The organism is Cytobacillus sp. NJ13, assembly GCA_030348385.1.
Classification (GTDB): domain Bacteria; phylum Bacillota; class Bacilli; order Bacillales; family Cytobacillaceae; genus Cytobacillus.
Genome location: JAUCFP010000006.1, coordinates 1,902,353 through 2,133,038, shown reverse-complemented (window position 1 = coordinate 2,133,038; position 230,686 = coordinate 1,902,353). Strand labels below are relative to the sequence as shown.

227 protein-coding genes, 2 tRNA genes, 2 riboswitches and 1 other annotated feature (1 of these 232 only partly in view) are annotated in these 230,686 nt (G+C 40.1%); of the genes, 154 read left to right on the top strand and 75 right to left on the bottom strand.

Annotated features, from left to right (window positions below):
• Nucleotides 1-181 precede the first annotated feature (181 nt).
• Nucleotides 182-1,198 (top strand): GTP 3',8-cyclase MoaA, encoded by a 1,017-nt coding sequence (gene moaA, locus QUF73_10345; GenBank protein ID MDM5226618.1) that lies wholly within the window; start codon nt 182-184, stop codon nt 1,196-1,198.
• A gap of 113 nt (nt 1,199-1,311) precedes the next feature.
• Here moaA and ric read toward each other — a convergent pair whose 3' ends face one another.
• The gene (gene ric / locus QUF73_10340; GenBank protein ID MDM5226617.1) at nt 1,312-2,004 is read right to left on the bottom strand and encodes an iron-sulfur cluster repair di-iron protein; all 693 of its coding nucleotides are present in this window, start codon (nt 2,002-2,004) and stop codon (nt 1,312-1,314) included.
• Nucleotides 2,005-2,227: 223 nt separating this feature from the next.
• Between ric and QUF73_10335 the strand changes: the two genes are divergently transcribed.
• The 10 genes from QUF73_10335 to argF all read left to right on the top strand — a co-directional run bounded on the left by QUF73_10335 (nt 2,228) and on the right by argF (nt 14,539).
• Entirely contained in the window at nt 2,228-3,493 is a 1,266-nt protein-coding gene (locus QUF73_10335) for a molybdopterin molybdotransferase MoeA (protein MDM5226616.1), read from the top strand.
• Nucleotides 3,481-4,023 (top strand): molybdopterin-guanine dinucleotide biosynthesis protein B, encoded by a 543-nt coding sequence (mobB, locus tag QUF73_10330; protein MDM5226615.1) that lies wholly within the window; start codon nt 3,481-3,483, stop codon nt 4,021-4,023. The genes QUF73_10335 and mobB overlap by 13 nt, the downstream gene beginning before the upstream one ends.
• A gap of 157 nt (nt 4,024-4,180) precedes the next feature.
• Nucleotides 4,181-4,900: a YwiC-like family protein gene (locus QUF73_10325; GenBank protein ID MDM5226614.1), complete on the top strand. Its 720-nt coding sequence runs from the start codon at nt 4,181-4,183 to the stop codon at nt 4,898-4,900.
• 196 nt (nt 4,901-5,096) lie between these two features.
• A complete protein-coding gene (gene argC / locus QUF73_10320) occupies nt 5,097-6,128 on the top strand; it encodes an N-acetyl-gamma-glutamyl-phosphate reductase (protein ID MDM5226613.1) in 1,032 nt (343 codons plus the stop codon).
• A 13-nt stretch (nt 6,129-6,141) separates the two neighbouring features.
• Nucleotides 6,142-7,371, top strand: a complete 1,230-nt coding sequence (gene argJ, locus QUF73_10315; GenBank protein MDM5226612.1) for a bifunctional ornithine acetyltransferase/N-acetylglutamate synthase — start codon at nt 6,142-6,144, stop codon at nt 7,369-7,371.
• Nucleotides 7,372-7,383: 12 nt separating this feature from the next.
• Complete coding sequence (gene argB / locus QUF73_10310; GenBank protein MDM5226611.1) at nt 7,384-8,157, top strand: acetylglutamate kinase; 774 nt, start codon at nt 7,384-7,386, stop codon at nt 8,155-8,157.
• Nucleotides 8,154-9,311, top strand: coding sequence for an acetylornithine transaminase (locus QUF73_10305; protein ID MDM5226610.1), 1,158 nt, complete (start codon nt 8,154-8,156; stop codon nt 9,309-9,311). Before argB ends, QUF73_10305 begins: the two co-directional genes overlap by 4 nt.
• Before the next feature lie 77 nt (nt 9,312-9,388).
• Nucleotides 9,389-10,468, top strand: coding sequence for a carbamoyl phosphate synthase small subunit (locus tag QUF73_10300; protein MDM5226609.1), 1,080 nt, complete (start codon nt 9,389-9,391; stop codon nt 10,466-10,468).
• Entirely contained in the window at nt 10,461-13,586 is a 3,126-nt protein-coding gene (locus QUF73_10295; GenBank protein MDM5226608.1) for a carbamoyl phosphate synthase large subunit, read from the top strand. Before QUF73_10300 ends, QUF73_10295 begins: the two co-directional genes overlap by 8 nt.
• Nucleotides 13,583-14,539, top strand: coding sequence for an ornithine carbamoyltransferase (argF, locus tag QUF73_10290; GenBank protein ID MDM5226607.1), 957 nt, complete (start codon nt 13,583-13,585; stop codon nt 14,537-14,539). Before QUF73_10295 ends, argF begins: the two co-directional genes overlap by 4 nt.
• A gap of 35 nt (nt 14,540-14,574) precedes the next feature.
• Here the strand turns inward: argF and QUF73_10285 are convergent, their stop codons facing one another.
• Complete coding sequence (locus QUF73_10285; GenBank protein MDM5226606.1) at nt 14,575-15,402, bottom strand: undecaprenyl-diphosphate phosphatase; 828 nt, start codon at nt 15,400-15,402, stop codon at nt 14,575-14,577.
• Between the two features lie 157 nt (nt 15,403-15,559).
• Between QUF73_10285 and QUF73_10280 the strand changes: the two genes are divergently transcribed.
• Complete coding sequence (locus tag QUF73_10280) at nt 15,560-15,739, top strand: YjzC family protein (protein ID MDM5226605.1); 180 nt, start codon at nt 15,560-15,562, stop codon at nt 15,737-15,739.
• 166 nt (nt 15,740-15,905) lie between these two features.
• Nucleotides 15,906-18,503: an ATP-dependent chaperone ClpB gene (gene clpB, locus QUF73_10275; GenBank protein MDM5226604.1), complete on the top strand. Its 2,598-nt coding sequence runs from the start codon at nt 15,906-15,908 to the stop codon at nt 18,501-18,503.
• 71 nt (nt 18,504-18,574) lie between these two features.
• Here the strand turns inward: clpB and QUF73_10270 are convergent, their stop codons facing one another.
• Complete coding sequence (locus tag QUF73_10270; GenBank protein ID MDM5226603.1) at nt 18,575-18,766, bottom strand: YjzD family protein; 192 nt, start codon at nt 18,764-18,766, stop codon at nt 18,575-18,577.
• A 215-nt stretch (nt 18,767-18,981) separates the two neighbouring features.
• Here QUF73_10270 and QUF73_10265 point away from each other — a divergent pair, with 215 nt between their 5' ends.
• The 5 genes from QUF73_10265 to QUF73_10245 all read left to right on the top strand — a co-directional run bounded on the left by QUF73_10265 (nt 18,982) and on the right by QUF73_10245 (nt 23,940).
• The gene (locus tag QUF73_10265; GenBank protein ID MDM5226602.1) at nt 18,982-19,719 is read left to right on the top strand and encodes an alpha/beta hydrolase; all 738 of its coding nucleotides are present in this window, start codon (nt 18,982-18,984) and stop codon (nt 19,717-19,719) included.
• Nucleotides 19,720-19,801: 82 nt separating this feature from the next.
• Entirely contained in the window at nt 19,802-20,635 is an 834-nt protein-coding gene (locus tag QUF73_10260; GenBank protein MDM5226601.1) for a hypothetical protein, read from the top strand.
• A 118-nt stretch (nt 20,636-20,753) separates the two neighbouring features.
• On the top strand, nt 20,754-21,716 hold the full coding sequence (locus QUF73_10255) for a BMP family ABC transporter substrate-binding protein (protein ID MDM5226600.1): 963 nt from the start codon (nt 20,754-20,756) through the stop codon (nt 21,714-21,716).
• 22 nt (nt 21,717-21,738) lie between these two features.
• Nucleotides 21,739-21,933 (top strand): ComZ family protein, encoded by a 195-nt coding sequence (locus tag QUF73_10250; GenBank protein MDM5226599.1) that lies wholly within the window; start codon nt 21,739-21,741, stop codon nt 21,931-21,933.
• 1,044 nt (nt 21,934-22,977) lie between these two features.
• Nucleotides 22,978-23,940, top strand: coding sequence for a nuclease-related domain-containing protein (locus QUF73_10245; GenBank protein ID MDM5226598.1), 963 nt, complete (start codon nt 22,978-22,980; stop codon nt 23,938-23,940).
• A 14-nt stretch (nt 23,941-23,954) separates the two neighbouring features.
• Here QUF73_10245 and QUF73_10240 read toward each other — a convergent pair whose 3' ends face one another.
• On the bottom strand, nt 23,955-24,341 hold the full coding sequence (locus QUF73_10240) for a hypothetical protein (GenBank protein ID MDM5226597.1): 387 nt from the start codon (nt 24,339-24,341) through the stop codon (nt 23,955-23,957).
• A gap of 215 nt (nt 24,342-24,556) precedes the next feature.
• Here QUF73_10240 and QUF73_10235 point away from each other — a divergent pair, with 215 nt between their 5' ends.
• From QUF73_10235 to QUF73_10190, 10 genes are all read left to right on the top strand, one after another.
• Nucleotides 24,557-25,489, top strand: coding sequence for a beta-ketoacyl-ACP synthase III (locus QUF73_10235; protein ID MDM5226596.1), 933 nt, complete (start codon nt 24,557-24,559; stop codon nt 25,487-25,489).
• 48 nt (nt 25,490-25,537) lie between these two features.
• Nucleotides 25,538-26,776 carry a beta-ketoacyl-ACP synthase II gene (gene fabF, locus QUF73_10230; protein ID MDM5226595.1) on the top strand — a complete coding sequence of 413 codons (1,239 nt, stop codon included), beginning with the start codon at nt 25,538-25,540 and terminating at the stop codon, nt 26,774-26,776.
• A 254-nt stretch (nt 26,777-27,030) separates the two neighbouring features.
• The gene (locus QUF73_10225; protein ID MDM5226594.1) at nt 27,031-27,687 is read left to right on the top strand and encodes a DUF2268 domain-containing putative Zn-dependent protease; all 657 of its coding nucleotides are present in this window, start codon (nt 27,031-27,033) and stop codon (nt 27,685-27,687) included.
• A gap of 157 nt (nt 27,688-27,844) precedes the next feature.
• Nucleotides 27,845-28,870 carry an ABC transporter ATP-binding protein gene (locus tag QUF73_10220; GenBank protein ID MDM5226593.1) on the top strand — a complete coding sequence of 342 codons (1,026 nt, stop codon included), beginning with the start codon at nt 27,845-27,847 and terminating at the stop codon, nt 28,868-28,870.
• On the top strand, nt 28,870-29,886 hold the full coding sequence (locus tag QUF73_10215; GenBank protein MDM5226592.1) for an ABC transporter ATP-binding protein: 1,017 nt from the start codon (nt 28,870-28,872) through the stop codon (nt 29,884-29,886). The genes QUF73_10220 and QUF73_10215 overlap by 1 nt, the downstream gene beginning before the upstream one ends.
• 35 nt (nt 29,887-29,921) lie before the next feature.
• The gene (locus tag QUF73_10210) at nt 29,922-31,652 is read left to right on the top strand and encodes an oligopeptide ABC transporter substrate-binding protein (protein ID MDM5226591.1); all 1,731 of its coding nucleotides are present in this window, start codon (nt 29,922-29,924) and stop codon (nt 31,650-31,652) included.
• 96 nt (nt 31,653-31,748) lie between these two features.
• Nucleotides 31,749-32,714, top strand: coding sequence for an ABC transporter permease (locus QUF73_10205; GenBank protein ID MDM5226590.1), 966 nt, complete (start codon nt 31,749-31,751; stop codon nt 32,712-32,714).
• Nucleotides 32,715-32,726: 12 nt separating this feature from the next.
• Complete coding sequence (locus QUF73_10200; protein MDM5226589.1) at nt 32,727-33,647, top strand: ABC transporter permease; 921 nt, start codon at nt 32,727-32,729, stop codon at nt 33,645-33,647.
• A gap of 154 nt (nt 33,648-33,801) precedes the next feature.
• On the top strand, nt 33,802-34,017 hold the full coding sequence (locus QUF73_10195; protein MDM5226588.1) for a hypothetical protein: 216 nt from the start codon (nt 33,802-33,804) through the stop codon (nt 34,015-34,017).
• A 136-nt stretch (nt 34,018-34,153) separates the two neighbouring features.
• Nucleotides 34,154-34,900 (top strand): YjbA family protein, encoded by a 747-nt coding sequence (locus tag QUF73_10190; protein MDM5226587.1) that lies wholly within the window; start codon nt 34,154-34,156, stop codon nt 34,898-34,900.
• 32 nt (nt 34,901-34,932) lie between these two features.
• On the opposite strand, the gene trpS is transcribed toward QUF73_10190, so the two are convergent.
• Nucleotides 34,933-35,922 carry a tryptophan--tRNA ligase gene (gene trpS / locus QUF73_10185; GenBank protein MDM5226586.1) on the bottom strand — a complete coding sequence of 330 codons (990 nt, stop codon included), beginning with the start codon at nt 35,920-35,922 and terminating at the stop codon, nt 34,933-34,935.
• A gap of 110 nt (nt 35,923-36,032) precedes the next feature.
• Nucleotides 36,033-36,251: a binding site (T-box leader), on the bottom strand.
• A gap of 613 nt (nt 36,252-36,864) precedes the next feature.
• Here trpS and QUF73_10180 point away from each other — a divergent pair.
• From QUF73_10180 to QUF73_10155, 6 genes are all read left to right on the top strand, one after another.
• A complete protein-coding gene (locus QUF73_10180; GenBank protein MDM5226585.1) occupies nt 36,865-38,511 on the top strand; it encodes a peptide ABC transporter substrate-binding protein in 1,647 nt (548 codons plus the stop codon).
• A 94-nt stretch (nt 38,512-38,605) separates the two neighbouring features.
• A complete protein-coding gene (locus QUF73_10175; GenBank protein MDM5226584.1) occupies nt 38,606-39,541 on the top strand; it encodes an ABC transporter permease in 936 nt (311 codons plus the stop codon).
• A 2-nt stretch (nt 39,542-39,543) separates the two neighbouring features.
• Entirely contained in the window at nt 39,544-40,458 is a 915-nt protein-coding gene (locus QUF73_10170; protein MDM5226583.1) for an ABC transporter permease, read from the top strand.
• A gap of 12 nt (nt 40,459-40,470) precedes the next feature.
• Nucleotides 40,471-41,538, top strand: coding sequence for an ABC transporter ATP-binding protein (locus tag QUF73_10165; protein MDM5226582.1), 1,068 nt, complete (start codon nt 40,471-40,473; stop codon nt 41,536-41,538).
• Nucleotides 41,539-41,540: 2 nt separating this feature from the next.
• The gene (locus tag QUF73_10160) at nt 41,541-42,476 is read left to right on the top strand and encodes an ATP-binding cassette domain-containing protein (GenBank protein ID MDM5226581.1); all 936 of its coding nucleotides are present in this window, start codon (nt 41,541-41,543) and stop codon (nt 42,474-42,476) included.
• Nucleotides 42,477-42,873: 397 nt separating this feature from the next.
• The gene (locus QUF73_10155) at nt 42,874-44,079 is read left to right on the top strand and encodes a putative glycoside hydrolase (protein ID MDM5226580.1); all 1,206 of its coding nucleotides are present in this window, start codon (nt 42,874-42,876) and stop codon (nt 44,077-44,079) included.
• Between the two features lie 115 nt (nt 44,080-44,194).
• Here QUF73_10155 and QUF73_10150 read toward each other — a convergent pair whose 3' ends face one another.
• Nucleotides 44,195-44,383 (bottom strand): hypothetical protein, encoded by a 189-nt coding sequence (locus QUF73_10150; GenBank protein MDM5226579.1) that lies wholly within the window; start codon nt 44,381-44,383, stop codon nt 44,195-44,197.
• A gap of 246 nt (nt 44,384-44,629) precedes the next feature.
• On the opposite strand from QUF73_10150, the gene QUF73_10145 reads away from it, so the two are divergent.
• The 5 genes from QUF73_10145 to pepF all read left to right on the top strand — a co-directional run bounded on the left by QUF73_10145 (nt 44,630) and on the right by pepF (nt 50,471).
• Nucleotides 44,630-45,205: a GNAT family N-acetyltransferase gene (locus QUF73_10145; protein MDM5226578.1), complete on the top strand. Its 576-nt coding sequence runs from the start codon at nt 44,630-44,632 to the stop codon at nt 45,203-45,205.
• Between the two features lie 474 nt (nt 45,206-45,679).
• Nucleotides 45,680-46,075: a transcriptional regulator SpxA gene (gene spxA, locus QUF73_10140; protein ID MDM5226577.1), complete on the top strand. Its 396-nt coding sequence runs from the start codon at nt 45,680-45,682 to the stop codon at nt 46,073-46,075.
• 416 nt (nt 46,076-46,491) lie between these two features.
• Nucleotides 46,492-47,154, top strand: coding sequence for an adaptor protein MecA (gene mecA, locus QUF73_10135; GenBank protein MDM5226576.1), 663 nt, complete (start codon nt 46,492-46,494; stop codon nt 47,152-47,154).
• Between the two features lie 187 nt (nt 47,155-47,341).
• Nucleotides 47,342-48,535: a competence protein CoiA family protein gene (locus QUF73_10130; GenBank protein ID MDM5226575.1), complete on the top strand. Its 1,194-nt coding sequence runs from the start codon at nt 47,342-47,344 to the stop codon at nt 48,533-48,535.
• A gap of 118 nt (nt 48,536-48,653) precedes the next feature.
• On the top strand, nt 48,654-50,471 hold the full coding sequence (gene pepF, locus QUF73_10125) for an oligoendopeptidase F (protein ID MDM5226574.1): 1,818 nt from the start codon (nt 48,654-48,656) through the stop codon (nt 50,469-50,471).
• A gap of 704 nt (nt 50,472-51,175) precedes the next feature.
• Here pepF and QUF73_10120 read toward each other — a convergent pair.
• The 4 genes from QUF73_10120 to QUF73_10105 form a co-directional block, all read right to left on the bottom strand.
• On the bottom strand, nt 51,176-52,051 hold the full coding sequence (locus QUF73_10120; GenBank protein ID MDM5226573.1) for a ClpXP adapter SpxH family protein: 876 nt from the start codon (nt 52,049-52,051) through the stop codon (nt 51,176-51,178).
• Nucleotides 52,048-52,452: a globin gene (locus QUF73_10115; protein MDM5226572.1), complete on the bottom strand. Its 405-nt coding sequence runs from the start codon at nt 52,450-52,452 to the stop codon at nt 52,048-52,050. The genes QUF73_10120 and QUF73_10115 overlap by 4 nt, the downstream gene beginning before the upstream one ends.
• Before the next feature lie 394 nt (nt 52,453-52,846).
• Nucleotides 52,847-53,488, bottom strand: coding sequence for a transglycosylase SLT domain-containing protein (locus QUF73_10110; protein MDM5226571.1), 642 nt, complete (start codon nt 53,486-53,488; stop codon nt 52,847-52,849).
• A gap of 32 nt (nt 53,489-53,520) precedes the next feature.
• Nucleotides 53,521-54,111 (bottom strand): CYTH domain-containing protein, encoded by a 591-nt coding sequence (locus QUF73_10105; GenBank protein MDM5226570.1) that lies wholly within the window; start codon nt 54,109-54,111, stop codon nt 53,521-53,523.
• A 226-nt stretch (nt 54,112-54,337) separates the two neighbouring features.
• On the opposite strand from QUF73_10105, the gene QUF73_10100 reads away from it, so the two are divergent.
• The 4 genes from QUF73_10100 (at nt 54,338) to QUF73_10085 (ending at nt 57,238) form a co-directional block, all read left to right on the top strand.
• Entirely contained in the window at nt 54,338-54,703 is a 366-nt protein-coding gene (locus QUF73_10100) for a hypothetical protein (protein ID MDM5226569.1), read from the top strand.
• A gap of 119 nt (nt 54,704-54,822) precedes the next feature.
• Nucleotides 54,823-55,461, top strand: a complete 639-nt coding sequence (locus QUF73_10095; GenBank protein ID MDM5226568.1) for a GTP pyrophosphokinase family protein — start codon at nt 54,823-54,825, stop codon at nt 55,459-55,461.
• A gap of 25 nt (nt 55,462-55,486) precedes the next feature.
• On the top strand, nt 55,487-56,281 hold the full coding sequence (locus QUF73_10090; protein MDM5226567.1) for an NAD kinase: 795 nt from the start codon (nt 55,487-55,489) through the stop codon (nt 56,279-56,281).
• 72 nt (nt 56,282-56,353) lie between these two features.
• Entirely contained in the window at nt 56,354-57,238 is an 885-nt protein-coding gene (locus QUF73_10085; GenBank protein ID MDM5226566.1) for an RluA family pseudouridine synthase, read from the top strand.
• Nucleotides 57,239-57,264: 26 nt separating this feature from the next.
• Here QUF73_10085 and prpE read toward each other — a convergent pair whose 3' ends face one another.
• Nucleotides 57,265-57,999, bottom strand: coding sequence for a bis(5'-nucleosyl)-tetraphosphatase PrpE (gene prpE / locus QUF73_10080; GenBank protein ID MDM5226565.1), 735 nt, complete (start codon nt 57,997-57,999; stop codon nt 57,265-57,267).
• Between the two features lie 390 nt (nt 58,000-58,389).
• Between prpE and mgtE the strand changes: the two genes are divergently transcribed.
• From mgtE to QUF73_10060, 4 genes are all read left to right on the top strand, one after another.
• Nucleotides 58,390-59,769: a magnesium transporter gene (gene mgtE, locus QUF73_10075; protein ID MDM5226564.1), complete on the top strand. Its 1,380-nt coding sequence runs from the start codon at nt 58,390-58,392 to the stop codon at nt 59,767-59,769.
• A 12-nt stretch (nt 59,770-59,781) separates the two neighbouring features.
• A complete protein-coding gene (locus QUF73_10070) occupies nt 59,782-61,641 on the top strand; it encodes a monovalent cation:proton antiporter family protein (GenBank protein MDM5226563.1) in 1,860 nt (619 codons plus the stop codon).
• A 140-nt stretch (nt 61,642-61,781) separates the two neighbouring features.
• Entirely contained in the window at nt 61,782-62,552 is a 771-nt protein-coding gene (gene fabI / locus QUF73_10065; protein ID MDM5226562.1) for an enoyl-ACP reductase FabI, read from the top strand.
• A gap of 117 nt (nt 62,553-62,669) precedes the next feature.
• Nucleotides 62,670-63,215 (top strand): CotO family spore coat protein, encoded by a 546-nt coding sequence (locus QUF73_10060; protein MDM5226561.1) that lies wholly within the window; start codon nt 62,670-62,672, stop codon nt 63,213-63,215.
• A gap of 64 nt (nt 63,216-63,279) precedes the next feature.
• Here the strand turns inward: QUF73_10060 and QUF73_10055 are convergent, their stop codons facing one another.
• Nucleotides 63,280-63,783, bottom strand: coding sequence for a CotY/CotZ family spore coat protein (locus QUF73_10055; GenBank protein MDM5226560.1), 504 nt, complete (start codon nt 63,781-63,783; stop codon nt 63,280-63,282).
• A gap of 131 nt (nt 63,784-63,914) precedes the next feature.
• Here QUF73_10055 and QUF73_10050 point away from each other — a divergent pair, with 131 nt between their 5' ends.
• From QUF73_10050 to QUF73_10020, 7 genes are all read left to right on the top strand, one after another.
• Nucleotides 63,915-64,268, top strand: coding sequence for a DUF1360 domain-containing protein (locus tag QUF73_10050; protein ID MDM5226559.1), 354 nt, complete (start codon nt 63,915-63,917; stop codon nt 64,266-64,268).
• Between the two features lie 338 nt (nt 64,269-64,606).
• Nucleotides 64,607-65,080, top strand: coding sequence for a YhcN/YlaJ family sporulation lipoprotein (locus QUF73_10045; GenBank protein MDM5226558.1), 474 nt, complete (start codon nt 64,607-64,609; stop codon nt 65,078-65,080).
• A gap of 15 nt (nt 65,081-65,095) precedes the next feature.
• The gene (gene spoVAC / locus QUF73_10040; protein ID MDM5226557.1) at nt 65,096-65,569 is read left to right on the top strand and encodes a stage V sporulation protein AC; all 474 of its coding nucleotides are present in this window, start codon (nt 65,096-65,098) and stop codon (nt 65,567-65,569) included.
• Entirely contained in the window at nt 65,569-66,582 is a 1,014-nt protein-coding gene (spoVAD, locus tag QUF73_10035; GenBank protein ID MDM5226556.1) for a stage V sporulation protein AD, read from the top strand. Before spoVAC ends, spoVAD begins: the two co-directional genes overlap by 1 nt.
• Nucleotides 66,583-66,595: 13 nt before the next feature.
• Nucleotides 66,596-66,952 (top strand): stage V sporulation protein AE, encoded by a 357-nt coding sequence (gene spoVAE, locus QUF73_10030; protein ID MDM5226555.1) that lies wholly within the window; start codon nt 66,596-66,598, stop codon nt 66,950-66,952.
• Between the two features lie 173 nt (nt 66,953-67,125).
• Nucleotides 67,126-67,239 carry a YjcZ family sporulation protein gene (locus tag QUF73_10025; protein ID MDM5226554.1) on the top strand — a complete coding sequence of 38 codons (114 nt, stop codon included), beginning with the start codon at nt 67,126-67,128 and terminating at the stop codon, nt 67,237-67,239.
• A gap of 146 nt (nt 67,240-67,385) precedes the next feature.
• The gene (locus tag QUF73_10020; protein MDM5226553.1) at nt 67,386-67,640 is read left to right on the top strand and encodes a stage VI sporulation protein F; all 255 of its coding nucleotides are present in this window, start codon (nt 67,386-67,388) and stop codon (nt 67,638-67,640) included.
• 39 nt (nt 67,641-67,679) lie between these two features.
• On the opposite strand, the gene QUF73_10015 is transcribed toward QUF73_10020, so the two are convergent.
• A complete protein-coding gene (locus QUF73_10015; GenBank protein ID MDM5226552.1) occupies nt 67,680-69,998 on the bottom strand; it encodes a UvrD-helicase domain-containing protein in 2,319 nt (772 codons plus the stop codon).
• A gap of 204 nt (nt 69,999-70,202) precedes the next feature.
• Here QUF73_10015 and QUF73_10010 point away from each other — a divergent pair, with 204 nt between their 5' ends.
• Nucleotides 70,203-70,487 (top strand): hypothetical protein, encoded by a 285-nt coding sequence (locus QUF73_10010; GenBank protein MDM5226551.1) that lies wholly within the window; start codon nt 70,203-70,205, stop codon nt 70,485-70,487.
• Nucleotides 70,488-70,714: 227 nt separating this feature from the next.
• Here the strand turns inward: QUF73_10010 and QUF73_10005 are convergent, their stop codons facing one another.
• The 4 genes from QUF73_10005 to QUF73_09990 form a co-directional block, all read right to left on the bottom strand.
• Complete coding sequence (locus QUF73_10005) at nt 70,715-71,389, bottom strand: DUF421 domain-containing protein (GenBank protein ID MDM5226550.1); 675 nt, start codon at nt 71,387-71,389, stop codon at nt 70,715-70,717.
• A 103-nt stretch (nt 71,390-71,492) separates the two neighbouring features.
• Nucleotides 71,493-71,915 carry a GNAT family N-acetyltransferase gene (locus QUF73_10000; protein MDM5226549.1) on the bottom strand — a complete coding sequence of 141 codons (423 nt, stop codon included), beginning with the start codon at nt 71,913-71,915 and terminating at the stop codon, nt 71,493-71,495.
• A 6-nt stretch (nt 71,916-71,921) separates the two neighbouring features.
• Nucleotides 71,922-72,440, bottom strand: coding sequence for a YjcG family protein (locus QUF73_09995; GenBank protein ID MDM5226548.1), 519 nt, complete (start codon nt 72,438-72,440; stop codon nt 71,922-71,924).
• A gap of 190 nt (nt 72,441-72,630) precedes the next feature.
• Nucleotides 72,631-73,356 carry an esterase family protein gene (locus QUF73_09990; GenBank protein ID MDM5226547.1) on the bottom strand — a complete coding sequence of 242 codons (726 nt, stop codon included), beginning with the start codon at nt 73,354-73,356 and terminating at the stop codon, nt 72,631-72,633.
• A 302-nt stretch (nt 73,357-73,658) separates the two neighbouring features.
• On the opposite strand from QUF73_09990, the gene QUF73_09985 reads away from it, so the two are divergent.
• From QUF73_09985 to QUF73_09975, 3 genes are all read left to right on the top strand, one after another.
• On the top strand, nt 73,659-74,651 hold the full coding sequence (locus QUF73_09985) for a TAXI family TRAP transporter solute-binding subunit (GenBank protein ID MDM5226546.1): 993 nt from the start codon (nt 73,659-73,661) through the stop codon (nt 74,649-74,651).
• 120 nt (nt 74,652-74,771) lie between these two features.
• A complete protein-coding gene (locus QUF73_09980; protein ID MDM5226545.1) occupies nt 74,772-75,308 on the top strand; it encodes a DUF1850 domain-containing protein in 537 nt (178 codons plus the stop codon).
• Nucleotides 75,301-77,259 carry a TRAP transporter permease gene (locus QUF73_09975; protein ID MDM5226544.1) on the top strand — a complete coding sequence of 653 codons (1,959 nt, stop codon included), beginning with the start codon at nt 75,301-75,303 and terminating at the stop codon, nt 77,257-77,259. The genes QUF73_09980 and QUF73_09975 overlap by 8 nt, the downstream gene beginning before the upstream one ends.
• A 60-nt stretch (nt 77,260-77,319) precedes the next feature.
• Here the strand turns inward: QUF73_09975 and QUF73_09970 are convergent, their stop codons facing one another.
• The 4 genes from QUF73_09970 to QUF73_09955 form a co-directional block, all read right to left on the bottom strand.
• Nucleotides 77,320-77,907 (bottom strand): hypothetical protein, encoded by a 588-nt coding sequence (locus QUF73_09970; GenBank protein MDM5226543.1) that lies wholly within the window; start codon nt 77,905-77,907, stop codon nt 77,320-77,322.
• Nucleotides 77,908-78,079: 172 nt separating this feature from the next.
• On the bottom strand, nt 78,080-78,298 hold the full coding sequence (locus tag QUF73_09965; GenBank protein ID MDM5226542.1) for a WYL domain-containing protein: 219 nt from the start codon (nt 78,296-78,298) through the stop codon (nt 78,080-78,082).
• A 109-nt stretch (nt 78,299-78,407) separates the two neighbouring features.
• A complete protein-coding gene (locus QUF73_09960) occupies nt 78,408-79,022 on the bottom strand; it encodes a hypothetical protein (protein ID MDM5226541.1) in 615 nt (204 codons plus the stop codon).
• A gap of 167 nt (nt 79,023-79,189) precedes the next feature.
• A complete protein-coding gene (locus QUF73_09955) occupies nt 79,190-79,954 on the bottom strand; it encodes a SurA N-terminal domain-containing protein (protein ID MDM5226540.1) in 765 nt (254 codons plus the stop codon).
• 247 nt (nt 79,955-80,201) lie between these two features.
• Between QUF73_09955 and QUF73_09950 the strand changes: the two genes are divergently transcribed.
• Nucleotides 80,202-80,274 (top strand) — tRNA-Val (locus tag QUF73_09950).
• A gap of 201 nt (nt 80,275-80,475) precedes the next feature.
• Nucleotides 80,476-81,453: a proline dehydrogenase family protein gene (locus tag QUF73_09945; GenBank protein MDM5226539.1), complete on the top strand. Its 978-nt coding sequence runs from the start codon at nt 80,476-80,478 to the stop codon at nt 81,451-81,453.
• A 74-nt stretch (nt 81,454-81,527) separates the two neighbouring features.
• Here the strand turns inward: QUF73_09945 and QUF73_09940 are convergent, their stop codons facing one another.
• Nucleotides 81,528-82,313, bottom strand: a complete 786-nt coding sequence (locus QUF73_09940; protein ID MDM5226538.1) for an endonuclease/exonuclease/phosphatase family protein — start codon at nt 82,311-82,313, stop codon at nt 81,528-81,530.
• A gap of 2 nt (nt 82,314-82,315) precedes the next feature.
• Nucleotides 82,316-83,956 (bottom strand): PTS transporter subunit IIBC, encoded by a 1,641-nt coding sequence (locus QUF73_09935; GenBank protein MDM5226537.1) that lies wholly within the window; start codon nt 83,954-83,956, stop codon nt 82,316-82,318.
• A 515-nt stretch (nt 83,957-84,471) separates the two neighbouring features.
• On the opposite strand from QUF73_09935, the gene QUF73_09930 reads away from it, so the two are divergent.
• The 5 genes from QUF73_09930 to QUF73_09910 all read left to right on the top strand — a co-directional run bounded on the left by QUF73_09930 (nt 84,472) and on the right by QUF73_09910 (nt 89,064).
• Entirely contained in the window at nt 84,472-85,326 is an 855-nt protein-coding gene (locus tag QUF73_09930) for a MurR/RpiR family transcriptional regulator (protein ID MDM5226536.1), read from the top strand.
• 51 nt (nt 85,327-85,377) lie between these two features.
• Nucleotides 85,378-86,760, top strand: coding sequence for a YjiH family protein (locus QUF73_09925; protein ID MDM5226535.1), 1,383 nt, complete (start codon nt 85,378-85,380; stop codon nt 86,758-86,760).
• A 74-nt stretch (nt 86,761-86,834) separates the two neighbouring features.
• On the top strand, nt 86,835-87,653 hold the full coding sequence (locus tag QUF73_09920) for a GNAT family N-acetyltransferase (GenBank protein MDM5226534.1): 819 nt from the start codon (nt 86,835-86,837) through the stop codon (nt 87,651-87,653).
• A gap of 12 nt (nt 87,654-87,665) precedes the next feature.
• Nucleotides 87,666-88,775, top strand: coding sequence for an o-succinylbenzoate synthase (gene menC, locus QUF73_09915; protein ID MDM5226533.1), 1,110 nt, complete (start codon nt 87,666-87,668; stop codon nt 88,773-88,775).
• 148 nt (nt 88,776-88,923) lie between these two features.
• On the top strand, nt 88,924-89,064 hold the full coding sequence (locus QUF73_09910) for a hypothetical protein (GenBank protein ID MDM5226532.1): 141 nt from the start codon (nt 88,924-88,926) through the stop codon (nt 89,062-89,064).
• 69 nt (nt 89,065-89,133) lie between these two features.
• Here QUF73_09910 and QUF73_09905 read toward each other — a convergent pair whose 3' ends face one another.
• Entirely contained in the window at nt 89,134-89,259 is a 126-nt protein-coding gene (locus QUF73_09905; GenBank protein ID MDM5226531.1) for a hypothetical protein, read from the bottom strand.
• A 99-nt stretch (nt 89,260-89,358) separates the two neighbouring features.
• Nucleotides 89,359-89,553: an alpha/beta-type small acid-soluble spore protein gene (locus QUF73_09900; protein MDM5226530.1), complete on the bottom strand. Its 195-nt coding sequence runs from the start codon at nt 89,551-89,553 to the stop codon at nt 89,359-89,361.
• Between the two features lie 278 nt (nt 89,554-89,831).
• Here QUF73_09900 and QUF73_09895 point away from each other — a divergent pair, with 278 nt between their 5' ends.
• From QUF73_09895 to QUF73_09885, 3 genes are read left to right on the top strand one after another with little or no spacing between them, the layout of a single operon-like run.
• Entirely contained in the window at nt 89,832-91,100 is a 1,269-nt protein-coding gene (locus QUF73_09895) for an ammonium transporter (GenBank protein MDM5226529.1), read from the top strand.
• A 35-nt stretch (nt 91,101-91,135) separates the two neighbouring features.
• A complete protein-coding gene (locus QUF73_09890; GenBank protein MDM5226528.1) occupies nt 91,136-92,119 on the top strand; it encodes a DUF294 nucleotidyltransferase-like domain-containing protein in 984 nt (327 codons plus the stop codon).
• The gene (locus QUF73_09885; GenBank protein ID MDM5226527.1) at nt 92,119-92,847 is read left to right on the top strand and encodes an exonuclease domain-containing protein; all 729 of its coding nucleotides are present in this window, start codon (nt 92,119-92,121) and stop codon (nt 92,845-92,847) included. The genes QUF73_09890 and QUF73_09885 overlap by 1 nt, the downstream gene beginning before the upstream one ends.
• Before the next feature lie 142 nt (nt 92,848-92,989).
• Here QUF73_09885 and QUF73_09880 read toward each other — a convergent pair whose 3' ends face one another.
• Nucleotides 92,990-93,322: a hypothetical protein gene (locus QUF73_09880; protein ID MDM5226526.1), complete on the bottom strand. Its 333-nt coding sequence runs from the start codon at nt 93,320-93,322 to the stop codon at nt 92,990-92,992.
• Nucleotides 93,323-93,476: 154 nt separating this feature from the next.
• The gene (locus QUF73_09875; GenBank protein ID MDM5226525.1) at nt 93,477-93,713 is read right to left on the bottom strand and encodes a helix-turn-helix transcriptional regulator; all 237 of its coding nucleotides are present in this window, start codon (nt 93,711-93,713) and stop codon (nt 93,477-93,479) included.
• Nucleotides 93,714-93,909: 196 nt separating this feature from the next.
• Here QUF73_09875 and QUF73_09870 point away from each other — a divergent pair, with 196 nt between their 5' ends.
• Complete coding sequence (locus QUF73_09870) at nt 93,910-94,473, top strand: HAD hydrolase-like protein (GenBank protein MDM5226524.1); 564 nt, start codon at nt 93,910-93,912, stop codon at nt 94,471-94,473.
• An 89-nt stretch (nt 94,474-94,562) separates the two neighbouring features.
• Here QUF73_09870 and QUF73_09865 read toward each other — a convergent pair whose 3' ends face one another.
• The 4 genes from QUF73_09865 to QUF73_09850 all read right to left on the bottom strand — a co-directional run bounded on the left by QUF73_09865 (nt 94,563) and on the right by QUF73_09850 (nt 97,046).
• Entirely contained in the window at nt 94,563-94,985 is a 423-nt protein-coding gene (locus QUF73_09865; protein ID MDM5226523.1) for a pyridoxamine 5'-phosphate oxidase family protein, read from the bottom strand.
• A 15-nt stretch (nt 94,986-95,000) separates the two neighbouring features.
• Entirely contained in the window at nt 95,001-95,267 is a 267-nt protein-coding gene (locus QUF73_09860; GenBank protein ID MDM5226522.1) for a hypothetical protein, read from the bottom strand.
• 14 nt (nt 95,268-95,281) lie between these two features.
• Nucleotides 95,282-95,404 (bottom strand): 3-methyladenine DNA glycosylase, encoded by a 123-nt coding sequence (locus QUF73_09855; GenBank protein MDM5226521.1) that lies wholly within the window; start codon nt 95,402-95,404, stop codon nt 95,282-95,284.
• 205 nt (nt 95,405-95,609) lie between these two features.
• On the bottom strand, nt 95,610-97,046 hold the full coding sequence (locus QUF73_09850) for a carbon starvation CstA family protein (protein MDM5226520.1): 1,437 nt from the start codon (nt 97,044-97,046) through the stop codon (nt 95,610-95,612).
• A gap of 238 nt (nt 97,047-97,284) precedes the next feature.
• On the opposite strand from QUF73_09850, the gene QUF73_09845 reads away from it, so the two are divergent.
• Nucleotides 97,285-98,025, top strand: a complete 741-nt coding sequence (locus tag QUF73_09845; protein MDM5226519.1) for a protein-glutamine gamma-glutamyltransferase — start codon at nt 97,285-97,287, stop codon at nt 98,023-98,025.
• 224 nt (nt 98,026-98,249) lie between these two features.
• A complete protein-coding gene (locus tag QUF73_09840; protein MDM5226518.1) occupies nt 98,250-99,713 on the top strand; it encodes a UDP-N-acetylmuramoyl-L-alanyl-D-glutamate--2,6-diaminopimelate ligase in 1,464 nt (487 codons plus the stop codon).
• A gap of 39 nt (nt 99,714-99,752) precedes the next feature.
• Here QUF73_09840 and QUF73_09835 read toward each other — a convergent pair whose 3' ends face one another.
• Together QUF73_09835 and QUF73_09830 are read right to left on the bottom strand one after the other, a co-directional pair.
• On the bottom strand, nt 99,753-100,559 hold the full coding sequence (locus QUF73_09835; GenBank protein MDM5226517.1) for a glycerophosphodiester phosphodiesterase family protein: 807 nt from the start codon (nt 100,557-100,559) through the stop codon (nt 99,753-99,755).
• A gap of 124 nt (nt 100,560-100,683) precedes the next feature.
• Nucleotides 100,684-100,986 carry a hypothetical protein gene (locus QUF73_09830; GenBank protein ID MDM5226516.1) on the bottom strand — a complete coding sequence of 101 codons (303 nt, stop codon included), beginning with the start codon at nt 100,984-100,986 and terminating at the stop codon, nt 100,684-100,686.
• A gap of 297 nt (nt 100,987-101,283) precedes the next feature.
• Here QUF73_09830 and QUF73_09825 point away from each other — a divergent pair, with 297 nt between their 5' ends.
• The 6 genes from QUF73_09825 (at nt 101,284) to abc-f (ending at nt 106,377) form a co-directional block, all read left to right on the top strand.
• Nucleotides 101,284-101,805 (top strand): NfeD family protein, encoded by a 522-nt coding sequence (locus QUF73_09825; GenBank protein MDM5226515.1) that lies wholly within the window; start codon nt 101,284-101,286, stop codon nt 101,803-101,805.
• Nucleotides 101,806-101,820: 15 nt separating this feature from the next.
• Nucleotides 101,821-103,377: a flotillin family protein gene (locus QUF73_09820; protein ID MDM5226514.1), complete on the top strand. Its 1,557-nt coding sequence runs from the start codon at nt 101,821-101,823 to the stop codon at nt 103,375-103,377.
• A gap of 175 nt (nt 103,378-103,552) precedes the next feature.
• A complete protein-coding gene (locus QUF73_09815) occupies nt 103,553-103,657 on the top strand; it encodes a YjcZ family sporulation protein (protein ID MDM5226513.1) in 105 nt (34 codons plus the stop codon).
• Between the two features lie 45 nt (nt 103,658-103,702).
• Nucleotides 103,703-103,822, top strand: coding sequence for a YjcZ family sporulation protein (locus tag QUF73_09810; protein MDM5226512.1), 120 nt, complete (start codon nt 103,703-103,705; stop codon nt 103,820-103,822).
• 234 nt (nt 103,823-104,056) lie between these two features.
• The gene (locus QUF73_09805) at nt 104,057-104,257 is read left to right on the top strand and encodes a hypothetical protein (protein ID MDM5226511.1); all 201 of its coding nucleotides are present in this window, start codon (nt 104,057-104,059) and stop codon (nt 104,255-104,257) included.
• A gap of 338 nt (nt 104,258-104,595) precedes the next feature.
• On the top strand, nt 104,596-106,377 hold the full coding sequence (gene abc-f, locus QUF73_09800) for an ABC-F type ribosomal protection protein (GenBank protein ID MDM5226510.1): 1,782 nt from the start codon (nt 104,596-104,598) through the stop codon (nt 106,375-106,377).
• A gap of 51 nt (nt 106,378-106,428) precedes the next feature.
• Here the strand turns inward: abc-f and QUF73_09795 are convergent, their stop codons facing one another.
• Nucleotides 106,429-110,724: a S8 family serine peptidase gene (locus tag QUF73_09795; GenBank protein ID MDM5226509.1), complete on the bottom strand. Its 4,296-nt coding sequence runs from the start codon at nt 110,722-110,724 to the stop codon at nt 106,429-106,431.
• A 726-nt stretch (nt 110,725-111,450) separates the two neighbouring features.
• On the opposite strand from QUF73_09795, the gene QUF73_09790 reads away from it, so the two are divergent.
• The 5 genes from QUF73_09790 (at nt 111,451) to QUF73_09770 (ending at nt 115,988) form a co-directional block, all read left to right on the top strand.
• On the top strand, nt 111,451-111,987 hold the full coding sequence (locus tag QUF73_09790; protein MDM5226508.1) for a sigma-70 family RNA polymerase sigma factor: 537 nt from the start codon (nt 111,451-111,453) through the stop codon (nt 111,985-111,987).
• Nucleotides 111,962-112,570 (top strand): hypothetical protein, encoded by a 609-nt coding sequence (locus QUF73_09785; GenBank protein MDM5226507.1) that lies wholly within the window; start codon nt 111,962-111,964, stop codon nt 112,568-112,570. Before QUF73_09790 ends, QUF73_09785 begins: the two co-directional genes overlap by 26 nt.
• Before the next feature lie 218 nt (nt 112,571-112,788).
• A complete protein-coding gene (locus QUF73_09780; protein MDM5226506.1) occupies nt 112,789-114,084 on the top strand; it encodes an ABC transporter substrate-binding protein in 1,296 nt (431 codons plus the stop codon).
• Nucleotides 114,085-114,144: 60 nt separating this feature from the next.
• The gene (locus QUF73_09775) at nt 114,145-115,122 is read left to right on the top strand and encodes a sugar ABC transporter permease (GenBank protein MDM5226505.1); all 978 of its coding nucleotides are present in this window, start codon (nt 114,145-114,147) and stop codon (nt 115,120-115,122) included.
• On the top strand, nt 115,119-115,988 hold the full coding sequence (locus tag QUF73_09770) for a carbohydrate ABC transporter permease (protein ID MDM5226504.1): 870 nt from the start codon (nt 115,119-115,121) through the stop codon (nt 115,986-115,988). The genes QUF73_09775 and QUF73_09770 overlap by 4 nt, the downstream gene beginning before the upstream one ends.
• Nucleotides 115,989-116,083: 95 nt before the next feature.
• On the opposite strand, the gene QUF73_09765 is transcribed toward QUF73_09770, so the two are convergent.
• From QUF73_09765 to QUF73_09735, 7 genes are all read right to left on the bottom strand, one after another.
• Nucleotides 116,084-116,827, bottom strand: a complete 744-nt coding sequence (locus QUF73_09765) for a hypothetical protein (GenBank protein MDM5226503.1) — start codon at nt 116,825-116,827, stop codon at nt 116,084-116,086.
• A 134-nt stretch (nt 116,828-116,961) separates the two neighbouring features.
• On the bottom strand, nt 116,962-117,729 hold the full coding sequence (locus QUF73_09760) for a TatD family hydrolase (GenBank protein ID MDM5226502.1): 768 nt from the start codon (nt 117,727-117,729) through the stop codon (nt 116,962-116,964).
• Nucleotides 117,730-117,740: 11 nt separating this feature from the next.
• The gene (locus QUF73_09755) at nt 117,741-118,475 is read right to left on the bottom strand and encodes an ABC transporter ATP-binding protein (protein ID MDM5226501.1); all 735 of its coding nucleotides are present in this window, start codon (nt 118,473-118,475) and stop codon (nt 117,741-117,743) included.
• A complete protein-coding gene (locus tag QUF73_09750) occupies nt 118,472-119,239 on the bottom strand; it encodes an ABC transporter permease (protein MDM5226500.1) in 768 nt (255 codons plus the stop codon). Before QUF73_09750 ends, QUF73_09755 begins: the two co-directional genes overlap by 4 nt.
• A complete protein-coding gene (locus tag QUF73_09745) occupies nt 119,236-119,529 on the bottom strand; it encodes a thiamine-binding protein (protein ID MDM5226499.1) in 294 nt (97 codons plus the stop codon). Before QUF73_09745 ends, QUF73_09750 begins: the two co-directional genes overlap by 4 nt.
• A gap of 13 nt (nt 119,530-119,542) precedes the next feature.
• Nucleotides 119,543-120,547, bottom strand: coding sequence for an ABC transporter substrate-binding protein (locus tag QUF73_09740; protein MDM5226498.1), 1,005 nt, complete (start codon nt 120,545-120,547; stop codon nt 119,543-119,545).
• 107 nt (nt 120,548-120,654) lie between these two features.
• Nucleotides 120,655-120,763: riboswitch (TPP riboswitch) on the bottom strand.
• A gap of 75 nt (nt 120,764-120,838) precedes the next feature.
• Nucleotides 120,839-121,252, bottom strand: coding sequence for a YkvA family protein (locus tag QUF73_09735; GenBank protein MDM5226497.1), 414 nt, complete (start codon nt 121,250-121,252; stop codon nt 120,839-120,841).
• 147 nt (nt 121,253-121,399) lie between these two features.
• Here QUF73_09735 and QUF73_09730 point away from each other — a divergent pair, with 147 nt between their 5' ends.
• The 5 genes from QUF73_09730 to treC all read left to right on the top strand — a co-directional run bounded on the left by QUF73_09730 (nt 121,400) and on the right by treC (nt 127,864).
• Nucleotides 121,400-122,113, top strand: a complete 714-nt coding sequence (locus QUF73_09730; protein ID MDM5226496.1) for an NAD-dependent deacylase — start codon at nt 121,400-121,402, stop codon at nt 122,111-122,113.
• Between the two features lie 123 nt (nt 122,114-122,236).
• The gene (gene tatA, locus QUF73_09725; GenBank protein ID MDM5226495.1) at nt 122,237-122,410 is read left to right on the top strand and encodes a twin-arginine translocase TatA/TatE family subunit; all 174 of its coding nucleotides are present in this window, start codon (nt 122,237-122,239) and stop codon (nt 122,408-122,410) included.
• Nucleotides 122,411-122,694: 284 nt separating this feature from the next.
• Nucleotides 122,695-124,101 (top strand): PTS system trehalose-specific EIIBC component, encoded by a 1,407-nt coding sequence (gene treP, locus QUF73_09720; protein MDM5226494.1) that lies wholly within the window; start codon nt 122,695-122,697, stop codon nt 124,099-124,101.
• Nucleotides 124,102-124,188: 87 nt separating this feature from the next.
• Complete coding sequence (locus tag QUF73_09715; protein ID MDM5226493.1) at nt 124,189-125,865, top strand: alpha-glucosidase; 1,677 nt, start codon at nt 124,189-124,191, stop codon at nt 125,863-125,865.
• Nucleotides 125,866-126,178: 313 nt separating this feature from the next.
• Nucleotides 126,179-127,864: an alpha,alpha-phosphotrehalase gene (gene treC, locus QUF73_09710; GenBank protein ID MDM5226492.1), complete on the top strand. Its 1,686-nt coding sequence runs from the start codon at nt 126,179-126,181 to the stop codon at nt 127,862-127,864.
• A 184-nt stretch (nt 127,865-128,048) separates the two neighbouring features.
• On the opposite strand, the gene QUF73_09705 is transcribed toward treC, so the two are convergent.
• Nucleotides 128,049-128,924: a metal-dependent hydrolase gene (locus QUF73_09705; GenBank protein MDM5226491.1), complete on the bottom strand. Its 876-nt coding sequence runs from the start codon at nt 128,922-128,924 to the stop codon at nt 128,049-128,051.
• 190 nt (nt 128,925-129,114) lie between these two features.
• Between QUF73_09705 and QUF73_09700 the strand changes: the two genes are divergently transcribed.
• The 7 genes from QUF73_09700 (at nt 129,115) to QUF73_09670 (ending at nt 140,093) form a co-directional block, all read left to right on the top strand.
• Nucleotides 129,115-130,692 (top strand): peptide chain release factor 3, encoded by a 1,578-nt coding sequence (locus QUF73_09700; GenBank protein ID MDM5226490.1) that lies wholly within the window; start codon nt 129,115-129,117, stop codon nt 130,690-130,692.
• Nucleotides 130,693-131,140: 448 nt separating this feature from the next.
• Nucleotides 131,141-132,538: a Na+/H+ antiporter NhaC gene (gene nhaC / locus QUF73_09695; GenBank protein MDM5226489.1), complete on the top strand. Its 1,398-nt coding sequence runs from the start codon at nt 131,141-131,143 to the stop codon at nt 132,536-132,538.
• A gap of 207 nt (nt 132,539-132,745) precedes the next feature.
• The gene (locus QUF73_09690; GenBank protein MDM5226488.1) at nt 132,746-136,033 is read left to right on the top strand and encodes an efflux RND transporter permease subunit; all 3,288 of its coding nucleotides are present in this window, start codon (nt 132,746-132,748) and stop codon (nt 136,031-136,033) included.
• A gap of 165 nt (nt 136,034-136,198) precedes the next feature.
• The gene (locus tag QUF73_09685) at nt 136,199-136,675 is read left to right on the top strand and encodes a hypothetical protein (GenBank protein MDM5226487.1); all 477 of its coding nucleotides are present in this window, start codon (nt 136,199-136,201) and stop codon (nt 136,673-136,675) included.
• Between the two features lie 203 nt (nt 136,676-136,878).
• Entirely contained in the window at nt 136,879-138,093 is a 1,215-nt protein-coding gene (locus QUF73_09680) for a DUF5667 domain-containing protein (GenBank protein ID MDM5226486.1), read from the top strand.
• Nucleotides 138,094-138,210: 117 nt separating this feature from the next.
• Nucleotides 138,211-138,954 (top strand): RNA polymerase sigma factor SigI, encoded by a 744-nt coding sequence (sigI, locus tag QUF73_09675; GenBank protein MDM5226485.1) that lies wholly within the window; start codon nt 138,211-138,213, stop codon nt 138,952-138,954.
• Complete coding sequence (locus tag QUF73_09670) at nt 138,951-140,093, top strand: anti-sigma factor domain-containing protein (GenBank protein ID MDM5226484.1); 1,143 nt, start codon at nt 138,951-138,953, stop codon at nt 140,091-140,093. Before sigI ends, QUF73_09670 begins: the two co-directional genes overlap by 4 nt.
• 49 nt (nt 140,094-140,142) lie before the next feature.
• Here QUF73_09670 and QUF73_09665 read toward each other — a convergent pair whose 3' ends face one another.
• The 4 genes from QUF73_09665 to QUF73_09650 all read right to left on the bottom strand — a co-directional run bounded on the left by QUF73_09665 (nt 140,143) and on the right by QUF73_09650 (nt 144,420).
• The gene (locus QUF73_09665) at nt 140,143-140,343 is read right to left on the bottom strand and encodes an alpha/beta-type small acid-soluble spore protein (protein ID MDM5226483.1); all 201 of its coding nucleotides are present in this window, start codon (nt 140,341-140,343) and stop codon (nt 140,143-140,145) included.
• A 112-nt stretch (nt 140,344-140,455) separates the two neighbouring features.
• On the bottom strand, nt 140,456-141,787 hold the full coding sequence (locus tag QUF73_09660; protein MDM5226482.1) for a (Fe-S)-binding protein: 1,332 nt from the start codon (nt 141,785-141,787) through the stop codon (nt 140,456-140,458).
• A complete protein-coding gene (glcD, locus tag QUF73_09655; protein MDM5226481.1) occupies nt 141,784-143,196 on the bottom strand; it encodes a glycolate oxidase subunit GlcD in 1,413 nt (470 codons plus the stop codon). The genes QUF73_09660 and glcD overlap by 4 nt, the downstream gene beginning before the upstream one ends.
• 105 nt (nt 143,197-143,301) lie before the next feature.
• Nucleotides 143,302-144,420, bottom strand: coding sequence for a sugar diacid recognition domain-containing protein (locus tag QUF73_09650; protein MDM5226480.1), 1,119 nt, complete (start codon nt 144,418-144,420; stop codon nt 143,302-143,304).
• A gap of 138 nt (nt 144,421-144,558) precedes the next feature.
• On the opposite strand from QUF73_09650, the gene QUF73_09645 reads away from it, so the two are divergent.
• Nucleotides 144,559-145,923, top strand: coding sequence for a TrkH family potassium uptake protein (locus tag QUF73_09645; protein ID MDM5226479.1), 1,365 nt, complete (start codon nt 144,559-144,561; stop codon nt 145,921-145,923).
• A 74-nt stretch (nt 145,924-145,997) separates the two neighbouring features.
• On the opposite strand, the gene QUF73_09640 is transcribed toward QUF73_09645, so the two are convergent.
• Complete coding sequence (locus tag QUF73_09640; GenBank protein MDM5226478.1) at nt 145,998-146,348, bottom strand: DUF3905 domain-containing protein; 351 nt, start codon at nt 146,346-146,348, stop codon at nt 145,998-146,000.
• A gap of 158 nt (nt 146,349-146,506) precedes the next feature.
• On the opposite strand from QUF73_09640, the gene QUF73_09635 reads away from it, so the two are divergent.
• A complete protein-coding gene (locus QUF73_09635; GenBank protein MDM5226477.1) occupies nt 146,507-146,668 on the top strand; it encodes a hypothetical protein in 162 nt (53 codons plus the stop codon).
• Complete coding sequence (locus tag QUF73_09630) at nt 146,668-146,823, top strand: hypothetical protein (GenBank protein ID MDM5226476.1); 156 nt, start codon at nt 146,668-146,670, stop codon at nt 146,821-146,823. Before QUF73_09635 ends, QUF73_09630 begins: the two co-directional genes overlap by 1 nt.
• Before the next feature lie 26 nt (nt 146,824-146,849).
• Here the strand turns inward: QUF73_09630 and QUF73_09625 are convergent, their stop codons facing one another.
• Complete coding sequence (locus QUF73_09625; protein ID MDM5226475.1) at nt 146,850-148,598, bottom strand: B12-binding domain-containing radical SAM protein; 1,749 nt, start codon at nt 148,596-148,598, stop codon at nt 146,850-146,852.
• Between the two features lie 204 nt (nt 148,599-148,802).
• Here QUF73_09625 and QUF73_09620 point away from each other — a divergent pair, with 204 nt between their 5' ends.
• The 3 genes from QUF73_09620 (at nt 148,803) to QUF73_09610 (ending at nt 151,802) form a co-directional block, all read left to right on the top strand.
• A complete protein-coding gene (locus tag QUF73_09620; protein MDM5226474.1) occupies nt 148,803-149,519 on the top strand; it encodes a (Fe-S)-binding protein in 717 nt (238 codons plus the stop codon).
• A gap of 136 nt (nt 149,520-149,655) precedes the next feature.
• Nucleotides 149,656-151,086: a LutB/LldF family L-lactate oxidation iron-sulfur protein gene (locus QUF73_09615; GenBank protein MDM5226473.1), complete on the top strand. Its 1,431-nt coding sequence runs from the start codon at nt 149,656-149,658 to the stop codon at nt 151,084-151,086.
• Complete coding sequence (locus QUF73_09610; GenBank protein ID MDM5226472.1) at nt 151,083-151,802, top strand: lactate utilization protein C; 720 nt, start codon at nt 151,083-151,085, stop codon at nt 151,800-151,802. The genes QUF73_09615 and QUF73_09610 overlap by 4 nt, the downstream gene beginning before the upstream one ends.
• Nucleotides 151,803-151,879: 77 nt before the next feature.
• Here QUF73_09610 and QUF73_09605 read toward each other — a convergent pair.
• Together QUF73_09605 and QUF73_09600 are read right to left on the bottom strand one after the other, a co-directional pair.
• Nucleotides 151,880-151,953: transfer RNA gene (locus QUF73_09605), tRNA-Arg, on the bottom strand.
• Nucleotides 151,954-152,098: 145 nt separating this feature from the next.
• Nucleotides 152,099-153,139 (bottom strand): acyltransferase family protein, encoded by a 1,041-nt coding sequence (locus tag QUF73_09600; GenBank protein ID MDM5226471.1) that lies wholly within the window; start codon nt 153,137-153,139, stop codon nt 152,099-152,101.
• Between the two features lie 509 nt (nt 153,140-153,648).
• Here QUF73_09600 and QUF73_09595 point away from each other — a divergent pair.
• From QUF73_09595 to QUF73_09580, 4 genes are all read left to right on the top strand, one after another.
• On the top strand, nt 153,649-155,451 hold the full coding sequence (locus QUF73_09595) for a methyl-accepting chemotaxis protein (GenBank protein ID MDM5226470.1): 1,803 nt from the start codon (nt 153,649-153,651) through the stop codon (nt 155,449-155,451).
• A gap of 165 nt (nt 155,452-155,616) precedes the next feature.
• The gene (locus tag QUF73_09590; protein MDM5226469.1) at nt 155,617-157,452 is read left to right on the top strand and encodes a PAS domain S-box protein; all 1,836 of its coding nucleotides are present in this window, start codon (nt 155,617-155,619) and stop codon (nt 157,450-157,452) included.
• Nucleotides 157,449-157,949, top strand: coding sequence for a methylated-DNA--[protein]-cysteine S-methyltransferase (locus tag QUF73_09585; protein ID MDM5226468.1), 501 nt, complete (start codon nt 157,449-157,451; stop codon nt 157,947-157,949). Before QUF73_09590 ends, QUF73_09585 begins: the two co-directional genes overlap by 4 nt.
• A 121-nt stretch (nt 157,950-158,070) precedes the next feature.
• A complete protein-coding gene (locus QUF73_09580) occupies nt 158,071-158,652 on the top strand; it encodes a metalloregulator ArsR/SmtB family transcription factor (GenBank protein ID MDM5226467.1) in 582 nt (193 codons plus the stop codon).
• Nucleotides 158,653-158,687: 35 nt separating this feature from the next.
• On the opposite strand, the gene QUF73_09575 is transcribed toward QUF73_09580, so the two are convergent.
• Nucleotides 158,688-159,473 (bottom strand): carbon-nitrogen family hydrolase, encoded by a 786-nt coding sequence (locus tag QUF73_09575; protein ID MDM5226466.1) that lies wholly within the window; start codon nt 159,471-159,473, stop codon nt 158,688-158,690.
• Nucleotides 159,474-159,616: 143 nt separating this feature from the next.
• Between QUF73_09575 and QUF73_09570 the strand changes: the two genes are divergently transcribed.
• The 10 genes from QUF73_09570 to QUF73_09525 all read left to right on the top strand — a co-directional run bounded on the left by QUF73_09570 (nt 159,617) and on the right by QUF73_09525 (nt 168,414).
• The gene (locus QUF73_09570; protein ID MDM5226465.1) at nt 159,617-160,789 is read left to right on the top strand and encodes a pyridoxal phosphate-dependent aminotransferase; all 1,173 of its coding nucleotides are present in this window, start codon (nt 159,617-159,619) and stop codon (nt 160,787-160,789) included.
• A gap of 91 nt (nt 160,790-160,880) precedes the next feature.
• Nucleotides 160,881-160,984: riboswitch (SAM riboswitch) on the top strand.
• 86 nt (nt 160,985-161,070) lie between these two features.
• Nucleotides 161,071-162,303 (top strand): 2,3-diketo-5-methylthiopentyl-1-phosphate enolase, encoded by a 1,233-nt coding sequence (locus QUF73_09565; protein MDM5226464.1) that lies wholly within the window; start codon nt 161,071-161,073, stop codon nt 162,301-162,303.
• On the top strand, nt 162,296-162,958 hold the full coding sequence (locus tag QUF73_09560) for a 2-hydroxy-3-keto-5-methylthiopentenyl-1-phosphate phosphatase (protein MDM5226463.1): 663 nt from the start codon (nt 162,296-162,298) through the stop codon (nt 162,956-162,958). The genes QUF73_09565 and QUF73_09560 overlap by 8 nt, the downstream gene beginning before the upstream one ends.
• Nucleotides 162,955-163,590 carry a methylthioribulose 1-phosphate dehydratase gene (locus tag QUF73_09555; protein ID MDM5226462.1) on the top strand — a complete coding sequence of 212 codons (636 nt, stop codon included), beginning with the start codon at nt 162,955-162,957 and terminating at the stop codon, nt 163,588-163,590. Before QUF73_09560 ends, QUF73_09555 begins: the two co-directional genes overlap by 4 nt.
• Before the next feature lie 53 nt (nt 163,591-163,643).
• A complete protein-coding gene (locus tag QUF73_09550) occupies nt 163,644-164,186 on the top strand; it encodes a cupin domain-containing protein (GenBank protein ID MDM5226461.1) in 543 nt (180 codons plus the stop codon).
• 299 nt (nt 164,187-164,485) lie between these two features.
• On the top strand, nt 164,486-164,719 hold the full coding sequence (locus QUF73_09545) for an aspartyl-phosphate phosphatase Spo0E family protein (protein ID MDM5226460.1): 234 nt from the start codon (nt 164,486-164,488) through the stop codon (nt 164,717-164,719).
• Nucleotides 164,720-164,973: 254 nt separating this feature from the next.
• Entirely contained in the window at nt 164,974-165,792 is an 819-nt protein-coding gene (locus tag QUF73_09540; protein ID MDM5226459.1) for an electron transfer flavoprotein subunit beta/FixA family protein, read from the top strand.
• A 24-nt stretch (nt 165,793-165,816) separates the two neighbouring features.
• A complete protein-coding gene (locus QUF73_09535) occupies nt 165,817-166,842 on the top strand; it encodes an electron transfer flavoprotein subunit alpha/FixB family protein (GenBank protein ID MDM5226458.1) in 1,026 nt (341 codons plus the stop codon).
• Entirely contained in the window at nt 166,835-168,130 is a 1,296-nt protein-coding gene (locus tag QUF73_09530; GenBank protein ID MDM5226457.1) for an FAD-dependent oxidoreductase, read from the top strand. The genes QUF73_09535 and QUF73_09530 overlap by 8 nt, the downstream gene beginning before the upstream one ends.
• Nucleotides 168,112-168,414: a 4Fe-4S dicluster domain-containing protein gene (locus tag QUF73_09525; protein MDM5226456.1), complete on the top strand. Its 303-nt coding sequence runs from the start codon at nt 168,112-168,114 to the stop codon at nt 168,412-168,414. Before QUF73_09530 ends, QUF73_09525 begins: the two co-directional genes overlap by 19 nt.
• A 440-nt stretch (nt 168,415-168,854) precedes the next feature.
• Here QUF73_09525 and QUF73_09520 read toward each other — a convergent pair whose 3' ends face one another.
• Both QUF73_09520 and QUF73_09515 read right to left on the bottom strand, forming a co-directional pair.
• Nucleotides 168,855-169,175: a hypothetical protein gene (locus QUF73_09520; GenBank protein ID MDM5226455.1), complete on the bottom strand. Its 321-nt coding sequence runs from the start codon at nt 169,173-169,175 to the stop codon at nt 168,855-168,857.
• A 182-nt stretch (nt 169,176-169,357) separates the two neighbouring features.
• Entirely contained in the window at nt 169,358-170,593 is a 1,236-nt protein-coding gene (locus QUF73_09515; GenBank protein ID MDM5226454.1) for an MFS transporter, read from the bottom strand.
• Between the two features lie 147 nt (nt 170,594-170,740).
• Here QUF73_09515 and QUF73_09510 point away from each other — a divergent pair, with 147 nt between their 5' ends.
• Nucleotides 170,741-171,733 (top strand): phosphotransferase, encoded by a 993-nt coding sequence (locus QUF73_09510; GenBank protein ID MDM5226453.1) that lies wholly within the window; start codon nt 170,741-170,743, stop codon nt 171,731-171,733.
• 36 nt (nt 171,734-171,769) lie between these two features.
• Here the strand turns inward: QUF73_09510 and QUF73_09505 are convergent, their stop codons facing one another.
• Nucleotides 171,770-173,269, bottom strand: a complete 1,500-nt coding sequence (locus tag QUF73_09505; GenBank protein ID MDM5226452.1) for an ATP-binding protein — start codon at nt 173,267-173,269, stop codon at nt 171,770-171,772.
• A 130-nt stretch (nt 173,270-173,399) separates the two neighbouring features.
• Here QUF73_09505 and QUF73_09500 point away from each other — a divergent pair, with 130 nt between their 5' ends.
• The 3 genes from QUF73_09500 (at nt 173,400) to QUF73_09490 (ending at nt 177,372) form a co-directional block, all read left to right on the top strand.
• Nucleotides 173,400-174,983 (top strand): bifunctional UDP-sugar hydrolase/5'-nucleotidase, encoded by a 1,584-nt coding sequence (locus tag QUF73_09500; protein MDM5226451.1) that lies wholly within the window; start codon nt 173,400-173,402, stop codon nt 174,981-174,983.
• A gap of 102 nt (nt 174,984-175,085) precedes the next feature.
• Complete coding sequence (locus QUF73_09495; GenBank protein MDM5226450.1) at nt 175,086-175,541, top strand: MarR family transcriptional regulator; 456 nt, start codon at nt 175,086-175,088, stop codon at nt 175,539-175,541.
• 136 nt (nt 175,542-175,677) lie between these two features.
• Nucleotides 175,678-177,372 carry a M3 family oligoendopeptidase gene (locus tag QUF73_09490; protein ID MDM5226449.1) on the top strand — a complete coding sequence of 565 codons (1,695 nt, stop codon included), beginning with the start codon at nt 175,678-175,680 and terminating at the stop codon, nt 177,370-177,372.
• Nucleotides 177,373-177,422: 50 nt separating this feature from the next.
• On the opposite strand, the gene QUF73_09485 is transcribed toward QUF73_09490, so the two are convergent.
• Nucleotides 177,423-179,573, bottom strand: a complete 2,151-nt coding sequence (locus QUF73_09485) for an ATP-dependent Clp protease ATP-binding subunit (GenBank protein MDM5226448.1) — start codon at nt 179,571-179,573, stop codon at nt 177,423-177,425.
• Nucleotides 179,574-179,770: 197 nt separating this feature from the next.
• On the opposite strand from QUF73_09485, the gene QUF73_09480 reads away from it, so the two are divergent.
• A complete protein-coding gene (locus QUF73_09480; protein MDM5226447.1) occupies nt 179,771-180,829 on the top strand; it encodes a GerAB/ArcD/ProY family transporter in 1,059 nt (352 codons plus the stop codon).
• 51 nt (nt 180,830-180,880) lie between these two features.
• Here the strand turns inward: QUF73_09480 and QUF73_09475 are convergent, their stop codons facing one another.
• Both QUF73_09475 and QUF73_09470 read right to left on the bottom strand, forming a co-directional pair.
• Nucleotides 180,881-181,564, bottom strand: a complete 684-nt coding sequence (locus QUF73_09475; GenBank protein ID MDM5226446.1) for a hypothetical protein — start codon at nt 181,562-181,564, stop codon at nt 180,881-180,883.
• Nucleotides 181,565-181,763: 199 nt separating this feature from the next.
• Nucleotides 181,764-182,375, bottom strand: coding sequence for a type II CAAX endopeptidase family protein (locus QUF73_09470; GenBank protein MDM5226445.1), 612 nt, complete (start codon nt 182,373-182,375; stop codon nt 181,764-181,766).
• Between the two features lie 150 nt (nt 182,376-182,525).
• On the opposite strand from QUF73_09470, the gene QUF73_09465 reads away from it, so the two are divergent.
• A complete protein-coding gene (locus tag QUF73_09465; GenBank protein ID MDM5226444.1) occupies nt 182,526-182,636 on the top strand; it encodes a DUF6254 family protein in 111 nt (36 codons plus the stop codon).
• A gap of 200 nt (nt 182,637-182,836) precedes the next feature.
• On the opposite strand, the gene QUF73_09460 is transcribed toward QUF73_09465, so the two are convergent.
• A complete protein-coding gene (locus QUF73_09460) occupies nt 182,837-183,025 on the bottom strand; it encodes a DUF2187 family protein (GenBank protein ID MDM5226443.1) in 189 nt (62 codons plus the stop codon).
• Nucleotides 183,026-183,298: 273 nt separating this feature from the next.
• On the opposite strand from QUF73_09460, the gene QUF73_09455 reads away from it, so the two are divergent.
• The 8 genes from QUF73_09455 to QUF73_09420 all read left to right on the top strand — a co-directional run bounded on the left by QUF73_09455 (nt 183,299) and on the right by QUF73_09420 (nt 190,152).
• Nucleotides 183,299-183,493, top strand: a complete 195-nt coding sequence (locus QUF73_09455; GenBank protein ID MDM5226442.1) for a hypothetical protein — start codon at nt 183,299-183,301, stop codon at nt 183,491-183,493.
• Between the two features lie 151 nt (nt 183,494-183,644).
• Nucleotides 183,645-184,388, top strand: coding sequence for an SDR family oxidoreductase (locus QUF73_09450; protein MDM5226441.1), 744 nt, complete (start codon nt 183,645-183,647; stop codon nt 184,386-184,388).
• A gap of 738 nt (nt 184,389-185,126) precedes the next feature.
• Nucleotides 185,127-185,417: a hypothetical protein gene (locus tag QUF73_09445; protein MDM5226440.1), complete on the top strand. Its 291-nt coding sequence runs from the start codon at nt 185,127-185,129 to the stop codon at nt 185,415-185,417.
• Between the two features lie 456 nt (nt 185,418-185,873).
• On the top strand, nt 185,874-186,140 hold the full coding sequence (locus QUF73_09440; GenBank protein ID MDM5226439.1) for a phosphocarrier protein HPr: 267 nt from the start codon (nt 185,874-185,876) through the stop codon (nt 186,138-186,140).
• Entirely contained in the window at nt 186,140-187,855 is a 1,716-nt protein-coding gene (gene ptsP, locus QUF73_09435) for a phosphoenolpyruvate--protein phosphotransferase (protein ID MDM5226438.1), read from the top strand. The genes QUF73_09440 and ptsP overlap by 1 nt, the downstream gene beginning before the upstream one ends.
• A gap of 508 nt (nt 187,856-188,363) precedes the next feature.
• Nucleotides 188,364-188,825, top strand: coding sequence for a hypothetical protein (locus QUF73_09430; protein MDM5226437.1), 462 nt, complete (start codon nt 188,364-188,366; stop codon nt 188,823-188,825).
• Nucleotides 188,826-189,018: 193 nt separating this feature from the next.
• Complete coding sequence (locus tag QUF73_09425; GenBank protein ID MDM5226436.1) at nt 189,019-189,897, top strand: NAD(P)-dependent oxidoreductase; 879 nt, start codon at nt 189,019-189,021, stop codon at nt 189,895-189,897.
• Between the two features lie 75 nt (nt 189,898-189,972).
• Complete coding sequence (locus QUF73_09420) at nt 189,973-190,152, top strand: hypothetical protein (GenBank protein MDM5226435.1); 180 nt, start codon at nt 189,973-189,975, stop codon at nt 190,150-190,152.
• Between the two features lie 120 nt (nt 190,153-190,272).
• Here the strand turns inward: QUF73_09420 and QUF73_09415 are convergent, their stop codons facing one another.
• Nucleotides 190,273-191,424 carry an aminotransferase A gene (locus QUF73_09415; GenBank protein ID MDM5226434.1) on the bottom strand — a complete coding sequence of 384 codons (1,152 nt, stop codon included), beginning with the start codon at nt 191,422-191,424 and terminating at the stop codon, nt 190,273-190,275.
• Between the two features lie 109 nt (nt 191,425-191,533).
• On the bottom strand, nt 191,534-191,737 hold the full coding sequence (locus tag QUF73_09410) for a hypothetical protein (protein MDM5226433.1): 204 nt from the start codon (nt 191,735-191,737) through the stop codon (nt 191,534-191,536).
• A 278-nt stretch (nt 191,738-192,015) separates the two neighbouring features.
• Here QUF73_09410 and QUF73_09405 point away from each other — a divergent pair, with 278 nt between their 5' ends.
• The 4 genes from QUF73_09405 (at nt 192,016) to QUF73_09390 (ending at nt 196,022) form a co-directional block, all read left to right on the top strand.
• Nucleotides 192,016-192,546, top strand: coding sequence for an RDD family protein (locus QUF73_09405; GenBank protein MDM5226432.1), 531 nt, complete (start codon nt 192,016-192,018; stop codon nt 192,544-192,546).
• A gap of 114 nt (nt 192,547-192,660) precedes the next feature.
• Nucleotides 192,661-193,125 carry a DinB family protein gene (locus QUF73_09400; GenBank protein MDM5226431.1) on the top strand — a complete coding sequence of 155 codons (465 nt, stop codon included), beginning with the start codon at nt 192,661-192,663 and terminating at the stop codon, nt 193,123-193,125.
• A 412-nt stretch (nt 193,126-193,537) separates the two neighbouring features.
• A complete protein-coding gene (locus QUF73_09395; GenBank protein ID MDM5226430.1) occupies nt 193,538-194,857 on the top strand; it encodes an MFS transporter in 1,320 nt (439 codons plus the stop codon).
• 259 nt (nt 194,858-195,116) lie between these two features.
• Entirely contained in the window at nt 195,117-196,022 is a 906-nt protein-coding gene (locus tag QUF73_09390; GenBank protein ID MDM5226429.1) for a chemotaxis protein, read from the top strand.
• Between the two features lie 48 nt (nt 196,023-196,070).
• On the opposite strand, the gene QUF73_09385 is transcribed toward QUF73_09390, so the two are convergent.
• From QUF73_09385 to QUF73_09365, 5 genes are all read right to left on the bottom strand, one after another.
• A complete protein-coding gene (locus QUF73_09385) occupies nt 196,071-196,538 on the bottom strand; it encodes a YkyB family protein (GenBank protein ID MDM5226428.1) in 468 nt (155 codons plus the stop codon).
• 96 nt (nt 196,539-196,634) lie between these two features.
• The gene (locus tag QUF73_09380) at nt 196,635-197,909 is read right to left on the bottom strand and encodes an MFS transporter (protein MDM5226427.1); all 1,275 of its coding nucleotides are present in this window, start codon (nt 197,907-197,909) and stop codon (nt 196,635-196,637) included.
• On the bottom strand, nt 197,906-198,520 hold the full coding sequence (locus QUF73_09375; protein MDM5226426.1) for a PadR family transcriptional regulator: 615 nt from the start codon (nt 198,518-198,520) through the stop codon (nt 197,906-197,908). The genes QUF73_09380 and QUF73_09375 overlap by 4 nt, the downstream gene beginning before the upstream one ends.
• A gap of 121 nt (nt 198,521-198,641) precedes the next feature.
• Nucleotides 198,642-199,139 carry a L,D-transpeptidase family protein gene (locus QUF73_09370; GenBank protein ID MDM5226425.1) on the bottom strand — a complete coding sequence of 166 codons (498 nt, stop codon included), beginning with the start codon at nt 199,137-199,139 and terminating at the stop codon, nt 198,642-198,644.
• Between the two features lie 125 nt (nt 199,140-199,264).
• Nucleotides 199,265-200,140 carry a metallophosphoesterase gene (locus QUF73_09365; GenBank protein MDM5226424.1) on the bottom strand — a complete coding sequence of 292 codons (876 nt, stop codon included), beginning with the start codon at nt 200,138-200,140 and terminating at the stop codon, nt 199,265-199,267.
• 250 nt (nt 200,141-200,390) lie between these two features.
• Between QUF73_09365 and fadH the strand changes: the two genes are divergently transcribed.
• Complete coding sequence (gene fadH, locus QUF73_09360) at nt 200,391-201,155, top strand: 2,4-dienoyl-CoA reductase (GenBank protein MDM5226423.1); 765 nt, start codon at nt 200,391-200,393, stop codon at nt 201,153-201,155.
• Nucleotides 201,156-201,200: 45 nt separating this feature from the next.
• Here the strand turns inward: fadH and QUF73_09355 are convergent, their stop codons facing one another.
• Nucleotides 201,201-201,983, bottom strand: coding sequence for a C39 family peptidase (locus QUF73_09355; protein MDM5226422.1), 783 nt, complete (start codon nt 201,981-201,983; stop codon nt 201,201-201,203).
• 180 nt (nt 201,984-202,163) lie between these two features.
• On the opposite strand from QUF73_09355, the gene QUF73_09350 reads away from it, so the two are divergent.
• From QUF73_09350 to QUF73_09340, 3 genes are all read left to right on the top strand, one after another.
• Nucleotides 202,164-203,378: an EAL-associated domain-containing protein gene (locus tag QUF73_09350; GenBank protein MDM5226421.1), complete on the top strand. Its 1,215-nt coding sequence runs from the start codon at nt 202,164-202,166 to the stop codon at nt 203,376-203,378.
• Nucleotides 203,379-203,456: 78 nt separating this feature from the next.
• Entirely contained in the window at nt 203,457-203,696 is a 240-nt protein-coding gene (locus tag QUF73_09345) for a hypothetical protein (protein MDM5226420.1), read from the top strand.
• A 255-nt stretch (nt 203,697-203,951) separates the two neighbouring features.
• Nucleotides 203,952-204,659 (top strand): DUF3993 domain-containing protein, encoded by a 708-nt coding sequence (locus tag QUF73_09340; GenBank protein ID MDM5226419.1) that lies wholly within the window; start codon nt 203,952-203,954, stop codon nt 204,657-204,659.
• Nucleotides 204,660-204,740: 81 nt separating this feature from the next.
• On the opposite strand, the gene QUF73_09335 is transcribed toward QUF73_09340, so the two are convergent.
• Together QUF73_09335 and QUF73_09330 are read right to left on the bottom strand one after the other, a co-directional pair.
• Nucleotides 204,741-204,983, bottom strand: coding sequence for a glutaredoxin family protein (locus QUF73_09335; GenBank protein ID MDM5226418.1), 243 nt, complete (start codon nt 204,981-204,983; stop codon nt 204,741-204,743).
• A gap of 59 nt (nt 204,984-205,042) precedes the next feature.
• Nucleotides 205,043-205,993: an MBL fold metallo-hydrolase gene (locus QUF73_09330; protein MDM5226417.1), complete on the bottom strand. Its 951-nt coding sequence runs from the start codon at nt 205,991-205,993 to the stop codon at nt 205,043-205,045.
• Between the two features lie 184 nt (nt 205,994-206,177).
• Here QUF73_09330 and QUF73_09325 point away from each other — a divergent pair, with 184 nt between their 5' ends.
• The 8 genes from QUF73_09325 (at nt 206,178) to QUF73_09290 (ending at nt 212,138) form a co-directional block, all read left to right on the top strand.
• Complete coding sequence (locus tag QUF73_09325; GenBank protein MDM5226416.1) at nt 206,178-206,414, top strand: YkuJ family protein; 237 nt, start codon at nt 206,178-206,180, stop codon at nt 206,412-206,414.
• Nucleotides 206,415-206,490: 76 nt separating this feature from the next.
• Nucleotides 206,491-206,670: a hypothetical protein gene (locus QUF73_09320; GenBank protein ID MDM5226415.1), complete on the top strand. Its 180-nt coding sequence runs from the start codon at nt 206,491-206,493 to the stop codon at nt 206,668-206,670.
• Nucleotides 206,671-206,720: 50 nt separating this feature from the next.
• On the top strand, nt 206,721-206,864 hold the full coding sequence (locus tag QUF73_09315) for a hypothetical protein (protein ID MDM5226414.1): 144 nt from the start codon (nt 206,721-206,723) through the stop codon (nt 206,862-206,864).
• A 71-nt stretch (nt 206,865-206,935) separates the two neighbouring features.
• Nucleotides 206,936-207,382 carry a cyclic-di-AMP-binding protein CbpB gene (cbpB, locus tag QUF73_09310; protein MDM5226413.1) on the top strand — a complete coding sequence of 149 codons (447 nt, stop codon included), beginning with the start codon at nt 206,936-206,938 and terminating at the stop codon, nt 207,380-207,382.
• 145 nt (nt 207,383-207,527) lie between these two features.
• On the top strand, nt 207,528-209,027 hold the full coding sequence (locus QUF73_09305; protein MDM5226412.1) for an MDR family MFS transporter: 1,500 nt from the start codon (nt 207,528-207,530) through the stop codon (nt 209,025-209,027).
• A 152-nt stretch (nt 209,028-209,179) separates the two neighbouring features.
• Complete coding sequence (locus QUF73_09300) at nt 209,180-210,064, top strand: LysR family transcriptional regulator (protein MDM5226411.1); 885 nt, start codon at nt 209,180-209,182, stop codon at nt 210,062-210,064.
• A gap of 116 nt (nt 210,065-210,180) precedes the next feature.
• Nucleotides 210,181-210,891, top strand: coding sequence for a 2,3,4,5-tetrahydropyridine-2,6-dicarboxylate N-acetyltransferase (gene dapD / locus QUF73_09295; GenBank protein MDM5226410.1), 711 nt, complete (start codon nt 210,181-210,183; stop codon nt 210,889-210,891).
• Nucleotides 210,892-211,013: 122 nt separating this feature from the next.
• Nucleotides 211,014-212,138, top strand: coding sequence for an N-acetyldiaminopimelate deacetylase (locus tag QUF73_09290; protein MDM5226409.1), 1,125 nt, complete (start codon nt 211,014-211,016; stop codon nt 212,136-212,138).
• A 107-nt stretch (nt 212,139-212,245) separates the two neighbouring features.
• Here QUF73_09290 and QUF73_09285 read toward each other — a convergent pair whose 3' ends face one another.
• Complete coding sequence (locus tag QUF73_09285; protein MDM5226408.1) at nt 212,246-213,106, bottom strand: mechanosensitive ion channel family protein; 861 nt, start codon at nt 213,104-213,106, stop codon at nt 212,246-212,248.
• A gap of 339 nt (nt 213,107-213,445) precedes the next feature.
• Here QUF73_09285 and QUF73_09280 point away from each other — a divergent pair, with 339 nt between their 5' ends.
• The 3 genes from QUF73_09280 (at nt 213,446) to QUF73_09270 (ending at nt 217,822) form a co-directional block, all read left to right on the top strand.
• The gene (locus QUF73_09280; protein MDM5226407.1) at nt 213,446-215,200 is read left to right on the top strand and encodes an ABC transporter ATP-binding protein; all 1,755 of its coding nucleotides are present in this window, start codon (nt 213,446-213,448) and stop codon (nt 215,198-215,200) included.
• Nucleotides 215,201-215,211: 11 nt separating this feature from the next.
• Nucleotides 215,212-217,035 (top strand): ABC transporter ATP-binding protein, encoded by a 1,824-nt coding sequence (locus tag QUF73_09275; GenBank protein MDM5226406.1) that lies wholly within the window; start codon nt 215,212-215,214, stop codon nt 217,033-217,035.
• 127 nt (nt 217,036-217,162) lie between these two features.
• On the top strand, nt 217,163-217,822 hold the full coding sequence (locus QUF73_09270) for a TrkA family potassium uptake protein (protein ID MDM5226405.1): 660 nt from the start codon (nt 217,163-217,165) through the stop codon (nt 217,820-217,822).
• A gap of 110 nt (nt 217,823-217,932) precedes the next feature.
• Here QUF73_09270 and rnjA read toward each other — a convergent pair whose 3' ends face one another.
• On the bottom strand, nt 217,933-219,600 hold the full coding sequence (rnjA, locus tag QUF73_09265; GenBank protein ID MDM5226404.1) for a ribonuclease J1: 1,668 nt from the start codon (nt 219,598-219,600) through the stop codon (nt 217,933-217,935).
• Nucleotides 219,601-219,603: 3 nt separating this feature from the next.
• Nucleotides 219,604-219,816, bottom strand: coding sequence for a DNA-directed RNA polymerase subunit epsilon (locus QUF73_09260; GenBank protein ID MDM5226403.1), 213 nt, complete (start codon nt 219,814-219,816; stop codon nt 219,604-219,606).
• Between the two features lie 616 nt (nt 219,817-220,432).
• Between QUF73_09260 and QUF73_09255 the strand changes: the two genes are divergently transcribed.
• A complete protein-coding gene (locus QUF73_09255) occupies nt 220,433-221,209 on the top strand; it encodes a Cof-type HAD-IIB family hydrolase (GenBank protein ID MDM5226402.1) in 777 nt (258 codons plus the stop codon).
• A gap of 67 nt (nt 221,210-221,276) precedes the next feature.
• Here the strand turns inward: QUF73_09255 and def are convergent, their stop codons facing one another.
• Both def and QUF73_09245 read right to left on the bottom strand, forming a co-directional pair.
• On the bottom strand, nt 221,277-221,828 hold the full coding sequence (gene def / locus QUF73_09250) for a peptide deformylase (GenBank protein MDM5226401.1): 552 nt from the start codon (nt 221,826-221,828) through the stop codon (nt 221,277-221,279).
• 170 nt (nt 221,829-221,998) lie between these two features.
• Nucleotides 221,999-222,133: a YjcZ family sporulation protein gene (locus QUF73_09245; GenBank protein ID MDM5226400.1), complete on the bottom strand. Its 135-nt coding sequence runs from the start codon at nt 222,131-222,133 to the stop codon at nt 221,999-222,001.
• Between the two features lie 265 nt (nt 222,134-222,398).
• Here QUF73_09245 and QUF73_09240 point away from each other — a divergent pair, with 265 nt between their 5' ends.
• The 5 genes from QUF73_09240 to lpdA all read left to right on the top strand — a co-directional run bounded on the left by QUF73_09240 (nt 222,399) and on the right by lpdA (nt 228,620).
• Nucleotides 222,399-223,067, top strand: a complete 669-nt coding sequence (locus QUF73_09240) for a YkyA family protein (GenBank protein ID MDM5226399.1) — start codon at nt 222,399-222,401, stop codon at nt 223,065-223,067.
• Nucleotides 223,068-223,673: 606 nt separating this feature from the next.
• Entirely contained in the window at nt 223,674-224,789 is a 1,116-nt protein-coding gene (pdhA, locus tag QUF73_09235) for a pyruvate dehydrogenase (acetyl-transferring) E1 component subunit alpha (protein ID MDM5226398.1), read from the top strand.
• A gap of 3 nt (nt 224,790-224,792) precedes the next feature.
• Complete coding sequence (locus tag QUF73_09230; protein MDM5226397.1) at nt 224,793-225,770, top strand: alpha-ketoacid dehydrogenase subunit beta; 978 nt, start codon at nt 224,793-224,795, stop codon at nt 225,768-225,770.
• 87 nt (nt 225,771-225,857) lie between these two features.
• Complete coding sequence (locus QUF73_09225; protein ID MDM5226396.1) at nt 225,858-227,204, top strand: dihydrolipoamide acetyltransferase family protein; 1,347 nt, start codon at nt 225,858-225,860, stop codon at nt 227,202-227,204.
• A 6-nt stretch (nt 227,205-227,210) separates the two neighbouring features.
• On the top strand, nt 227,211-228,620 hold the full coding sequence (gene lpdA, locus QUF73_09220; protein MDM5226395.1) for a dihydrolipoyl dehydrogenase: 1,410 nt from the start codon (nt 227,211-227,213) through the stop codon (nt 228,618-228,620).
• Between the two features lie 48 nt (nt 228,621-228,668).
• On the opposite strand, the gene QUF73_09215 is transcribed toward lpdA, so the two are convergent.
• Nucleotides 228,669-229,055, bottom strand: coding sequence for a small peptidoglycan-associated lipoprotein (locus QUF73_09215; GenBank protein ID MDM5226394.1), 387 nt, complete (start codon nt 229,053-229,055; stop codon nt 228,669-228,671).
• A gap of 288 nt (nt 229,056-229,343) precedes the next feature.
• Here QUF73_09215 and QUF73_09210 point away from each other — a divergent pair, with 288 nt between their 5' ends.
• Nucleotides 229,344-229,589, top strand: a complete 246-nt coding sequence (locus tag QUF73_09210; protein ID MDM5226393.1) for a hypothetical protein — start codon at nt 229,344-229,346, stop codon at nt 229,587-229,589.
• A gap of 52 nt (nt 229,590-229,641) precedes the next feature.
• On the opposite strand, the gene QUF73_09205 is transcribed toward QUF73_09210, so the two are convergent.
• Nucleotides 229,642-230,686: the 3' portion of a BCCT family transporter gene (locus QUF73_09205; GenBank protein MDM5226392.1), read on the bottom strand. 479 nt of this gene lie beyond the right edge of the window; the window shows 1,045 of its 1,524 coding nt (coding positions 480-1,524); its start codon lies beyond the right edge, outside the window; it ends in the stop codon at nt 229,642-229,644.

The window sequence follows — 230,686 nt, the reverse complement described above, 5'->3', positions numbered from 1 at the left end:
ATGGCGTGGCTTTGCCATGATACAAACAATTCCCTATTAACATAGAAACGATTGTATGCTCTAATAGTAGAAGCCCTTAATTTGAGATACTGGGTTATTTCTGTTATTTTAAGGGAAAGGCTAAAATATACATCTGTATAGAAAGCTTATTTAAGTCACTCTTTATATGGAGTTGAACAAAATGGCTAAAACAATTGTTAAAGATAAATTGAATAGACCTTTAAGAGATCTTCGCATCTCTGTCATTGACCGCTGTAATTTCCGCTGTCAATATTGCATGCCGGCAGAAATTTTTGGGCCGGATTTTGCTTTCCTTCCAAAAAACGAGCTCCTGAGCTATGAAGAAATTGAACGGCTGGCTAAAATCTTTGTAAGCCTTGGAGTGGAGAAGATCAGGTTAACAGGCGGAGAACCCCTTATGAGAAAGGACATGCCTAAACTTGTAAAAATGCTTTCAGACATTGAGGGCTTAAAAGATATAGGGTTAACCACAAATGGTGTATTGCTGCCCAAACATGCGAAAGATTTAAAGGAAGCAGGACTGGTGAGGGTTAACATCAGTCTTGACAGTCTGAATGATGAGCTGTTTGGAAAAATAAACGGACGCAATGTGGGTGTCAAACCAGTTCTTAAAGGGATCGAGGCAGCAAAAGAAGCAGGGCTTGGCGTCAAGCTTAATATGGTCGTTAAAAAAGGCCTGAATGATTCTGAAATTGTCCCAATGGCTAAGTTCTGCAAAGAAAACGGTTTACAGCTCCGCTTTATTGAATACATGGATGTCGGCAGTACAAACGGCTGGAAGATGGACGAGGTTGTTACCAAAAAAGAAATTTATGACATTTTAAAGGAACATTATTTATTGGAACCGGTAGATCCTGATTATTTCGGAGAGGTTGCCAAGCGATACCGTTATAAGGGCACGGATGTGGATGTTGGGTTTATTACATCTGTTTCTGAATCTTTCTGTTCAAGCTGCACACGTTCAAGATTGTCAGCGAACGGCCAAATTTTTACATGCCTATTCAATGGAGAAGGGCATGATCTGAAGGAATTTATGAGAAAAGGCGCCACTGATGAAAAAATTACCGATCGGATTATTAATATTTGGAATGGCAGAAAAGACAGATATTCAGACGAACGGACTGAAGAAACCATTGCCAGCAGGAAAAAAATTGAAATGTCCTATATTGGAGGATAAAAAAAGCGTGCTTTGCTTTGTCATGAGAAATGGACATAGCGGGGCAGGCTTTTTATTTTGTATTCTAGACTGCCAAAAAATCTGCAGCCGTTATTGGCTGCAGATCGTAATGTTTATATATATCGTGGAAATAGAATGTTATTCTCAAGGTGAACATGCATGAAGGTTTGGCTTTCCAGATCTTCCAGCCGCTTATACACAAGACGGTAAGAGCCGCATGCATCTGTTGGAGGAGTAAAATCAGATGTAATTTCCCTCAATTCCTTTAAAATTGAACCTGCATGATCATGCTCTTTCTCTAGCTCCCGGATATAGCTGATGATTTCTTCACGATTTTCAGCCTGAGGGTCTTCAAGTTTCAGAAGCAATGGAAAAACAGACTCTTCTTCTTTAGAAGTATGTTCAAGAAGCTCGTGCTTCAGCTCAAAAAATAATTGATGGACTTTTAAAAGCTCCTCATGGCTTTCTCCATGAACTCTTGAAACCTTTGTTACATATGGGCTTAATAGTGAAAGTTCCTCCTCAAGAGGACGATGATACCGTTTGATGACATGTTCAATAATGTCTTCTGATGTACTGTCGGTCCAAACCTCTATATCATCGGGTTGGTTTTCCTTCTGAATTACCTCCTTCAATTCTTTAATCAGAACATCCATATCGACAGACTGCTCTGAAACTGCACGCACCAGCGGAATATTTCCACCGCAGCAAAAATCAATGCGATGACGTTTAAAAACATCACTTGTTTTTGGAAATTCATTTACAATATCTTTTACCAGACGGTTTTCTGTCAGATGTATAGTCATTGAATTTTCCTCCTTCTATCTTGTGAACTATCTTTAGAATAAATGAATATCCTTTTTAATTTGGTGACGGGCATCACACTTGAAGCCATTATTTAAAATTTTTATAGAAATCATGCACATGCAAAAACGGATTGTGTGATGATTGTCATGTTATGGATTTTCATGTACGTTTATAATAATTGAATAGAAAAGGCATTAAGAAAAGTACATAGGAGCTGATATAATGCTGGAAAAAAGAACTCCCATTCCTGTTGGGGAAGCAGTAAAAAGAATCATGGCCTATCAATTAAAAGGAAGTGCAGAATACATATCCATTAATAAAAGCAACGGCCGTTTTCTGGCAGAAGACTTAAAAGCGACCCAAGATGTCCCGCATTTTGATCGATCACCATATGATGGATTTGCCGTTCGTTCAGCAGATACAAAGGAAGCTTCAATGGAAAATCCTGTAGTATTTGAGATAGTAGACCACATTGGCGCCGGACATGTGACATCCAAAAACATTGGTCCATTCCAGGCCGTGAGAATTATGACTGGTGCGCAAATGCCTGAAGAATGTGATGCCGTTGTAATGCTTGAACTGGCAAAAGCATATGAAGAAGACGGTAAGAATTTTATGTCCATTAAACGCACCTATAATCCTGGAGACAATGTTTCCTTCAAGGGCGAAGATGCGAAAGAAGGAGATTCGCTGGTTAAGAAGGGGACAAAAATCAATCCTGGAATTCAGGCTATTCTTGCTACTTTTGGCTATGCCGAAGTGCCGGTTGCAAAGAAGCCTGTTATCGGATTATTTGCAACCGGCACTGAGTTATTGGAAGTGCACGAACCGCTGCAGCCGGGGAAAATCAGAAACAGCAACGCCCATATGATTACAGCGCAAATTGAAAGGGCTGGGGCGGAAGTTGTTTATTATGGAAAGCTCCCTGACGAATTTGATACTTGTTTCAATGCTGTGAAAGAAGCATTGAACAGTGTGGCTATGCTGATTACTACGGGCGGTGTATCTGTGGGCGATTTTGATTATCTTCCGGGCATTTATGAAAAGCTTGGGGCAGAGGTCCTTTTCAATAAAGTTGCGATGCGGCCCGGCAGTGTGACTACAGTTGCCCAGCATGAAGGGAAGCTGCTGTTTGGACTTTCCGGAAATCCTTCTGCCTGCTATGTCGGGTTTGAGCTTTTTGTAAGACCGATCATCCGGAAAATGCTGTTCTCTGAGAAACCGCATTTAAGAAAAGAAACAGCAGAGCTTGTGGCCGAGTTTCCAAAAGCAAACCCTTTTACACGATTTGTCCGGACGGCTGTGAATTATTCAGGAGGCAGACTGGTTGCTGCGCCAAGCGGAGTGGATAAATCAAACATTGTGATGAGTCTCGCAGGAGCGAATTCGCTTATGATCCTGCCAGGCGGAACTAGAGGCTATGGCAATGGCGACATTGTTGAAGTGCTATTGCTTGAGGATCATGAAGGAAGCAAATGGCCATGGTAAAGGAACCTGTTATTTTTCAGGTATCCGGCTATCAAAACAGCGGAAAAACAACATTGGTAAATAAATTAATCTCTGGATTAAAAGATAAGGGCCTTTCTGTCGTTACCATTAAGCATCATGGACATGGCGGCAAACCCGAAACCCCAGGAGGAAAGGATTCCAGCATTCATATTGAATCTGGAGCAGCCGCTTCACTTGTTGAAGGTGGCGGCAGACTGCTTTTACAAGCTGAGAAGAAAAGCTGGAGCCTGGAGGAGCAGATCAGGATTGCCTTGCAGCTGCAGCCCGACGTCGTGCTTATTGAAGGTCATAAAAAGGCTTCATTTCCTAAAGCACTCCTGCTCAGAAGTGATGAAGATCTGCACCTTATGGAGGACCTGACAAATATCTGTGCACTCTTCTGCTGGGAAGATAAAGTGATTAAGCACAAGACTGCAGATTTGGAAACTCCTTTTTTCAGCATCCGTGATCCTAAAGGCCCTGAGTGGATTATTGAGTATTTAGTGAGCGAAAGTAAGAAAAGGAGATAAGAATATACAAAACAGTCCAATCTATTTTGGGCTGTTTTTAATAATTTTCTAAAAAATGAACGTTTTGTGGCGATATGCTTATCAGTGATGATCTTCACTTATTATTTACCGGGAAAAGTATATATTATAGGCAGAAAGCAGCGGGGAGGTATTATAGATGAAGTTATTTACGCCGAAACAGCATGGAGCCTGGGCAATGCTGATACTGCCATTTTGGCTCGGAGCGGCTGCTTCTGATATTATTTGGTCCCATATCCCGTTTTTTTTAGGATGGATATTACTATATCTGGCTACTTATCCGGGCCTTCTTCTTTTTAAAAGAAAAAGAATGGCTTTTTATGCGAAGTGGACTTCTATTTATCTGGTTCCGGCTATTTTGCTGCTATTAATTCCTTTACTGGTAAGGCCATCGATTATCATATTTGGACTTCTTATGATTCCTTTTTTTATTATTAATGCACGCTATTCGTCTAAAAATAGAGATAGGGCATTAGGTAACGACTTTAGTGCCATTTGTGCATTTTCAATAGCTGGCCTTGCGAGCAGCTATTTGCCGCATGGGGAAATTACACCGCTGGCCTGGACAGTATTTGCAGCTTCCATTTTATTTTTTGCCGGAAGCACCTTCTATGTAAAATCAATGATCAGGGAAAAGAAAAACATTTCCTTCAAATGGATTTCGTGGATCTTTCATGCTGCGGTACCGATCCTCTGGCTGCTGGCAGGCGGATGGATTGTATCTGCAGCGTTTCTTCCCAGCCTTTTTCGGTCCATTGCATTTTATGGAAAATCATTTACACCTAAAAAAATTGGCATTTATGAAATTGCTAATGCAGCCATATTCTTTTTCATGTTATTACTTGCCATACACACTTAAGGACCGGCCTGACCAGGCCGGTTTTTCAATTTATCCAGAAATAACTGTGCTAAGTAAAAATAAAAATTAGAAATCTTTAAAACTTCAGTAAAATAGGTTGCAATTTTTCTTCCCAGTTTCTATAATAAGAGGAACATAAATTCATAAATATGTATATAAATGATTAAATATACAAAAGTGTGTGGAAGGAGCAATTATGAACGTTTCAATTATCGGAACTACCGGATATGGGGGTGCGGAATTGCTCCGTATCCTAAAGCAGCATCCGGAATTTAACATTAAATCGATCCATTCAACGAAAGAAGATCTCCCCATTTGGAATGAATATCCCCATCTATATGAAATCATTGACGAGAAATTACAGGGGATTGATTCAGGCCAAATAGCAGACCAGTCTGATATTGTTTTTCTGGCAACGCCATCTGGAGTATCAGGGAAACTTGCTGAAAATTTTTCAGGCAAGAATATAAAGGTAATTGACCTTTCCGGTGATCTTCGAATCCCTGCTCAAGCTTATCAGGAGTGGTATAAACACGCTCCTGCAAACCAATCTCTTGTAGAAAAAGCAGTATATGGGCTTCCTGAGTGGCATCATGACGAAATAGCAACCGCAGAAATCATATCTAATCCTGGGTGCTATCCAACAGCTGCTCTGCTAAGTCTTGCACCAGTTGTAAAAGAAAATTTAATAAAACAAGATAGTGTTGTTGTCGATGCAAAATCCGGGGTGTCCGGGGCAGGAAGGGGACTTTCAAGAACAACAAGCTATGCAGAAGCAAATGAAAACCTGCGGGTTTATAAGGTAAATCAGCATCAGCATACACCAGAGATCGAGCAGCAGCTGATAAAATGGAATTCCGCCTTAAAGCCGATCACATTCACGACCCATCTTCTTCCTATAACAAGAGGCATTATGACAACCAGCTATGTTCAGCTGACAAAAGAATACACTTCTTCTCAAATTCTTGAACTTTATCAATCAGTCTATGAAAAGCAGCCATTTATTCGAATTCGTCCCGAAAATTCATTCCCTTCCGTCAAAGAGGTCGCAGGCTCTAATTTTTGCGACATAGGTGTCCATGTGGATTCAAGAACTGGCAGACTGACAATAGTTTCAGTGATTGATAATTTAATGAAGGGTGCTGCCGGGCAGGCTGTACAAAATGCCAATATAATGAGCGGATTGGATGAAGCAGCAGGTCTCGGATTTGTTCCGCTCTATCCATAAGGAGGAAAGATAAATGCAATTAGTATCTCAAACTGTAGTAACAGAAGTGCCTACCGGAAGCATCATATCACCGAAAGGTTTTACAGCAGCTGGTGTTCATGCAGGGCTGCGTTATTCAAAAAAGGACTTAGGAATTATATTAAGCGATACGCCTGCACATTGTGCAGCTGTCTATACAACAAGCCATTTCCAGGCTGCCCCTCTAAAGGTTACACAGGAAAGCATTGCAGCAGAAGGCCTCATTCAGGCTATCATTGTAAATAGTGCATGTGCCAATGCCTGTACAGGGGACCAGGGTCTAAAAGATGCTTATCAAATGAGAAAATCAGCTGCAGATAAATTCAATTTAAAGGAACAGCATGTGGCGGTTGCCTCTACTGGTGTCATTGGGGAGTATATGCAGATGGATAAGATAGAAGAGGGCATTAAGATACTGCAGCCCGGCCATGAGGCTTTACACTCAGAGGAATTTCAAACAGCCATATTAACAACAGATTTAGTGATGAAGAAGTGCTGCTATTCGGCAGTCATCGATGGGAAAACAGTTACAATGGGCGGTTCGGCAAAGGGTTCTGGAATGATTCATCCCAATATGGCAACAATGCTTGCGTTTATCACAACAGATGCAAATATAGACTGCAGCGATTTGCAATTTGCTTTAAAACAGGTTACCGATCGAACGTTCAATCAGATAACCGTTGATGGAGATACTTCAACAAATGATATGGTAATGGTCATGGCTAATGGAACCAGCGGTATAAATAAACTTTCGCCGGACCATCCAGATTGGGATGTATTTATACAGATGCTTTCCCAAACAAGTGAGAGTCTTGCCAAACAGATTGCAAAAGATGGCGAAGGAGCAACAAAGCTGATAGAAGTGGAGGTATCGGGGACAAAAACAGATGATGATGCAAGAATGATTGCAAAGCAGATTGTCGGCTCGAATCTTGTTAAGACTGCTGTATATGGAGCGGATGCCAATTGGGGCAGAATTATCGGGGCAATCGGACAGAGCCAGCCGGATATTGATCCGTCTTCGGTAGATATCGCTATCGGACCTATAGTCATGCTGAAAAATAGTGTTCCACTGGCATTTTCTGAAGAAGAAGCAAAAGAGTACTTATCCAATGCCGTCATTCAGATTACTGTGGATCTTCATCAGGGAGCAGGCAAAGGAAAGGCCTGGGGATGTGACTTATCCTATGATTATGTCAAAATCAATGCAAGCTATCGTACCTGAGGGGGATGCCTTTTGAAAAGTATAGTCATTAAGTGTGGAGGCAGTGTGATGGAAGAGCTGGGAGAAGCTTTTTTTGATAGTCTTTTAGTGTTGAAGAATGAAGGATACCAGATTGTTTTTGTTCATGGAGGAGGCCCGGCAATTAACAGCATGCTGGAACTTTATAACATTCCTCATGAATTTGTCAATGGGCTAAGAAAAACGACTCCGGAAGTTCTGGAGGTAGCAGAGATGGTCCTGTCAGGACAATCCAACCGCAAACTTACCTCGATGATCGAACTGCATGGATTTAGAGGGTTTGGCGTAAATGGAAGTGATGCAGGATTACTAAAGGGAGAATTTATCAATCAGGATGAGCTTGGACTGGTTGGTGAAATAACGGCTGTTAATCAGTCAGTACTGGAAATGTTATTTAACGAAGACCTGATCCCTGTCATTACTCCTATTGCAGCTGCAGAAGGCGGCACGAAACTTAATATCAATGCCGACTATGCTGCGGCAGCCGTTGCCAATGCCATTAAAGCTGAACATTGCATCTTTGTAACGGATGTAAAAGGAATTTTCATCGACGGCAGCCTCTCTCCCCAGCTTGACGAGGATGAAATTGAACAGCATATTAACGATAAAAAAATTACAGGCGGAATGATCCCAAAAGTTACCTCTGCCTTGAAGACAATCAGCAAAGGGCTAAATAGCGTAATGATTGTATCAGGAAAAGAAAAGTTTTATGAGGAAGGCAAATGGATCGGTACAAATATATCTGCCAAGAAGGAGGTCTTAACTTGAGTAATCTATTTCCAACGTATGCCCGGTGGGAAGTGGAGCCGGAAAAAGCAGAAGGAAGCTATCTTTTTGATAAAAATGGGAAGCGCTATTTGGACTTCACCTCAGGGATCGGAGTCTGCAATCTTGGTCACCGTCCAGCAGCAGTACAAAAATCAATCAATGAACAGCTGAATAAATTCTGGCATGTTTCCAATTTATTTATGCAGGATCAGCAGGAGGCTGCAGCAAAGACTCTCTCTGAAGCTGCGGGCATGGACCTCGTATTCTTTGCCAACAGCGGAGCAGAAGCAAATGAAGCAGCGATTAAGCTTGCAAGAAAAGCTTCGGGACGGAAAAAAATCATTACTTTTCAGCAATCATTCCACGGGAGAACCTTCGCCACTATGGCTGCAACGGGCCAGGAAAAAATTAAAAAAGGCTATGGTTCCATGCTTGAGACTTTTAAGTATGTTCCTTTTAATGATATTAATGCATTGAAGGATGAGATTGATGCGGAAACAGCGGCCGTAATGCTGGAAATTGTACAGGGTGAAGGCGGGATTCACATTGGGAATCAGGAGTTTTTAACAAAAGCTGAGCAGCTTTGCAAAGAATATGGAGCGCTGCTGATAGTAGATGAAATTCAGACCGGCATTGGCAGAACAGGTAAAGCATTTGGATTTCAGCATTTTGACCTTACTCCCGATATCGTAACCGCAGCTAAAGGCCTGGGAAGCGGATTGCCAATAGGCGCTGTGATTGGAAAAAAAGCATTAGAAGGAGTATTTGGGCCAGGAAGCCATGGATCAACATTTGGCGGGAACCCGATCAGCATTGCAGCAGCTATTGCTACCATGAACACAATATTTGATGATGATTTTTTACAAGGCGTTAAGGAAAAAAGTGCATATCTTGCTGACAAATTGGCAGAATCGCTTGAACTGCTTGCAGCTGTTAAGGAGATTCGCTATCTTGGTTTGATGGTCGGTATTGAATTAGATATTCCTCTTCCATCATTGTTAAAGGAATTAAGAGCCAATTGCTTGCTGGCATTACCTGCAGGAGAAAATGTTTTGCGGCTGCTGCCTCCGCTGACAGCATCAAAATCAGAAATTGATGAAGCGGTACAAGTTCTGCAATCCACACTTAAGGAATTTTCAAAATCAGCTGTGTAGGCTGTATTATTTTTCAAATGAATGAATAAAAATTAATAAAGTTATATAAATATACAGATAGCTTCGAGGTGTTGATAATGGAAGGATACCTTCATTTAAATAGCGGCCATTCCTATAAGGGCCAATGGCTGACGGATCAGCCTGAAAAGGATATAGAAGGGGAAATCGTTTTTTTTACAGGAATGACAGGCTACCAGGAAGTATTGACAGATCCCTCTTATAAGGACCAAATTATTGTATTTACGTATCCTTTAATCGGAAATTACGGAATAAATGAGTCTGATTTTGAGAGCAAGAAACCTCATGTGGCCGGGGTTATTGTATATGAAGGAAGCAGAAATCCTTCGCATTACAAATCGGCTTATTCGCTTCAGGAATACCTTCAGAAATGGAATATCCCATTATTAGGGCATATGGATACCCGTTCCATTGTAAAGAAAATCCGTTCAGAAGGCAGCATGCCGGCAAAAATGTCTTCTTCGGAAACGGCAGCCGCCGGATTGCTGCTTCCAAAGGATGAAAAAGTTTGTAAAGTATCTTCACAAACTATGGAGTGCTTTGGAGAGGGCGGCATTCATATAGTTGTCATTGATTTTGGAGCTAAAAAATCAATTGTGGATTCTTTGCTGAAAAGAGCGTGCAAGGTTACATCTGTTCCTTATAATACAAGCTTTGAACAGATAAAAAAACTAAATCCAGACGGTGTGGTGCTTTCAAACGGGCCTGGAGATCCAAAAGAATTAAAAAGCATCCTCCCGGAATTAAAAAAGGTGCTGGAGCAGTATCCGGCATTGGGAATTTGCCTTGGCCACCAGCTGTCTGCTTTAGCATTTGGAGGCAACACAAAGAAACTGTCCTTTGGCCATAGGGGTGCCAACCACCCGATTGCGGACATGAAGAAGGGCACAGTCTTTATGTCATCACAAAATCATAGCTATGTGGTTGATGAAGAAAGCATAAAAGATACAGGGTTTAAGACCCGCTATGTAAACCTTCATGACCAGTCAATTGAGGGACTAATGCATAAGGCGCTGCCAATCCATACGGTGCAATTCCATCCGGAAGCCCATCCGGGACCAGCGGATGGTGATTATATTTTTGATGAGTTTATGAACATGATTCAAGAGGAGAATAGGAGAGTTTTCGCTTATGCCTAAAGACACCAGTATCCAATCCATATTAGTAATCGGCTCCGGCCCGATTGTCATCGGGCAGGCAGCAGAATTTGATTATGCAGGAACACAGGCCTGCGCAGCATTAAAGGAAGAAGGCTATAAGGTTATCCTTGTGAATAACAATCCGGCTACCATCATGTCTGACAGAGCTTTTGCAGATAAAGTCTATTTCGAGCCGATGACAGCTGACAGTCTTGAGAAGATTATAAAAAAAGAACGTCCCGATGGCCTGCTTGCCACACTGGGAGGCCAGACAGGATTGAATCTTGCTTTTAAACTGAGTGAATCAGGTGTGCTTGAACGTTATGGAGTGAAGCTTTTGGGCAGCAGCATTGAATCCATTAAGAAAGGTGAAGACCGGGAAGCTTTTCGTAAGCTGATGAACGAGCTTAACGAACCTGTTCCTGAAAGCATCATTGTCCATGAAGTAAATGAAGCCATCCAATTTGCAAGCGAAATTGGATTTCCAATTATCGTACGTCCAGCTTATACTCTTGGCGGAACAGGCGGAGGCATAGCAGGAGATTTTGAAGAACTGACGTCTCTGGTGAAGGGCGGCTTAAAAGAGAGTGCGATCAGCCAATGCCTGGTTGAAAAAAGCATAGCAGGATTTAAGGAAGTAGAATATGAGGTCATGCGGGATTCAAAGAATACGTGCATCACTATTTGCAATATGGAAAATATTGATCCCGTTGGGGTTCATACTGGTGACTCAATTGTTGTCGCACCTTCACAAACCTTAACAGATGATGAGTACCAGATGCTGAGATCAGCATCAATTAAGATCATTTCAGAGCTTGGCATTATTGGAGGGTGCAACATTCAGTTTGCCCTTGATCCGCATAGTAAGAATTATTACTTGATTGAAGTAAATCCCAGAGTCAGCAGATCATCTGCCCTTGCTTCCAAAGCAACAGGCTATCCCATTGCCAGAATGGCTGCAAAGCTTGCAGTCGGGTATACATTATCGGAAATTATCAACCCTGTAACAGGAGATACTTTCGCAAGCTTTGAACCAGCTCTGGATTATGTCATCGTTAAGTTTCCCAAATGGCCATTTGATAAATTTCCTTCTGCAGACCGCAAACTCGGAACTCAGATGAAAGCAACCGGAGAAGTAATGGGCATTGACCGGAATCTGGAACGGGCTCTCTTAAAGGCAATCCATTCACTTGAAGTGAAGGGAAATGATTTGAAATCACCTGGCTTATCAGCTAAATCGATTGCATCGCTTGAGGAACTGCTGTTAAAGCAGACTGATGAAAGATTTTTTATCGTGGTTGAATTACTCCGGAGAAATTACTCATTGGATGCTTTACACTCTATCACGAAAATTGATTATTTCTATCTCAATTTACTCAATGAAATGGTAATACTGGAAAAACAAATTTCGGCCTTAACACTTGATAAAGCAACAATAGAAGAGCTGCAGCTATTTAAGGAAAAGGGCTTCAGTGATAAGTTTCTTGCATTGGAATGGAAAGTTGCGGAGAAAGCAGTCAGGGACAAACGCAAAAAGGCTGGCATTCTTCCAGCCTATAAAATGGTTGACACATGCGCAGCTGAATTTGAAGCAAAATCAAATTATTATTACTCCAGTTATTTTGGCGAAAATGAACAAGTGAAGAGTGATAAGAGGAAAGTACTGATTATCGGAAGCGGCCCCATCAGAATTGGCCAGGGCATTGAATTTGATTATTGCTCCGTTCAGGGAGTGTTTGCTCTGAAAGATGAAGGCGTTGAGACAATCATGATCAATAATAACCCGGAAACGGTAAGTACGGATTATACAACAGCTGACAGGCTTTATTTTGAACCGCTAATTCTTGAGGATATCTTGAATGTGATTGAAGCAGAAGGAATTTCAGAAGTCATTGTGCAGCTTGGCGGGCAGACAGCACTGAATCTGGCATCCGAACTTGAAGCTTATGGCGTTACCCTGCTTGGAACTGACTCAAAAACCATTGATGCATTAGAGGACCGGAAGCTTTTTTATCACCTATTGGATGATTTGAATATCCCGAGGATAAAAGGAGATGTTGTCCACACAGAAGCAGAGCTAAAAGAAGCAGCCGAAAAAATTGGATTCCCGATTCTTGTCCGTCCATCCTATGTTATAGGCGGCAGAGGGATGGAACGTATTGCTTCATCATCTGAGCTGGAGAGTTATTTAACGAAAGGTGATGTCCCATATCCGATTTTAATTGATCAATTCGTTCATGCATCAGAAGCTGAGCTTGATCTGGCAGCAGACGGAAATCATATCTGTGCACCTGCAATTATGGAGCATATTGAAAAAACGGGTGTTCACTCTGGCGACAGCATGTCCGTTCTCCCGCCGCAAAATCTTTCAGAAAATGTCCAAAATAAAATGCTGGCCTATGCAAAAGCCATTGTGCAAAAGCTCCAGTATAAAGGACTCATGAATATTCAATATATCGTTAATGGCGAAGAGGTATTTATTCTTGAAATAAACCCCCGTGCGAGCAGAACAGTACCAATTATCAGCAAGGTCACAGGCGTGCAGCTGGTGGAGATTGCGACAAAAATATTGCTTGGGAAATATAATTTGTCGAAAGATGAAATGCCGGCTGCGGCGAAACTCCCATTTGTATGTGTGAAATTCCCGGTTTTCTCAAATTATGCTTTGAAGGGATTGGACAGCAAGGTAGGTCCTGAAATGAAATCAACAGGAGAGGGGATTTCACTGGCACCAAATTATGAGGCAGCAATCAGAAAATCTTTCCATGCTGGTTTAAATGGTGCTAAAGGCAAATGTGTCGTAATAGCAAACTCTCCAGAAACAGAAGAATTAACTCAATATGTTAATCAGGCTAAAATTGTGCCTGTTTTTCTGACTCAAGAAAATATGGACTGGAATGCCCAGGAAACCTTCGCTTTATATAATCCTGGCATGAGTGAAGAAGATAAGAGAATGAGAGAAATGGGAATCAAAAACAGAATTTTGACTTTCAGTGAAAAAGAAACGCTTATTGCATTATTAAAATCAATGTCAGCAGGAGAATGGGATGTTAAGTCCATTGAAGATTGGCAGGGCATTAAAAATAATATTGGAGAAAAGGAAGTGGGCGTCTTATGATTTCAATTCAGGCCTCTGATAAGCTGTTAAATTTGAAAGGAAAGGATTTTCTAACACTTGCAGACTTTTCATCAGAGGAGATTAAGGGGCTGCTGGAAAAAGCAAAGCAATTAAAAGAAGCTCATCTGCAGGGTGCAGAAACTTCCATCCTAAAAGGCAAAATTCTTGGCATGATTTTTGAAAAGTCTTCTACACGTACAAGAGTTTCCTTTGAAGCAGGGATGCTGCAGCTTGGGGGCCATGCCTTATATTTAAATAGCCAGGATCTGCAGCTTGGAAGAGGAGAAAGCATTGCGGATACAGCTAAAGTGCTTTCACAGTATGTTGATGCGATTATGATTCGCACATTCTCTCATGCGAAGATTCAGGAACTGGCTCATCATGCGGACATTCCGGTTATTAACGGCTTGACCGATCTTTATCATCCATGCCAGGCTCTTGCCGATCTCCTTACAATCGAAGAGAAAAATGGGGAGTTAAAAGGCCAAAACCTCGTATATGTGGGAGATGGCAATAATGTTGCCCATTCTTTAATGATTGCTTCTGCCAAGATGGGGATAAATATCACGATTGCCTGTCCTGAAGGATATGAACCAGATAAAACTGTTCTCCAGCAATCACAAGAGTTTGCCGAACAAAGCGGTTCAAAGGTAATCGTAACATCTAACCCTGAAGAAGCGGCTGCTAATGCAGATGCCATCTATACAGATGTCTGGACGAGCATGGGACAGGAAGCTGAGAATGAACAGAGGCTGAAAGATTTTGCTGATTATCAGGTTAATGAATATCTTGTCCAAAAAGCCAAAAAAGATTACGTCTTTTTGCATTGCCTGCCTGCCCATCGCGGTGAAGAAGTTACAGCGGGAGTCATTGATGGAAATAATTCTGCTGTCTTTCAGCAGGCTGGGAACAGACTTCATGTTCAAAAAGCCATTCTTTCAGAGATATTATAATGAAAAGCCTTCTCAGCGCTGAGAAGGCTTTTTCATTAAGATAAGAAATAAACAAGCGGTCCAACAATAAAACAATAAATCGCAAAATACTTCAGGTTCCCTTTAGCCATAATATTCATAAACCATTTCAGGGAAAAGTAAGATGCAGCCAGTGAGGCAATAAAGGCAATTGTATAGGGAAAAGCCAATTTGGATAAATTGGGATCCGTTAGTATGTCGTTAAAACCAAGTATCATTCCGCCGGCACTTACCGGAATGTATAAAAGGAAAGAAAACCTTAAAGCTGTCTCCTGTTTCATCCCAAGCCCCATTGCGGCTACAATGGTAGCACCGGAACGGCTGATTCCCGGTATCAGGGCGACTGCCTGGGCAAGACCTACAATGATTGCATCCTTATAAGATAATTCAGCATCATTTTTCCGACCGCGTAAATTACGGATCAGCCACAGTGCAAGTCCTGTCACGATAAGAGTAATCCCAACTGTTTTTATATTTGCAAGGTGCTTATCGATAAAATCCCCGAACAAAATGCCGATGACACCTGCAGGAATGGTTCCAATAATCAAGTAAATGATAAACCGAAAGTCTGATTCGGCCTGTTTATCTTTAGTTGTAATGTATGCAAGGCCATTTCGGATCAGTCTCATAATATCTTCCCTATAGATAAGCAGAACAGCTAATAATGAGGCGGTATTTACAAGGAGGGCGAAGCTAAGACCTTTGATGTCAAGGCCGAAAAAATGCTGGGCAATCTCGAGGTGCCCGCTCGATGAAATTGGAATAGGCTCTGTGAGTCCCTGAAACAATCCCAAAAACAAATATTTAAGCAATGTCAGAAAATCAGTCACAAGTAAATCCTCCATAATGAAATCTCATACCTCCCCATTTAACTATAAACAGGACGGCAGAGTAAAGTGATATCCTTTTCATTGCTTTTAAGCGATGCCAATAGTTTCCCTCATGAGAGATGCAAGAGTGGAAATAATAATAAGTGATTTACGATTAAAGGAGGTATTCAGCATGGGGCAAAACAGACAATTTAAGCCTGGCCAGAAAGCGCCTAATAATGGAATTTATATAGAAATTGGCGAAACGGGAAGTAACGTCAATAATCCTCAAGTGCTTAAAATGAGAGCTGGAGACCAATTTCCGGAAACATCCAATCATAACCGGATTTGGACGTATAAAAGAAAGCCTTGATTTTGATTATTTACCAAGAAGACGGGGAAATAGTATAAAAAATAGAGCCATCCAAATTGCGGATGGCTTTTTAGACTGAGAATAAACTGCTGGAAACTTTACATATGAAAAGATTGGATTATAATAAAACTAAAAGGTCAAAAAAGGTCAAAAAGGAGGTTGCATAATGGATTTAAATCGGATGACAGAGCGGCTTCAGGAAGGGTTATTAAATGCACAGTCCATAGCGTTGCGCGAGCAGCATCAGGAGGTGGATGAAGCCCATTTATTCCTGGCTTTTATGGGCCAGGAAAACAGCCTGATTTCATTAATACTGTCAAAAATGCAGATTCCGGCTGATTCTTTTAATAATAAAATGCAGGAAGCACTGAGGAAAAAACCACAAGTGTCCGGTTCAGGAACAGAACATGGAAAATTGTATATAACCGGTAAACTGCAGCGGCTGCTGGCGGAAGCAGAAAATTATATGAAGATCTATCAGGATGATTTCATGTCAGTTGAGCATGTTTTCATGGCAGCTGCAGCAGCGGAAACCGAAACGGCAGCAGTTTTAAAGTCATACGGAATCAATAAAGAACAAGTGGAGCGGGCGATTAAGGAGATTAGGGGGAATCAGAGGGTGACATCGCAAAATCCGGAATCAACATATGAGGCTTTAAAAAAATATGGAAGAGATCTTGTTGCAGAGGTGAAACAGGGGAAAGTTGATCCTGTAATTGGCCGGGATAGTGAAATCAGGCATGTCATTCGCATCCTTTCAAGGAAAACCAAAAATAATCCAGTTTTAATAGGCGAACCTGGAGTAGGAAAGACAGCTATAGTCGAAGGATTGGCACAAAGAATTGTACGTAAAGATGTGCCTGAGGGCCTCAAGGATAAAACTATTTTTGCCCTTGATATGAGCGCATTAATTGCCGGGGCCAAATTTCGGGGGGAATTCGAGGAAAGACTGAAAGCTGTATTAAATGAGGTTAAGAAAAGCGAAGGCAGAATTCTTCTTTTTATTGACGAACTTCACACCATTGTTGGAGCAGGCAAGACAGAAGGAGCAATGGATGCAGGGAATATGCTGAAGCCCATGCTTGCAAGGGGAGAATTGCACTGTATAGGAGCTACCACACTTGAGGAGCACCGCAAATATATCGAAAAAGATCCTGCTCTGGAACGGCGTTTTCAGCAGGTATTGGTGCAGGAGCCGGATGTAGAGGATACAATCTCAATTATTAGAGGGCTGAAGGAGCGCTTTGAAATCCATCATGGTGTCAATATCCACGATCGGGCTATTGTGGCTGCCGCAACCTTGTCAGACAGGTATATTACAGACCGGTTCCTTCCTGATAAAGCGATTGACTTGGTTGACGAAGCATGTGCCATGATCAGGACAGAAATCGATTCAATGCCATCAGAGTTGGATGAAGTTACAAGAAGGGTCATGCAGCTGGAGATAGAAGAAGCAGCTTTACGAAAAGAGAGTGATGAAGGAAGCAAGCAGAGACTTGCAGACCTGCAAAAAGAACTGGCCGAATTAAAAGACCAGGCTAACAGCATGAAAGCAAAATGGCAGCTTGAAAAGGAAGGAATCCAGAAAGTCCAGGAAAAGCGGGAGCAGCTTGAGAAAATGCGCCGTGAACTGGAAGAAGCAGAAAATAATTACGACTTGAATAAAGCTGCAGAACTGCGCCATGGAAGAATCCCTTCTTTGGAAAAGGAATTGAAAGAGCTTGAAAGTGCAGTTAACGAGAATCAAGGAGACCGGCTGCTGAGAGAGGAAGTCACAGAAGAAGAAATTGCCGGCATTGTGGCAAGGTGGACAGGTATTCCAGTGGTTAAACTTGTTGAAGGAGAACGTGAAAAGCTGCTTCGCCTTGAAAGCATCCTTCACGAAAGAGTGATTGGCCAGGATGAAGCTGTACAGCTTGTGTCAGATGCTGTCCTTAGGGCAAGGGCAGGAATTAAAGATCCGAATCGCCCCATTGGCTCTTTCATTTTCCTGGGCCCAACTGGTGTGGGAAAAACAGAATTGGCTAAGGCACTTGCACAGTCACTATTCGATAGTGAAGAACAAATAATCAGAATTGATATGTCCGAATATATGGAAAAACATGCTGTATCAAGATTGATAGGTGCTCCTCCGGGGTATCTAGGATATGAGGAAGGCGGTCAGCTGACAGAAGCTGTCAGAAGGAAGCCATACTCAGTCATCCTGCTTGATGAAATTGAAAAGGCTCATCCTGAAGTATTCAATATCCTCCTTCAGATGCTTGATGATGGAAGAATCACTGACTCACAAGGCCGCACGGTTGATTTTAAAAATACGGTTATCATTATGACTTCCAATATTGGCTCCCAGTTTCTTCTGGAACGTCCTGCTAATGAAGAAGATATATCTGAAGAAACAAAAGATAATGTACTTGGACAGCTGCGGAGCCATTTCCGTCCAGAGTTTCTAAACAGAGTGGACGAAATTATTCTGTTTAAACCTCTAGCTCTTAATGAAATAAAGAGTATTGTTTTAAAATTAATTACTCAGCTTCAAGCGAGATTATCCGATCAGCATATTAAGTTGAGTATAAATGATAATGCCAAGGAATATATTGCAGAAAACGGATTTGATCCCGTCTATGGAGCCAGGCCGCTCAAACGTTTTATTCAAAGGAACGTGGAAACAGCACTCGCCCGCAAAATAATCGCAGCTGAAATTAAAGATTACAGTGAAGTTGTCATATCCGCAGATAACGGCAAAATTGAATTGCTGGTAAATTAAGGCCACAAATGAAAAGAATCATCCTGAATTAATCAGGATGACTCTTTTCATTTCCTGCATAAGAATGCAGATTAATGAAGTCCTTCTTTCTCAACAGGACCATCAGGAATGATGGAAGCGACAACAAAAATTAAAACAGTTGTCCCAACCGCCAGAATGGTGCCGGTTACAAAATCGTAAGGCGCTCCAATCATTGAAGAAACTACGTACGTTAACATTTGAACAAGAAGGAACGTCCAGAAAAATGTCCAAAAGTATCTCATCTATTTCACCTCTAACATAATTAATCCCTTTTCATATTAGCATAAGCTATTAAAGAAATAAATTTATTTTTACATCCTATACATGTACTTTTCAGCTCTCTGATTGGACACAGCCTTCTTCATAATGAACTTGTCTAAAACTAGGCAAATCCCCCATTCATTTTAAATTTTACTCACATACATTATTATGAACAAACTTGCAAAGGAGTTTTACTATGGAAAGCCGGAACTTCCAGCTGGATACAGAATGGTGCATGATTCATTACCCAGATAAACCTAGTGGTTTCGGTATCCTGATTATTGGGGATGATCGGCACTTTGTTGACAGGAACTGCAGTTTTTGGACTCAAAATGAAGGGAAATATTTATTAATTAAGAAGCTCAGGGAAGATGGCTATACGATTTTTTATTCAAATCTTTACGGGAGGCACTGGGGGAACGATCAGGCTGTCGATAAGGCTAAATGCTTGTATGAACATATTCTGCGAACGGAAATTATTAACGAAAAGATCCATATTGTTGCTGAGGGAATGGGAGCATTGGTAGCCCTTAGATTATTGCATGAAATGAGCGATTTAATCCGTTCAGCCGTATTAATCAATCCCATTCTTTCACTAAAGCACCATCTCGATCAGGAAAAAGAGCATAAGTTTTTTTACAAGAAATTATTAAAAGAACTGGCAGTTTCATATGAAATAGAAACGGATAAAATAGCGGATCTGCTCAGCAAGCATGAAAAAAACCTCACAACGGGCCTTAAAGTGCCAGTCAGAATCATTCAGGTACTGGCGGGCGGAAGAGCTTACAAGCAATCAGATTACTTAAAAAAACGATCAATACAATGGGAAAATGAAAATAGCCCTATCTCTGTGTTTTATATCCTTCCAGATAAAAAACAGCGAATGTCTTCTCAAATGACAAACTTCTTTAGAAAATATGAAAAAGTCCTATAAAAATCTGCTGCCATTCCGCAAAGAAATAAAGACAATCCCTGAAGCATAGTATACATTAATATGCTTCCAAGGAGGAGTGAAGATGGACAGGGCAGTAATATTAGGGACGTTTGAATTTATAGGATTCAGCCTGTGCAAGCATCTGCTTGAACAGGGCTGTGAGATAGATGGAATTCATTTCAATAATGAAAAAGAAGATGCCTTAATCAACGAAAAACGCCTGGCAATCGGACGGAATGCCAATTTCTATGAAAAAAACTATTCATCATGGATTAATTCTAAAAAAGAAATAATAAAAAATGACGTAATTTTTATTGATATATACGATTTATATATAAAAAATGAACTCGCCTCTTTAAGGGAGAAGGAGCTTATTGAGGAATTTCTTATAAAAAACTTGGCTGAATTCAAGAACCTGCAAGTGAAAATTGCATTCCTTCTCCCTATTCAGTGGCTTAAAGACATTAGCAGAACACACAGCCGCATGGAAGATGCTATTGAAATCCTTAGAGAAAACAATATTTCAGTTTCATGCTTTTACCTGCCTGTCATATACGGTCCCTGGCAGCCAAAGGAATTTAGTTTCCACCAGGCTCTTGCCAATGGAAAAAGAGTAATGATAAATGAAAGGGAATGGATACATGATGCTATTTTCATTGAGGATCTCACCTTTTTCTTATCAGATTGTGCAGATAAGCCTTTAGGCGAATCCTGCCTATTAATGAGCAGCGTCACTGGGCATTGGAAAAAATGCGCAGAATACCTTTCACTTGACTATAATGAAAATTGGCGCAGTCCCCATCTGGCAAAAGGAAAAGTAATTGAAAAAGCGATTATGTGTTCCGTGAAATTCTCTGAAGGTCTAGAGAAGCAAAGAAGCCATATTCTTTCTTTAGAGAGCCTGGATGGTTTGTAAATTAGAAAAAAATCTTTTCAATTAACATATAGACAAGGTAGAATTGAATTAGTCTGGTAAAATAAACCGGTCATACCATTAGTATGAAGCGAAAGACAGAGAGGCGGAGAAAAAGGAGATGCATAAGACATTAGTGAAATTCGGGATCCTTCTTTTGTGCCTTCTTTTATTGGCCTCCTGCGGACAAGCGATGTCTACAGGAAAACTTGAAAAAGCTGGATTATTAGTGCCCGATACCGTCAATGACCAGGTATGGGGGACCAAAGGCTATAAAGGCATGTTAAAGATTCAATCCCATTATGATGTTGAGGTTTATTATAAAGAGGGCATGAATTCTGAGATGGTTGTTGAAAGAGCTGTTAAAGAGTTTGATCAAAAAGGTGTAAACCTGATTTTTGGACATGGCAATGAATACGCGGCATATTTTAATAACATTTCTAAAAAATACCCTGACATTCATTTTGTCAGCTTTAATGGCGATGCCAAAAATGACAACACCACCAGCTTAAATTTTGAAGCCTATGCAATGGGATTCTTTGGCGGCATGGTTGCTGGTCATATGACGAAAACTAATAATATAGGAATACTCGCAGCTTTTGAATGGCAGCCGGAGGTAGAAGGTTTTTATCAAGGTGTAAGCCAAATTGATAAAGGAATAAATGTGCAAATTCAATATGTCGGCAACTGGGACAATGATAATAAAGCCCTAGCTCTCTTGGAAAAAATGATTGCCAATAAGACAGATGTTGTCTATCCAGCTGGAGATGGGTATAATGTTCCTGTCATCGAGAAACTAAAAGAAGAAGGGCTCTACGCCATCGGCTATATTTCCGACCAGTCTGATCTGGGTGAATCAGTCGTCCTGACCAGTACGGTTCAGCATGTCGATGTTTTGTATGAACTAGTGGCAGAAAAATTCAACGAAGGCGAACTGGAATCAGGAAATCTAACCTTCGATTTTCAGGATGAAGTTCTTTCACTCGGGAAATTCAGCCCTGACGTCGACGAAGAATTCAAAAAAGAACTAAACGCCGCTATTGAGAATTACAAAAAAACAGGCAAACTGCCCAACGAGAATTGATATACATAGGAGGTACTACAAGATGCAGCTAAACGAAAAAAACATGGAATTCATGCAAATCGCCATGAAATACCTGCCAGAAGCCAAACAGCAGCTCGACGAAGCAGGCATTGAACTATCCATGGAAATGATCCAGCCATTCATGAACCTATTCACCAAAGTCATGAACGAAGCCTACGAAATGGGCAAAGCGGATGCTTTGAAAGAGAGTGAGTAATGGGGAACCAGCCTTTGGGCTGGTTTTTTGTTTGGACTCGTGCGATAGGACAGCGTGAAAAATAAAGTCCGCGCATTAGTCAAAAATGTCCGCGCTGAAACAGGAAGAAACCGCGCGCAAACTAAAGAATCCCGCGCGTAAAGAAGAAGTGTGCGCATAAACCAAGGAGATCCGCGCACAAATGAAAGGGGTCCGCGCCGAAACAGGAAGAAACCGCGCGCAAACAAGGGTGCGCGCAAACAAGGGTGCGCATAAACCAAAAAGATCCGCGCGCAAATGAAAGGAGTCCGCACGTAAACGGGAAAAACCCGCGCGCAAAACATAAGATCCCGCGCGTAAAGAAGGAGTGCGTGCGGAAACCAAGGAGATCCGCGCACAAATGAAAGGGGTCCGCGCCGAAACAGGAAGAAACCGCGCGCAACCCAAAGAATCCCGCGCGTAAAGAAGAAGGGTGCGCGCAAACCAAAAAGATCCGCGCACAAATGAAAGGAGTCCGCACGTAAACGGGAAAAACCCGCGCGCAAAACATAAGATCCCGCGCGTAAAGAAGGAGTGCGTGCGCAAATCAAGAAGATCCGCGCGCAAATGAAGGGGGTCCGCGCCGAAACAGGAAGAAACCGCGCACAAACCGAAAGAGCCCGCGCGTAAAGAAGAAGTGTGCGGATAAACCAATAAGATCCGCGCACAAATGAAAGGAGTCCGCACGTAAACGGGAAAAACCCGCGCGCAAAACATAAGATCCCGCGCGTAAAGAAGAAGTGTGCGCATAAACCAAGGAGATCCGCGCACAAATGAAAGGGGTCCGCGCCGAAACAGGAAGAATCCGCGCGTAAATCAAAGAATCCCGCGCGTAACCAGGAGTGGATAGTAAACCAAGCACAATATATAAAAAGTCCGCATTGATTTTGGAAGAACCCGTACACAGATAAGTAATATATGAAAAAAAGATAATATGCACCTTAAATTTACATATTAAACAAAGGATTATTTATCACCCATACCGAATTCGTAACTTTGGAGATAATGTTCCAAAGGAGGTTTGCTATGTTAATGAAGTCTAGATCCAAGCCGTTAAGAATATTACAGATTGAAGCGCTGCTGCGAAGATTGCCTGATTACCATCGGAAAAGGGCAGAAATTGAAGTCGATTATAGAAATGGGCTATTAGGTTTTAATGGAGAGAAGCAGCTGGATTATTATTTAAGTTTTCTCCCAGGTAAAGATTTTAGAATTTATAATGATCTTCGTCTTATCCTTCATACTCCTTTTCAAATCGATTCCCTGCTTATTACCCCATTTTTCGCAGTAATAATTGAAGTCAAAAATTATTCTGGAACCCTATATTTTGAACCAATATCTGATCAAGTAATTCAAAAACACGGACAGAAGGAAAAAGTGATTCCTAATCCAGTTTCGCAGGTATTGCGTCAAGTGTCGCAATTCAAAGAGTGGCTGTTAAAAGAGAAGGTTCCAGAATTGCCAATAGAGTATTTTGTAACTATTACTAACCCTGCTGCCTATATAAAAACAGAGAAAGAAAATAGCTTTATTTTGAAAAGAGTTGTTCATACTGAAAAAATAATTGATAGACTAATGAATGCCAAATCAAAATATAACAAACAGATATTATGGCCCAACGACATAAATAGACTGAATGAAAAGATTTTGTGCAAAAATAGTCCTCTTGATAATGATATTCTAAATACTTATGGAATTAATCGAAAGGATTTACTAAGAGGTGTTCAATGTCATTCCTGTAAATCTTTTGCTGTTGTGAGGAAAGACGGAAAATGGTGTTGTCTTAAATGTAAAATGATTTCAAGAACGAGTCATATGGAAGCAATAACAGATTATCTTTTGCTTTTTAATTCAAAGATAACAAATAAAGAATGCCGGGATTATTTAAATCTCGAATCCAGGCATACAGCATATAGGGTATTAAAATCTTTAAATCTATCCGGTGATGGACCAGCTAAAAAAAGGATATATTCTAAAGTAAACGTATAAGGTTTGCCCAGCCCCTATTTCTTCAAAAACATCTCCAGCAAAGGCCCTGCTTTTTTCAGCAATGGTTTTAACTGATGAGCTGAAGTCATAAGAGTGTCAATGTTGCCCATTAGTTCCTCCAAGTTGATGTTGTTCAGGATATTGTTCCCATTTTCGTTAGGGGGATAGTCTCTTTCATTAGTATCTCTGCTTTTTCCGCCAAGAAGCCATTCGTCAGCTTCATGTGCATTTCTGCTCCTACCCCCGAAAAGCCAGTCATCTATCCCCTGATCTTTTTCAGCTCTTCTATCAGATTCATTTTCATCTTCAGCTGGCTGATGTCTTCTTACTCTTTCACCAAACATAAAATGGGTTAAAGGGTCTTCTGTATTTTCTTTGACTTTATCATCCTTATCACGCATATGCCATTTTCCTCCTTTCAGATGCCTATATAACAGCATATGAAGAAAAGTTAACTGGGTATAGACACTTGTGCAGTAATAAGTAAGGGATGGTAAAAAGTGTTGCGTTATTATATATACTTTTGATAAAATTAGTACCAAGTCATAATAATTGATAATAATATTTAAATAGAGAATGCTTTTGGGTTTGTAAATATGAAAGGGAGTGGGACTCCATGAATGCTGGAATTATAGGAATCGGAAGATATCTTCCTGAAAAAGTGGTAACAAATGCAGATTTGGAGAAAATAGTTGATACTTCTGATGAATGGATTCGGACCAGGACTGGAATTGAGGAAAGAAGAATTGCGGATGACAGCATAGATACATCTGATATGGCGTATGAGTCAGCACTTAAAGCATTGGAAAATGCAGGCATTGAACCAGAGGATTTAGATCTTATTTTAGTTGCAACGGTTACACCGGATTACCCGTTTCCATCTGTTGCCTGCATGCTTCAGGAGCGATTAAATGCAAACAAGGCAGCGGCAATGGATATTAGTGCTGCATGTGCAGGTTTCATGTATGGTATCATAACGGGAAAACAGTTTATTGAAACAGGGACATATAAACATGTATTGGTAGTAGGTGTTGAAAAGCTTTCCAAAATTACAGACTGGAATGACCGTAATACTGCTGTTTTATTTGGAGACGGAGCAGGTGCAGCTGTAATCGGGCCAGTCTCAGATGGCCGGGGAATATTATCATTTGAATTAGGTGCAGATGGCACAGGCGCAAAACATCTATATCAGGATGAATATATCATTATGAATGGACGCGAAGTGTTCAAATTTGCGGTTCGCCAAATGGGTGAAAGCTGCATCAACGTACTTGATAAAGCTGGATTATCCAAAGAGGATGTAGATTTCCTAATACCTCATCAGGCGAATATCCGCATTATGGAAGCTTCCCGTCAAAGACTGGAACTTCCGGTTGAGAAGATGTCGAAAACAGTGGATAAATACGGAAATACTTCTGCTTCATCTATTCCAATTGCATTGGTGGAAGAACTGGAAGCGGGTAAAATTAAAGATGATGATTTGCTCGTGATGGTCGGCTTTGGCGGAGGGCTGACTTGGGGAGCCATTGCGATAAGATGGGGAAGATAAGATACCTCATTTTAAATATGATGATAATTTAAAAGGAGCTGCATCAAAATGAATAAAAGAAGAGTTGTAGTTACAGGCATCGGAGCTGTAACACCGCTTGGAAATAATACAGAGACGACATGGAACAATATTAAATCAGGGGTTTCAGGTGTTGGACCTCTGACTAGATTAAATGCAGATGAATATCCGGCTAAGGTAGCTGCTGAGGTAAAGGATTTCAATCCTGAAGAATATATTGACAAAAAAGATGCCAGAAAAATGGACCGCTTCACACACTATGCTGTTGCTTCATCCTTTATGGCTGTAAAGGATGCGAACCTTCAGATTACAGATGAAAATGCGCATCGCATCGGTGTTTGGATTGGTTCAGGCATTGGTGGTATGGAAACTTTTGAAAATCAATATGAGACATTTATGAAGCGCGGGTACAGAAGGGTGAGCCCATTCTTCGTTCCAATGATGATTCCGGATATGGCAACGGGGCAAGTCTCCATTTACTTAGGGGCAAAAGGGTTTAACTCCTGTACAGTAACTGCATGTGCCACTGGCACAAACTCAATCGGCGATGCCTTTAAGGTTATTCAGCGAGGCGATGCCGATGCGATGATCTCAGGCGGAGCAGAAGCGCCAATAACAAAAATGTCTGTAGCTGGATTTTGTGCCAACACAGCACTTTCAACCAATCCAGATCCAAAAACAGCCAGCCGTCCATTTGATCAGAATCGTGACGGGTTTGTTATTGGAGAAGGTGCGGGAATTGTAGTACTTGAAGAATTGGAGCATGCACTTGCCCGCGGCGCAAAAATTTATGCTGAAATCGTGGGATATGGCGCTACCGGGGATGCGTATCATATCACTGCACCTGCTCCAGGAGGAGAAGGCGGAGCAAGAGCCATGAAAATGGCGATTGAAGACGGGGGCTTAAAGCCGGAAGATATCGATTATATTAATGCCCATGGTACAAGTACTGATTATAATGATAAATTTGAAACATTGGCAATCAAAGAGGTGTTCGGAGAGCATGCCTATAAATTGGCAGTAAGCTCGACTAAATCAATGACGGGACATCTTCTGGGAGCTGCAGGCGGAATTGAAGCCATTTTCACAGTTCTGGCAATGAAGGAAGGGATCCTGCCGCCGACCATTAATCTCGTAAACCCGGATCCTGAATGTGATCTGGATTATGTTCCAAATAAGGCAAGGGAAAAAGAAATAACAGCCGCAATGAGCAATTCACTAGGCTTTGGCGGCCACAATGCTACCATTGTCTTTAAAAGATATGAATAAAAAATAAACCAAAGCCGATTCAATGGAAGATGAACCTCCCATGAATCGGCTTTTTATTTTGAAGAACAAAATTCTGGCGCTTACATAAAATTAATTAAATATCGAGTAAATGGAGGTGGGGAAATGGGATAGTCAAAACAGATTTATGGCTCGAAGAAAGTTTTAATGATCCGCTTAAAATATGTGAAAAACTTACAGGACCCTTCAATGATCATAATCCCCGGAAGATATACGAATACTTAATGGATTTCGGCATGTATAAGCCTGACCGGTTCAGCAGGAATGATTTTAAGGAATTAAAAGAAAAAGAAACATGGGACCTAGCAGAAAAAATATACTTAAAATATAGGAAGAAGTGGGGCGGTCCTAATATTGATGTTTATATCTTCCCATCGGCAGGAGGAGGTCTTTTTTCGCGGCATTCTGGAAAATCGGGAGTTTCATTCGCAAATATGCTCTTTCTGTTTCTTCCTTCTGATATAGAAGAAGACGAAGTAGAGGCTTTATTTGTGCATGAATATCACCATGCTTGCAGGATTAACTCACAGAAAAAAAAGCTTGAAGATTTTACGCTGCTTGATTCCATCATATTAGAAGGGCTTGCTGAACATGCGGTAGAAATACATTGTGGTAAGAAATTCAGAGGATCCTGGTGCAGCAGATATTCAAAAGAAGAGATCAGGAATTTCTGGGATAAATTGATTAAAGCTCAATTGAAATTAAAAAAGAATGAGAGGCTTCATCAGAAGGTACTATATGGTGAAAGACCCTACCCTCCATTACTTGGCTATGCTGCTGGCTACGAAATTATAAGAGAATTTAGAGAGAAAAAAAGTTTTTCTACAAAACTATCTTTTATTGCGCCATCCGAATATTTTGTGGATCAAACTTTATATAAACTGGAGTCGTAATCGCTTTAAAGCCCTAAAATGTGGGCTTTTTTTTTAGTGAAGAAAAATGAATCTTAACAAATTTTAAAAAAATCTTGCAATTGTAATAACTTTGTAATAATATTTTAGACAAATAGAATGAATTAACAGAATAATTCGAAAAGGTAAGAGGTGTCCTATGAGCGCAAATCCCCGTCAACATAAAGACGCACCATTACTAGAGGTGAAGAATTTAGAAACGGCTTTTTCCATAGATGGTACATACTATAACGCAGTTGATAATGTTTCTTTTAGAGTTAAACCTAGACAAATAGTTGGAATCGTAGGAGAGTCGGGCTGCGGGAAATCTGTAATGAGCCTCTCTGTCATGAAGCTCCTGCCTAAAGGAATTGGCCAAATCCGAAACGGAGAAATCATCTTTGACGGTATTCATTTGGAGAAGATGACAGATTCAGAGATTAATAAAATCAGGGGAAAAGATATCGCAATGATATTCCAGGAACCTATGACTTCTTTAAATCCTGTTTTCTCTATCGGGTTCCAGCTGCAGGAAGTATTATTCAATCATATGAAAATCTCCAAAAAAGAAGCGCGGCTTAAAAGTATTGCACTTCTAAAAAGTGTGGGAATTTCAAGGCCTGAAAAAATTGTAGATGAATATCCCCATCAGCTTTCAGGCGGTATGAGGCAAAGGGTCATGATCGCCATCGCCATTGCCTGCCAGCCGAAGCTGCTGATCGCCGATGAGCCGACAACTGCTCTGGACGTTACTGTACAAGCCCAAATTCTTGAGCTTCTAAAAGAAATCCAGGAAGTCAATGATATGTCAGTCATTTTGATAACTCATGACCTGGGTGTTGTGGCTGAGATGTGTGATGAGGTAATTGTTATGTATGCAGGAAAGACAGCAGAGCGGACAGATGTTGATTCCTTATTTCACAATCCGAAACACCCTTATACTCAGCTCCTGATGGGAGCCATTCCGAAAATGGATGAAGAAGTGGAAAAGCTAAGCACAATTAAAGGAATTGTCCCTTCATTAAAAAATATGCCTAAAACAGGGTGCAAATTTGCGGCGCGCTGCCCTAAGGCTATGCCTGAATGCCTGACAGTTACACCTCAATTGGCAGAAAATGAAGAAGGACATGAGGTTGCCTGTCTGCTTTACGAGACAAGCCAGCCGAAACAAGAGGTGAACGCATAATGAGTACAGAGCATAATAATACAGCTCTTTTAAAAAAGGATAAAAGCAGCAATGATGTGCTTTTAGAGGTTAAGAACCTAAAAACTTACTATCCAATAAAAGGCGGAATCCTTAGAAAGACGGTAGCGGTTGTTAAAGCTGTCGACGATATTTCCTTTGAAATTAAGAAAGGGGAAACATTGGGGCTGGTGGGAGAATCAGGCTGCGGAAAATCAACTGCAGGCAGAACGATCCTCAGACTTCTAGAACCAACAGACGGACAAATCATATTTGACGGACAGGATATCACAAATGTTAGAGGAACCAGCCTGAGGAAAATCCGCCAGGACTTCCAGATGGTTTTCCAGGACCCTTATGCATCATTAAATCCCACGATGATGGTGGGGCACCTTGTGTCGGAGCCAATCAGGAACTATAACAGCAAATCCGAAAGGGAACTGAAGCCGGAAGTAATGGATCTTCTTGCGAAAGTTGGGCTGCCTGAAGATGCTTACTATAAATATCCGCATGAGTTTTCCGGCGGGCAAAGACAGCGTATCGGAATCGCAAGGGCACTGGCTTTAAGACCAAAGCTCATTATTGCGGATGAGCCTGTTTCCGCCCTGGATGTATCGGTCCAATCTCAGGTATTGAATCTGCTGAAAGAGCTTCAGGATGAATTTGATCTTACTTTCTTATTTATTGCCCACGATTTGAGTGTAGTTAAACATATGAGTGACCGGATAGGAGTTATGTATCTGGGGGGCCTTGTAGAAGTCGCTGAAAAGGACAGCCTCTATACAGAGCCTTTGCATCCTTATACTCAAGCTCTAATCTCTGCGATCCCAGAACCGGATCCGCGCAAGAAAAAAGAAAGAATTATTTTAGAGGGCGATGTGCCAAGCCCGATTGATCCTCCAAAAGGATGTACATTCCATCCGCGCTGCGCGCATGCAATGCCGGAATGCCAGAGTGTAAAACCGCACTTAAAGGAGGTGAAGCCTGGGCATAGAGTCGCTTGTCACTTATATAAATAAGGCTTTGTCAAAAAATATTTTTCGGGGGGAAACTAATGAAAAAATCAGCATTGTGGCTGCTTTCGCTTCTGCTTGTCATGTCTGTATTCCTGGCAGCATGTTCTGGAGGCGGAGAGAAAGCCAGCACTGAAAAGGAACCAAAAGATGATGGGAAAGCATCAGGAGAAGCTCAAGAGGGTGGAACAGTAACATTCGGTTATACTCAGCCATTTAAAGGTGTTTTATCTTATGCTTATTACGAGGGAGAAGATGATGTTAATGCCCTTCAGTTTATGCATGAAGGTTTGCTCAAAGTAAATGATGAGCTTATATCTGAACCGAATCTTGCCGATTATGAGTTATCTGAAGACAAGACTAAATTAACTTTCAAGCTTAAGCAAGGAGTTAAATGGCATGATGGTGAAGAATTAACTGCAGAAGATATGGAATTTGCATGGTATTTAATTGCAGATCCAACTTATGAAGGTGCACGTTTTGCTAACGTAGCAATGATCAAAGGTGCTCAAGAATATAAAGACGGTAAAACTGAGACAATTGAAGGTATCAAGGTAATTGACGATTATACAATTGAAGTGACAGTAACTGAGCCTTCTGTTAACTTATTGGAAAATATTTGGATTTACCCTGAGCCAAAGCACCATTACGGGGATATTTCTTCTAAAGAGCTTCCGGACTCCGATCAAATCCGTAAAACCCCAATCGGTGTAGGTCCTTTTAAAGTGAAAAACATCGTACCTGGTGAAATGATTGAATTTGAGCGTTTTGATGATTACTGGCAGGGACCAGCTAAATTGGATGGTGTAGTTTACAAAATTATTGATGGTTCTCTTGCGCAAGGTTTAGTGCAAAACGGAGAAATCGATGTTATTGAAGCTCCAAAGGATCAGTGGGAAGCTATTAAAGCTCTTGACAATGTAAATCCAGTAGAAGCAGATGCCATGTCTTACAGCTATATCGCTTTTGACTGGGGTCATTATGACACTAAAAAAGGTGTAGTAGTTTCTGATAACAAGAAGTTCCAGAACAAATCCCTTCGCCATGCAATGGCACATGCAATTGACCGTCAGGCATTTATCGATGGCTTTGCAAACGGATTAGGAAAACCATTAAACACTCCTTTCCCATCAGTATCTTGGGCAAAAATTGATGATTCAGAAATCAATCCATACGAGTATGATCAAGAGAAAGCAAAGAAATTACTTGACGAAGCAGGCTATGTAGATAAAGACGGCGACGGCTTCCGTGAAGATCCAGAAGGCAAGCCATTTACAATTAATTTTGATGCAATGGCAGGCGCTGAAACTTCAGAAGCACGTGCTCAATTCATCCTTCAATCATGGCAGGAAGTTGGCTTAAATGCTAAGCTAAACGGCGGTTCATTAAAAGATTTCAACCTATTCTATGACACTATTGAAGCAGATGACCCATCTGTTGAAACATTCATGGGTGCTTGGGGACTTGCTAATGACCCAGATCCAGCCGGCATCTGGCTGTCTACTGACAAATGGAATATGTGGAGATGGTACAGCGAAGAGTCTGATGCTCTTATCAAAAAGGGTGTAACATTCCCTGAAGACTCTAGTAAAGATGTTCAAGAGCACCGTCAGGAAATCTATAATGAATGGCAAAAGCTTGTTAACGAAGAATTGCCGATCATTTTCTTCGAGCAGCGTGTAGATCCATGGGCGATCAACAAGCGTGTTGGCGGAGTGAAAGTAACTCCATTTGGAACTGATGAGTTCCACAAATGGCATATTGTAGAGTAATAGGATAAAGGAACCTGTATTCCTTGGGGGATTTGTTCTCCCAAGGAATACAAGTTTAACCAGCGAATAAATTTTTGTTTGGTAAGGGGAATGGAAATGCTACAGTACACAATTCGACGGCTCATAGGTATGATTCCAATAATTTTCCTTATCTCAGTAGTGGTTTTCACCCTCGCAAAGCTTATGCCTGGTGATGCACTATCTGGAAAAATTGACCCATTAAACTCAGATCCGGAGTATATTGAAGAAATGCGTGAGCAGATGGGATTAAATGATCCTATTCCTGTGCAGTATGTCCGCTGGATGAGTGGTGTGGTCCAAGGAGATTTTGGAGATTCATTTGTTCATAAGCGCCCGGTTATGGAATTAATTGGTGACCGTTTGCCGAACACGATCATTTTAGGAATATCAGCTCTTTTAATTACTTATTTATTAGCCTTTTTAATGGGAAGATACTCTGGGCGATTTGCCTATAGCATGGGAGATTATTTAATATCAGCTTTTAACTATCTAGCACTTGCAATTCCCAGCTTTGTTGCAGCTTTGGTTGCCATTTATGTTTTTGCCATCAATCTTGGATGGGTTCCAGCCAGTGGAAGTATCGGCAGCGGGGTAGAAGCGGGAACACTGGAATATTACTTAAGTAAAGCAAAACATACAGTATTGCCGGCTATTGTCCTGGGAGCCATGGCTACAGCCGCTTACACACAGTTCTTGAGAAATGATATGATCGAAAGCTCTCGCAAGGATTATGTTCGTACAGCAAGAGCTAAAGGTACGAAAGAATCTGCGATTTATAATAAGCACATTCTAAGAAACTCAATCATACCTATTGTTACTTTACTTGGATTCGATATTGCCAATCTTTTTGGAGGGGCAATTATCACAGAAACCATTTTCACATACCCTGGCATCGGTTATTTATTCGTAGAATCAGTTAATGCACGTGATTATTCTGTCATGATGGCTATTGCCATGATGCTGACTATTTTGACCCTGATTGGAAATTTAGTTGCAGATTTACTATATGGTCTAGTAGATCCGCGTATTCGTTTAAGTTAGGTAGGTGAGAGTATGGAACCATCAATATCACAGCAAACTTCGCCTGGTTTAGCAGAACCTGTTAAACCTCCGAAGAGTCAATCACCATGGGCTCTCGCCCGCCGTAAGTTTTTGCGCAATAAAGTAGCAATGATCAGTCTGGTCTTTCTGCTGCTGGTCTGTGCAATGTCCATATTGGCTGAGCCGCTAACTATGCCGGTTGAGGAGACAGCTAAGATCAATTTAACACAGATGAGCAAAGAACCATCTGCTGAACACTACTTTGGCACTGACAAGTCAGGCAGAGACGTTTTTGCCAGAACTCTGCACGGCGGTAAGACTTCACTCTTGCTTGCATTCTCTATCACGCTAGCTGTTATTACTATTGGTACTCTTGTTGGTGCTACTGCGGGGTATTTTGGCGGCTGGGTCGATAATGCCCTAATGAGATTCACAGACTTTATGATGAACTTCCCATTCCTGCTATTTGTTATCGTATTAAAATCAATTTTTATCGAATCAAGTACAGGAACCCTTATATTCGTAATAAGTGTACTAAGCTGGACAGGAACTGCCCGTCTTGTGCGAAGCAAGGTCATGGCTGAGAAGGAAAATGAATATATTATGAGTGCGGTTTCCATCGGATGCTCTGCACCAAAGACCATTTTTAAACACTTGCTGCCGAACGTAATGTCAACCATTATCGTTCAGGCGACCATTACACTGGCAGCGATGATTGTAGCTGAGACAGGCCTAAGCTTCTTGGGATTCGGTGTTCCGATCAACATTCCTACCTGGGGGAATATGCTTCAGGAAGCAAGAAGTCCGGATGTTTTAACCAGTAAGTGGTGGATATGGATTCCGCCAGCTGCGGTTTTAACATTTACAATCCTTTCAATCAACTTCATTGGGGAAGGCTTAAAAGATGCCTTCAATCCTAAATCCAACAGATAGCAAAGAAACGCCTATATCAGGCGTTTTTTTGTTGTTTTCAGGCAAATAGCTTGTACATATCTGAACAAATTCCTTCATATACATGTAAAAAAGACTGGGAGTGAGTTTATGGCAGCATTAAAACCTTTTGGGACTCACGCATATAGTAAAGAACATGTTATTTAGGGTATTTTGGCTTTTAACTGGGTTTGGGATTTCTGTTTCAGGAGGAGTCAGTGTTATAGGGTATTTAAATTTGCTTACAACTGGACATACCTTTAAAGAATATTTCAATTTTATTATCTCGCGTCCAGAATGTTATTTGCTTCCGATCGGAATCATTATTATTACTCTAAGCATTTATTTTCCCTATTCAAGTGTGAATGAATAAAGGGAAGGTATTTATTTCAGCAATGTCATTTCAAAGTTTATTACAAAAAATGGATTGAGAGTGCAATATAGGAATAAATTTACTGCCTACTGCCCATACTGAGTGACAAATAGTTTGTTGAAGTGGGGGTTGAAAAATGTTGTATCTTCATGATGTTTGGGTGAATTGGTTTGAAGGAGAAGAGAATGGATACAATGTATGCCATTTTCATGAATGGAGAAAGGATGATGGCGTAGAACTGCTTGATCAGGTTCCGCTGCTGAAGATTGACCCGGTTCTTTTTAATTATATTGAAAATGATCTTTCTGAGCTGCCACAACAACTGCTAGACGATATTTATCAAAAAGCTTACTTAAGGAAAAATCATGAACGCATTCAATTGGAGTATTGTTTTGTTGTTTCAGATGGGACAGGCATATTGGCAGTCGATACAATCGGCTACAATATCCCTATCAGGAAAAGCAGACTTATCCCGCGGCAGGAGCAGCTGGCATATGAAATGCTTGAAAATCAGGAAACGGCAAACTACTCATTTAATGATCAAACAGCATTAAAGGAATTTCATATCCTTTCACCATCTCCGGATTTGATGGCAGGCCTGACGAGAAAAGAAAGACAGCTTAAGCAGCTGCTGTTTATGGCGCTGGATCAGCTTCACTCCTCCAAAAATGATGCTGAGATCCGTTATTGGTATACGGAGTGGAGCCCGGAACGCTACTCGAAAATACAGTCAATGAATTTCGAAGAGGCATGGTATGAACTTTACGATGAAAGTAAGTACGGCTGGTCAGGTAAACACGAAAAGTTTTGTGAAAATTTAATAAAGGGACAGCCGTTTTTTGAGAAGTTGTGGGAAATGGAGCATGGTCCGAAAGTGAATTAGAGAAAAACAAAAAACAGCCAAAAGGCTGTTTTTTATTTTCTCTTACGGCCGAGTCCCATGGCACTTTCCATTTTTTTAATCATTTTGTATGCAGCCTTATTCGCTTTTTCAGCTCCCTGATCAAGTACAAGATCAAGTTCTTCCGATTCCATTAGTGCATAATATTTATCCTGAATAGGCTTAATTGCTCCAACAACAACATCTGACAGGCCGGCTTTAAAATCTCCATATCCTTTGCCTTCGTATTCTTTTTCGATTTCGGCAACAGATTTCCCTGAAAGAATTGAGTAAATGGAAAGGAGATTGGATACACCAGGTTTGTTTTCCTTATCGTATTTAACAATACCTTCAGAATCTGTTACAGCACTTTTTATTTTCTTTTCAATTTGTTTTGGATCATCTAATAATGATATAAATGACTTTTTATTGGGATCTGACTTGCTCATTTTCTTTAATGGATCCTGAAGAGACATAATCCTCGCGCCTGCTTTGGCGATTCTTACATCAGGAATGGTGAAGATGTCGTTGTACTTCTTATTGAATCTTTCTGCAAGATCGCGCGTTAATTCCAGGTGCTGCTTTTGATCCTCTCCAACCGGAACCAGGTCAGTGTTGTATAGAAGGATATCGGCAGCCATCAAAGGGGGATAGGTCAGCAGTCCTGCAGAAACGGCATCTTTACCTTCTGATTTGTCTTTGAATTGGGTCATGCGTTCGAGCTCGCCGATGTAAGAAACACATTGCATCATCCATCCTGCCTGGGCATGGGCTGGGACTTCCGACTGAATGAATAGGGTGGATTTCTCCGGGTCAATTCCAACAGCCAAATATAGAGCAGCCAGGCTTCGGATGTTTTTTCTTAATTCCAGTCTGTCCTGTGGAACTGTTATTGCGTGCTGGTCAACAATGCAAAAATAGCAATTGTAATCATTCTGCAGTTCAACAAATTGCTTCATGGCACCGATATAATTCCCAAGGGTAATTGTACCGCTGGGCTGGATGCCGGAAAATATAGTTTTCATGTTTTTCCTCCTTTAATCGGCTTAAAAGATCATGAATTGACAGGCGGTGAGGATAAATTTTTATGCTCTAAGCATAAAAAAGCATAAAAAAGAACCATTCATCCCTATAAAATAGGGACGAATGGTCCGCGTTGCCACCCTAATTACTCAAATACTGAGTCACTCTGCCCTATGCAGAATAATGCATAGGTCCCCGATAACGCAGGGAAACGCCTGAAAATTCAGAAGCTCAAAAGTCCATTCGATTTACCGGGCTGCCTGTTTGCACCTTCCACAGACTCTCTGTTAAACCCTCAGTAAATGTACTACTCTTTTTTCATTGCCGACTAGATAATTAATTTTTATTTATATTATATAATAAGTTAAACTATACGGATACAAAAATCAAGTTAATAAAGCGAAAAATGAAAGTATCGATAGCCTCTATTTCAAGGCTGTATTTGACAATATATGGGTGATAATTCCTATTAAAATAGCAAAAAAACATAAAAAGAAAAATTTTTTTAAAATCTTAAAAATCTTAATTTATAAGACTTTTTGACGAAAAATGTCATACTCGATTGGATTGCATGTACAAAAAGCCACTTGCAATAAGTTTTTAAACTATTTATAATAAACGTAACAAACATAATCTTTACGATTTTGTTACATTTAAAACAAAACTATATCACTCCAGATAGTGAGAGTATGGTGCATATTGAGTAAGTTTATAGCTTACATCTTATAGATTACTTCTTTTAATCTGAATTATCAGAATATAGGGATAATCTATCTTTAAGAGAATATAAACTTGCTTTTTTTGTTGCCTTCTAAATAGTCTGCAAATTTTTTAAATTTAATTAACAGACTATTTGAGCAATATATCTGGGGCGCACAGTTGTGTTTTTGTGAAATGCAAGCGTAAGGATATTGTTTGAGGAAATTAAATAGGGGGTTAATACCGTGAACAAAAGATTATCGATCTTTTTTAGCATGCTGCTAGTGCTAAGCATGTTCCTTGCTGCGTGCAGCGGCGGCGGAGACAATGCTGATGGCGGCGACAAAGGCGGCGACGACGGCGGAAAGTCTGATGTACCGCAGGAATTAAGAGTAAATATCAACACTGAACCACCATCTTTAAACCCAGGTCTAGCACAGGATTCAACTTCTGGAACTGTACTTCGTAACGTGTTGGAAGGTCTTACTCGCATCAATCAAGATGGTAAGCCTGAAAATGCAATGGCAGAAGACATTAAAGTATCAGAAGACGGAAAAACTTATACATTCACAATTCGCGATGCTAAATGGTCAAATGAAGACCCAGTAACAGCCAAAGACTTTGAATATGCTTGGAAGTGGGCATTGGATCCTGCTAACAATTCAACATATGCATACCAGCTTTACTACATTGAAGGCGCTGAAGCTTTCAACACAGGCACAGGTGAAAAGGATGCTGTTGGCGTTAAAGCTATCGATGACAAAACTTTAGAAGTAAAATTAGTAAACCCTACTCCTTACTTCGAAGAATTAACAGCTTTCTATACTTATTTACCGGTTAACAGCAAAATCGCTGAAGCTAACCCAGAATGGGCAACTGATGCTGGTGAAAACTTTACAACTAACGGACCTTTCCATATGGTTGAATGGTCTCACAGTGACAAAATTGTTCTTGAAAAGAGCAAAACATACTGGGATGCTGAAACAGTTAAGCTTGACAGCATTGAAATGGTTATGATCAATGATCCTAACACTGAATTATCTATGTTTGACAATGGCGAATTGGATTGGGCTGGAGCTCCAACAGGTGCCCTTCCAACTGACGCTATGCAGGCTCTTAAAGACGAAGGCCGCTTAGTGACACAGCCAATCGCAGGTATTTACAATTACAAGTTTAATACAACTGTAGAACCATTTAATAACGTTAATATCCGTAAAGCATTTGCACATGCCATCAACCGTCAGGAGCTAATTGACAACATCCTTCAGGGTGAACAGCTTCCAGCAATGGCGATTGTCCCTCCATCAATGTTTGAAGAAAACGAAAAGGGTTATTTCCCTGACAATGATGTAGAAAAAGCTAAGGAATACTTACAAAAAGGTTTAGAAGAGCTTGGATTGAAAGATGCTTCTGAACTTCCAGCTGTAAATCTTTCTTACAACACTTCTGAAGCACATCAAAAGATTGCCCAGGCAGTTCAGGATATGTGGAAGCAGAATCTTGGTGTTGAAGTAACTCTAGATAACTCAGAGTGGAATGTATATCTTGATAAATTAGACCAAATGGATTACCAAGTAGCTCGTTTGGGCTGGTTGGGTGACTTTAACGATGCAATCAACTTCTTAGAAATGTACCGTGACGCTGATGGCGGTAACAACAATACTGGATGGGAAAGCAAAGAGTTCCAGGATCTGCTTGCTAAATCTGCAACAGAAACTGACCCTGAAGCTCGCCAGCAGTTATTGAAGGATGCTGAAGCAATCTTCATGGAAGATATGCCAGTAGCTCCAATCTATTTCTATACTAATAACTGGGTACAGGCTGAGAACCTTAAAGATGTTGCAGTATCCGGCCTGGGTGATGTCCAGTATAAGTGGGCACACTTCGAATAAACATAGCTAAACTTACGAAAGGTATATGGGATGCTCAATCCCATATACCTTCGTTTCTGATTAAGGCATTGCAATAAATTGGAGGTGTTTGACAATGGCGAAATATATTGGGAAACGCTTGGTGTACATGCTTCTGTCTCTTTGGATGATTGTTACAGCAACGTTTTTCTTCATGCGCATTGCACCCGGAAACCCTTTTGCATCTGAGAAAAAACTTCCTCCCGAAATTGAAGCAAACCTGAATGCTCACTTTGGGCTGGACAAGCCATGGTATGCACAGTATTGGGAGTATCTGGTTCGAATTGTCAACTGGGATTTTGGACCATCATTTAAATATAAAAGCCAAACTGTAAACGACTTGATTAATGAAGGTTTTCCTGTTTCATTTCTTCTCGGAATGGAAGCCATTTTTATCGCCGTTGCAGTAGGAGTTCTCTTAGGAATCATTGCGGCATTAAAACATAATAGATGGCCGGATTACACAGCGATGATTGTAGCTGTCTTAGGTATCTCTGTACCTTCCTTTATCATGGCATCATTCCTGCAATATTTCCTGGCAATAAAAATGGGGATTTTCCCTGTTGCACGATGGGAATCATTTATGCACACCGTTCTTCCAGCCGTTGCACTGGCTTCGACACCGATGGCATTTATAGCCCGGTTAACTCGTTCGAGCATGCTTGAAGTTCTGGCGAATGATTATATTAAGACTGCTAAATCAAAAGGTTTAAGCAGGGGAGTAATTACAGTAAAACATACGATCCGTAATGCCCTTTTACCTGTTGTAACTTATATGGGACCATTAACTGCAGGTATTTTAACAGGAAGTTTCGTTATTGAAAGAATCTTCGGTATTCCTGGACTTGGTGCACACTTTGTAACAAGTATCAACAATCGTGACTATACGGTAATTATGGGTGTAACAGTTTTCTACAGTATTCTGTTGCTTGTATCTATTCTCCTTGTTGACATTGCATACGGAATCATCGACCCACGCATCAAACTTGCTGGCGGGAAGAAAGGAGAGTAATTATGCAGATTTCGAAAGATAAGTTCAAGTTAGTTGGAACACAGCTTGGTGAAGCAGAAAAAATTTCAAAGCCTAGTCTTTCTTTTTGGAAAGATGTATTTATTCGATTCCGAAAAAACAAGCTTGCCGTGTTTGGATTAGTATTATTAGGACTGCTTATCTTCATGGCAATCTTTGGACCATATATGACTCCATATGACTATGCATCAAATGATCTTAGCAACAAAAACCAGCCGCCTTCTTCTGAACATTGGTTTGGTACAGATGATCTTGGACGTGATGTATTTGCCCGTACTTGGGAAGGTGCACGAATTTCCATCTTTATTGGAGTTGCAGCAGCTGTAATTGATTTGATTATTGGTGTACTTTGGGGCGGTATTGCCGGTTATAAGGGCGGACGCACAGACGAAGGTATGATGCGCTTTGCCGATATTTTATATGGTGTACCTTATTTATTATTAGTAATCTTGTTAATGGTTGTGCTTGGACAGGGATTGTCTACTATGATCATAGCAATGTCTATTACAGGATGGATTAATATGTCCCGTATTGTCCGCGGTCAGGTGCTATCTCTTAAAAGTCAGGAATATGTCCTGGCAGCCAAAACGCTTGGTGCAAATACAAGCAGAATTATGGGCAAACACTTAATTCCAAATTCAATGGGACCAATTCTAGTCACAATGACGCTAACGATCCCTTCTGCCATTTTTACTGAAGCATTCTTAAGCTTTATTGGCCTTGGATTAACACCGCCGATAGCGAGCTGGGGAACAATGGCAAATGATGGATTGCCGGCTATGCGTTACTACCCATGGCGCTTATTCTTCCCTGCTACGTTTATCTGTTTAACGATTTTTGCTTTTAACGTAGTTGGCGATGGCTTGCGTGATGCTCTAGATCCAAGGATGCGTAAATAAAGGAGTGAGAACATGGAAAAATTACTTGAAGTAAAAAATTTAGAAGTCTCATTCCAAACATATGGAGGTACAGTAAAAGCAGTCCGGGGAGTCAGCTTTGACCTTCATAAGGGAGAGACTCTTGCGATTGTTGGTGAATCAGGGTCAGGCAAAAGTGTTACTTCCCAGTCTATTATGAAGTTAATACCTATGCCGCCAGGCCGAATTTCAGGCGGGCAAATCCTGTTGAATGGTGAAGACATTGTACCTAAAACAGAAAAACAAATGGAAAAAATTCGCGGTAAAGAAATCAGTATGATTTTCCAAGATCCAATGACGTCTTTGAATCCAACGATGAGAATTGGAAATCAGATAATGGAAGTTTTGATTAAACATCAAAATATGACGAAGACTGATGCCAAAAACAGAGCAATTGAATTGCTGAGACTTGTTGGTATTCCAATGCCTGAGAAAAGAGTTAATCAATATCCTCATGAATTCTCTGGCGGTATGAGACAGCGTGCAATGATTGCGATTGCTCTTGCAGCCAATCCAAAGCTGCTTATTGCTGATGAGCCGACAACAGCTCTTGATGTTACTATTCAGGCGCAAATCCTGGAGCTTATGAAAGATCTTCAAAATAAAATGGATACATCTATTATCTTTATCACGCACGATCTGGGTGTTGTTGCAAATGTCGCGGACCGTGTAGCTGTAATGTATGCTGGCCAGATTGTTGAAATGGGCACTGTGGATGAAATTTTCTATGACCCGCGTCATCCTTATACATGGGGATTGCTTGCATCAATGCCAAGCTTAGAAAATGATGATAAAGCTGAATTAGCGGCAATACCTGGAACTCCTCCAGATCTGACGAATCCTCCAAAGGGAGACGCATTTGCAGCCAGAAATCAATATGCACTTGCAATTGACTTTGAAGAAGAGCCGCCGATGTTCCAAATTTCAGAAACACATTTTGCAAAAACATGGCTTCTGCACCCGGATGCTCCCAAGGTTGAGCCGCCGGAAGCAGTAAAAAGACGTATGCGCCATTTATCCTCCACATTTGAAAAGCCTGTATTAGTGAAGGAGGGAAAATAAAAATGGCAGAAAAATTGCTCGAAATTAAAAATTTAAAACAGCATTTTAATGTAGGCCGTCCAAATATGGTAAAAGCAGTTGATGGGATTACTTTTGATATTTTTAAGGGAGAGACCCTTGGACTTGTAGGTGAGTCTGGCTGCGGTAAATCAACTACTGGACGAACCATTATCAGATTATACGATGCAACAGATGGTCAAGTTCTTTTTGAAGGTGAAGATGTTCACGGCAAAAAGTCTGCAAAAGAACTAAAAAAGTTTAACCGGAAAATGCAAATGATTTTCCAGGATCCTTATGCTTCCTTAAATCCGCGCATGACAGTTGCCGATATTATTGCTGAAGGCATCGATATCCACGGTTTGGCAAAGAGCAAAAAGGAACGTATGGAGAGGGTTTATGAGCTTTTGGAAACAGTCGGTTTGAACAAAGAGCATGCTAACCGTTACCCTCATGAATTCTCAGGCGGACAGAGACAGCGTATCGGGATTGCCCGCGCGCTTGCGGTTGACCCTGAATTCATTATTGCCGATGAGCCAATTTCTGCATTGGACGTTTCCATCCAGGCTCAGGTAGTAAACCTTATGAAAAAACTGCAGCGTGAAAAAGGATTGACATACCTGTTTATCGCTCATGACTTATCAATGGTTAAGTACATCAGCGATCGTATTGGTGTAATGTATTTCGGTAAACTGGTAGAGCTTGCGCCAGCAGAAGATTTATATACAAACCCAATGCACCCTTACACTCAATCACTGCTGTCAGCTATTCCGCTTCCGGATCCGGAAACGGAACGTTCCCGCAGAAGAAAATCCTATGATCCAGCAGTTCACAATTATGCTGACAATGAAAAGCTGGAAATGCGTGAAATTACTCCGGGACATTTTGTTTACTGTTCTGAAAAAGAGTATAACGAATTAAAAGCCAAATATGCCAAATAACAAAAAACGATCTCAACTGAGATCGTTTTTTACATCCTGGAAAAGTAAGTGTTTGCTAAACTTATGTTAATCCTTTTATACAAAAAGGAGTTACCAAGATGTAAAATGCTCAGTTATATATGTAGAGAGTAGAAATATCTCTTTAACACGTTTATTCGCTAACGCAAGCTTTAGTATATAATACAACATTTTCTAGAACATTACTATTATAATTTTCGATTATTTATATTTTTCCGTCAATTTGCTTAATTAAACAGCATTTTAATATTTTTTTATTATTATTGGTTTAAAGAACACTTATAAAGATAATTTAGTATATAGATAGTTCTTAATTCATTGAAATAATTTTATAATGGAGGTAACAACAAGCAGAACTTCAATAAAGGGGGCATCACATTTGAAAAAGTCAGTACATTTTGCTGCTGCCTTAATGTTAGTGTCAGGTCTATTCATTCCTGCCCAGCCGGGGGAGGCAAAAGAACAGGATAACCAGGAACCAGGCCGAAATCCGCAAAGGGAACATGTTTCGCTTGTGAAGGCACTGCCAGAAAAAATAAGCAGATTCCAATTTGACTCCGGCTATCATTTTCAATATCCTGATGCTGTAAGGGGGGTATATGTCACCGGGCATTCTGCTGGCGGCGCAAAGTTTAATAACCTGGTGAAATTGATGGAAGATACCGATTTGAATGCGATGGTAATCGATATTAAGGACGATTGGGGAAATCTTACTTATATTCCCGAAGACAGCTCACCATATAAAGAAATTGGAAAACCTTACATAAAGGATACAAAGAAAATTATGAAAGTCATGGAAGAGAAGCAAATTTATCCGATTGCTCGGGTAGTTGTTTTCAAAGATTCTGTCCTTGCAAATAAAAAGCCGGAATGGTCTTATAAAGAAGGAAATACAGTATGGAAGAATGGCAGAGGTGAATCATTTGTAAATCCATTCTTAAAAGAAGTTTGGGATTACAATGTGGGAATTGCAATTGAAGCTGCAAAAATGGGATTTCAGGAAATTCAATTTGATTATGTCCGGTTTCCTGAAGGATTTGAACACCGTGACAGCTCTTTGAAATACAGTATGGGTGAATATGAAAATCTTAGGATTGAAAATGTTCAGAAGCGTGTAAGCGCGGTTACAGACTTTGTTGAGTATGCAAGGAAGCAGCTTGAGCCATATGGAGTAAAGGTTTCGGTTGATATCTTTGGTTACACGGCTACCCTTCCTGAAGCTCCGGGAATTGGTCAAAATTTTTCTAAAATCTCAGAACAGGTAGATGTAATTTCTTCTATGATTTATCCAAGTCACTGGTCTTCCTATTTCGGAATTGCCAAACCAGATCTGGATCCTTATAAGCTGGTTTCTGAATATGCAAAACTTGAGAATAAGAAGTTGGAAGAGTTGGATAGTCCACCTGTTTCGAGACCGTGGCTGCAGGATTTTACAGCTTCATATTTAGGAGCCGGAAATTATAAGAAGTATGGAAAAGCCGAGGTTGAAGCTCAAATAAAGGCACTGAACGAACAGGGAATTCATGAATTCCTTTTATGGAATGCGGGTAATTCGTATACACCAAAAGTGGATTATACACCATAAAAGCCAGAAAGAGGCCGATTATTTTGGCCTCCTTCTGGCTTTGTTTATCAATTAATTAAGTTACATATCATTTGACACCATTCTTGAATACGATATCATAGTATAGAGGCATAGGTTACTGCTTTTTCTTTCCGCCTACGCTTTTCCATCCAGTCTGCACCCTTGCAGATTGATCCACGAATTCGGATTTATTTTTACCGCCAAATACCTTTTCTCCTATACCATTAGTTAGTACACCTAATAAGGCAGTAAATCCAATTATGAGCAGCGCAACAATTGTTAAATCAGTTATGTAACCAACCATGATAAACCTCCATCTTTCTTTTCACAGTTTCCTGTGATTAGTGTATAAACATCCCTGATCTTATTTTATTCGAAATTTTCGAGTATTAAAAGGGGTAATTCCACAAATACTTTATCTGATTGGAAATAAGTATAAAAGGCTAACTTAAAAGTGAGTGGAAAGGAAAGCTGGGAGCTTATCATGCTGGAATAAATATTCATGCTTTATAAACAGTTTATCGTTTGTAAGCAAAAAAGGAGAAGATCCATGCATTGGTATGAAAAACTGAATCAATATTTCCCTATTGAAGAAATGAAATCCAGAGAACATATGGAAACCTTATTAAAGGAACGGTCAGACATTTATCATAAAGATGAAGGTCCACACCATGTTCTTATGTATGTGGAACTGGATAACTTTGTGTTTATTGATTATCTGTTTGTTTCGAAGGAATCCAGAGGACAGGGACTTGGCCATAAATTACTTCAAAAGCTGAAAGCCAAAGGCAAGCCGATCATTTTGGAAGTTGAACCGGTTGATTATGAAGACACGGATACAGAAAAGCGCCTTCGGTTCTATAAAAGAGAAGGGTTTGAGCATGCACAATCAATTGGTTACAGCCGCCGGTCTCTTGCAACCAATGAAATCAATACAATGGAAATTCTATATTGGTCCCCTGAGAATGAAAGTGAAGAAATGATTTATGAAGCCATGAGGAAAACATATGAAATGATACACACATACAGAGATGCACATTTCTATGGGAAGTCCTATCAGCCTGTAGATGAGGTCCTGACCTATGAGCAAAATAAAAATGGGACGGATGTATTGGAGGATCTTTAAGAATTGGGAAAACACAGCCATTTTTGTAAATGGCTGTGTTTTCATTTTCATTTATTAATTGAGAAAATGTTAATATTAATTATAGGTTTAATCAAAATTCATAAGGGTATATAAAGAATAATTTAGTATAAATAAAATAGTTTAATACATAAAATCCCCTTGAGCTAAAGGCTTAAGAGACTTTATGGAAGAAATTATAGCAAAAAAGATATAAAAAAATGAAACTTTTTGCTTGTTCATTCGTCTTATTAAGTAGATTCTAATTCTTAATCCATTTGTTTAATAAATGTTTAATACTTTTATCATATTTATAAAAAGTTATACCAAATAGATATTGTTTGGTGTATAATAAATAATATAAATTCCTTGATTAAAGTTATTTTAATCTAGAATACTCTAGAAATATTTGATTAAACAAATATAAATCTCAGATAGTTTCATATATGTCTAATTTAAGGAGTGTGAATTTGTAAAATGGTCACATTATACACTTCACCAAGTTGTACATCTTGCAGGAAAGCTAAATCATGGTTAGAAGAACATGAGATTGCCTATAAAGAAAGAAATATCTTTTCAGAACCGCTATCAATTGATGAGATTAAAGAAATTTTGCGCATGACTGAAGATGGAACCGATGAAATTATTTCTACTCGCTCAAAGACATTTCAAAAGCTTGATGTAAACCTTGAATCAATGCCTCTCCAAGATTTATTTGAGCTGATCAAGGAAAACCCTGGGCTGCTTCGCCGTCCAATCATTCTTGATGAAAAACGTCTGCAGGTTGGATATAATGAGGACGAAATAAGACGATTCCTTCCAAGAAAAGTTCGCACTTACCAGTTGCGTGAAGCACAGCGCATGGTTAATTAACACTGTTTAATATAAAAACTGAGACATTAGCTCAAGTCTAGATTGTGAAATGACAAACTTATTCAATTATACTTAAAATTAAAAGGCCTTCTTTCTGTCAACAGAAGAAGGTCTTTTTGTTTGTTATGTGAAAAAGAACAAGGAAAATGGATATAATATGAGAATATACAGTTACAGTCAGATTAGATAAGGATGAATCCTTGCGACAATATAGGCATTTAACGGTTTTTCTAAACATATGACTTTTTAATTCCCTTTATGCTCAATTTGTCATAAAATAAAAGTACAAGGTGCAAAATACAGTTTACCTTCAATTAAATCGGGGATTAGCCAATTGATTTACGGGTAAATGGATAACACATGACTGCTGGGGGTATTTAGTCCCTTCAATCATAGCCAGAAGGGAGAGTTGCTGCATGGAAATCGAACGTATTAATGATCATACAGTTAAATTTTATATTTCTTATCTTGATATAGAAGAAAGAGGCTTTGACCGTGAAGAGATTTGGTACAATCGTGAGCGGAGTGAGGAACTCTTTTGGGAAATGATGGATGAAGTCCATCAGGAGGAAGAATTTCTTGTTGAAGGACCTTTATGGATTCAGGTTCAGGCATTGGATAAGGGTCTGGAGGTTCTTGTAACAAAGGCTCAGCTTTCAAAGGATGGCCAGAAGTTTGAGCTTCCTGTCCCGGATGAAAAAGTGAAAGATTTGCCTGTGGATGAACATATAGAGGAAATGCTTGATCATCATTTCCGTAAATCTGATGATGATGATCCTGGATATGAAGGAGATCTTGAGTTCTTATTATCCTTTAAAGATTTTGAAGACGTTATTTCATTATCAAAGCAGTCAATTCTTGATTCCATTACTACAAAATTATATTCCTTTGAAGGGAAGTATTATTTATTCGCAGAGTTCTCTGAAGAGCTTTTTGAAGAGGATGATATAGATAACATGCTAAGTATTCTCCTGGAGTACGGGCACGAAACTAGCACAACTATTCACCGTGTAATGGAATACGGTAAATTGATTATAGAAAATAATGTTTTTGAAAATTTGAGAAAACATTTTAAATAGTTCAGCAAAGCCGATTTCATTTTTGAAATCGGCTTTATTTTGGTTAAGGCACTCGTGTCAGACCTGTTTCATGCAGAAATGAACAAATGTATATGTTTGCACAAAAAAAGCTCAAAAAGAATTTGCAAGCTATAAAGGAATTTAGCAATTAAATAAAGAACGTTTAGCATAGAAAGGAGATGATCATTTGTTAGTCGCCGCAACAGAGAAAGGGGTTCGAATAAGTCTTTTAGGTTCACGCAGTATCCCGGATTTACAGCAATATAGGGAAAAGCACACTTTTTTCTGCCCCGAATGCAAAGCGGAAGTAATTATGAAGATCGGAAATAAGAGAATCCCGCATTTTAGCCACAAAAAGGGTTCTGAATGTCCAGAAAGCTATGAAAGGGAATCTGAATACCATATTTCTGGAAAGTTGCTTTTGTTTCAATGGCTAAAGAAAAAAGGGTTAAATCCAATTCTGGAGCCATACTATCCGGACATTTCCCAGCGGCCAGATATAGGTGTCCATTATGAAGGCGTAAATTATGCACTTGAATATCAATGTTCAATCATTTCAGAGGAGTTATTTAAAAAACGGTCACAAGCATATTTTCAGTCAGGTATAGTTCCAATATGGATACTGGCAGGAAAAAATATTAAACGGATCGGCAAATCAAAAATTTCTTTATCTGCTTTCCAGTACTTTTTTCTTCGGCAAACAGCTTCAGGCAATTGGGTAATCCCTTCATTTTGCCCCCATACAAAGTCCTTTATCAATATCCGCCAAATCCAGCCCCTAACAGTCAGAAATGCCTACGCGAATTACGATGTGAAAACAATCAGCCATGCTGATGCAGATTTTTTATTTGATCCATATTTTAAAAATGATTTAAACATAAGTGAATGGAAAAATGAAATTCGAAAAATAAAGAATTTCCTGGCTCAAAATAGCGGTGCTTATAAAAATAACTTTCTTCAGGATTTATACTCCCGCTCAATTGCTCCTGCTTTTCTCCCGCCTGAAATTGGCCTTCCTGTACGTCATTCTCCATTTATTGAAACCCCACCCATACAGTGGCAGACCTACTTATACATGGATGTCATCGGCAAAGAAAGACCGTTTTCTCATGCGCGAATGGTTGCAGCCTTTCGCAATAGGGTAAAGAATAGCGATATTAAAGTCAGGTCAATACCACTAATTCAAACCGGTTCCGAAGTCTTGGCAGTTAAAGAATATCTGGATGTCCTTATCAACTTAAATATTGTTAAACAAACTGGAAACGGTCTGTACAAAAGAACTGCGTCATATGGAGAGCCTGATAATTACTCCTGTCTTCTCCAAAGAGAGGAGGATTTTTATAGGGGTATCACACAAAGCATTTTGCAGGGCAATAAATGAAAAAGATCTATTTAACATAAAATAATCAAACATTTGCACATTCGCTCTTTGAAAAGAAGGAATTTTTTTCTTGAAAGAGAAGATAGTGTAATGGGACTTTTGAATGGAGGATGAATGAATGACTAATGAGACAACTGTAAAGAAACTGCCAGCAAGGAATGAGATTTCACAAGAAGATACCTGGCGCTTGGAGGATATTTTCCCTTCTGATGAGGATTGGGACAAGGAATATAATGAAGTGCAGAAGCTAATCCCTAATGCAGGCAAGTATCAAGGCAGGCTTGGGGAAAGTGCTGAAACATTATATGAAGCGCTGCAGTTCCAGGATCATTTACTTTCGCACCTTGGGAAGCTTTATACATATGCCCATATGCGTTATGACCAGGATACAACAAACTCATTTTATCAGGGCCAGGACGACAAAATTAAAAATTTATATTCAGAAGCTGCAAGTGCACTCGCGTATATTGTTCCTGAATTGCTGGCTGAAGATGAAGAGAAGATTGCCGGGTTTTTAGAGGAAAAAACTGAGCTGCAATTATATAAACATTCGCTTGAGGAAATTAATCTTCAAAGGCCTCATGTATTAACTGCTGAGCAGGAATCCCTGCTTGCCCAGGCTTCCGAGGTGCTTGGGGCTTCGAGCAATACATTTGGCATGCTGAATAATGCTGATTTGGAGTTTCCATCCATTAAAGATGAAAATGGTGAAGAGGTCGAAATTACTCATGGAAGATTCATCCGTTTTCTCGAAAGTGATGAGCAGCGTGTCCGCCATGATGCCTTCAAAGCGGTATATGAGACTTATGGAAAGTTCCGCAATACATTCGCAAGCACTCTAAGCGGAAATGTTAAAAAGGATAATTTCAATGCCAAAATCCGGAATTATGAATCTGCGCGCCATGCTGCCCTTGCTGCGAACAATATTCCCGAAAGCGTTTATGAAAATTTAGTCAATACCATAAACGATAATCTGCATTTGCTGCATCGATATGTTAAACTCCGGAAGAAGGTTCTGGGGGTTGAGGAGCTTCATATGTATGATCTTTATACTCCATTAGTGAAAGAAGTAAAAATGGAAATCCCGTATAATGAAGCAAAAGATCTCATCTTAAAAGGACTGAAGCCGCTTGGCGAGGACTATTTGAATATTTTAAAAGAGGGCTTTGAAAATCGCTGGGTAGATGTTCATGAGAATAAGGGCAAAAGAAGCGGTGCCTATTCATCTGGAACATATGGCACAAATCCATATATACTGATGAACTGGCAGGACAATGTGAACAATCTATTTACCCTTGCCCACGAATTTGGACATTCTGTTCACAGCTTTTACACAAGAAAATATCAGCCATATCCATATGGAAACTATTCAATTTTTGTTGCAGAAGTTGCATCTACTTGTAATGAAGCCCTCTTAAATGATTATCTGCTTAAAACAATAGATGATGATAAGAAGCGTTTGTATTTGCTGAATCATTATCTTGAAGGCTTTAGAGGAACTGTTTTCCGCCAGACAATGTTTGCAGAGTTTGAACATCTCATCCATCAAAAGGCGCAAAACAATGAAGCTTTGACTGCAGATTCACTGACGAAAGAATATTATGAACTCAATAAGAAATATTTTGGGGAAGAAGACATCGTGATTGATGAGGAAATCGGCCTGGAATGGTCCAGAATCCCGCATTTCTACTATAATTATTATGTATATCAATATGCAACAGGCTTCAGTGCGGCAACTGCATTAAGCAAGCAAATTCTTCAAGAAGGCCAGCCTGCTGTTGACAGATACATTGAATTCCTGAAATCCGGCAGCTCAGATTATCCAATTGAGGTATTAAAGAAAGCCGGTGTTGATATGACGAGCAGCAAGCCGATTGAAGATGCCTGCAAAGTATTTGAAGAAAAACTTAACGAAATGGAAAGCTTGCTTTCTTAAATAGAAAAGCGGAAGCGCCTTGCCCACGAAGGAACGCAGACTAAGAACGCCGCGTCCTCCCAAAAGCAACCGCTTTCGGTCGTGCGATGTATTGCTGCCGTAGCTTTCTTTGTCCTGTGGCATCGTCTGCATGACCCCCATCCTTGCGGGCCTCACCTCGAGGGGGTAGGCTGCTTGCGCTGGTCGTAAAAGGTGCCAGGCGTTTGTCTGGCACCTTTTATGTACAGTTCAAAACCCCTTAAATCTCCTTCGGTCATTCAAATATAAAAATAAAATCAGGAGAGAAATAAATAAGATAGGCGAAGTGATGAAAATGGGGATAAGTTTCATCAATCCGAGAATATTTAAAATAAAGGAGAGCAAGATGAGCAGCATCATCAATAATACAGGCAGTTTTTTCATATTGCATTCTCCTCCTTGGCAATGTTTACATCCGTATTAGTTTATGCGGTTGTCCAGCAGGTCATGACTTGATTTTGACAATATTGTGAAAAAAAGCACAAACTTATTGTCATTTTCTTTCACCTCATGATATATTACAGATGTGAAGTTGATCACATGCAAACATTTACCCCTTTTGTTTGGACGTGAAAAATTTCTCCCATCCCCTTTGTTCGTATAAAAACCCTGAAAAAGCCGTGCGTATGAAGAGCATGGTTTTTTTCATCGAAAAAATAAAGCTGTGCATATTGCACAGCTTTAAATTACCCTGAATATCTCCAGAAATTACCGTATTTTGCAGGTACATATTCAGCTATTTGCTTTAGCTGCAGCTTTTTCATTTCCCTGTTCACTTCGCTGTCGGACATATTATATACAACGGAGATCTCCTTGCTGGCCACTAGCTTAAAGTATTTTAAGAAATATTCAAGGGGCGGCAGAGGAGCACGCTCAGGTTTAGCAGGAAGCATTTCCTCTAAAATCTGTTCATAAATTTCATAGGGATAATATCCGGTGACTTTGATGCCTTCATCTTCTATATTTTCATTAAAAAAGACAAGAGTAGGTATTTCTTGAACATCCATTTCAGAAGTAATTTTTAAATCGCATTGAAAAGCCTTTGCTGCACTATCTGAATGAATATCTGAAACAAATTCTACTACATCCAGACCGACTTCCTTTGCACAATCCTTTAGTACTTCAAAATTAGATACATTCTGCTTTTCAAGAAATAAGACCTCCTGAAGCTTGCGTAAAAATCTGATGCCAGCTTTTCTCCCTTGCAATTCCGCAGCTTTAATTGCAACCGAAGCAAGGTGGGGGGAAGAAATCGGATTTTCGAACCAGACGTTCCCGTCACATGACATTCCAGAGCGGCTTGCTGTTTTCTCCCACAAATCAGCAATGTTTTCGTAGTTTTGTTTTTTCCCCATATTTAACGTTGCCAGTCTGCCGCTTAATACATGCTTTATGGAAAAATAGCGGCCGTATTCAATCAGGAGCTTTTTTAAGATTGGCTCCAAAGCCCAGCATTCTGGGCAAAGGGGATCAACAAACATATAGACTTCTATGGGCTTTTTTTCACTGCCGTGGCAATGTGGAGACGTAAGCCTGTTTTCATTGGATTCTGGCTTATTCACGAGCTTTCACCTTTCACACCGTTTTCAGGTGTATTGATCATATGCTGGGCAGTGAGTACAAGCCTTGCAAAAAAGTCTTCCCTCAAGCGACCATGCAGCCTAATTTCGTCCATTGCTTCATTCATGCATGAAAGCCAGGCCCTTGCCCGCGTTTCCGTTATGGGAAAAGGCATGTGCCGCGCCCGAAGCATAGGATGTCCATGTTCTGAAGTATATAAAGGAGGTCCCCCTAAATACTGCGTCATAAACTGCTTTTGTTTTCTGGCAGTCTCTGTCAGGTCATCTGGAAAAATAGGAACGAGATCAGGATGTTGTCCTACGCGCCGGTAAAAAGCGTCAATTAGCTGGTGAAGATTTTCCTCACCAATAGCGTCGAAGGGAGTGTGCATTTTCTCGGCCATATTTAAAACTCCTTTTATGAGTTAATTCGTTTGTAAAAAAATCTTCCTATTTAATATTGATATTGAGTGATGTGATCTCTTTATATTCTATCAATGAGGGATTTATATCTCAAACAAATAGCTTACTGAGCCCTTTTGACGAATCCTGGACTCTTTTTTTAATAAGAAAATGTATAAATTCTGAAGCAGGTAACTGTCTAGCGCAAGCGCCTGCCCCCTCGGCCCCCAGGATGGGGGCCATGCAGACGTAGCGTTCTTAGTCTGCGTTCCTTCGTGGGCAAGGCGCTTGCGCTTTTCTTATAGTATGGATAAAGCACATGGCGTCAATCCGAAACATTCGCTAAAAAAGGAATAGAAAAAGCCGCCCGGTACATTCGGGCGGCTGAAATTAACCTTAAGCCATAAACGATGAGGTTACTTTCTTTATGTAATTCAGTGTTTCTCTAAAAGGCGGGACTCCTCCGTATTTATCTACATTTCCAGGTCCGGCATTATAGGCAGCGAGTGCAAGTTGAACATTATCCCCATACCTGTCCATCATTTGCCGTAAATATTTGACTCCGGCAAAAATGTTCTCTGCAGGGTCGAAGATATTTTCAACGCCAAGCCCCTTGGCTGTATCAGGCATAAGCTGCATTAACCCGGAAGCACCTGCATGGCTGACTGCATTCGGATTGAAGTTTGATTCCTGTTTAATGACTGACTTAATCAGATTAACCGGTACATTAAACAGATCTGATGCTTTTTGAATCAGATCATCAAAATCATTTTTTGATGTTTCGGCAAATTTGGTTAGTTTAAGGGGCGGAAGAGCTGCAGCTGTAAGGGCATCTGTTTGTAAAGCGCTAATATAAGGTTCCAGGGACGCAACTGCTCCAAGTCCTTCTGTGACTTGAAGTGATGAACTGGGGCTTTCCGAAGCTAACCCGGCCAATAGCTCTTGAAACAAAGGGTTTGAAGTATTCGTTTGCTTAGAATTATTAAAACCTTGCAGTGCCTGCATCTCCATCAATATTTTTAACTGATCTACGTTCATTGTATTGCTCCTTGGCAAAAGGTGTATTTCTATTAAGCCTTTTGCTGTCTGTATTTTTCTTTATAAAACCTCTTAATTTTATTTTCGGTCTTCCTGACAGGAATGTTAAGCTGTTTAAGCAAATTAAGAAAAGTCAATTCACCTTCATTCCTGTTATCCACTTCATATTCTAACTCAAAATCTTCCTTATTTAAATAGCGGCTGTGATCAAGAACAGCCAATCCTTTCATGTACTTCTTTTCGGCACGTTTTGTTGCGAGAGTACCAAAGTATTGAAGTTTATCTGTCTTTATGCCCAGCTCTTCTATGGATTTTATTATCTGTTCAGTGGGAATTTTCCCAGTCTGAATCATCTCTGCAGCTTCGGACTCAGTAAGATTTTCATTAGTTTCCAGCAGCCCTTCAGGGTGGGGCTGTTTAAGAGTCAATTCAAACGAGCCGTTTTTCTGCCTGATCCTTAAGGCACTCCCTTTAGCCTTCAATAAAAAATCCGGTGTATCGAAGTAATGATTCTCCTGTTCGGAAAAATCCTCGCTTCTTAAGTTCAAAAAATCTATTAATAAGGAAAATTCTTCTCTGGTAACCATGTTTTTAAATTCAATTTCAATATTTTTGTTAGACAAGCCTCTACACCTCAGCTATAAGTGATTTTCTGTATTATCTCCTTAATCAGCATGGACTTCAATCTTTGAAATTTTTTTTATTGCTGTGATAAAGTCAATCAGGGGAGTTTGCTTCATGTTTGACTAAACTTTCGGGGCGCAGGACTGTAACTGTGAAAAATGAATCAGGGGTTTTACTGTCCCTAAAATCTGCGATAGAATAGGTAATGACAATGGAGGTAGAAAAATGAAACAAAAACTTACAGTTTTAAATGCAGAATGGATTGAAAATGAATTAATCTTGGGAATAGAAGCTGGAACAGTCTCAGGCTTAACAGCCATGCAGCAAATATTGGCTGATTCCGACAACCTTTCATTTATTTACATAGCAGAACAAAATGATGAATATACATATATTTCCCTTCCGGAAACAGTCTGGCCGGAACTTAAAAAGGCACTTGATGGCCAGATGCGTGTTTTTGCTTCTGATAGTAATCGTGATCGCATTGAACTGGCAGGCTTTCATGAGGAATTAGGAGATTTAATAGAAAATATCCGCGGGAACAGCAATTATGGTAATGAAATGGTAGAAAAAGTTGAGAACATATTTTAATTAAAGTTTAAATTACGAAAAACTTGGATAAAGAAATAGGCTGTGTTACCCCCTCTCGAAGTCGGGGGTGGTCTAGGCGCTTGCGCTTATCTAACTTCGGATATTTGGTGGTGTTGCAGGTGAAGCATTGGGATTTATTTTTGGCGCCATATAAGCAGGCGGTAGAAGAATTAAAAATAAAGCTAAAAGGCATGAGAAGCCAATTTGAAATGGATTCTACTCATTCTCCGATTGAATTTGTTACTGGGAGGGTAAAGCCTATTGCAAGCATTCTTGATAAGGCAAACCAAAAAGGCATTCCTCTCGACAAATTGGAATCTGAAATGCAGGATATTGCCGGTGTTCGAATGATGTGCCAATTTGTAGATGATATTAAGAGAGTGGTCGAACTATTAAGAAAAAGAAATGACTTTGAAATTGTTGAAGAAAGAGACTACATATCTCATAAAAAAGCAAGCGGTTACCGCTCTTATCATGTCGTGATCCGCTATCCTGTTCAGACAATAAAAGGAGAGAAGAAAATTCTCGCAGAGATTCAAATCAGAACGCTTGCCATGAATTTCTGGGCCACGGTTGAACATTCCTTAAATTATAAATATAAGGGCCAATTCCCTGAAGATATTCAGATGAGGCTCCAGAGAGCGGCAGAGGCTGCTTTCAGGCTTGATGAAGAAATGTCACTCATTCGCGGTGAAATTCAGGATGCACAGGCATTCTTTACAAGGAAAAAGGAAAAGCAGCAAAAGGGAGAAAACTAACGTATAAAAGAGGAGCTTGGATAAGATGAAATTTGCCATTACCTCAAAAGGAGATTCAAAATCTAATACACTCATGCACAAAATGAGAACCTATTTATTGGACTTCGAGCTTACTTATGATGAAGAAGAGCCAGATATAGTCATATCGGTAGGCGGGGATGGCACTTTACTTTATGCCTTTCACCGATACAGCAGCCGTCTGGACAAGACCGCGTTTGTGGGTATACATACAGGCCATCTTGGGTTTTATGCAGACTGGGTGCCGGAGGAAATCGAAAAGCTTGTCATTGCAATTGCCAAAACCCCGTATCAGGTGATTGAATATCCGCTCCTGGAAGTAATTATCCGCTACCAGCATGGCGGCAAAGAAACCCGTTATCTTGCATTGAATGAATCAACAGTCAAAGCGGTGGAAGGTACTTTAGTAATGGATGTGGAAATACGCGGCCAGCATTTTGAACGGTTCCGGGGAGATGGCCTTTGTGTTTCTACTCCATCTGGCAGTACAGCTTATAATAAGGCGCTGGGGGGTGCCATCCTGCATCCATCATTGCCTGCCATCCAGCTTGCTGAAATGGCTTCCATCAATAACAAGGTGTTCCGTACAGTGGGCTCTCCGCTGGTACTGCCGGCTCACCATACATGCATGCTGAAACCTGTGAATGAACCGGATTTTCAGATTACCATTGATCATTTGACTCTTCTTCATAAAGATGTAAAATCAATACAATTCAGAGTGGCAGATGAGAAAATCCGTTTTGCCAGGTTCAGGCCATTCCCATTCTGGAAAAGGGTTCACGATTCATTTGTTGCTGATTGAAGAAGGTACCTTGAGGTGAATCACTTATTTTAATAAGCCCGTTACTTCTTACAGAACAGGAGCCTATAGCTCATGGCGCGTTTTAAATTACAATGGAAAATTACTGCCCCGCAGGCGGGCTCGTTAATCAGGGAATTTTTAAAAGAAAATGATATATCTAAAACTGCACTCACTGACATAAAATTTGCTGGCGGCATCATTAAAGTGAACAATCAGGAAGTCAATGTCCGCTATGAGCTAAAGGAAGGAGATATTCTTCAGATTGGTTTCCCGGAAGAAGTTCCGAGTGAAGGCATGAAGGGGGAAGACTTGCCCCTTGATATTCTTTATGAAGATGATAACCTTCTTGTAGTAAATAAACCGGCAGGTGTGAGTACCATTCCTTCCAGAGAACATCCTTCGGGAAGTTTGGCTAATCGGCTGATTGGATATTATCAGCGAATAGGCTTAAAGTCTGCTGCGCATATCGTGACTCGACTCGATCGAGATACTTCTGGCTTGGTATTAATTGCGAAACACAGGCATGTGCATCATTTGCTTAGCCAGCAGCAGCGCTCCCGTAATATCCAGCGCACTTATGAAGCCTTTGCAGAAGGGACAATCAGCTGGGATGCCGGTACTATAGAACAGCCGATTGCAAGAAAAAAAGACAGTATTATTGAGCGGGAAGTTAGTGAGGAAGGCAAATACGCATGTACTCATTATCAGGTATTCAGCCGGCGCAAAGAATTTACACATGTAAAATTAAAGCTTGAAACTGGCAGAACTCATCAGATCAGAGTCCATTTGGCATGGCTTGGTTATCCTCTTGCAGGTGATGAATTGTATGGAGGCACACGACAGTTTATCAGGAGGCAGGCACTGCACTGCTGCAGCCTTTCCTTCTACCATCCCTTTCTTGACAGAACCCTTATGTTTGAACAACAGCTTCCAGAAGATATGACTCGTCTATTATAAAAGCCGGCATTTGCCGGCTTTTTGGATTATATCTTCCTAAACTTCTCTTCCACATAAGGCATGCCTGACTGTACAGACATTAATTCCATTTCAGGATATCTAAGTGCAGTTAATTTATTTCCAAAAACAGCCCCTGTATCAATATTATAGGTGTTATTGATTTTCCTGACTTCCTTCACGGGAGTATGCCCATAGACGACTGCAGCTTTACCCTCATACTGTTTTGCCCAGTCCCTTCTCACAGGTGTGCCGTCAGGATTTTTTTCTCCAGTTATATCTCCGTAAAGGACAAAGGTTTTAACTTTTGAAGAATGTTTCCCAATATAGCTTTCCTTAATTCCTGCATGGGCAATAACAAGTCTATTGTCGTCAAGCACATGGTATAGCGGTGCATTTTCATATAGTTCCATAAATTTCCGCTTAATTTCCATCTGTGAGTTGGTGTCCAGCTGCTCATATTCAGCTGCTGTGGTTTCGAGGCCATGTGTAATTTGAACTTTATTTCCTAAAAAGAAGCGGTATAGTTTATTGCAATGATTGCCCGGGACATAGTGTGCCAGGTCATTTGCGGCAAGGTTATATACTGCATTGATGACTGCCAGAGATTCTGGACCTCTGTCTGTTAAGTCTCCTACAAAGGCAAGTTTTCTATTACTTGGGTGTACAGGAAATCCCCTCTTCCAGCAATAGCCCATTTCCAAAGTCAGCTCTTTAAATTCAGCAAAGCAGCCGTGAATATCACCAATAATATCAAGTCTCATATTTAGGCTCCTTTAATAGGTATACTGTTATGATATCAATTTTCATAATATTTATCATGACGCTTTATTTTTCAAGCTGCAGAGGAAGCTTTAACGGTTTTAAGTTCAATGAATGGGAAAATTAAAAGCAGGAAAAGTACATTAACTTTCATATGACCTTATGATTGTTCAGAGACGACAAAAAAACAAAGATTTGCTAGTATAGTGAAGTACGTTTTCCTGTTATGCGTTTTAATGGGCAAGAAGCTTGCGGTTCGTGTTTAATAAAGTATACCGCAGGCAATATCAATTCACAGCAAGAATGAATTTGTCCCCATTTTTCTCAGGATTCCTGTGCTGGGGATAACATTCCAAGAGGATGGTTTCATTGTATGAGAGGAGGTAATTCCTATGGAAGATCACGCAGAGGAAAGATCAGATTCCCACATCAATACCGGTCTTTTAATCCAATCTTTACAAAATGAAGAAATTGATATCTTCAGGAATGAATTTCTTGATATGCACCCTTATGATCAGGCTTCATTTTTTAAAGATCTGGATGAGGACATCCGGGCAAAAATTTATCTTTATCTCTCTCCGGAAGAAATGGCAGCTCTATTTGAAAATCTGGAGATTGAGGAAGAAGAATATAAAGACGTCCTTGCTGAGATGAATCCCCACTATGCTGCGGATATGCTTTCAGAAATGTATGCGGATGATGCCGTTGATGTTTTAAATGAACTTGATAAAGACCAGGTTGTCAGCTATTTGACAATTATGGATGATGAATCGGCAAAAGAAATTAAGGATTTGCTACATTACGAAGAATATACAGCAGGAAGTATCATGACGACGGAATTTGTCTCTTTGTCAGCCAATCAGACGGTTCGTTCTGCTATGTATATCCTGAAAAATGAAGCGCCAAGGGCAGAAACCATTTATTATGTGTACGTTGTGAATGACGAAAAAAAACTTATTGGCGTTATTTCATTAAGGGATTTAATAGTAAGCGACGATGATACGATGATTTCTGAAATTACAAATGACAGAGTAGTTTCCGTATCGGTTGGCGAAGATCAGGAAGAAGTTGCAAGAAAAATTAAAGACTATAACTTCCTCGCCGTTCCGGTTGTGGATTTTCAGAACCATTTGCTGGGTATTATTACAGTTGATGATGTTATGGATGTCATGGAAGAAGAAGCATCTGATGATTACTCCAAATTGGCTGCTGTATCGGATATGGATCATATTGACCGGAATCCAGTTTCTGCGGCGCGCAAACGGCTTCCCTGGCTTATTATCCTGCTGTTTTTGGGTATGTTAACTGCAAGCCTTATCGGAAGATTTGAGGAAACCCTGGATAAGGTTGCCATTCTGGCTGTTTTCATTCCTCTTATTGCGGGGATGGCAGGAAATACAGGGACTCAGGCATTGGCTGTTGCTGTCCGGGGTATTGCTACAGGGGACCTGGAGAAAGAAAATAAGTGGAAACTGGTGATAAGGGAAGCCGGGACTGGGTTAATTAATGGAGGCATTTGCGGTATTCTTGTTACTTTCATTGTTTACTTCTGGAAAGGAAATTTCTTTCTTGGTGTTTTAGTTGGTGTTTCAATTTTGTTTACTTTGATAGTAGCCACCCTTGCCGGTGCGCTGATTCCTTTGCTTATGCACAGGATGAAAATTGACCCGGCTGTAGCATCAGGTCCATTTATTACAACTATTAATGATCTAATCAGTATTTTAATTTATTTTGGGATGGCGACATTATTTATGAGCTACTTAACAGGCTAAGGGGGTTATTTTATGGAACATGGAGCATCGGTAGCTTCGCTGGTCATTGTTATATTGGCTGCTTTTATCACGCCCATTTTGCTGCACCGGCTGAAAATTAATTTCATCCCTGTAGTGGTGGCAGAGATTCTGATAGGTTTGATTATCGGTAAAAGCGGCTTTGATATCGTGCATGAAGATATGTGGCTGGAAACTCTTTCGACTCTTGGATTTATATTTCTAATGTTCCTGAGCGGTCTGGAAATTGACTTCACCGCTTTTTCTTCGGCAAAGAAGAGAGTAAAGCTCCCAAGCGGGAAGCTTGAGCCAAACTCTTTTGCTGTTTCTTCCATTGTATTTATAGGAATATTTTTAGCTTCATTGGGTCTATCGTATTTATTTGTCTGGGCAGGATTCATTGATAATGCCTTTTTAATGACATTAATTATTTCGACCATTTCACTGGGAGTTGTGGTTCCGACACTTAAGGAAGCCCATTTAATGAAAACAGGCATAGGTCAAATCATTCTGCTGATCGCCGTTATTGCTGATTTGGTTACGATGATTCTGCTGGCTGTGTTTGTTTCATTAAATGACACAGGAGGAGGCAATACCTGGCTTCTTCTCGTTTTATTTGCCGTAGGTGTATTGCTGTATTTCCTGGGCAGAAGGTTTAAAAACCTTAATTTTCTTGAAGCGATGTCTACAGGGACTGTTCAGATTGGAACAAGAGCAGTATTTGCACTAATCATCTTCCTGGTGGCGTTATCAGAAACAGTTGGGGCAGAGAATATATTAGGTGCTTTCCTGGCCGGGGTACTTGTATCATTGCTGGCGCCAAATCAGGAAATGATCCATAAGCTGGATTCTTTTGGATATGGATTCCTCATCCCTATTTTCTTTGTGATGGTAGGGGTGGATCTCAACGTATGGACATTGTTTGGAGATCCTAAATTGTTAATGCTTATTCCATTGCTGCTGATTGCACTTCTGCTTTCAAAACTTTTACCAATCTATATTTTAAAAAGATGGTATGACATTAAAACTGTTATTGCTTCAGGGTTTTTATTAACGTCAACCCTTTCCCTTGTTATTGCTGCAGCAACTATTGGAGAAAGAATGGGTGTCATTACCGCCGAAATGAGCGGAACATTGATTCTGGTTGCAGTCATAACGAGTATATTTACACCTGTAGTCTTTAAAAAGCTATTCCCTATGGAAGCGGCCGAAGAGAAAAAGCTAAAAGTGTCGTTCATTGGTGCTAATCAAATGACGATGCCAATCTATAATGAACTAAAATCATCCCTTTACGAACCAGCTTTGTATCATAAAAAGCAGGAAAAGGCGGAAAAGCAAATAGCTGACTCTTTGTTTGATATCATTGAAGTTGATGAATTTGATATTGAAAATTTTGAAGGTACAGAAGCATTTGAGTCAGATATTGTAGTAATCTCGACAGGGGATGAAGAGACAAATGCCACATTATCCATTGCTTTTAAAGAAAAGGGAGTGGATCGTGTCATTTGCCGTATGGAAAGCCCTGATATGGAAGAAACTTTACGGGAACATGATATTGAGCTGTTTTCAACCATTCTTTCGTCTAAGGCGCTGCTTCGTGCTTTAATCGAATCACCAAGTGTGGTGAACATTTTAACGAACCAGGAGACAGCTTTATACGAGATCCGATTAAAGAATGAACAGTTTGAAGGCATGATGCTTCGGCGATTCCCGTTTACGGGGGATGTAATATTCGTACGGATATTTAGAGGAAAGGATTCTATTGTTCCGCACGGAGATACTGAGCTGCATGTTAATGACCGCCTGATTGTTACGGGATCTAAGGAGTACGTTGATGAATTAAAAAGGGAACTTGAATTTTGTGAATGGTGTTAGGGCCGTCCGGCATCTTTCCTGCTAAAGAAATCCTGCTTGCTTAGAGCAGGATTTTTTTCGGCTTTTCTTTTTTGGAAAATTGATGTACAATTAGTACTAGGTACTAATAACATGTAATAAAAATTCAGGAGGCTCTTAAAATGACTCTTTCTTTAAATGGAAAAACATTTGTAGTAATGGGTGTGGCAAATAAAAGAAGTATTGCATGGGGAATTGCCAAATCCCTTCATGATGCTGGTGCCCGATTAATTTTTACATATGCGGGAGAAAGACTTGAGAAAAGTGTACGTGAATTAGCTGAATCATTGGAGGATGTACATTCATTAGTTCTTCCTTGTGATGTAACAAGTGATGAAGACATCGCGAAATGCTTTAGCACGATTAAGGAGGAAGCTGGTGTAATTCATGGAATTGCCCACTGCATCGCCTTTGCTCATAAAGAAGAACTGCAGGGAGAATATATGAACACGACAAGAGACGGGTTTCTCTTAGCTCACAATATCAGCTCTTATTCACTGACTGCCATTGCCAAGGAAGCAAAAGGGTTAATGACTGAAGGCGGAAGCATTGTGACTCTCACATACCTTGGCGGTGAAAGGGTTGTGAAAAATTATAATGTTATGGGTGTAGCAAAAGCCTCTCTTGACGCAAGTGTCAAATATTTGGCCAACGACCTCGGGAAAGATGGAATTCGGGTCAATTCCATTTCAGCCGGTCCAATTAGGACTCTTTCCGCAAAAGGAATAAGTGAATTTAACTCTATTCTAAAAGAAATTGAAGAACGTGCTCCTCTCCGCAAAACAACAACGCCTGAAGAAGTAGGGGATACAGCTCTCTTCTTATTCAGCAGCCTGTCCCGAGGTATAACGGGTGAAAATATTCACGTAGATTCCGGTTATCATATTCTCTAATAGAAATTGCCTGCTCCAATGTGAGCGGGCATTTTTTTATTTCCATCAGAAACGAAAGCCCATCTTCTGCATACATATAATACGACGAAACATTAAGATTGCGGAGGTGGGCAAAAAATGGCTGAGAAAAAATTGAAGGAACCATTATTTTATATACAGCAGCCGAGTTTTCAATTTCCAGAGACCGGGATGCAAACAGTCTACTCCAGCAGAAAAGCAGAGCTGGATCGCAAACAGGAACAGAAAGACAGTGTACCGGAACCCGCGGACGAAATAAATGAACAGACAATGCCCGAAGAAAAGATGGAAAAAAATATGACTGAAGTAAAGGTGCAGGCAGCTATTGAAGAATTTGAAGCAGGCAGGGAAGAGAAAAAAGAAAGTGCGCACTTTGCTTTTACGACGGAAAAAAGGAAGCCTGCTTTCAATCGTGTAAAAAGCTTCAAGGAAATGGGCACGCTTGAGCGCCTGGATTACTTAATTGATTTCCCTAAACAGCTTCCGCCTATTCCCTGTATATTTGAAACCGGCGAGAAAGCAATAAGGGGATTTCTGGTTACAAAAAATGAAGGATCCATCGAGGTTAAGTTATTTGATGAATCGATTGAACAAATTAGTCTTCAATCTTTAAATGCTGTCAAAATGATTGGCCTAAGAAGGTAAAAGAAAAGCGCTGGAGATACACAGACAAAAATAGCCAGCCGAAGGAACGGCTGGCTCCATATCATTAGTCTTCACAGATATCAAGATCTACATCGGCAATACATTGAACAGCGCAGAAGCAGTTTAGGTCAACTGTTACACAGTCATTAGTACTGCGGAAGTCGTCAACTTCGCAAACTTTTTTCAAGTCGATGCAGCAGTCATCGGCAAGGTTAACTGTTTTGTCTGGGCCAGGTCTTCTATTTACTGGCTCTAGGACACGAAGCACTGCGCAGCAGTTATCGAACACTTCTTCAACTCTGAAGAAAATGGATACACATGCACACTCATTTCCTGTAAAGAAAGCATGGAATGGTGAACCGTCCGCAGTTTTCAGTGTGAATACGCGGGTATCCGCGCGCTTATTGCGTTTTCTTCCAGATGGTGATATAACTCCCAGCGGCTCCAGGAAACAGTTTGAAGGGCATTCGCACACATCTTCTGCGTTATCTTGAATATCTTTTATAGCACGAACTACTTCACATACACAGCCTTTGCCTTTGAAGTCGTCATTTTTTCCACAACCCATTTTTGTTTTCCTCCTTGTTTGTTTCTTGTGGTCTACACTACTAACATATTGCCAGAGTGACCTATGGGTCACGGACAAACGCCTTGTTTTTTAAAAAAATAGGCTATTTTTTTACATTAGAGGTGAAAAAAATGAATATATCACCTATGGAGCTGCTAATTTTGGCACTTGCAAGCTTCAGGCTTACCAGACTGATTGTATTTGATAAAATTACCGAATTCCTGCGCAAACCTTTTCTGGAAGAAGTTGAGGAAAAAGATGAAAATGGCGAAAGTGAAGTGTACTGGGTTGTAAAAGAAGGAAGAGTGCGAGGATTCTTCGGGGAACTTTTAAGCTGTTATTGGTGTACTGGTGTTTGGAGTACATTATTTTTATATGCTTCATATTATTTTTATGCATCCTGGTCAGCTCCAGTGCTGCTGATTTTGGCAATTGCCGGACTTGCAGCAATTATTGAATCCCTGGTGCAAAAATTGATCAATTAACATAAAGCCAAATACTTCATTCTGTAGGCGTTTGTTTTACACAAGCTTTGAGGCTCAGCATAAAATAAAAAGAGGAAAATTATTGAAAATGGAGGGCCTCAATGATGTTAAATAATGATAAGGATCAGCAAATGGAAAAATCACAGCCGGTCAGCAAGAAAAAGAAAAAGAAAAAGGGATGCGGCTGCGGAAAAAAAACGAAGAAAGCTCAATAGCCGGGGATACCGGCTTTTTTTATTGGTTTTCATCTGGGAAAAATAGGATGGATAGTAATGTTCATAAAACCAAAACAATTCGAGGACAATATAATTAAAGATTCTACATAGGAAGGGACTATTATGAAAAATAGACTTTTATCATTCATTGCATTCTCACTGATCTTATTATCAGGCTGCAGCGGAGACGGAAAGGTGACGGACAGCGACCTTGCGCTCCTCAAAACGACTGATCCCCCTGCTGTATTAATTGATAAAAATACCAAGGAAAATTTGGATTTAGTTGAAAACATTGAGCATGATGTCGAAAAAATGAAAGAACTTTATGATGTTGCAGTGGTCAAAAGCAACGGGGATACACTTGTTGCTTATAAAGTGAAGCACTTGCAGCGATTCCGCATGAAAAAAATTGAAAAGAAAATGACCAAGATGCTTGAGGAAAAGTATCCAGATGAGAAATTCATTGTATCAAGTGACTATAAGATCTTTATTGAAGCGGTGGAACTTCAGGAAAAAATGAAAGATCCTGATTTTACCGACAAGAAAGCGAAAAAAAAGCTTGATGAAATCATTAAGCTTAAAGAAGAAATGACATAAGAAAGGGGCAAGGGCATGAACAAAAATGCAAATAAGACTCCGGAACAGCAGCAATATGAGCAGCTCGAACAAAAGCATGAACTAAAGCGCCCAGTCCTGAAAAATTGTATTCGTGCATTCTGGGTGGGAGGGCTCATCTGTGGGATCGGACAGGCAATAACGTATTTTTATATTTATTTTTTTAACTTCACCGAACAGACCGCTGGAAACCCAACTGTAGCTACGATGATTTTTATTTCCATGCTGTTGACAGGTTTTGGCGTCTATGACCGTCTGGGGCAGTTTGGCGGAGCAGGCAGTGCGGTTCCTGTAACAGGTTTCGGAAACGCTGTAATTTCAGCTGCCATTGAGCATCGCACAGAAGGATTTGTACTGGGAGTTGGAGGAAATATGTTCAAGCTTGCAGGTTCAGTTATTCTCTTTGGTGTATTTTCAGCTTTTGTAGTGGCTCTTATTAAAACACTATTAATCATGTGGGGGGTTATTTAATGCTTAAGGGTAAACAATCCTGGGTTTTTGAAAACCGCCCAGTTATTGCAGCTGCTGGTGTTTCCGGCGGTCCTTTTGAGGCAAACGGCAACCTGGCAGTAGATTTTGATGTATTGCACGATGATTTGTGGATGGGGGAAGATTCATACGAAAAAGCCCACAGAATTCTTTTGGAAGAGGCTGGACAGACGGCCTTGAATAAAGCAAATATCCAAAAGGAAGATGTTCAGTTTTATATAGCAGGGGATTTAATTAATCAGATTACACCTACCAGTTTAAGTGCAAGAACCATTCAAATCCCTTATTTCGGAATATTTGGCGCTTGTTCGACCTCTATGGAGGGGCTTGCCCTTGCATCTTTTATTGTGAACTATCATGGGGCTGATTACGTTTTAACAGGTGCTTCAAGTCATAATGCTGCAGTAGAAAAACAATTCAGATACCCCACAGAATATGGCGGACAAAAGCCTCCTACTGCCCAATGGACAGTAACTGGTGCTGGTGCAGCTCTTATTACCTCGAAAACAGCAGGACATAATACGCCGGTCACTACTTCCGCAACAATTGGCAAAGTAATCGACATGGGTCTTACCGACCCTTTTAATATGGGAGGGGCAATGGCTCCTGCAGCAGCAGATACCATTACTGCACACTTTAAGGATATGCAGCTTGATCCATCATATTACGATTTGATTGTTACAGGGGATTTAGGGAGAATTGGCCAGGAAACTGCTTATGAATTGCTTTCAAATAATGGGCTTAACATAGAAAGAGAGAAATTTAAAGATTGCGGATTGATGATCTATAAAGATGATCAGCCTGTCCAATCTGGAGGAAGCGGAGCAGGGTGCTCGGCTGCTGTTCTATATGGACATCTATTGAATCAAATGAAACAGGGGACTTATAGGAGAATCCTTGTTGTCGCTACAGGTGCACTATTATCCCCATTGACATTCCAGCAGAATGAGAGCATCCCTTGTATTGCTCATGCTGTTTCTATCGAAATGACTTAAAGGAGGATTTTGTATGCTGCCTATGTTTTTCTGGGCTTTTGTAATTGGTGGCCTATTTTGCGTATTTGGCCAAATAATGTTTGATGTTTTTAAGCTAACACCTGGCCATACATTAAGTCTTTTGGTTGTAATAGGAGCTGTTCTTGATGGCGTTGGACTCTATGAACCGCTTGCAGACTTTGCGGGAGCCGGCGCGACGATCCCTATAACCAGCTTTGGCAATTCCCTTGTCCATGGAGCCCTTCAGGAAGCTGAACAGCATGGGCTTGTCGGTGTATTGACCGGAATGTTTGAAGTAACCAGCTCCGGTATTTCAGCTGCGATAATCTTCGGCTTCATCGGTGCACTTATTTTCAAGCCAAAAGGCTAAGTGGCGCATTCGATATAATGAAAATATACACAAGAATAATCTTCAAATTATTTAAAAACAAGCCCCTTAATACAATTTGACTGAATAAACCAAGCCTGCCTTGGGAGCTTGCCCATACACCCTGTTTTGATTTCACATATGTTGTATTGAGAAATCTAAGTGAGGTGAGAGGCATGGGCTATGGCTATGGAGGCTGCGGATATGGCGGGGGCTATGGAAATACGTTTGTTCTAATCGTCGTCCTATTCATTTTACTCATTATCGTCGGAGCAAGTTTCTTCAATTAGATTTACAAAGGCTGACTCAGAACCCAGCAGCAGGTTTTGTGTTGGCTTTTTTGCATATAAGGTACATAAATTATTAATACATTTCACCTTTTTCGCCCACCTTCATAAGATATAAAGGAGTAAATGAAGGAGCGTGATTGAGCAGGATGGATAACAACTTTTTTAAAAACCTTGAAAAGAAAACAGGCGTAAATATGAAGGATGTATTTGAACTGGCCGGCTCTTTGCAGAATGCAAATTTTAAAGATGAAAAAACAGTACGAAATGTAATCAAGAGGGTTTCGCAAATTGCAAATAAACCCGTTTCCAAGGATACGGAAGACAAGATTGTGAAATCGATCGTTGCTGATGGAAAGCAGCTTGACTTTAATACAATTTCCCAGATGATGAATAAAAAATAACAGAAGGGCCTGGCGATTTAAATCAGCCAGGTTCTTCTGTTAATTTCTGCTCTTATTCCTGCTGCTTCTTGTAATGGGGGCAAGGAACCTTGAAGCATATGACTTTCGTCCCCGCCTTTTTTCCGGCACAGAAATATACAAGTCCTTCCTGGCTCTTGTAACGGCAACATACATCAGCCTTCGTTCTTCCTCTAATGGGGCAGATTCACCTGAACGGTAAGCTTCTAGCGCATGATCATGCGGGAGATTTCCTTCAACTGCACCGGCAACATATACAACGTTATATTCAAGCCCTTTTGCACGGTGGATGGTGCTTAATGTAATAGCATTATCATTATTCCTGCTGAGGCGCTTGATTTCTTTGTTCATGGCTTTCATATGTTCAGTATGTTCCAGAAACTCATGAAGAGAATGAAAGTTACGCGCAGCGACCTTTAAATCTTTTATATCATCAGAGCCTTTATCCATTTTATTGCCTTCATTACCTCGTTTTTTTAAAAAGTCCTGGAAGCCAAGCTCTTTTTCAACAGTTTCAATTGCAGTGATGGGACTAAGTCCTGAGATTGATCTGGTAACAGGAATCACTTTTTTTAACTTGCTTTCCTGAAAAGCAAATCCTGTTTTTATAAACTTTAGGCACTCCAGCATTGAGCAATCCTGCAAGATGCTCTCTGCCTTAATATCCTGAAGGACTGATTGTTTAACAAATAGAGACGGCAGCATATCTTTCAAAGCATTCTGGTCATCCTCATTTACCGATAACTTTAGAAAAGCAATCATGCTTCGAACAATAAACCGATCATAAAATGATTCGGCATCCTGATCCAATCTAAACGGAAGACTGGAATTGGCCAGCCTTTCAAAAATGGCCCTGCTCCCAGTATGGGTGCGGAATAATACTGCAAAATCCCGCGGCTCATATCCTTCTTCAATTTTTTCCTGAATATCAGTCATGATCATCGTAGCTTCTTCTTCCTCATCATAAGGAAAAAAGAGGAAAGGGTGCTGTTCTCCAGAAAATTGGGCATTCATGCTTTTGGCACGTCTATGTTTATTTAAAGATATGATTTGGTTTGCAGCTGATACGATTTCGTGAGCAGAGCGGTAATTCTGATTCAATGTAATAACTTTAGCACTAGGGAAATCTTTCTCGAAATCTAAAAGATATTGGGGATCGCTTCCTCTGAAAGCATAAATAGATTGATCATCGTCACCCACTGCACAGACATTTTTTGTTTTATCGGACAGCATTTTCATAAGCTCATATTGAACATTATTAATATCCTGGAACTCATCGATCAGGAAATAATGAAAGCGCTTCTGATATTGTTCAAGAATTTCAGGCTTTTCAAGAAAAAAAGCATGGCAGCCTGTCAGCATATCATCAAAATCAAATAATTCTCTTCTTAATTTTGTTTGTTCATACCTTTGATAAAGAATTGAGGTCTGTTCCTCCCAATCATTCTTTGGATGAACCTTCCCAGGCATGATAAGAGAATTTTTCCAATAGCTAATTTGCTGGAGGGCAAGGTCAAAGGCAAATTCTTTTTCATCGAGCTTTAAGTCTTTGCTGGATTCCTTAATGATCTGTTCCCGCTGCCATTCTTTATTCAGCAGCTTGCCGGAAGACCATTTATCCGTATTGTGGAAGGAGAGAATCCTGTAAAACAAACTGTGAAAAGTGCCGGAAACGATTTGCCTGACTTTTCGTGAATCCATTCCGGGATATTGGGTAAGGCGCTCTTTCATTTCAGCCGCAGCCTTAGCTGTAAATGTAACGAGCATTATAGATGCAGGCTCGATATCTTTTTCGCGCAGCATAAAAGCAGTCCTGGTTGTTAAAACTCGGGTCTTGCCGCTCCCTGCACCTGCAAGAACGAGCAGAGGCCCATCAATATGTGATACAGCCGCTGCCTGCTGTTCATCCAAAAAGACTCCTGCTTGTGAAAGGGACTTTAAGTATTCATCAGGGAAACTTGGATTGTGAGTGCTTTCCTGGATATAAGGGGGGATATTTTTTGCCGGCTGAGCTTTTTTAAAGGCTGATTCGATTTCTTTTACAGCAGCAGAAGCAATTGGCCTTGAAACAGGGATTTTAAAGCCGTTTCTTTCTATATATTCTTCAGTCTCAATTTTGGCGGATTCTTGTTTCATCATTTTATCCTTGCACATTCTGCTGCTTTGCTGAATATGATAAAAATGAGGCTCATCCATAATTCCTAAATACAAACGGACAGAAGCTCCGCAATCAGGGCAAAACAGCTTTCCTTTTTTGCCTTCTTCGTAAATATGCTGAAAACTTTCCCGATTCAATTGTTCCAGATTCACTGTTTTATTATGTAAAATTGCTGTCTTCATAAAAAATACCCCATTTTTATAAATTGCCGAGTTTAAGTTATTATTCATCTTCTAACAACAAGACAAATTTTATCATAACAAACCGGTAAAGGATTCTAAAGTGCTTTTCTGTTTAAAATTTAATGTAAACGGGTACATAAAAGTAAATATTGTTTCGTATTCCTTTAATAATCATATACATACAGAATGGAAAGGGGAGCATTCATGGGCTACATTTTACCTGTAACTTCATATCAATATAAGCAGTATGCAGAAAGAGAGATTGGCACAAAATATGATCCATTTCGTTTCGTGCCAGTTGCCAAAATATCGGCACAAACCAATTCAAAAGATTTCCGTCATGAGCTTCCTCTTGATATTCAAAGAAGGTTAACCAAATCAAATCCTCAGCAGCGGGCAGATATCCAAACACGCAGCACTAGAAAAAAAGCAGATGAAACATACGGCGAGCTGACGGGTAAAGGGCGCTATATTAGTGAATGCATATAAGAAAAGCCGAAGCGCCTTCGGAACAAGCAAAAAGCGCTTGTTCCTGCGAAGCGCATCCAAGGAAGCTTTTCCTTGGTGCTCATCACTCCCGCCACCTCGAGGGGGCAGGCGCTCCTCCTAAAAGCTGCCGCTTTTAGTCGTGCGATGATTAATTAAGCTGCCGAAGCGTTCCTTGTGGAGCTAGACAGTTTTCTTAAGTATCTAAACCCATAAAAAAAAGGAGAGGCTCAGTACGTTTGCACGTGCAAAGCCTCTCCTTTTTTCCACTCTGCGTATAAGACATCTTTGACATTATTTGCGCCGTTGTTATTAATTTCATTAATAAGCTTTGTTTCGTCCCAATTGATGCTTTTGAGATTATCCCAAATCACTTCTCCGTCTAAAATTAAAGTTACAGGCAGCTCGATCATATTTATAGGGAGATGTAAATCCTGTATAGTTGGTGTCGAGTAAAGCGGTTTTTTAAATGCACTGACCGTTCCATCTGTTTCAAGAATGGCATATTCGCATTCCCTGATTGAAAAAACGTCCTTTGAACGGAGGAGGTGCTGGAGCTGATTAATGTCGAGATGATTTTTCTTCAGTTCTTCATAGACGATTTTTCCTTTTTTTATAACAATAGAGGGCTCACCTTCAAGGAGTTTGCGTGCCCTTTTAAATTTCTGGGTAAGGATTTCAGTTGCGTAGATGAGTATTCCCCATACTGCAACAGCAAAGAATATTTCTGGGATTCCAGTCTCCTGATCGTATAGGGCATTTCCCACCAGCTCGCCTAACACGATGGCAGAGATAAAATCAAAAGGAGTAATCTGTGTGATCTGTGTTTTGCCCAGGAGTTTTGCCATAATAAATAAGAAAATATATCCTATCACAAGTACACTTATGATATGTAAATATTCCATTCAAACCACTCCTTAAATTGCTGTATCTGGAATAGTGTTTACAGAAGGCCCCAAAATTATTGCATACAAAAAAGCTCCTGCCATCCTGGCAGAAGCTTGTCAGCTATATCGTTTTTTTCATTGTACGGTGGGGAATTCCGGCATCCATGAATTCTTCCGAAATTACCTGATAGCCCAACTTTTCATAAAAAGGGATAGCCTGCGTCTGGGCATTTAATTTTAAGGCAGGTAATCCCTGTTTCTTAGCATGCTCTTCAATTTTATCCATTATTGCTTTACCTGATCCGCTCTGGCGGTTCTCCTTCAGAACACATATTCTTTCCACTTTGCCATTGCCGTCAACTGTGCGAAATCTTCCTGCACCTGCTGGCATGCCATTATTATATAGTACAAAATGGACTGCTTCGTCTTCGAACTGATCGATTTCCTCTTCTTCAGGAACATTTTGCTCGTTGATAAAAACTTGTTTGCGTACGGAGAAGGCATCGTGCAATTCTTGTTCAGATGAGACTTTTCTTACTTCCACTTTTCACTATTCCTTTCCTAGCCTGAATGTTTCATAAACGGTCCATGAGCCGTTTTCGAGCTGATATAGAAGATGAAAACGATCAACAACCTCTTCGTGATTTACAGGCTGCATTCTTAAGCTCCCATATACATCGGAATGTTCATCATTGGAGAGTTTTTGTCCGATCGTAATATGGGGGACAAAATTATATTCAGGTGTATCGCCGCTAATATGATCATTCAATTCAATATGTAACTCTTCGAGCTGGGCTGAAGGCTCAATTTTAAAATAAATGACATTGTTGACAGGCTGAAAAGAGCTGATTTTTGTAGCATTTATTTGAAATGGCTCGTGTTTCTCAGCTATTCCATGAAGTGTTTCCGTCAGCTGTTTTATTTCTTCTTCAGATGCTTCAAAGAGCGATCTTAATGTTACATGCGGAGGAATTAAAGCATAATGCGGATCATACCGCTTTCTATAAGAATTGGCCAAATCCTGCAATTTTTTTGACGGGAAAATAACTATGCCGTAATTAGTGTTCATATAACAACCTCCATGTTCATTAATATTTTTTATAACTGGCAGGCTAAAATGAAATGAAAAACACTTGGTTGGTCTATTATAGCAAATTTTCTAAATTCATTATATAATTATACCTTTTTTCATAATAAAAAACAGTATCAAGATTATCTTTTTATAGCGAATGAATAGGTCTTTTTACACAATTTCGAAGTTAAAACATAGACTTTAACGCCCTTTTTAAATCAGGCTGCCAGTATGTCCATGTATGATCTCCATCGAATTCATCATAGAAGTAAGGGAATTGTTTCTGCTTAAACAAACTGGAAAGATCCCGATTTGGAGTAAGAAAATCTTTTTCTTCACCCCCTGTGGTTTTTACAGATGTCTCGCCTTTCCCGATAACGTGATAAATATTAAGAAGGTGGGCCTGCGTAAATTCCTGCACTGCCTCTGTCACGGAGGTGTCAACAAAAGGTGATTGAAGAATTAACCTCCCAAAAGTATTAGGGTATTGCAGGGCCGCCATTAATGAAACAGTTGCCGCAAGTGAGTCTCCCATAAGGGCACGTCCCATTCCCATTTGATAAGTAGGGAATTCACGGTCAAGATATGGAACCAGCTCGTGTGCAAGAAAACGTATATAAGCATTATGCTGTTCACCGTCCGGATGATATTTATTCCATCTGTCTTTGACGTTTTTATATGGGACACCAACAATAATGATATTTTCGATTTCTTTTTCGTTTAATAATTCATCTGCGATGCGCCCGACTCTTCCCAGCTGGAAGTAATCTTTGCCATCCTGGGCTATAACAACAGTGTATTTATATAAAGGTGAAAAGGAAGCGGGCAAATAAATGAGCAGCTCAACCTCTTCGCCAAGTTCCTTGCTTTCGATTACAATATCTTGTATTGATCCTCTAGGGTAATCCATCATTTTTGTTCCTCCGTTTAGTTCTGTTATGTAAGAGTTTACATAGAGATTTTATCATATATATATAGGAATTGCTTTTTACATGCATTATCATGCGTTTAACATATTGTAATAATCTGGATAAAAAATTTTCACTTAATGCATTCATATTCAAAAGCTAAAATAAAGTTTAAAATTTAAAGTCAAATATAAAATTATTAGAATATAATCAAATTTTTATAAAGTGGGAATCATTTAACATTTTTTATAGATTTTATGTTAGTATAAAATGGATAACCTGTAATTTGATAAAGGGGGAAGAGAGATTGAAAAAGAAAAATTATCTTCTTGCTGCTGCAGTATTGGTGCTTTCAATGGTACTTGCTGCTTGTGGGGGAGGAACTGATGAAGGCAAAGGCGGCGGTGAAGGCGGTGGCGCTGAAAAGCCTAAATTTATGAGCATCGTAACTGGTGGAACAGGCGGTACATACTATCCGCTGGGCGGATCATTCGCTGAGATTATTTCTGATGCAACAGGCATTGATACAAATGCTGAAGTATCAGGTGCATCTGCAGAAAACATGAACACACTGAAAGACGGCAATGCAGAGATTGCCTTCTCACAAACTGATATTGCTTCATATGCACAAGAAGGAAAATTGATGTTTGAAGGAGCAGCAGTTGATAATGTAAGTGCGATCGGCACGCTTTATCCGGAAACTATCCAAATTGTAACTACTGCAAAATCAGGTATTAAATCTGTAGAAGACTTAAAAGGCAAAAAAGTATCAATCGGAGCTCCTGGTTCAGGAACTGCTGCAAATGCAGAACAGATCCTGGAGGTGCACGGAATTACATTAGAAGACATTCAAAAGCAGGATCTTTCATTTGATGAGTCAACTGCCGGAATCCAGGATGGCAATATTGATGCAGCATTCGTTACAGCAGGAACTCCTACAGGTGCTGTAGAAGGTCTTTCTGCAACTGAAGATGTTGTGATTGTTCCGATTGAGCAGGATAAAATCGATGCATTGATTGAGAAATATCCATACTATGTACAGGATGAAGTGCCATCTGGAACATATAAGCTCGCAGAAGCAGTGCCTACAGTGGCTGTACAGGCAATGCTTGTCGTTTCAAATGATCTTTCAGAAGATGTAGTTTACGATGTGACTAAAGCGCTTTTTGAGAATCTGGATAAAGTAACACATGCTAAAGGGAAAGTGATTAAAGCTGAAAATGCTGTAAAAGGTACAGGTATTGAATTGCATCCAGGTGCTAAAAAGTACTTTGATGAAAAAGGTTTCAAAGCAGAATAGTAATTCTAAATGAAACATGCGTTTACCGATCTTTGGCCGGCTGTGAAACCTTTTAGGTTTTTGCACCGGTCAAATTATCTTTTAAGGATTGAACAATTATACATTCAGGTGGAGATAGGTATGACAGAAATTAAGCCAGCCAATATAAAACTGCCGCTTTTTTTGCTGGCATTCCTCATCATAGCAGCCATCTCATGCATTATTTTTATTCCTTATAAACAAGCACTTGTTTTTGAATATGAAAACACTGGAAAAATTCTGGCGTATATTCCATTTAATGAGGAAAAAGCTTTTAAAATTAGTTATACCCATTCCATTCATCTCTCAGATGTTGTGGAAAGCTACAAGATAACTGAGGATGGGAAAATGAAGCTTTATGAACTGATGTATGAGGATTTTGCTATTGGCATGCCCGAAAATGCATCAGAAGGAGAAATATTTGAACAAAAGGAAGGTAAGTATTACATAAAAAATATGAACCGTATTTTTCCCATGTTCGACCTTCGGGTGGGCAAAGTTAGGGCAAATCATACAGTTGTTTTTAAAGAGAAAGACTATCCTCTTGCGCAATTCATTGAACCTGGAACATGGACAAGAATAAAAACAAAAAAAATGAATCTATTTCAGCAATTGAAAGGAGTGAACGTCCTTGAATGAAAAAGTAGAAACATTATCTCTTGAGGAGCAGCAGAGGCTGCTGGAGAAATATGATCCTGAGGCAGGGACGAGGAAACTCGGAGGCATCTTGGGCTGGATTGCCTTTATTGGACTTTTATCTTTTTCTCTATTCCACCTTTATACCGGGATTTTTGGAATGCTGACTGCGCAGCTGCAGCGTTCAATCCATTTAGGGTTTGCTTTGGCTCTAACATTTTTATTATTCCCGGCAAGGAAAAAGGATAAAGGAAGGAATCATAAGGTAGCATGGTATGATATCGTTTTAGCTATATTAAGTGTTGCAGTAGGAGCTTATTGGCCATTATTTATTGATGAAATCGTTATGAGGGCAGGACGCCTTACAGAAGTAGATTTTTATATTGGTCTTTTGGCAATCCTGTTGGTTCTTGAAGCAACAAGGCGTGCAGTGGGGATACCCATTACAGTATTAGCTATTTTATTTATGCTATATGCGCTTTATGGACCTTATATGCCGGGCTTTCTGGCACATCGAGGCCTGGACTTGGAGAGACTGATTCAAACAATGTTTTTCACAACTGAAGGGATACTAGGTACACCTTTAGGAGTTTCAGCAACCTTTATTTTCTTATTTTTACTGTTTGGTTCATTCCTTGTGAAAACAGGGGTAGGCCAATATTTTAATGATCTGGCAGTTTCGATTGCAGGAAAAAGAGTTGGAGGACCTGCAAAGGTTGCAATTTTCTCGAGTGCTTTGCAAGGAACAATCAGCGGGAGCTCAGTTGCGAATGTTGTAACTTCGGGTGCCTTTACAATTCCAATGATGAAAAAACTTGGCTATAAGAAGGAATTTGCAGGTGCTGTTGAAGCAACAGCCTCGACTGGAGGGCAAATAATGCCGCCCATTATGGGAGCAGCTGCCTTTTTGATGGTTGAATTCATTGGCGGAGGCATCACTTACTGGGATATTGCCAAGGCAGCAGCCATCCCTGCATTGCTTTATTTTACAGGTGTATGGATAATGACTCACTTTGAAGCCAAGCGCCTTGGTCTAAGAGGTTTGAAAGACGAAGAGATGCCAGATCGGAAAGAAGTGTTAAGGAAGATTTATCTGTTATTGCCGATTCTTGCAGTCATTATTTTGTTAATGACAGGAATGAGTGTTATTAGAGGTGCGCTGTGGTCAATTGTAATCACAGTCGGAGTAAGTGCCATAAGCAAAGAAACAAGAATGAGCTTCCGGGATATTATTGACGCATTGGTTGAAGGTGCAAGAACGGCATTGGGAGTAGCTGCTGCAACGGCTGCAGCTGGAATCATCGTAGGAGTTGTTGTAAAAACTGGGCTGGGATTAAAAATGGCTAATGGCCTGCTTGATCTTTCAGGGGGTATGCTTATCCCAACCTTAATGCTTACTATGGTTGCAGCGCTGATTCTTGGAATGGGTTCACCGACGACTGCAAACTATGTAATCACGTCCACAATTGCTGCTCCTGCCATCATCTTGCTGGGAGTTCCTGATCTATCTGCTCATTTATTTGTGTTCTACTTTGGTATTATAGCAGATATCACTCCTCCAGTAGCTCTTGCGGCATTTGCAGCAGCTGCTGTATCAGGAGGAGAACCTATTAAAACTGGAGTAACAGCCTCCAAGCTTGCAATTGGAGCATTCATCATTCCATATATGTTTGTTCTATCGCCAGAGCTATTAATGATAGACACCACATGGTATAGCTTAATTTGGGTTATCTTTACTGCATTAGCAGGAATGATGGCTATCGGTGCAGGGGTTATTGGCTATTGGTACCGTACACTAAATATTTTTGAACGTTTGCTGGGTGTTGCAGCAGGATTAATGCTCATCTATCCTGAAAGCGTGTCCGATATTATTGGGCTAATAATTTTTGTTTTCATGATTATTTGGCAAGTTGTCTTGAAAAAAGATGACAAACCAAAGCGATTAACAGCCTAAAGGGAAAGGAAGGATACCTCTTGCAGGTAATCCTTCCTTTTTTATCCCATATTTATTCACTCAAGACTCCCTGTCACCATGACCAATTGATAGGCTTGCACTAATATATCCTTCACTGCTGCTATTCAAAACAACACTAAAAGTACCTGGCTGATCGCCTTCATACATTTCATCACTTATAACTTCTTTTAGTAGTTCGCTATTATACTCAATAATCTCACTCTGTTTATTTTGGTTATCTGTATATCTTTCAACTTCTTCAGCATCATTCGGAATGCGTTTTTCAATATAGGAAAGAATTTCATCGTTGCTCATTTCTTTGTCCATGCCTTCAAACTGAAGTTCAATGTTAACAGCTCTATGGTTATTAAATTCCACCAGCATGGTGTCACCATTGAAACGGGCAATTTCTTCGTTATTCTTATTTTGGCCATATTTATCAGCAAATTCTTCACGGGTGTCTCCCAAACCAACTTCTTCAGTGATCTTTTTGTTTTCTTCCGGCGCTTCCTCTGTTTCCGCCCGCTGTTCTTCCGTAGAAGGATTATTTTTATCTTCATCCTCTACAATTTGCTCTTCATTCTGATTACAGCCTGCCAGTACAAGGATTGCTGCAAAAAAAACAGCAATCATTGAGTTGCTTTTCATAAAATCCTTCCTTTCTTACCTTGTTGTATTTAAAGGGCAATATTCCGGTTAGAGAGTATATACCCGAATGAGGACCAGATAATCAGAGAAGTAAGGAGACATAATAAAAAGCCGTACTTCCCAAGTGAAATACAGGCTTTGATGAATGAAATATTTTGAAAGAAAGCTCCTTTTAGCTGATCTGGCGAGCTTTCTTTTCGGGCAAAATGGACATGATATGGTTCAAGTTGAAGATGCGCATTTGTTTTCTATATAAACAATAGGCTAAAATCGTGCTGCCTCGAAGCTCTTTGATTAATATTTTTCTTTGTGTAAATGAATTTCGTTTGGAGAGATAAATGATTTCCACAGTCTTTCTCTCTTCCATAGCTCGATAAAGAATTCCTTTCATTTAGAAATCCCTCCTTACTTTTATTTACATTATACACGAACGCTTGTTCTTGATCAAGTGAAATGCGAAAATTTGTTCGCATAAAAAAAGACTTCACAAATGAAGTCTTTTAAATAATTTTTAAACCTTTATTTTTCAAGATATTAAGCAAAACAGTGCCGTATTGTATGGCATAGCCTAAAAAGACGGCTACGAACAATGTGCCTAATCCAACTGGACCGCCTAAGATAAGGCCAATGGCCAATGCTAAAAATTCATTAATGATACGTGCAGTCTTAATGCTGATATTGAGCCTTTTGGCAGTTGCGATCATTAAACCATCAATTGGGCCGCTGAATAGTTGAGGACGGATATATATAGATACCCCGAAGCCCAGTAATGAGATACCTGTAATGAAGGCAAGGATCTGAAGGGAAAGGTTTGTAATTGTGATGCCGCTGAAAACAAGCTCCATCCAAAAATCGATCCCCACACTTGCTAAAATGGTTCCAATAAATGATTTAAACTGGGGTTTTTCCCAGGTCAGCAGAGCATTGAAAAATATAAGGGATGACGTAACCAGAAATGACCAGGTTCCGATTGTAAGACCGAACTTATTAAAAAGGCCAACATATACAGTGTCCCAGGCACCTGCACCAAGATTGGATAAGATAATTAATGAGACACCGAGAGTGAGAATTAAATAACCTGCAATTATTTGAATGAATGTTGTGTGTTTAATCATGTTGTATCCTCCCCAATACATATTACCGTATTTAAATAAATTCTCAAGGGAAAGAAAAGGAAGAAAATTATTTAGTAGTCATAACAGTCCAGTATAGGGAAAAGAACTTTTTTAAAATCCTAACACATAAAAACAGCTCCCATAAATGGGAACTGTTTTAAAGATACTTATACCTTAATATCAATTTTTGCACTTTTCTTCAATTCTTCTACATGCTTAACCAGCATATCCTGCTGTTTTTGCTGTTCCAGCTGCTGTTTGATCTGAGGCTTTACTTCCTCTAATTTAGGCGGCTCCTGACCTTCAGCACCACCCTGGCTGGCATACTCATCATAGAATTTCTGAATTTCAGCATCTGTAACTTCCCCTGGTTTAATCTCGCCATTAATATATTTCGTATATTTAATATTGTTGGCAATTTCCTTCTCTAATGAGTCAGGGTTAAGGCCGGCCTGTTTCATTGCTGTTTCGAATTCCTTGTCGTCTTTGAATTGTCCTTTTGTTTCATCCAGCTGCTTTTTGACTTCTTCATCAGAAGCTTTGTAGCCTTTTTTGTCTGCTTCCTGTAGGAGAAGTGTCTGGCCGACTAGACTGTCGAGTGTCTGGTCCTTGATTTTCTCAGCAGCATCTTTGGTGGTAGGGTCTTGTCCCATTTGCTGATACATCATTTGTGATGAAGTAAGGACGCTGTTATACTCACGGCCAAGAATTTCCTGGTCATTAACGATTGCAACAGTCTTTTCTTCATCAAGCTTTTGCTTGTCCATTTTCTTTTGCATTTCTTCCATTTGCTTCTGCTGGTCCTGCTGGTCGGTTTCAGCTGTTTTTGCTTCCTCTTTTTTATCTGCACTCTTGCTTTCATCATCAGCTCCACAAGCAGCTAAAACGGCAGATATTAATACAAGTAAAAAGGGATACATTAGTTTCTTCATTAATATTTCTCCTTCCGTAACCCTGTATGGTTTGATTCAGCTAACAAAAGAATCATATAGAGGGCATTATAAAGCAAAAATTCCTAAAAAGATACCTTTAAGGCATAAATGCAGAATTTGTAATAGGAATGTAATCTAGTTTCAAAGCTGCTAACCTTATAGATTATGGATGAAATATAGGTATTGACTTTTATATAAGAAAGATGTATATTTTATATTGTCCCCAACACAGGGGGAAAGTTATAACGATTCCGTAGCTCAGCTGGGAGAGCGCTACCTTGACAGGGTAGAGGTCGCTGGTTCGAACCCAGTCGGAATCATACTTTTAAAGAGTCTGGCTGCCGATAGCCAGGCACTTTTTTTGTTTACAGGGATTTTGTCTTTTGAACTGGGAACTTCTGCATTGTTTTAACGAAACAGTGATAGGGAATCTTTAAAATATAAAAATTCACAAAATAATTTTTATTAAAAATCTATGCTATAATTTCATTGTGAAATTACAAGAGTTAGGGGATATTTCTATGTTGAAAGATCTGTTTATCGGCCTTTCCCAAAACGAATTACTGAATAGCGCTGCAAAGAAATATGGGCTGAAATTGGGAGCGCAGAGTGTAGTTGCGGGAACAAATTTAGATGAAGCAATTCAAAGCATAAAAGAGCTTAACGCTCATGGCATCTCTTGTACTGTCGATAACCTCGGGGAATTTGTATATAAAAAGGAAGAGGCGGCAGAAGCGAAGAAACAAATAATTGAAGTGATAGAGGCCATTCATGTAAATCAAGTGGATGCACATATATCTTTAAAGCCTTCCCAATTAGGCCTTGATATCGACTATTCTTTCTGTCTTGAAAATGTTAGGGAGATAGTAGAGAGAGCAAGCCATTATGGTATTTTTGTGAATATGGATATGGAAGACTCTAAGCGTTTGCAGCCTTCATTTGATTTACTGGATGAATTATCTAAAGAATATAATAACATTGGTACAGTTATTCAAGCCTATTTTCTGGGTGCTGAAGAAGATTTAATGAAATATAAGGATTTCCGCTTGCGGATTGTAAAAGGGGCTTATAAGGAGCCAGAAGAAATTGCTTTTCAGGAAAAAAGTGACATTGATGCTAACTTTATAAAATTAATAGAATGGCATTTGCTGAATGGCAAATTTACATCCATTGCAACACATGACCATAAAGTAATTAATCATGTAAAAGATTTTGTAAGGGCTAACAATATTCCTAAAGAGAAATTTGAATTTCAAATGCTTTATGGCTTCCGCAAGGATATGCAGCTTAAGCTTGCAGGTGAAGGCTATAATTTCTGTACGTATGTACCTTTTGGAAATGACTGGTACGGCTACTTCATGAGGCGCCTGGCTGAAAGGCCGCAGAATTTAAACCTTGTAGCCAAGCAGGTATTTAATAAGAAAACCAATACTGTGATTGGTGTGGCCGCAGGAGCTTTCCTATTAGGCAGATTGACAAAGAAGCGGAAAAAAAGATAAGCGAAGAGCCTCCTTTTTGCTGCAGGCTAAAAGTGTAAAAAGAAGTCCCTGACTGAATTGTCAGGGACTTTTGCCTATATTTCAATCTCCACACCATAATGATCTGAAATGATGGGCTTGTGTGTGCCGTTAAAAATAACCTGTGAATATTTCGGATGGATAGGCTGAGCCGAAAGAATTAAATCAATCCGCATATCATGTTTATTGTCATCCCAGCCGGCAATCTTTCCTTTAACAGTAACACCCGAATCCTTCTTGGAAGCTAATTCATAAGTGTCATAGAGCCCATTGCCTCTCAGAAAGTCATAACCTTCATTGCGGATATAAGCCGAGCTGTTGAAATCTCCCATTAAAATGGCGGATTCATCCTTTGGCACTTGTGCAAGAAGAGATTCAACCTGGAATTTATAGGATTCTTCTTCATCGTGCCACCAGCCGAGATGACAAGAATAGAAGGAGATGGGCCTATCTTGATGAACTAATTTAATACCAACTATTTTTCGTGTCTTCCAGTGTTTCTGGTCTTGGTTTTTTGTAATGAAAAATGAGTGATCTTCTTTTATTTCATGCCTGGTCATGATTGCAAGACCCTCTTCATATATATCATAGCCAATATGTGAGAAATCCCATTTGAAAACGTAATCTTCCACACCTATTTTTCTCAATTCTTCAATTAACAGCAGTGCATAATTATCTTCTCTGATATGGCTGTCTATCAAAGGGGCTTTGATAGACTGGCTGACTTCCTGCAGAGCGATGACATCATATCGGTTCTCTTTAATAGCCTCAGCAAGAATTTTAATTTTTTCCAGCTGCTGATTCTCCTGCCATGAGTGGCAGTTTAGAGTTAATAATTTCATTCTTAAGCTCCCAGCAGGTCTTGTATATCTGACTTAAGGACATCTGCTTTTGGTCCATAAATTGCCTGAACGCCTTTGTCCTTAACGATAAGACCTAAAGCTCCATTCTTTTTCCAGTCCTGTTCACCAGCAACTGATGAAGTGTCCTTTACTGTGACACGCAATCGGGTCATGCAGGCATCTACATCTTCAATATTTTCTCTTCCGCCCAATAATTCAATTAACACAGGGGCTAGTGAATTTTTCTTAATTGCCGATTCTGATGACGAAACGGAGTTTTCATCTTCAATGTAGTTTCCATTGCGCCCTGGAGTAGGGAAGTTGAATTTCTTAATCATAAAATTGGCAACCCCAAAGTTTAATCCGAAGAATACAAGGCAGGCAATTACAAAGTTTACAAGATCCAGCCATAAGCCAGCTTTTAAAATCATTGGTGTTCTTGTAATCAATTCGATGATGCCGAAAGAATGGACACGGATATTAATAATATCAACAATTGCAAATGCCAGACCTGTCATAACTGCATACACGATATAAAGAAGTGGAGCAGCAAACATGAACATAAATTCGATTGGTTCAGTTACTCCAGTTAAGAATACTGCCAAACCAGCAGAAAAGAACATGGATTTGTATTTCTTCTTTTTCTCAGGATCTACATTGCGGTACATGGCAAGCGCAATTCCCAGCAAGGCAGCAGAGGATAGAATCATTTGGCCTACTTTGAAGCGGGCAGGGGTAACATCATTCAGCAGCTGCTTGTAGCTTTCTGTATCTCCTGAAGCCAAAAAGTTATTCAGGTCGGCAATCCATGCAAGCCATAGCGGATCTTGTCCAGCCACCGTTGAACCTGCATTTGAGCCTGTCAGGATTTTGTAAGTTCCGCCAAGCTCCGTATAATTAATTGGGACAGTCAGCATATGATGCAATCCAAACGGAAGAAGCAATCGTTCCAGTGCGCCAAAAACAAATGGAGCAATAACGGGCGCTGTATTTCGTGATGTAGCAATCCATTGTCCGAAATCATTTAATAATCCTTGAATAAATGGCCAAACAATTGATAAGACCAACGCTGCTGCAACAGAGCCGCCAATTACAGTGAAGGGCACAAAGCGCTTTCCATTGAAAAAGGAAAGTGAATTTGGCAATTTATCATAGTTATAATACTTGTTAAATAAATTGGCGCCAAGAAAACCTGAGATAATCCCGACGAACACTCCCATATTCAATGCTGGCGCGCCTAAAACAGAAGTGAAATAGTCCGGGACAATGAGATCTTGTCCAAACAGGGATTTTACCGTGGCCTCAGGGTTACCTAACATGTCGGACTTTACTCCGAATATGGCGCCTGTAATTCTATTAATCAGAATGAAGGCAATAAGAGCTGCAAACGCTCCGCCTGCACGTTCCTTAGCCCAGGAACCGCCTATTGCTACTGCGAATAAGATATGAAGATTTGTAATAATGGCCCATCCGATATCTTCGAGCACTCGTGCAATCGCTTGCACAAATGCTATGTCAGTACCCGTCATGCCAACAAGCTTGCCAAGTGAAATCATAATTCCTGCAGCTGGCATTACGGCCACTACAACAAGTAATGCTTTCCCAAACTTTTGCCAGAAATCAAAAGAAAATAATTTTTTCATCGTTCTTCTCTCCCTTATTGTATGGGCTTTCATTAAATGATCTAAAAAAGCATTTTCATTATTTAACGAAAAAAATTTCGATGAATGCATGAATTTATTCTATGAAAATACTATTTAGCTTTATTATTATCTTAAAATAACACGGGTAGATAAATGATGCAACCGTTTGCGTAAAAAATGTTTTCTTTTTAAACTTTTACGGATATCGAAAAAAATTCCTTTAATAATTCGATCATTCCAAGGGAAGATATTCCTTCATCATTTAAGGTATGTGTTGTTTGTTGTGCATAAAAATAAATTCATTTTACTAAAAATACATTTTTATCTTGCAAAAGAAGTATTTCATCCTTTAAAATTCACTTAAAGAAGGATTCCCTTCACAAGGAAGAGTAGATTTCTGGATGTGTATAAATAAAAATAATTTTGAATAGTAGAAAATCTTCTTGTTTGAGAAGCATTTCATGCTTTATACTTTGCATAAGAAGTTTTTCCTTCACTATTCATGAGGAGCCGGCATGGATATGAAAACAATGAGTCAGATGATTAAAGAAAGCTATTCCTCACTCTCGCCAGGACAGAGGAAAGCAGCTGAATTTATTATGGAGCATGCTGATGAAACTGTGCTATTAACAGCATTTCAAGTTGGGAGAAATGCAGGAGTCAGTGAGACAACGGTCATTCGGCTTGCGTATGCACTTGGGTTCAGCGGTTATTCCCAAATGCAGGATCGAATCAGAAAAGAGTGGCTTGCCGGGAAGCAGCAGGATTACATTGAAAATGACTCTTCCATAGAAAATGCAGCGAAAGAGAATCTGTTTAGGAGAGTCATTGATCAAGAGAGGAAAATACTTCGCCAATTGCTTGATCAGGTTGATGAAAGGGGAATATGGAAAGCGATTAATGCATTAATCCAGGCAGACAAGGTTTATATTGGGGGTTTTGGCAGCTCTTTTGCCGCAGCATACTGGTTTTATTACACACTTAAACAAATAAGGGGAAATGTTTATGCCTCAAGCCCTAGCGGTTTTCTTCCTGAGGATGTGTGTGATTTAACAGAGAAATCGGCCGTTGTCATTTTTTCTTTTCCTCGTTACCGGAAAGAAGCGTTAAAGCTTGCTTCCATTGCTGAAAGGCAAGGTTCTGGGATTGTTGCCATAACAGACCGCCAGCTTTCGCCTATCGGGCAGATGGCAGAAGTTACACTTACAACGGATGAGTTTATGGATTCTGGACATCATTCAATAGCTTCCGTAATTAGTTTACTGGAGGTAATGATTGCAGGTATCGAAGAACGGGATAATGAAAGAATTGCAAAAAGACAGCAGAAACTGGAAGTTTTGTATGCCGAACAAGAGCTGTTTTTTGAGTAAGTCTGAACAGCAGGAGAGTTAAAACAAGAAAAATAAAAGGGGGCAAAACGAATGGGCAGTCTATCAAAGAAGGTGATTCAGCAGGAGGAAAGGGCATCCTACACAGCCGGGGACTATTTACAATTTTTAATTCCTTCTCTGGTCGGGGTTTTACTTTTTATGGTACCGATTCAAGGAGATGATGGGATTACCATCCCGGTTGCTTATTTAGCAAATCAAATTAATGGATTACTGGGAGATTCCATTCCTTCAATTACTGTTTTTATCATGGCTCTTTCAGTAATTGGCTCGCTGATAGCAGTAATTTTTAAACCGGGCTTTATCTTGAACAGCCCATATCTGAACAAATTACTGAATGTCAGTAAATTTTGGGTGGCAGCCCGTTTGCTTGGTACAGTTTTTGCTATTATTACATTATTTGAGTTTGGTCTGGAACCGGTATATTCCGAGAATACTGGCGCGCTCTTAATCTATGATCTGATTCCTATACTATTTACTACATTTCTCCTGGCAGGTTTATTGCTGCCGCTTCTATTAAATTTCGGTCTCCTCGAATTTTTTGGTGCATTGTTGATTAAAGTTATGAGGCCGGTTTTTAAGCTGCCGGGGCGTGCTTCGCTTGATTGTCTGGCATCATGGGTAGGTGACGGGACAATTGGAGTCCTGTTAACGACAAAACAATATGAAGAAGGATATTACACAAAGCGGGAGGCAGCAGTAGTGGCAACAACTTTCTCAGTTGTTTCCATTACATTTACGATTGTAATTATTCAATATTTAAACTTAGAGCAATATTTCATTCATTACTATCTAACGATTATCCTGGCTGGTCTGGTGGCAGCTATAGTAATGCCTCGAATACCGCCTTTATCAAGGAAAGCCGATACGGCTTATGAAGGAACAGAGCTCAAGGCGGAAACGAATATCCCTTCTCATACTACACCTGTAAAATGGGGATTAGATAATGCCATTAAGAAGGCGCGTACAAATAATAGTGCTGCAGCAGTTGTAAAAGAAGGTTTTGAAAACGTTTTGGATATGTGGATGGGAGTTCTGCCAATTGTTATGGCGATTGGAACGGTTGCACTGGTAATTGCTGAATTCACCCCGGCTTTTACCATTCTTGGCAAGCCGTTTGAACCGGTCCTGGCTTTAATGCAAATTCCGGAGGCGGCAGAAGCGGCCCAGACAATGGTGGTTGGATTTGCAGACATGTTCCTTCCAGCTGTCATCGGCAGCGGCATTGAAAGTGAAATGACAAGATTTATTATTGCCTGTGTCTCTGTAACACAGCTGGTATATATGTCTGAAATGGGCGGCCTGCTATTAGGTTCAAATCTGCCTGTCAGCATTAAGGATTTAATTCTTATTTTCCTTCTGCGTACTATTATAACGCTGCCAATTGTAGCAGCTGTGGCTCATATTTTATTTTAGAAACTTTAAAGCATTCGTAAAAAAACCAGCATATAGGCCGGCATATTTTTGGATATGCAGGAAAGGGGAAGGTTATGAAGCAAGAAGCGTTAACATCATTGATAATTAAAAACCTTCATACAGTTAAGGACCTTGAAGCTGTATACGAACTTGAAACTCGAATATGGAGTGTGGAAGAAGCTGTGCCGGTTAATCATACAGTGGCAACGGTTAAAAATGGCGGGTTTGTGTTAGGTGCGTTCCTGGAAGAGGAACTGATCGGCTTTCAATACAGCTTTCCCGGCTTTGACGGCACAAAGGTATATCTTTGCTCTCACAGCCTTGGGATCCACACAAAGTACCGGGCATTCGGGATTGGGGAAAAGCTGAAAAATGCTCAAAAAAAGATAGCGCTAGAGAAAGGCTATGATCTCATTTCGTGGACATATGACCCTCTTGAAACGGTTAATGCCAATCTCAATCTGCATAAACTCGGGGCAGTATGCACTCAATATATTGAAAATGCTTATGGTGAAATGTCAGACCATATGAATGCAGGCATACCATCTGACCGATTGTTAGTGGAGTGGCGAATTAAAGAGGAATGTCCTGAACGTCAATGGTCTGAAGATGTTCTGCCGCGGGCAATAGAAACAGGTATGGCGGAGAGTTTTTATGTTCCTGAAAATACAAAGATGTCCCATGATAATGAAAAAATTCTTATACCGGTTCCCGGGAATTTTCAGGATATTAAAAAGCGGGATTTTGAATTGGCTCTGAAATGGAGAGAGAGCACGAAAGAAGTATTCGTTCATTATCTCAGTAAAGGCTGGATTGTAACGGATCTGATAAAGGACGTAACCGCGGAAAACCAATACTTATATCTCTTGGAAAAGGAAAAGGGATACTGCTAGGAGAATGGGAAGATGGAAATTAAAAGCATCGTTTTAAGGCACGTCAAAATGGAGCTGCTGAATCCATTTACTACAAGTGTCGGAACAGAAGTGGATAAGGACTTTATACTGGTAGAAGTAAAATCAAAAAGCGGAGTGTCAGGCTGGGCTGAATCGGTTTCCATTATAGAGCCAATATACAATGAAGAAACAGTTAAAACAAATTGGCATATAATGAGTGATCATTTAATACCGATCCTTTTTGCATCAGAAATTCGGCACCCTGATGATGTATCAGAGGCTTTCAGGCCAATCAGGGGGAATTTCAATGCCAAAGCAGCGATCGAGGGTGCTGTCTGGGACCTGTATGCCCGGGAGAAAGGGATATCTCTGGCAAAAGCTTTAGGCGGAGTAAAGGAAAAAATAGAAGTGGGCGTAAGTGTGGGCATCCAGGAGTCAGAAGTAAAGATGCTCAAGCAAATTGAAGGTTATGTAAATGAAGGATACCGACGAATCAAGGTAAAAATCAAGCCTGGCTGGGATGTGCATATTTTGAAATCCATCCGTGCCCATTTTCCTGAAATACAGCTTATGGCTGATGCCAATTGCGCCTATACACTTAATGATATTGATCACCTTCAAAAGATGGAGGAGTTTAATCTAATGATGATTGAACAGCCTTTAGATCATGAAGATATTATCGACCATGCCAAGCTTCAAAGTCATCTGAAAACGCCAATTTGCCTTGATGAAAGTATACATACCTTTGAAGATGCCAGAAAAGCGATTGAACTTGGAAGCTGCAGAATCATAAATCTTAAAATCGGCCGGGTTGGCGGACTGACAGAGTCCAGAAAAATTCATGACCTTTGCAAAGATTATAACATTCCAATGTGGTGTGGCGGAATGCTTGAAGCTGGAATAGGCCGTGCGCACAATATTGCCATTACTTCTCTGTCCAATTTTACGCTTCCTGGCGATACAGCCCCATCATCCCACTACTGGAAGGGAGATATCATCGATCCTGAAGTCACTATGGAAGATGGATTTATATTGGTGCCTCAAAGTCCTGGAATAGGCTATGAACCTAATCGTTCCAAAATAGAGGATGTCACACTTTATAGCCGGACTTTCTCTAAATAAAAAAGAGTTTGTTTATTATCTAAAAAAGTCGGTGCAGTTCACCATTCATTGAGGTGAACTGCTTTTGTTTTTAGAGCTGTCTATAGGAATATTCCAATCCGTGCAGAAACAAAATAAAAGCAAGATAAGCATAAAGGGAGGGTTAATCGTGAAGGAACAAGATAAACAAGACATTGAAGGATTATATCAGATATTTGAAATCATAAATGCCAAGGGTGATAAGGGAGAAATTAATGAAATTTTGAAAAGGCAAAACAGTAAAATGTGTGAATCAGAAAAGGAAAAGTAAAGGATATGGTTTAATTTAAGGTTACAAAAAAAGGCAGTCAAGTGACGTGCCTTTTTTGTGTTTGCCAGTTTATTTTTTCAGATCTTTTTTTGTCATTTCGCTTCTGATATTTGCCTCTCTTGAGAACTCCGCATCCTGTTTTTTGTTATTAGGATATTTGTTTTTTCTTTCGCGGTTGTCATTTTTGTTGGTCATGGGTATGCCTCCGTTCGGTAAGTCTGCTGTTGAGTGAAACCATTTTTTTAATAACCGGCCCATGGACAGGGCCGGCTAAGTCCAGCGAAAAAACATCCTCTACTGATTTTGCTGGTTTTTAAGCTGCTGTTCCGCCATTGCGACAAGGCGCTTTGTCATCTCCCCGCCGACAGAACCGTTTGCTCGTGCGGTCGTATCAGCACCAAGCTGAACTCCAAACTCATTGGCGATTTCCTGTTTCATTTGATCCAATACATTTCCTGCACCGGGTACCAAAAGTTTGTTTCTTGCCATGATACATCACTCCCGACGATTATTTGAGCAAATTAATGCTCGTTGTTAACTTAACCGATTAATGAAAAACAGATGCAACTATAAAATTGCCAATCATTTTAATCCATCATAAAGTTCATGTTAGATTATGTAACATAAAAATTATAAATTTTCTAAAAACAGATTGACTTCTATAGAAAATGGAGTAAAATAAGGATTAAATTAAATGATGTTAGAAAATATAACATTAAATTTATATTAATTCTTACATCAAAAACAATAACAGGGAGGAATTACAATTGGATGCTACTTTTTTAATGAACAGTCTGTGGGTTATGCTCGGAGCAATTTTAGTCATTTTTATGCTTGGCGGTTTTATTATGCTGGAAGCCGGTTCTACCAGGATGAAAAATGCTGGGCATATTGCAGGAAAAACGATCTTTACCTTTGGTTTATCATCATTAGTGTTTTGGGCAGTGGGCTTTGGTTTTATATTTGGCGGTAATGCAAATATCCTCGTTGGGCTTACAAATTTCTTTTACTCAGGTGCTGAACTTGAGGGAATGGGCTTATCTTCTTCGGTATTCTTCGTATTTCAGCTGGCATTTGCCGGTATTGCCATCACGATTGCACTAGGCGGATTTGCTGAACGTGCAAAACTATCCGTTTACCTCATATTCACCGTATTATTTTCCGCAATTGTTTATCCTGTCGTTGCACATTGGATTTGGGGAGGAGGCTGGCTAGCAGAACACGGCAAGCAGGACTTTGCTGGTTCAACAGTTGTTCACTTAACAGGAGCTATGGCAGCCTTGGCCGCTACTATACTGCTTAAGCCCCGGATTGGAAAATTCAACAAAGACGGTTCGGCTAACAATATTTATGGCCATAACCAAGTATATACAGCCTTGGGTGTGCTGATCCTGTGGGTTGGCTGGTTTGGTTTTAACGCTGGGAGTACATTGACTGTGGAAGATGGGTTCTTTGGGTTTGTAGCTCTTAACACCAATCTTGCTGCCGGAGCAGGTGCGGTATCAGCACTGATTATTTCCTGGGTGGTTATTGGGAAATCGGATGTGCCGACAATGCTTAATGGTGCTCTGGCAGGCCTGGTCGCTATTACAGCTTCCTGTGCATTTGTGGATACATGGGCGGCTGTTGTCATAGGGTTTGTAGCAGGAATCCTTGTATTCTACAGTGTGCGTTTCTTTGAAAAGAGAAAAATCGATGATCCCATCTTTGCACTATCTGTTCACGGTGCAGCTGGGGTTTGGGGAACATTATCCACCGGTTTCTTTGCAACACCTGAATTGGCAGCAGTCGGAAAGCCTGGATTGTTTTATGGGGGAGGTTTTGAACAGCTGGGTGTCCAGTTCATCGGTGTAGCTGTCTCCGGTCTTTATGCCTTTGCTGTATCCTTCATTATTTTGGCAGCAGCCAAGAAAGTATTGGGAGGACTACGGGTAACAGAAGAAGAAGAAATTATGGGATTAGATTTAAGTGAACATGGAAGCTACGGATATCCGGAAGTCTTCATGGCTGATGAAAACAAAAGTTTAAGCTCGTAGGAAAGATTCGAGCTTTCCTTAAAGGAAGTGCCTGGATGGAATTATCATTTAATTCTTATCAATCCCTGAAAAAGTGGAAAGAGGAACAGATAATAAAATATCGTTATGATGCCACTGATTTGAATGAATTTCACGACCTTACCATGAAAGCTGTTATTAGCATAGCTTTGGAGCGATTGAAAATAGTAAGGTCACCTTCATGGAAGTTTGCCTGGTTTACAATGGGAAGCGGCGGGAGAAAGGAACAGGGCTTTCTGAGTGACCAGGACCATGGATTGGTGTTTGAACCGGGAGCGGCTGAAGCAGAAGCGTATTTTTTGCAGCTGGGGGAGGAAATTTCAAAAGGTCTGCATGCAGTGGGATATCCATATTGCGAAGGGAATGTAATGTGTTCAAATCCGCTGTGGTGCAAGTCGCTTTCTAAATGGAAAAGGCAGATCCAAACATGGATGCAGGAGGAGAGTCTGCAGACGATAAGAAATCTCCACATTTTTTATGACAGCAGAGTGCTTGCAGGCCAGGATGATTATATAGCCGAATTGAAGTCCTTAATCCACATGAACATTCAAAAAAGCCCCCATTTGCTGGCTAGGATGATGGAGACCAGCATGCATATAAAAAAATCAATTGGTCCATTTGGCCAGATTCTGACAGAGGAAAAGGGGAGTCATCAAGGAGAACTGGATCTAAAATATGCCGCATTTATACCTTATGTAAATGCGGTTAGAATTCTTGCTGTCAAAGAAGGGGTATTGGAGACATCCACTATTGCCCGAATGAGTAAGCTCAAAGAAATGAATGGCTATGAGGAGGAAATGGGTAAATATAAAAGTAATTTTGCTGTTTTGTTAAAATGGAGACTTCAGTCATACAGGCATACAGATACCTATGATGATACTCACTACATTCAGCTGAAATCCTTATCAAAATCTGAAAGAAATGAATTGAAGAATATTTTAAAGGATGGCAAAAAGCTTCATCAGTTTGTGATTAGGACCATTGAAAAGGGTGCAGGTTAATGGGATTCCATCCTTTTGTCCAATTTGTCAGAGGTATTCAAGGAAAACTTCAAACTAATATGTTCGGTGGGATGAATGGTCAAAATCCGCAGCATATGGCTTTTATAAGGCAAATGCAGAGGGAACTGGAGACTACCGATTCAATGGCTATTCCATTCAGAAATTTGAATGTGGCTGTCTTTGATATTGAAACAACTGGATTTTATCCTGATAAAGGGGATCAAATTATATCGATTGGTGCGGTTAAAATTATTAAAGGGAAAGTCAGTGAAGACAGTTTTTATTCACTTGTCCGGTTTGAAAAGCCTCTTTCAGGCGAAATTAAGGAGCTGACAGGTTTATCTGAAGCTGATTTAGAAAAAGCTCCTCCCCTCTCGGAGGTATTAATTAGCTTCCTTGAATTTGTGAAGGATATGCCGCTTGTGGCCCATCATGCGAACCACGAGAAAAGCTTTATGCAGCACAGCTGCTGGAAGCTTTTCCGCACGCCATTCAAGTATAGAATATTAGATACCTCCTTCCTTTACAGGATAGCTGATCCTAATAAATCATTCTGGAGATTAGAAGACCTTTGTGAATTTTATAGCATCCCCGTTTATAACCGCCATCACGCCCTGGGGGATGCAAAACTGACAGCTCTCTTATGGTGCCGCTTGATCGAGGAAGTTCATAAATTAGGATGCTCCAACTTAAAAGAGGTCTACGAGCGCCTAGCCAGGTTTAGCTGAAAAGAAAAAGGCCAAACACTGTCCAGACAGAAATTACTAAGTTTGCGTATAAATCAAAATATAAGTTAAAGCCCCAATCACTATGAGATTGGGGCAAATTTGTTATTCCTAAGGCTCGCAGCACCAAGCACGGTGTTCTCCCTTAGAATTCCCCGTCAAATGGAGTAAAAGGGATGTTAAGTCTATTCTCAACTGCTCTTAGCCTTTGGTTCAGCCGATTAAGCCTTCGTGTATGGCGGTCAACGGTCTGGTTCAGCATTTTAACCTGGTCAGTCAAATTTACCAGCTGCCTGTTAAGCCGGGTAATCTCTCTGGATTGCTCCTGATTTTGCCTTTCCAAAGCAGTAACCCTTCTTTCGAGCTGCTGAGGCTGTCTGTCATTATCATATTGTTCGTACTGCTGATAATCATATTCAGGGGTGAAGTGGGCTGCTGGCTGAGGAAGATAACCTTGATAATAGCCATATGGATACATTGGGCACTCTCCTTTTATGCAAAAATCCTATAACTCCTTATAAGGTATGCATAAGTGGGCGGAGAGACACGGCAAATGCCTATTTTAACTGCCGGCTGCTAATTTGTGATCGGTATCATCTGAAGGGAAGGTCTTTAAACAGCCGCATTTGTCTTTACATGAAGGGGGGAACACCTTTGCTGATTTCTGAAACAAGGGAAGTGAGTGATTGCATCTGCTGGTCATCTAGGTCAAAAGCAATTTTAATCTTGTTTTCAAGATCAGCTGTTACTCTTCTCTTGCCTACCTCAACCAGAGCTATTAGAGAGAAGCTGCAGCTGACAACTCTTGCGAAATCACGCTGTGTCATGTTATAGCTTTTTCTGATTAGCTTAATAATTTCTTTGTTCATTCGTATTCATCCTTTAAAAATTCACCCTATTTTTATCAGGGCAAGATTTTTTAGTCTTATAGCTATTAAATTAGCATTGTGCTATAGGTTTGTCAAAGTAATTTAATTACAATGGAAAAGCAGTTTAATAGATTGGCTGCAGGTATGATTACTTAAAATAAGGGGATAAAAAGGAATTAGAAGGGAGTATTGCCTGTTGAATATACTTTGGGATTTTGACGGCACTTTGTTTAATACATACCCAGCCTATACAGCGATTGTCAGGGAAGTAATGGGAGATGAAAAGATTTCAGACGAAGAGATCTTTTGGCAGCTAAAGGTGTCTTTCAGCGATGCATTTGAACATTTCGGCTTGAATGACGAACAAATTAAAGCAATCAGGATGATGGCGAGACAGCTGCGGCCTAAAGATTTAACGCCTTTTCCTGAGGTTGAGCATGTATTAAAGCAGGCCGATAAGAATGTTATCATGACTCACAAGGAAAGAGATGATGTTCTATCTATATTAAACTTCCATAAATTGGATGGATACTTTACTGATATGGTAGCAGGAGATGACGGCTATCCCCGCAAGCCTCACACTGCTTCTTATGAATTTCTGCATGGGAAGCATAAGGTTGATTTAGCAATAGGAGACAGGGAAATAGACATTTTGCCGGCAAAGGAACTTGGCATAAGGACCTGCCTCTTTCAGAATAATACACCAGGAGCAGATTACTATTTGAGTCACTATAAGGATTTTAAAAAGATAATTAAATAAATCCTTCAAGAAAATACGCTGCTGGCTAAGATTAGGAGAGCATAGAATAAAAGACGCCTGACACTTTATTCGCTGCCAGGCGTCTTGGTTTATAAATCAAGTGTTTTTGGTGAATTTTCCTTTGTGTTCATCAGCGTTATTTTATCCGGCTTAATTTCAAGAACAATAAAATTGGGATCATCCGGACCATCAAACCATGGTTTCATATTCTCATTCCATAATTTTTCTTTTAACTCATTCGATTCATTAATAGAAGCTGTTCCTTCAATTTCCACATAGGAATCACCAAACCCTTCACCTTCATATCCTATTAAAACATGAACGTTTGGGTTGGCTTTAATTTCATCTGCTTTATCTGTCTGAATGCTGGTGGGTGTAAACAAAGTAAGATTATTGTTAAAGAATGTCATATAGCGGGAATAGGGTTTGTTGTTTTTTATGGTAGAAAGGGTGCCTATTTTGCTGTTTTCCAGTACATTGATGATTTTTTCCTTTAGGTTATTTTGACTCATAGTATCCTGCCTTTCTTATGTCCTTGTTCCATCGTCATATTTATCGCCAAACAGCTTTTTCTTTTTTATCGTTTCAAAGTCAGCTTTGTACTTTTCCTCTGTAGAAGAACTGCTCTTTATTTTTGAGCCGTTTTTTTCTTCTTCTTTTTCTTGTTTTAAGTCTTCCACTGGAATAGGATCTACATTCTTCTCACTTTCATACTTGTCAAATAAACTTTCTTTTTCGGTTTTATATTGCTCGGGGTTATCCATCTTTCCATTTTGAATGTTTTTGTCAGCCATTTTAGTCATCCTCCTTAATTCCGCTTCTCTTCCTGAGGTTTTTCCGGCTCTCTTTGGGGCTCGATATCTTTGTTGTTTTCTTTCTTTTTTTCTTGTTCTATAGAATTATTTTTGTCTGATTTGTATTTATCTGACATCGTAAAAAAACCTCCTTTAACTGATAGTGTTCATTACCCGCTTCATGAAGAGTAAAACGTAACCGGACAGATATCCAGAGCGCAGTGCTAACCGAATAGAAAGACAGACTACAACTAAATCTAAAAATAGGGGACAGTGGCCAGGAAGGGTATCAGCCAATAAAAAAATGCACCTTCACTTTGTGAGCGAGGTGCATTTTTACAGTTAAGCCGCTGTTAAGCTGGTACTATTTTTGTCTAGTTGTCTATGTTTTATTATCTGGTAAACATACCACACTGCAATAGCAAGCGTAATGACTGAACCGATGATCATGGATAATTGATAATCCATGCGAAAGCCTTCAGGTGCATAAAAAATATACGCAGATACTACTCCTGTCATAAACAATGCAGGCACTCCGCAAATCCAGTGAAATTTCTTATTTTTCAAGAGATACATCGTGGCGGTCCAAAGCATGACTGCAGCCGTAACCTGATTTGTCCACCCAACATATCTCCATAAGAAAGAGTAGTCGATTGTAGCAAGGTATAAAGTTGGAAGAGCCACTGGCAAAGTGGTGATGACAACCTTCCATCTGCCATTCATTTTCATAAAAGATGACAGTGATTCAGCCAGCATCATTCTTGAAGAGCGAAGAGCTGTATCACCGGTTGTAATCGGGAGAATAATAACTCCTAAAATAGCAAGTATCCCTCCGAATGTACCAAGGAGGCTGCTCGAAATTTCATTAACGACTCCAGCTGGGCCTCCAGCTGCTAATGCTTCCTGAAGACCTCCTGTTCCGCCGAAAAAGGTCATGCCCGCTGCAGCCCAGATTAAAGCGATTATCCCTTCTCCAATCATTGCTCCATAGAAAACCTTTCTCCCATCGCTTTCCTTTTTTAATGTGCGTGAGACAATCGGACTTTGTGTTGAATGAAAACCAGAAATGGCACCGCAGGAAATGGTGACCATCAGTAAAGGCCAGATAGGAAGGTCTCCGGGATGAAAGTTAGAAAGCGTTACATTCGGTATGGATTTTTCGCTGAAAAGCAATGCGACTGCAATGGATACAGCCATAAAAATTAAAATAGCTCCAAGAAAAGGATAAATTTTTCCGATAATCCGGTTTACAGGCAACACAGCTGCCAGGATGAAGTAAGTAAAAATAATGAACAATGAAGCCATAAAACTTAATGGTGTAATGCTGGAAATCAGCTGTGCCGGGCCAGCGGTAAATGCAGCGGCAACCAGTACCATTAAGAGAATAGAAAAAATATTAATGGCCGTTTTGGCCGGTTTTCCTAAATATCTGCCAACAATGGAGGGAAATTGCTCGCCTTTATGCCTTAGAGAGAGCATCCCTGAAAAATAATCATGAACGGCACCGGCAAAAATGGAACCGGCCACTATCCAGATAAAAGCAACTGGTCCATATAAAGCCCCCATGATAGCTCCGAAAATCGGACCCAGTCCTGCAATATTCAATAATTGGATCAGGCTGCCTTTCCACCAGCTCATTGGAACATAGTCCATTCCGTCATTTTCTGTGTAAGCCGGTGTAGGAATGGTGTCATTTATTCCAAAGATTTTCTCTACTATTTTCGAATAAGTGACGTATCCTGCCACCAGCAAAACAATCGATCCTAAAAAAGTCACCATGTAACAAGCCTCCTGTTGTGAATGAATTATTAGCAAAGTCTGAAACTTAAGAATATGTGGAATATTGTACAAGTAAAATGGAAGAAAAAGCAAGACTATTTCAGAAAAAAAGATATTTTCCAATAATAAATAGCGCTTACATTTTTTAGAGAGTAAAAAAGAGAAGAAAAATAATGAAGGAACCCTCCTGCAAAACAAACCATAAGCTACTATAAGTTCATTTGAAGGGGGGAAGACAATGATTATCCTTTCGAATAATCAAAATAAGCCGGGGGCTTCCAGCTTTTTTGGTGTTCAGCGTGAAATTTATCAGGCCCTGGAGAGCAGTCCGGAGAAGCATCAATATGATACAATGCATGAACTGCTGTTTGATATCCTTCTAAGGGAGAATATCATCAAAGCAGCCAGGCAGCTTTATGCGAGCCGAGTTGAATTTGCACCCTTTAACACATCACGTTTTAATCCTCGCATATGGAGAGGGACAAAATATGGGTACCTGCTCGATCCATCCGTTTTACCGTCAGATGCGATTATGGATGTGTTTACGAACAGCTGGGAATATGCTTTTGAATGTACAACAGCCATTGTGCTGATTTTTTATAAAGCTGTCTTGGACTCCATCTCTGTCAGCCGCTTCAATACACTATTTCAGGGGCTTCTTGTATGGGACTGGAATTATGATTATGATCTATCGATTGTTACAAAACGAGGCAGGAATTTCATACCTGGTGATGTGGTGTATTTTTATAATCCAGATTATGATCATCCAGTTTGGACAGGTGAGAATTCCGTTTATTTGGGCGGGGGTATGTTCTTTGGGCATGGGATTGGCATGGAAAGCGAAGCAGGGATGATAAGAGCCCTTAATACGTTAAGAAAACCAGGTGCTACAAGGGATGCTTATCTTATTTCACAGCACAGCCGGTTGAATGTGAAGTATTTATCCCAGTTTGCAAAGCGGCCATTGTCTATAGCCTAATACGCAAGTAAGCTGGCATTTCAATAGGGTGAATCGCTTATTTTTCAGAAGCCATTCACCCAAATTTATCCTCAATTCTAGTATATTAAGACGATTTTCCCGATCCCCCGTTATTTGTGTCCTTTAGAGGGCATATTTCCTGAAAATGTGGGAAAACAAAAGATAATGGATATAGACATATACACCAAATTACTTGATGTTTAAACATTAAAGGAGACAGAAATATGAAATTATCCCAGGTTATTAATTGCCTAAAGGATAGCGGGGAGATGGATGTATTTACAAACGATCCTGAAATTACAGGGGTTGAAATGGATTCACGCAAAGTGGGGAAAGGAAGCCTTTTTGTTGCGATTAAAGGCTTTCAGGCAGATGGACATCATTTTATAGGACAAGCTGTTGAAAATGGGGCGGCTGCCGTGGTGGGTGAAGAATCCCATGAATTGAATGTGCCCTATATAAAAGTAACGGATAGCAGAACCAGTTTGGGGAAACTGGCAAGCTGTTTTTATAATCGTCCATCAAGGAATCATAAAATAATTGGCATAACAGGAACTAATGGGAAAACGACCACTGCCTATATATTAAAGCATATTTTGGAGACTGCAGGCAGGACATGCTCCCTCCTGGGAACTGTATCCAACATTATTAATAACAAGGAATATAAGACAAGCAACACTACACCAGATGCTTTACAGATCCAAAAAATGCTGAGTAAAAGCCTTGATGAGTTTGTCGTTATGGAGATTTCTTCTCATGCGCTGGAACAATCCAGAACAGAAGGTCTGGAATTAGACTACGGGCTATTTACTAATTTGGCTCATGACCATCTTGATTATCATGAAAATATGGATCAGTATTTTTATGATAAAAAGAAAATCTTCACCTTATTAAAAGACGGCGGTAAAGGAGTCGTAAATCTCTATAATTCATGGGGAGAAAAAATGGCAGAGGATCTGCAAAAAGAAAATCTTCCTTTGATTATGCTTGGTGATGAAAAGTGCTGTTCTATAAAAGACGTTGCTATTAATGGGAGAACAGTATTTATTTTAGAGATGAAAGGTCAGTCATTTGAAATTGAATTTCCTCTTCCGGGACACCATAATGTCTATAATGCAGCAATGGCTTTTATGACAGCCGTTGATCTGGGGATAGACCCTGCAGATATAATTAAGGCCCTGGCTGCATTCCCTGGCATACCGGGCCGTTTTGAGACTATTCTCCATCCTGCAGGAGCTAAATTCGTTGTGGATTATGCCCATACAGTGGATGCGTTTGAATATTGTCTGGAAGCAGCGAGAGAACAGGGAGCTGAAAGAATCTTTCAAATCTATGGATTTCGAGGCGGAAGAGATCAATCTAAACGTATGGACATGATTAAGGCATCAGCAAAATACTGCCATAAATTTTATTTGACGGCTGATGATTTAAACGAAGAATCTGAGGGTGAGATGATAAGCCAATTGCATTGGCTGAATAAAGAATTTGGATGTGGAAAGGGTGAAGTGATTCCCGACCGTACTTTGGCTATCCAGAAAGCATGGCGGGAAGCCAGGGAAAATGACTGGATTTTTATTACCGGGAAGGGGCCTGAAGCTTATCAAAAGCCATTTGCTCTTCCGGCTGAAAGTGATTTGGAAACCCTGAAGCTGCTGCTGGAATCTGGAAGAAAACAGGCGGTGTTATAAAACAAAGGTGCAGACCATTATTGGTCTGCATCCTTTTTGTTATTTAATAAGATCTAAATAATCGGCAACAATCCCATCCAATGGATAATGCTTCAATTTTTCTGCTTCTTTCCTGGAACGCACAGTCCAGGCTATTGCTTTCATGCCATTTGAATGAATCAGATCGATTACGCGTTTGTTAACCACAGTCCATTTAGGGTTCAGGTAACTGGCATATTCGGCAATGTTTTTAATCTCAATATTGTCAGGCGGATAGTTAATTAAAATGGCGACAGGGATTTCCGGCAGCAGTTCATGGAATCTTTTCATTGATTCGGTTTCGAATGACTGCACAATAATATGGTCGTCCCCTTTTGTGTGAAAATTTCTTTTCTTTAGTTCCGCTGCGATCATTTTTTCAATGCCAGGGTATAGAGACGGTTTTTTTAATTCAATTAAAAGCCCGACACGATCTGCATATTTGTCTAAAACCTCTTCAAAAGAAGGAATGCAGGCACCGCGGAATTTTTGAGAAAACCAGCTGCCGGCATCCATCTTTCTAAGCTCATCAAAGGTAAAATCGGACACCTTGCCTCTATGGTCAGTTGTGCGGTCGACAAGTGAATCGTGAATCACGACAATCTTTCCATCCTTGCTTAATTGGACATCAATTTCCAGATAATCTGCTCCCATTTCGATCGCACGGTCATAGGATGGGAATGTATTTTCAGGACAGTATCCGGCAGCTCCCCGATGTCCGATTCTTTTCATTTTGTGAGTGTTGCTTGTCATTTTTTTTATGCCGAAAAATGAAATAACTGTAGCTAAAGCTGTAAAAAAAACATTTTTTATTACCTTCAAAGTCATTTCTCCTCGCCATTTTTTGCTCATATTAAAGGATTTGAAAACATTTTGTCAACTGTATAGGATTTCTTCAAAATAAAATATAACTCTGCCCCAAAGATGAGGAGCAGAGTTATATAATCTCTGTTTATTCCCATTCTTCATAAACAATAGTACCGCCAGTCAAATCCAGAGTATTTCTTTCTCCCTTATAAAAAAGCTTCCCTTCTTCTTTAACAACCAGGTTCTCGTATGTAAATACACTCTTTCCGGAAGGAAGCTGGATAATAATTTTCTGACCAAGTTCTTTTTTAGGGGCTTCTATAGTAATGAGGCTTTGTGAATAAAAATATAATGCTGTAAAGACAGCAGCAAAACAGCCCAATAGGACAATTGACATCAGCATAAATTTGCTCTTTGGCTTCTCCATGTGCAATTCAGATCTTGTCATATTTCCTATCCCTCCGCTAACTAGATATATTCGTCTATTCCACCAATTCTCGGCATTTAATCCCTATTGAAAATTTTTAATCCCAAAATAAGGTATGCAGAAATAGTGATGAAAATGACAAAAATGGGCTGAAAGTTAGACAAGCAGAACAGATAGAAGTATTAATTTGGAAAAAATCTGTGAAAAATGAAACAATTATAGGTTTTTGTCCGTATATAAATTAATCCGTTAAGAGAAAAAGGAAAGGAGGCATGGGATACAACAGCTGGACAATAAAAAATGGATAGGGTGCATGTTATGGAACTATTTGGTTTTCCTATTCAGACAATTTATCTTTGCACACTTATTTTTTCGGGCATCTTAATTATTTTGTATGTGTTTTTTGGAGATATTGCTGACGGAATTGGGGAGGGCAGCTTTCTAAATCCTGTACTGATTCTTGCATTTATCACTTTTCTTTCCGCTGCAGGCTATATCTTTGAAATGACAACCTCTCTTAATAGCGTGGTTATTCTCTTGATAGGAGCTGGAATTGCAGCACTGCTGGATATACTGCTGAATATCTTTGTTCTTATACCATTATCATCTGCTGAAGAATCTCTCGTTTACACAGATGACTCCTTAAGGGGAAGAGTAGGTACTGTATTAATTCCTATTCCGGAGAATGGTTTCGGTGAGGTTTTGATTGAAAATATAAGCGGGAGGATTTCAAAGCCAGCTCTAAGCTATGAAAATACGTTCATAGCAGAAGGCAGCAATGTGCTGATCGTTGAAGTCGAAAATGGAGTTATTAAAGTGATCGATTATAAAGAATTATAGAATGGGGGACATAAAATGCTAATGATTTGGGTTGTAATTGGAATTGCAGTATTTTTGCTGATTGCGCTTCTTGGAGTGTTCGTTACAAAATATCGGACTGCTGGGCCGGATGAAGCCTTAATCGTAACAGGAAGTTATTTGGGAAGCAAAAATGTCCATGTGGACGAATCAGGAAATAAGATAAAAATAATCAGAGGCGGAGGAACATTTGTACTGCCGGTCTTTCAGCAGGCAGAGCCATTGAGTCTCCTTTCAAGCAAACTGGAGGTTACCACTCCGGAAGTGTATACAGAACAGGGAGTTCCTGTCATGGCAGACGGTACTGCAATCATAAAAATCGGCGGGAGTATTGGAGAAATTGCTACTGCTGCAGAACAATTCCTGGGTAAATCAAAGGAAGATCGTGAAAATGAAGCGAAAGAAGTACTTGAGGGGCATTTACGGTCAATTCTGGGTTCTATGACGGTCGAAGAAATATACAAAAATAGGGATAAATTTTCCCAGGAGGTTCAAAGGGTTGCTTCACAGGATTTGGCTAAAATGGGCTTGATCATCGTTTCTTTCACAATCAAAGATGTCCGGGACAAAAATGGCTATCTGGATTCACTGGGAAGGCCAAGAATTGCCCAGGTTAAGCGGGATGCGGATATTGCCACAGCTGAAGCTGAAAAGGAAACCAGGATTAAACGGGCGGAAGCAGCTAAGGATGCCCAAAAGGCAGAACTTGAAAGAGCGACAGAAATAGCAGAAGCTGAGAAAGAAAATCAAATGAAAATGGCTGACTACAGAAGGGAACAGGATATTGCCAAAGCCCGGGCGGACCAGGCATATGACCTCGAGACAGCCAGAGCAAAGCAAGAAGTTACGGAGCATGAAATGCAGATCAGGATCATTGAACGCCAAAAGCAAATTGAGCTTGAAGAAAAAGAAATCTTAAGAAGAGAACGACAATATGATTCTGAAGTGAAAAAGAAAGCTGATGCAGACAGGTACGCTGTTGAGCAGGCAGCAGAGGCTGAAAAGAAAAAGCAAATTGCTGAAGCGGATGCTAACCAATATCGGATTGAATCACAGGCACGTGCAGAAGCAGAAAGAGTAAGGGCAGATGGGATGGCGAAGGCTGATTCACAGCGCGCTCAAGGTGAATCTGAAGCCGAAATCATCCGCCTTAAAGGTCTGGCGGAAGCGGAGGCAAAGAGGAAAATTGCCGAGGCGTTTGAACAGTATGGCCAGGCGGCCATGATGGATATGGTCATTAATATGCTTCCAGAATATGCGAAACAGCTTGCAAGCCCATTATCGAATATTGATAAGATTACAGTGGTTGATACAGGAAGTGACAGCAATAATGGGGGGGCCAATAAAGTAACCGGGTATGCCACCAACCTGATGTCCACGATGCAGGAAAGCCTGAAAGCTTCCTCCGGCATAGACGTGAAGGAGCTTCTCCAAAATTTTTCAGGCAAAGGAAACGTCCGGCAAACTCTGGAACAGCTTACCGAGGAAATTAAAGAAAAAGAACCCGTCCAATCCTCTAAAGGAATCCAATCCGCTCACGCTCATAAAAAATAATGAATTTGCCTATTTTTCTCTAGGAATATAGCCTGGAATCCTGTTATATCAACAAAAATCAGAAGCCTTCACAAGGAAGGCTTCTTTTTTGCGATGAAAACTGTGTATTCGTCTATCGCACAAATTGGGTGAATTGAATAGGATATATTGAATCAAACAAAGGAGGTATTTAACTATGTCAGACGGTTTCGGACACGGCGGCGGTTTCGCCCTTTTAGTTGTATTGTTTATTTTACTGATTATTATCGGTGCTTCTTGGGGCTTCGGTGGATGCTGCTAATAAAACATGCAGACAGAGTTTATTAGTAAGGGAGGGGATTCTATAATGTACGGCTACGGATATGGCGGCTGTGGATACGGTGGAGGCGGATGCGGTGGTTTTGCGCTAATCGTTGTTCTATTCATCCTGTTGATCATCGTAGGTGCTTCTTGCTTTAGGTGGTAATAGATTAAAAGAAAAGCAGGGCAGCCTGCTTTTCTTTTGTTTGCATACATACATTTGATGTGAGTGTCCATTCCGCGCAGAACAGAAGAATATCCGCGCGTAAAGATTCTGTCTCCGTGCAAAAGGATACACCGCGCATATATTCGCGCCTAAAAATCCGCCTGCAAACTCGTGTTTCCTAATAAGCCAAATGGGGAAAAGAAGCAGCATAAACGAAATTGGGAGGTTTGCAAAATGGATGAACTTAAAACACAGGATCGGGAGAATACGATGAGGGAAATTTACTCCATATTGGAGGGCGGACTTCAGCGGGAAATGCATAAAGGCGAGTACAAGCTTGTTTCAGAATGGGTAAGCGGTTTTAATTTGGAGGAAAGAGCTACGATATTAAATATGCTTAAGGAGCTTACCAACAAGCATATCCGAATTGATTAATGAAAAGCAGGCAGATGCCTGCATTCAAGCTGCCGAACATTAGCCTATTGACAATAAAAGCCAGAAGCTTATATACTACAATCAAATAGTTGGAAAGGATGATTTAGGGGCATGAAGTTATAATCTTATTTTTTCTGGTATCTTTTTATATTTAAAAAGTTTAACCCGGAGAACATAGGATTAGTGTGCCCTTTTTCAATCATCCATTATCGGAACTGACATTTATAAAATTTGTCTATAAGCGGATCAAATTTTATTTAGGCGCGCGTTTTTTATGTATTTGCACCATTTCTAATGATGGGTGCACAATCCTCTCCGGGCATGGGGAGGTTTTTTTTATGTGTGCAAATAAAAGACGTATAATCAACAATCAGAACAATAATAGCCTGCCGATTCTCATGGCCAGGGATCTTCAAAAGTCATTCGGTGATAAAGCGGTGTTTTCTAATTTGGACTTCGATATTTATCAGCAGGACCGCATCGGCCTTGTTGGCCTAAATGGCACAGGTAAAACTACATTGGCCAATATTTTGTTCGGCAGTATTCTAGCTGATAAAGGCACTATCGAGCGGATGAAGGAGCCATGCAGAATTGGCTATCTGCATCAATCAGCAGATTATTCTGTCAGTGAATTTCATAATTTTAACCAATCTCCCGATGAAGAGATTCTTCAGCGGGCAAGCAAACTAGGCCTTTCAAAACTCCATGAATGGAAGCCGGATAGACTTGATTCTTTGAGCGGCGGCGAAAGACTGAAGCTTTCTTTAGCTAAGGTCTGGTCATCAAATCCGGATATGCTGATTTTGGATGAACCTACTAATCATTTGGACTTACAGGGCATCGAATGGCTAATTAGCGAAATCAGCAAATTCAGCGGCCCGGTCCTGATCATTTCCCATGACCGTCATTTCCTTGATCAGGCTGTCCGGAAAATTTTTGAACTGCAGGAAGGCATCCTCACCATTTATCAGGGGAATTACACAGCTTACCGGGAGCAAAAACAGAAAAAATTTGATGATCAGCTTCATCAATTTAATGTTCAGCAAAAAGAGATCGAACGAATCGAAAACCAGATGTCGAATTTAAAAAAATGGTCTGAAAAAGCTCACAGGGAATCAACTAAAGGCGGAAGTCCTTCTGAGAATAGGCAGATGGGCTTCAAAGAATATCACAGAGTGAAAGCCAAAAAGATGGATCAGCAGATTAAGTCAAAAATGAGAAGGCTTCAGCAGGAGCTGGATAAAAATAAAGTTGAGAAGCCGGAAGAAGAGGCGAAAGTACATTTTCAATTTGATTCGTCAGGCAAAAGAGGGAAGAGAATCATCGAAGCTAAAAACCTCTCAAAAAGCTTTGGCGATCGGATTCTTTTTAAGAATAGCCAATTTTATATAAAGCATGGTGAAAAAATAGGAATCCTAGGAGCTAACGGGGCAGGCAAGACCACTTTTATCCGTATGCTTTTGGACGAAGCACCACCTTCTGATGGAGAACTTTGGGTCAGCAGCACTTTAAAGATTGCCTATTTAAACCAGGATGTTAATGATTTGCCCTTAACAAAAAATGCCGTTGAAGCACTTGATCTCAACGATCGGGAGCTGATTTTCAAGGCAAGGACCCTGTTAGCGAATTTGGGGATGAAGGAGGCGAAGCTAAATCAGCCGATTGAACAGCTTAGCATGGGGGAGCGAATTAGGGTCAAGCTTACAGACATGCTTTTAAAGGAATATGACGTGCTAATACTTGATGAACCGACGAATCATTTGGATTTGCCGAGCAGGGAACAATTTGAAAAAACGCTGAAGGAATTTTCAGGGACGCTCATCATTATTTCTCATGATTTATACTTTTTGGAGAAGTTAAGCTCAAGAGTACTTGTATTTGAAGAAAATAAAATTACCAGATTCGAAATGGACCTGAAGGAATATCAGATGAAATCCAGGACTTCCAAGCAGGAAAAAGATCATGGCTCCACGAAAGAGCAAATTATGGTTATTGATAACCGCATCAGTGCGATACTGGGAGAACTCAGTCTGCTTGTTCCGGGTGACGGCAAATATGCGGAATTGGATAAAGAGTTTAATGGCTTAATAACTAAAAAAAGAAAATTATTAAATCAATAAGTGCAAAAAGGCGGGCCCTAATAAAAATGGGCCTGCCTTTTCATCTGATTATTACTTCTTTTTAGTGCTATTATTCTTCTTTTTCTCATTAATCCACAGTTTGCCTTCAGCTGTCTTGCGAGTTTCATTGCCGTAGTCATCCGCTGCTTTCACTTCTATTTCGGCACCTGGTGCCTTCACATTTGAAGTGGCAGTATAGTAGCCGACATAATGGCCTGGGGAAGTTTCCATCATTGGAAGCTCAGTAGCGTTATTTAGCTGTCCACCAGCATTTGTTAAAGGCATTCTGATGGCAAACGTCGCTTTTAACCCTGGCTCGCTATCAAATTCGATTTTTACCGATTCGCCTTTTTTAAGTTCCTTGTCTTCTGCAGGAAGAAGATGTTCTATGGCTGGAGCGGTGTATTTTGCATTGACCGTGATTGTTTTTTCTTCGATGTTCTTTGCTTTATCCTGTGCTGTTACCGTAATGGTGTTTTCACCTTCATCCAGCAGGATGCGAAGAGAGTATTCACCATCTGTAATCTTTGCCGCCTGGCCGTTTACTTTAACCCAATCAAGGTTATCGTCTGAAACGGTTCCCTTAACAGTGACTGTTTCTTTGTTTGTTTTGGATTTATCTGCAGGACTTGTTATTTCCAATTCCGGCTTTGTTTTGTCATATATTACTTTTACAGGTTCAGAGGCATCAGTAGATCCTGACTCAGTAGATGCCTTCGCAGTAAGAGTATTTTCCCCTTCAGAAAGTGAAACTTCACTTGAGAATGTACCTTCTTCACCTGTTTCTGCAGATGCGGCTTCCTCACCATTATTAAATATTTTTACAGTAGTTGTAGGGGCTGAAGTACCTTCAACTGTTATCTTCCCTTGGTTTGTGAAGGTTCCCTCAGCTGGAGAAGTGATGACTGGTGCAGTTACTTCATAGTTCACTGTGGCACGGATCATATAGTTTCCTTCATCCTCAGGAGAAGGAGACCATGCTCCCCCTACAAGCTGCCAGCTGCGTCCTGCATTTTCTCCATCCTCATCTGTACCAAGACCAGGAGCATTAGGATTCGGTGCTGATTGGATGTATACCAGATAGAAGTCACCATTTGTAACAATTCCTTCGTCACTAAGATCTACATGTGTCCATTCACCGTTTCTTAAGGCTGTTGCTTCAAATGGACCTGCCAGCTTTTTGCCAGGTGCTCCATCTGGTCCGCTTGCATCGTATACTTCCACTTTGAAGTCTGTTCCGCCCGGAGTCGGCCAGCTGGTATCCCAGAAGCGGAATAAACCGCCAGTAACCATTGCGCTGTCATGGCCGGATGCAAGGGACATCTTAACTGCCCAGCCATTGCCGGCATCGTAGAATGCACGTGCATTTTCTGCTGTACCATCATCATATCCGATTTCACCCGGGTATCCGATAAATGGCTTTAGCTCAATATTTTGCTCTAAAGAAGAGCCGCCTTCGATCGTGATGCTCTGCTCCTTGCTGTAGTAGGAAGGTGCCATAGCTTTTAAAGTGTATGTGCCTTCATAGGCTGTGATTGTATATTCACCGTTTTCATTTGTTGTTACTGGTTGTACTGCTGCATCTTCTATTAAAAGAAGCGTAGTATTTGCAACAGGCTCTCCAGTAGCTTCATTTGTCACAACACCTGTGACTGTCCCTTTTGGTATTTCCTCAAGGACGAAATTTGCAGTTGCTTCTCCATCCTGCGGGATATTTACGCTTTGTGTTTGAGAATGGTAACCGTAAGCTTCTGCCATTACCGTAAACTCGCCTGAAGCATGTGTCATTTCAAACGAACCATTTTGTGGATTAGTAAATACGGACCTGCCTGATTCCAGTACACTTACTTCGGCAGTAAGCGGAAGCAGCACAGGCGCAGGCTGCTGCTGTTTATCATCATCTTTTACAGGAGCCCCCTTTTTAGGTACAATGCTATCCGGATTTACCTTTTCTTTCTTTAGTTCTGCAGATGGTTTATCTTTGCTGATGCCAAGCTGAGCTTTACCTGCTGGTTCAACTGGAGTATCAGATAATTGGACATCATCGATATACCAGCCTTGCTTCTGAACAGATCCATCGGTAGTCACATTGAATGCTACATAAATTCTCTGTCCTGCATAAGCACTTAAATCTACTTCCGCATTAACCCAGTCTGTTGTATTGCCGTTAACGCGAAGAACCTGTTCCCAGTTTTCCATATCAGTTGAAACAAATACATGGCCGTAATCATAACGGTTTTCAAGCTCGTGCCATTGCTTGAACTGAAGGTAGGCATTGCCTTCCGGCAGGTCAATAGGAGGCATCTGCAGATTCATGTTTGCTCTATTGGCATAGGTGCCGTCCAGATTTGTAGCATATACTTTCTCTCCCGAAGCAGCACTGCCAGGACCTGTTGTTGGGACACCCCACTCCCAGCTGTTTTCCGGTCCATATGAAGTCCAGCCGGCTGGCTGTGATTCAAAATCCTGAGAATAGCCAATGCTGATTCCAGGTCTGACCGCTACTTCATATGAATCAGTTTCAGTTAAGTTTCCGCCAAAATCATTTACTTTCCATTTGTAAGTAACAGAAGGTTCTGCGATGTCTTCACCAGGAATAATCGCCTGGTAAGTACCATCTTTGTAGTTCCCGGCAATCCTTTCAGCCTCAATGGCTGCCCAGCTGCCGTCTGCTTTTAAGTATTCAAGATCAACTCTTGTGACACTTACATTATCGGATGCAGTCAATTCCAGTGCCAGATCCATTCCTGCATAGGTTTCCTGAGGTCCATCATGATTGGCTTCTGGAGCTTCAGAGTCTTCTCCTTCTTTTGCTACTTGGCCTTTAATTTTTCCAAGGCCGGTCAGTACGGAAGAAACCGCATCGAAGGCATTGACTAGCCCATATCCAAAACCATTATTTGGTGTCTCAGGATAAGTACCATTTGTCAAAGGAGTAGAGGTAGTCAGTAAAATTTCCTCCATCTCTTCAACAGTCAGACTAGAGTCAACCTGGCGGAGCAGCGCAGCAACCGCAGAAACATGAGGCCCAGCCATGGAAGTTCCGTTCCAGCCCCCTTCATATCCGCTTCCAGGAACGGATGAGCGAATGTTGACCCCAGGTGCTGAAACATCAGGCTTAATTTCATCGTATGGTGATGGTCCCAGCAATGAGAAGCTGCCTAAACCATTATTAATATCTGTCGCACCAGTTGCGAATGATTCTGGGTAGTTAGCTGGTGTAGCAACAGAACCAGGTCCGCCTGGATTAAATATTGTTGTGTTTCCGGCAGAGAACTCTGGGAAAATTTCAGCTGCCCGCCATGCCTGCACCATTGGACGATACCACTCATCCAGCCCAGGTCCGCCGCCCCATGAATTGTTGACAACATCCGGGGCTTTCTCAGGATGAGGGTTTCCTTCAGCATCCTTTGGAGCTAAGATCCATTCACCGGCTTCAAGTAGGTCTACGTCAGTTCCGCCGTTTGCAGTAAAGGCTTTTACCGCAATCCACTTCGCACCAGGTGCAACCCCGATCTGATTGGCTCCATTTGGCTCGGAACCAACCATTGTTCCAGTTACGTGGGTCCCATGTCCCTGATCATCATATGGTGCTGTCTGGCCTGCAGTGGCATCAAACCAGCTGAATTCATGTGTTGGAGAATCGGGTTGTGCAGGGGTAAAGCCCCGGTATTTTTCTTTTAACGCCGGGTGGTTCCACTGAACACCTGTATCAATGGATGCAACGACAGTACCCGATCCGTCGATTCCCATTTCCCATACAGCAGGAGCGCCGACACGGTCAATATTCCACTCAATTGAACTGGTTTCTGCTTGTGTTTTGAGAGCTTTTTCGGCTTCCTTTACTGGCTTATGAAGCTGTCTTGTTTCGTTTGGAAGGATTTTGTCTACTTCAGGGAACACCGCGATTTGTTCCATAACGTCCTTTGTAGCTGTTACTGCAATGGCATTGACGATGTAGAAGGATTGAACATCTTTTGCCTTGCCGTCTTTTTCCTGCTTTTGAAGGAAATCTGTGACATGGCCTTGAGTTTCAATAGCTGTAGATCTTAGTGAGGATAGGACTGCAGAGCGTTTCATGTACTTGGATTTAGAGGCTGTCAGTTTTTGGGATGCAGCCGCTTTTTCAGCTTTCTTGGCTGCTGCTGAAGTATCAGCTTGTTCTTTAAACTTTATCAGGAATGTTACTTTATCTTCTTGATCAAATTGTTTCAGCAATGAGCTGTTTATTTTGCTTTTTGCTGTCTGAGGTGCAGCTTTCTTAACTGAGGTATGCGGAGAGCTCTTACTTTCGGCTGATCCCATGCCTGGGAACATCAGCGGCAAAATCAGAAAAGCTGTCAGCATCACATAAAGAATGCGATTCAATGATTTTCTTTTTCTTTTCAAAAAATTCCCTCCTTGTTTTGTTTAATTCCTTAAAAAGTGGTTTCTGGCAGAATGAACTCAATCACCTCCTAAGGGTATTTTCCAAAAATGGAAAACCCTTCCGTTAACAAGAACTTTAGCTGAAGAATGAGTTGGAGATTGTCGAAAAATGAAGTTTGTTGCTGTGGAATGAATAAAATAGCTAGAAGGTTTTAGAGCATTCATAAGGTTACAGTCTTAAAGAATCAACTTAACCTGGTTATATCTAGATGAAAAGAATCATTTTTACACAGAAAGATTGGAATAGTAATAATTTTTGGAAAAAATAAGAAAAAGGAGGGAGGCAGTATTTTCCCAGAATGATAAAATGATTAAAAAGAGGGGGAGCCTTAAAAGATCGCCTTCCATCAATACAATAGGAAAATAGGAAATAAATTATCTGAAAATGGGCATTTTGAAGTGTAACTTTCTCTGTATTTACTTGTAAATTGCAGCTGGAAGAATGGTTACAGTGAAAATGACTCTTTCTTCGAAAATTGTCTAAATTAATACGATGGAATCAGAGAATTTAGAAAAAATAGGAAAAATGAACATAATTTGGATTTTGGTTTACCTGAAAGTTGATTTGAATATTTTACATACCTATGGGAGAAGTGTTTCTTTTCTATTTTTCATTCGTCTAATAATACGCGAGGGGGCGCCGCAATGGAGAGATTATCGGCAGAAGCATTTGAAGATATTTACAGCGAATACAGCGATCGAATTTATGGATACATATTTCTTCTCGTGAATGATAAGGAAGTCGCCGAAGATCTGACACAGGACACCTTTATAAAAGCTTATAAATATATGAGTCAATTTAATGGGGAGTCCCAGATCTTTACATGGCTTGTCCGAATATCAAGAAATGTAGCCATTGATTATCTGCGCAAAAAAAACAGATTCAAATTTTTCTCAATTGAAAAATTCCAGCTCCAATCAGATGAAGAGACTCCAACCGAGATTATGATTAAGGGTGAAAAAGTTACACTCTTATATGAAGCAATCCGCCATTTGAAATTAAGTTATCAAGAAGTGCTGATTTTAAGAAAAATAAAGGAGTTTTCCATCAAGGAAACGGCCGAAATCTTGAATTGGAATGAAAACAAAGTAAAAATCACCACTTCCAGGGCACTCGCAGCTCTAAAAAAAGAATTGCAGAAAAGGGGGGAAATCCATGAAGAACTCATTCGGATTCGATAATTCTTTTCGTGAATTGGATCGTATTCCGCGATCGCAAAAGCAAAAGCAGGATAGCCTGCAAAAAATATGGAGTGGCATAGAGGATAGGCCTAAAAGAAAGAAAGATATTTTTCCGCGATTTTTATCTGCTGCAGCTGTAATGGCTGCTTGTATCATGTTCGCTTTCATTATTTTTTCTGAGGATTCAATGACAAGAGGCAGCAGCAGTGCAGATATGCTTGGGAATAGTTTTATCAGTCAAACAGCTATTGCTCTATCAGAAACTGAGAATTCCTTCTCTGCTGAAGGAAAGTATTCTGCTGAAACTGCGACTGTAAAAGATGAAAAGTGGGAAAACACCGCAAGAAATGCCATAAATTCGGCAATGCCTGCAGAGGCCGTCATCGACTCCAAACCATTATATGATATCCAATTTATTTTTAAAGGCAAAGATCCTGTAAAGGTGAAAGTCTGGAACGAGCATGGTGAGGTATATTTCAAGTCAATGGACAGTGAGATAATGTACGCAGTTCCTTCTGAAGAAGGTGCCATATTCATTGAGTATTTGGAAGCCATTGCGCAAAGTATTCAAAAAACTCCTTAATTCAGACTCCTTTTTAGGGGTCTTTTTTTTATTAGGCGTAAAGTCCATAAAATTTACATAATACAAGAATTTTTTCAAAATAATGTTTTATCCCCAAATAACAGGGTAGTACTATCTTAGTTGATAATTATTTTATTTGCTGGCCGGTATTTTTCCTTTGCGCAGGGGTTAGGCATAAGCTTAAAGCTTAAAATTAAATATTATTTAGGGGGAGCATCATGAAAAAGGGATTAATCTTTATCATTTCCGCCATCCTGCTTATTGGTACCTTGGCAGGCTGTTCGGGTGAGGAAAGTGTTCAGGCAGAAAAAACGAAGGATGGAAAAGTCATTGTTGATTTTTGGAGCTTCTGGGGTTCAGAAACGAGGCGTCCAATCATAGAAAAAATCATAGAGGATTTTAACAATTCACAGGATGAGGTTTTTGTAAAGCATACATATTTGCCCTGGGGAGATATTTGGACAAAGAACCTGGCATCCGTTGCAGCGGGAAACCCGGCAGATGTTATTATAAACGATATTAATTCAGTCGCCCAGCGAGCTGAAAATGCACAATCCGAAGATCTGAGCAAGTACATCGATGAATCCTTTAAAGATCAATTTTATCCTCATTTATGGGAAACTGTGATGTACGAGGACAAACCCTATGCAGTTCCATTCAATACTGATACAAGATTGCTATTTTACAATAAAGATGCTTTTAAAGAAGCTGGACTTGATCCTGAAAAGCCGCCAGCAACATGGGCGGAGCTGGAGGAGTACGCCGCAAAGCTTGATAAAAAGGATGGAGACCTCTATGAGAGAGTTGGCTTTTATCCTCTATGGGGAAGCATTGGTGCTGCTAGCTGGATGACAAGCGCTGACGGCGGAAAAGGATTCATTCAAGATGGAGAACTTTATATCAATACACCTAAAAAGCAGGAAGCTCTTCAATGGCTGCTGGGATGGAAAGAACGTCTTGGTGAGAAGACAGTTCAATCTTTTGAAGCTGAATTTGGCAGTGAGCAGTCAAATCCATTCATTGCAGGCAAAGTGGCAATGTGGGTTGATATCGGCACGTTTTACACACAGATTCGTGACTACGGAGAGGATATGAACTTTGGGGTAGCCCCAATTCCTGCATATGAAAAAGGTTCGGGGAATTGGAGCGATGGCGGCGGTTTCGTAGCTGAAATACCGAAAGGAGCCAAACATCCTGAGGAAGCTATGAAATTTATCAAGTATTTAACTGGCCCCGAGGCACAAAAATACTGGGCAATGAAAAACTATGATAATGTCGCAAATAAAGAAGCTGCAGAAGCAGTTGTTAAAGAGCTAAAGGGCGACGATAAGTACGTATATGAAGCTTCGGTGAAGAACCTGGATCAAACGCAATTGTTTCCGGTTCCAGTAAGGTATCCTGATTACCAGAACCGCATAAATCCGCATATAGACAATGTGCTTCTAGGAAAAACAAAGCCAGAAAAAGCGCTGGCAAACGCAGAGGAAGATGTTAAAAAACTAAAGAGAAAATAGAACAAAGAGAGAAGGATACATCCTTCTCTCTTTAAAAATAATTAAAAGAAGGTGTATGGGTTGAAATCATATGATACAACGATTGCGCGCCGGGGAGCGGATCTTGCGGACAAGAAAGTAAAGACATCACGCAGACGGATGTCCCGCCAAACAAGAGAAAATATCTTTGGCTATCTATTTATCAGCCCGTGGATAATCGGATTTCTGGGACTGACACTTGGTCCTCTTTTATTTTCCTTATTTGCAAGTTTTACAGATTATAATATTACTTCAAGAATGAATTTTATCGGCCTTGATAATTTTAAACGCATGTTTACAATTGATGATCTTTTTAAAACGTCTTTATGGAATACTCTTTATTATGTTTTATTCTCTGTCCCGCTGACTACTGCAGGGGCGATTTTTCTGTCGGTTCTTTTAAATCAGAAGGTAAGAGGCATGAAATTTTTCCGCACACTTTATTATCTGCCTGCTATCCTTTCAGGTGTTGCGGTTTACTTTTTGTGGATGCAGCTGCTAAGTCCTTCGACAGGACTGGTAAATACGTTCCTTGCATGGATGGGGATTGAAGGGCCAGCCTGGCTGTTTGATCCGGAATGGACGAAACCAGCTTTGCTTTTGATGAAAATGTGGAGCGTCGGAGGAGGGATGCTGCTTTACCTTGCAAGTCTGCAGGGAGTTTCAGCTTCTCTGTATGAAGCAGCGGATCTGGATGGGGCAGGTGTTATGCAGAAATTCTTTTATATCACCCTGCCAATGATTTCACCAATCATTTTCTTCGATGTGCTGACTAGTACCATTGGTTCCTTCCAGATCTTTCAAGAAGCATATGTCATGACAGAAAACGGAAGCGGAGGACCAGGAAACTCACTCCTATTCTACAATCTGCATATGTGGAATAATGCGTTTGAAGTGTTTGACATGGGTTATGCATCTGCAATGGCCTGGCTTCTGTTCATTGTCGTAATGGTACTGACAATCATTAATATGAAACTCGGCAAAAAATGGGTTCATTATGAGGGGGGAGATAATAAATGAGGACTGCTGCAGCACCGAAGTTTTACGAGACAAAAAAATTCAAAGATAAATTAAAGCAGACGATTATTTTTATCGTGTTATTAGCAGGAAGTGTACTGGTATTATCTCCGCTGTGGTGGATGATTTCGACATCATTGAAATCTCCTGCTGAGATTGCCCAATATCCGCCTACCTTTATGCCAAAAGAATTCCATTTTTCCAATTATGTTGAAGCCTGGAAAACAGCGCCGTTTACACGCTGGGCAATGAATACGTTTTTTATTGCCTTTTGCGGAATGGCTGGAAGTGTTCTTGTCAATTCGCTCGTTGCTTATGCATTTGCGAAAATCCGTTTTAAAGGAAGAAATGCTTTGTTTATAGTTGTGTTATCAACCATGCTGATTCCGGGGTTTGTTACGATGGTGCCTCAGTACATTCTATTTTCGAAGCTTGGCTGGGTAAATACGTACCTGCCGCTGATTGTTCCAGCTTTTTTGGGGAGTGCCTTTTTCATCTTCCTTTTGCGCCAGTTTATGATGACCATTCCTAATGAACTGATAGAGGCAGCAGTACTTGATGGTGCGAATCATCTGCAAATCTGGTGGCATATCATGCTTCCGCTGACAAAGCCAGCTCTTATTACAGTGGCCATTTTTTCATTTAATGGGGCATGGAATGATCTTCTCGGACCATTATTGTATATAAATGATGAAAGTCTGTACACACTGCAAATCGGGCTTCAGACCTTCAAGGGAACAGTGCAGACACAATGGCATTACCTGATGGCCATGTCAGTCATGGTTCTCCTGCCAGTTGTTCTGCTATTCTTCTTCTTCCAGAAGCACTTTATAGAAGGTTCAAATATCGCATCAGGCACGAAGGGATAACAAAACCGGCTAAGCATCTGCTTAGCCGGTTTTATAACTCTAGCTCCAGGCTTATGCTTATGGTTTTCAACGATAAGCATAAGCCTGGAGCTTTCTTATTGAATAGGACAATAGGTTCTCCATTCACCGCTAACACATACTTTATGGCGTGGTACATAACAGTCAATGATTACCGAATCTGGATTAAGTCCGCTTTTTTTAAGCTGGGAAGACACTGAAACTTCAGGCTCAGTATTTGCGGATGAGCAAGGGTATCCGCCGCGCCATTCATATTTTGTGCAGTAGTAGCATAACTCGCCTGCTGCTGTGATTTTATCGGAGAAGTCAGCATTGCTTTTCACTGCTCCCTCAATCAGCTGTGTTTTTTTCTTTTCAACCTCGAGCAAATATTCAGTAAAGGTGCTGTCTTTTGAGATATCTATTTTGGTTTCTGCATCAGTCTTAAGGTCTTTTACATAAAAAGCCTGATCCTCAATAAGCCTGCTGTAATCGACAAGCCGGACTTTTAATCCGTTTCCGCCGGACTCATATGAAAACGATAGAAGTGAAGAGAAATTTACAAGGGCCTCTTTATCTAAGAAAACATTTTTTTCTTTGTATTCAATTTCATATTGAACTGTCCAGCCATATTGTTTTCCTTTTTCATCAACAAGAGCTTTTGGCTTGGCGGCTGCATCTTTTAAAATGGAGGATTTATATTCCTTAAACTCATCAGCCTTCAATACGGCTTTCATGAAATCTTTCTCAGTCAAATCAGCAGAACGGCTTTTGGGCTCTGCAGAAACATTGCCTGAGAAGACTAGTAAAATAGTCAATAACAAGAAAATATACCTTTTCATCACATACCTCCTAAAAGTATTGTCCAATATAAGATTAACCCATATTTCCAAAATTAGGAATGGTGCGAAATGATTATATTTATCTAGCCTGAATAAAAAACAGCCTTATGGTAAAAGACCGTAAGGCTGTTTAATCAATCAATATTATAGAAGCTTTTTGTATTATCATATAGCTTCATAAGAGCGCTGCTGAAAGCTATTTCTTTTAGTTCAGCAAGGACACTGATGGAATGGGCCATCATTGCTGGATGGGTAGGCTTGTTTATAAAAGGGCCTTCGAATTCCCATGGACCATCTGTTTCTGCCATCATTTTTTCCAGCGGGTAATCCCGTACAAGATCCTGTATTTCTTTTTCGTACACAATATCTGGAGTAAAGGAGATGTAATAGCCATTGGCAATCAGCCTGCTTACGGCTGCGGTGTCACCTTTAAACCAGTGAAAATGAGCTTTTTTAATCGAATGCTTTTCCAATAAATTGCACACAATCGGTGCATCATCATAAATTGCATGGAGGGCAATGGGCTTATCCCACCTTTTAGCGAGCTTAATGAATTCTTCGAGAAGCTCAATATATCCGCCAAGCTGCTTGCTCCCATCAGACCTTAAATAGTATGGAAGGCCAACCTCGCCAACAGCAGCCATATGCTCTATGTGAATCTTTATCCAGCTGAAAAGCTCTGAAATATCATGATCACTGGGCAGAACCTGTTCAGGGTGAAAACCAAAGGCAGGTTTAACAAAGGGATAAATTTCTGCAAGAGCAAGATTTCTTTTGCAGGATGCTAAATCGCTTGAAACTGTAACAAGTGAAAGCTGAAACGGCAGCTCATGAAACATTTTCTCTAATTCAATATTGCTGTACTTATCAAGATGAATATGGGCATCAATATACTTATCCATGCTGTTGCCTCCTAATGATTTTTCAGCGCATGATGGATGTTTCTTTTGCAGGCAAGGAAATTTTCATTGAGAAAAAGTTCCTCCATTCTTGGCCTGGTAAATGGTACCTTATATTCTTTAATTACTTTAGCAGGCTTGCTGCTCAGTACTAAAATTCGATCAGAGAGGTAAATGGCTTCTTCGATATTGTGGGTTACAAACAGAATTGTCGGCTTATGCTCATTCCAAATATCGAGAAGCCATTTTTGCATATCATGGCGGGTAAGCTCATCTAAAGCTGAAAAAGGTTCATCCAGCAATATGATTGGCTGCGGGCTTAATAGTGCCCGGATAAAGGCAGCCCTTTGCTTCATCCCCCCTGATAACTCATGGGGATATGCCTTTTCATAGTCGCCGAGACCAGCTTTTTGAAGCATTTTTCTGGCCGTTTCGGAATCGGTTTTCCCCATAATCTCCTGGCCAAGCAGAACGTTTTGGAGAATGGTTCTCCATGGCATTAGGGAAGGTGTCTGAGGCATATAGCTTATTGAACCGGGTTTGCCGTTGATCTTCACATTCCCAAGCGTTATAGAGCCTTCGTCAGGCAGGAGCATCCCGCCAATCAGGTTGAAAATGGTGCTCTTTCCGCTCCCTGAAGGACCTAAAATCGAAACAAACTCCCCTTCATTTACATGAAAACTCAAATTGTCTAAAACCTGATTTGAATCAAAACTTTTGGTTAAATGATTAACTGATAATTGTATCATTTCCTGCCACTCTCCCGTGCCTTCCATTTAATAAGCAAACGTTCAGCCAGTAATATTCCTCCAAAAAACAACAAGCTTAACAGCATAATCGCAAAAATGGCAACAAAAACACGGTCTGTCCGAAATGAAGAAGAGGCCAAAGTCATATAAACACCTATTCCTGCTTTAGCCCCGAGCCATTCGGATATTACAGCACCCATCACACTATAGGTTGCGGAGATTTTTAGCCCTGAAAATAAAGAGGGAAGGGAATAGGGAAGCTCCAGCTTCCAAAACAGCTGTCCTTTGCTGGCCCCTGCCATCAGCATATAATGCCTAAGTTCTCCGGGGGTTTGGCGAAAGCCGTCCAATGCAGCAACAGTGATGGGGAAGAAGCAAACCAGCGTGATGACAATCAGCTTTGGCAGTATCCCGAAACCAAACCATACAACCAGCAAAGGAGCCAGAACAATTATAGGCACATTCTGTGAAAGTATGAGGAGAGGGTAAACCGACTCCCTTATAAAAGGCAATAAGTGCAGGATAACAGCTGTGAGTAATCCTATGACGGTGCCAATGATAAATCCCAATAGGGAAAGCATGACTGTCGATTGAAGATGAAGGTGGAAGCCCTCCCAGCCCGAAATCGCTTCAAGAACGATATCGGTCGGCGGAGGCAGAAGCCATGCAGGAACTTCTGCCAGATTTACTGCCAATTCCCAAATAATGAATAAAAGGAGGAGAACCGCAGCCGGCCTCCATCCTTTTCTGAACACATTTATCATGGACGGTATTTCTCCGTTAAATCACTCATTTCAATTCCGTCCGGCTGATATAGAATCTTTACCTGTGAGATCACATTGCTGCTTCCTTTTTCAATCATTTTTCTATTCATATCAGCTATGATTTTCAATAAATGCTCTAAATCGCCTTCCATCGTTGTCTCGAGGGGATGAACTTCGTACTTAACACCGGATTGCTGAATGACACTAATTGCTTCATCAACGTAAGGTATAACATTTTCCCCATCTTTTGTTTTCGGTATGATCTGAATGCTTACAAGTGCGTTTGCCATATTTGAACTCTCCTTATTCCGGCAGGAAGTCATTTGTAAAAGCTTTGCCGGCATCTAATTCTTTATCTAAAAGACCATTTTCATGCATCCAGTCTGCATAGTTTTCCCAGACCGCAAGCTTTTGTTCACCCCATCTTGAAGCATCATCCTGATAGCGGGGGGAAAGCCATTCCTGGCTCTTTTTGACCAATTCGCTGTCCAGGTCCGGAGCGTTCTTTAACAAAATATCTGCTGCTTCGCCAGGCTGCTCGATTGCAAATTCATAACCTTTGGCTGCTGCTTTTACAAATGCTTTGACAGTATCCGGATCATCTGCAATCATTTTTTCGCTGGTTGCGAGAACGGGCGTGTAGTAATCCAGTTTTTCTGAGTAGTCAGTAAGGTAGACCATATTAATCTTTTCGCCACGAAGTTCTGCTTCTACACCTGTCCATCCGTAATAAATCCATGCGAAGTCTATATCTCTTTTAACAGCTGTAAAAAAGTCAGCATCCCCCATGTTAACGATTGAAACCTTATCAACATCGGCGTTTTCCTTCTTCATTAGGGAGTCTATTACCGATTTTTCTACAGGAGCTCCCCAGCCGCCATAAGTTTTTCCTTCAAAGTCTTTCGGCGATTTAATGTTTTTTTCAGCAGGGGATGCAAAACCGGAAGTATTATGCTGTATTACAGCTGCTATCGATACAAGGGGAACCCCCTGTACCCGTGCTTCCGTGATGCTTTCCTGATAGCTGACACCGAAATCAGCCTTGCCTGATGCAGTCAATTGATCTGCACCTGCTTCACCTGGCATCATAATTTCGACATCTAGTCCTTCTTCTTTAAAATATCCTTTGTCCTTTGCGGCATATAAGCCGGTATGATTGGTATTGGGTGTCCAATCCAATACAACAGTAACTTTTTTCAAATCTTGTTTGCTGTCTGCATCTTTGCTTCCAGTCTGATTATCCGTTCCATTACCGGCACAGCCTGAAAGAAGCAGCAGTGAACAGATAGCTGCAATCCACTTTTTCATAAGTAATCCTCCTAAAAACCTTTATGTAATAAGGAAAGTTAATGATAGTCTGCCCTGAAAAATAAAAACGCCCCGGTATAAACCAGGGCGCATATAAAAACATTTAGTATGTTTAAGAATATGTTCCCTACGCTGGTATGAGCCAGATCAGGTTCAAAGGGTCAGCATCTTAATGATGAAGTCTCAACCGGCTTACCGGTTCCCCTACATTTCTTGCTATTTAATTTTGACAGGCATTAATACTTTCCATCATTATTATAGCAAATAATATCAAAATGGACAGAAAAATAATTATTTCATCTCAATGGTCCTGCTCTCTTTCCAGATTTTGAATTTTTCAAGTTCCCCTGTAATTTGGCTAACGGCAAAACCAAGGACTGCTGCATCATCTAAGATTCCCATTCCTATTAAAAAGTCAGGAACAAGGTCTATAGGGGAAACAAAGTATAGGATGGAAGCAATAATAAAGATAATCGACTTTTTTGAAATATGCCGGTAATCGCCTTTAGACCATGCTTTTACTAAATCGATCAGAAGCTGAAACTTTTCCCATATATCACTTAATGAAGATTTGTTTTTATCTGCTTTAAGTGTAGCCTTTCTTAGCAGTCCTTTTGTTTTTTCAGGATCGTCCGCATAACGTTTGGCCCTGGAAGAAAATTTTTTATAGCCGTCCTTATAATCTTTCGTTTCTATTTCAGGCATAGCTATCACTCCTATATTTGATAATTCGCATAAACAGTTATAATCTAGTATTTACCGCATACCTGACATGACATAAACATTTGAGTGGGAGAAATAAATGGAAATCAAATTTAACCTGTAACAAAACCTTATTGGGAGCTGATATCTATGCTTGAGAAATGGCTGAAGGAATCAAATTATACAGTAATATTAACTGGAGCAGGAATGTCGACGGAAAGCGGACTGCCTGATTTCAGGTCTGCCAATAATGGATTATGGAATGGGAAAGATCCTGGAAAAATAGCCAGTACAGAAGCATTAAATGAAAATGTGAACGAGTTTATAGAATTTTATCGGCACAGGGTAATCGGGCTTAAGGAGTGCACTCCCCATCAAGGGCACTATATTCTTGCAGATTGGGAAAAGAGAGATATTATTAAGAGCATTATCACCCAGAATGTGGATGGATTTCATGGACTGGCGGGAAGTAAAAAAATATCAGAGCTCCATGGGAATTTGCAGAAACTCCATTGCCAGAAATGTAAAAAAGAGTTCCCGAGCGAGGGGTATTTGCATGGACAATTCCAATGCAGTTGCGGGGGTGTGCTCCGTCCTTCAGTAGTTTTGTTTGGGGAAATGCTTCCTGAGGAGGCTTTAGATTTCGCAGCAGATGAAACTGAAAAGGCAGAACTTTTTATTGTTCTGGGATCATCCTTGACTGTAACACCTGCAAATCAGTTTCCGCTGATAGCCAAACAAAACGGAGCAAAACTAGTGATTATTAATATGGAGCCTACGGATTTCGACATTTATGCTGATGAAGTGATCCATGATCGCAAAATTGGTGAAGTGCTGGATGAACTTGATAGAGCCTTTAAATAGTCAAAAAACGTGACTTCATGAAAATTGCTCTCATGCTATGATTTTTTTAATCAATCCACTATAATGGACAATGAACATGATTACTACTGCCTCAAGCGATATGATATATAAGGAGTGTTCAGCATGTTATCCAACATCGGTATTCCAGGTTTAATTCTCATCCTGGTTCTGGCTCTGATTATTTTTGGCCCTAAGAAACTTCCTGAAATAGGGAGAGCGTTCGGGGAGACCTTAAAAGAATTTAAGAAATCTACCCGTGAACTCACAAAAGATGATGACGATGATAAAAGGAAATAACCTATTCAATAGGTTTAGAACCGGCTTTGCAGACAAATTAGTCTCGAAGCCGGTTTTTTTTATTTTCTGGCTTCCGAAGCGATTGAATGGGTATAGAAAAGAGGGGAAAGAAAAAATGGTTGACTAACATGTATATACAAGATAGAATGAAAGCGTAAACAGTTCATGTATATACAAGTTGATTTGTAATTTGGATATATTTGTAAGTGTCGAGAACAATAAATAAGAACCTTATAACTGTTTTTTTCTTTTGTATGAAAACGGTAACAGGAGGAGAGCGAAGAATGGCTACAAATAAAGAGTCAGCAGAGAAAATTGTAGGAGCTATCGGGGGCAAGGATAATATCGCAGCTGCTACTCATTGTGTTACACGGCTGCGTTTTGCGTTAAAAGATGAAGGGAAAGTCAATAAAGAAAAACTCGAAAATATAGATATTGTGAAAGGTTCTTTTTCCACAAATGGACAATTCCAGGTAGTTATTGGACAAGGCCTCGTTGATAAAGTGTATAAAGAAATGACAGAAGCAACAGGAGTTGGCGAATCGTCAAAAGAAGAAACAAAAAATGCTGCTGCTGAAAACTTAAATCCATTGCAGCGCGGCATTAAAACACTTGCAGATATTTTTATTCCAATCCTCCCAGCTATCGTAACAGCTGGTTTGCTGATGGGGATCAACAATATTATGACCGCACCGGATATTTTCTTCGATGATAAGTCTTTTGTTGAAGTTTATACCAACTGGGCTGATCTGGCTGGCATCATTAACCTGATTGCCAATACAGCTTTCGTATTCCTTCCCGGTTTGATTGGATGGAGTGCTGTTAACCGGTTTGGCGGAAGTCCTCTTCTTGGTATTGTGCTGGGTTTAATGCTAGTGCACCCGGATCTATTAAATGCATGGGGCTATGGTTCAGCAGAAGAAGTTCCGAAGTGGAATTTATTCGGTCTTGAAATTGAAAAGGTAGGTTACCAGGGGCAGGTATTGCCTGTATTATTTGCTTCATACGTATTGGCTAAGATAGAAGTATTTCTGCGAAATAGAATTCCTGATGCTTTTCAGCTTCTGACTGTCGCACCGATCGCTTTACTGATCACTGGATTTCTTTCTTTTATTGCCATTGGACCAATTACATTTACGATCGGCAGCTGGATTACAAATGGGGTTGTCGGAATCTTTGATGCTGTTCCTGCCCTTGGAGGCCTGATATACGGAGGATTGTATGCCCCTCTCGTTATCACTGGTATGCATCATACGTTCCTGGCAGTTGATCTGCAGTTAATCGGCAGCATTGGCGGCACGTTTTTATGGCCGATGGTTGCATTGTCCAATATTGCACAGGGTTCCGCCGCTTTTGCCATGATGCTGTTAAGCAAAGGGAACGAAAAGCTGAAAGGGCTTGCGCTTACTTCGTCAGTATCAGCGTGGCTTGGCGTAACCGAACCGGCTATGTTCGGGGTGAATCTTCGCTTTAAGTACCCGTTCTTTGCAGCGATTATTGGGTCAGCAATTGCAGGAATCTTCATTACTATTAATGGAGTTAAGGCACCGTCAATAGGTGTCGGAGGCTTGCCGGCATTCTTCTCCATCTTTGCGGAAAACTGGGGTGCTTTCTTTATCGGAATGGGTATTGCACTTGTCGTACCGTTTGTATTGACTTTAGCTTTCTCGAAATTTAAAAAAGCAGAATAGAAAGATTGATGCCATGGGGTTTTATGATTCCATGGTATCGCCATTTTATGAGACTTGCACAAAAATGTAAATATCGGAGGTCACCGTATGAAGAAGCAATGGTGGAAAGAAAGTGTAGTTTACCAAATATACCCGCGGAGCTTCATGGATAGCAATGGAGATGGAATAGGAGATTTGCAGGGAATCATCTCCAGGCTGGATTATTTGAAAGAGCTTGGAATTGATGTGGTCTGGCTTTCACCGGTTTATAAATCGCCAAATGATGATAATGGCTATGATATCAGCGATTATCAGGATATTATGAGTGAGTTAGGAACAATGGAAGATTGGGAAGAACTTCTCGGAGAGATGCATAAGAGAGAGATTAAACTCATTATGGACCTGGTGGTAAACCATAGTTCTGACGAACATATCTGGTTTGCAGAGTCCAGAAAATCCAAAGACAATCCATACAGGGATTATTATATATGGCGCGAAGGAAGGAATAGAAAAGAGCCGAATAACTGGGGAAGCAATTTCGGCGGATCCGCCTGGGAGCTTGATGATAAAACAGGAGAATATTATTTGCATCTGTTTTCAAAGAAACAGCCAGATTTAAATTGGGATAATCCGGAACTAAGAAATGAAATATACAACATGATGACATGGTGGCTCGAAAAAGGCATTGATGGATTCAGAATGGATGTAGTCAACTTTATCTCCAAAGTGGAGGGACTTCCTAATGATGAACCGAAGCCTGGGAAGAAATATGCTTCAGGAAGCAAGTATTATCGAAACGGCCCAAGAATTCATGAATACCTGCGGGAGATGAATGAAAAGGCCTTATCGAAGTATGATGTTATGACTGTTGGCGAAATGCCCGGTGTGACTCCTGAGTGGGCCAGGCAATATACAGGGGAATCACGCAATGAATTAAATATGGTCTTTCAATTTGAACATGTTAGCCTGGATAACGGGCCAAATGGCAAATGGGATCTTAAGTCCCTTGATCTGTATGACTTAAAAACAAATTTGACAAAATGGCAAAATGAGCTGGATGAAGTTGGCTGGAACAGTCTTTACTTTAATAATCATGACCAGCCCCGCTCTGTTTCAAGATTCGGGAATGAAGGAGAGCATAGGGAAAAGTCGGCTAAGATGCTCGCAACATTGCTTCATATGATGAAGGGAACTCCTTATGTTTATCAGGGTGAAGAAATTGGAATGACGAATGTCCGTTTCTCAAGCATTGAAGAATACAGAGATATAGAAACACTTAATTTCTATAAAGATGCTCTTAACGATGGCTGGACAGAGGATAAGGCCCTTGAAAGCATCTATGCAAAAGGGCGTGACAACGCCCGGACACCGATGCAATGGGATTCATCAGAGCACGGAGGATTTACAGCTGGAACCCCATGGATAAAAGTAAATCCTAACTATAATGACATTAATGTGGAAAAGGCCATGAAAGATCCTGACTCTGTTTTTCATTACTATAAAAAGCTTATTGAACTTAGGAAGAAAAATGAAATTATTGTTTACGGCAAGTATAACCTGATACTTGATCATCATCCCGAAGTGTACACTTATACAAGAACATTGGGCAATCAGATCCTTCTTGTCTTGTGCAACTTCTATGGAGGGAACCCTGAAGTCGAACTCCCTGCAAACATCCAGAAAAAGAAATTTGAAACGCTGATTGGGAATTATCAAGATATACAAGTAAGCGGAACAATTAAGCTGCGCCCCTATGAAGCTCAGGTCCTTCTTTTTAACAGCTAAAAGATGGAATGTTGATGAGTACGCTGGTAGCTGACGGTATTGATTAAAATAAGCGGAATGCAGTTTCGAGTTTTTGTATTCAGCCAACTAAATTTAACTACTGAGTTGATAGGAGCGGAAGGCGCGAGACTCCTACGGGAGTAGCGAACCAGGGGAGACCCCGCAGACGCAGAGCGTCGAGGAGGCTCCCGGTAGCCCCGTGGAAAGCGAGTGCCTGCAGCGGAAATCAACGGGCAGAATAATAAGCATTACCTCATTTAGCCAAAAGCTAAAAAAACTCAATTTCAAAAAAATTAAAACAGGTGTGATTCTAATGAAACAACCATGGTGGAAAAAATCAGTCGTATATCAAATTTATCCAAAAAGTTTTAACGATACGACAGGAAATGGGGTTGGAGACATCCCTGGAATTATTGCCAAGCTTGATTATTTAAAAGAATTAGGTGTGGATGTCGTCTGGCTGACGCCAATCTATAAATCTCCGCAGCGCGACAACGGATATGACATTAGTGACTATTTCAGCATTCACGAAGAATACGGAACTTTAGCTGACTTTGATAAGCTTCTTGAAGAGGCTCATAGCCGGGACATAAAAATCATTATGGATATTGTAGTAAACCATACTTCCACTGAACATCAATGGTTCCAGGAAGCAAAAAAATCAAAAAACAATCCATACCGTGATTTTTATATCTGGAAAGATCCTAAGGACGATGGAAGCGAACCGACAAACTGGGAATCTAAATTCGGCGGGAATGCATGGCAGTATGATGATGCAACAGGCCAATACTATCTCCATCTTTTTGATGTCACACAGGCGGATCTAAATTGGGAAAATGAAGAACTTCGCCAAAAAGTGTATGACATGATGGAATTCTGGTTTGAAAAAGGTGTAGATGGCTTCAGACTTGATGTAATCAATCTGATTTCTAAAGACCAGGAGTTTCCCGATGATGACGGGTCTGTGCCTCCTGGCGACGGCAGAAAATTCTATACAGACGGACCTCGTATACACGAATTATTACATGAAATGAATGAAAATGTATTTTCGAAATACGATAGTATGACAGTTGGCGAAATGTCCTCCACATCCATTGATCATTGTATAAAGTATTCCAAGCCTGAGAGGGAAGAGTTGAGCATGACTTTCAACTTTCATCACTTGAAAGTGGATTACCCTAATGGGGAGAAATGGGCACTCGCTGAATTTGATTTTGGCGCATTAAAGCAGATTTTATCCAGGTGGCAGGCTGAAATGCACAAGGGCGGAGGCTGGAATGCTTTATTCTGGTGCAATCATGATCAGCCTCGAGTTGTGTCAAGATATGGTGATGACAGAAAATATCATCGCGAATCTGCTAAAATGCTGGCGACAGTCATTCATATGATGCAGGGGACCCCTTATATTTATCAGGGTGAAGAGTTTGGCATGACAAACCCGGGCTTTGAAAGCATTGAAGACTACAGAGATGTAGAATCACTGAACGTTTATAATATCCTTAAGGAAAAGGGAATGCTTGAAGAAGAAATTATAAATATTCTCAAAAGCAAATCACGCGACAATTCCCGGACGCCAGTTCAGTGGGATGGATCTGAAAATGCCGGTTTCACAGATGGAACGCCATGGATTAATGTTGCATCAAATTACAGTGAAATAAATGCCGAAAGAGCTCTGAAGGACGGGAATTCTATTTTTTATCATTATAAAAAGCTGATCCAGCTTCGCAAGCAGTATGATATTATCACGTATGGAGACTATGAACTGATTTCTGAGGATCATCCTGATGTGTTTGCTTATGTTCGAAATGGTGATAATGAAAAGCTTCTGGTCGTGAATAATTTCTATGGGAAAGAAACATCATTTATCATTCCTGAACATGTTCAAGCAGATGAATATAAAGATGAGATCTTACTGTCCAATTACAATCAGTCACATTCGGCAGCACAGACCATAAATTTAAGGCCATATGAATCCGTTATCTACTATTTAAAGAAATAAAAGTGAAAAATCCTCCCGCTGTTAACGGGAGGATTTTTCAAGTGATTTTTTAAAACAGCATTCCAGCTATGGCAGCACTTAACATAGATGCTAAGGCACCTGCTGCAACTGCCTTTATGTGTTAATGAAAAATTTCTATACATACAGGAGGAATGGTGAAAATAAAAAAAGATGAGCAAGATGCTCATCTTTCTGTATTTTTCTCAATATATTCAAACAAAAAAGACTGACCGTTTCTGTAAAAGCGGGGGTCATAGAGGCCAAGCCTTTCATCATCATCAACCAGAACGACAAATGGGGACCATTCATATAGGGTTTTAGCTTCAGGACGCTGAGAAAACAATTTATCCAAATCAGCAGTTTCTCTGGATTGAAGCACATATTGGGTTTCCTCTTTCTTAAAAAGGTTATCATTAAAGATGGTAATTTCATCATCTTTTTTGGTAATGACAGAAAAGGTCCATGGAATAAAGTCTGCCGACAGGGCAACTTGATCATATTGATCATTAAACTGCTTATAAATAATAAATCCCTGTGTGCTTTGGATTATAACATGAAGAAGCAAAAAGGCCCATGCCATTTTGAAGTAGTAGGGTGATTTCAGTTTGTTTCTTCTTGAAAAAATATAAGCAGTTCCCATGATGATCCAAATCACTAAATCAACAATAGGAATCGTGCCAAAGGTAATCCTCATATTTGAAAATGGTTCCAAGTATCCTGTTCCCCATGCATTGAATAAATCGCTTGTATTATGTATGAAAACTGCAAGCCAACCCAGCAGAAAAAGCTTCTTATCCTTAACTTTGAAGAGCAGGAAGGACAGCAGAAAAAACAGCAGAGCCCAGACCGGAGTAAGGAAAACTGAATGGGTAATGCCTCTGTGCCACATCTGATAAAGTCCTTCTGTATCCCATAAGCGGGAGACGACATCAATATCCGGAATTTGGCTAGCCCCGACAGCGGTAAGTAAATACGCCCTCTTGGAGTTCTTATCCATATCTCGTTTATCGACTGCACCGTAAAGGCTCAAGCCGAATAATGTATGAGTAATTGTGTCCATCATTAACCTCCTTTTTTATATTTAGTTTCACTATTATAAGCCTGAAAAAGAATTATAAAAAGAAATATGCAATCTTAAAATGCGTTGCAAACTTTACTTTGGAGCGATAAAATTGAAGGTATTGCAATAATTAAGTGACACATTGATTGCTTAATAAACAAATTTTCATATAAGTAAGTGAGGAACGAATATGTCCAAAAATTTTAAAGAAGAAGTTTTAGCCCGACGCACCTTTGCAATCATTTCCCACCCGGATGCCGGTAAAACGACGCTGACTGAAAAACTCCTGTTATTCGGGGGTGCCATTCGTGACGCGGGTACAGTTAAAGGGAAGAAGACAGGCAAGTATGCGACAAGCGACTGGATGGAAATTGAAAAGCAGCGCGGAATTTCTGTTACCTCCAGTGTGATGCAGTTTGAATATGATGGTGCGCGCGTTAATATTCTAGATACTCCTGGGCACCAGGATTTCAGTGAAGACACGTATCGTACGCTGACAGCCGTTGATAGTGCTGTTATGATCATTGACTCAGCGAAAGGCATCGAGGAGCAGACACTTAAATTATTCAAGGTCTGCCGCATGAGAGGAATTCCGATTTTCACTTTTATGAATAAGCTTGATCGCCAGGGGAAGGCACCGCTTGAGCTCCTTGCAGAATTAGAAGAGGTCATGGGAATTGAATCATATCCAATGAACTGGCCAATCGGGATGGGAAAAGAATTCCTCGGAATTTATGATCGGTTTAATAATCGAATTGAGCAATTCAGAGTAGAAGAAGAGGACCGCTTTATTTCCCTGAATGAGGAGGGCGAAATAGAGGGAAACCACTCCATTAAGGATACTGGGCTATATGATCAGACTCTTGAAGAAATTATGCTGTTAAATGAAGCGGGCAATGAGTTTTCAAGAGAGAGAATTGAAAAAGGTGAATTGACTCCTGTGTTTTTTGGAAGCGCGCTGACCAACTTTGGCGTACAGACATTTCTCGAGTCATATCTCCAATTTGCACCGCCGCCGCAGCCGAGGAATTCTACAGCAGGGGAGATTGATCCGCTGTCAGAAGAATTTTCTGGCTTCATATTTAAAATCCAGGCAAATATGAATCCTGCTCATCGCGACCGGATAGCATTTTTAAGAATTTGTTCTGGCCAATTTGAACGTGGCATGGCTGTGAATATACCAAGAATCGGCAAGTCCATCAAGCTTGCGCAGTCCACACAATTCATGGCTGATGACAGAAGTACAGTCGATTCTGCAGTAAGCGGGGATATCATCGGAATTTATGACCCGGGAACTTACCAGATTGGCGATACATTAACCGCTGGTAAAAATAATTTCCAATATGAACGTCTTCCTCAATTTACACCTGAGCTATTTGTAAAAGTAACTGCCAAAAATGTCATGAAGCAAAAACATTTTCATAAGGGCATCCAGCAGCTGGTGCAGGAAGGAGCCATTCAGCTGTTTAAAACTGTAAAAATGGAAGAATACCTTCTCGGTGCGGTAGGACAGCTGCAATTTGAAGTTTTTGAACACCGCATGAAAAATGAATATAACACAGAAGTTTATATGGAAAGACAAGGCTCAAAAATTGCCCGCTGGGTAGAAGGCGATGAGGTCAACGAAAATCTTTCCAGTGGGAGAAGTCTCCTGGTTAAAGACCGTTACGACAAAAACGTTTTTCTATTTGAAAATGACTTTGCACTCCGATGGTTCCAGGAAAAAAATCCGGATGTAAAACTATATAATCCGATGGACTCAGAATAATCATGCGGCCTCTTTTAGGGGCCGTTTTTTGCTGTTGGCCCCCGTAAATGATTAGCCTATCTTCTCCTGCCATAATTCCTGTATATTCCTCTGACAATCCTATTGACATATCCAGCAATAGATAATATAGTATTAACACACATACTTTAGCACTAAAAAGCGTTTAAGTTAAAAAGCAGGAAGTTCAATCTCGATTAAAATATAGACTTTGTCCGCAGAAGAAAGTAGAGCAGTTGCCGGCAGCAGATAGAAACTGGATGGGTGATGAAAATCCAGGCAGCAATTGATCGAAATACAACTGCATCTCAACAGGACATTCTCTTTAAGCGGGTAAGCAGAAATGGCTTATCAATTAGGGTGGTACCGCGGAGCTCCTTCGTCCCTATAGGCGAGAGGGCTCTTTTTGTTTGCTCCCGAATTTATGGTATTTTTTTAGGAGGAATACATTATGCATCAGGAACATGCAGCATTGAATTTGAAGCCGCTGGAGGCGCTTATTGTAACTTTAATAATCCTTGGCGGGATTAGTTATTCTATTATTTTGGCAGGGGCAGTGCCCCATATTCCCGTTGTTTTCGCGATAATGGGGTTAATTGCTTATGGTTTAATAAAAAAAGTATCCATTACACAGCTGGAAAAGGGGCTGATTGAAGGTGCCCAGTCCGGATTAGGGGCGATTTTCATTTTCTTTTTAATCGGCATGCTGATAAGCAGCTGGATGGCAAGCGGAACCATTCCTACATTTATTTATATGGCTTTAGAAGCTGTTAATGGAAAGTTCTTTTATGCCATTGTGTTTGTGGTAGCATCTGTGATTGGCATGAGCATTGGAAGCTCGCTTACGACGGCTGCAACATTAGGCGTGGCCTTTATGGGAGTCAGCTCTGCTTTGGGTCTATCGGATGCGATTACTGCAGGTGCAGTTATATCCGGCGCATTTTTTGGAGATAAAATGTCTCCGTTGTCCGATACAACTAACCTGGCATCATCTACAGTTAAGGTGGATTTATTTGAGCATATTAAAACTATGGCATGGACAACGATTCCTTCGTTTATCATTTCTTTGGCAATCTTTGCTGTGCTGTCACCAGGCGAGGCAGCGTCTGATTTTTCAAAGATTGCCCAGCTGAAAAAAACTCTGCTGGATGAGGGGCTGGTACATTGGTACTCCCTAATTCCATTTGCCATTTTGACTATTATGGCCATTAAAAGAGTATCAGCTATCATCACGCTGTCTGCCGGAATTTTATCGGCATTAATCATAGCCATTTTTGTTCAAAACAGTTTCGGTTTCGAAAAAGTGATGTCATTGCTGTATTCGGGATATGCCTCAAAAAGTGGCTCAGAGGAAGTTGATGCCCTATTATCAAGAGGCGGCATGGAAAGCATGATGTTTTCTATTTCTCTGGTATTGCTTGCACTTTCTATGGGGGGGTTATTCTTAAAGCTTGGCATTCTTCCAGCTTTGCTTGAAGGCATTAAAGGAGTATTGAATCGCGTGTCCGCACTGGTGGCGGCAGCAGCAGGAACAGCAATCGGGATTAACTTCCTGCTTGGTGAACAGTATCTGTCGATTCTCTTAACTGGGAATGCTTTCAGGGAGCCTTTTGAAAAAGCCGGGCTGCACCCGAAGAATCTTTCCAGGATTCTTGAGGATGCCGGCACCGTGGTAAACCCTTTAGTCCCGTGGAGTGTTTGCGGAGTTTTTCTAACAGGTGTACTAGGGGTGGAAACAGCAGCTTACCTGCCGTTTGCGTTCTTCTGTATACTAAGTCCGGTTATTACTCTTATCTATGGATTCACTGGTATAAAAATCGAAAAAATTGAGAAAAAAGCAGCTGTGTAATGCTGCTTTTTTCTGTGGGCAAAGATCCATATTATATCGAATTTTGAATGATAGAACCTCTTTAAAGTCAAATATAATGTTCTTTTTCCCTATTTAACAGCACATTGATTTCTTGCATAGTGATTGCTGCTTTAATATAGTTAAAATGTATTTTAACCAATCATTGCAGCCGTCATATAATTACTGACTTTGAAAGGAGCAGAATGTGTGAGAATAAGTGATTTTTCAATCAAAAGGCCAATCTTTACATTGGTTACGATGTTCTTAGTGCTTATTTTAGGGGTTGTCTCCCTCTTGAATATTCCATTAAAACTCATACCCGATCTGAATCCTCCTGTAGGAGTAATAGTAACTTCATATCCAGGAGCAAGTCCCGATGAAGTTGTGGAAAAAGTAACAAAGCCGCTCGAGGAAAATCTGGCAACATTGCCGGGGATTAAAACCCTAACTTCTACCTCGCAAGAGAGCGCAAACTTCATTCTGATGCAATTTTCCTGGACTACAGATATAGATGAAATACAAAGTGATGTTATTCAAAGGCTGGACCAGACACAGCTTCCTGATGAAGCTGATAAACCTCGCTTTATGAAGTTTGATCCTGCCCAGTTTCCTATCATACAATTATCCCTCAGTGCAGATGAGGAGCCTGAAGCATTAAGAAGGCTTGCAGAACAATTGAATCTGGAGCTGACCAAAGTTGAAGGAGTGGCAAGCGTAAATCTCTCCGGAACAGCCATTAAGGAAGTAAGGGTGGAACTTGATCAGGAAAAACTAAGAGATTTCAAACTAAGCCAGGCTGATGTTGTGGATGTAATTGAATCCAATAATATTTCAATGCCAGGTGATCCTGTTTTGACTGAGGGAAAAGAGCTGACAACCAGGATCATTAGTTCCATTGATTCCCTTGATACGCTGAAAAAACTTACCGTAACAGTTGACCCCGCAACCGGCGATAAAGTAAGCCTTGAAGATATCTCAGAGGTTCAGCTGGCCAGCCAGGATGATCGCACCATCACGCGTACAAACCAGTCTCCATCTGTCTTACTGAGTGTCCTGCAGCAATCAGACGCTAATACGGCAGAAGTTTCAAATCAGTTCATACAAAAATTGGATGATCTTCTGGAGAAAGAACAATATGAAAATATTGAATCAGAAATTCTTTTTGACCAGGGGGATTACATAAACCTTGCAATAGGGAATATCTCCAATTCGCTGATTCTTGGCGGTGCTTTTGCCATGATTGTGCTGTTTTTCTTTTTGAAAAATGTTAAAAGTCCGCTTATTATTGGCATCTCTATCCCTTATTCTGTTATTTTTACCTTTGTTTTAATGTATTTTTCAGATTTCACCTTAAATATTATGACACTCGGCGGATTGGCGCTTGGAATTGGGATGCTGGTGGATAATTCCATTGTAGTTATTGAAAATATTTACCGCCATTTATCAATGGGGAAAGATTCTAAAACGGCTGCCAGTGAGGGAGCAAAAGAAGTAGGCGGTGCGATTACTGCTTCAACACTTACGACTGTCGCTGTATTCCTCCCTGTAGTATTTATAACTGGAATCATCGGTGAATTGTTTAAGGAGTTTGCCCTGACCATTTCCTTTAGCCTATTTGCATCTCTAGCTGTTGCACTGACAGTTGTGCCAATGCTGGCGAGCAGGCTGCTGAAGTCTCCAAAAACAAACATTGAGACAAAAAGGCAGGAATCAGGCTTAATGCGTTCACTTGAAAAATCAATTAAATGGTCTTTGCGGAATCGCGCAGTGGTAATAGCGATTACCATGCTGTTATTGGCAGTGGGCAGCTTTGGCATGACTACAGTAGGTACACAATTTCTTCCAAATGCAGATGAAGGCTTCTTTACGGTGCGTATGGAGCTTGAAAACGGCACTGCACTTACAGAAACAGAAAAGGTTATATCTGCTTTAGAGGAAGAATTAAAGGATGAAGAAGAGGTAGATACATATGTCAGCCTCATTGGAACTACACAGGAAGGATCCTTCAGGGGCTCGAAAAATGCCAATATCGCTGAATTGTATATCAAAATGAAAGGGCTTGATCAGCGTGAAAGATCAACATTTGAATTTGCCGATGATATCAAAAAGGATCTGGAAAATGCTGCATCAAAGGTTAATGAAACTGCCGAACTCTCATTTAACATGCAATCCTCATCCGGTACAGCTCCGAATACACTGACTTTCAGTGTAAAGGATACAGATCCAAATCGCTTAACGGAAAATGTAGATAAAATCTATAATGCATTGAAGGACTTAGATGATGTAACAGAATTATCGACTGACCTTATGGATACAGTTGAAGAAATTCAAATTACTGTGGACCGTGAAAAGGCACTTGAGCAAGGCCTGGCTCCTGCCCAGGTAGCCATGGCAGTAAATGATGCAACTCGCGGCAATCGGGCAACACAAATGATAGATGAAGAATCGAATATATATGGTGTTTTTGTTGAGTACGATCGTGAAGTCACACAGGATATAGATAATTTAAAAAAATTGCTTATAAAAAAGCCTGATGGAAATTATGCTGCTCTAAGTGACGTAACTAATATAGAACGCGGAGAAGGACCGGTTAATATTCAGCGCATCAATCAGCAGGATGCTGTCCAATTTACATTAAAGTACAAGTCTTCAACAAACATGGGTGCCATGTCAAAAGAAGTGGATAAAGAAATTGCTGATCTGGATTTGCCGGATGAAACGGAGATCGTTTTTAGCGGTGACAGGGAGTTGCTGGAATCATCCATTGATGACCTGATTCTGGCCTTTGTTCTGGCGATCATCTTAATATATCTTGTCATGGCAGCTCAATTTGAGTCGCTGAAGTATCCGTTAGTTATCATGTTTACTGTGCCGCTCATGGTGATAGGGGTGGCAGTTGCTCTTACAGCAACCCAAACACCTATTAGCTTAACAGTAATTATCGGGATTATTGTGCTAGCAGGAATTGTAGTTAATAATGCAATAGTCATTGTCGATTATATAAACCAAAAGAAAGAAAATGGTCTTAAGACCTACGATGCCATAATCATTTCCGTTAAGGACCGTGCAAGGCCAATATTCATGACAGCTTTAACAACTATACTTGGGTTAGTTCCTCTTGCCCTTGGTATAGGAGAAGGAACTGAAATTAACCAGCCTATGGGAATTGCCCTGATAGGCGGGCTGATCAGCAGTACGTTCCTGACACTATTTGTGATACCTGTTGTATATAGTTTCTTTGACAGGGATACAAGGCGGTTAAATAAAATGTATGCAACACCGGATGGGCATTTAGTGCCAGCTTACCTGCTTGAAGAAAGAGTGGATAAAGACTGGGATCACAATAAAGATGCAGAAGACAAAAATCAGCTTCAAACCTCTGAAACCAGATTCTACAGCAGAGATGATATGGCAGCCATGCTGGAAGAGTTGTTAAATATTGTAAAAGAAGATAACAAGGAAAAAAATGAACACAACAAGGATGAAAATACCTAATCCAATGCAGGCTCCTTCAATAAGAAGGGGCCTTTTGGCATGCTGATATCAAAATAGAAATAATTTTCCTAATGGAGTTTCAGGAAAATATCTGGAAAATTCATTGATAAATGACCTATAAACAGAGCACAATAAAAGTATCGACTTGTAGCTGGTGGTAATGAAATGAAAAAACTCAGTAAACTAGAAGCAGTTTTTTGGAGTATTGCATTGCCTGGTTTTAGCCAATTATTAATGGGGAAGCTGTGGAAGGGAACTTTATTTGTCGCGCTTGAATTCATCATTAATGTATACAGCCATTTTAATTCAGCCATCATGCTCAGTTTTATAGGAGAAATTGATAAAGCGGTTCATGTCCTTAATTATCAGTGGCTCATGTTTTACCCTTGTCTTTACATGTTTGCAATGTGGGATGCATATCGTACTGCTATGCCGGAAAATGAAGAATTATCTTTCCTTCCCTTTGTGTTCAGTGCCTATTTTGTGACAGTAGGACTTATGTACTCAACCAAACTGAAATTATTTGGAATTTTTTTCGGGCCGGTCTTTCTTCCTATGCTCTTTGTTATTCCGGGTGTACTAACCGGTCTTTTGATCAGATGGATCATTTTGAAATGGAGAAAGCAACCGGTGCAAAGGTAGGTGGCAAGCTCTTAAATAGAGGCGTTAACAAATGATTTCATTAATGGAAAAAAGCTTTGGCACACTAATCAATTTAGTGATTGTTAAAGCTTTTTATCTTTTTTAAAAATAAATTTTTTAATAACCCCCAAAAATCTCTTTCATGAATCCGTACAGTTGTAATGAACAAGCGGCCGCTTTAATTAAATTTTGAGGTGAAATCATTGAAATTTTTATCCAGTAAAGAAATGAATAAAATGGCAAAAAGCACACTTGCACTGGTGATTGCAGGAACATTCACATTTTCAGCCGCGACAGTCTTTGCAAGTGAGAACAAGGAAGATGCAGAATTTGAAACAGTTGAAATAAAAAATGATCCATCAGCGGAAGCAACAGCTGAATCAAATAAAGATGCAGCAGAATCCATTGAAAATGCTAAAGAAAAGCTTGATGAAATTGAATCAGAATCCCCATCACTATTGCCTGGAAGCTTCTTTTACTTTGCAAAGCTTGCATTGGAAAAAGTGAAGCTTGCTCTAACTTTTGATGACATTAAAGATGCAAAATTGCTTGCCGGTTACGCTGCAGAGCGTATGGCTGAAGCAGAAGCACTTTTTGCTGAAGGAAAGGAAGAAGAAGCTTTAGAAGCAATAGAAACAGCACTGGAACAGATGGAAAACGCTGAAACCATCGTCGATGAAGCGAATGAAGACTCAGAAAAATCAAAATCAAGTGATGAGGACAACGGTAATCTAGACGAATCAGCTGAAGAGGATGCTCCTGCTGAAGACGCTGCAGACAGTGAAGCTTCTTCTGATAATGACACGGCAGACAAGGAAACTGACGATGAAGTAAAAGAAATCCTTGCACAGAATATCATTGCCCTCCAGGCAAATCTTGCAAAGTTTTCAGAAAGATTCGATGAGAACCATCCTGCTGTTTTAGCGATGCAAAAGAACATTGCTAAGTTCACTGAAAAATGGTCTGAACAATTGACAGATGAAAAAGAATATACTGGAATTGACCAGGCAGGGCAATCTGCAGAAACGGCGCCTGCACCGATTAAATCTGAAGAAGCTGAAGCAGCAGAAGATCCGGCGAAAGTGATTGATGAATCAGCTTCTGAAGAGAAAACTGTGTTACCTGAAAATCCCGTTAAGGTATCTAAAGAAGCAAAAGATGCGGCTAAAGCTGAGAAGAAAAAAGCTCATGAAGAGGCAAAAGCTATAGAGGCCCAAAAGAGAGCGGAAGCAAAGGCCGCACGCGAAGCAGCTAAACAAGCTGAAAAAGAAGCACGTGAGGCAGCTAGGAAAGCAGCAAAAGAACAGCAGGCAAAGATAGTTCAAGAAAAGCAGGCAGAGGCAAAGAGCCATGCCGGCAAAGGAAAAGAGAAAGCTGAAGAAGCAAAAGGTCAAGGCAAAGAGAATAAAGGCAACTAATTTTAGCTGGAAAGGAAAGCACTTCGTGGCTTTCTTTTCCTTAGCCAATAAAACCACCCTAAAAAAAATAAACTGGACACCGTATGTTATAATGTGTTTTGAAAAGAGGTGGGGCTATTGCTAAGTTTATTGTTTATGGCGAAGAAGCGTAAAAGAACGCTTGAAGAAACGGTAGAGTTAATACAGCAGGGAGATACTGCATTAAATAATGAGCTAATAGAGTCATATAAGCCGTTTATTGCTAAAACAGTATCATCAGTCTGCAAGAGATACATACATGAATCAGATGATGAATTCAGCATTGGTCTCATCGCTTTTAATGAAGCCATTCAAAAGTACAGTCCTGATAAAGGGAGTTCATTGATCAGTTTTTCGGAAGTGCTGATTAAAAGGCGGGTTATTGACTATATCCGCAAGCAATCCAAATTTCAGAATCTTAGTTTTAATGGAGGCTCTAATCTGGAAGATGATGATACGGGTTCGGCAATTGAAGATGAATTGTCCATTGAAGACTTCAGGAAAAAAACGGATGAAGAACTGAGAAAAGAAGAAATTCTCCAGTTTACACAGATTCTGCAGGAATTCGACCTTACCTTCAGCGATCTGATCGAGCAGTCTCCAAAGCATGCTGATGCACGAAAAAATGCGATGACTGTTGCCAAGATTCTGGTTGAAAATGATGAACTCAAAAACATACTTTATGATAAAAAAAAGCTGCCTATAAAGCAGCTGGAGAGCTATGTATCCTTAAGCAGAAAAACAATAGAGAGAAATAGGAAATATATAATTGCCATATCACTGATATTATCTGGTGATTATATCTTTCTAAAGGATTATATCAAAGGGGTGTTGGAAACGTGAAGACAGGAATTATCATGGAAATAAACGAACGTTTTTTGACACTATTAACCCCGGAAGGAGAATTTCTGCGGGCCCGAAAACTAGATGGGGCATATGCACTTGGCCAGGAAATTGAATTCTTCCCAATAGAACTGAAAAACGGAAAAAAGTCGTCGCCTTTAACTATTTTTAACCTATTCAGAGGAAAAGGATTAATGGCTGCAGCTTTTGCACTAATGCTCGCCATCGTTTCTTTTCTGCCGTTCATGCAAAACGACGAAGTGTATGCATATATGTCAATAGACGTTAATCCGAGTATTGAATTAGGGGTCAATCAAAAATATCAGGTAGTAGAACTCGTTCCTTATAATGATGAAGGAGAACTAATTATCCAAAACATCAAGAACTGGAAAAAGAACAGCATTCATGAGGTAGCAGACAAAATTCTTCTTCAGATAAAGAAACAAGGCTATTTTAAGGAAAATAAAGAGTTAGTCATTGCTGCTGTATATACAGAACAGAATAAAGAAGCGGATGAGCGAATTCAGGAGGAACTGGCAGATATAAAACAGGCTGCACAAAAAGAGCAGCTTGAAGTAACTTTACTGGAAGCAAGTGAAGAGGAAAGAGAAGCTGCTATTGAAAAAGGGCTCTCACCTGGATTATATAAAGAAAATAAATTAAAAGCTGACGCTGACAAGAAAGAAAAACCTGAATCTGCAATTCCGGATAAACAGACAGATAAAGAATCTCATGCTCCGCAAAAACCGGCAGAAAATACGCAAAGCCAATTAAAAAAGCAGGAGCAAATAGAAGTGAATAAAGAAAAACCTGCTGTTCCAGGGCAAATAAAGAAATCTGAGAACCAGCAAAAACAGCAAAATAACAGCGGTAAAAACAATGGGAATAATTATGAAAAAAGGCACAATAATAAAGAAAAGAAAGATCAAGGAAATAATGTAAAAGCCCAAAATCATCCAAGTGAAAAAAAAAATAATAAAGCTAATGAAAACAGAAATAACCCTGAGAAAAACCCTAAAGAAATAGAAAATGGGAAAAACAGAAGCGGAAATGGTCCTGAGAGAAACCAAGACAGGGACAATCGCAATAATTCCACCGGAAATAAGCAAGGTAAACACGATGAAAGAGGAAATCGATAAAAATAAAGTCCGGAGCTCGCTCCGGACTTTTTCCATTTATATGAAGTTGTTATTGATTATTCTGGCCGGACATTTGTGCCTGGGCTTGCTGCACTAATCGCTTAGTAATTTCTCCACCGACGGATCCGTTAGCCCGGGATACAGTATCAGAGCCTAATTGAACACCAAATTCCTGGGCAATTTCATATTTAACCTGGTCCATGTATTGTTCAATCCCAGGAACTAAAAGCTTATTGCTGCTTCTTGCCATTGTATTCAACTCCTTTTTATTGGTCTTACAGAGTTTATCTTCCCTCTGTATTTGTAGTATGAATTAAAATGGGGGTTTCATAAGTGGTAATATTTCGGCATAAGCAGTTTCTTTACTTTTCTTTATCAACAGCAGCTTCCAGAAGAATATCTGCGATATGAACGGCCTTTGCCTTTTCGGATAAACCTTCCCGTTCTATCCCCAGCTTCATCTGCAGAAGACAGCCCGGATTCGAGGTCACAATTACTGCTGCATCTGCCGACTTTGCCTGAATCATTTTATGATCAAGTATTTGCATAGACATTTCAGATTCAACAATATTATAAATTCCGGCAGAGCCGCAGCATCTGTCTGTATCCTTCATTTCCTTGAATTCGATGCCTTTAATTGAATTCAGAAGGGTACGCGGTGCTGTTGAGGTTTTCATGACATTGCGCAAATGACAGGAATCCTGATAGGTTATGATCTGCCCTGGCAGCTCAAGATTAACTTTTTTGTGAAATTCAAGTTCGTATAGAATTTCGCTGATATCTTTGAGCTTTTGCGAGAACTTTACAGCTCTTTCATGCCATTCCCGGTCATCTTTAAGAAGATGGTCATAGTCAATAAGGAATGCTCCGCATCCACCTGCATTCGTAATGATATAGTCTGCGTCCAGTTTCTCAAAAGCCTCTATGTTCCGTTTTGCCAAGTTTTTGGCCGCCTGTTTTTCACCGCTATGGCCATGAAGAGCGCCGCAGCAGGCTTGATTTTGAGGAATATGGATTTCACATCCTGCAAGCTGCAGAAGTTTTATTGTCGCATTATTGGTTTCCAGGAACATCGTATCCATTAAGCACCCAGTAAAAAAAGCGGCTTTTTTTATAGGCTTATCTGCTGAGAGGTAGGATGGCCTGTTTTTCATTTCTTTTAATTTTGGCACTTGTGGAAGTACCTTTTCCATGGCTGTGAGGTTTTTTGGAAGCCAATTCAGTATTCCTGTTTTTCTGGCGGCCGATTGCAGACCTGAACGCTGATAAAAGCCTAATAGGCCGGCAGCTGCCCTCATTCTGTTCTGGTGGGGGAAAAGACCATTAAAGACCAAACTGCGAACCGCTTTGACCGGAAGCGAGTGTTTCTTATTCTGATTAATAATATCTCTCGCTTCTTCCAGCAAGTGCCCATATTTTACTCCTGAAGGACATACAGGCTCGCATGCCCGGCAGCCCAGGCAGAGATCAAGAGATCTTTCTACGTCTTCATCCGGTTCAATCAATCCATCAGCAACAGCTTTCATTAGCGCGATCCTGCCCCTTGGAGAGTGTGTTTCTTTAAAGCCTGACTCGACATAAGTGGGGCAGGAAGGGAGGCAAAAGCCGCAGCGCATGCAATTCAGGAGCTCATCTTCATTCATTCGGTTCTTAAATTCTTCCTGAATAATTGTTTGTTCTTTTAATGTTGTCATCGGGCAACCACCACTCGTTTTCTGTCATCCTTGGCAAAAATTTTGCCGGGATTAAGAATGTTATTGGGGTCTAAAGCAGTCTTAACAGCCTTCATTGCATCAATCCCAGCCTTGCCCAGTTTCAGTTCTAGATAGGGAGCTTTCATGACCCCTACTCCATGTTCGCCTGTTATAGTTCCTCCAAGTTCAATCGCCTTGACAAAAATCTCTTCAAAAGCTTTTTCAACCCGTTCCATTTCATCTTTATCCCGTGCATCTGCGGGGCAGGTCGGATGAAGGTTTCCATCACCGGCATGGCCAAACGTACAGATGGAAAGTCCGTATTTTTTGGAAATTTCATTTATTGCTTTTACCATGTTGGCAATTTCAGATCTTGGCACTGTAGCATCTTCAAGAATGGTTGTCGGCTTTAGGCGTGCAAGAGCCGATAATGCGGCACGCCTGGCAGTCCGCAAGGCTTCTGCTTCCATTTCAGAATTTGCGAGCTGTACAGATACAGCTCCGTGGTTCTTGCAGATTTCAGCCATTTTCTGCATATCCTTTTCCACGACCTCCATCGGACCATCCTGTTCAATAAGAAGTACAGCTTGGACATCGGTTGGCAATCCAATTTGGGCAAAATCCTCAACTGCTTTTAATGTAGGCTGATCTAAAAATTCAAGGGTGGCGGGTATGATTTTGTCTGCGATGATTTTTGAGACTGATTTTGCCGCTTGTTCAAGATCCTGATATAGAGCGAGCATCGTCTTTTTTGACTCAGGAAGCGGGATTAATTTTAATGTTGCTTCCGTAATAATCCCCAAAGTTCCTTCAGATCCAACCAGCAGTCTGGTAAAATCATATCCTGCCACGTCCTTCGCAAGCTTTCCGCCCGTTCTGATAATTTCACCGCCCGCAAGTACAGCTTCCAGCCCCATCACATAGTCCCTTGTAACTCCATATTTCAATCCACGCAGTCCGCCTGAATTTTCATTGATGTTTCCACCGATTGTGCTTATTTTCATCGAACTTGGATCAGGAGGATAAAAAAGCCCTCTTGCTTCAACCTGGTTAATCATGTCAAGCGTGATGACACCGGGTTCTACTGTAACCGTAAGATTTTCTTCATCGATTTCAATGACTTTATTCATATGCTTAAACAGGAGGACAATCCCGCCTTCTGTAGGACAGGTGCCTGCACATAAATTGGTGCCTGATCCCCTTGGTACGATTGGAATTCCTGAGCTGCTGCAAATCTTGAGGATACTTGAAACTTCCTGAGTATTTCGCGGACTGATCACTGCATCGGGCATCGATTGGAAATTTGGAGTAGCGTCATATGAATAGACGAGGCGCCCTGCTTTGGAGTCATCATAATTATCTGCGCCGACAACGGCAATTAATTCTTCTTTTATTTGAACGTCAACCAAATGGATCCTCTCCTTTAATGGAAGCTGGCAATATCTATTTCTTTAAGTATAAAAAAAGCAGGGAATGCCCTGCTATGGTTAACTATACAAAAATTCATGGATATTTTAATTGTTTTTTGTGCCTTCCTCTAAAAGTTTTACGGCGATGAACAATTTCATTAAATCATTCAAATGTGATGTGTAGAGGCCGGAAAGATCCGATATTTTCTTAAGTCTGTAATGAAGGGTGTTAATATGTATGTGCAATGCTTCAGCAGTATTTTTTAAAGAGTGATTTTGCCTGAACAATTCCTGAAGGGTTATCATAAGATCCTGTTCATTCATGAATGTCCCGATCGTTCTTTCAATAAAGTCCTTTTTAGTTTCTGGAGAGAGATCATCAAATATCATTTCAATGGTCAAATCCTGATCAAATATTATGGTGCCCCGGTCTTTTGCGATTTTTAAAGCTCGTTCTGCCTGCATAAAAGAGTCGGAAAGGCAGGAGGGGGGCAATGGTTTACCGGTGCCAATACTTACTTCAGCAGCCAGAAGGTTTTCAAGAAAGCGATGGAAGCGGGTGACCCTTTCTCTTATCCTATTTTCTTTTTTTGCTGAAGAAATCCCGGCTAAAAGCACAATTCGATTATTTCCCCAGCGAATTAGAATATCATGCGGACCTGCTTCTTTCCAGGATAAAATTCTATTCCAAAGATCTCTATGAAGCAATTGGCTATTTTGCCTGAACTCAGCGATGGAAACCTGTCTGTCCACAGCCAGATTAATCTTTAGCAGATGAGCCCTTTCTTTGAATGGGGGATCCCATTCTTTTTCCTGCAGCCAGTCAAACATAAAACCTTCCAGTGCACGAGCCTGCCAATCGAGCTGCTCTGCAAAGTAACTTTCACTGATAAATAACTCTGTTAATTTGCGGATTATTTCTGCGAATGGGGAAATTTTATCGGGATTTCCGGTTATTCCAATAACGCCAACTGTTTCCCCTTTAAAAAAAATCGGCAGGTTAATGCCGGCTTTTACACCCTGAAGGCGCGACTGATCCTCCCTGGTAATAATCAGCTTTTCTTTATTTTTTATGCAAATCAGTGCGCCTTCATGAAAACTGCCTATTCTGCCTGCATCTGTACTTGCAATGATCACCCCGCAGGTATTCGCAACTATGATATCTTCCCGAAGAAACTGACGCACTTCAGCTATAATTTTTTCAGCCAGGTCAGGCAACAACATGTCATATCTCCCTTTGATTTTTTGACTTTATTATATATAAATAAAAAACTTCCTGCGAATTTTCTAATATCCCTTTTAAAAACCGGGTATATTCATTATGATAAGGGTTAGAAAAATTTTGAAGGGGACAGGTATGATATGTGGAAAGACGTAAGAAATTGGCTGGATAAACTAACACCTGCCCAAGTAATATCCGGATATTATTTATTGGCAGTATCTGTATCGGTACTTTTATTAAGAATACCGGCTGTACATAAACCAGGAGTGGAGGTTGCATTTATTGATACGGTTTTCACGGCTGTCAGTGCAGTCAGTGTTACCGGTCTGACAGTGGTTAATATATCGGAAACATACAGTGTTTTTGGTTATTTTGTCATCATGTTCATCCTTCAGTTTGGCGGAATAGGGATCATGGCGCTGGGCACATTCTTTTGGCTCCTGCTGGGCCGCAAGATTGGATTGAGAGGGCGCCGCCTCATCATGGTCGATCATAATCAATATGCCTTGTCCGGCCTGGTCAATTTAGTAAAAGAAATTATTAAAATTATATTGGTGATTGAAACGCTTGGTGCGCTCATATTGGGTTTTCATTTTCTTAAATATTATCCTGCCTGGGATGACGCATTTCTGCATGCTCTGTTCGCATCTGTCAGTGCAACAACCAACGGAGGCATGGATATTACAGGAGCCTCTCTTAAACCATATGCCGGCGATTATTTCGTGCAGCTGATCAATATTATACTCATTACTTTAGGAGCTATCGGTTTTCCTGTTCTTATCGAATTAAAGCAATATCTATTTCGGAATAAATGGGACCAGGAACCATCTTTTCGCTTTTCCTTATTTGCAAAATTGACGACCGTTACCTATGCCGCTCTTCTTGTGTTTGGTACGGTTATTTTGCTCATCATGGAATTCAATCAATATTTTAAAGACATGAACTGGCATGAAAGCTTCTTTTATGCATTCTTTCAATCCGCTACCACCCGGAGCGGCGGTTTATCAACCATGGATGTAAATGAGTTTACAATGCCTACTCTCATCATAATGAGTATTTTAATGTTCATCGGGGCGTCACCGAGTTCTGTGGGTGGGGGCATCAGGACGACTACCTTTGCTGTGAATATCCTTTTTATTTATCACTTTGCCAAAGGAAATCGGGATATAAAAATATTTAAAAGAGAAATTCATGAAGATGATATTCTGAAGTCCCTTGCTATCACATTGCTTGCTATTGGCATGTGTTTTCTCTCTGTTGTCATTCTAAGCATTACAGAAAAGCAGATGGAGCTTATTGAAATTATTTTCGAGGTCTGCTCAGCTTTTGGTACTACGGGTCTATCGTTAGGAATCACCCCGGAATTATCAATGATCGGGAAATGTATCATAATGGCCTTAATGTTTATTGGAAGAATTGGATTAACTTCTTTCTTATTTATTATAGGCGGCAAAGAAAAACAGCCGAATTTTCATTATCCTAAAGAGCGCGTTATTATTGGATAAAAAAGCAGCCCGGAAGATTATTCCGGACTGCTTTTTTTCGTGTCCCCACCGCCTATGCACATGGGATTTTCTTATTAATCCGTCCCGCGGCTGACATCTTTAGTAGGATGCATGAATGGGTAGCCTTGAGGCGGTTTTTTGCTTTCAAGGAGTTCTTTGTTTTCCGAAGTATTCCAGCCGATGTCATTTGTTGGATGAATCCAATCCTCACCTGCCATCACTGCAGGATCTGTTTCATCGCTCCAGTTTTCCAGCGGTGAACTGTCCGAAGAATAATAACTGTCCCCAATGGTTACGCCAAAAGAATTCTTGAAAGGAGGCTGAAGTTTCATTCCTGTGTCTTTAAAGCTCGGTGCTTCTATTTGATGTGGAAGTGTTTCATCAATGCCAATGCTTTTGTTATTTTTTTCAGTCATATCGCTCATTCCTTTTTACTCTATTTTTTGCAACGCAGTAAAATTTATGATTGTAAAATAAGGAAGACTCAGATAGGAATGAAACCGTGTTTTTTACTAAAAATAAAGCTGTGTTAAACCTTAAAGTGGATTTAGCACTATAAAATATATTTCAGGAGGAGATTGGGATGGCCAAACGAAAAGCTGAGTATAATGCCGTTGAAAAATACAGCAAGACGCCTAAGAAGAACCTTCAGGAATCAGAGTTTTCAGCAGAATTCAGCCAGGGAGAGAATCCCATGAAAATGGCTAACCGCAACTCCAAGCATGGGAGTGAGGGAAGATCTTAGTGGATCATAATAAACCACGAAAAAATGGCCGGCAAAATGGTTCTGCAAATGTTGAATTCGGTATGGAGTTTGGTGATATAAATGCCGGAAAACTTTATGAGCTTCCATATATGAACCGCGATAAAGGTAAAAAAAAAGATCGGGATAAATGCTAAAAACCGGCAGATTCCTGCCGGTTTTATCAATCATGTATAGGGCCAGTATAGATGGAAACTTTTTCTGTGCTTGAGTCGAAATAGGCAAGCATAACTGTGTCACTCTTTTCAATTATTCCATCCTTAATATATTGGTCAATATCAAATGATAATCTTTCACTTAAGGTATGTTTGTATATTTCTTTTTCATTCAGCTGAAGGCTTAAGAAACCTTCTCCCAGCTGGATTGGATTTTCAAGCAGAGACTGGTAGAGCATTGATCTCTCAGATTTTTCAAAGCTTGGCTGCCACCAGGGTTTTCTAGGCTTGTATTTTTGTTTTGAAATATAGTCAAACTTCATAAGGCCTTCTGCTATATCTAAATCAGCAATTTCTTTTGATTGCAGGAATTCAAAAAGGCGTTTGAAAAGATCTTCAAGCTGATGGCCAATTCTGGACCATCCTTTTTGCTCCCAATAACTTCCAAATTCCTGGAAGAAATCGAATGGAGTCGGAAATACTTTTGTAACCAAATATTCAACGGTCGCATCCATTCTATGATCATTCCAATATTTCTCTAAAACATCTTCAACTTGTTTAATGCGAATGATGTCATCAAAGGATAAAACATTATTTCCAAGTATTTCATATGGAGAATGGTCCATATAAATATATTGATGATCTTCTGCTCTCAAGCGAAGCCCGGTGCCTCTCAGCATTTTTAAGAAGCCGAGCTGGAGCTCTTCGGGCCGCATTGCAAAAACATCATTGAATGTTCTTTTGAATGAATCATAATCTTCCTCTGGCAGTCCGGCAATTAAGTCAAGATGCTGGTCGATTTTTCCTCCATCCTTTACCATTGTGACCGTGCGGCAAAGTTTGTCAAAGTTCTGCTTCCTCATGACCAATTCATTTGTATAGTCGTTAGTCGATTGTACACCAATTTCAAATCGGAATAATCCTGCCGGAGCTTCCTTGTTTAGAAATTCAATTACTTCCGGCCTCATGATATCTGCAGTGATTTCAAATTGAAATACAGTCCCCGGCAGATGTTCATCGATTAAAAATTGGAACATTTCCAAAGCATAACTGCGGCTTATGTTGAATGTACGGTCCACAAATTTAAGGGTTTTTGCACCATTCTTCATTAGATATCGGATGTCGTCCTTAATTTTTTCCCTGTCAAAGTATCTCACACCTACTTCAATAGAGGAAAGGCAAAACTGGCAGCTGAAAGGGCATCCCCGGCTTGTTTCTATATATGTGACGCGTTTAGAAAGGTGGGGAATGTCTTCTTCAAAGCGGAATGGTGAGGGCAGCTCGCGCAAATCCAGCTTATTCCGCTGCGGATTAATACGAACCTGGCCATTTTCCCTGAAAGCAAGACCATGCACATTTTCCATATTCATAGTGCCATTCAGCTCTGTCAGCAGCTGTTTGAACGTTTCCTCACCTTCCCCGATAACAATGTAATCAAATTCTTTTATATTTTTCATCCAATCCGCAACATCATATGTCACTTCAGGTCCTCCGACTGCAATATGAATGGAAGGGTCAATCTTTTTTATCATTTTAATGACCTTAATGGTTTCTTCGATATTCCATATATAACAGCTGAATCCGATCACATCAGGTTTTTTGCGGACCAGATCTGTAACGATATTCATTACCGGATCTTTAATTGTATATTCGGCTAATTCCACATTGAAATCAGGCTGTGCGTATGCCTTTAGATAGCGGATCGCTATATTTGTATGAATGTATTTGGCATTAAGCGTACTGGCGATAACTTTCATTTATTTTGGACTCCCTTTTTAGCAACTTAAACATCATATAATTGTAACATAATTTTGAATGAAAAAAAGGAAGTAAAACATTGACATATGTTAAGGAAGATAAATTATACTAATTATTATAATATTAATAAAAATTCAACAATTTGCATTAAAACTATAGTAAGATAGTAGAAAAATATAATATTTAGCTGGGAGAGGGAACGAATGAAGGTAAGTCTTTTTGCAACATGTCTGGTAGATATGTTTCAGGGAAATACAGGCAAAGCAGCTGTTGAATTGCTTGAGCGCCTGGGATGTGAAATAGATTTTCCGGAATCACAGGTCTGCTGCGGCCAGCCTGCCTACAACAGCGGCTATGTGCAAGAATCAAAGGAAGCCATGAAAAGGATGATTACAGCATTTGAGCATGCAGAATATGTTGTTTCCCCTTCTGGATCTTGCGCCTATATGTTTCATGAGTATCCGCATGTTTTTAAAGGTGACTCTGTGTGGGAACCCAGAGCAAAAAAGCTTGCAGAAAAAACATACGAACTTACTCAATTTATCGTTGAAGTACTAAACGTGGACGATGTCGGGGCAAAGTTAAAAGGAAAAGCCACTTATCATACATCCTGCCATATGACCAGGCTTCTTGGTGTAAAAGAAGCACCTATGAAATTATTAAAAAATGTGGAGGGCCTGGAATTCGAAGAGCTTCCCGGCAAGGAGCAATGCTGCGGTTTTGGCGGTACCTTCTCCGTGAAAATGGCTCAAATATCTGAACAAATGGTAGATGAAAAGGTTGGGCATATAGAGGAGACTGAAGCAGAATTTCTCATTGGAGCGGACGCAGGGTGCCTGATGAATATTGGAGGCAGGATCGGAAGGCAGGGAAAACCAATAAGGGTTATGCATATTGCTGAAGTGTTAAATTGCCGCTAAGCAATTAATGGACATGCTTTCCTGCAAAGCAGGAAAGACAGTTTTGAACGTTGATAATTGTCTAGCGCAAGCAGCCTGCCCCTCGGGTGTCAGGGGTATGGTAAGGTGCTTGCGCTCTTCTTGAGGGGGAATAAGAATGGCTATGAAAATAGGAACGAACGACTTTAAGGATCGTGTAGATTCCGGAATAAGCAATTCCTTTATGAGAGGCGCAGTTTCAGGTGCTCAGGAAAGGCTTCAGACAAGAAGGCTTGATGCTGCAGCAGAACTTGGAAATTGGGAAGAATGGCGGTCGCTTTCAGAAGAAATTCGCCAGCATGTACTTGAAAATCTGGATTTTTACTTATACCAGCTCAGCGAAAATGTAGCTAAAAGGGGGGGGCACGTTTTTTTTGCTGAAACTGCAGAAGAAGCCTCTGCCTATATACGGGAAGTAATTGAAAGGAAGAATGCAAGAAAAGTAGTTAAATCAAAATCGATGGTAACCGAAGAGATTCATTTAAATGCCTCACTGGAAGAGGCCGGATGCCAGGTCATTGAAACTGATTTGGGGGAATACATCCTTCAGGTGGACGACCATGATCCCCCTTCACATATAGTGGCGCCTGCACTTCATAAGAATAAAGAGCAGATTCGGGATGTGTTTGCAGAAAAACTGAACTATCAGAACACAGAAAAGCCGGAAGAACTTGCATGGCATGCAAGAGAAATGCTGCGCCACGAATACTTAACCGCAGATGTTGGCATTACGGGCTGCAACTTCGCTGTTGCGGAAACCGGTTCAATCACTCTAGTGACTAATGAAGGCAATGCTGATCTTGTCACTGCCTTGCCTAAGACGCAAATTACGGTAATGGGCATGGAAAGACTGGTTCCGACTTATGAGGAAATGGAAGTGCTTGTCAGCATGCTGACAAGGAGCGCTGTTGGACAAAAGCTTACGAGCTATATTACTGTTCTGACTGGTCCAAAAGAAGAACTCGATGTCGATGGTCCTGAAGAATTCCACCTGGTTGTAGTGGACAATGGCCGCTCTTCGATTTTAGGAGGGGAGTTTCACTCCATTCTCCAATGTATTCGCTGTGCTGCATGTGTAAATGTTTGTCCCGTATACAGGCATGTTGGCGGTCATTCCTACGGATCCATTTATTCAGGCCCGATTGGAGCGGTCCTGTCACCCCTTTTAGGCGGCTATGATGATTATAAGGAATTGCCTTATGCTTCAACACTTTGCGGAGCATGTACGGAAGCCTGTCCGGTCAAAATCCCTCTTCATGAACTTCTTCATAAACATCGGCAGGTAATTGTCGAAAAAGAAGGAAGGGCTCCCGTATCGGAAAAGATGACCATGAAGGCTTTTGGGCTGGGGGCAGCTTCACCGTCCCTTTATAAGCTGGGGTCAAAGCTGGCACCGGCAGCCATGAATCCATTTACCACAGGCGGCAGAATTACAAAGGGACCAGGCCCATTAAAGGCCTGGACAGAAATCAGGGATTTTCCAGCTCCTACTAAAGAAAGATTTCGCGATTGGTTCAAAAACCGGCAAAAAGGAGGCGGACAGCAGTGAATGGAACAATTCAGAATCGAGATGCTTTTTTAAATAAAATTGCAGGCAGATTGGGCAGGAAAAATAGAATTACTGGAGTCGAAAGACCGGAATGGAGCTTTAACCCGCAGGATGCAGTCTTGAAAGAAGCAGATGCTGATGAGCTTCTTGAAGCTTTAAAGACTCAGTGTACGAAAATCCACACAGACCTTGTTGTAACCAGTGCTGCCAATTTGACTGAAACTCTCAAAGAAATTGTAGCCCAATATGGCGGGGGGCCAGTTGTGACCTGGAAGGATGACCGCTATAGACAGTTTGGGCTTACACCGCTATTTAAGGAAATTTGGCCAAAAGAGAAAGTGGATGTATATGAATGGGATTATTCTGAAGAAGGAAGAAATATAGAATACGCAGAACATGCTAATATCGGCATCACGGTCAGTGAAATAACCCTGGCTGAATCAGGCACAGCAGTCTTGTTCAGCAGCAAGGATCACGGGCGGACAGTCAGCTTTCTCCCTGCTGCGTCGATCATCCTTATTCCGAAAAGCACCCTGGTCCCGCGCATGACACAGGCAGCAAGGATCATTAGGGAAAGGCTAAACTCAGGGCAGCAGGCACCTTCCTGCATTAATTTCATTACTGGACCAAGCAACTCTGCTGATATTGAGATGAACCTCGTTGTTGGTGTACATGGGCCTGTTAAAGCTGCGTATATTGTTATTGAAGATTTATAATGCGTGAGGCACCTGGCATCCGGTTTTTATAAGGACGAGAAAAAACGCCAAACTTTTGTTGGCGTTTTTTCTGAAAGCGTCCCAGGCGAGATTCGAACTCACGACCTACAGCTTAGGAGGCTGTCGCTCTATCCAGCTGAGCTACTGGGACATATTGGTATAATTATATTTACGCTTAGCTGAGCTACTGGACAAAATAATATAACACAGTTACTTATTATAATCCCATAATCAAAATTGGTCAATGGTTATGCCTAAAGTAAAAACCGGCCAGTAATACATGACCGGTTTCTGTACTAACTTGTAAGTTTTTTACGATAAAATCTGGCATATGCCTTTGATCTATCTTTTAGCTTCTTTAGCTGTGATGTTTTCAGTTCTATAATAGGCTGCGCAAATGAAGTAATCAGTTTGCTTGAGAGAAGCAAAGTCAGCAGCAGCGATATTCCGGCAAGCAGCAGGAAGTTTTCCGGTTTGCTGAAAAAGCCCTGTACATCACTTTCCCTGAATACTCGTACAAAGAATCCGTGAAGCAGATAGACATAAAGTGTATTTTTTCCTAAATCAGTAAAGAAATATTGTTTGCGGGGCACAAAAGCAAAGAAGCTAAATACCATAATTAAACTTAGGACATAAAAGCTCAATCTCGCAAAGACTGCCCCAATCGAAGCTGTCCCCATTTCAGTATATGGCTTTGAGCCAAGCAGCCACTTATAATCCACTTCAGGGTATAGATAAAAGCCTATAAAGACTACAGCAAAAATAGCTAATGCACTAATTCTGAACTTTGGCTGGAATAGCGCATAAAAATGCTCCTTCTTTAAATAATATCCCAATAGGAATAAAGGAAAGAACACAAATGTTCTGGATAAACTTAAATAGTTTGAAATCCAATCGGCATATCCGACAGCAAGCCCAATGATAAAAGCAGCTGCCAGGGAATAAACAGCTTTATACTTTGCAAAGAATAAAAGCATGATATTCCAGGAGAACATGCTGATCAGGAACCATAAAGACCAATGCGGATTAAAAGGATCCAACTCAAAGGTGCCTTTGTTATATAAAAAATAATAGAAAATCGAATAAATAACCTGAAAAATAATATATGGCAGTATGAGCTTTTTGGCAATTTTCTTTATATAGCCTTTTTTATAAAAGCCTTTTGCAAAAAAACCTGATACCAGTATAAATGCTGGCATATGGAACGTGTAGATTACCTTATATAAAGTATAGATTGTTTCATTATCTTCAATAAAAGAGCGGAGTAAATGTCCGAAAACGACAAAGAAGATTAAGATAAACTTCGTGTTGTCGAAGTAAAAGTCACGTTGTTTCATAAGTCCTCCTCTATTAAAGACCCCCATAAATACTCTTTCTTTCTTTACCCACTTTAACATGAAGCAAACTTCTTTTCTCGTGTAAATAGAAGGTTTAATTTACAGAAAATGTAAAAAGTTTGAACTCTGAAATTGCTGTCATACTACTTTGAGGTTCCTGTTATACAAAAAATATTTGCTTATTAGCTCATATATTATATGGCTTGAATGATGTAATGTAAATCTGTTTCAAATTTCATTTATAGAAATTCATTTTTGTCTCAGATAAAAGGGAGTAGTTCGATTAGTATGTCATAGCTGATGAATACATGAAGCAATCAGGTTTATAAAGAGAAAATTTTAAAGGGGAAAAGTACAGGGAAGGCTGTATTAAAATGAAAAATTGGAAAAATAATCTTCAAATGTCTTTTTTGTTCTATTATAATGAATTGAAAGAATAGTAAAAAAGAATTAGATATATACTAGTTCAATTGTTCGCATCCAGTTAAATCATAAAGGGGGAAGTAAGGTTGAAAGGGGTAAGAAAATTTATACCGGGCAAGAAGGAAAGAAAAGAATCGTCGAAGTCAAAAAAGCTTAGCATAGCCAAGTATTTAAATAAAATGGCCAGCACGAAATGGTGGAAGAACCTGAAGATTGGCCAGAAATACGGGGTTGCGCTTTTTGTGACCATTGGGCTATTCACGGTTTCCACTGTTCTTACTTTCTTATTGCTGACAATTGCCAATTCAAAACTGGAGATTGTTAAGGATTCTGGGGAAAAAGCCATTAAGATTACTGAATCAGCGGCCACTTTTCATCATAAAGGGAGCACGATAGGAAACTTTATCATTGACTCCAATCCCAAACATTTAAAAACATTTGATGAGCTGACAGAGGATTTTAATAAATTGAAAGAGGAAATTTCTCCAGAGCTAAGCGATTCAAAATTAAAAGCCCTTTTTAGGCAAATTGATGAAAATGATCAAAAAATCACCAGTTTATTTCATGATGTCATCGAGCCAGAAGTGAAACTGCAGCATGCAAGAGAATATAGGCTGGGAAAATTGCAGGCAGATAATCTCATTTCTGAAACGGTCGATAAATTAAATACCCTCAGCAGTATGATGAAAGAGGATCAGCAAAAGGCTGTGACTTCTGCTAAATCTGGTCTTATCCTTACTTTAATAGTGCTTGGCATTTCCATCATCATTTCTGCTATCCTGGGAATCGCGAGTATCCTTTTTATAGGACGTATTATTTCTAAAAAACTAACTGCCATTGTCCAATTCTCAGATGATATTGCAGGAGGAAACCTCAATGCAGATTCAGTGGAATATGAAGGTGATGATGAAGTAGCACAGCTTAGCAGAGCCATGAATTCCATGAAAATAAAACTGCAGACCATGATTCAGGAAATTAATGCGGTTTCTGGGTATGTGACTGAAAGAAGCGGAGAACTGAATATTGCTGCAAATGAAGTGAAAGCAGCCAGTCAGCAGGTTGCTTCAACCATGCAGGAACTATCCGGAGGAGCTGAGGATCAGGCGGGCTCTGCAACACGTTTATCTTTAATGATGGACGAGTACCTGGAAAAAGTGAAAGAAGCTTCATACAGCGGTAATGAAATAAAGAGTGCTTCCACAGAGGTGCTATCGCTTACTGAGAATGGAAACAAGCTAATGAAGGAATCCCAGGAACAAATGGGATTAATTAACCAAATAATGAAGTCATCTGTGGACAAGGTAAATGGACTCGATGATCAGACAAAGCAAATCTCCAGATTAGTTAAGGTAATAAAAGAAATTGCAGACCAGACCAACCTGCTGGCATTAAATGCAGCAATTGAAGCAGCCAGAGCCGGTGAGCATGGAAGAGGTTTTGCAGTAGTGGCAGATGAAGTGAGGAAACTGGCTGAGCAGGTATCATTCTCGGTTTCAGATATCACTAAGATTGTCGGGGGCATTCAAGCAGAGTCAAACAGTGTGGCCACGTCACTTCAAACAGGCTATGTTCAAGTTGAAAAAGGAACTGAGCAAATTCAATTGACGGGACAAACATTCCAGAAAATTTACGAGGCAGTTAACTCAATGTCAACTAATGTCAGTGACATATCCCGAAGCCTCGAACAGGTTTCCATAAATTCTTCCCATATGAACCAGTCCATTGGCAGTATTGCCGCAGTATCCGAGGAATCTGCTGCAGGCATCGAACAAACGAGTGCATCAATGGCTCAGACTAATCATTCAATGGAGGAAATCTCAGACAATGCGCAATCCTTGTCGGAATTGGCAGAACAATTAAATGAGATGATTGCAAAATTCAAATTGTAAAATCAAGGCATACTCTTGACAGGGTATGCCTATTCTTTTCCCCAGAACCCTTTGATATGAAAAATTAATAGGACAGTTTTCTCAGAGATTTAAAGGTTTTAGTCTGATTTTGTAGAAATATTTAATTAATTGCATATCCCAATAGGAGGAAATAGAGTGGTCATTATGAATCAGGAAATCAGGAGACTCTATGCCAGGATTGAGACTTTGGAAAAGGAAAATAATAGTTTGTCCAATGATAATTCATCTAAATATAATATATTCTCACGCTCAAAAGATGGAATTTTAATTTTTGATAGCCAGGAGAGAATTGTTGATGTCAATCCTTCGTTTGCTGAAAGCTTAATGATGGATAAACAGCACCTTATTGGCAGGAACCTGTCTGACATCGTGCCCAAAAATAGGCATTTCAAGCTTGAAAAGCAAAGGGAACTGTTGAAGAGGAAGGAAAGTGTCAGGGGCATTCTGCCAATATATAACGGCAGAACGATAATAGAGTTTGATTTTACTACCAGCATCCTTAATGAAGGCGGTCTTTATATGTGCATATTAAGAGATGTAACAAGTAAGCGTCTCCTCGAACGGAAAGTGAAAAAGAATGAAGATTTGTATGCTGACCTATTTATCGAAGCCCTGGATGGAATCATTTTTTGGCGTGGGAATGGAGAAATCATCGATGCGAATGAAGCTGCTTGCCGAATTTTTGAATGTACTCATGATGAGCTTCTCAAAAAAAAGATAAAAGATTTTGTATATGAAAAATCGGAAAGATACAGAAGCATTGTTAAAGAGATGTTCGTTAAGGGAAGCATACGGGATGAGCTTGTTTTTCTTATGCCAAATGGCCAGTTCAAATCTTTGGAGTTTACTGTGAAATTGAACTCCGTTGAAGGCTACCATATGACTATCTTCAGAAATGTCAGTGAGCGTCACGCTATGGAAAAAAGCTTGAGGGAGAGCGAACAAAAATTCCGCTTGATATTTGAAGGTGCCCTTGAAGGTATGCTTCTCTGGAACGATCAGTTTGAAATAGTCGATATTAATCAATCAGGTCAGAGAATGCTTCAGATGACAAAAGAGGAGCTTATCGGTCTATCGCTGTATAGTATTTTGAATGACTGTAATATAAGCGATGATGAATTAAAGGAGCAGATAAAAAACATACACTCTGCTGGGCAATCAGACGGTAACCTTTCCATTACTCTGAAATCAGGCAGAAAGAAATTTTTTGAGTTTTCCAACAAGCTGAATATTTTTTCTAATATCAGTATGACAACATTTAAAGACATTACTGAGAAGCTGGAAATGGAAGAACAGCTTCGGAAATCAGACACTTTAAATGTCATTGGAGAATTGGCAGCAGGAATTGCCCACGAGATCAGAAACCCAATGACAGCTCTTAAAGGCTTTATACAGCTGCTGGAGGGCAGCGTGAAGGAAGATCATACTATGTATTTCAATGTGATTACCACGGAGCTTAGCAGGATTGATTCAATTATTAATGAATTTCTCATACTCGCTAAGCCTCAAGCTGTCAAGTTTGTGGAAAAAGACATATCTCAAATCATGAAGGAAACAGTCGATCTCCTTACTGCTCAGGCTGTGCTGCATAATGTTCAATTCAGGACTTATTATGCCAAGAACGTGCCCAATGTTTTCTGTGAATCCAATCAAATGAAAAAAGTCTTTATCAATATTATAAAAAATGCGATTGAAGTCATGCCTAAGGGTGGATATATTACTGTATCCATTCAGAAAGGGTTTGATCAAAAAGTTCACATATCCATTAGGGACGAAGGAACAGGAATTCCCGCGCATAAAATAAAAAAGCTTGGTGAACCTTTCTATACTACAAAGGAAAGAGGCACTGGACTTGGCTTAATGGTTACATATAAAATTATTGAAGAACATAAGGGAACAATTGAAGTGGAAAGCAAATTGGGGGAAGGAACTGTATTCCATATCTATTTGCCCCATATTTTAAAGGCGGGAATGCAATGACAGTAAGAGTTTATTCTAAAAAAAACACACCGGCAGGAGACATTTACATTGTCATTGAAAATGGGATCCTTTCGGCTTTATACATGGGGGAAGAAGATTTTCTCGAAGGGGAAGAAGTTTTATCATTGCAATTTGATCCCTCCGACTCTTTAATCAAAAAGTGTACAATCCAGCTTGAGGAATACTTTGGCGGGCAAAGGAAAGAGTTCGACATCCCTATAGAACCTCATGGCACTGAATTTCAAAAAGCAGTCTGGAAAGAGCTTTGCCTAATCCCATTTGGTGAGACAAGAAGCTATCAGGACATTGCTGTCAAAATAGGGAAAGAAAAAGCAGTGCGGGCCATTGGTCAGGCAAACAAGGCCAATCGCCTTCCGATCATTATTCCGTGCCATCGGGTAATCGGAAAAAATAAATCATTAACCGGGTATGCAGGAACCCGAACTGAAATTAAAGAAGTACTGCTATCCCTCGAGGGGGCTAATTATATTAAATAGCTCTATCTTAAATCACCTCTATGGTGATTTTTTTATGGGGATATTATATATATAGTTGACTGGATGATTATAATTCGATTATCATCTAATTAGATGATAATCGAAATGAGGGGCTGCAATTATGCAATTAAATCGTTTAGTAGCTTTTTATAAGACAATGGGAGACCCAACCAGAATCAGGATTGTTTTTCTTCTTGCCAAAGGGCCTTTGCATGGACAGGCGATAGCGGGGAAGCTTGGCTTAACCCCGCCAACTATTACCCATCATTTAAATAAACTGAGGGAAATAAACCTCGTTTATCAGAGAAGAGATAAAAATACTGTTTATTTCTATTTAAATGAATCCGTACTGAAACATCAGTCAGGTGTTCTTGCGAAATTGGCAGATAAAGAGGAGGTTAAGAAAATGGAAGAACAAAATTTAGAAGGCCAGAAGGTTATTGAAAATTTCTTCACAAGAGATGGAAAACTGAAGAATATACCTGCACAGAGAAAGAAGAAACTCATGGTTTTTGAGCATCTAATCAAAGGGTTGAAAATGGGAAAAAAATATGAAGAAAAAGAGCTCAACGAATATATTAAACAGTATCATGAAGACTATGCTACGATACGCAGAGAATTTATAATTAATCATTATATGTACAGGGAAAATGGCATTTATGAATTAAATCCTCCAGAAATGTGGGCGAAAATAGAAGGGTAAAGAAGACAGGGCCCTAGTCAGGGCTCTGTATGCTATTAGCGGTAAAAATCCGGTTTGCGGTCAGTGAAAATCGGAATCATGCTGCGGACATCTTTCACTTTATCCAGGTCTATCTCAGCATGCAGGATTTCTTCAGTTTCAGAACCTTCAGCAAGTACTTCTCCCCAGGGATCTATAATCATCGAATGGCCTGCAAAGACATTGTCAGGATCAGAGCCAGAGCGGTTGCATGCAACTACATAGCACTGGTTTTCAATGGCACGTGCAATCAAAAGCGCCCGCCAATGTGCCAGCCGGGCCAATGGCCATTCAGCTACTACAAATAAAGCTTCTGCACCTTCCGCTGTATGGGTCCGCACCCACTCAGGAAAACGGATATCATAACAAATCATCCCTGCAAACTTCCTATCTTCCAGAGAAAATACTCCCTTAGTTGTCCCTCCTTTCAGATAGAGATGTTCATTCATAAGCTTGAATAAGTGCAGCTTGCTGTATTCATGTATGAAGTTACCATTGTTATCTACAATCAGCAGAGTATTGTAAATGCCTTCGGATGTTTTCTTTGCAACAGATCCGCCTATCAGATGAACCTGATTGTTCTGTGCGGCCTCTTTTAAAAAAACTAGTGCTGACCCGGCATCCTGGTCTGCAAGTTCACCCAATCTGGTCAAATCATAGCCTGTCGTCCAAAGTTCCGGCAGCACAATAACATCCGGATTAGCCTTAAGCGCCTTTTTAATCATGGTTTCGGCTGTTTTAAAATTCTCCTCAGGTTTTCCAAATGCAATATCCATTTGTAAACAGGCAATCTTTAATTTCATAAAACTCCCCCGCAATCATCTTATTCTTATGGTAAAATTAGTCCGATAGATGGAAATTTTCAAAATTTTACTTTACAACTTACCATTTACGTTATATCATTTGTGACTATATTTTCAATCTTTTTTTTAAGCAGGTGAACAATTTGGTAAATTATCCGCAATCAGATCTTTTAAAAAGTCTGCCTAAACAGTTTTTTGCATCTTTGACAGCTAAAGTGGGAAAAAAACTCGAACAAGGTTATGATGTCATCAATCTTGGACAGGGAAATCCTGATCTGCCTACCCCCGAGCATATTGTCAAGAGTCTTCAAAGTGCGGCCGAAAATCCGCAAAACCATAAATATTCTCCTTTCCAGGGCTTCCCGTTTTTAAAAAAGGCTGCTGCTGACTTTTATAAAAGGGAATTTAATGTTGAATTGGATCCCGAAACCGAAATAGCCATCCTTTTTGGTGGTAAAGCCGGCCTGGTTGAAATCCCTCAATGCCTTTTAAACCCTGGGGACAGCATATTGGTTCCGGACCCGGGATATCCTGATTATTGGTCAGGTGTTGTACTTGCCAAAGCAAAAATGGTGACAATGCCTCTAAAAGAAGAATATAACTTTTTGCCCGTATACAGTGAATTGTCAGCAGATCAGCTTAATTCAGCCAAATTGATGTTCCTTAATTATCCAAATAATCCGACTGGAGCAGTGGCAAACAAGGATTTTTTTCAGGAAACAGTTGATTTGAGCCGAAGTCATGGCATTTGCATCGTCCATGATTTTGCATATGGCGGTATTGGTTTTGACGACAAAAAGCCTGAAAGTTTTCTTCAGGCAGAAGGGGCAAAAGAAGTCGGAATTGAAATTTATACTCTTTCAAAGACCTTTAATATGGCAGGCTGGAGAGTTGGATTTGCAGCTGGAAATGCAAGTGTCATCGCAGCACTGAATCTTATGCAGGATCATCTATACGTCAGCTTGTTTGGTGCTGTTCAGGAAGCTGCAGCAGCTGCTCTGACAGGACCCCAGGATTGTGTTAATGAGTTGAATTCCATATACGAATCCAGACGGAATACATTCATCTCTGGCCTCAGGGAAATTGGCTGGGATGTAAAAGCACCTAAAGGCTCCTTTTTTGCATGGCTCAAGGTCCCTGAACAATTTACCTCGGAAGAATTTGCTGACTATCTCTTGGACAAAGCGCATATTGCTGTTGCACCTGGCATCGGATTTGGTGATTTTGGAGAAGGGTACGTAAGAGCTGGTTTGCTGACATCTGAGGGTAGACTTAAAGAAGCGGTGGCCCGAATACAAAAATTAAATTTATTTTAATTTTTTTCATAATTCAATTGACAAAAACATGAAGCACTGTCATAATTCTAATTAAATTTTAATTCTAAATTAACTGAATACTCATTTCGTTTTCTTATCAAGAGCAGGCGGAGGGACTAGCCCTATGAAGCCCGGCAACCGACTTATACCTGAGCACGGTGCTAAATCTTGCAGCTTATAGCTGAAAGATAAGAAGATGTTAGATTGCTATGCTAACCTCTTCTTATTTGAAGAGGTTTTTTATTGTTCTCATTCTTGGATTTTTGAAAGGAAGAATATACATGAGTGAAATTATTGCAACGTATCTGATTCATGATGAAAAACATAACCCGGAGAAAAAGGCTGATGAGATCGCTTTAGGCTTAACGGTCGGGTCATGGACCCATTTGCCCGAACTTGAAAAACAGCAGCTGGAAAAGCATAAAGGCAGGGTCATTTCTGTTGAAGACCTTATTAAAGATGAAGAAAGGAAGGAAACAGCTGCAGTCATTAAGATTGCTTATCCCACTGTTAATTTCAGTCCGGATTTACCGGCAATATTAACAACAGTCTTTGGAAAACTGTCATTGGACGGAAAGATTAAATTGTTGGATTTACAGTTTTCCAATGAACTTAAAAGCTTTTTCCCCGGGCCTCGATTCGGGATTGACGGACTGAGGGGAAAACTGAATGTATATGACAGACCCCTTCTGATGAGCATCTTCAAAGGGGTGCTCGGCAAAGACATGGATTTTTTAACTTCGCAGCTGAAGGAACAGGCTCTTGGGGGCATCGACCTTGTAAAAGATGATGAAATTCTATTTGAAAACCGATTTACACCTTTTGAAGCCCGGATAACCGAAGGCAAAGAAGTGCTAAGGCAGGTTTATGAGGAAACAGGCCACCGTACCCTATATGCTGTAAATTTAACAGGCAGGTCTTTTGAATTAAAAGATAAGGCAAGGAAGGCATCCAGACTTGGTGCAGATCTTCTTCTGTTCAATGTATTCTCTTATGGGCTCGATGTTTTGCAGTCATTAAGAGAAGATGATGAGATTGGACTGCCTATCATGGCACATCCTGCAGTTAGTGGAGCTCTTTCTGCTTCAAGTGTTTACGGGATTTCCTATCCTTTGCTTTTAGGCAAACTCCTCAGGTATGCAGGTGCAGACTTGTCTCTATTCCCTTCCCCTTATGGATCGGTTGCACTTGAAAAAACTCAGGCATTATCAATTGGGGATGCCCTGACTAAGAATGATTTCTGCAAAAGAACCTTTCCGGTTCCATCAGCCGGCATCCATCCGGGTCTTGTGCCTCTGCTTTTCGAAGACTTCGGAATAGACAGTGTAATCAATGCCGGAGGTGGCGTACATGGGCATCCGGATGGGGCAAGAGGAGGCGGTCTGGCATTCCGCCAGGCAATTGATTTAATTTTAAAGGGGGCTTCTTTGACAGATGCTCCATCAAACTTCCCTGAATTAAAAAAAGCGATTGATCTGTGGGGGTACAAAGAGGTGGCTGTAAAGAATGGCTAAAATAGCGGTTTTTTGTGATTTTGATGGAACTATTACCGAAAATGATAACATCATTCATATCATGAAGCACTTTGCTCCTTCCCAATGGGAAGGGATAAAAAATCAAGTTCTGGGACAGGAAATTTCCATTCAAGAAGGAGTAGGAAAGATGTTTTCCCTTCTCCCAAGCAGTCTGAAAGATAATATCACCGATTTCATCTTGGAAAATGCGAGAGTAAGAGAGGGATTTCAGCCATTTATCGATTATCTGGCAAAAGAAAAAATACCGCTTTATATAGTCAGCGGAGGAATAGATTTTTTTGTGGCTCCTGTACTGGATAAGTATGGACCCTTTGAAGCGGTGTTCTGCAATAGTTCTGATTTTAGCGGTGATACAATTAAAATCTTATGGCCCCATAGCTGCGATGAGAATTGCAATAATGATTGCGGCTGCTGCAAGCCTTCCATTATGAGGAAACTAGAGGGTGAGGACACCTTTAAAGTGGTGATCGGAGATTCAGTAACTGATCTGGAGGCTGCAAAGCAGGCAGACTTTGTCATAGCAAGAGACCTGCTCCTGGAGAAAAGCAAAGAGATGAACCTGAATCATTGTGCCTTTGAATCGTTCTATGATTGCATTGAGCTTTTAAAAAGATTAAATGAGGTGAGGGTATGAGCAGACTTGAGGAAAAATGGAATGAGCTTGCAGATATTAAGGATGAGCTCGCAGAAAGGGACTGGTTTATGGGAACGAGCGGAAATCTGGCCATTAAGGTCAGCGGAAGTCCCCTTCAATTCCTCGTAACAGCAAGCGGAAAGGATAAAAGGAAACGCACTGATGAAGATTTTCTTCTTGTTGATGAATTTGGACACCCGGCAGGGGAAACACATCTAAAGCCATCCGCTGAAACACTTCTGCATACTGAGATATATAGAAGAACAAAAGCTGAATGCAGTCTTCATGTACATACAATAGATAATAATGTCATCTCAGAAATTTATGGTGATCAGGAGGCAGTAACATTTAAAGGGCAAGAGCTGATTAAAGCATTTGATAAATGGGAGGAAGATGCTGTTCTTGAGATTCCGATTATTCCGAATCATGCACATATTCCCACGCTGGCTAAGTGTTTTTCTTCCCATATACATGAAGATGCAGGTGCTGTTTTAATAAGAAATCATGGAATTACAGTATGGGGCAAAACCTCCTTTGAGGCTAAAAAAATCCTTGAGGCTTCAGAGTTTCTGTTCCGTTATCAGCTAAGGCTTCTGGAACATAAGAGAAATCAGCTATTTAAAGTAGTCTAATATATTAGCTGCTGTTATTAAACAATGCGAGAGAAAGATTTTAATAGAAAGGAATGATTGGTTTGGCATATATCGTATTGAAAAATTCAAAAAAAGAAATTAGGAATCAGGAAGAGGTTGCTGCCTTTCTCGAAAAGCAGGAGGTTATCTATGAGCAATGGGCAATTGATAAATTGCCTGAAAGTCTGAAGGAAAAATATTTACTTTCCGATGATGAAAAACAAGAAATTCTGGCTGCATTTGCTGAAGAAATTAAGGATATTTCAGAAAGAAGAGGATATAGAGCACAGGATGTAATTTCCCTTTCAGAGAATACGCCGAATTTGGAGCAGCTTCTTCAGAATTTCCAGCAGGAACATCATCATACAGATGATGAGGTGAGATTTATTGTCAGCGGCCATGGAGTTTTTATTATACAAGGAAAAGCTGGAGAATTCTTTGAAGTATTCCTGAATCCTGGCGATTTAATATCTGTACCTGAAAACATCCGTCATTATTTTACTCTTCAGGAGGATAGAAAAGTAGTAGCCATCCGGATTTTTGTTACCGCAGAAGGATGGGTGCCAATTTATGAAAAAAAGGAAGTCCATCAATAATTCGATGACCCATTGCCCCCGGCATTGGGTTTTTATTTTCTCACTATAACAATTGGATATTTTTTACATGTTTTCGTCTTGCAAATTTTTTATCAAATCCCGTTCATGTCGCATGTTTAATTTAGCAGAATGTGTCGAAACCTCATGAGGGGGAATTGAAATTGATGTCGATAATAATAAGTTTGGAAAAAGATTGTCTAATATTGCGAATCTATTTACATTTATAGAAATTCTTGTAATAATGCTTCAAGTAGACACATTTATATCGGATTAAAAGGATAGGAGTAGGAGGAAGAACGTTGCGCTATAAAAGAATACAGCTGCTGACTGAAATTCAGCAAAAAAGGGAAAAAATGATAGAAACGGCCAAGAAAAATGGAATGGCGAGCCAGGAAACTGTGCGCTGCAGCCAGGAACTTGACCAATTAATTTTTGAATATCAATGCGTCATTAAAAGAGAGAAGGAACAAAAGAAAAGAATGAGAATTTCCTTCCGGGAAATGATTCTCACATGGAAGAGAGCAGTTGTATAATATTAAAAAGCCGAGCATATATATTGAGCATATAATAAAGAAGCAAAAAAAGGATCCGTTAGGGGTCCTTTTTTTGCAATTGGGAAGCCTGCCCCCTCTTTTCAAGATATTGAGCTGCACATTTCTTTTTAATTCCTTATTGCAGTACTATGCCTGTATCGAGAATCATATATCGTAATACAAAGCTTTTTTTATATCTCTTAAAGCGAGCAATACTTATACAAGCTTTAAGTTAAGAGGAGGGAAAGTAAAAAATGCACATAGTTGTGTGTGTCAAGCAAGTCCCTGATACAAAAATCATTAAAATTAATCCCAAAACCAATACTCTTGACCGGCGCAGTGCTCCTGCCATTTTAAATCCTTATGACGCCCATGCAGTACAGGAAGCTGTGAAAATAACAAAGTCCATAGGAAAAGGCACCATTTCTGTCTTATCCATGGGACCTCCACAGGCTGTTGCTGTGATTAAGAAAAGTATCGAAATTGGAGCAGACCGCGGTTTTTTAATCTCTGACCGTGCATTTGCCGGCGCAGATACATTGGCAACAAGCTATGCCCTGTCTAAGGCATTAGAACGTATTTCAAAGGATATGCCTGTGGATTTAATCATATGCGGAAAACATGCCATTGATGGAGATACCGGCCAGGTGGGACCAGGAATAGCAAGAAGGCTGGATATTCCGCCTGTTACAAATGTTATAGAGGTATCCGAACTTAATGAAAGTGAAAAATCGATCCTGATCAAAAGGAAAATTACGGACGGATATGAATTAATAAAAGCTCAAGTCCCTTGCCTGCTGACCGTTGAAAAAGAGATTAATAGCATAGAATACTCCCCTATGCCTAACATGATAAAAGCTGCCAGGTATGAGCCGGTTATCTGGTCTGTAAATGATCTCGAGGAAGTAGATCGTACACAGCTCGGATTGAAAGGGTCTCCTACGATAGTGGGAAAAATGTTTACCCCTCCCAAGCCGGAAGGCGGAAAGAGGCTTGAAGGGAATGCGGACGAACAGGTTAAGCAGCTGATGGAGCTTCTTAATGATAAGAAAGAGCTGTTTGTAAGCCGATAACAGAAATAATTAGGGGGGATTTACATGATGGATGAGAACCGGGGAGTGTGGGTGTTCATAGAACAAAATGATGGGAAAATCGAAGGAGTTTCCCTTGAATTGCTCGGTGCAGGCAGAAAGCTGGCAGATAAGCTGGATGTGCCTCTTTCCGGTGTGCTGCTTGGGTATGAAATAATGTCTTTAAGCCAGGAGGTAATCGCTTATGGAGCTGATCAGGTATATGTCATAGATCATGAAGTAATGAAAGATTATCGCACAGAATCATATATGAAGGCAGTTATTAATCTTGCAGAAAAATATAAACCTGAAATATTTCTCTATGGGGCTACTTCCAATGGTAAAGATTTGGCCAGTGCTGTTGCTACAGATCTTAGCACTGGATTGACTGCGGATACAACCATGCTGGATGTCGAAGTGGATAAGAGGCTTCTTGAAGCAAGCCGCCCGGCGTTCGGGGGAAATATAATGGCCACCATCCTTTGTAAAAAGCACCGGCCGCAGATGGCTACTGTCCGTCCTAAGGTTATGAAAGCCCTGGAGCCAGATCATGATAGGCAGGGAGAGGTTATAGAAGAAGCGATTGCCCTAAGTGAAGATGACATGCGCACTAAGGTGATTAAAATTGTGAAAGATGTCACAAAAAAAGTGAATTTAGCAGACGCTCATGTTGTCGTTGCAGGCGGAAAAGGGATGGGTGATGCTCAAAATTTCCAGCTGATCCATGAGCTGGCTGACGCAATTGGAGCAACCGTAGGCGGTACAAGGGATGTAGTGGAGGCAGGATGGCTGCCGCATGAACAGCAGGTAGGGCAGACCGGGGAAACCATTACACCAAAGGTCTATTTTGCTATTGGGATTTCAGGTGCAATTCAGCATGTCGTAGGCATGAAGAATTCAGAGTTCATTATTGCGATTAACAAAGATCCGGACGCACCTATATTTGATGTAGCAACTTACGGAATCGTGGGTGATGCACTTGAAATTGTGCCGAAGCTAATTAAAGAGTTAAAGGAAGCAAGGGAAAGAGGGGGTGAAATGAGTTATGTCTGAAAAGTTTGATGTCATCGTGGTGGGTGCAGGGCCTGCAGGAACTTCCTGTGCTTACATATGCGCCAAAAACGGTCTAAAAGTCCTGCAAATTGAAAGAGGAGAATATCCAGGCAGCAAAAATGTAATGGGCGGAGTTTTATACCGTAAGCAAATGGAGGAAATCATTCCGGAGTTTTGGAAAGAAGCACCGCTTGAGCGGCCTGTCATAGAGCAGCGGTTTTGGATGATGGATAAAGAATCGACAGTGAGTTTTGGCTATAAAGGTCTTGAGTGGGGGAAGGAACCATATAATAATTTTACAGTACTCCGGGCGCCATTTGACCAATGGTTTGCAAAAAAAGGGATTGAACAGGGAGTACTTTTAATAAATGAAACAGTCGTGCTTGAGTGTCTGACTGAGAATGGAAAGGTGGTTGGTGTAAGAACTGACCGGCCGGATGGAGAGGTATATGCAGATGTAGTGGTTTTGGCAGATGGTGTAAATTCACTGCTGGCAAAACAGCTGGGCTACCATAAAGAATTTCGCCCTGATGAAGTGGCACTGACGGTAATGGAAGTTATTAATCTTTCAAAAGACAAAATTAATGACCGCTTTAACCTGGAAGACAACCAAGGCTGTACGATTGAAATATTCGGGGACTCCACGAAAGGCAATCTGGGAACTGCCTTTATTTACACCAATAAAGAGAGTATTAATATTGGTGTGGGAACCACGCTGTCAAGCATGATTAAGGCGAAGCTTAAGCCTTATGACCTGCTGGATTATTTAAAAACACACCCTATGGTAAGACCTTTAATAGAAGGGGGAGAATCTGCTGAGTATCTGGCTCACTTGATTCCTGAAGGAGGCTACCATTCAGTGCCTAAAGTGGCCGGGGATGGTGTCCTTCTTGCAGGTGATGCTGCACAGCTTGTTAATGCCATACATCGCGAAGGCTCCAATATGGCAATGGCTTCCGGAACGATGGCTGCAGAAACCATCATTGATGCCAAAAAACGGGGTGATTTCAGCGAAACAAGCTTGAATCAGTACAGGGAAACACTGTATCAAAGCTTTATTATTAAAGACCTGGAAAAATATAAAGATGCAACTCACACGTTTGAACACTACCCGCAGTATTTTAAGGAATATGTTCCAATGCTGAACAGGGCAGCGAGCAAATTCTTTACAGTTGATGGAACTCCTAAGAAAGATAAGCAAAAGGAAATTATGAAGAGCTTCACCAGTGAGCGCGGGACCATTCGTGTGCTTCAAGACATGTACAGGGCATGGAAGGCGGTGAAATAATGTCAACGAAAACGATCGAAGAAAAGCAATATTTAGTTCGTTTTAAGGCAGACACAAAATCACATCTTACCGTATTGGATCATGATATCTGCATGACAAAATGCCCCGATAAAATATGCACTATTTTCTGTCCGGCTGAGGTGTACAAGTGGGAAGGATTGAGAATGCAGGTGGGTTATGAAGGATGCCATGAGTGCGGCAGCTGCAGGATTGGCTGCCCATATCAGAATATTAAATGGGAATACCCAAAAGGCGGTCATGGAATAGTATTCAGGCTTGCATAGTTTAACCCCTATTTCATACAAAAACCGGCCACATTTGGCCGGTTTGAAAAGGGGGGTAATGAAAAAGGTTTTATCTTTCGGTACATTTATATTATAGATAAGAAATATTAACAAACTGTTAACAACCTATATCAAAACTATTAATCCTGCAGCATACATGTTATTTTGATTTTATTATAATACCGCGTTAAAGCTTTTAAGTAATAGTACTTTAGTATCTTAATTTTATATGGAGGATTTGTTAAACTAAATGTGGTCGGACTATTATAGTTGACCCCCTATAATCTGGAGAGCTTAGAGAAGTCTAGGCTCTTTTTTTATTATGAATTAATAATATATTTTTTGGGGGATTTCGATTAAAAGTAGTAATTACCTATATGTATGTTATTTCACATTCGAGGGTAAAAAAAGAGTAGCGCAAAGGGGAATAAATTTTGAGGTTAGCTGATTCTCTCTTGTCTCTTTAAAAAATTGAACTGGGAGTCTTTTACATTGGCTTCAAGCTCTTTAGCATGTTCAAAAGCTTTATGGATGCATTCGTACAGAGCTGAAGAATAAAGCGCCTTATTCCATGAAAAACTTCCTTCTGAATTGGATGGATATAGGGTTACTTTCCAGACGTAAAATTCTTTTTCCTGTTCTTTAAGCTGTCCTTCCAGAGCAATTAGCCAATGGGTGTGCCCAGCCGTAAGGAATGGCTCAGCTGCATTTGCTGGAATAAGGCATTTTTGATAAAAATCAAAGTAGTTTGGCAGGTGCATATTTAATCCCTCCTAACATTTTACAGGGTATTTAGCTGCGCCAAAGAGAGCTAATATCTTACCTTTATTATATGGCAAAAAAGGAGAAGATTGCACATAATTGTTAAAATTTTTAGAAAACTTTTTTAAAAAAAAGAATCTAAATTCTTTTTTAAGAAGGAGGGTTGCCCCCTCCCTTTCATTTATTTATTCCATTCTGAAACAGTTACATCCGGCGGGAGCAATAATGTCAGCAGCCCCAGTACGGGAAGAAAGCCGGTTAATATAATCATATTTACCAGACCAACAGTGTCAGCTATATAGCCCAGAGCAATTGAGCCTATTGCCCCCATACCAAAAGCCAGCCCCACTGTTAGTCCCGCCATAGTGCCGATTTTTCCGGGAACTAATTCCTGGGCGTATACTACCGTCACAGAAAAGCTTGACATCAGTATGAATCCGCTTGCCACCAGCATTACAAATGCGATAGGAGATGGAACGAAAGGAATCAGGATGGAAAGCGGAACAGTCAGGATCATGGACAGAAAAATAATCCTTTTCTTTCCAAAGCGATCTGCAAGCGGCCCGCCAAAAAATGTGCCCAATGCACCTGATACTAAAAATGCAAATAAATAGAGCTGTGCCTGACTAATGGAGAAAGAGTATTTTTCTATCGCATAAAAGGCATAGAAATTTGTCATCCCAGATATATACCATGAACGGGCAAATATCAAAAAGAGAACCAGGATCAGTGCACTCCATACTTTTTTTGATATCTTTTTATTTCTATGGACACCAGAGTGTTTTTTAGCTCTGCCGGCAATCAGTTCCTCCTGAAGGCGTCCAGTATACCACAATGCTATATAGATCAGCAGTCCGACTGCAATAGCAGCAACTGCAGTAAACCAGGCAGCTCCCATTTGACCGAGCGGAACAAGAATGAGCGCGGTAATGATAGGAGCAAGTGCCTGTCCTGTGTTTCCGCCGACTTGATAGATAGATTGAGCCAGACCCCTGCGCTGGCCAGCTGCCATATAAGCAACCCTGGATCCTTCCGGGTGGAACACAGCTGAACCGAGACCAATGAATAATACCGATATAATAATCCATTTATAATCCGGGGCAAATGCCAATCCTAATATGCCAAATAAAGTGGAAGTCAGGCCGATTGGCAAGGCGAAAGGGAACGGCTTTTTATCAGTGGCCATTCCAACAGCCGGCTGCATGATTGATGACACGATATTAAGTGAAAAGGCAATCATCCCAAGCTGTGAGTATGAAAGCCCCATAGATTTTTCTAAAATGGGAAACATGGCTGGAATAACAGATTGAATAGAGTCATTTAATAGGTGGCAAAGGCCAATAATGAATAAGATCCGATAGGCCGTTTTCTGCTGAGGCTCATATCTTGGACTGACTGAAGCAGCGGTAGTACTCATGGTATAGTCTCCTTTTTTCCTTAACATTTCGTAAAGCTAAATATAGTTTAACTTATTCATAAGCCTTTCAAAATAGTTATTTTGGAAATCTATTATTTATTATATAATTTACATTATTCAGATTAAAGAGAGAGGGCTGGGGAGCCAATGGAAAAAGCAGTTGATGCTTTAATGACGGACGATATTCTCGCTGATTTCCTTACAATCTATTCTTTGAATATAGGAAATTATAAAAAGCTGGGTGCCTTTGAAAACTATGTTTATGAGGTTTATAAAGATGGAAAATCACATATTTTGAGGATTACCCACTCATCTCACCGAATGCTTGAGGAGCTTTTATCAGAAACAGACTGGATGAGTTATCTGAAATCGAAAAAAATAAAGGTTCCGGAAGTTTTTCCATCACAGAATGGGAATTTGATTGAGCGGTTAACAGCAGGGGACAGTTCTGCCTTTTACGCCAGCCTGTTTTCAAAAGCAGAGGGAAAACCAATTAGTGTTCGTGCACCGGAATTCAATAAGGAGTTATTTCAAGCATGGGGAAGAGCTGTGGGGAAAATGCATGCAGCCACTAAATCATATGTGCCATCAGCTGGAATTGTACCGCGGATGCAATGGGATGAAGAAGAATTGCTTACAGTTGAGAAATATATACCTGACGAAGATCAGTTGGTCATTAAGCATACAAAAGATTTATTGAATCTGCTTCAAACCTTGCCAAAACATATAAACAATTATGGCCTTATTCATACTGATCTGCATTCCGGAAACTTCTTTTATGATGGGAAAGATATACAGGTATTTGATTTCGATGACTGCTGCCATCATTGGTTTGCATCTGATATAGCCATACCGCTGTATTACTCACTTTTATATAAGTTCAAAGAGGCGGATCCGGCAGAAATGAAAATCTTTGGCAAGCAATTCCTGGACTCCTTTTTGGATGGCTATCAGATGGAAAATGAAATTCCCGATGATTTGGAAAGGCAGCTGCCCTTATTTCTGAGGCTGAGAGATATCACACTTTATTCGGTCCTTCATAAAAAAATCGCACCTGAAGACAGGAATTCGCAGCTATTATTTATGATGGAGACGATAAAGAAAAGAATTGAGAAAAACGATTCAATCTATACAATTTAAAAAGGGAAGGTGCCCGGCAGTGTTCACCTTCCCTTTTTATGCTTTTTTGATAGGAAGAAAAATATCTACATGCGTTCCTTTAGTTTCTTTGCTTGTAATAAATATTTCACCGCCGAAAGAATGCAGAATGCGTCTGCAGACCACGAGGCCAAGGCCCGTACCCATTTCCTTTGAAGTGTAAAATGGATGGAAAATCTTTTCAATCTCATTTTCAGGGATGCCTGAGCCTGTGTCTGCAATTTTAAGCTGACACTTGGAATGCATTTTATTTAGCTTGATTGTCAGCTTTCCTCCGCCCTCCATCGATTCAAAAGCGTTTTTCGTTAAATTCAGGACAACCTGTTTCATCTGGTCTTTCGTACAATCGACCATGACAGGTTCTTCTGAAAGAGCAGATTCAAAAGTGACATTGTGTAAATTAGCTTCGGAGAGTATCAAAGGTTCTAATTCCTTTATGATATTTCTCAAATCCATTGTTTCCATCTTTTGAGCTGTAGGTTTACCCAGAATTAAAAATTCACTTACAATTTCATTAATTCTGCTTATCTCATCATTTATAACTGAAAAGTAATATTGGTCATGGGTATTCGTATATTTTTCACTTAATAGCTGTATAAGGCCTTTTATTCCGGTTAAAGGGTTCCTGATTTCATGGGCTGTGCTGGCAGCAAGAGTACCCACCAGCTCCAGCTTTTGAAGCTCATTTTCCTTTTTTTCCTCTTCATTCTGCTTTTTAAGTCTTAAATACTTAATAAAGAGAAATAGAATATGGCTTATAATCATTATTACAAGGATAGCCCTAAAAGCATCTTTGGCAATTGCCAGCATATCTCTTGGCGGTAATTCTACTTTTACACTCCAGGGAAGTCTGTCAATTGGGATTGAAATGCTATTATGGCTGGAAAACGATGAGTCACCATTCATGTTGATGTCCATAATCGTTTCCCTTTCTGAATTAAGGACAGAAAGTCGTGCTTCTGGAGTAAGAAGTCTCATAATATTTTGTACGTAATCCACCCTCATATGTGCCACAATAATAGAGATTACATCTCCATTGTCGTTGAATACGGGTTTTCCTATCCCAACTACTGTTTGCCCATTAGTTAGTGTTTCAGGGGAGTTAGAGATAACAATATCTTTCGTGCGCGAAACCTCTTTTAGATATTTCTTATTAGATAAATCGGAGTTCGCTAAAAATTGATTTGACCCTGTTAGAACCTTTCCGGTGGGATCAAGAAGGTAGATCCCGCCATATCGCGGATCCAGCTGATTGGCTTTTTGGAGCAGAGGCTCCAGTTTATCTGAGGGTGTGTCAGCACTTCCTGCAGTCAGTGATAACATCTCAAGTGTTGTCACAGTTTCAGAAATAAACTGATCCCAGCTTCTTTGGTGTATGGAGCCAATCCATTTTGCTTCTTCCAGTCTTTCCTCATCGTTTTGATTAATAGAATCCATAAAGAAAAAGATGCTGCCGGCCAAAGTGGGAATAATTACTGCGATTAAATATAGTAGTAAATTTCGTTTTCGACTATTCATCAGGTTAACTCCAGCATAATTAGGTTGATTTGTTCTTATCTAACTGACATTATCAATAGTATACCATTTTGTGTTAAAAGAGGTTTATTTCTATCAAAGGAATGATATTTTATATGTAAGGAGGGGTTTGATGAAATCAGAAGTTTTTCTCACGATTTTAGCTACAAGTGATGTCCATGGACATGTTTATCCATATTATTATGGAACTGGTGAGAACGCTGATCATGGGCTGGGCAAGCTTGCAGCAATAATAAAGAAAGAAAAGGAACAATCTGAGATCTCCATTCTTATTGATAACGGCGATCTGATCCAGGGAACTCCTCTAACTTATTATTATTCCAGATACTTAAATAACCAAAAAAATCCCATGATTCAAATATTAAATGAACTTGAATACGATGCAGCTGTAATCGGAAACCATGAATTCAACTATGGAAAGAACATACTTGCAAGAGCTGTCAGTGAGTCCAATTTCCCATGGCTGTCAGCCAATATATTATTCAATTCAACAAAGGAAACGTATTTCGGGCTCCCCTATAAAATAAAATCTTTTCCAAATGGTTTGAAAGCAGCGGTCGTAGGTGTCACAACCCAATATATTCCCAATTGGGAGAAAAGGCAGCATATTGAACATCTTGTTTTTGAATCTGCAGTGATCAGCTTAAAAAGGTGGGTTTCATATATTCAGGAGGAAGAGAAACCAGATTTGATTATTGTCTCTTATCATGGCGGCTTTGAAAGGGATATCAGAACAGGTGAAGAGACGGAAGAACAAACTGGCGAAAATGAAGCATATCGGATCTGTACAGAAGTTCCTGGAATCGATGTTCTGATTACCGGGCATCAGCACCGTTTTATTAAAGGCGAACACGTAAATGGTGTGGCTGTTGTTCAGCCTGGATTTAATGGCCAAGCGCTTGCAAAGGTTACCGTTAAATTCAGAAAGAAACACAATGATTGGCTGATTGATGAAAAACACTCTGCCTTAATTTATCCCGACGGAATGCCGCCTGATAATGAGGTTCTGCAGCTGGCGGGGTATTATGAATCCAAAACCCAGAAATGGCTGGATACAGTGATCGGTGAAATGGATGGGGATATGCTGATTGATGATATATTTGAGGCGCGTACAGGGGAGCACCCGCTGATTGAATTCATTAATAAAGTGCAGATGGAAGCGTCAGGTGCTGATATTTCCTGTACTGCCTTATTTCATGAGGGTGCCCCCGGATTAAAGTCTAAAGTAACGATGAGAGAAATTGTTTCTAACTATATTTATCCAAATTCATTATGTGTTCTCAGAGTCACAGGCAAGGACATTAAAGATGCTTTGGAGCGGTCAGCAGCTTATTTTGAATTGAATAGTGACGGAAAAATTATAGTGAATCCTGATTTTTCATATCCAAAGCCACAGCATTATAATTACGATATGTGGGAAGGTATTGAGTATAAAATAGATGTTTCACGACAAAAGGGCAGCCGGATCACAAAGCTTCTTTATAAAGGGCATCCAATCAGGGAAGATGGCGAGTATCATGTAGTAATGAACAATTATCGCGCTGCCGGCGGCGGAGGCTACAATATGTTCAAGGATAAGCCGGTGGTGAAAGAAATTTTAACCGATATGACCGAATTGATTGCCAACTATTTTTTTGAAAAGAAAAACGTAATTCCAACTCTTAATCACAATTGGGAGGTTGTAGCGGGCAATTGATCCGGATATGTTAAATTGACAGCTTTCTTCCTGTTTTCTATAATGATTGAGAATTGAATTTATGTAAACGCCACTAATTAAAAGGAAAAGGGATTGGATAAAATGGGGTCTGAACAAATTGACCAATCGTTGAAATTGTTTATTGTCCTGTCCAGGGCATATAGGGCAATAAATGAAAACGTAAATAAACTAATACAAACTTATGGAGTGAATCCAACTGAATTTGCTGTTCTGGAACTGCTTTACCATAAGGGTGACCAGCCTTTGCAGCAGATCGGCGGGAAAATACTATTGGCCAGTGGAAGCATCACATATGTAGTGGACAAGCTAGAGCAGAAAGGCTTGTTAAAAAGGGTCGCATGCCCGAATGACAGAAGAGTTACCTTTGCGCAAATAACAGATAAGGGAAAAGACTTTATCGAAAATATATTCCCTGACCATGAAAAGCATATCCATTCATTAATGTCCGAACTTACTCCAGAAGAAAAAGGTACGGCCATTGAGTTATTAAAGAAGCTTGGACTGTCTATCTCCAATGATAAAAATGGCGTACAATAATTAAAACAGCCTTGACCGGCTGTTTTTTATTTTGTGCTTTATAAGATTTGTTCAGGGGAGGAATTAACCAAATATTGTCGAAATAGTTTAGTGGTTTGATTAAAATCGATTTACATATACACGAGGGGGCAATAATGTGAGATTTGAAGACTATACATATGTTCGTCCGGATCTTGAAAAAGTAAAGGGGAAATTCGAAGCAGCGCTTGAGAAATTTGAAAATGCAGCTTCTGCAGAACAGCAAAATCAAGCTATGAAAGAAATTAATGATATTCGCAATAATGTCGGTACGATGTTCAACCTTTGCTATATCCGTCATTCAGTCGATACGAATGATGAATTTTATAAAGCAGAGCAGGATTATATGGATGAGATTCAGCCTGAAGTAGAAGGGTTTGTTACAAAGTATTATCAGGCTTTGGTTAATTCCAGGTTTAGGGCAGAGCTCGAAGAAAAATGGGGGAAGCAGCTTTTTGCACTTGCAGAAGCCCAATTGAAGGTGTTCTCGCCAGAGATTGTTCCGCTTTTGCAAAAAGAAAATAAGCTTTCATCAGAGTATACTAAATTAATTGCTTCAGCTAAGATTGATTTTGAAGGTGAAGAACGCACTCTTGCCCAATTGGAGCCATTTACTGAATCTACGGATCGCGAAATGCGCAAAAAAGCAAGCGAAGCACGCTTTGGTTTCCTGGCTGATAATGAGAATGAGCTGGACCGTATTTATGATGAGCTAGTCAAGGTTAGAACAGAGATTGCCCATAAACTTGGATATGCGAATTTTGTTGAACTGGCTTATTTCCGCATGTACCGAACAGATTATAACGCGGAGATGGTTGCAAACTTCCGCAAGCAGGTGAAGGATTTCATCGTTCCAATCGCCACAAGGCTAAAGGAAAGGCAAAGAGAGCGGATTGGCGTTGACAAGCTGAAATTTTACGATGAAGGATTTGAATTTAAATCAGGAAATGCTGTACCGAAAGGCGATCCGGAATGGATTATTGAAAACGGACAAAAAATGTATGACGAGCTTTCCAGAGAAACCAGTGAATTTTTCTCTTATATGAGAGAAAATAATCTAATGGACCTGGTAGCCAAAAAGGGAAAAGCAGGGGGCGGCTATTGCACTTATATTGAAGACTATAAATCCCCATTCATTTTCTCTAACTTCAATGGGACTTCAGGAGATATTGATGTTCTTACCCATGAAGCAGGCCATGCATTCCAGGTGTATTCAAGCAGCCATTTTGAGATACCTGAGTATAACTGGCCAACCTATGAAGCTGCTGAAATTCATTCCATGAGTATGGAGTTTTTCACATGGCCATGGATGGAGGGCTTCTTTAAAGATGATACCGAGAAATACAAGTTTTCTCATTTGAGCGGAGGACTGCTATTCTTGCCTTATGGAGTATCAGTTGATGAATTCCAGCATTGGGTATATGAAAACCCGGAAGCATCACCTCAAGAAAGAAAACAGGCATGGAGAGAAATTGAGAAGAAATACCTGCCGCATAAAGATTATGATGGCAATGAGTATTTAGAGAACGGAGGATTCTGGCAGAGGCAGGGCCATATCTACAATTCACCTTTCTATTATATCGATTATACATTGGCACAGATTTGTGCATTTCAATTCTGGAAACGGTCCCGGGAGAATCAGGAAGCGGCATGGAAGGATTATTTGAAACTGTGCCAGCTTGGCGGCAGCAAACCTTTTACCGGGCTGGTAAAAGAAGCTGGGTTGATTTCTCCTTTTGAAGAGGGATGTGTCGAGTCAGTTATCGGGGAAATTGAGAATTGGCTGAATTCCGTGGATGATAAAAGTTTATAAAAAAATAAAAAAGAGCCGGAAGTTCTTAATTCCGGCTCTCTTCGTTCTTTTTAGAGGGTGGGTTTAATGACAATTGCTTCGTCTTTGAGATCGGCCAGCAAATGGCTGTTTCCGCCATGATCAATGATGAAATCAGCAATCTTGTCTTCAAGTTCATCCTGGATGATCCTTCTTAATGGCCGTGCGCCAAAAACTGGATGATATCCATCTGCTGCTAATTTCTCCTTGGCTTCCTGGGTAACAGTCAATTCAATATCCTGTTCATTTAATGTTTCCTGAAGCTCATTGAGCATTAAGCCGACAATTTTCAATAAATGTTCTTTTTCCAAAGCTTTAAATTCAATAATGCTATCAAAGCGGTTCAGGAATTCCGGCTTAAAGAAGCTGCCGAGCGATTCAAGAATGTTTGACTCCATGATGGCGTCAGCTGCGCCAAAACCAACATGGATTTCCTTTTGCCCAGCTCCTGCATTGCTTGTCATGATAATGACTGTATCTTTAAAGCTGACAGTGCGGCCCTGGCTATCTGTCAGGCGTCCATCTTCCAGTATTTGAAGGAACATGTGCTGTACATCTGGATGTGCTTTTTCTATCTCATCAAGCAGAATGATGCTGTATGGGTTTCTGCGTACCTTCTCAGTAAGCTGTCCGGCTTCTTCATGACCCACATAACCTGGAGGGGAACCGATAATTTTTGAAACGCTGTGTTTTTCCATATATTCACTCATATCAAGCCTGATCATGCTGTCTTTTGAGCCGAATAGCTCTTGGGCAAGTGTTTTGGTCAGCTCAGTCTTGCCGACGCCTGTTGGCCCGACAAATAGAAAAGATCCAATTGGGCGGTCCTTTGATTTAAGCCCTGCACGGCTTCGGCGAATTGCCTTTGCAACTTTCCGCACGGCTTCCGCCTGTCCAATTACTTTTTCTGCAAGACTTTCCTCAAGGTTCTGCATTTTTTCCTGTTCATCTTCTGCTAATTTGCCGACTGGAATCCCAGTTTTCTTTTCGATAATCTCCTGAATATGGCTAACTTCAATTACTGGCCGTTCAGTCTTGTTGTCCCCGTTTAGTGCGTGCTGGAGCTTTAGTTCCTCTTCACGGAGTCTTGCAGCCTCTTCATATTTTTCTTCTTTTAAAACAAGTTCTTTTTGCCTGCTGATTACTTTCAGCTGTTTTTCAATATCTTCTGCTGGGGTATATCCTGATTGAAGATTCATTTTAGAACCTGCTTCATCCATTAAATCAATGGCTTTGTCAGGCAGGAACCGGTCTTGAATATAGCGGCTTGACAGCTGCACACATGCTTTAATGGCATCTTCAGTAAAAGAAACATCATGGTAATCTTCGTATTTTTGTTTCAGTCCCATCAAGATTTCAATTGCCTCATTTGCAGCAGGCTCTTCAATTTGAACAGGCTGGAATCTGCGTTCCAATGCAGGATCTTTTTCAATTTGGCGGTATTCTTTCAATGTGGTGGCTCCGACCACTTGAAGCTCTCCCCGTGCGAGGGCGGGCTTTAGAATATTGCCTGCATCCATTGATCCTTCGGCTGAGCCTGCTCCAACAAGCAAATGAATTTCATCTATAAAGAGAATAATATTCTTTCGTGTCTGAAGCTCCGAGATCAGCTGCTTCATGCGTTCTTCGAATTGGCCGCGGATGCCTGTGTTTGCAACCAGGGATGCCACATCCAGCAAATAGACTTCTTTATTTTGAAGTTTCTTTGGTGCATTTCCCTCGGCAATTTTAATGGCTAGTCCTTCGGCAATAGCTGTTTTACCTACTCCTGGTTCACCGATTAAGACCGGATTATTTTTGCTTCTTCTATTTAATATTTCAATCACACGATTTATTTCTTCATCCCGTCCGATGACTGGGTCAATTAAACCGGCTTTGGCAAGCTGTGTAAGATTTCGTCCGAATTGATCGATAAATCCGCCATTGCCATGATTGTGTGCAGGCCCTTCTTTTAGACCATAGTTTTCATTTCCTTGAGAGGCAGCCAGCTTCTTGAAGAAATCCTCTAAAGGCATTTGGCCAAAACCTGAAAAACCATTCAAAGCAGGCCCAAAGGAAGGAAGGCTATGTTGCTTTTCAGTTTGATAACAGCTATGGCAAAGGTTTAGATTTCGTTCATTTCCGTTCAATTTCAGTCTTATTTGTACATTTGCTTGTTTTGTTTGACATTTTTGACAAAGCATTTTGCATACCTCCATTAAAAGTACGGTCTGACTTTGACTATATTTGACCTTATATCCGCATTATAATTTGACCTTCTTTGACTTTCAAGTAATTTGTTTTGGTATTTTTACCCAAAACTGAAGTTTAGCCTTATTGCAAAAAAGCTCGTCTTTGTTTGTACTAGCCTACATATATTTGAAAGGAAGGAGGAGATTAAGTGAAGACGAATTGGGGGGCAGCTTTCCAGATCGCTGCCGTTTATGTGGGAACCGTGGTGGGAGCGGGCTTTGCCACTGGCAGGGAGATTGTGGAGTTTTTTTCCCGATTTGGTTTTATCGGTTTAATTGGGATTTTAATGAGCGGCTATATCTTTATTTTTCTCGGCTCCAAATTAATGAGAATCTCTGCACGAATAAAGGCTGCATCTTATCAGGAATTAAATGAATATTTATTTGGAAGATTTTTTGGTTCTGCCATTAATATATTGATGCTGTTTATGCTGCTGGGCGTTTGCGCCGTCATGCTGTCAGGAGCAGGAGCAGTGTTTGAAGAACAGATCGGCATCAGCAAGACTGCAGGATTGCTCTTAACGATAGGGTTAACGATTATTACAATGATAGTGGGCATTCGCGGATTATTCGCTGTGAATACGTTTGTTGTTCCGATGATGATTGCATTTAGCTTTATTTTATTGTTCATAAGCATGAAGCTTCCTGATTTTGCAGAACAGGTCCTATTTATCCCTTATGCTGAAGATGGATGGAAAGCGGTTGTGGCTCCGTTCTCTTATACGGCTCTGAATTTGACATTGGCACAAGCAGTATTAGTGCCTGTGGCTTCAGAAATAAATGATGATCGGACAATAAAGTGGGGTGGATACCTTGGAGGTGGCGCATTGACCCTCATCCTGCTTTCCAGCCATTTGACACTGATGATGCTCCCAAATCTGGAGGCTTATGATATCCCAATGGCTGCAATTGTTAAGACGTTGGCATCATCTTTCTATTGGATATTTGTTTTTGTCATCTATGGTGAAATTTTCACTTCTGTTATTGGGAATGTGTTTGGGATCGAGAGACAGGTAAAAAAATATGTTTCCGTGCCGAGTATTATTATTGTGGGGTTTATCTTTGTAGTATGTTACTTTATCAGTTTGATCAATTATGGAACATTGCTTTCCTATTTATATCCGGTTTTCGGATATGTAAGTTTGACATTTATTATTCTTCTGTGGATGAAGCCATTCGATGATGGAAGTAAAGGCAAGAAAGCGTGATAAAAGCTAATTAAAAGAGATCCGTTTTACACGGATCTCTTATTCATTTCATTATTTTTGCTGCTCCTCTTTCATAATGGTTTTCGCCATCTGAAGGAAAGCATCTTCATGGTCAGCTTCTTCCTTATTAAATAGGGTAAGTTTCAGTGAAAAATCTTCGTTTTTCACAAGATAGGCTGAAACCTTCTCTCCGTTTCCTTCAGCCTTCATTACAGTTGCATCTTTGTAAAAATCATCTGAAGGAGCTTCAGATGTCTGCACATTTTCGCTAACAGCTCCTAATTGTGCTTTTGTGTTTTCTTCGAGCATGTTCCAATCTGCATCATTCGGAAGAAGTTCAATACGCATGAATACCTGATCATTTTCTGAAAGGTATAAGACATCCTTATTAGGCTCCTCGGCCGATAGTTCATAGGCGGGCAGAACGTAAATAGAATAATTTTGATTATCACTATGTTTTAGGAAGGCAGTCTCTTCCTTCTCTTCACCTTTAACCGTATAAGTCATATTCTGTTCCAGGATTCTGATAACACTGTCTCCTTCTCCCACAGTGCCCTCTTCTTCTGATTCCTGTTCTTCAGTTTGTTCCTGTCCATCCTGTCCTTCTGAAGATGTTTCTTCTTCATTTTGCCCCGGTTCTGCTCCATTGCCGGAATCATCCTGAGCCGTGCCGCAGCCTGCCAGGATAGCAGCAAATAATCCCAGCATTAAGATGAATTTCGCCATATTTTTCATTATTGTTTCATCCTCCCGTTGTCACTTCTAGCGCTTTTGCATAATTAGACGTAAATGGAATAAAAGAGTTACATATAAATTCCTATTAATTAGTACATTACCATTTATGTAAAACATCGACAAGACTCAACAAAGACTACAAAAAATAGACAATCCTTTAAGGATTGTCTAATCATCATTGAAATCTGCACGAGGCCATCTAATAAAAGGGGAGCAGGACGAACATCAATAAGTCAAAAATCAGGTGGGATACGATTACAAGCGGAATGCTTCTTTTCCATGCGTATAGCCATCCCCAGAAGAGGCCTGCGATTAATGCTGCAAAGGCAAGCATCCAGTATCCTGAATAAAAATGAACAGAAGAATAGAGGAGAGACGATAATATGATGGATAACTTAACAGTCGTAAGTTTCATCAATCTCTTTTGAACGAACCCTCTCCAGAAGATTTCTTCTCCAGGAACAATGATTAAAATAAGCACAATATAGTGCCAGATAAGGGAAGGTGAAAATCGGCCATATAGTTTTTCAACCTGATTAACAAGCGGAAGATTGAGTATTTCAAATAAACTATATCCAGCCCAAAAAAGTCCATACAATAAAAAACCTGAAAGGACTCCATAGGTAATAAATGTTCCAAAAGAAGCCTTGTCTTCTACTTCCTCCATTATGATGGAATAACTGATTAGAAGCAGTAAAGAGGCAGAAAAGATATACCAAAAAATTGATTTATCCTGAAATGTAAAATACATTAGCAGATGAGCGAGTAATATCCCGCCAATAAAGCGGACATCTGCGGCAATACTCTTCAATTTTTAATCTCCTTTCAAGCAAAAAAATAACCAAACACTATTTTAACAAAAAACAATCCTAAAAAGTAAGGAAAAGATTTCTTTGGAAACGATAAGATAAAAAAATGCAGAAATGCTAATCATAAGCCCATGAGAAGGGAGGTAAGTATAATGACAAAATCAAAAAGAGAAAAAGAGCGTGCATGGACGGTAAGAAAGCAGGATCAGCACCCTCATGGTAAAGTGAAATCATTAAAAGAACTGTCCGGGGAAAAAGAATAAAAAATCATGGCCCCCAATCTGGGGGCCGCGAATGTGCAGAAATCCAAGGGTGCGCCATTTTAAAATGCAAACTGAAAAGGGGAGAGGCCGGTGGAGCAGAAAGCATCAAAATGTCTAATGAAACTGATAACATGCAAAAATAAAAAAGCAGCAAGAGAGCTGCTTTTTTGGCTCGAAGGAATACGCTTTCATTTTTTCTTTTATACTGCTGATTCTCTTACAACCTTATAATTTTTATGATTGACAACTGTCCTTTGATCTAATTCCAAATCACGGTAGTTATCCATATACGTTAAATCTACAATAACAGAATTCTCATTTACTTTTTCTACAATTCCTTGTAATCCGTCACGAAACTCAATAATATTGCCAACCTCTGCTTTCTTCAAAAAGCATCTCTCCTTTTGTCCATTTCTTTCGCTGGTAATAACAGTTTGCACTATATTATGAAATGCGTAAAGAATTTTGCAATTCACTGCTGCTTAGGTAATTTATTACAGCATTAAGTTGGTAATATTATACCAGATAAATAACTTTTGTACATTAAAATTATTTAATATTCAGAAAAAAGATTGATATGCAGATATAATATTAGATACTTCAAAATTGACATCACTTTATTTATGATAAAGAAAGAATAGAGTAAAAAGGAGTTCTGAGTAATGAATCATGAACAAATTCAGGAAGTGCTCGATCAATTAAAAAATGGAATCATTTCTGAGTATCATGTGTCAAAAGAAGACTTTCTTCCTTTTCGCAGTGTCATTGTGAAAAGGGAGGATTTTAAGCACTTCCGCGGAATCGCCCAAAGAGGCGGACACGTTATATATCGATATTTAGATTCACCCCGAAGTTAAGGAAGGAAAAGGTGCTGAATGATAAAGCACATAGGAAAGACACTTGAAAATCTCAGGTGTCTTTCCTATATGCCCTCATGAAAAATTGAATGGAAGGCTAAGCATTCTGGGCACAAAAGCAATATTACAAGTTTGAAGGGACTGTACAAGTATGAGCAATTTTAAAGGGAAAACGGTCGTTGTTACAGGAGGTGCCAGCGGAATTGGCAAGGGAATTGCCGAGACGTTCGCAGGGAAAGGGTCCAATGTAATCATTGCCGACATAGATGAAATGAGGGGAAAAAAGTTAGAAGAAAGGTTGGACAAAAAAGGCCTGACAAGCATGTTCATAAGAGCGGATGTTAAGAATGAAGAAGAAATCAAGGGACTTATAATGAAAACTTATGAATCATTTGGAGCAATTGATATTCTAATAAATAACGCTGGGATCTCAAAGTTTCATTCACTTTTTGAACTGACTGTGGAATTGTGGGATGAAGTGATCAATACGAACCTTCGAAGTGTCTTCCTGTGCAGCAGGGAAGCTGCCAAATTGATGAAACAAGGATCCTGTATTATCAATCTATCTTCTACGAGAGCAGTAATGTCTGAAAGCAATACAGAGGCATACTCGGCTTCAAAAGGCGGAATTATAGCAATCACCCATGCTTTGGCCAGCACGCTTACTGAAAAAGGGATCAGGGTTAATTGCATAAGTCCCGGCTGGATTGAAACAGGAGATTATGAAAGTCTCAGGGGGATTGATCATAGTCAGCATTTTGCCAACAGAGTTGGAAAACCCGGCGACATTGCAAGAACTTGCCTATTTTTAGCCGATCCAGAAAATGACTTTATTACAGGAGAAAATATAACAGTAGATGGAGGAATGACAAGGAAAATGATTTATGAACAATAATAACTGTCTACTTTCTTAACAATACGATATTAAGCACGAAAACTGCACCAATGAAAATAAGGCATAGCAGGATGTTAATCATCATTCTCGCCTCCTGTCTTAAAGACATTGTAAAACAGCTTCGTTAAGTGGCATTGAATTCTTTGTAAATTTACTGTGAAAAAATGATAAATAAGTTAGAAACAGGAACAAGCCCCTTGTTCTAAATGGTTCTAAAGCCTCGTAGTCTTTAAATGCTTTAGAACAATTAGAGGGAGGGATTCTAGCAGGGAAGTGGCATTTTTGGCTTCATAATATTGGGCTTCCAATCATGATGCTGTCACTGTCTTTGGTCCTGGTAACAGAGTATAATGCCTTTCTTCCAGGTACTGCTATTGGAGCTACTGCAACTGCTGCCGGTATATTAATTTTCGTATGGAACATACTGAAAAATTTAAAAGCTGATAGCTAGGCAATTAGCGTATGGATTTATTATCCATGCGTTTTTCTTTTTTGGGGAGCTTAATTATCAGATAATTGTAAAGATAAATATTTTTTAGTAAAATTACACCGATCAATCTATATAGGTTAGAGAGCAGTATGGAAGTTAACAGGAGGGCGAAAATGGAATATTCAATCTGAATGCCCAATCTTATCAGGATGGAAAGAACCAGAATGCTTAATTGGCTAAGCTCACAGCATTTCACTCTTCTGGCCCGCATATAATGGAAAAATCAATCAAAAAGGCGGGATAAAATAATGAAAGTTGAATCAGAAAAAGCATTAAGAGTGAAAAGTTTATCTCAAGATATTTTAGAGCATCTGATGGAAGACAGCACTTCTTATAATCATGAAGACTTGAAACATGTCATAGAAATGCTTTCACGATCCGTATCGGATCTTGCCACATTGTATACGGACCGGGAAGGCGATCATGAAACAGCTCTAAAGGGTACCATTTCAAAAATGCGAATCAGCTATAATGTACTTCAATACAAAGAAACTTCAAAACTGGTTAGAAAACAAGATAAGTATCATCCACAGCCATAAATTAAAAGAAATATTGCATCTGAAACATTAAGTAGAAATCATTGGCAAATGAAAGCGTTTTACTCGAAAAAGTGTGAACAAACGTGAAAAATTAAGGGTTTTTCATTGTCTAAATGAATGTGAAATGCTATTCTTTTGTCTGAGATGTAAGTTGTCCGATAACTTAATTGCAGCCAGGTAATATTTCCTGATTCTATGGAAGTGTTCAAAATGCAGAGAAGCTTCGAGACGAAGTAATTTTACTAATTTTTCTCAGCTTTTTTGAACAACTATATACATGAATAATAGGGCGTTGGAAAAAATAAAACAGCATATAGGACGAAATATCCCGGCATTATTACTGTTTCATCCTGCTGCTGATTTTGCTGAAAAAATTCCAGTTCCCGTCTTTAAGTTCGTGAGGCAACGCCTTGCACATCTTAATACAATCATTAATAAGAAGGAGATTGATCCCATATGGTTCAAAAACAATTTAAAGTAACTGCAGAAACAGGAATTCACGCTCGTCCAGCTACAATGCTTGTACAAGCTGCCAGCAAATTTGACTCGGAAATTCACCTTGAGTACAAGGAAAAGAAAGTAAATCTAAAATCAATCATGGGTGTTATGTCTTTAGGTGTTGGACAAGGTGCAGATATTACAATTATTGCTGAAGGAAACGATGAACAAGATGCCCTTAACAGCCTTGAAGAAACACTGAAAAAAGAAGGTTTGGCTGAATAATGAGCTTTTTAAACGGAATTGCGGCGTCAAGCGGTATTGCAATAGCGAAAGCTTACCGCTTGGTTGAGCCGGATCTCTCTTTTGATAGAAAGACAGTAGAATATGCTGAACAGGAAGTGGAACGCTTTCAGTCAGCGTTAGCTGAATCTAAAGGTGAATTGGAAGTCATCCGTGATAATGCCCATAAAGAACTTGGGGCTGATAAAGCTGCTATTTTCGATGCTCATCTTCTTGTATTAAGTGATCCGGAATTAATTTCGCCAATTGAAGATAAAATTAAAACAGATAAAGTAAATGCTGAATCTGCATTAAAAGAGACAGCAGATATGTTCATTACAATGTTCGAACAAATGGACAATGAATACATGAAAGAGCGTGCGGCGGATATCCGTGACGTAACGAAACGCGTACTTTCTCATTTGCTTGGGGTGCAAATTGCGAATCCCAGCATGATTGCAGAAGAAGTAATCATTATTGCTGAAGACTTGACCCCATCCGATACTGCTCAGCTGAACCGCCAGTTTGTAAAAGGGTTTACAACTGACATTGGAGGCAGAACATCTCACTCTGCCATTATGGCCCGTTCCATGGAAATTCCAGCCGTAGTGGGAACAAAGGAATCTACAAAGCAAATTAAAAATGGCGACCTGGTTATCGTGGATGGATTAAAAGGTCTAGTACATATTAATCCGACTCCAGAGGCTGTAGCCGAATATAAAGAAGAACACCGCAAATTCGAGGCTCAGAAAGCTGAGTGGGCTAAGCTTGTTAACGAAAAATCAGTTACTGCTGATGGCCATCAGGTTGAATTGGCTGCCAATATCGGCACTCCAAAAGATCTGAAGGGTGTAGTTGAAAATGGCGGAGAAGGCATTGGTCTTTACCGCACGGAATTTTTATATATGGGAAGAGACCAGCTTCCAACAGAAGAGGAGCAGTTTGAATCCTACAAAGCTGTCCTGGAAGGAATGAGCGGAAAACCAGTTGTTGTCCGCACGCTTGATATTGGCGGGGATAAAGAGCTTCCTTATCTGAATCTTCCGAAGGAAATGAACCCATTCCTGGGCTTCCGGGCGATTCGTCTATGTCTGGAAGAACAGGAAATGTTCAGGACACAATTAAGGGCTTTGCTAAGAGCAAGCACTTATGGAAACCTGAAAATCATGTTCCCTATGATTGCAACCCTTGATGAATTCCGTCAGGGCAAAGCAATCCTTGAAGAAGAAAAACAAAAGCTTGTGAGCGAAGGCTTAGAGGTTGCAGACAACATTGAAATTGGAATTATGGTTGAAATTCCTTCAACTGCTGTTATGGCTGAGCAATTTGCTAAAGAAGTTGATTTCTTCAGCGTAGGCACAAACGATTTAATTCAGTACACAATGGCTGCAGACCGAATGAATGAGCGTGTTTCTTATCTTTACCAGCCGTATAATCCTGCAATCTTGCGTTTAGTTAAAATGGTTATTGACGCAGCACACAAGGAAGGAAAGTGGACAGGCATGTGCGGTGAAATGGCTGGGGATGAAACGGCTATTCCATTGCTGTTGGGATTAGGACTTGACGAGTTCTCCATGAGCGCTACGTCGATCCTTAAAGCTCGTTCTCAAATCAGTCACCTAAACAAAAAAGACATGGAAGCACTGGCTGAAAAAGCGCTTCATATGAATACAGCAGAAGAAGTAGTTCAAGCTGTAAAAGAAGCTGCAAAACTGTAATCAAATTGAAACAATTAAAAAGTTTTAAATAAAATTCCCCGGGTAAATAAGAAGTAAGCACTTAGGTCAGTCATAAGTAAGCTGATCATTCTCATTTTCCCCCCTTTTTAAGCCGGCCTATGATGGCCGGTTTATTTTTTATCCTTCTTCAGGTGAAACTGCCATTCAGCCTTAAGGATGACAGCAATCACATCTTATGATTGTTATCCGGAATATGAAACTCTCCTATAATTAAGCTACAACATAAAAAGGAGAGATGGAAAATGGTTACCATGATAATCAGCTTTCTCTTTCATGATTATCGATATAGATGCATTAAAGAAAAGCAGAAAAACGACTTATATGAAAAACAGAGCTTATTTTTAAGCCGTGTCCTCCATTAAAGAAGCCTGGAAAGGGCTTCTTTTATATTTTGTACGCTTTTTTTCGAGGGTAACGTTTAAGTTTTGTAATTGGGGTTTATTGTAAGACGAGAAAGGAAAAGGTAATGAAAAAGGAGGAATTCTTCATGAAAAAAAAGATCATTAGCCTAATTCTTACCGCCATATTGGCCCTGCCTCTGTCAGGCTGCATGCAGGGTGCACAGGACTCAATCGTCAATAGTCATGCTGAAGCCTTGCTGACTAAAAACAATGAGCTGCAGTTCCGGTTTAAAATTAATGATAAAATCCTTTCAGAAGAGGAATTATACAAAGTAAAAGTTTCCATACATAATGAAAAACTGGCCGCTGCCCTTGGTACGGATGAGTTTGTTTATGGGGAGGACACTATAATCAATGGGGAATATATAGAAGTTAATAATGGAAAGGGAAACTATATTTTTATGAATCCCATTCCTCTTACACAGGACCTGCATGTTTTCGAAATAGAAGAAATGATCGTGAATGAAGATGCAGTATCTGTAGAAATCTTAAATGAGGATGAAGTGATTGCGAGAGCATTCTTAAATAATTTTTCCTCACAGCTTTAAAAAGAATCCAATGTGATGACAGGAGTTTTGTTTTTATCTAATCTGTGTAATATAAATTACGCGCATAAAATTGGGGATGGACCAGGTATTTGCCTGGTCTTTTGTCTTTATTGGGACATCTAATATTTTTAATCTAAGATAAGTAATGCTAGAATTAATATAAAAATTCAGATATTTCAAGGGAGTGGGTACATTGATTTCACCTGAAAATACAGTTATCGGTTTTGTGGGAGCAGGGGTTATGGGCAAGAGCATGGCGGGGCATCTGCTGAAAGCAGGTTATCCATTAGTTGTTTATACAAGAACCAAAGAAAAAGCTTCTGAACTAATAGAGAATGGGGCAGAGTGGGCTGAGACGCCATTGGAAGTTGCTAAGAAAGCAAATGTCATTATTACGATTGTTGGTTATCCGGCAGATGTAGAGGAAGTGTACCTTGGGGAAAATGGCATTATCACCAATGGCAGGGAAAATACATATGTAATTGACATGACCACCTCGACACCTACATTGGCCAAAAGAATATACAAAGAAGCAGGCAAAATAGGCATGCATGCAATAGATGCCCCTGTTTCAGGAGGCGATATCGGCGCCAGGGATGCAAAGCTTTCAATAATGGCCGGAGGAGACAGGGACGCATTTCTGGCAGTAGAACCGATTTTCAATCTTCTCGGAACAAATATCGTCTATCAAGGAAAAGCAGGTGCCGGACAACATACGAAAATGTGTAATCAAATTGCGATTGCATCAAATATGATAGGGGTGTGTGAAGCGGTAGTTTATGCAGAAAAAGCAGGTTTGGACCCAAGTACTGTTCTTCAAAGCATATCATCTGGTGCAGCAGGCAGCTGGTCACTATCAAATCTTGCACCGAGAATAATTGATGGCAACTTTGAACCAGGCTTTTATATAAAACATTTCATTAAGGACATGAATATCGCCTTAGATGAAGCAGAAGCAATGGGCATGATGACTCCAGGGCTTGCTCTTGCAAAAAAAATGTATGCCGAGCTTTCTGAAAAAGGGGAAGAAAACAGCGGTACACAGGCATTGTATAAATATTGGGATAAGTAATTTGCGCCTGTTAATGAATAAACCCCCTTTTTTCACTTCAAACTAATAAAGAAAGTGAAAAGGGGGGTTAGACAGGTGGCTAAAAGAAATAAGAAAAATGATCCTCAGCAAAAGAACAAAAAAGGCTTCGATTCTGCTGTCATTGATTCTGAATTCTCCCATGAATTTGGAAGTGCTGACACGAATAAAATTCATAAGGATAAAGCCAAAAAGGAAAAAGCATCAAAAAACAACGGGCAATATCAAGGGCAGTAAGGGTGAAAAAGGCAGGCACGGAGCCTGCCTTTTTGCATTGATTGAAATTAGAAGCAATGAATATACAAACAGCGCCATTCCTCCTAAAAAGGGAAATGGCGCTGTCGACCGAGTGATTCTCTACAATATACCCTCCAGATACTTTTCGATCCGGTCAAGCCCTTCTTGTAATGTGTCCATGGAATAGGCAAAGGAAATCCGGAAATAACCTTCTCCATATGAGGAGAAGGCGCTGCCAGGAACTACTGCAACTCCTGCATTTTCAACAAGAGAAAGGGCAAATTCAAAGGAGTTCATTGAAACATCTGGTATTTTTATAAAAAAATAAAAAGCGCCATCAGGTTTGACTACATCCAGGTTCATCTGTACTAAACGCTCATATACATAGTCACGGCGTCTGGCATATTCATGCCTCATTGGCAGAGCGTCGTTGATTCCGGTTGTCAGCGCTTCAAGAGCTGCCATTTGGGAGACAGAAGCTGCGCATGTCACATTATACTGATGCACCTTCAAGATATGTTTTGCAAGGTTTTCCGGTGCGAATAAAAGACCAATGCGCCAGCCTGTCATCGAATGGGATTTTGAAAGTCCATTAATTACTATAGTTTGCTCCCGCAAAAGGGAAGCGATTGAGTGATGCGTTTGATCATAGATCAGCTCGCTATAAATTTCATCAGCAAGGATAAAGATATCTTTGCCTTTAACAAGAGCAGCAATTTCCTCAAGCTCCTTAAAACTCAGACTGACACCTGTCGGATTCGATGGATATGGAAGAACAATGCACCTTGTTTTATCACTCATTTGTTCTGCAATTAAATCCGCAGTAAATCTAAACTTGTTTCTGGAAATATCAGTATATACCGGAACTGAACCGCATAGCTTTATGATTGGCTCATAACCGGGATAAACAGGACCAGGCAGAATTACTTCCGATCCTTCATCCAGAATTGTACGAAATGCAATATCGATAGCTTCACTTGCCCCCGTTGTCACAATGACTTCTAATTCAGGGTTATATGTAAGGTTATATTTTGTTTTTACAAAAGAAGCTGCAGCTTGCCGCAATCGAATATCGCCCGCATTGTGTGTATAGGAGGTAAAATTATCGTCAATTGCCTGTTTAGCTGCTTCTTTAACATGTAATGGCGTCGGGAAGTCAGGCTGTCCAATTGTAAGAGAAATCATGCCTTTGGTGCCGGCAACCATATTGAAAAACTTTCTGATTCCAGAAATTTCGATGTCCTTCACTCTTTGATTGATTAAATGTTCCAATGTATTCACCTCGCATAATCATAATGTTTATTCTATCACTTTGATGATGCAGCAAACAGAAAAAAATAAAACAGGCCCTGAATTCTATTCAGAGCCTGCAGAAAAATAATTAGTATCCGTAATCCCAATCGACTTCGTCTTCATGCCATAATATCGGGGATACAGCACCAAAATCAATTACTTTATTTTCTATATGGCATCGGCAATGTTTGTCGCCGCATTGATCTTTCATTTCCTCAAACACAGAATGCTCCACATTTTCCAGGATCGTAACTTTATGTTCATCATGGTAAAGGATTGCTGTACCTTTCATGCCTGATCGCACCTCATTTTTATTTTATGTAAAACTTACTTTTAGCTTTACAAACCTATTTTATGACTTTGGAAAATTAGTGTCTACACTGTTTTAAGACTGTTCACAAAAAAGTCAAGATGAAAACGTTTTAGAGAGATATTTGTTAAAAAATAAATGAGTGTAAAATTTTACAAATAGTTGAATATAATTCATTTAGAGATTAACATTAGTAGATAGTGGAAACTGCATTTTTAGTTTGTTAGTTTTCCAGCAAAATATTCAAAGGAGGTTTTAAAGTGGAGACATCTTTAGAGAAGCAGCCTTATGAAAGCACAAAGGAATATGGCGGATTCTGGCTCCGATTTGCGGCCTATTTAATCGATTCTATTATTGTTGGAATTCCGCTTATAATTATAAGCATTGTTATCTTTATGATTTTCTTTGGCACGTCTGATGCTTTTAATACGATGATAAGCGACCCATCTTATATGGAAACAGAAATGACTGATGAAGAAGCTTTTGCATTCATGGGATCATATTTTGGCGCACTTGGAGTAACCTTTCTTGTCAATCTTGTCGTTGCTGTTGCCTATTTTGCAGGCCTGCACGCATCCAAATGGCAGGGAACTGTGGGGAAAAAGCTGCTGGGATTAAAAGTGACTGACTTAAATGGCAACCGCATTTCTTTCTGGAGGGCGCTGGGAAGATATTTGGCCATGGCCATCCTGTCTGGAATTTTCCTTATCGGCTATATTATTGCTGCCTTTACAGAGAAAAAACAGGCATTGCATGATTTAATCGCAAGCACCGTCGTATTAAAAAAATAATTCTTAATAAACCTGCAGGGCAGCTGAGACGCCCTGCAGGTTTTTTTGTAGGTCAGCAATAAAAAGGATTTATTATCTGCATGCAGAATATATTTTTAGGAAGGGAGGATGAAAATGAAGAAGCAAGATATTATTACTCACTATGAATCTTTTTCTGTATGGCTTGAGTCGATAAAAGATCTTAGCCGGGAAAATTGGCTAAAGCCTGTCTCGGCTGGAAAATGGCCGGTTTCGGCAGTAATTTCCCATTTGTTATTTTGGGATAAATATTCTCTTGAGGAGCGTTTCCCATTTTTTAATGAGGGTGCAGTACTGGAGAGCTATCCTGATTTTCAAAGTGTGAATGATGCTGCAGGAGAATACGCTAAAAAGCATGCACAATTAGAGATTATTGAAGAACTTTTATCAGTTCGGAGACAATTTCATCGGATGCTTGAAGGCATGTCAGAAGAAGAACTTGATACAGCTTTTAAAATCGGCAGCACTAGCTTAACTGTGCGCGATTATTTTGCAGATTTTATTGAACATGACATTCACCATAAAAAGCAAGTAATGCAGGCAGCCGGCATCAGTGTTTAACACCAGCTGACAGTCTGATTTTACTGTAAAGCAAGATGCTATAACGTCATGCAGCAAAACAGGCAGAGGCTCCTGATCGGGATGATGCACCCAGTAAAACAAAGTGTCAAAGAAAGAATTCACCATCATTGCGGCAATGCGGGAAGATTCTGCCTGTTCATTAAATTCCCCCCTGTTTTGGCCTTCACCAATCAGACAAGTAGATTAATTGTTTTGTATATTCTTTTTGTTCCTTCCTTTTCATTTTTCCCCACCTTAATTTAATTTCTGCCTGCATAAAGAAAATTATTATTCAAATATTCATTAAATTTTAAAAAAAAATGCATTGATTAAAATTTGGTAAAATAAAAGGGTTTTACAGATAGGTCTTGAATAAGGAATAAGGTGTTTTTTACCTGAAGGAGCTGATGACATGGAAATAGAAAAAACGGAGCTGCAGAAACAGGGGAAATTCAATTCCTGGCGGCTGTATATGACACTGCCCATTGTATCATGGGCACTATACGATTTTGCGAATACTATTTTTTCCTCAAATATTAATACCATTTTCTTTCCTTTTTACCTGCAGGAAGTAATAGGAGAGAATGAAATTTTAAATCAGATAGCGAGTACCTTTATTTCTTATTCTAATGCGCTGGCAAGCTTTTTTCTTGTCCTGTTCTCTCCATTGTTTGGAGTTATGATAGACAGGACAGGAAGAAAAAAGAAATATATCGTAATCTTTACGCTTATTACTGTAATGGCAACCATTTTTATGGGGGTTTTTGCATCAAGCCAGATTAGCGGGAAAATATTTGGGCTTCCTGTTTATCTTGCACTCGTTATTATATGTTTTATTATTGCAAAGTTTTTTTTCCATTCCAGTCTGGTTTTTTACGATGCAATGATTTCCGATCTGGGAACAAAGCAGGATATACCTCTGATTTCAGGTTTTGGAGTGGCCGTTGGCTATATCGGAACCCTTGTAGGCCTGACAGTTTATTTATTTGTAGGAGATGACGGTTTTCACGAATCTTTTATACCAACTGCTATATTATTTCTGGTGTTTTCTTTGCCGCTGTTTTTCTTTGTAAAAGATAAGCCTTACCAGGCAAAAGAAAAACAAAAATTTTTATCAGGCTATAAGGAAATTTGGCAGACTTTTAAAGATATGAGACATTATAAGGCGATTTTTACATTTATGATTGCCTATTTTTTCTTAAATGATGCAATTGCTACAACGATTGCCATGATGGCCGTTTACGCAAAAACGATTGTGGGCTTTTCAACTGGCCAATTCATTTTGTTATATCTTGCTTCAACGGTGTCCAGTATAATTGGTTCTTTTGTATTTGGCTATATTACCAAGGCGAAAGGGCCCAACAAAGCGGTTAAGTACGTTGGGATCCTTCTTCTTGTTGCTCTGGCAATTGCTGTTGGCGCTGTCAATGAAACCATGTTCTGGATTGCGGGCAGCATGTTTGGCGTCGCTCTTGGGTCCATGTGGGTTACCACAAGGACTTATATTGTGGAATTGACTCCAGAAGATAAAAGAGGGCAGTTTTTTGGTTTGTTTGCATTTTCAGGGAAAGTATCTTCCATAATCGGACCCGTTATTTATGGAAGCATTACTTTGATCTTTGCCAGCTATGGAAACCTGGCAAGCAGACTTGCTTTAGGTTCATTGATGATTTTAACCATAATTGGACTGTTTGTTCATTCAAAAATTAAGGACGACAGCATTCCTAATTAAGTTCACTATTGCATTGAAGAAGCAAGCCGTCAAAGGCTTGCTTTTTGGTTATTAGCAAAACAGCTGAATTCCTGTTCCAGAAATAAGGACTTTTTTCGTAATGAACTGAAATTTTCATAAGAAATTTTATCCATTCATGGTATATTAATAGAGAAAAAGATTCAAGATTCATATTCGGCTTGCTGCTCTTAAAACAAGCGTCATACAACTGGAGCTGCGAACTTAGATAAAAGCATATGAAAAAGGAAGGACGAAAAAAGTGGAGCAGAAAAAAGGCATTTTACTGGAAAGCGGAACAAATGAACTGGAAATTATTGAATTTTCAATTGGAAGGATTAAATTTGGAATTAATGTTATTAAAGTGAAGGAAATTATTAATCCTGTAAAAGTCATTCCTGTCCCGCATTCGCATAGAAATATTGAAGGGATCATTGAACTGAGGGGAGAGGTTCTTCCTGTAGTGGATGTAGCATCATCATTAAATATGGAGCCTTCAGAAAGCCCTCAGCAGGATAAGTTTATTGTGACAGAGTTTAATCAGCAGAAAATTGTTTTCCATGTTCATAATGTTTCAAAAATTCACCGCATTTCCTGGAACCAAATTGAAAAGCCATCTGAAATGTATCAGGGCCAGGAAAGCCAGATAATCGGAATCATAAAGCTTGAGGATGAGATGGTGCTGCTGCTTGATTTTGAAAAAATGGTTACTGAAATAAATCCTGATGCAGGGATTAGCATCCAGAAGGTGCAGAAACTTGGAAAGCGGGAAAGGTCTGACAAGAAGCTGCTTATTGCAGAAGACTCTCCACTCCTAAGAAAGCTTTTGAATGATACTTTGAATGAAGCGGGTTTTTCTCAAATTGAATTCTTTGAAAATGGATACGATGCTTATGAATATTTGCATTCCTTAGCTGTGTTGGGGCGCGATGTCACTAAGGAAGTGCAGCTCATGATCACTGATATCGAAATGCCGCAAATGGATGGGCATCACCTTACTAAAAAAGTTAAAGAGCATCCTGTGCTTGCAAAAATTCCAGTTATTATTTTTTCTTCATTGATTACCGAAGATCTTCGCCACAAGGGCCAAATGGTTGGAGCCAATGCACAGGTGAGCAAGCCTGAAATTGCAGAATTGGTGCTTTTGATAGATCAGCATGCATTATAGGATCATAACAAAGAAAAAGCTGGAATTTTCAATCCAGCTTTTTAGTGATTAAAAGTAACTTTCTCCTAGTTTCTTAAATACAGGTTTTTCATAGCGGTGCTTTTTTTCGTTTGATGTGCTATTAAGCTCTTTTAGCCCTGTATATGACATAAGCAATTTTTTCGCCGCATTAAGAGATAGTGAAGATTTTGGATTTCTGACGAAGGAATCGAGTTTGCCCAAATGGGGAAGCTTTGAAAAATCCTCTTTAGAGGGCGGAAGATGGAAAGAATAATTCCCGCACTTTACCAGAACATCTGACTGCTGCTGGCTGTTTTTTGGATTGCCAGAATAGTGAAGGCCTGCTTTTTGGGCTTTTCCTTCTTTAATTAACTTTTGAAGTGCATCGTGCTTTAATTTATACAAAAATTTAGGGTTTGGTGCTGTCTTTGCATGGCGGTTAACGGTGAAGATGGCTTGAGAGAGGTTTTCAACCGTTGGTTGCAGATGGGGATATTGTTTCTTATCAGAATTCAATTTCCAATCTCCTTTCAAGTTATAAAGGGGTATAAACATATTATACCCTTTTTAGTCAATAAAACCAACTTAGTATCGGGCTTTTATTGCAAAAGCTTATCCATCCAGCTGCTTTCCGCTTATGGGCTGGAAGGATCCTGATTTTTTCCATATAAACATTAGCATAGTTAAACCTAATAATGTTGTTGCCAGACCAGCGCCAATCATAACAATCGAGGCGCCTAACTGTTTTGCAAGAAGCGCTCCTGCCGCCGGTGCAATAAGCATTGAAAAAGTCTGCAGGGACATGGCGGCAGCCGAAACTCTGCCCATCATTTGCTTTGGTGTTTCAGATTGGAGAACATAGCCGTAAGGAACAGATTCTCCCGCACCTAAAAGACCTAATAGACATGCACCGATTATCCAGACCAGTGGAGGGAAGTTAAGAAAACCTAAGCCTCCAAGTCCAACAGCTACAATAAAAGTGCCGCTTAATATGGCTGAAGAACTCATTAAATGGACGGGTTTCCGGTTCCACCCTGTCCACTGGCCCAGCAAAAGTGAGCCCGCCACACTGCCTGCACCCACTGCACTGATCAACAATCCGAAATTCCCCTCATTAAACCCAATCTGCTTTGCAATAAAAACAAATAACCCATCATAAAGGAAAATGATGAAAAATGCTGCAGAAGAAAGAATAATTGAGATCCTTAAAAGGGGAGCATGGAAAATATGTTTTATTCCATCAGAAAATTCTTTCCAAAAACTCGTTTTGACAGTATAGTCTTCAGCCATTTCTTTATCGGATTCCTCAAAAGATTTTAAGCTGGGAAGAAACAGCAGGAAAATAATAGCTGCAAAGAATCCTGCTGCTTCAAATAGAAAGGGGCTCTTTGGTCCGAAAACTGCTATAATCCCTCCGCCTAAAGCTGGCCCGGCGATTTTCATAGTGTTGACTGAAAGCTGGCTTAGAGTTACTGCTTCAGGCAGCATGCTGTCAGGTACAATCATCCTGATCGCACTCTGCCTTGCCGGGTCGTAAAGGGCTGATACGGTTCCTTTTAAAAACACAAATAATAGCAGGATGTATAGGTTGGGAGCGTAAAATAAGCCTGCGACAAAGACAATTCTTAAAAGGAGGCAAACGATCATAACAGTTTTTTTCGGCAATCTGTCCACAAACACACTTGCAAACGGGCCGATAATTACCCAGGGAAGACCGAGAACAATAATGACAGAGGCAATGGCGGTTTCATCAAGCCCCCAGTGATAAGCAACAATAACCTGCAAAGCAATAAGATCGAGCCAGTTACCCAAGTCGGAAAATAGCTGGGCACCAAAAAGAGAGCGAAAGGATTGAAGCTTGAGCGGTTTAAAAATACCGGATTTCATTGGCAAAGCCCCTTATCCCCGCCGATGGCCATCCTTCGCCTTTTTAGCAGCTTTTCAGTATTGCCATGTGGATCCTGGCCAACTGGCAGATTATTATTTTGCAGCACTTCAATTGATTCCTCAATCCATTTAATTTCCGTTTCAAGCTTCATTTCTGCATATCGAATCGAAAGGCAGCCAAGCTTGCTGACATAGGAGTATCCATTTCGCGGCCATTCCTTTACAAATTTTAGAATATCTGAAGCGTCTTCTTTTCTTTTTAATAAATGGCTAATTAACACTTCATTATCCATATCTTCATGCCAGGTTGACATTTTCATTAGTAATTCATCTTTAATAATGGGGAAAGAAGGCGGAGTCTTCAGCCAGTTCTCAAACTCTTTCCAGCCTTTTGCAGTGAGCTCATACATTTTTTTCTTTCTTCCTTCATCTTCCTGCTCGATTGCATAGATAAATCCTTCTTCTTCCAGCTTTTTTAATTTCGGGTAAATGCTCCCATAGCTCATTCCCCAATAAAGGCCAGCAGCTTTGTGTTCAAATTCAGATTTAATATTATATCCCGTGCTGGGCCAAAAGCTTAGGACAGCAAGAATTGTATGTTCTATAGACAATAATAAAACTCCTTTCAATGTATCAATGTGATATATCAATATGATATGTTGTGCTTAAAAAAATATCAACAAAAAAATAAAAACTTTCGCAATTTTTCAGCGAAAGTTTTTTAAGCAGCACCTATGGCTGTATCCGTACCCTGGTGCCATTTGGCACTATGCGTGACAATTCGAGCACATCCTGGTTATACATGCGTATACAGCCTTTGGAAACAGATTGGCCAATTGAGGAAGGGTTATTGGTTCCGTGAATTCCATAGCCGGCTTTTGACAGGGAAAGCCACATGACCCCATATGGGCCGCCGGGATTGGGTTCTCTGTTCACAATAACAAACTCTCCAATTGGGGTCTGTGTCAGCATTTTTCCGACGGCAATAGGATACACTTTTTGAATGGCGCCGTTATATAAAAGAGTTAAGCTTCTTTTGCCTTTTGAAACAATGATGGTATACGGAATGGAAGCAGGTTCCGGCAGCCCTGGTATAACTATTTGCTGGCCGGGATAGATCATGCCTGGGTTTACAATGGAAGGGTTTGCCGCCAGAAGCTCGCTTAAAGGGCGGCGATAATTTTTTGCGATGACAGACATGGTCTCACCTGGTTTTATTATATGGTAAATAACAATCACCTCTTTCTGAAAGGTCTATTCAAATATATGCCTGCAAAAGTGATCTTGTAACTTATTGGATAAATTGTGTCCCGAATGCAGCAAAAAAGGGAAAGCTGCAAAGATTTGCTTTCCCTTTACTTCCCGCTGTTTGATTGTAAGGTAAATACCGTCAGTTCAGGTCTGGATAAAAACCGGAATGGCAGCCGGGTTGTACCAAGCCCTCTGTTTACATAAAGAGTTAAAGGGCTTTGGCTGCCGATTTCATAGAAGCCTTCATAATATCTTTCAGCATGTGGCGGTTTAACTAACGCTCCAAAGAACGGCAATTTTATTTGTCCGCCATGACTATGGCCGCTCAACTGCAGATTTATGCTGTAAGCCGAGGCTGCATCTGCTAAATCCGGTGCGTGGGACAATAAAATGTTATATGAAGAATCGTCCAAACTTCCGCTGGCAAGCTTTATATCCGGTCTGCCGAGCATGGCATCGTCAATGCCGATAATCTGGATGCTGGTCCCAGAAAATTCGATTTTGCTCTTTTCATTAAGCAAAAGAATAAACCCGGATTCTTCCATAATAGATTTATAGATATCAGAACCATAGCCCCCGTGATCATGGTTTCCATAAATAGCAAACCTTCCAAGCGGCGCCTGAATTCTTTTCAGGAGGGGTGCAATTTGGTTTGCCTCTTTATATTTGTTAGGTTCATCCATCAAATCACCTGTAAAGAAGACAATATCAGGCTTCAAGCTGTTTATCTTTTCAATCAATTCTTCAAGCTGTTTCAGGTCATAATGAAATCCTAAATGGGTATCGCTGAATTGGATGATTTTTTTATTATGGAACGCTTGTGGAATAGCCTTGTCAGAAATTTTGTAGTTTGTGATCTCCAAGAGCCGCGGCTCAATATCCCGTGCATAATAATAGCCGCCTGCACTAATACCAAAAACAGCAGCAAAAAAGCCGAGAGCTCTTTTTAAAAAAGATCTTCTGGACACTTTTTCCGGCATTTAGCATACCAACCTATCTATTGAAATTTTTTTCTGAAGTATTGGGCATGAGAAAAGGCACTGCCTTCTCATTGCAGTATCTTTAATACTATCAAACTATCCTATTAAAAAGAAGAATTATCTATGCTTGTTTCTTATCCTTCATTTTCCTTAAAATTATTAATTTATTTGTAAAAAATAATTAGAAAATTCTATATTTAATGGTAAAATGTAAATGAATGATCATTCATTTTTGGGGAGGGGTATTAGAATGAATAATAAAACAGTCATTGTTACTGGCGGTTCCAGCGGCATGGGAAAATATATGGCAAAGCGGTTTGCTGAAGCTGGAGCGAATGTGGTGATAACAGGAAGGAACCCGGAACGCCTCGAGAAAGCAAAAGCAGAAATTGAAACATACCAGGGACAAGTTTTGACAATTCAAATGGATGTCCGTGAAATTGATCATGTGAAACATATGCTCAATGAAACATTGAGTGTTTTTGGACAAATTGATTTTCTTGTTAATAATGCCGCGGGAAATTTTATATGCCCTGCAGAGCAGCTGAGTGCAAATGGATGGAATTCTGTTATTAATATTGTCCTGAATGGAACCTTTTATTGTTCGAGTGAAATTGGTAAATATTGGATTGAAAAAGGAATTAAGGGAAGCATCGTTAATATGGTGGCTACATATGCATGGGATGCTGGAGCGGGTGTTATACACTCCGCTGCCGCAAAAGCAGGTGTATTATCTATGACAAGAACATTGGCTGTAGAATGGGGAAGAAAATACGGAATTAGAGTGAATGCAATAGCCCCAGGTCCGATTGAAAGGACAGGAGGGGCTGACAGGCTTTGGGAATCAGAAGATGCTGCAAACAGGACACTCCAAAGTGTGCCCCTTGGCAGGCTCGGCAAGCCTGAAGAAATTGCAGAATTGGCATTCTTCCTTTTCTCAGAGCATGCAGGTTATATTAATGGAGAGTGCATAACAATGGATGGAGGACAGTGGCTGAATCAATTTCCATTTTGATGCTTATAGAAACCGGCTGAATTGTTTTCAGCCGGTTGACATTATCTATTGGTAACTTACTGCCCTGGATTGCAATGCTTTCCATGATGAGATGAACCGTTCTTTAGAAACCTTCACCTGTTTTTTCCCTGAGAGGGGATCGTTTAGAATAACAAACTGTTCATCATAGCCTACTAATACGACTGCATGAAGATCTAATGGAGTTTTAATGGTTTTGCCGGAGTGAGTCCAGGACTCCCAGCGGTCAGGAAGCCTATAATCTCCAGTTGTCCAGACCACAGCAGGATATCCTTTGGATACATGCATAAGAACCGCATCGAAATTTTGTCCGGTTAAATTGACGGCTCTTCCAGGAAGGTATTTATTCACTAATTCTTCAATTGGTTTATCAAAAACAGCGTAGCCCGCACTTTTCCCGGTCATATCTCCTACAAATCCTTCTGCTGGATTACCCCATTTCAAAATATCACCTTTTGAACGTATCAGCGGATCATTATCTTTCTTTACTGCAGTATACAAATCCATTTTCCCCACTTGCACACCTGCATGCCGCAGGACCATTGTCAGGCTGGTTACTTCGCATCCATACTTCAATTCAGGGTTTTGTCTGATTAATGGAACATCAATGATGACAGATCGTTTTTTCACAGCCGCAGGTGTTTCCGGATATTGGGCTGTTACTTTCTGCTGCATCTTCTTTGCCTTGACTGATATTTGTGCATTCAGCTCTTTTGAGGCCATATCAGGCTTTTGCAAAGGACTGGGTGGTTCTGAATGGCCGCAGCCAAGCAAAGGAATAAGAAGGGATATAAATAGGAGATTCCTCATGAAATACCCTCTTTCTTTGATGTCCTGATATTAGCTTGTGAGAGAAGGCACGGCAATATGATGCAAAGCTTTTGCCAAACAATGATGTTTTATCATAAAGTGGAATCTATATTTTGAATAGTAAAAGTTTTAAGCGAATATGGTATAATAACTCATTAATATACATAGGGGGGCTAGGACATGGATGCATTGGATATACTTACAGATTTGGATAATGTATTTCCTTATTTCCAGCCAATATTCAGTGCAGATGAGCATCGTGTCATTGGTTATGAAGTTTTAGGCCGATATAGAGGATCTGATGGAGTTACCAGTCTGGGGCCGTTCTTCCAGGATGAGAATATTCCAGAAGAATACCGGATTGAAGTAGATTATGCAGTATTAAAGAAGGCTTTGGAGAAGGCTCGGGACCTGGATAAAGATATTTTGCTTTTTGTCAACAGGGATGCTGACTTGCTCATGTATAATGACGGGGAACAATTTTTAAATACCCTCCAGGAATATGAAAAAAAAGGAATAAGCCTTGACCGGATTGTTTTGGAAATTACAGAACGGAATTATAAGGGCGATATTGACCATCTGGACCATCTATTGAATTATTACAGGACATATGGCATCAAATTAGCAATAGATAAACTTGGCAATGAAAGCAGTCATCTCGATAGGATCGGGCAATTGGCTCCCGACATTTTAAAGGTGGATCTGGAGTCCATGAAATCAAATGCTTCTGCTTATAATTTTAATGATATCCTCTATTCCTTATCCATGCTTGCCAGGAAAATAGGAGCGAGCATGCTTTTTGAAAATATTGAAATGGTTTACCAGCTTCAATATGCCTGGAAAAATGGAGGCCGTTACTATCAAGGTTATTATTTGCAAAAACCGGCTGAAAATTTCACTGATAGAGATATTTTAAAGGAAAAATTACGAAGTGAATGCCATCGGTTTATTGTGCATGAAAAGAAAAAATTGGAGTCCTTGTATCAGGTTACACTTGGGTTCAACGAAAAGATGATTGATTTTGCAAATAAAAATAAAAAGGTTTTTGTATACGAAGAAACTTTGGAGCAGATTGCGGTTCTTCTGGATGGTGCAGCGTTTCGCCTGTATATTTGCGATGAAGATGGGTTCCAAAAATCTGCGAATTACTTCAAAAAAGATGGGGGATGGATAACACAGGAAGAATATCTTCACAAAAACTGGAGCTGGCGACCATATTTTCTTGAAAATATAATGAAAATGCGAATAAATAAAAAAGGTATCCTCTCTGATTTGTATACCGATATTGAGACAGGTGAAACGATCAGGACGTTTTCCTTCCCGCTTAATACCAATGATTACTTATTTGTGGATTTATCGTACGAATTTTTATACAACCGTGATGGGTTATTATAAGCAAGTAATTTTAGAAGTATAAACAATCTTGATTTGAGGAAATGTAAGTGTAGAACTTTCCTTGAGGAGAGATTAGACATGAGTATGTACACATTGATCATTTTACTAATAGGAGTGGGTATCCTTGGATACTCCTTAGTTTACACTTTGTTTGTTGCAAAAGAGCGAAAAGCCGTAAAGGGCGATATTGATACAGAATTGCCGGATAATGTTCAAAAGCATGCATATATTAGAAATCCGATTTTTCTGACGTATGTGATTTTCTTTGGAATTGTTCTTGTTATGATTATCTATTTTGCACTTACATGGAATTGGTAAAGACCCTCATAGGCAGGGTCTTTTTTATTGAAAAGGGTATATGCTGCAGATTAACAATATTTACATCTTTATTTATATACACTTTTCCGCTTATTGCGTTAATTCTTTGTCAATACGGGTAGATTCATAACAAGAAAAGAATTTTTATGTCAAAACATAAGAGAATTTCGGGTACGAAAACCGGCAACAGCAGATTTATTTGCTGGTAAAATGGATGGTACACAATAGTGAACGATTAAGAAAGGGAGAGTGGAAATGTACAAGCACTTAACAGGAATTATTATAACAATAGCATTCATGGCAGCAGCGATTCCTTCCCATTCAAATGCCGAGAGCCTTAACAATAAACAAGAGGTATACAAATTCTTGCAAGATGCATTTCATTCACAGGTTTCGCTGAGCGAGGAAGAGCGAAGCATGGAGGAAGTCGACGAATTGCTTGACCCATATTTTTCTGAAGAACCTAAAGCTGAATTTCTGAATGAAAACCTTGTTTCAGAGAATGGCAAGTACTTTACCCTTGGATCTGATGCTGCTGCATATTACATTCCCTTCTTTACGTATTCGGATCATACAAAAGTAGTTAAAGAAGGAAGCAAAGTTTATGTATATGAATACTTTCCGGAAAATCATGACGGGCCAGTAGCATATGAAGGTCACTATGAAGGGGTTTTGCTTGCGGAACAAGAAGGTGAATTTAAAGTTGCCAAATTCCTGGGTGAAAATATACCCGGGAAAATTTTAAAGAAAGCCGGGAGTAATGAAGATGCAGCAGCACCAACCTCCTTTAAAACACCTGAAAATCCAATTTGGATTAACAAACCGTCCTATCAATTCGGATTCCTGCTGAATCCATTCGACGCTTTGTTTCGTTCAGGAAGTATGCTTTTAACAGATAATAAACAAGGTATGATTGCTTTATTTGAACATCAGGAACTAAACGGGCAGCTGGCATCCAATTAGATGATAGGAGCTTAAAAGCTTAGCTTTTAAGCTCCTATTTTATTACCGCAGTGGCAGGCAGGGATCCATGCTATTGAAGTTTCACTTTATGCCATCCTCTAATGCAGATTGCAGTCTTTCCAGGTCAAATCCCCTAATGACAGTATCCCCGATGACAATTGTTGGAGTAGAAAAAGAATTATATTCCCTGGTCAGCTCTTTGTGGGCTGCTGCATCTTTTTTAATGTCTTTTATCGTGTAAATATATCCTTTTTCATTCAAGTACATCTTCGTAATCTCACAGGGCGGACAATCCGGCTGTGTATATAAAACAATTTCTTTCAAAGTGCTTCCCCCTGAGTTTTTTGTTATTCCATCATAATGCAGGACCTTAAAGTAAGCAATCAGTTTGATTTTTGCAGATAATCGATCAATCCCATAGAGCAGACAGCGATATCAATAGAAAGAATCTTATATACAGGGTGGTCAGATGGGATGCCTCTGCCATTGAGATAGGCTTTAATTTTTTCTTCAAGCATGTCTTGCGCTGCCTGGGTCTGCTGATCTATAGAGCCGCCTTCAGATAGGGCATTTTCACCTGCATGGATGAATATCTTTAGCCAATCTTTAATTTGCCTGTAGACCTCCTTGGGGTTTGAACTCTTGCCGTAATGGCCAAAGAAAATAAAATCAAGATCCATTTTTTCGTACATGACAATGGATTCGAGCATTTTGTCTGGATCGAATTGGTTTGGTGAAGTTGAGGGCAGATACATTTCAATTCCATTTTCTTTTAATTGAGGGTAATATACACCAGCAGTGTCTCCAGTGAACATTCCATTATTAACAGGGTGAAAGATACTGAAATGGTGATTAGCGTGTCCGGGTGAATGATAAAATTTCAGGGTGCAATTTGGCCCTATTTCAAGCACTTGTTCATGCTCTTTTGTTATAATCTTATCCTCCTGAACAGGCAAAATAGGATTAAATAGTCCATCGAATTTATTTCCATACACAGCTTTTGCACCAGCAATTAAGCGTGAAGGATCTGCTAAGTGTCTGGCACCTTTCGGATGGACAATAATCTTTGCATTCGGACAGTGGGTTAGTAAAAGGCCTGTGCCGCCTGCATGGTCAAGATGAATATGGGTAACGATAATATACTCAACTTCCTCCGGTGAAATGTGAAGCTGGCTTAGTCCTTCCAGTATGTAGGGAATTGAAGGACTTGCCGAAGTTTCGATCAAAGTCAGCTTTTCTTCTGTTAAGACATATGTACCGGTACGTTTTTCCAATGAAAGATCAAAATCATCAATTAAATATAGATTTTCCGCTAATTTTTCAGGTTTTGCCAAAAAAAATCACATCCTTTATTAAGCTTTTGCTTGTACAAACACCTGACAATATTTTATTCTGTTAATATTGGTATGTAAAGCATCGAGCTTGAATATTCTGAATTTATTTATTTAGGATAGAAACATGCCAAAAGAGAAACCTAAATGTAGAATTATGGGTTTTGTTTTGGAAAGGAGAGAGAGCATGTCACAGCTTCAAGGTATATTAACACGCTTAAAGAGCTTACAGGAACAAGCAACAGGCGGAGAGCCAATGCAAAGATTTTTTGAGGTGAATGGTGAAAGAAAATGCCAGGTAACTTTTCATCCGAAAAATGAAACATTTGAACTGGAAGTATATTACGATAAAGAAAAGCCAAAAAGATATCAATTCGACAACATTGATATGATCACGATCGAAATTTTCGATTTGATTCAATAATCCACCACATACATAAGGGGCCATCTGGGCCTCTTTTCCTTATTAAAAATAGCTTGAAGAGAAAGCGTGCTATAATATGGATTATCAATCTCCCAGAGGTGTGGAAATGTATTATCTGCTCATGATTTTGCTGTTTTTTACAGTTCTTCTTTTGCTTGCAGATTTAATTAATACAAAAAAAGAAGTAATCCGGATCAGGAAAACTCTTGAAGAAATGAAAGAAATTTTAAAAGATAATAAGGACTCGAAAAAATAGGCATTGAGAACAATAAGTATAAAGGACCCTTTGATTTGAGGTGAAGCAGAATGATGCCAGTTGTAAAATGTCCAGGCTGCATGGCTGAAAAAGACATCGATGCCGTTTTAACCGCACAGTCCAATCAAAATGTTATTTTTCGCTGTCCTGACTGCGGCTATGAAGTAAAAGACATTCAAACCAGCAAAGGTTAATAGGGGCAAAATGCCAGAGACTATGATAAAATGGTTAAGAAGTATAACTAATTTTTGAGGAGTTTTCGGCGATGATCAGTCTCCATAGCGAGGAATTTTTAGAATTTAACATTAGTGATTTCATGATTCCTTCTGAACGGGTAGCACATGTTCAGGTTGGCAATAACCTGGAGCATGCCCTCTTAGTGCTAACGAAAAGCGGATATACAGCAATACCTGTTTTAGATCCGCAATATAAGCTGCAGGGCTTAATCAGCACACCCATAATCATGGATTCCATTCTCGGGCTAGAGCGGATCGAATTTGAGCAGCTGGAGCAAAAAAGGGTTGAAGAGGCTATGAACAGAAATATCCCTCGGCTTGATGCTGAATCTTCGATACAGCAATCGATCACGCTTTTAGTTGACCATCCATTTATATGTGTAGAAAACAAGGAAGGCTACTTTGAGGGAATACTGACTCGCAGAACAGTTTTGGATCAATTAAATAAGCACATCAGACGATTAAATAAGCGTTAAACATCATTCAGCTCCCCGCAGTGGGAGCTTGCTTTATTTTCAATGATGAGAGTTCCGGTGGTTTTATTGCCGTCACTTGCAGGCGTTATTCATGTTTTTATTGATTTTGGAGGGGAAATGCTTGAGTCAAACTTTACATAAAAAAATGCCGGAAGGAAAGAGAAAAGTTACGAAAAAGCCTTTTGTGCTTGCTTCAGTGATGCTCGCCATGTTTATGGGGGCTATAGAGGCAACCATTGTTTCAACTGCAATGCCTGCCATTGTTGGGGATTTAGGCGGATTTGCTTTATATAGCTGGGTGTTTTCAGCTTACCTGTTAATGAATGCTGTGACTGTTTTGATTTACGGCAAGCTTTCTGACTTATTTGGGCGGAAGCCCGTTTTGACCATCGGGATTATCATATTTTTAATTGGTTCAATTCTATGCGGTTTTGCGGAATCGATGACTGCACTGATCATTTTCCGATTAATCCAGGGGTTTGGTGCTGGAGCAGTCATGCCGATTGCAACCACCATTGTCGGGGATATTTACACAAAAGAGGAAAGGGCACAGGTTCAGGGTTATTTATCGAGCGTATGGGGAATTTCAGCCATCATGGGTCCTGCAATAGGCGGGCTTCTTGTTGAATTCGTCAACTGGCGATATGTTTTTTGGGTTAACATTCCGCTTGGCATCATGGCTATTGCAGGCTTATGGCTCTTCCTCCATGAGAATGTGGAAAGAAAAAAGCATCAGATCGATTATGCAGGAGCTGTGCTATTAACGGTTTCCATTTCATCACTAATGTTTGTGCTTGTAGAGGGAGGAACAAATTGGGCCTGGAATTCCATTGAATCAATTAGCCTTTTAGCGGTTAGTGTGATTGCCTTTATTTTATTCATCCTGCAGGAACAAAAAGCTGCTGAGCCAATGATGCCTTTTAATATTTGGAAGGAAAAGCCGATTTTAATTGCTAATTTGGCTTCACTGACAACTGGTGTGATGCTGATAGGGATTTCCAGTTTTCTGCCGGCATTTGTGCAGGGTGTCATGGAAAGATCGCCGATTATAGCCGGCTTTACACTTACGACCATGTCGATTGGATGGCCGATAGCTTCTGCAGCTGCCGGCAAGCTTCTTCTGAAAATTGGTTTTAGAAGCACCTCTGTAATAGGAGGCGTATTTTTAATTGCAGGGAGTATTTTATTCGTCACACTCACTCCTGAAGCTGGACCTGTATGGGCAGCGGCGGGAAGCTTTTTGGTCGGGGCAGGCATGGGATTAACGAGCACTGCTTTTATTGTATCCATTCAGAGTACAGTGGAATGGAAGCAAAGGGGAATTGCCACTGCTGCCAATATGTTTATGAGAAACCTTGGCAACACTATAGGAGCAGCCTTGCTGGGCGGAATCCTGAACAGCCAGATCAAATTATATATACAGAAGAATGGTGAAGGCATAGATGAAAGCCTATCTTTAGATTCAGCAAATGTACTTTTAAATGAAGAAGCGAGAAACAGCCTGAATACGGGAGTGAAGGAACTCCTGCAAAATGGTCTCACCGTTTCACTTCATTCGGTGTACTATGCAGTGCTATTATTTGCTGTTATAAGCTTCTTATTGGTAATTGCTCTCCCAAAGCATGAAAAAGAAATTGCCGATTAAGCGGCCAGAAGTCTCTGCATTTAACGTGCAGAGATTTTTATATTTCCAAAAGAACTTTACGCATTTAAGGAACTGCTGTCCATTTCAATGATAATGAAACTCAAATACAATTAAGATATACTATAAGAAAAAGTTATGAAGGGAAGATGTTTATGTCTTCACTTACGGAATTTCACCTTTTATCAGTGCTGGCACAGGAAATGAATATGAGAAAAGCGGCTGAACGTTTATTTGTTTCGCAGCCAGCCCTTTCACAGCGTCTTGTAAATATTGAAAAGGAATGGGGCAGCAAACTTTTCCTCCGTTCACAAAAGGGGTTGTCACTGACGCCCGCTGGAGAAATCGTAATACAATTTATTAATGAAGTTCTTGCGAAGGAAGAAAAGGTCAGGGAGTCAATTACAGCCTTGAATTCGGAGGTCCATGGCACGTTAAAAATAGCAGTTGCTTCCATTGTAGGGCAGAATTGGCTGCCTCAAGTTCTTAAGAAGTTTGTCAGCCGATATCCACAAGCAAAAATTTCTCTGATCACCGGCTGGAGCAGTGAAATACTAAAATCGCTCTATGATGATCAGGTTCATATTGGAATAATTAGAGGGACTCCGGACTGGAAGGGGATTAAAATCCCTTTATTTAAGGATAGTCTTTATCTAGTGGATACAGAGATTACAAGGCCGGAGCAGGTCCTTGAAACAGACAGGCCCTTTATTCAGTTTAAGAGTGATTCCAACTATTATCAGGAGATTCAGGATTGGTGGCTGCGGCAGTTCAAAACGTCCCCAAAACGGACAATAGTAGTTGATCAGATTGAGACGTGCAAGCAAATGACTTTCAATGGAATAGGATATGCCATTCTCCCGGCCATTACGCTGAATGGTGCAGAGAAAAATATTTTTAAGATCCCGCTGCTGGATGAAAATAATTTGCCGATTAAGCGTGATACGTGGCTGCTGGGATATGAATCCGCCTTTCAGCTTAAGCAGGTGCAGGCATTTGTTGAGTTAATTAAGGAGCATATTGAAGAAGAAGGAAAATGATATATCACCCATGAACTTCTATTTTCGTCACGACCATTTATTTTTCTTGTTTTCAGCGCTTTTGTTTGTTAAAGTAATGCTAGTTGCAATGTTATACATAGAGGAGGATTCTTAATATGAAAATGATGGATGCCAATGAGATTATTTCATTTATCCAGAACAGCACAAAATCAACACCTGTAAAGGTTTATATTAAAGGTGAATTAGAAGGAATCGACTTCGGAGCCTCAGCAAAGGCCTTTATAAATGGCAGCACCGGGGTTGTATTTGGTGAATGGTCTGAAATTAGCCAGGCGATTGAAGCAAATCAGTCAAAAATTGAAGATTATGTAATTGAGAATGACCGCAGAAACTCAGCGATTCCATTGCTTGATATGAAAAATATTAAAGCCCGCATTGAGCCGGGTGCAATCATCCGTGATCAGGTTGAAATCGGTGATAACGCTGTAATCATGATGGGGGCATCCATTAATATTGGTTCAGTGATCGGTGAAGGTACAATGATTGACATGAATGTTGTCCTTGGCGGAAGAGCTACAGTCGGCAAGAATTGCCATATTGGAGCAGGAACTGTATTGGCAGGAGTTATTGAGCCTCCTTCAGCAAAACCTGTAGTTGTAGAAGATGATGTAGTAATCGGAGCCAATGCAGTGGTTCTGGAAGGTGTAACTGTTGGCAAGGGAGCCGTAGTTGCGGCAGGGGCTATTGTCATTGATGATGTGCCTCCATATACAGTGGTGGCAGGAACACCAGCTCGTGTTATTAAAGAGATTGATGAAAAGACTAAGTCAAAAACAGAAATTAAGCAGGAACTTCGCCAATTATAAGAGTTTGAAAAGCGTGGATTTCGATCCGCGCTTTTTCTAAAGGTGAAAATCTTTTGGTTACCCAAGACTGCAATAGCGTGAATGAAATATAAGGGGCATTTTTAACAAGGGGGAAGAAAGTTTTGGTCACAAACAATCCATTCGTTGCATTACGGCGGGAGCTGCACAAAATACCGGAGTTAGGGTTCCGTGAATTTAAAACACAGCAGTTTCTATTAAATTACCTGTATTCTCTTCCTCAGGAAAGCATGGAAATTAAAACTTGGAAAACGGGTGTTTTTGTGAAAATCAGCGGCAGGAATCCGTCCAGGATGATTGGGTATCGTGCTGATATAGACGGTCTCCCAATCATTGAGGAAACAGGCCTGCCGTTCAAATCCGAGCATAGTGAACAAATGCATGCCTGCGGACATGATTTTCATATGTCGATTGCACTTGGCCTAATAACAAAATTCCTAGAAGAACGCATTGACGATGATTTACTGTTTATATTTCAGCCAGCTGAAGAAGGGCCTGGCGGAGCAGAACCCATGCTTAAAACTGACATAATGAAGGAATGGAAGCCGGATATGATAATGGCCCTCCATATTGCTCCAGAATATCCGGTTGGAACAATCGCATTGAGAGAAGGGTTGCTGTTTGCAAACACCTCAGAACTTTTCATTGATTTAAAAGGAAAAGGGGGACATGCTGCATATCCGCATAATACTAATGATATGGTCGTGGCAGCATGTACCCTGGTCAGCCAGCTTCAGTCCATCATTTCAAGGAACATAGATCCTTTGGACAGCGCTGTTGTTACAATCGGAAAAATCACAGGTGGCACCGTGCAAAATATTATAGCTGAAAAAGCAAGGCTTGAAGGTACCGTCCGAACGCTATCCCCTGATTCAATGAAAAAAGTAAAACACCGAATTCAGGCACTAGTCAAAGGAATTGAAGTTGGGTATGAATGCGAAGCTTCAATCGATTACGGAAGCATGTATCATCAGGTTTACAATGAGGAAACCTTAACAAAGGAATTCATGGAGTTTGTCCGCTCCAGTACAGACATCAACGTGGTTGAATGCCGGGAAGCGATGACAGGTGAGGACTTCGGATATATGCTTGAAGAAATTCCAGGCTTCATGTTTTGGCTTGGCGTCGATTCAGAATACGGACTTCATCATGCCAGGCTGAATCCAAATGAAGCGGCAATCGGGAAAGCGATTGAATTGATTGCAGCATATTTAAGGTATAAAGGATAAGTCTGCTCATTTTGCAATAAGTATTTACAAAAAAACTGGAAATGTTTAAAAAGCTGATTTCACAGCACCTGTTTAGGTTCTGCAAAATCAGCTTTTTGCTTACGGTTTTATCCGGCAGCACTTTCGGGCCCTGCCTGTTTTTGAATGAGCACCTGATGAGGGAATGGGATTTCGATTCCGTTTGCTTCCAAAGCCTCCTTGAGTGCTTTTCTCAGCTGCCGTTCGACAGCCCACTGTTCCATGTTTTCTGTCTTGGCAATAATTCTTAATACAACATCCGATGAACCTAGTGTTTGCACGCCAATGACATTAGGTCCTTCAACAATTGCATTGTTTTCTTCAGCGATCTTGTCGCAGGTTTCCTGAAGAACTGTGATAGCTTCATTAATATTGTCATTATAAGAAATTCCTATATCAACCAGTGCGCGCATATTGCCGCGGGAATGATTGCTTAGACTGGTAATCTCCCGGTTGGGGATATAATGCAATGTTCCGTCAAAACCGCGGATTTGAGTAGTTTTTAATCCGATTTGCTCTACTATTCCCGAGTAACTTCCAGTTGTAACATAATCCCCGACATCAATTTGCCTTTCCAGCAATATAAAAAATCCTGTTACTACATCGCTGACAAGTCCCTGAGCTCCAAAGCCGACTGCTAATCCGACTACCCCGGCACCGGCAAGAATGGCAGTTGCTTTTATACCGAAAATCTGCAAGATCGTAACAGCAAAAATAAAAATAAGTACGTAAGAGAAAACGTTTTTAGCAAGACTTTGCAGTGTCTTCGATCTTCCCGGAGATATCCTTTCCTTCCTCCCGATTCCCTCGAAACTTTTATGTATGATTTTATTCCCAGCAGACTTAACGATTAAAAAGGCGAAATAGATAGCTGCAAGTTTTAATAGAATAAGTCCGGTATCAATCAGCAGGGCTTCCCAATTTATTTGCGATAAATTTAGATTTTCCATCCTAACGCTTCCTTTCAGTATGATTAAAGTCATCATTTTATCGCAACAGGGCTTTATATGCAAACGGTTAGCCTTTCTGCCCTGCGGCCATCCCTATAAAACCGCTGGATGTGGAATATCAGATTACTGATCTGAAGATCTTTGGATTAATAGCCTTTTTCCCGATTTTGAAGGGGATAAATATAGATTAGGTGTTTGAATAGACTGATTAAAAAGATGGGCTTCAAAAAAAGTGGAAAAATCAAACAAAAAGGGGTGGAAAAATACTTCGAAACTCGATATATTTAATATTACGTTCTAACTTTTCTAATTTTTCCGCAAATTAAAGGGGGAATGCAGATGGAAACATTTAAAAAGTTAAAGCAATATTACTGGCCATTTAAACATTACTTTATCTGGTCCATATTCTTTCTATTTATTGTGACAGCGATAACGGTTGTGTATCCAATGATCCTGCAGCTGACAATTGATGAGGTTGTCATTGGGGGGAATTATGGGTGGATACCTTATTTGGCTTTAGGATTCATTGCCATAATGGCTGTAAAAGGGGCAGCGACTTATATCCATCAGTACACCGGTGATTTGTTTGGGATCACATCGGTCTATGAACTTAGAAATGTACTTTATGAAAAGCTGCAGTTCTTGCCGTTTAGATATTATGACAATGCAAAAACAGGCGATTTAATGTCCCGGCTTACTGCAGATGTTGAGGGGTTCCGTTTTTTTCTTTCATTCGGATTTTCTGAACTCATTCGTTTTGTTTTACTGATCCTTATCAGTGTTTCTGTCATGTTTTATTATTCTATTCCGCTGGCGATTGTCACTCTTATAACACTGCCTTTCCTGGCGGTAGTCACCTTTAAATTCGATAAAGCTGTGCATCCCGCATTCCGGAGCATCCGCAAATCCTTTGGGCGACTGAATACAAAAGTCCAGGAGAATATAAGCGGAATTAATACAGTGAAGTCATTATCACGGGAAGATTTCGAGATTAATAAATTCAATGACTCTAACAGTGACTATAAAGATAAATATCTTTTTACATCGGATATTTGGGCTAAGTATTTTCCGTTAATGGAGTTTCTGGGCAATTTAAGTGTTGTATTGCTCCTGGCTTACGGTGGTTATCTTGTTATGGCTGGCAGTCTTAAGCCAGGGGAACTTGTCGCTTTTTATAGCCTTGTCTGGTATATTATGTGGCCAATTATGAATCTTGGGTTCATCGTTAATCTATTTTCGCAGTCAAAAGCTTCCGGAGAGCGTCTCATTGAGATCCTTGAGGCAGATAATGAGATTGAGGATATAGAATCAAGTGTTAAAGCAGAACGGTTGCTGGGTGAGGTGGAATTTCGCAATGTTACTCTGAAATATAGCAAGGATGATAATGACGCTTTATCCAGTATCTCTTTTCATGCTGAGCCAGGAAAGGTGATCGGGTTAATAGGCTCGACGGGATCAGGGAAAACGAGCCTAACACAGCTTATGACAAGATTTTATGAGCCGGTTGAAGGTCAGGTGATTATTGATGGGGTAAACGTGCAGGAATACTCTCTTCAATCACTGAGAAGAAACATTGGCTTTGTTCTCCAGGAATCTTTTTTGTTTTCTTCTTCGATTAAAGCGAATATTGCATTTGGGAAACCTGATTCCACCATGGAGGAAATCATTGAAGCTGCCAAACGTGCACAGGCACATGAATTTATCATGGAGCTTCCTGATAAATACAATACCGTACTTGGCGAGAGGGGCATGGGGCTTTCAGGCGGCCAGAAGCAAAGGATTGCGATAGCAAGGGCCATCTGTGCAGATCCCAGCATTTTAGTCTTGGATGATGCAACAAGTGCTGTGGATATGGAAACAGAATTCAGAATACAAAAAGCTTTGAAAGAAGTAATGTCTGATCGAACTACCTTTATCATTGCCCACCGGATTTCTTCCCTGAAGCATGCAGATGAAATACTTGTACTAGAGAACGGGAGAGTGGCTGAACGGGGAACACATGAAAAGCTTCTTAAAAATAATGGCCCATATCAGCGGATATACGATATTCAATATCAGGACCGTGATAAGGTTCTCCAATCAAATGCAGGCTAGGAGGTGCCTCCTTGAAAAAAACTAAAACTAAAAATGATAATGTGTTAAATAGATTTCAATACTCTGCCGACGAAGTCATTGAGAAGCCATTTAATTGGAAGCAGATGCTGCGTCTGTTCAGTTATATGGAGCCATACAGAAAAAATTTACTTCCGCTCTCTATTATTATGGTATTAATAAATACAGCAGTCAGGCTGATAATTCCCATCTTAATCGGTGTTTATACGTTAGATAAAGCTTTGATTGAAAAGGACGGCAAGCTGCTTGCCATTCTGGTTTCAGTGATTGGGGTACTCTACACCATTTCATATGCTGCAAACTATTTCAGGATTAAATGGATGAATAAGCTTGGCCAAAGTGTAATTTATGATCTTCGGAAACATTTATTTACACACGTACAGACGCTTTCGCATCGTTTTTTTGATCAGCGTTCGGCAGGATCCATACTGGTAAGGATCATGAATGACATAAATTCGCTTCAGGAGCTGTTTACCAATGGAGTCATAAATCTTCTGATGGATCTGATCATGCTGGCAGGGATTTTTATTATTTTATTTACACTTAGCCCTGAACTGACTCTGGCTATAATGGTCATCCTGCCCATCATGTTTTTTATTTCCACTAGTTTGCGGAGAAATATCCGCAGATCATGGCAAACCGTCCGGTTAAAACAATCCAAATTGAATTCTCACTTAAATGAAAGTATTCAGGGGATAAGGATTACCCAGTCTTTTACACAGGAAAAAGAGAATATGGCATTCTTTGATGGTGTGAATACGGAAAATTTTGAAAGCTGGAGAATTGCATCCCAGAAAAATGCGATGTTCAGGCCGCTGGTTGAATTGACCAATGCCCTGGGTACGGCTGTACTGATTTGGTTTGGGGCACATCTGATTCAGGATGGGTCAATCTCGATCGGTGTATTTGTTTCTTTTGCATTTTATTTAGGGATGTTCTGGGAGCCTATTTCCCGGCTCGGTATGGTTTATAACCAGCTGCTCATGGGAATGGCTTCCTCTGAAAGAATCTTTGAGTTTCTCGATGAGAAACCAATCGTATCAGAAAGGAACGATGCTTTTCATTTGCGGGAGTTAAAAGGGAAGATAGAATTTGAGAATGTCACATTTTCTTATGATGAAAAAAGAACAGCCTTAAATGGGGTTTCCCTTGAGATAAAAGCAGGGCAAACCGCGGCGCTTGTCGGGCATACAGGATCGGGTAAAACGACGATAGCGAATTTAATCAGCCGTTTTTATGATCCTTCGGGAGGTTCTGTAAAAATAGATGGCTATGACTTAAAGGATGTTTCCTTATCAAGTTTGCGCAGGCAAATCAGTGTGGTGCTGCAGGATACTTTCATATTTTCTGGAACAATCTATGATAACATCCGGTTTGGCAGACCTGATGCAACTGACGAAAAAGTGGTGGAAGCAGCCAAAGCTGTTGGTGCACATGGATTTATTGAAAAACTTTCAAAGGGATACGAAACTGAAGTGGAAGAAAGAGGAAATATATTATCAGTGGGTGAGAGGCAGCTCCTCTCTTTTGCCCGTGCTTTGCTTGCAAATCCGCGCATTCTTATACTAGATGAAGCTACTGCCAGTATTGACACTGAGACAGAGGTGAAAATTCAGCATGCTTTAAAAACACTTCTGAAGGGCAGAACGGCCATTATTATTGCCCATAGGCTATCTACGATCCGTGAATCCGATCAAATCTTTGTGCTGGATCATGGAAATATATTAGAACAAGGAAATCATGAAGAATTGATGAATGCAAAAGGTGAATATTATCATTTGGTAAAAGCACAATTCAATATGCTTGATGCAATGTGAATGAACAAAATAAAACCTCCGAGCGGAGGTTTTATTTTGTCAGGAAGGAACATATTATGGATAGACTCCTGTCTGTGCTATTATGGTATTATTGTCTATATTGCTAACTTTGCTGGGGGAAGATAGGATGAAAAAAGAATTTGCTGTTATCGGACTTGGACGTTTTGGAGGAAGCATCTGCCATGCTCTGGCTGAAGAAGGCATGGAAGTAATGGCGATTGATGTAAATGAAGACCGTGTGAACGAATTTGCGAGAATCGCTTCGCACGCAGTGGTTGGCGATACCACGGATGAATTAGTTATCAAGAGTTTGGGAATTCGCAATTTTGACCATGTTATAGTGGCGATTGGCGATAATATTCAGGCCTCTATCCTGACCACTTTAATTTTAAAAGAGGTAGGAGTTAAAAAGATTACGGTTAAAGCACAAAATGATTATCATGCAAAGGTATTGAGGAAAATAGGGGCAGATCATGTTGTACATCCTGAAAGGGATATGGGCAGAAGGATTGCCCATAGTATCGTTTCAAATAATGTTCTGGATTATTTGGAACTATCGGATGAGCATAGCATAGTAGAAATCGTGGCTAATGAAAAACTTGCTGGCCATAGCATTATGGATCTTGATATCCGTGCAAAGTACGGAATCAACATTGTTGCAATCAAAAGAAAAAATGAAATTATCGTATCTCCGCAGGCGAATGAAAAAATACAAATTGACGACATCCTTATTGTTATTGGAGCAGACGTAGATATCAACCGTTTTGAAAAGAAAGTGATGTCTTAATTTAAAAAAGGCTGTATCTCTCAAATGAGCGATACAGCCTTTTTCATATAGAAGCTCCACACATTCCTAAATTAGGTTTAAAAAGGAATGGGGCATACTCTGGAGGTTTTTTAAACTTCCATGATAATCGGTAAAATCATTGGACGGCGCTTTGTTTTTTCATAAAGAAATGGTGCAAGTGTGTCAGTGATTTCATTCTTGATTTCTGACCATTGAGTTGTTCTGCGTTCCATTACCTTGCTTAAGTGTTTTGTAATGAGTGCCTGTGCATCATTGATTAAATCTCCGGATTCCCTCATGTAGACGAATCCGCGGGAAATTAAATCAGGGCCGGCGGCAATTTTGAAATCCTTCATATTGATGCTCACTACGACAACCACTAAACCTTCTTCAGAAAGAATGCGGCGGTCCCGTAAAACGATATTGCCGATATCACCGATTCCGCTTCCATCAATATAGACAGAACCAGACGGTATTTTTCCAGCTACTTGAGCAGAATCTTCGCTGAGGGCCAGGACTTCACCATTATCCATGATAAAGCAGTTCTCTTCATCCACTCCACAATCCACAGCTAATTTGGCATGCATTTTCTGCATTCTGTATTCACCATGAATCGGCATGAAGAATTTTGGCTTAATTAAACGAAGCATTAGTTTTTGCTCTTCCTGGCCGCCATGACCGGATGTATGAATATCGCTTAATTTGCCATAAATGACTTCTGCACCTGCACGGGAAAGTCTGTCAATAGTTCTGCTGACACTAATTGTGTTCCCGGGAATAGGTGAAGAAGAGAATACAACAGTGTCGCCGGGAATGATTTGGATCTGGCGATGCGTTCCGTTAGCAATTCTTGATAGGGCCGCCATCGGCTCTCCCTGGCTTCCTGTACATAGGATAGTCACCTGGTTGGCTGGAAGTCTATTAATTTGATGCGCATCAATAAAGGTTTCTTTTGGTGCCTGAATATAACCTAATTCCTGTCCGATATTTATAGCTGCCTCCATGCTTCTTCCAAAAACAGCAATTTTTCTCCCATTCGTGACGGCTGCTTCAGTCACCTGCTGCAGACGGTGGATATTAGAAGCGAAAGTGGCAAAGATAATCCGTCCTTCAACTTTGCGGAAGATATCATGAATACTGTCGCCAACTCGGCGTTCTGACATGGTGAATTCAGGTATTTCGCTGTTTGTGCTGTCAGAAAGCAGGCAAAGGACGCCTTCCTTTCCGATTTCAGCCATTTTTGTCAGGTTGGCCGGTTCTCCTACAGGAGTGAAGTCGAATTTGAAGTCCCCAGTGTGAACAACTTGTCCAGGCGGCGTTTTAACAACTATTCCATATGAATCAGGGATACTGTGAGTCGTCCGGAAAAAAGTCACGGAAGTTTTTCTGAACTTAATGATATCGTCTTCCTTGATTTCATGAAGAGTGGTTTGTCTCAAGAGTCCGTGTTCTTCAAGTTTATTTCTCAGTAGGCCAAGGGCCAGCTTTCCGCCGTAGACAGGGATGTTAACTTCTCTTAGGAGATATGGAATTCCTCCAATATGGTCTTCATGTCCATGAGTGATAAATAATCCCTTAATCTTATCTTCGTTTTTCACTAAGTAAGTGTAATCAGGAATAACATAATCGATACCGAGAAGTTCGTCCTCAGGGAATTTAATTCCAGCATCAATCAGGATAATTTCATCCTGGAATTGCACAGCGTAAGTATTTTTTCCGATTTCACCCAGTCCGCCCAGGGCAAAAACGGCTGTTTGATCATTTTTAACAAATTTCATAAATTACTCAATCTCCAATACTTTAAAGTCTTCATTTTGTTTTTCATATTCAAGGAATTCTCCTTGGACAGATGTTACAAATTCAATATTATAGTTGCGGTCAGCCAGCTTTTTGCGTACGTCTCTTTCAGAATCGCCTTCCACAAAAATGGTTTTTGTTTTTTCTCTAACCGGTACCTCTGTCTTAGAATCCTGATAATATACCTTGAAAATCATTTCTATCTCTCCTTAATCCGATAAAAAAACTTTTATCTAATTATATAAAATAATAACATGTATTACATGTTTTTTCCTGCCGGATATGAATAATAAATTCTTCTCAGTGCTAATATGCTCCCGAATCTATGTAAAAAAGTATACTGATAACCAATTTACAATAAGGAAGGAGCCCTTCGCAAGTTTGAAGGGCTCAAATTTGTCAGGCAATAGATTTTTTTCGAAGCATTTCATTCCACTGTTTTAAAAGCTTCTTTCTCAGCTTCTTTAACATAGTGGATCAACTCCTTACTTTCTATTTTAAACGATCCTTGTCCAAAGTAAAGGCAGCAAGGGCGTTTTAAACAGATTTTTGTAAATAATGAGGTCTCTTTTTAATAACTGTCTAGCGCAAGCAGCCTGCCCCCTCGAGTTGTCGGGGGTGGGCAAGGCGCTTCAGCTTTTCTTAATTATATTATATGGTAAAATAGGTAAATCTCTCATGGGTAAAAATGGAAATCCCATCTGTTAATAGCAAGGAAATTGACTTTTTAACTTTGTGGGTTTAGTGTTTTATTACGATAAATCATGTAATAGCAGCCAGCAAAATAACGCTTGAAAGGAAGTTAATTTTAAAATGAAAAAGATTGTTTTCTTTGATATAGACGGGACCTTATTGGATCACGATAAAAACTTGCCGGACAGTACGAAAGAGGCAATCGGCAAACTGAAAAAGAACGGAACTTTCGTGGCAATTGCCACCGGCAGGGCGCCTTTCATGTTTGAAAGTCTTCGCAGCGAACTTGATATTGATTCATTTGTCAGCTTTAATGGCCAATATGTAGTATTCGAAAACGAACCCATTTATCGTAATCCTCTTAAATCATCTGAGATTGAAAAGCTCTATCTTCATGCACAGTCAAACGGGCATCCTTTGGTGTTTATGAATGAGAAAACGATGAAATCTTCCGTACACCACCATGCATTTATTGAGAAAAGCATGGGAAGCTTAAAGTTCCCGCATCCTGAGGAAGATCGTGAGTTTTACAGCGGCAGGGAATTATATCAATCGCTGCTGTTCTGTGAGGAAAAGGATGAGGAAAAGTATATTTCTTCTTCTATATATCCTGATTTTGGCTTTATCAGATGGCACCCATACTCTGTTGATGTTTTGCCTGCAGGCGGGTCTAAAGCTGAGGGGATAAAACAAATGATAAAAAGGCTTGGGTTTGATTTGAAGGATGTATACGCGTTTGGAGATGGACTAAATGATATAGAGATGCTGAACGCTGTCGGAACCGGGATAGCAATGGGCAATGCAGAAGATGTGGTTAAGAAGGCAGCAGATCATGTAACCTCCGGCGTTGACGATGAAGGAATTTGGAAGGGACTAAAGGAACTTCAATTAATATAGCAAATGAAGGAAAGCATCCGTTTTATTAGCTGGAGGCTTTCCTTTTGTTATGCTATGCAGCAGCAATCTACCGTTCTATAGCAATTGCATTTTCAATCGGCTGAAACGGATTTTGTTTATTGATGTGATCGTAAAACATGATTCCGTTCAGATGATCAATTTCGTGCTGAAATACAATGGCTGGCAGCCCTTTGAGCTTGAGTTTTACTTCATTGCCCTCCAGATCGGTACCTTTTACAGTCACTTTTGCATATCTGGGCACAAAACCGGGTATAAATTCATCAACAGATAGACAGCCTTCTCCTGCAGCCAGATAAGAACGCTGCATAGAATGGCTGATGATCTTAGGGTTGAAGAGAGCATAACTGTATAGCTCCTGGTTATAGGTTACATGAACAGCGATCATCCGCCTGGAAATATTGATTTGAGGAGCAGCTAAACCAATGCCAGCCCTTAAGCCATATTTTGCAGAAATCTCTGGATCCTGGCTGTTTTTTACATATTCCATCATTTCTTTTAAGATTTGTATTTCATCTGCAGATGGAGGCATGTTCACTTCCGCGGCAATTTTCCTTAAAGTTGGGTGGCCGTCGCGGATAATATCTTTCATGCTCAGCATGATTATCACTCCCGCTAAGTAATAAAGAATAGAAAAATGGCTAAATTATTGGCAAGAAGATCAATTGGCATAGCCCAAAAAAGCCATGTGTCTATTTAATTATATTCAGTCTATCAGAGCGGGGCAAAAAAGTTAATAAGAGAAGGCGCCTTTGGCACCTTCTCATGTAATTAAAACTTCCAGCAAGCGCAGCCAACTATGATTAAGAGAATGAATAATACTACAATTAACGCAAAACCTCTGCCGCAGCCGGCTCCCGATACTGGATAACCGCATCCATAACCGTATCCGCCATATCCGTACATGAAGGATAACCTCCCTAAAGTAAGATTATCGTCCATTTTTTTTTGACTTGCCGCATCGGACGATTAATATAGCCTATGTTTCATATGATGTTTGGTGTAGGCCTTTGCCCAAGTCATAAAGGAAAAATGGAGTGAATAGATTTAAATTATACTTGTAATTAGGACAAGCTCTGCAATGGTGCGATGAGTGTCAAACCAAAGGGCTATTGTCAAACCTGGCCGGTACCTTTATAGTTAAAAATGTTATTAGTAAGGAGGTTTCAACGTGTCGATTTTGAACAAAAGCAGACTGCTGCTTGTTTTTATCATAGGGGCTTTCATTCTCACAGGCTGTCTGAACAATCCGGATCCCGAGGAAAAAATGTATGAAGTGCTGGAGAATGTAGTAGCTAAAGAAAAGGATTTTGAAAAGCAGCAGGAACCGCTAGTGAAACTGGAGAAAAGAGAAAAGGAATTATACGATAAAATTATCAACCTGGGAATGAAGGATTTCGAGGAAATTAAAAAGCTGTCTGATGAAGCTTCCTCCATTGTGGAGCAGCGGGTAACTCATATGGAAAAAGAGCAGGAAAGCATCCAGGCGTCAAAAAAAGAATTTGAATCATTATCTCCGATCATAGAGGAGATAGAGGATCAAAAATTGAAAAATAAAGCCAAAGAACTATATAAAATTATGATGGACAGGTATAAAATCCATGACACTCTTTACGAGGATTATTCGAAAGCGACCCAATTAGATAAAGAGTTATATGCCATGTTTAAAAAGGAAGATCTTACTCTAGAACAGCTGGAAGACCAGGTAAGCAAAATAAATGACATATATGAAAAGATACTGGCTTCAAATAAGCAGTTCAATGAAAAAACAAAAGAGTATAATGAAACTAAACTGGATTTCTATAAAGAAGCAGGTCTTGAAATAAATAGAGAAGAATAATATTAATGCCGGCATATTAATGCCGGCATTTTTTTGCTTTTTGGCTATTCTTAAAGCAAAAGAACGGAAGGAAACGGCGGCTCATAATGAATCCGCTTTCTTCCTTAGAGCAGTACTTTTTATATTAAGATAATGACAGGTGACTTTTCTTTACTATAACACATCAAAATATAAGAGTTTTTTATAGTACAGATGTATAGAAGCTGATAATACAGTTTTGGTTATCAATAAAAAATATAAAAAGTATGCAAACTGTGAAAAACAAAAAGCAAGGTAATTGACTAAGGTCTTGAAGGTGTATTAAACTAAATCTCGTAATTATTTCTGTATCAATTATGTTGCAAAATAAACTGATACAGAATATGATAGTTAAAGATGAACAGAAAGACGTTTTTTTAGAAGTGATCTGTGGAACACTATTTAAAAGTATGCATATGGCAGAAACGAGCATTCTGCTATTTAGTGATGCTTAATAAACCATGCCTGAAAGAGAAAACTTTATGCCTTTGAAAGAGTATCTAATATGGCTTCGTTTTGGGTAACCTAAATTTTGTGTATAAAAACTCTTAATTAACGTCTTTTTTATGAAAGGAAAGGGTGACTGATATGGCTTCTAAAACTAAGAAGGCACAATTCGATGCTAAAAAACAGCTCGAAACAGTTGAAGAACAGTTCCAAACTCTACAAATTTTAAACGAAGAAGGCAAGGTTGTTAATGAATCAGCAATGCCTGACTTAAGCGACGAGCAGCTTCAGGAATTAATGCGCCGTATGGTTTATACCCGCATTCTCGATCAGCGGTCCATTTCTCTTAACAGACAAGGCCGTTTGGGCTTCTATGCACCTACTGCCGGACAGGAAGCTTCTCAGCTTGCATCTCATTTTGCATTGGAGAAAGAAGATTTCATTCTTCCAGGATATCGTGATGTTCCTCAAATCATTTGGCACGGACTTCCGTTATACCAGGCTTTCCTATGGTCCCGCGGACACTTCGAAGGCGGAAACATCCCTGAAGGTGTAAATGTCATTTCACCTCAGATTATCATTGGAGCACAATATATCCAGACTGCAGGGGTTGCCCTTGGAATGAAGAAGCGCGGCGAAAAGAAAGTTGCCATCACTTATACTGGTGACGGCGGTGCTTCACAAGGGGACTTCTATGAAGGCATCAACTTTGCAGGAGCATTCAAAGCACCTGCTATCTTCATTGTTCAGAATAACCGCTTTGCAATCTCTACTCCTGTAGAAAAACAATCAGCAGCGAAAACAATTGCACAAAAAGCAGTGGCAGCCGGAATACCTGGAATTCAGGTTGATGGTATGGATCCGCTTGCTGTCTATGCAGCTGTTCGCGAGGCGCGTGAACGTGCATTGAATGGTGAAGGTCCTACACTAATCGAAACTTTGACTTACCGATACGGACCACACACAATGGCAGGTGACGATCCAACGCGTTACCGTACTTCTGACCTGGATAATGAATGGGAAAAGAAAGACCCGCTTGTTCGTTTCCGTAAGTTCCTTGAAGATAAGGGCATCTGGAATGAAGACATGGAAAACGAAGTAATTGAACAAGCAAAAGAAGATATTAAAGAAGCTATTAAAAAGGCTGATGATACACCTAAACAAAAGGTTACTGACCTTATGAACATCATGTATGAAGAAATGCCTTATAACCTAAAAGAACAGTATGAAATATACAAAGAAAAGGAGTCGAAGTAAGCCATGGCGCAAATGACAATGATTCAGGCAATTACTGATGCTCTTCGCACAGAATTGCGCAACGATCCGAATGTATTGGTATTCGGTGAAGATGTGGGCGTAAACGGCGGCGTTTTCCGTGCTACCGAAGGCCTTCAAAAAGAATTCGGCGAAGAGCGTGTATTTGATACACCGCTAGCTGAATCCGGAATCGGCGGTCTGGCAGTCGGTCTTGGTTTACAAGGCTACCGTCCGGTGCCTGAAATCCAATTCTTTGGATTCGTTTATGAGGTAATGGATTCTATTTCCGGCCAGCTGGCACGCATGCGTTACCGTTCCGGCGGAAGATATAATTCCCCGGTAACAATCCGTTCACCATTCGGGGGAGGGGTACATACTCCTGAAATGCATGCTGACAGCCTGGAAGGCTTAATGGCTCAACAGCCTGGACTAAAGGTTGTTATTCCGTCAACTCCTTATGATGCAAAGGGACTTCTTATCTCAGCAATTCGCGATAACGATCCTGTTATCTTCCTTGAGCATATGAAATTGTACCGTTCTTTCCGTCAGGAAGTGCCTGAAGAGGAATATACCATCCCTCTTGGTAAAGCAGAAGTTAAACGTGAAGGTTCTGACCTGACTATTGTGACTTACGGGGCAATGGTCCATGAATCTCTAAAAGCGGCTGAAGAGCTTGAAAAAGAAGGAAAGTCTGCAGAAGTTATCGACTTGCGTACAGTTGCTCCTCTTGATATTGAAACAATCATTGCTTCTGTTGAAAAGACTGGCAGAGCAATTGTTGTTCAGGAGGCACAGAAGCAGGCTGGTATTGCAGCAAATGTTGTTGCGGAAATTAATGATCGTGCAATTCTCAGCCTGGAAGCACCAGTTCTGCGTGTAGCTGCACCAGATACTGTATTTGCTTTCCCGCAAGCTGAAACTGTTTGGCTTCCAAACTATAAAGATATAATCGAAACAGCTAAAAAAGTTCTTGAATTTTAATCGCATATAACTGATGACACAAGGGGGAAAATATCCCCCTGACGTGTTTTATTATGAACGATCGAAATAATAGGAGGGTGAATTCCATTGGCATTCCAATTTAGATTGCCTGATATCGGTGAAGGTATCCATGAAGGTGAAATCGTCAAGTGGTTTGTAAAGCCAGGTGACGAAGTACAAGAAGATGACGTGCTTTGTGAAGTTCAAAATGATAAAGCGGTTGTAGAGATCCCTTCCCCAGTAAAAGGTAAAGTTGAAGAAATCCTTGTTGAAGAAGGTACAGTCGCAACTGTAGGTCAAGTATTGATTACTTTTGATGCTCCTGGATATGAAGACCTTAAATTCAAGGGAGACCATGAAGATGAGGCTCCTAAAGAAGAAAAAACAGAAGCGCAAGTTCAGGCAACTGCTGAAGCTGGCCAGGATTTGAAGAAGGAAGAAGCTCCTGCACAAGATGCACCAAAAGAAGGAGTAGTTATTTCTGAGACGGAAGTAGATCCTAATCGCCGTATTATTGCTATGCCGTCTGTTAGAAAATACGCTCGTGACAAAGGTGTAGATATTCGCCAGGTAGCTGGAAGCGGCAAAAATGGACGCATCCAGAAAGATGATATTGATGCATTCCTGAATGGCGGAGCAAAAGCTGCTGAAACCACTGCTAAAGAAGACGCACCAAAAGCTGAAGCAAAAGAAACTGCACCTGCAGCTGCACAGGCAATTCCTGCTGGACAATATCCAGAAACTCGCGAGAAAATGAGCGGAATCCGTAAAGCAATTGCAAAAGCTATGGTAAACTCTAAGCATACAGCTCCACACGTAACATTAATGGATGAAATTGATGTTACGAAACTTGTTGCACACCGCAAGAAGTTTAAAGAAGTTGCAGCTAATAAAGGAATTAAGCTTACATTCCTTCCTTATGTGGTAAAAGCATTAACGAGTGCATTGCGTGAATTCCCAGCACTAAACACTTCAATCGATGATGCAGCAGGTGAAATCATCCATAAGCATTACTACAACATCGGTATAGCAGCGGATACTGAAAAAGGGCTTCTTGTGCCAGTTGTTAAGGATGCAGACCGCAAGTCTACATTTGCCATTTCTAATGAAATCAATGAGCTAGCTGGTAAAGCGCGTGACGGTAAGCTTGCTCCAGATGAAATGAAGGGTGCTTCATGCACAATTACAAATATCGGTTCTGCCGGCGGTCAATGGTTTACTCCGGTTATTAATCATCCTGAAGTTGCCATTCTTGGAATTGGCCGCATTGCTGAAAAGCCAGTAGTGAAGGATGGAGAAATTGTTGCTGCTCCAGTATTGGCATTGTCACTAAGCTTTGACCACAGAATTATTGATGGAGCAACTGCACAAAATGCATTAAATCACATCAAGCGTTTACTGAACGATCCAGAACTATTGTTAATGGAGGCGTAATAACAAATGGTAGTAGGAGATTTTCCAATCGAAACAGATACTATAGTCATTGGTGCGGGTCCTGGTGGATATGTTGCAGCGATTCGTGCAGCACAGCTTGGACAAAAAGTAACAATTGTAGAAAAAGCTAATATGGGCGGAGTTTGCTTAAACGTTGGATGTATTCCTTCAAAGGCTTTAATCGCAGCTGGCCACCGCTACGAAAATGCAAAACACTCAGATGTAATGGGTATTACAGCTGAAAATGTAAAAGTTGACTTTACAAAAGTACAAGAATTTAAATCCGGTGTAGTTAATAAGCTTACTGGAGGAGTAGAAGGTCTTTTAAAGGGCAATAAAGTTGACATCGTACGCGGGGAAGCTTACTTCGTTGATGCGAATACCCTTCGTGTAATGGATGATAATTCCGCACAGACTTATACATTCAAAAATGCGATCATTGCTACAGGATCTCGTCCAATTGAATTGCCAACGTTTAAATTCTCCAAACGAGTTCTCGATTCAACAGGTGCCCTGGCTCTTCAAGAGATTCCAGAGAAAATCGTCGTTATTGGCGGTGGTGTTATCGGAATTGAACTTGGCGGAGCTTATGCGAATTTCGGTTCTCAAGTAACTGTTCTTGAGGGTGCAGATGATATCCTTGTTGGTTTTGAGAAGCAAATGTCATCACTTGTTAAACGGAACTTAAAGAAAAAAGGCGTTGAATTCATTACAAAGGCACTTGCTAAAGGTGTTGAAGAGAATGAAAATGGAGTTACCGTTAAGTTTGAAGAAAAAGGCGAAGAGAAATCTCTTGACGCAGATTATGTATTTGTAATGGTTGGAAGACGTCCAAATACAGACGAACTTGGCCTGGAACAAGCGGGCATTAAGATGACTGAACGCGGTGTTATTGAAATCGATAAACAATGCCGTACGAATGTAAGCAACATTTATGCTATTGGTGATATTGTTGCAGGTCCTCAATTGGCTCATAAAGCTTCTTACGAAGGTAAGATTGCTGCAGAAGCAATTGCAGGCCATAATGCAGAAATTGATTACTTAGCAATCCCGGCTGTGGTATTCTCTGAGCCTGAATTGGCTTCTGTAGGATATACTGAGCAGCAGGCTAAAGAAGAAGGAATCGAAGTAACGGCAGCGAAGTTCCCATTCGCAGCTAATGGCCGTGCCCTTGCACTTGATTCCACTGACGGCTTTTTAAAGCTAGTGACACGCAAAGAGGATGGTCTTGTAATCGGTGCGCAAATCGCTGGCGCAAGTGCATCTGATATGATTGCTGAGCTTGGATTGGCTATTGAAGCAGGCATGACTGCAGAAGACCTTGCCATGACTATTCATGCTCATCCAACATTGGGTGAAATCACAATGGAAGCAGCAGAAGTTGCTATTGGAAGCCCAATTCACATTGTAAAATAATTAAAAAATCCTTCCCTGCCAGGGGAGGATTTTTTTTTGTATATTTGCCTACTTTACGTCCTTTTCATCCATTGCATCGGCAAGCGGATTAATGATCTTCTCTTTAGGTACAGTGCCTTTAATTTCTACAATCACTTTATCCTGATATACCAGCAGCATGGCAGGACAGTTTTCTACATTATAATTGCTTATATGGCTGGATTCTGATGCTGTTATGATTTTCATATTCTTGATCAGATCCGGATAGCTTCTCTTTAATTCGATGATGGCATCATAATAGGATATTTCCTGTTCATATTGTTTATTATCTGTGAAAAAAATGAGCTGTTTAACACTATCGTCAATCTTCAGCTCTTTTTTTACTTCCTTATGGTTGCATGAAGAGGTCACAAATAAGAGTGCAGTAATTAATATCAGCGGCAGACCTTTCATCATTTTGCCCTCACTTTATTATAAATTCCACCGTATGACATAAGATTGTTTTATCTGAAGCGGTATAGAAGTCTTGGTATTTTTCCAGTCTTCTAACAGTTGATGAGTAATTCATAATAAGCACCTAATATTTATGAGTATTTTATCACATAGTAAAAGAAAATTTTGGCTTGTCATTCAAATGTTACAGAAATGAAAAATAAGAATATCCTTTTCAACATATATTACATACACAAGTGTTTCTTCTATTAAAATAACGGGTAAGGATTAAAAAATTTGGTGGTGGAGTGCATGAAGATTTATACAGCTCTTTTGCTGCAGATGTTAATTTGGAGCGGATATACTTTCATTGAATGGCTGTCAAAATATGACCAGCTCATATATAAAGTCATTATGTTTTTTGTTTTTTTCTATTTGGCAATAAACATTGGAAATTGGGTAATTAAGTCTGCAAAAAAAACATTTATGGTAACTGTTATGAGCTTAAGCTTATATGCATCCTTCCATATTGCAATGTCCTACTTGTCTCATTGGTAAAGAGACGAGTAAGGATAAAAAAATCGGCACCTTTAGCAGGTGCCGATTTTTATTAGGCTATATCATCTGTTTTTTTCGGGATGACTTCTTCTTTAAACGATTTAACCAGCGATACCACAATTAGAAGCATAATGATGGTAAAAGGGAGTGCAGCTATAATGGAAGCTCTTTGGAGTGCTTCAAGACCTCCTGTCCATAAAAGGATGGCTGCAGATGCTGATTGAATAATGCCCCAGACAAATTTCACTTTACCCGGAGGGTTCAGGTTTCCGTTCGTTGTCTGCATACCAAGAACAAAAGTAGCTGAGTCTGCAGAAGTAATAAAGAATGTACTGATTAAGAAAATAGCCAATGAGCTTAGAACAGTGCTGAAAGGGAAGTTCTCAAACACAGTAAACAGTGCTACTTCCATTCCCTGCTGCTCGATTGCTTCCATGATAGGCTTAGCCTCGAAGAATTCAAGGTATATACCTGTTCCTCCAAAAACAGAGAACCAAAGGGCTCCAAATAGGGTTGGAACAGCAAGCACACCAATGACGAATTCTCTTATTGTCCTTCCACGGGATATTCTGGCTATGAACGTACCGACAAATGGCGCCCAGGCAATCCACCATGCCCAATAAAAAATAGTCCAATCCTGAAACCATGTCAGCTCCTGATCAAAAGGGCTGAGCCTGAAGCTCATGGATGGAAGATTTTGAAGATAAGAGCCAATCGTCGTTGTGAACAGGTCCATAATAAAGTTAGACGGACCTACAAACAGCAGAAATAATAATAAGGATATTGCCAAGATAATATTTAAATTACTTAAATATTTTATTCCCTTGTTTAATCCGGTTTGTGCTGAAAGCATAAACAAAACCGTTACAACGATAATAATAACTAATTGAGTAGTGAAATTATTACCGATACTATCGAATATTCCAGAAAGTCCTCCGGAAATCTGAATGGCACCCAGCCCTAATGATGTTGCAACTCCGAAAATAGTAGCAAAGACGGCAATAAAATCAATTAATACGCCCAGCGGCCCATCCACTTTGCTCCCTAAAATTGGCCTCAAAATGGAGCTGATAACTCCCGGTGCTCCTTTTCTGAAC

Excerpts from the sequence above, each read along its gene's own strand:
- moaA (MDM5226618.1), top strand. The coding sequence starts at position 182 with ATGGCTAAAACAATTGTTAAAGATAAATTGAATAGACCTTTAAGAGAT.
- ric (MDM5226617.1), bottom strand. The coding sequence starts at position 2,004 with ATGACTATACATCTGACAGAAAACCGTCTGGTAAAAGATATTGTAAAT.
- QUF73_10335 (MDM5226616.1), top strand. The coding sequence starts at position 2,228 with ATGCTGGAAAAAAGAACTCCCATTCCTGTTGGGGAAGCAGTAAAAAGA.
- mobB (MDM5226615.1), top strand. The coding sequence starts at position 3,481 with ATGGCCATGGTAAAGGAACCTGTTATTTTTCAGGTATCCGGCTATCAA.
- QUF73_10325 (MDM5226614.1), top strand. The coding sequence starts at position 4,181 with ATGAAGTTATTTACGCCGAAACAGCATGGAGCCTGGGCAATGCTGATA.
- argC (MDM5226613.1), top strand. The coding sequence starts at position 5,097 with ATGAACGTTTCAATTATCGGAACTACCGGATATGGGGGTGCGGAATTG.
- argJ (MDM5226612.1), top strand. The coding sequence starts at position 6,142 with ATGCAATTAGTATCTCAAACTGTAGTAACAGAAGTGCCTACCGGAAGC.
- QUF73_10300 (MDM5226609.1), top strand. The coding sequence starts at position 9,389 with ATGGAAGGATACCTTCATTTAAATAGCGGCCATTCCTATAAGGGCCAA.
- QUF73_10295 (MDM5226608.1), top strand. The coding sequence starts at position 10,461 with ATGCCTAAAGACACCAGTATCCAATCCATATTAGTAATCGGCTCCGGC.
- argF (MDM5226607.1), top strand. The coding sequence starts at position 13,583 with ATGATTTCAATTCAGGCCTCTGATAAGCTGTTAAATTTGAAAGGAAAG.
- QUF73_10285 (MDM5226606.1), bottom strand. The coding sequence starts at position 15,402 with ATGGAGGATTTACTTGTGACTGATTTTCTGACATTGCTTAAATATTTG.
- QUF73_10280 (MDM5226605.1), top strand. The coding sequence starts at position 15,560 with ATGGGGCAAAACAGACAATTTAAGCCTGGCCAGAAAGCGCCTAATAAT.
- clpB (MDM5226604.1), top strand. The coding sequence starts at position 15,906 with ATGGATTTAAATCGGATGACAGAGCGGCTTCAGGAAGGGTTATTAAAT.
- QUF73_10270 (MDM5226603.1), bottom strand. The coding sequence starts at position 18,766 with ATGAGATACTTTTGGACATTTTTCTGGACGTTCCTTCTTGTTCAAATG.
- QUF73_10265 (MDM5226602.1), top strand. The coding sequence starts at position 18,982 with ATGGAAAGCCGGAACTTCCAGCTGGATACAGAATGGTGCATGATTCAT.
- QUF73_10260 (MDM5226601.1), top strand. The coding sequence starts at position 19,802 with ATGGACAGGGCAGTAATATTAGGGACGTTTGAATTTATAGGATTCAGC.
- QUF73_10255 (MDM5226600.1), top strand. The coding sequence starts at position 20,754 with ATGCATAAGACATTAGTGAAATTCGGGATCCTTCTTTTGTGCCTTCTT.
- QUF73_10250 (MDM5226599.1), top strand. The coding sequence starts at position 21,739 with ATGCAGCTAAACGAAAAAAACATGGAATTCATGCAAATCGCCATGAAA.
- QUF73_10245 (MDM5226598.1), top strand. The coding sequence starts at position 22,978 with ATGTTAATGAAGTCTAGATCCAAGCCGTTAAGAATATTACAGATTGAA.
- QUF73_10240 (MDM5226597.1), bottom strand. The coding sequence starts at position 24,341 with ATGCGTGATAAGGATGATAAAGTCAAAGAAAATACAGAAGACCCTTTA.
- QUF73_10235 (MDM5226596.1), top strand. The coding sequence starts at position 24,557 with ATGAATGCTGGAATTATAGGAATCGGAAGATATCTTCCTGAAAAAGTG.
- fabF (MDM5226595.1), top strand. The coding sequence starts at position 25,538 with ATGAATAAAAGAAGAGTTGTAGTTACAGGCATCGGAGCTGTAACACCG.
- QUF73_10225 (MDM5226594.1), top strand. The coding sequence starts at position 27,031 with ATGTATAAGCCTGACCGGTTCAGCAGGAATGATTTTAAGGAATTAAAA.
- QUF73_10220 (MDM5226593.1), top strand. The coding sequence starts at position 27,845 with ATGAGCGCAAATCCCCGTCAACATAAAGACGCACCATTACTAGAGGTG.
- QUF73_10215 (MDM5226592.1), top strand. The coding sequence starts at position 28,870 with ATGAGTACAGAGCATAATAATACAGCTCTTTTAAAAAAGGATAAAAGC.
- QUF73_10210 (MDM5226591.1), top strand. The coding sequence starts at position 29,922 with ATGAAAAAATCAGCATTGTGGCTGCTTTCGCTTCTGCTTGTCATGTCT.
- QUF73_10205 (MDM5226590.1), top strand. The coding sequence starts at position 31,749 with ATGCTACAGTACACAATTCGACGGCTCATAGGTATGATTCCAATAATT.
- QUF73_10200 (MDM5226589.1), top strand. The coding sequence starts at position 32,727 with ATGGAACCATCAATATCACAGCAAACTTCGCCTGGTTTAGCAGAACCT.
- QUF73_10195 (MDM5226588.1), top strand. The coding sequence starts at position 33,802 with ATGTTATTTAGGGTATTTTGGCTTTTAACTGGGTTTGGGATTTCTGTT.
- QUF73_10190 (MDM5226587.1), top strand. The coding sequence starts at position 34,154 with ATGTTGTATCTTCATGATGTTTGGGTGAATTGGTTTGAAGGAGAAGAG.
- trpS (MDM5226586.1), bottom strand. The coding sequence starts at position 35,922 with ATGAAAACTATATTTTCCGGCATCCAGCCCAGCGGTACAATTACCCTT.
- QUF73_10175 (MDM5226584.1), top strand. The coding sequence starts at position 38,606 with ATGGCGAAATATATTGGGAAACGCTTGGTGTACATGCTTCTGTCTCTT.
- QUF73_10170 (MDM5226583.1), top strand. The coding sequence starts at position 39,544 with ATGCAGATTTCGAAAGATAAGTTCAAGTTAGTTGGAACACAGCTTGGT.
- QUF73_10165 (MDM5226582.1), top strand. The coding sequence starts at position 40,471 with ATGGAAAAATTACTTGAAGTAAAAAATTTAGAAGTCTCATTCCAAACA.
- QUF73_10160 (MDM5226581.1), top strand. The coding sequence starts at position 41,541 with ATGGCAGAAAAATTGCTCGAAATTAAAAATTTAAAACAGCATTTTAAT.
- QUF73_10150 (MDM5226579.1), bottom strand. The coding sequence starts at position 44,383 with ATGGTTGGTTACATAACTGATTTAACAATTGTTGCGCTGCTCATAATT.
- QUF73_10145 (MDM5226578.1), top strand. The coding sequence starts at position 44,630 with ATGCATTGGTATGAAAAACTGAATCAATATTTCCCTATTGAAGAAATG.
- spxA (MDM5226577.1), top strand. The coding sequence starts at position 45,680 with ATGGTCACATTATACACTTCACCAAGTTGTACATCTTGCAGGAAAGCT.
- mecA (MDM5226576.1), top strand. The coding sequence starts at position 46,492 with ATGGAAATCGAACGTATTAATGATCATACAGTTAAATTTTATATTTCT.
- pepF (MDM5226574.1), top strand. The coding sequence starts at position 48,654 with ATGACTAATGAGACAACTGTAAAGAAACTGCCAGCAAGGAATGAGATT.
- QUF73_10115 (MDM5226572.1), bottom strand. The coding sequence starts at position 52,452 with ATGGCCGAGAAAATGCACACTCCCTTCGACGCTATTGGTGAGGAAAAT.
- QUF73_10110 (MDM5226571.1), bottom strand. The coding sequence starts at position 53,488 with ATGAACGTAGATCAGTTAAAAATATTGATGGAGATGCAGGCACTGCAA.
- QUF73_10100 (MDM5226569.1), top strand. The coding sequence starts at position 54,338 with ATGAAACAAAAACTTACAGTTTTAAATGCAGAATGGATTGAAAATGAA.
- QUF73_10090 (MDM5226567.1), top strand. The coding sequence starts at position 55,487 with ATGAAATTTGCCATTACCTCAAAAGGAGATTCAAAATCTAATACACTC.
- QUF73_10085 (MDM5226566.1), top strand. The coding sequence starts at position 56,354 with ATGGCGCGTTTTAAATTACAATGGAAAATTACTGCCCCGCAGGCGGGC.
- prpE (MDM5226565.1), bottom strand. The coding sequence starts at position 57,999 with ATGAGACTTGATATTATTGGTGATATTCACGGCTGCTTTGCTGAATTT.
- mgtE (MDM5226564.1), top strand. The coding sequence starts at position 58,390 with ATGGAAGATCACGCAGAGGAAAGATCAGATTCCCACATCAATACCGGT.
- QUF73_10070 (MDM5226563.1), top strand. The coding sequence starts at position 59,782 with ATGGAACATGGAGCATCGGTAGCTTCGCTGGTCATTGTTATATTGGCT.
- fabI (MDM5226562.1), top strand. The coding sequence starts at position 61,782 with ATGACTCTTTCTTTAAATGGAAAAACATTTGTAGTAATGGGTGTGGCA.
- QUF73_10060 (MDM5226561.1), top strand. The coding sequence starts at position 62,670 with ATGGCTGAGAAAAAATTGAAGGAACCATTATTTTATATACAGCAGCCG.
- QUF73_10055 (MDM5226560.1), bottom strand. The coding sequence starts at position 63,783 with ATGGGTTGTGGAAAAAATGACGACTTCAAAGGCAAAGGCTGTGTATGT.
- QUF73_10050 (MDM5226559.1), top strand. The coding sequence starts at position 63,915 with ATGAATATATCACCTATGGAGCTGCTAATTTTGGCACTTGCAAGCTTC.
- QUF73_10045 (MDM5226558.1), top strand. The coding sequence starts at position 64,607 with ATGAAAAATAGACTTTTATCATTCATTGCATTCTCACTGATCTTATTA.
- spoVAC (MDM5226557.1), top strand. The coding sequence starts at position 65,096 with ATGAACAAAAATGCAAATAAGACTCCGGAACAGCAGCAATATGAGCAG.
- spoVAD (MDM5226556.1), top strand. The coding sequence starts at position 65,569 with ATGCTTAAGGGTAAACAATCCTGGGTTTTTGAAAACCGCCCAGTTATT.
- spoVAE (MDM5226555.1), top strand. The coding sequence starts at position 66,596 with ATGCTGCCTATGTTTTTCTGGGCTTTTGTAATTGGTGGCCTATTTTGC.
- QUF73_10025 (MDM5226554.1), top strand. The coding sequence starts at position 67,126 with ATGGGCTATGGCTATGGAGGCTGCGGATATGGCGGGGGCTATGGAAAT.
- QUF73_10020 (MDM5226553.1), top strand. The coding sequence starts at position 67,386 with ATGGATAACAACTTTTTTAAAAACCTTGAAAAGAAAACAGGCGTAAAT.
- QUF73_10015 (MDM5226552.1), bottom strand. The coding sequence starts at position 69,998 with ATGAAGACAGCAATTTTACATAATAAAACAGTGAATCTGGAACAATTG.
- QUF73_10010 (MDM5226551.1), top strand. The coding sequence starts at position 70,203 with ATGGGCTACATTTTACCTGTAACTTCATATCAATATAAGCAGTATGCA.
- QUF73_10005 (MDM5226550.1), bottom strand. The coding sequence starts at position 71,389 with ATGGAATATTTACATATCATAAGTGTACTTGTGATAGGATATATTTTC.
- QUF73_09995 (MDM5226548.1), bottom strand. The coding sequence starts at position 72,440 with ATGAACACTAATTACGGCATAGTTATTTTCCCGTCAAAAAAATTGCAG.
- QUF73_09990 (MDM5226547.1), bottom strand. The coding sequence starts at position 73,356 with ATGATGGATTACCCTAGAGGATCAATACAAGATATTGTAATCGAAAGC.
- QUF73_09980 (MDM5226545.1), top strand. The coding sequence starts at position 74,772 with ATGACAGAAATTAAGCCAGCCAATATAAAACTGCCGCTTTTTTTGCTG.
- QUF73_09970 (MDM5226543.1), bottom strand. The coding sequence starts at position 77,907 with ATGAAAAGCAACTCAATGATTGCTGTTTTTTTTGCAGCAATCCTTGTA.
- QUF73_09965 (MDM5226542.1), bottom strand. The coding sequence starts at position 78,298 with ATGAAAGGAATTCTTTATCGAGCTATGGAAGAGAGAAAGACTGTGGAA.
- QUF73_09960 (MDM5226541.1), bottom strand. The coding sequence starts at position 79,022 with ATGATTAAACACACAACATTCATTCAAATAATTGCAGGTTATTTAATT.
- QUF73_09955 (MDM5226540.1), bottom strand. The coding sequence starts at position 79,954 with ATGAAGAAACTAATGTATCCCTTTTTACTTGTATTAATATCTGCCGTT.
- QUF73_09945 (MDM5226539.1), top strand. The coding sequence starts at position 80,476 with ATGTTGAAAGATCTGTTTATCGGCCTTTCCCAAAACGAATTACTGAAT.
- QUF73_09940 (MDM5226538.1), bottom strand. The coding sequence starts at position 82,313 with ATGAAATTATTAACTCTAAACTGCCACTCATGGCAGGAGAATCAGCAG.
- QUF73_09935 (MDM5226537.1), bottom strand. The coding sequence starts at position 83,956 with ATGAAAAAATTATTTTCTTTTGATTTCTGGCAAAAGTTTGGGAAAGCA.
- QUF73_09930 (MDM5226536.1), top strand. The coding sequence starts at position 84,472 with ATGGATATGAAAACAATGAGTCAGATGATTAAAGAAAGCTATTCCTCA.
- QUF73_09925 (MDM5226535.1), top strand. The coding sequence starts at position 85,378 with ATGGGCAGTCTATCAAAGAAGGTGATTCAGCAGGAGGAAAGGGCATCC.
- QUF73_09920 (MDM5226534.1), top strand. The coding sequence starts at position 86,835 with ATGAAGCAAGAAGCGTTAACATCATTGATAATTAAAAACCTTCATACA.
- menC (MDM5226533.1), top strand. The coding sequence starts at position 87,666 with ATGGAAATTAAAAGCATCGTTTTAAGGCACGTCAAAATGGAGCTGCTG.
- QUF73_09905 (MDM5226531.1), bottom strand. The coding sequence starts at position 89,259 with ATGACCAACAAAAATGACAACCGCGAAAGAAAAAACAAATATCCTAAT.
- QUF73_09900 (MDM5226530.1), bottom strand. The coding sequence starts at position 89,553 with ATGGCAAGAAACAAACTTTTGGTACCCGGTGCAGGAAATGTATTGGAT.
- QUF73_09890 (MDM5226528.1), top strand. The coding sequence starts at position 91,136 with ATGGAATTATCATTTAATTCTTATCAATCCCTGAAAAAGTGGAAAGAG.
- QUF73_09885 (MDM5226527.1), top strand. The coding sequence starts at position 92,119 with ATGGGATTCCATCCTTTTGTCCAATTTGTCAGAGGTATTCAAGGAAAA.
- QUF73_09880 (MDM5226526.1), bottom strand. The coding sequence starts at position 93,322 with ATGTATCCATATGGCTATTATCAAGGTTATCTTCCTCAGCCAGCAGCC.
- QUF73_09875 (MDM5226525.1), bottom strand. The coding sequence starts at position 93,713 with ATGAACAAAGAAATTATTAAGCTAATCAGAAAAAGCTATAACATGACA.
- QUF73_09865 (MDM5226523.1), bottom strand. The coding sequence starts at position 94,985 with ATGAGTCAAAATAACCTAAAGGAAAAAATCATCAATGTACTGGAAAAC.
- QUF73_09860 (MDM5226522.1), bottom strand. The coding sequence starts at position 95,267 with ATGGCTGACAAAAACATTCAAAATGGAAAGATGGATAACCCCGAGCAA.
- QUF73_09855 (MDM5226521.1), bottom strand. The coding sequence starts at position 95,404 with ATGTCAGATAAATACAAATCAGACAAAAATAATTCTATAGAACAAGAA.
- QUF73_09850 (MDM5226520.1), bottom strand. The coding sequence starts at position 97,046 with ATGGTGACTTTTTTAGGATCGATTGTTTTGCTGGTGGCAGGATACGTC.
- QUF73_09845 (MDM5226519.1), top strand. The coding sequence starts at position 97,285 with ATGATTATCCTTTCGAATAATCAAAATAAGCCGGGGGCTTCCAGCTTT.
- QUF73_09840 (MDM5226518.1), top strand. The coding sequence starts at position 98,250 with ATGAAATTATCCCAGGTTATTAATTGCCTAAAGGATAGCGGGGAGATG.
- QUF73_09835 (MDM5226517.1), bottom strand. The coding sequence starts at position 100,559 with ATGACTTTGAAGGTAATAAAAAATGTTTTTTTTACAGCTTTAGCTACA.
- QUF73_09830 (MDM5226516.1), bottom strand. The coding sequence starts at position 100,986 with ATGACAAGATCTGAATTGCACATGGAGAAGCCAAAGAGCAAATTTATG.
- QUF73_09825 (MDM5226515.1), top strand. The coding sequence starts at position 101,284 with ATGGAACTATTTGGTTTTCCTATTCAGACAATTTATCTTTGCACACTT.
- QUF73_09820 (MDM5226514.1), top strand. The coding sequence starts at position 101,821 with ATGCTAATGATTTGGGTTGTAATTGGAATTGCAGTATTTTTGCTGATT.
- QUF73_09815 (MDM5226513.1), top strand. The coding sequence starts at position 103,553 with ATGTCAGACGGTTTCGGACACGGCGGCGGTTTCGCCCTTTTAGTTGTA.
- QUF73_09810 (MDM5226512.1), top strand. The coding sequence starts at position 103,703 with ATGTACGGCTACGGATATGGCGGCTGTGGATACGGTGGAGGCGGATGC.
- QUF73_09805 (MDM5226511.1), top strand. The coding sequence starts at position 104,057 with ATGGATGAACTTAAAACACAGGATCGGGAGAATACGATGAGGGAAATT.
- abc-f (MDM5226510.1), top strand. The coding sequence starts at position 104,596 with ATGTGTGCAAATAAAAGACGTATAATCAACAATCAGAACAATAATAGC.
- QUF73_09795 (MDM5226509.1), bottom strand. The coding sequence starts at position 110,724 with ATGCTGACAGCTTTTCTGATTTTGCCGCTGATGTTCCCAGGCATGGGA.
- QUF73_09790 (MDM5226508.1), top strand. The coding sequence starts at position 111,451 with ATGGAGAGATTATCGGCAGAAGCATTTGAAGATATTTACAGCGAATAC.
- QUF73_09785 (MDM5226507.1), top strand. The coding sequence starts at position 111,962 with ATGAAGAACTCATTCGGATTCGATAATTCTTTTCGTGAATTGGATCGT.
- QUF73_09780 (MDM5226506.1), top strand. The coding sequence starts at position 112,789 with ATGAAAAAGGGATTAATCTTTATCATTTCCGCCATCCTGCTTATTGGT.
- QUF73_09770 (MDM5226504.1), top strand. The coding sequence starts at position 115,119 with ATGAGGACTGCTGCAGCACCGAAGTTTTACGAGACAAAAAAATTCAAA.
- QUF73_09765 (MDM5226503.1), bottom strand. The coding sequence starts at position 116,827 with ATGAAAAGGTATATTTTCTTGTTATTGACTATTTTACTAGTCTTCTCA.
- QUF73_09760 (MDM5226502.1), bottom strand. The coding sequence starts at position 117,729 with ATGGATAAGTATATTGATGCCCATATTCATCTTGATAAGTACAGCAAT.
- QUF73_09755 (MDM5226501.1), bottom strand. The coding sequence starts at position 118,475 with ATGATACAATTATCAGTTAATCATTTAACCAAAAGTTTTGATTCAAAT.
- QUF73_09750 (MDM5226500.1), bottom strand. The coding sequence starts at position 119,239 with ATGATAAATGTGTTCAGAAAAGGATGGAGGCCGGCTGCGGTTCTCCTC.
- QUF73_09745 (MDM5226499.1), bottom strand. The coding sequence starts at position 119,529 with ATGGCAAACGCACTTGTAAGCATTCAGATCATACCGAAAACAAAAGAT.
- QUF73_09740 (MDM5226498.1), bottom strand. The coding sequence starts at position 120,547 with ATGAAAAAGTGGATTGCAGCTATCTGTTCACTGCTGCTTCTTTCAGGC.
- QUF73_09735 (MDM5226497.1), bottom strand. The coding sequence starts at position 121,252 with ATGCCTGAAATAGAAACGAAAGATTATAAGGACGGCTATAAAAAATTT.
- QUF73_09730 (MDM5226496.1), top strand. The coding sequence starts at position 121,400 with ATGCTTGAGAAATGGCTGAAGGAATCAAATTATACAGTAATATTAACT.
- tatA (MDM5226495.1), top strand. The coding sequence starts at position 122,237 with ATGTTATCCAACATCGGTATTCCAGGTTTAATTCTCATCCTGGTTCTG.
- treP (MDM5226494.1), top strand. The coding sequence starts at position 122,695 with ATGGCTACAAATAAAGAGTCAGCAGAGAAAATTGTAGGAGCTATCGGG.
- QUF73_09715 (MDM5226493.1), top strand. The coding sequence starts at position 124,189 with ATGAAGAAGCAATGGTGGAAAGAAAGTGTAGTTTACCAAATATACCCG.
- treC (MDM5226492.1), top strand. The coding sequence starts at position 126,179 with ATGAAACAACCATGGTGGAAAAAATCAGTCGTATATCAAATTTATCCA.
- QUF73_09705 (MDM5226491.1), bottom strand. The coding sequence starts at position 128,924 with ATGGACACAATTACTCATACATTATTCGGCTTGAGCCTTTACGGTGCA.
- QUF73_09700 (MDM5226490.1), top strand. The coding sequence starts at position 129,115 with ATGTCCAAAAATTTTAAAGAAGAAGTTTTAGCCCGACGCACCTTTGCA.
- nhaC (MDM5226489.1), top strand. The coding sequence starts at position 131,141 with ATGCATCAGGAACATGCAGCATTGAATTTGAAGCCGCTGGAGGCGCTT.
- QUF73_09685 (MDM5226487.1), top strand. The coding sequence starts at position 136,199 with ATGAAAAAACTCAGTAAACTAGAAGCAGTTTTTTGGAGTATTGCATTG.
- QUF73_09665 (MDM5226483.1), bottom strand. The coding sequence starts at position 140,343 with ATGGCAAGAAGCAGCAATAAGCTTTTAGTTCCTGGGATTGAACAATAC.
- QUF73_09660 (MDM5226482.1), bottom strand. The coding sequence starts at position 141,787 with ATGACAACATTAAAAGAACAAACAATTATTCAGGAAGAATTTAAGAAC.
- QUF73_09650 (MDM5226480.1), bottom strand. The coding sequence starts at position 144,420 with ATGTTGTTGCCTGACCTGGCTGAAAAAATTATAGCTGAAGTGCGTCAG.
- QUF73_09645 (MDM5226479.1), top strand. The coding sequence starts at position 144,559 with ATGTGGAAAGACGTAAGAAATTGGCTGGATAAACTAACACCTGCCCAA.
- QUF73_09640 (MDM5226478.1), bottom strand. The coding sequence starts at position 146,348 with ATGAGCGATATGACTGAAAAAAATAACAAAAGCATTGGCATTGATGAA.
- QUF73_09635 (MDM5226477.1), top strand. The coding sequence starts at position 146,507 with ATGGCCAAACGAAAAGCTGAGTATAATGCCGTTGAAAAATACAGCAAG.
- QUF73_09625 (MDM5226475.1), bottom strand. The coding sequence starts at position 148,598 with ATGAAAGTTATCGCCAGTACGCTTAATGCCAAATACATTCATACAAAT.
- QUF73_09620 (MDM5226474.1), top strand. The coding sequence starts at position 148,803 with ATGAAGGTAAGTCTTTTTGCAACATGTCTGGTAGATATGTTTCAGGGA.
- QUF73_09615 (MDM5226473.1), top strand. The coding sequence starts at position 149,656 with ATGGCTATGAAAATAGGAACGAACGACTTTAAGGATCGTGTAGATTCC.
- QUF73_09600 (MDM5226471.1), bottom strand. The coding sequence starts at position 153,139 with ATGAAACAACGTGACTTTTACTTCGACAACACGAAGTTTATCTTAATC.
- QUF73_09590 (MDM5226469.1), top strand. The coding sequence starts at position 155,617 with ATGAATCAGGAAATCAGGAGACTCTATGCCAGGATTGAGACTTTGGAA.
- QUF73_09585 (MDM5226468.1), top strand. The coding sequence starts at position 157,449 with ATGACAGTAAGAGTTTATTCTAAAAAAAACACACCGGCAGGAGACATT.
- QUF73_09580 (MDM5226467.1), top strand. The coding sequence starts at position 158,071 with ATGCAATTAAATCGTTTAGTAGCTTTTTATAAGACAATGGGAGACCCA.
- QUF73_09575 (MDM5226466.1), bottom strand. The coding sequence starts at position 159,473 with ATGAAATTAAAGATTGCCTGTTTACAAATGGATATTGCATTTGGAAAA.
- QUF73_09565 (MDM5226464.1), top strand. The coding sequence starts at position 161,071 with ATGAGTGAAATTATTGCAACGTATCTGATTCATGATGAAAAACATAAC.
- QUF73_09560 (MDM5226463.1), top strand. The coding sequence starts at position 162,296 with ATGGCTAAAATAGCGGTTTTTTGTGATTTTGATGGAACTATTACCGAA.
- QUF73_09555 (MDM5226462.1), top strand. The coding sequence starts at position 162,955 with ATGAGCAGACTTGAGGAAAAATGGAATGAGCTTGCAGATATTAAGGAT.
- QUF73_09550 (MDM5226461.1), top strand. The coding sequence starts at position 163,644 with ATGATTGGTTTGGCATATATCGTATTGAAAAATTCAAAAAAAGAAATT.
- QUF73_09540 (MDM5226459.1), top strand. The coding sequence starts at position 164,974 with ATGCACATAGTTGTGTGTGTCAAGCAAGTCCCTGATACAAAAATCATT.
- QUF73_09535 (MDM5226458.1), top strand. The coding sequence starts at position 165,817 with ATGATGGATGAGAACCGGGGAGTGTGGGTGTTCATAGAACAAAATGAT.
- QUF73_09530 (MDM5226457.1), top strand. The coding sequence starts at position 166,835 with ATGTCTGAAAAGTTTGATGTCATCGTGGTGGGTGCAGGGCCTGCAGGA.
- QUF73_09525 (MDM5226456.1), top strand. The coding sequence starts at position 168,112 with ATGGAAGGCGGTGAAATAATGTCAACGAAAACGATCGAAGAAAAGCAA.
- QUF73_09520 (MDM5226455.1), bottom strand. The coding sequence starts at position 169,175 with ATGCACCTGCCAAACTACTTTGATTTTTATCAAAAATGCCTTATTCCA.
- QUF73_09515 (MDM5226454.1), bottom strand. The coding sequence starts at position 170,593 with ATGAGTACTACCGCTGCTTCAGTCAGTCCAAGATATGAGCCTCAGCAG.
- QUF73_09510 (MDM5226453.1), top strand. The coding sequence starts at position 170,741 with ATGGAAAAAGCAGTTGATGCTTTAATGACGGACGATATTCTCGCTGAT.
- QUF73_09505 (MDM5226452.1), bottom strand. The coding sequence starts at position 173,269 with ATGAATAGTCGAAAACGAAATTTACTACTATATTTAATCGCAGTAATT.
- QUF73_09500 (MDM5226451.1), top strand. The coding sequence starts at position 173,400 with ATGAAATCAGAAGTTTTTCTCACGATTTTAGCTACAAGTGATGTCCAT.
- QUF73_09495 (MDM5226450.1), top strand. The coding sequence starts at position 175,086 with ATGGGGTCTGAACAAATTGACCAATCGTTGAAATTGTTTATTGTCCTG.
- QUF73_09485 (MDM5226448.1), bottom strand. The coding sequence starts at position 179,573 with ATGCTTTGTCAAAAATGTCAAACAAAACAAGCAAATGTACAAATAAGA.
- QUF73_09475 (MDM5226446.1), bottom strand. The coding sequence starts at position 181,564 with ATGAAAAATATGGCGAAATTCATCTTAATGCTGGGATTATTTGCTGCT.
- QUF73_09465 (MDM5226444.1), top strand. The coding sequence starts at position 182,526 with ATGACAAAATCAAAAAGAGAAAAAGAGCGTGCATGGACGGTAAGAAAG.
- QUF73_09455 (MDM5226442.1), top strand. The coding sequence starts at position 183,299 with ATGAATCATGAACAAATTCAGGAAGTGCTCGATCAATTAAAAAATGGA.
- QUF73_09450 (MDM5226441.1), top strand. The coding sequence starts at position 183,645 with ATGAGCAATTTTAAAGGGAAAACGGTCGTTGTTACAGGAGGTGCCAGC.
- QUF73_09445 (MDM5226440.1), top strand. The coding sequence starts at position 185,127 with ATGAAAGTTGAATCAGAAAAAGCATTAAGAGTGAAAAGTTTATCTCAA.
- QUF73_09440 (MDM5226439.1), top strand. The coding sequence starts at position 185,874 with ATGGTTCAAAAACAATTTAAAGTAACTGCAGAAACAGGAATTCACGCT.
- ptsP (MDM5226438.1), top strand. The coding sequence starts at position 186,140 with ATGAGCTTTTTAAACGGAATTGCGGCGTCAAGCGGTATTGCAATAGCG.
- QUF73_09430 (MDM5226437.1), top strand. The coding sequence starts at position 188,364 with ATGAAAAAAAAGATCATTAGCCTAATTCTTACCGCCATATTGGCCCTG.
- QUF73_09410 (MDM5226433.1), bottom strand. The coding sequence starts at position 191,737 with ATGAAAGGTACAGCAATCCTTTACCATGATGAACATAAAGTTACGATC.
- QUF73_09400 (MDM5226431.1), top strand. The coding sequence starts at position 192,661 with ATGAAGAAGCAAGATATTATTACTCACTATGAATCTTTTTCTGTATGG.
- QUF73_09395 (MDM5226430.1), top strand. The coding sequence starts at position 193,538 with ATGGAAATAGAAAAAACGGAGCTGCAGAAACAGGGGAAATTCAATTCC.
- QUF73_09380 (MDM5226427.1), bottom strand. The coding sequence starts at position 197,909 with ATGAAATCCGGTATTTTTAAACCGCTCAAGCTTCAATCCTTTCGCTCT.
- QUF73_09365 (MDM5226424.1), bottom strand. The coding sequence starts at position 200,140 with ATGCCGGAAAAAGTGTCCAGAAGATCTTTTTTAAAAAGAGCTCTCGGC.
- fadH (MDM5226423.1), top strand. The coding sequence starts at position 200,391 with ATGAATAATAAAACAGTCATTGTTACTGGCGGTTCCAGCGGCATGGGA.
- QUF73_09355 (MDM5226422.1), bottom strand. The coding sequence starts at position 201,983 with ATGAGGAATCTCCTATTTATATCCCTTCTTATTCCTTTGCTTGGCTGC.
- QUF73_09350 (MDM5226421.1), top strand. The coding sequence starts at position 202,164 with ATGGATGCATTGGATATACTTACAGATTTGGATAATGTATTTCCTTAT.
- QUF73_09345 (MDM5226420.1), top strand. The coding sequence starts at position 203,457 with ATGAGTATGTACACATTGATCATTTTACTAATAGGAGTGGGTATCCTT.
- QUF73_09340 (MDM5226419.1), top strand. The coding sequence starts at position 203,952 with ATGTACAAGCACTTAACAGGAATTATTATAACAATAGCATTCATGGCA.
- QUF73_09325 (MDM5226416.1), top strand. The coding sequence starts at position 206,178 with ATGTCACAGCTTCAAGGTATATTAACACGCTTAAAGAGCTTACAGGAA.
- QUF73_09320 (MDM5226415.1), top strand. The coding sequence starts at position 206,491 with ATGGATTATCAATCTCCCAGAGGTGTGGAAATGTATTATCTGCTCATG.
- QUF73_09315 (MDM5226414.1), top strand. The coding sequence starts at position 206,721 with ATGATGCCAGTTGTAAAATGTCCAGGCTGCATGGCTGAAAAAGACATC.
- cbpB (MDM5226413.1), top strand. The coding sequence starts at position 206,936 with ATGATCAGTCTCCATAGCGAGGAATTTTTAGAATTTAACATTAGTGAT.
- QUF73_09305 (MDM5226412.1), top strand. The coding sequence starts at position 207,528 with ATGCCGGAAGGAAAGAGAAAAGTTACGAAAAAGCCTTTTGTGCTTGCT.
- QUF73_09300 (MDM5226411.1), top strand. The coding sequence starts at position 209,180 with ATGTCTTCACTTACGGAATTTCACCTTTTATCAGTGCTGGCACAGGAA.
- dapD (MDM5226410.1), top strand. The coding sequence starts at position 210,181 with ATGAAAATGATGGATGCCAATGAGATTATTTCATTTATCCAGAACAGC.
- QUF73_09285 (MDM5226408.1), bottom strand. The coding sequence starts at position 213,106 with ATGGAAAATCTAAATTTATCGCAAATAAATTGGGAAGCCCTGCTGATT.
- QUF73_09280 (MDM5226407.1), top strand. The coding sequence starts at position 213,446 with ATGGAAACATTTAAAAAGTTAAAGCAATATTACTGGCCATTTAAACAT.
- QUF73_09270 (MDM5226405.1), top strand. The coding sequence starts at position 217,163 with ATGAAAAAAGAATTTGCTGTTATCGGACTTGGACGTTTTGGAGGAAGC.
- rnjA (MDM5226404.1), bottom strand. The coding sequence starts at position 219,600 with ATGAAATTTGTTAAAAATGATCAAACAGCCGTTTTTGCCCTGGGCGGA.
- QUF73_09260 (MDM5226403.1), bottom strand. The coding sequence starts at position 219,816 with ATGATTTTCAAGGTATATTATCAGGATTCTAAGACAGAGGTACCGGTT.
- QUF73_09255 (MDM5226402.1), top strand. The coding sequence starts at position 220,433 with ATGAAAAAGATTGTTTTCTTTGATATAGACGGGACCTTATTGGATCAC.
- def (MDM5226401.1), bottom strand. The coding sequence starts at position 221,828 with ATGCTGAGCATGAAAGATATTATCCGCGACGGCCACCCAACTTTAAGG.
- QUF73_09245 (MDM5226400.1), bottom strand. The coding sequence starts at position 222,133 with ATGTACGGATATGGCGGATACGGTTATGGATGCGGTTATCCAGTATCG.
- pdhA (MDM5226398.1), top strand. The coding sequence starts at position 223,674 with ATGGCTTCTAAAACTAAGAAGGCACAATTCGATGCTAAAAAACAGCTC.
- QUF73_09230 (MDM5226397.1), top strand. The coding sequence starts at position 224,793 with ATGGCGCAAATGACAATGATTCAGGCAATTACTGATGCTCTTCGCACA.
- lpdA (MDM5226395.1), top strand. The coding sequence starts at position 227,211 with ATGGTAGTAGGAGATTTTCCAATCGAAACAGATACTATAGTCATTGGT.
- QUF73_09215 (MDM5226394.1), bottom strand. The coding sequence starts at position 229,055 with ATGATGAAAGGTCTGCCGCTGATATTAATTACTGCACTCTTATTTGTG.
- QUF73_09210 (MDM5226393.1), top strand. The coding sequence starts at position 229,344 with ATGAAGATTTATACAGCTCTTTTGCTGCAGATGTTAATTTGGAGCGGA.